This window comes from Legionella taurinensis (assembly GCF_900452865.1).
GTDB lineage: Bacteria > Pseudomonadota > Gammaproteobacteria > Legionellales > Legionellaceae > Legionella_C > Legionella_C taurinensis.
This window is the reverse complement of the sequence record NZ_UGOZ01000001.1, coordinates 2,011,123-2,241,808: the sequence shown is the minus strand read 5'-3', so window position 1 is coordinate 2,241,808 and position 230,686 is coordinate 2,011,123. Positions and strand designations below refer to the sequence as shown.

Genomic DNA, 230,686 nt, shown 5'->3' with positions numbered 1-230,686 from the left:
ACGGCATTTTCGGTAATCCCTCGTCCATTTCTCATCCCTATGGCAAAGAAGCCGCGGAAGCGGTTGAAACGGCCAGGGCGCAGATTGCCGAGGTCATTCATGCAGAGCCTCGAGACCTTATTTTCACGTCCGGCGCCACTGAAGCCAATAATCTCGCCATTCTTGGCGCCGCCCGCTTTTATCAGCATAAAGGCAGGCACCTCATTACCATGAGTACCGAACATAAAGCCGTCCTTGACAGCATTCATCAACTTAAGAAAGAGGGATTTACTGTCACCTGGCTGCCGCCTGAGCCAGATGGGTTGCTTTCCCTTGAGCGATTAAAAGCGGCCCTGACGCCAGAAACCATTCTGGTGTCGGTAATGCATGTGAATAATGAAACCGGCGTAATTCAGGACATCACCGCCATTGGCGATTTGTTAAAGGATAAGGGCATTATTTTCCATGTCGACGCGGCGCAGAGTGTCGGTAAACTGCCTGTTGATCTTGAACACATGCCCGTGGGGTTAATGTCATTGTCCAGCCATAAAAATTACGGTCCTAAAGGCATAGGCGCCTTGTATATTCGTCATAAACCGCGCCTGCGGCTTTTACCGTTATCCTATGGCGGCGGGCATGAGCAGGGGTTACGCTCAGGAACCCTGGCCACGCATCAGATCGTGGGCATGGGCGAAGCGTTTTATTTGGGCGAACAAACCCGCGTGGCCGAGCAGGCCCGCCTCCTGGCAATGCGCCAGAGGCTTTGGCAGGGCATTAAGCATCTTCCCGGTATCCGTTTAAACGGCCACGAACACCAGCGGATTGCCGGTAATCTCAATCTGACCTTTAAAGGAATCGAAGGCGAAACCTTGTTGCTGGCCTTGCGGGAATTGGCCTTGTCCACGGCGTCAGCCTGTTCGTCTGCCAGTAATCAACCGTCTTATGTGCTTAAAGCTCTGGGCTTAAGTGATGAAGACGCTTACAGTTCCATTCGTCTGTCCCTGGGCCGTTTTACCACGGAGGCGGACATTGAAAAAGCCATTCATACCATTTGCCAACAAGTAACCCGTCTGCATGAAATAGTGCCATGATGAAGTATAATGATTTAGTAGAAACCTGTTTTTTTAGGCCGCGGCATGTGGGCACGCTGGATTGTAGCCGGCCTTTCACGGTATTCAGTGAGGCGGGGATCCGCGGTAAAGCGTTTTTGCAATGGTATGCGGCCTGCGATGCACAGGGTTTAATCATCCAGTGTTGCTTTAAAGCCTACGGTAACCCGTACCTTATCGCGGCGTTGGAATGGTGTTGCCGCCAGATGACGGGCACGTCGGTGAGCGAACACCCGCGTTGGGATTACCGGCAGCTGGTGACTGTGCTGGAAATACCCCAGGCGCTTTATCCTACCGCCCTGCTGGTGGAACAGGGGTACCGGCAGATTTGTGAAAAAATGAAACAATTAGTAAAGGAGAACCCGTAATGAGTGGTGTTGTTCAATACGAAGCGAGCAGTGAGACGGGCGTTAATTTAAGTGAAGCGGCGAAAAATCATGTGCTTTCTTACCTTGATCGCCAGACCAATTGTCGCGGTATCCGTTTTTCGGTTAAGAAAACAGGGTGTTCAGGTCTTGCCTACGTGGTAGATTATGTCGAGACGCCTCAAGGCAGTGATATCGTCCTGCCGTTGACTGATAAGTACCAAATCTACATCGATAAAGGCAGTTATCCCTTCCTGAAGGGCATGGCCATTGATTATGTCAAACAGGGCTTGAATGCCAAATTTGTTTTTAACAACCCCAACCAAACCGGTGCCTGCGGCTGCGGTGAAAGCTTCACGGTCGAATAACCAGGCCTGTTTTGCCCGTTCCCGCTGATTCCTGACGCCTGAAAGCCCCTCTCCCCGCGGGAGAGGGCGTGATGCCGGCGCAACGGTCTTGCCTCAGAGCGTACCCCTTCCACTGCAGGGATCAATCGAAAGGAAAAAATCAATTCAATTTGTCTATATTTAATTTTTTTGATTTAAATTTGTCTAAATAAGCGAAAATACTTGCTAAAAACATAAAATTTCCTTAAGCTTCCCTTAATAAATGAATATGAATGAGACAATGTTTACATTCTTTGTGGTATTTGTTACTATATCGCCCATGATGTACTGTTTGTGTCACATTTTCCGACCTGAACAGCATCAATTTCATCATCAGGAGAGAGGATAATGAGTGCAGTAATGCAACAAGTTGAACAGGTTAATGACGCATTAACCCAACAAGTCGTTGGCGCAGTAAAGCGTTATCTCAATGCAGTTGGTAATAAAGAAATAAATCTCAACCTTTATCAATTAATTGTTGAGGAAGTTGAGGCTCCCTTGTTCCGTACGGTCATGGAGTTAACCCGCTACAACCAATCCAAAGCAGCGAGAGTTTTAGGCGTCAGTCGTGGTACTCTGCGCACCAAGCTGAAGCGTTATTTCGACGACGAATTTATTGGCACCCGCGGCTAATAAATTCTGGTTTTTCTGTAGGCACTTTGCTACCATTACTATCAGAGTCGGTCAGGCAATCGCTCCTTGCAAGGCAAGGGGAGGAAAGTCCGGGCTCCATAGGGCAGAGTGCCAGGTAACGCCTGGGAGATGAAAGTCTACGGAAAGTGCCACAGAAAATATACCGCCTCCCGCCTGTGCAGGAGGTAAGGGTGAAATGGTGCGGTAAGAGCGCACCGCGCGTCTGGCAACAGGCGTGGCAGGGAAAACCCCACTCGGAGCAAGACCAAATAGGAATCCTTCCGGCGTAAGCCGGCACATGCGGCCCGCATGGGATTCGGGTAGGTCGCTTGAGGCTTGTGGTGACACAAGTCCCAGATGAATGATTGTCCACGACAGAACCCGGCTTATCGACCGACTTTTCTACTGTCCTCTTGTATTTATCCGACACTGGCCTTACTATCGCCTCATTTTTATCAACAGGGCGTTCTCTATGATGTTATGCATCGATGTGGGTAATTCCCATATTTATGGCGGTGTTTTTGCCGGCGATGACATTCGGCTGCGCTTCCGCCACACATCGAAAGTCAGTACCTCCGATGAATTGGGCATTTTTTTAAAGAGTGTGCTGCGGGAGAATCAGTGTTCACCCGAAGCCATCAGTGAAATTGCCATTTGTTCCGTGGTTCCCCAGCTTGACTACTCCCTGCGCTCAGCCTGTGTAAAATACTTCGCGGTGGATCCCTTTTTCCTGCAAGCAGGAGTTAAAACCGGTTTGAATATTAAATACCGCAACCCGGTGGAAGTTGGTGCCGACCGAATCGCCAATGCCATTGCCGCGACCCATGCCTATCCGGGTAAAAACAGCATAGTCATTGATTTTGGCACGGCGACGACCTTTTGCGTCATCACCTCGCAGAAAGCTTATCTCGGCGGTGCCATCCTGCCGGGAGTGCGTTTGTCTGTCGATGCCTTGTCTAACAATACCGCCAAGCTCCCGGCGGTTGAAATTGTCAAAACCGACCAGGTGGTCGGGCGCTCCACCATCGAAAGCATTCAATCAGGTATTTTCTATGGCGCCCTGGGCGCCTGCCGCGAACTGATTCATCGCATTAAAGAAGAAACCTTTGTCAATCAGGAGGTTTTGGTGATTGCTACTGGCGGTTTTGCGTCCCTTTTTGATAAACAGGGCATTTACGATGTGTTGTCGCCCGATCTGGTGTTACAGGGCATTCGACTGGCTGCCTTAATGAATCATTGAGTTGTTTTGCATGTCCCCGGTACTGCTTTAGCCAGGCCCTGGGATCATCGCTCTCGGTTGTATTCTTTTAAATCAAAGAGTATCAAATAAAAACCCATTCGCATCCCATCTGCGTGCGATGGGCTTTTTTTGCCATTGAAGTGGCATAAAAAGGTTGACGATTGGGAAAATGTGTTTCTATAGTGTATAAAAGTGGTATAAAATAATAAAAAAGTGGAGATTTGTGGGGGAGCTTATCCTCCCTCATAAGAGAAAATCATGTTTCGCGGAATCAATGCCATTACAGTTGACGGAAAAGGTCGCCTTGCCATCCCAACGCGTTATCGTGACGCGCTGAGTGCGGATGGCAAATCGGCTTTGGTCGTCACCATTGATACCGAAGAAACCTGTTTACTGCTTTATCCGGCCGCGCAATGGCAAATTATTGAAGATAAATTACAAAGTTTGCCCAGTTTTAATGCCGCAGCACGACGTATTCAACGGTTGCTGATTGGTCATGCGACGGATGTTGAGCTCGATAGCAATGGCCGGGTGCTGTTGCCGCCTTTACTGCGTGATTACGCGCAGCTCGATAAAAAGGTGGTAATGATTGGGCAGGGTAATAAATTTGAAGTGTGGAATGAGATGTTGTGGCAGAGTAAACGCGAACAATGGTTGGAAGAGGAAGGTGACGGCGAAGGGGGTCTCCCTGACGAAATGAAGAACTTTTCTTTATAACGGAAGCAGAAAATGGCCCATCAATCCGTGTTGTTACAGGAGGCAATCCAAGGCTTGGCGATCAAGGCTGACGGCATTTATGTCGACGGCACCTTCGGTCGCGGCGGTCATGCGCGCGCTATTCTGCAACACCTTTCACCCGCAGGCCGCTTGATTGCCATCGATAAGGACCCCGCAGCGATAGCCTATGCCAGGGACCATTTCAGTCAGGATCCGCGGTTTACGCTTTTTCATGGATCCTTTGCCGATTTACCGCGGTTTGCAGAAGAAGCCCAGGTGACGGGCAAAATTGACGGCATTTTACTGGATTTGGGGGTTTCTTCCCCGCAACTGGATGAACCCGAGCGCGGTTTCAGTTTTATGCAGCAGGGGCCTCTCGATATGCGCATGGACTCGACGCAGGCCCTGAGTGCCGCGGAGTTCATCAATAAAGCGGATGAAAAAGATCTGGTGCGGGTATTCCGTGAATACGGTGAAGAGCGTTTTTCAGGCCGCATTGCCCGCGCGATTGTAGAGGCAAGACAACAAAACCCGATTGTCACCACCCAAACCCTGGCTGAGATTGTGAAACAGGCAAACCCCAAGTGGGAAAAACACAAGCACCCCGCAACTCGGGTATTTCAGGCCATACGCATTTACATCAATCAGGAATTAACCGATTTGTCCGCCTGCCTTAACCAGGTCATGGCGACATTAACGGTAGGCGGCCGTTTAGTCATTATCAGCTTTCATTCGCTGGAAGACAGGATAGTTAAACAATTTATGCGTGATAAAGAGCAAGGTATTCGCCCGCCGCCGGGCGTACCTGTGCGAGCAAGCGAAATGGGCAGTTGTTTTAAGCGCATCGGTAAAGCCATTAAGCCCGGCGAAGCGGAAATAAGACAAAATGCCAGAGCCCGGAGTGCGGTCCTTAGAATAGGAGAGAAAACAGCATGAATGCCGCAGCAAGAGCAATTAATCAAAGCAACTTATTTAGTGGACAATTACTGGAAATGCGCCTGTCAAAACAATGGTGTTTGATCTTGTCGTTACTCTTTGCGGTCCTGGTCAGTTCGTTGGCGGTTATTTACACGACCAATGAACATCGATTAAGCTTCAGCCATTTGCAGCAATTGGAGCAACAAAGCCACCAATTGCAGTTGCAATGGGGGCAATTGCTGCTGGAACAGGCGAGCCTGGCTACCCCTGCGCGTGTAGAGCAGTTGGCCACGGAGAAATTGCAAATGAGATTACCGTCCGATAAAGACACCTATGTATTACAGCAACAATGACTAGCAAAGGGCATAAAGCGCGTTTAATTGTCGTCTCTGTTTTTTTTATCGCGTTGCTCGCGGCCCTGCTTTGGCGCATAACGGACTTAACCATCCTTCACCGCCAGTTTCTCAAAGGGCAAGGGGATGCCCGAAGTTTAAGGACGGTGGATATTCCCGCCTACCGCGGCATGATCGTCGATCGTCAGGGGACGCCTCTCGCAGTCAGTACTCCGGTTAAGTCCTTATGGGTAAACCCCAAAGAATTTTCTCCTGATAAAAAGCAGCTGTTTGCGCTGGCCAAATTACTGGACATGCCCCCCAAAAACATGGTGGCCCAAATTCAACGGGCGAAATCAAGGGAATTCCTCTACCTGAAACGGCAACTTCAACCGGCATTAGCGAAGGACATTGAACAGTTAAAGATCCCGGGTCTGAATTTCCAGCAGGAATTCAAGCGTTACTACCCGGAGACAGACAGCACAGCCCAATTGCTGGGGTTTACCAATATCGATGATGTGGGCATTGAAGGCCTGGAGTTGGCTTATCAGGATTGGTTGATGGGAATTCCGGGTAAAAAAAGGGTATTGAAAGATCGTACCGGCCATATCATTGAGGAGCTGGGTGTTATCAAGGAGCCTAGACCTGGTCATGATTTGGTGTTAAGCATCGATCGCCGCATCCAGTACCTGGCTTATCATGAATTGCAGAATACCCTGGAAAAATTTGCCGCCAAATCAGGTTCGGTGGTGGTGCTTGATTCACAGACGGGGGAAATTCTGGCGGCCGCCAACGCGCCCTCGTTTAATCCCAATGTACGTGGCCGCTACACGCGCGAGAGTTACCGTAATAAGGCGATTACCGACGTCTTTGAGCCGGGTTCCTTAATGAAACCGTTCAGTATCGCCAGTGCGCTGGGCAGCGGTCAGTTCACGCCTGAAACCATCATTGATACCCGTCCAAGCTGGATGATTGTTCATGGCCATACGGTGCGGGATGTTCACAATTACGGGGTGCTCGATGTCACCGGTGTGCTGCAGCATTCAAGTAATGTCGGCGTGACCAAAATGATTTTGCAAAGCCCGCCGGAACAACTGATCGGCCTGCTGCAGCGAAGCGGTTTTGGACAACGAACAGAAAGCGGTTATCCGGGTGAAAGCGACGGTGCCGTGGTCAAAGTCAAGGATGCCAACCCCTTTGTGCTGGCCACCCTGGGATTTGGTTACAATATTTCGGTGACTGCGCTGCAGTTGGCCAAAGCCTATTTAATTTTCGCCAATCACGGTAAACTTCATCCAGTGACTTTATTGCACAATGACACAACTGAAATTGGCGAGCAAGTCCTTGACACTAAGACAGCCGATCAGGTTCTGGCGATGATGGAGGCCGTGTTGGGCAATGAGGGGACGGGAAGGGCTGCCAGAATTCCTGGTTACCGCGTTGCCGGTAAAACCGGTACGGCCCGGGTTGCCGGTAAAAACGGCTATGAGTCCAACCGCCACATCGCCAGCTTTGCGGGCATTGCTCCTGTGTCCTCCCCCAGGCTTGTTGTTGTCGTTGTGATTCATGAACCGACCCGTAACGGTTATTACGGGGCAGCCGTTGCGGCGCCGTTGTTTGCCCAGGTCATGTCGGGCGCTTTGCGGATTTTAGACATACCTCCTGATAAAACCACACCGTGAGGTGATTATGAAATTGTCTGACCTTTTAAAACATTGGACTACTGTCAGCCACGACTGCGACATCACCGGCCTTTGTAATGACAGCCGTAAAGTGCAACCGGGTGATTTGTTCATCGCCTATCCCGGTACAGCCGTCGATGGGCGTTTATTTATTCCTCAGGCGTTGGCAGGCGGTGCGGCCGCGGTGGTTTATGAACCGGGTGACTGGCCTTTGAGCGATTGCCCGCCTTCCTCCTTTATCGGTGCGCCGCTTCCCAAACTTGCCCGTCATCTGGCGGCGATTGCCAGCCGATTTTATGCGGATCCGAGCAGCAAAATGAATGTCACCGGCATCACCGGAACCAACGGAAAAACCACCATTGCTTACCAGTTGGCTCAGGCCCATTCCCTGTTAGGTACAAAGGCTGCTTACATTGGCACCCTGGGGCAGGGTGAAGCGTCTCAATTGCAGCCGCTGGCCAATACCACCCCGGATGCACTGGCCCTGCAATCCATGTTTGCCCACTACCAGCAGCGAAAAATAATGCAGGTGTGCATGGAAGTTTCCTCTCATGCCCTGGCGCAACAACGGGTCGACTGCATTCATTTTAATCAGGCCATTTTTACCAATCTGACCCACGATCACCTGGATTACCACCTCACCATGGAGGCTTATGCCGCTGCCAAAGCCGCTTTGTTTAAAAAATCCAATTTACAATGGGCCATTGTCAATGGGGATGACGCTTACGCACAACAGATGGTAGACGCCATTCAGCCGCCCTGTCGTTTGTTGACCTATGGTATTTATGAAAGTGCGGATATTCGTGCCCTGAATTGGGACGTCAGCCTTTCAGGCACCCGCATCGACGTGTCATCCCCCTGGGGAGAGTACCAGCTTAAGATTAACGCGCTTGGCTTTTTTAATATTTATAACGCCTTGGCCGTATTTTCAAGCCTTCTGGCGGCTGGTTATCCCCATGAAGCGGTGGTTGCGGTAATGGCACAATTGCAACCGGCTCCCGGGCGCATGGAGGTGGTGGCGCAGAAACCCTGTGTGATTGTTGACTATGCCCATACCCCTGATGCGCTGGAAAATGTGCTGGCGACACTTGAAAAGGTAAAAAAAGGCAAAATGCTGGTGGTTTTTGGCTGCGGCGGTGATCGCGATAAAACCAAACGGCCGATGATGGGTCGAATTGCCAGCCAGTATGCTGACATTGCCATCATTACCAGCGACAACCCCCGTACCGAAAATCCGGAAGCCATCATCCACGAAATTGAAAAGGGCATTTCCTCCCACCCTTCGCTGTATAAAATTGTCAGCCGGGAGGAAGCGATCGCAAAAGCAGTCAGCCTCGCCGACAAGGATGACATCGTGTTGGTTGCGGGGAAAGGTCATGAGACTTACCAGCAGATTGGTCAGGTTTGCCACCATTTTTCTGATCAGGAAATCATCCGCGGGTTATTGACTTAATCTGCGCCAAGAAGCGTCATTAACACCGGATTGCTTATGGCGCTGCTGTAGGTGCTGAAGTCATGGCGAAAGCTATGGGCCTTGCGTAAGGTAAGGAAGGCACGCTGCTTATCGCCGGCTTCTTTCATGGCGTTGGTTTCACTAACCGGATCATAAAGCGACAGCAGCAGAGAAGGCCAGGAATCACGATCAGCCGCGACGGGCAAAGCTTGCCTGGCGGCTGAGGGGTGATGAAGCGGCTTTAAACCATAGTATTCATGCAGTTTATCGCTCAGTAACGTGACCGCACGTTGTTTCGCTTCGATGCTGTGACCTGCGATGTGCGGCGTGCACAGCAGCGCTCTTGAGAGAATGGCGGCGTTCACAGCCGGCTCATTGAGATAGACATCCGTGCAATAGCCAAGGTGAGGGAAGGCGAGCAGATCGGTTTCATTGATTATCCCTCCTCGTGACGCATTGATGATCACCGTACCCGGTTTAAGCCGGCTTAAAAAAGCGGCGTTAAGGCTGTTTCGACTGGGGTAGGGAAGGGCATCGTGCAGGTTGGCATGCACGCAAATCAAATCACAGGCAGCCAACTCGTCAAGGCTGCAGCTGCGAAACGTGGGATCCTTTTCTGCTTTGGGCGGATCATAATGATGAACATCCCATTGCACTGCCTGTAACCGATCGGCCACCCGCAGGCCCACTTCACCGCAACCGATGATGCCCGCCTGTCTACCAGGCAATGGATGATTCAGTTCAAGCCAGGCTAAAGACGCCATGACGTAGTCTGCAACTGCCGGCGCATTACACCCTTTGGCATCGACTAAGGTGATGCCGTGGCCGGTCAGAAAGGCTTCATCGAGATGATCCGTACCGCTGCTGGCCGTGGCGACATACTCAAGGGTATGCTGATGCAGCAACGCGGCATCGACTTTTAAAGTCGAACGGCATAAAAGAATGGCTTTTCCCGGTAACAGCGACGGAATTTGCTCGGCATGCTGATAAAAAGTTAAGCAAAATGGCGCTGGGAAGACGGTTTGCAAATCCGGCAGCGAGGCGTCAGCAAGAATAGGGATCATAGACGAAACACATAGGCTAAGACACTTAACGCCGCGTGAATGAGCGGATTAATAATCCAACCCAGTGCGCCAAGCATCATCAAGGCTAATAAAATAAAAAAACCGAATGGCTCCAGTTTTTGTAACTGAATGGCGGCCTTGTAGGGCAGCAGGCTGATAGCCACACGCCCTCCATCAAGTGGGGGAATGGGTAACAGGTTAAAAAAGGCAAGCAGGAGGTTAATCAATATGCCGGCCCGGGATACCAGCAGGAAGAACAGCCCGACCATGGATTCCGGATGAAAGAGGGAAGATAATTTAAAACATCCAGCCCAAAAGAGGGCCATCAGTAAATTGGCAAGGGGGCCTGCGGCGGTCGCCAAAGCCATGTCCCGGCGGGGGCGGCGAAAATGGCTGGCATTGATAGGCACGGGCTTGGCCCAACCGAAAACAAAATTAAACTGGCTTAAAACCAGAACCAGAATGGGAATGAGGATGGTACCGATTAAATCGATATGGCGCAGCGGATTAAAGCTGACCCGCCCAAGCATTCTGGCCGTGCTGTCGCCTAATTTATCGGCGACCAGGGCGTGAGCGGCTTCATGCAGGGTGATGGCAAACAGCACGGGAATAATCCAGACGGCGATTTGTTGAATGGTTGTCAATTCAGGCATAGGTTATTCACCAGGAGTCATAATTCGGTCTCGATTTTACGGGCACTTGCCAGGGTACTCAAGTACTATCTCTGCTGCTGCTTAGTATAGTATTTCTTAACATGCTCCTATATTATGTTGGCTTTGCCTAGGGATGTCGTATCGAATGAGTTGGCCACGGAGTGTGTATTACTGGGTGTTGCTGGGTTTTTCGCTGCTTGTTTTTTTACCAGGCATTGCCAAACTGCCAGTGATTGACAGGGATGAAGCCCACTTTGCTCAGGCGACCCGGCAGATGCTGCAAACCAATAATTATTTTCAAGTCCGTTTTCAGGAACGCACCCGCTTTCAAAAACCGCCCGGCATTAACTGGCTACAGGCAGCCAGCCTTAAACTCACTGGCCATGGCGACAGTGCAGGCATCTGGCCTTACCGTCTTCCTTCTTTTTTAGGGGCTTTGTTGTCGGTATTACTGACGTTTGCTTTTGCCAGTCGCTTTGTCAGTTTTCAAACCGCCGGGATGGCGGCGGCATTACTGGCTTCCTCGCTGTTGCTGACAGTCGAGGCGCACATGGCCGTGATTGATGCCTCGTTGCTCTCCTCGATTTTACTGATGCAGGGAGCCTTGTGGATTATTTATGATGGTGTGCATAGCCATCGCAGGATTTCACCTGTCTGGCCCGCCCTGTTCTGGCTGGCCATGGCGTATGGGTTAGTGCTCAAGGGGGTAACCCCCTTAGTCGGGGTGTTAACCGTCACGGCCCTCTGTGTGACTGAACGTCGTGTCGCCTGGCTAAAGGCGCTAAAAATTGTGCCTGGATTGCTGCTGTTTAGTGGTTTAAGCTTAGCCTGGCTGTGGATGTTGAATCAGGCGGAACACAGCAATTACCTGATGCAGATGCTCAATAAGGATTTGCTGCCCAAGTTACAGGGCGGTCATGAATCGCATGGCCAACCGCCGCTGTTTCATCTTGCTCTGTTGCCGCTGACCTTTTGGCCGGCCTCGCTCTTTTTGTGGCAGGCGGGTGATTACGCTCTACGTCAACGTCATACGTCGGTGGTGCGTTTTTTGTTGTGCTGGATTATCCCCACCTGGGTTTTTTTCGAATTGATGCCGACTAAGCTCCCTCAGTACGTGTTACCGACCTTTCCGGCCATTGCTTTGTTAGCCGCCCTTGCCATTGAACAGGCGGGGCTGCTTAAAGCGCCCGGGAAGTGGCTCAGATGGCTGCAAGGGGGTTGGTTACTGATGTCTGGATGCCTGCTCGTGGCTGTGGCGATGATTCCCCGCTTGCTGAATCTGACGATGCCGCTGGTGAGCTGGCTATTAGTGAGTATGGGGTTTACCCTCTGTGCTTTGGCAGTGTATTTTGCCCGACGTGGCCATTATCAGCGTACGCTGGTGTCTTTGGTCCTGGTGGCAGCGACCAGCTACCCGCTCATTTTTTCCCAGTTGTTGCCGCAATTAAAGCCGCTTTGGATTACCGACGCGGTGGCAAAAAACATACCCCAGGAATTGCTTAGTACGGAAAAACCGCTTATTGTTGCCGGGTTTGATGAACCGAGCCTGGTGTTTAACTTAAATACCGGACTTGTACGTTTTTCTGACAGCTTGACGGCGCAGGAACGTTTAAAAAAGAACCAGGTCCATCTGGCCCTCGTTGAGGCAGGGACTTATCAAACCTGGCCTGACGATGGCGCTATAAAAAGAGTGGCAACTGTGCGGGGCTATAACTACAGCAAAGGCCGCTGGGTTGAGTTGTTATTGGTTGGGCATTCAGACAAAGGGGAGGGTTAAGATGCCATTTGAGCGTTTATTTAAAGTGATGACAAAACCCTGGGTCATGTTGCTTTATGCGTTCCTGGTTGTGGTTTGTTATCGTTACGTGGATAAGCCGGTGGCCCATTTTTTATGGCTGGCTCATTTAAGCAGGCAGTTTCCGCCGCTGGTGTGGTTTACTCATGCGGGCCTGGGGGCTGTTTATTTGACTCTCTTTTTCATGGCCGGGGTTTTTTTCCGTTATGTGGTGATAAATCCGGTTTGGCAGATTCGTGCTTGGTTTATGTTAGCCAACACCCTCTTTGCCAGTTCCATCTGCGGTGCGTTGAAAGTGCTGTTGGGACGTGCGCGGCCTAAAATGTGGCTGAATGAAAACTTGTATGGGTTTTATGGCTGGCAGTTTGATGCGCATTTCATGTCGTTTCCCTCCGGTCATACCACAACCATCATGAGTGTGGCGCTAGCCTTGAGTATTCTGTTCCCAAGGCACTGGCTGGCATTCATCTTAACTGGCTTGATGGTGGCTTTTTCACGCATCCTGCTGGTGCATCATTACATCAGTGATGTGCTGGTGGCCAGCTATTTGACATTGCTGGAAGTTGGGTTTGTTTATTATGTCTTTCGAAAGAAATCCTGGTTATCGCCTGCCTTGCAGGATAACAATGATAAATTAGAGCGCTCGATGCGGCAGTTTGGAGTAAAGAATGGATAATCGTATCAATCTGTCAGTTGTGATTCCGGTTTACAATGAGGAGGATAATGTTGAAATCCTCTACAATGAGATTGTCAGAGCCTTACCGGATGAACAATTTAATTTTGAAGTGGTTTTTGTTGATGATGGCAGTACCGATCGCACCTTACGCTGTTTGAAAAGCAAGGCGAAGACTTCGCCGAAGCTGCAGGTCGTTGCCCATAAACAGAATGCGGGGCAAAGTGCCGCATTGGTCAGCGGGATACGGGCAGCCCGTTTTAATCTCATCGCCACGCTGGATGGGGACGGTCAGAATGATCCAGCGGATATTCCCCGGCTGATTGCCTGCATCAAAGACAATCGCACGGTCATTCTGGGTAATCGCGCCCGCCGCGATGATAACCGGTTGCGTCGAATTTCCTCCAAGGTAGGGAATGGCGTTCGCCGACGTCTGCTTAACGACGAATGCCCGGATACCGGTTGCAGCCTGAAAATTTTCCCCCGTGATGCTTTTTTAAGTCTGCCGCATTTTAACCACCTGCATCGCTTCCTGCCGGCCTTGTTTAAACGCGCGGGATACAAATTGATCAACATGCCGGTCAATCATCGTCCGCGTTGGCATGGTGTCTCGAAATACGGGGTGATGAACCGTTTGTTTGTCGGTATCCATGATTTAATTGGTGTCCGCTGGTTGCTTAAACGTCCCTGTGCACCGGAGATTATTAATGAATAACGGCATGGTGTGGTTGATCATTGGGTTGATCGGGCAGGGTATTTTTTCTGCCCGGTTTATTATTCAGTGGTTAGTCAGTGAAAAAGAGAAGCGAAGCGTGATTCCGGTGGCTTTCTGGCATTTAAGCCTGTTGGGCGGGATAACCCTGCTTTTTTATGCCATTTATAAACAAGATCCGGTGTTTATTCTTGGTCAATCCACAGGGGTATTCATTTACGCACGCAATTTGTTCCTGATCTACCGTGAGCGTTCTTCCCGTATGTTAAAAAGCAACGCAGTCAAGGGATAACTCATTATCCCTTGAGGCAGATGAAGTGGGCGAAGGGCTCGTCCTCAGTCGCATTCATGCTGTTGATAATTTCTCCCATGAACGCGTCTGCCTTAAAATGGTTAATCCAGAAAGGGGGGGCTTCCGGCCCCCAGAGCAAGACACCCTTGCCTCCCGTGTAGGAAAGCGGTTTTTCATTGCCTTTTTTCAATTCAATGCGTGCCTTCGGAAATTGCCAGGACATCGTGCCCAGCAGCAAATGGTTTTCTGCGTAGAAATAATCCGGTGTGGAGCAATGAGTCACTATCGCCTGGGCTAGTTGCGCAAACGCATGCTCACGTTTTGACTGATGCCCCGATTGAGCACGGCTGACCACCGCCGCAATAATCAGCAGTTGACCTATCAGGCAGAAAACAATGAACCGTTTCGCTTGTTTTTCCCAGGATTGTTGCTGATTCAGAAGACTAAAAAAGAGCAAAGGACTTAGAAAGAGCATGGGGATTAGCCAACGGGCCTGAAAGTCTTTAAAACCACAGAGCAGTACGACCGCTGAAACCAACACGAGGCTTAAGGCCACATGATAAAAAAGCGGCCTTGTTATTGCGTCTGCCTTAAGATGAATTTTTTTCGGGACGGAGAAAAATAAACTGGAAAAGAGAAAAAGAGGTCCAAGAAACAGAACCAGGGACAGTAGGTATTTATAAATGCCGTGTCCAATCGATTTTTCTGCAGGCGCCAATTTATAACTGCTTTGCAAACCCAGTTCATGATGCTGCCAGAGCCACAGCACATAGGGTGAAAGAATCGCCAAAAGGAGCATGACGGTGATCCCGGTTCGCCAGTCAAGCAATTGGCGCCGTTTGTCCGGCAAGGTTAACGCGGTGGTGATTAAGGCGGTCAGGAATAATAGGTAATTAAATTTGGATAAACACCCTGCGCCGGCGAGAAGGCCTAACACAGCGTACCAGACGATGCCGTTTTTTCGTACGGTAAAGAACCAAAGCCAGGTCAGGCAGGCCAGCAGTAAGGCCAGTATGGAATGGGTGTTGTCCTTAATCAAATCGAGACTAATGACACTAATCAGCGTCCAGGCGCAGAGAGCAGACCAGGCTAAGGCAGGATTCGGGCAGTAATAACGGCAAAGTTTAAAATAGCTGCAAAGGCAACCGAGGAGCAACGCATACTTCAAAAGCGCTAAACTGAACAAATGAGGACCTAGCAATTGAAACACAGCGTATTGCAGCCAGGTATACAATGGCGGCTGGAATGGGTAACCGAAGGCCAGCTCGCGTGCCATGACGAACTGCTCGGCTTCATCTATTTCAAGCGTGTGTCCGCGCAGGAACAGGCGAATGAGCAGAAATACAAGGGCATACAGGCTAAAGTAAAGAAGTGGTTTTAAGGATGACGTTGCCTGAGATGGTGCAGGATTAGCAAATCCTGACGCATTATTACCTGAGGATGGGCACAATTGTTGGTTTTTTTTAAGCATTACATTAAGCTGATAGTCACAAACAAAAGGCATGGTAACAATTTTTTTGGCATGCGATAAGTAAGGGACTGCGTCAATGAAAAATTTTGATGATGAATTAAACGCTCTGGTGAAAAACTTCGCTGATTACGACACTACTGCTTATCGTTCCAAACCAAACCTCTCCCTGCAGGAGGTTGAAGCCCAGGCCATTGCCTTGTTTTCCCAGTACCTGACTCAGGATGGGTTTGCTCCCACATCCATCAACAAGCATTATAAAACCTTAGCCCGTTGGTTTCATACCGATAAACTGGTTAATGAGACGGCTGAAAAGAAATGGTTGAATGCGGTCTTAAGCACTCCCGAAAATGACGGGGGCGCGTTTAAGCTGGTTGGGTATGTCCGCGAACAGTTAATCAACATGAAACAGGAAAAGAAAGGCGATTATTTTGCCCATGTGTCAAACATGGACGAATTACTCACCCAACTCAAAGAGGATAAGGAGCGTGCGACCACACGGACACAGCGGGCCTTGATGCAAAGTATTATTGATGTGCTTGAATCAGCCCGGGGTTATCATGCCACGGTTTCATCTAAAAACCCTCTTTGGATTAAGGGTTTATTACACAGTTTACCCTACATCAGCGGCGGTATTTGTGTCGGATTTTATGTGAAGGAACTGGCTTTACTGTACGCGTCGATTTATTTAATTTCCTCAGGTGGCCAATGGCTTGAGCGATCCAACAGCACGCGTTGGCAGATGCTGGGAAAACAGATGAAATCCTTCGGTGTTAGTCTTGAAAATGCGGTACTGGCGTTATTGGGCAGCCTGGTTAGTTTAAATTACACAGCCATGCATCACATCCGGTATCTCAGCGCGGGATTGGGCGGCGCCCTGTACCGTTACTTGGTTCCCGCCATTGAAGAAAAACCGGGGATGAAAGAAAAAACTGAGGAAAAAAGCACGCCGGTAGCGAAGGAGGATGTCTGGTCGCAGCCAGGTCAACTGACAGTGCCGTCTTCGTCCGGTCAGCAGTCAGGGCTTGGGCCGCAGCATCTGTTGGGCGGCGCGGAGTTTTCTACGCTGGAAGGAAAGCTTGTCGCTCTGCCTTTAGAAGAATATAAACGAAAACAAAAGCAGCAATACTTTAGCACCTGGCGGATGGGTGACGCTAAAAGTAAAGTATTGGCAGAGGCCGTCACTGAATTACAGCATTTGGATAAGGCACTGGCCTCCACCGAAAAATTTGAAAAAATAGAAAGCCATTTAAAAAAAGTGGCGAATCATCCTTTGTTCCGTGTTGAATCCAGCCAATCCGCTAAAGCACTTGCAATGGCGCTTCAACTGGCCAGACAATTGTCGGCTCAACCCTTGCCCCTTGAAGTCACTCCGCTTCTCATGATAGAAGATCAGCCCAAAACAGAAGTGGACAAGGAAGAGGATGAGCACGATCTCGATACCCTGTATGCTATGTAGCGAGGGCCCTTGATTTTTATTACTACTAATTGATTTGAGAGACGTTATGAACGTTGTTGTCTATGGCGCGGGTTATGTGGGGTTGGTGTCAGCGGCTTGTTTTGCACACATGGGGCATCGGGTGGTTTGTGTCGATGTTGACGAGGCGCGGATTGCTGCGCTGCTTGACGGGCAGTGCCCCCTCCATGAAGAGGGGTTGCCTGCGATGCTCAAGGAGCAGATCCACGCTAACCGCTTAGTCTTTACCAGCAATTTAAGCGAAGCGGTGCCTTCAGCGTCTCTGCATATTATCGCCGTGGGTACCCCCGGTCGGGAGGATGGCAGTGCGGATCTGTCGCAGGTGTACGATGTTGCTTCCCAGGTGGTCAAGCATGCCGCAACCGATGGGGTCCTGGTCATCAAATCCACGGTTCCCGTGGGTACGGGGGATTTGCTTGCCGCGCATGTGCATCGGCAGTTGCAGGAACAGAAAAAAAACCAGCGTATTCATCTGGCTTCCAATCCTGAGTTTTTACGAGAGGGCTCCGCGGTTTATGATTTTTTAAACGCTGATCGTATTGTGATAGGCGGCAACCGTGCGGCGCTTGACACCCTGACCCGTTTTTATGAACCGCTGGTTCAAAAAGGCATTCCGCTGCTGACCATGAGCCAGCGTTCAGCCGAGTTAACCAAATACGCGGCCAATGCGTTGCTTGCGACCAAAATCAGTTTTATCAATTACATCAGTCAGCTGGCGCAACAGACGGGCGCCAACATCGACGAGGTACGCGAAGGCATGGCACTTGATCATCGCATTGGACCTCATTTTCTCCAGCCTGGTATTGGCTATGGCGGTTCCTGTTTCCCCAAGGATGTGAAGGCTTTAAGCCATAGTGCGAGACTTGCGGGGCTTGAAACGCGATTGCTCGATGCAGTGGAACGGGTTAACCACCAGCAAAAGCAATGGCTGGTTAGGCAGTTGTCTACCTTTTTTAATGAAAAACTGGCTGGATTGAACATTGGCCTATGGGGTTTAGCCTTTAAACCGGGGACGGATGATTTGCGGGAAGCCAGCAGTCTGGTTATTCTTAAGGCGTTGCTTGACGCAAAAGCCAATGTGTTTGTTTATGATCCGGCCGCCATGAACCCTGCTCGAGAACTGTTCAAAGGGGAGGCCGCAATTACCTGGCTAAGCAGCGCACGGGACGTGCTGCAGCACAAGCTCCATGCCTTAGCCATTATTACCGAGTGGCCAGAGTTTAAGCATTATCCCCTGGTTGAATTACAAAAGCAGCTGGGCACAGCACCGGTTTTTGATGGCCGCAACTGTTACTGTTTAGAGGCAGCAACCCAGGCGGGTTTGCTTTATTATTCCGTTGGCCGTCCGGAGGTCAATCAACCCCTTCGTCAGAATGCACCAGAAGAAGCCAGTGTTCACGAAGAAATCGTTTAATCCAGTCTCGCAAGGAGTGTGTGTATGCAAATTACTAAAGCGGTATTTCCGGTCGCGGGTCTGGGATCACGTTTTCTCCCCGCTACCAAGGCTAACCCCAAAGAAATGTTGCCCATTGTGGATAAGCCCCTGATTCAATATGCGGTGGAGGAAGCCGTTCGGGCCGGAATTACCCACATGATTTTTATTACCAGTGCGGGAAAACGGTCCATTGAAGATCATTTTGACAATCAATTCGAACTGGAAAGCCGCCTGCAGGAGCAGGGACGGGACCATTTGTTGTCGCTGGTGAAAAATGTGTCGCCGGAGGGCATTCATTTTACCTATGTCCGGCAAAATCAACCCCTGGGATTGGGGCATGCGGTGTTATGCGCTGAGCACGTGGTGGGCAATGAACCTTTCGCAGTTCTGTTGGCCGATGATCTGATTGACGATGCCAGGCTTCCCTGTTTAGCGGCCATGACCGAGTATTTCGACTCGGCAAATCATTCCCTGCTGGCAGTACAGCCTGTCCCCTGGGAGGACGTGCATCAGTATGGCGTGGTTGAAGTCGATAATCGCGAGGCCGATTATTCCCAGATCAAGGCCATCATCGAAAAACCTCAACGGGAAGCGGCTACCTCGAATCTCGCCGCGGTCGGCCGTTATGTTTTTACCCCGGGCATTTTTTCCTGCCTGAAAGAGACGAAACCGGATCATCGAGGTGAAATCCAGTTAACGGATGCCATTCAGCGTCTTTTGTCGCGTGAATCCGTATCGGTTTTTCAATTCCGCGGCCGCCGTTACGACTGCGGTTCCAAATTGGGTTACATTCAGGCCACGGTGGAACTGGGATTGAAACACCCTGAAATCGGTGAATCCTTTCGCCATTATTTACAAACGCTTGGTTGTGGAACAAGATGAGAAATCAGCTTGAGATGGGTAGGGTGAAACAAGGGATACGCCTTGTTTTTCTTTAGCGACATCTGGCAAGATGCAGACTAAATTTAAAATCCAGTGAGGAACACTATGAAAATTCTAGTGGCAGTGAAGCGCGTCATAGACCCTTATGTCAAAATCAGGGTTAAGGCGGATCAGACTGGCGTTGAAACCCAGAATATTAAAATGGCAATGAATCCGTTTGATGAAATTGCAGTTGAAGAAGCCATCCGCTTAAAAGAAAAAGGACTGGCGGGCGAGGTGATTGTCGTTTCCATTGGACCGGTAGCCTGTCAGGAAACCTTACGGCATGCCCTGGCCTTAGGCGCTGACAGAGCCATCCATGTTCAAAGCGAGACGGCTCATACCAGTCTCGATGTCGCGAGGATACTGCAAAAAATCAGCGAAAAAGAGGCGCCACAATTAATTCTGATGGGTAAACAATCGATCGACGGCGACAACAATCAAACCCCGCAAATGCTCGCCGCCTTACTGGATTGGCCGCAGGCCACCTATGCCTCGGCATTGACAATCGAAGGCAATACCATCCAGGTTACCCGTGAAATTGACGGCGGTCTTGAAACCCTGGCCATGCCTCTGCCGGCGGTGGTCAGCACGGATTTGCGCTTGAACGAACCGCGCTATGCCAGCCTGCCCAATATCATGAAAGCGAAGAAGAAACCGCTGGAGAGCGTGGACATAAACTCGCTGGGCCTGTCATTAAAACCTCATGTTGAAATCATTTCCGTCAAAGCCCCGTCCAGCCGTTCTGGCGGAGTTAAAGTGGAGTCAGTGGCTGAACTGATTAACAAATTACAACACGAAGCCAAAGTGCTTTAATAAGGAGAACGCATGAGCACTTTAGTTATAGTCGAACATGACAATCGCACCCTGCATCCTGCCAGCCGCAATACCTTGGCGGCCGCGAAGGAGTTGGGGGACGATGTTACCCTGCTGGTGGCAGGTAAGGATTGTAGAGCAGTCGCTGAACAGGCGGCCAGTTTAAGCGGTGTGCACAGCGTCTGGTGGATTGATCATGAACAATACCAGCAGGCTCTTGCTGAGAATTTAACACCGCTCATCGTCAGTAATGCGAGTTCATTCAATGCCATTCTGGCGCCGTCTTCGACGTTTGGTAAAAACCTGCTGCCGCGTATTGCTGCCACGCTGGACATGGTTCAAATTTCAGATGTCAGCAAAATAGTCAGCCAGGATACCTTTGAACACCCCGTGTACGCCGGCAATGCGATTGAGACCGTCAAGGTGCTTGATCCCATTAAAATCATGACTATTCGAAGCACGGCTTTTGATCCGGTTTTCTCTGAACAAAGCCCTTGCTGCATTGAACAGATTGACGCTGTCCCGGTTGATACAAAGACCCGATTTATTCGTCATGAACTGAGTCAGTCCGAGCGTCCCGATCTTGGAAGCGCCAAAATTGTGGTGTCGGGCGGACGCGGCTTGCAGAGTGCTGAAAAATTCAAATTGATTGAGGAACTGGCGGATGTGCTCGGGGCTGCCGTGGGTGCCTCCCGCGCGGCTGTTGATGCCGGTTTTGTTCCCAATGATTACCAGGTGGGTCAAACAGGAAAAGTGGTGGCGCCGGGTCTTTACATTGCCGTTGGTATTTCAGGCGCGGTACAACATCTGGCCGGAATGAAAGATTCAAAAGTGATCGTGGCGATTAACAAGGATGAGGATGCTCCCATTTTCCAAATCGCCAATTACGGTTTAGTGGGTGATTTGTTTGAAATAGTCCCCCAGTTGATCGAACAATTAAAGCAGTATAAGGGGAATTAAGTATGTTGGTTGGTGTTCCAAAGGAAATTAAACCACAAGAGAACCGGGTGGGCCTTGTACCGGGAAGTGTGAAGGAAATTATTCGCGCCGGCGGCTCGGTTCTGGTTGAAAAAGGTGCTGGGAATGGCATTGGGATCAAGGATGAGCAATACGTTGCTGCCGGTGCTCAACTCGCCGATACCGCCGATGAGGTGTTTGAACGGGCAGAATTGATAGTAAAAGTCAAGGAGCCTCAGCCGATTGAGTGTCATCGTCTGCGTGAAGGGCAAACGTTGTTCACGTATTTGCATTTGGCGCCTGACCCGCAACAGACCCGTCTTCTTAAAGAATCGGGTGTGACCGCTATTGCTTATGAAACCGTAACACAGAATGACGGCGGTTTGCCGCTGCTGACCCCCATGTCACAAGTGGCTGGCCGAATGTCTATCCAGGCCGGAGCGCACTGTCTGGAGATGGCCCAGGGCGGCAGTGGGGTTTTACTCGGCGGCGTCCCCGGGGTAGCACCGGCCAATGTCGTGGTGATCGGCGGTGGTGTCGTCGGCACTAACGCGGCGCGAATGGCCATGGGTATGGAAGCACGGGTTACCGTATTGGATAAATCCCTGACCCGATTAAGGGAGCTGGATTTTCAATTTGGCGCCAAATTAAATACCATTTATGCGACCGTCGGGGCCTTGGAAGAATACGTGACAGCGGCGGATCTGGTCATCGGTGCCGTGCTGGTTCCCGGTGCGGCGGCTCCAAAGCTTGTGACTCGCGCCATGCTTAAAGCCATGCGTCCGGGTTCGGTGGTGGTTGATGTGGCAATCGATCAGGGCGGGTGTTTTGAAACCAGCCGTCCGACTACCCATCAGGAACCGACCTATGTCGTGGACGACATCGTGCACTATTGCGTAGCGAATATGCCCGGTGCCGTGCCGAGAACGTCGACCTTCGCTTTAAATAATGCCACATTGCCGTTTGTTTTGAGTCTGGTTACGAAAGGGGTCAAACTGGCGTTGTTAAGCGATGGGCATTTACTCAATGGCTTGAATGTCCATAAAGGCATGATTACCTATGACGCCGTGGCTCGTGATTTGGGCTATGAATACGTGACAGCAACTGATGCGTTGGCCGTTTAACCTTTAAATCCCTCCCTGTGTCACTCGAAAACAGTGTGCCGCAGGGAGGCAATCAAACCAGTCAAATTCTAAATGAACTCAGGGTGTCATCTGGCCGCTCCGGAATTGTTTCTTCTAACATTGCACCGGCTTCACCGGTTGGGGTTATTATTTTTGCAATCTCCACCTGTCTTTTTTTAGCATGGTTAAGATCGTCGCCTTTTTCCTTGCACCGTTGATTGAGCTTATTAACCTCACTTCCCAAGCTCGATATTTTTTTGGAAACTTCTGTTGTATCAGTATAAGCTTTTCCGATCTCGCCCTGGAGTCTACGCGCGCTATCCTGAATGGGTTCGGAAGTAAAAAAGTTGAAAGCCCATAAAACCAATCGTTGAAAGCGGTTCGCTTGCTGACAGGCAGCCTGAATGCCCCACTTATAAACCCAGGTATTGGATTTTTCCAGATTTTCACGTTGAGTTTTGAGTTCGTCGTATTGACTCATCAGATGGGCTAATTGACCATGTTTCAGCTCAAATTGTTCTGTGAGTGTTGCGTAAGTCCTCTCTAAATGACCCACGCGATAGTTAGAGTGGACTAATGCGGCGCTAAGGTGGTTTTGTTTAACCGCTGCCATGAGCCTGAGGAAATCCCCCATCTCCCCGCGTGTGGGATCCTCAGCAATAAATGGTTCTATATCGCCTTCCAGCCCGGTTTTTCGGATATAATCATCCAGGTTCTTAACCTCGTCTTCCACAACCTCGAGGTAGTCGTCATCCTTCTGGTCTTCCCTGCCTACGAAATAGACCTGCGTACTGAGCAATCGTTCTTCCAGGTAGGTGTAATCTTGTTCTAATCCTTCCCATTTCTCTAAATCGACTTCATTCTCAGCAGGCGGCATTTTTCTGCAGTATAAATCATTTAAAAGCAGCCTGACGATTTGATGCTCGCGCTGTTTTGCCTCATCATAATGAAATTGGTTTAATGTTTCTGCATTTTGTGAGGCTAATATGCCCTTAGTGGCCTTGCCTACCTCTTCCAGCGTTGCGTTTTGGTAGTCACTATTAAATTGCTGTTGTTTAGCTAAAAAATGATGGTATAAAGCGTTAAACATAAGGATCTTTTGTTTTTCAGTTCTGAACTATTTTAACTCAGAATGATTAACAGAATATTAATTTACTTTGACAGAGTGAAGCGCGCCCCTCCCGCAGTGGAGAGGGGGCGGTAGGGTTAAAACAAATCGTCCTGATTCTGCTGGCTATCCTGCGTTGTGGGGGTGGAGTATTCCTGAGCTCCCGGCGCATCATCGGCAGGGATGTCTTCTTCCCGAAAATATTCAGTGATGGCGTTGTCCTGATTGCTTCGGGCCAGCAGGCCGGTGGCGGGATCGATGCGTACCGCGACGATATTGTCCGGTTTGGTGAATTCGTGTTCCGGCTGTTTGTGCAAAGCCACTTTCATGAAATCAATCCACATGGGTAAGGCCAGATTGGCAGCATATTCATGCAGGGAACGGGGGTTGTCGTAACCTACCCAGGTGACGACCACTAAATCCGGATTAAATCCGGCAAACCAGGCATCGACCTGATCGTTGGTCGTCCCGGTTTTGCCAGCGATGTCCTGACGGTTAAGAGCGCGCGCAGCGTGGGCCGTGCCGTGCTGCACGACGTCTTTCATGGCAGTCGTCATTAAAAAGGCGACATCGGCTGGAATGACCCGCGGTGCCCGTGAGGAGGCATCCACTTGTTCAGGGTCACAGGCTTCACAGGCGATGGCCGGCTTCTGCTGCAATAACACTTTGCCGTCGTTGTCGGTAATGTGATCAATGATGTAAGGTTCAATTTTATAACCGCCATTGGCAAAGACCGCGTAGGCAGCGGTTAAATCAATGGGGCTTACGGTTAAAGTGCCCAGCGCCAGCGACAGGGCGCGCGGCAGGTTTTCTTTATGGAAGCCAAAATGAGTGGCGAAATCAATGGCATAATCCAAACCCAAATCATCGAGCACGCGAATGGACACCAGGTTGCGTGAGCGGACCAAGGCTTCTTTCAGGCGGGTGGGGCCGCCAAAGGTCTGGTTGTCGTTGTGTGGACGCCACATGGTGGGTTGGCTGGGATCATCCACCACGATCGGAGCATCATTGACCAAAGTGGCCAAGGTATACCCTTTATTCAATGCGGCGGCATAAATGAAGGGTTTAAAGCTTGAGCCCGGTTGGCGACTGGATTGGGTGGCGCGATTAAATTTGCTCTTTTCAAAATTAAATCCGCCGACTAATGCTTCCAAGGCACCATTTTTAGGATTCATGGCCACTAACGCCCCTTCCGCTTCCGGAATCTGGGTTAAAGACCATTGGTTATCCTTGTTTCGGACATAGACGACATCGCCGACATGAACCACCTGACTGGCGTTAGCCGGCGCTTTACCAACCCACCCCTTGCGCAAGGCAGGCCTTGCCCAGGAGAGACCCTCCCAGGGAATGGTCAATTCCTCTCCCTGACGGGAAATGGCCTGCGCCTGTCGGTTGGCCACAGCGACGATGAGTGCCGGCTCAAGGTGGTTTACCGTCGGGTATTTGCTGAGGAGTTTGCGCAGTTCATCGGGCGATTTCCCCTGAATGGCGTCAAAATGAGTGACCGGGCCGCGGTAGCCATGACGGTGATCGTAAGCAATCAGATGATTTTCGATGACCTCATTGGCTGTGAGCTGCAGAGGGCCTTTGATGGTGGTATAGACTTTGTACCCTTTGGTATAGGCTTTTTCGCCAAAATGCTCATAAAGCGATTGACGGATCATTTCCGCCACATAAGGCGCTTTCACCTGGATATTGGTGCCGTGATAGCGTGCCGTGACCGGCTGTTTAACCGCCTCATCGTATTGGGCTTTGGTGATGTATTTTTCTTCCAAAAGCCGTTCAAGCACATGGTCGCGGCGCTTTTTGGCGGCCACAGGATTGACAATGGGATTTTGGGTGGACGGCGCCTGCGGTAATCCGGCAATCATGGCCAGTTCCGCGAGGTTCAATTCCTTTAATGGCTTGCCATAATAGATAATCGCGGCAGCGCCTACGCCGTAAGCGCGGTTGCCAAGGTAAATTTTATTAAGATACAACTCGAGAATTTTTTCTTTGCTCAGTTCGCGATCAATTTTAATGGCGAGCAGGATTTCATTGAATTTGCGCAGAAAGGTTTTTTTACGGCTTAAGAGGAAGTTACGCGCCACCTGCATGGTGATGGTACTACCGCCCTGGGATTTGGTACCGGTCTTAATCATGCGCAAGGTTGCACGGCCCAAGCCAAAAATATCAACGCCCGGGTGTTCAAAGAAACGCTGATCTTCTGTGGCGAGCAGGGCATACACCAGGGTTTTGGGAATCTCGTCATAGGTTAAGGGGATGCGTCTTTTTTCACCGTATTCTTGAATTAACAGGCCTTCCTGCGTATAAATACGCAAAGGCACCTGCAATTGCACGGTTTTTAAAAAATCAATATCGGGCAACTGGCTTTCAAGGTAGATATAAAGAAAGCTGACGCCAATAACCAATAAAAAGAAAAGGCTGCATAATGCCCAAAGGCCTTTACGCCAAAAATAGGCTGGCTTTTTCATACTGACTGAGATTCATCTTTAAAAGTAACAAGGTTGCGATTATACCGCTATTTTGCAGAATATTGCGAATTTTAACCGGCAAGGCAGCCTCTCCCAGGGCACAGAGGGAGAGACCGGGGGAAGCGCATTATTCACTCAGGGGATTTAACGAAGGCGATGCTTCTTTGCTTTGTTCCGGCAGAATACTGGGAGAGGAGGAGGGGTATCTCCCGAAAAGCAACCCGCCATAGCGGTATTGTGGCTGACGCATCATCAGGTCAGCGATTGGGTTTTTGGGATTTAAATACCTGGCCGTACTGTTTTCTTCCCGTAATTTTGAGACTTCCGCCTCCAGTAATTGATGGGCTTCTGTTTTCTGTTTCAGCAATTCTTTAAGCGATGCAATTTCAGTAGTCAGCGATCCCTCGCTCTCTTCGCTTTTCGCCGCAAGCGCCATTCTTAATTTACCAAGCTCCTGGTCCGTGCTGGCCTGCTGGTCGTCCAAGTGTTTTTTAAGAATCTGGTGTTGTTGTTCCAACTGCAAGTAGGCAGTGCTGGATTTGGTTAAATCCAGTTCAAGCGTTTGGATCGTGTGCGTTAATTCCGCTTCTCGTTGTTGGCTGGCTGTTTCCTGCTGCTCAAATTGTTTCTGCAGGTCCTGATGGCGTTTAAAAAGCAGGTCGTATCGGGCGGCTGCAGACTCCTCTGCCTTTCTGCTGGAAGACTCGAGTTCTTCACATTGTTTTTTCAGACGTTCATTTTCCTTTTTCAGTTCCGCGTGTTTCTTGAGAGGATTCTGATGCTGGTTGATGAATATTGTAATCATCGACTCGATTTCGCTTAATGTGGTTTTGTCCTGGATTGGGGAGGGAAACAAGGGAAACTGGAATTTGGATTTTGGCGAGGAGAACAGAAGCTCGTTCAGTACCGTACCACTGACTGCATAGTTGTAACGGCCCATCACGCCACGTATACAACCTTTCATTTCCCAGGTGTCGTTGCCATAGAGAATGGAGAGTTTTTTTCCCTGATCCGTTTTCAGCAGCAAACCGCAATCGGCCACGAACGACTTCAGGGTGTTTTTGACCAGGAGCTCTTCTTCCGTGGATAAAGGTGTTCCTTTTTCAACCAGCGGACGGAGGTCATTGACAACCTGGCGCGCATATTGTAGCAGGGACTGTCTATCGTGATAGCCATTCGATGTGGCCTTTTGAATGATTTTATCCAGCTCACTCATGAATTCATCGTGAGGTTTGGCATAAAGCAGCTCAAGTGGAACGTCAATATTCTGTGATTGAGTTTCCTCATAATAGTTAATGATGATTTGAGCCACGGTGTTGATTAATTCTTGTAAACGAGACATACGAAACTCCTTTTTGCAGATAATCCGGAAAAAATTGCCGGCGGTCTTTCACTATATTTAATTGCTGGCATGAGGGCAAGGGTTATACAGATAGATTAATAGAAAAGTTAAATGGTTTTATTATGAAGAATGTTAACTCGTTTGCTTGTTGGTGGTTAACAACCTTGTTCAGCAACAGACGACTTGAATAAGAAAATAATTTAATCAACCTGATGGTTAGATGTCATCCATAAGGTAGAATCCACTGAAAAAAAAGCAAAATATTCCATTTTTTAAACGCTTACGTTAACATGAAACAAGCGTCATCGGTTTGGATACCCGTTATAGGTTTAGATATTAAGTACTTCAGCGCAGGGAGAAAGAATACGTGCTCAACCCGTTTAAACCTAAAAGCCGCTCAATCATCGGGATTGATATTACTTCTTCCTCTGTCAAAGTATTGGAAATTTCCAGCGCTGATAATAAATACCGCATCGAAGGCTATGGCGCTGAGCCGCTGCCCGCCAATGCCATCGAAGGCAACACGGTCAAAGACGTTGACGCGGTGGCCATGTGCATCAAGCGCGTTTTATCCAAAGCCCATTTATCCGGAAAACACGCCGTGGTGGCGGTTCCTGATTCAGCCGTTATCAGCAAGGTCGTTCAGATTAACGATGGATTGAACGATGCCGAGATCGAAGAACTCATCGTCATGGAAGCTGACAAATACATCCCTTATCCTATCGATGAAATCAATATTGATTTTGAAGTACTGGGGCATTCGCCTAAAAATTCTGCCATGCTCGATGTCCTCATTGTAGCCTCTCGCGCTGAGAATGTCGGCAGCCGTGTCGATGCGGTTAACCGGGCCGGGCTTGAGGCTAAAATTGTCGACGTGGAGTCGTTTGCTGTGGAACGCGCCGCGCATTTGCTTGCGAAAGAATTACCGGCCCAGGGGCAGGATAAAATTGTTGCCGTCATTGACATCGGCGCTTTATATACCCACCTGTTTGTCCTGCACGGCATGAAAATCATTTTTACCCGTGAGGAAGAGTTCGGCGGTAAGCAATTGATTGATTCCATCGCTGCTCAGTACCAGGTCAGTTTTGAACAGGCTGCGCTGATGAAAGCCGAGGATAACCTGCCTGAGAATTATGAAGAAGAAGTGCTTGAGCCCTTTATCGAGATGATTCTGCTGCAGGTGAAACGCACCTTGCAGTTTTTCTTCTCCACCAGTCACCATGGTTTTGTCGATCACATCATCTTGGCCGGCGGTGTGGCGAGACTGCCTAATCTGGCGGGCCTTGTGCAGGAAAAAACCGGAATCCCGACCAGCGTGGCTGATCCGCTGCATGAAATGGATTTTGGTAAATACGTGAATCGCGACGAAGTGATAAGTCAGGCGCCTTCGTTACTGGTAGCTTGTGGTCTTGCATTGAGAACAGTAGGGTAATGTCATGACAGAAATAAACCTCTTACCCTGGCGGGAAATCAAACGCGAACACGAAAAGAAACAATTCACCACCATGCTGCTTGCCGCCCTGATTTTTGCCGCAGGGACCGTGTTTCTCTTTAATTACTATGCGACAAGCCTGGTGGATGGGGAAACCCAGCGTAACCAGCGCCTTCAGGATGAAATTAATACGCTCAATAAACAGATTGAAGAAATTAAAAAACTTAAGGAAATCCGGGAAGCCTTGATTTCACGCATGACCATTGTCCAGAATCTGCAGGCTACCCGCACACTCACCGTTCATCTTTTTGATGAATTGGTTAAGGTGGTGCCGGATGGGGTTTATCTAACACAGGTTCAGCGCAGCGAGGATCGGATTACCGTGCTTGGGTATTCCGAATCCAATACCAATGTCTCCATGCTGATGCGCAACATTGAACGCAATCCGTGGATTAAAGACCCTGTGCTCACGGAAATTAAAAAAACGGTAGTCAATCCGGCGGCGGCCGATCCCAATGCGCAGATGGATACCAAGGCTAATAATAAAAACGAATTTAAGTTAAGTTTCATTTTAAAGCCTGACTTGAAGCAGGAATTACAGCCCACAACCACGAACGCGGTTAAACCAAAACCATGAACAATTTCAATCTCAATGAGTTAACGTTTGATAACGTGGGCCAGTGGCCGGCGCCAGTGAAGTATTTTATGGCGGGTTTGCTCGCGCTCATTCTGATTGGTATTGGGTACTGGGTGATCGTAAAGCCAAATTTTGAACAGCACGATGCCTTGCTCGCTCAGCAGGCCACGCTGAAAACCGAATTTGAGCAAAAACAGCAACAGGCGGTGAACCTGCAGGCTTATCGTGTCCAGCTTCAGATCATGAATGAGCGTTTTGGCAACATGCTTAAGCAATTGCCGGCACAAAACGAAATGCCCGGCCTGCTCGAAGACATTTCCAAAACCGGTATTTCAAGCGGTTTGACGTTTGAGCTTTTCGCACCGCAACCCGAGGTGGTTCATGATTTCTACGTGGAGTTGCCTATCGATATTACGGTGGTTGGCAATTATCATCAACTGGCTCTGTTTTTAAGCCGAATTGCCGAGATGAGCCGTATTGTCACCCTGCATGATTTTGAAATTGTGAATCTTTCTGATAAAAATAAACAACAGCCAGGCGCAAAAGCCGTGACGAATCCTGATCTTTTGGAAATGAAAATTACAGCGAAAATATACCGGTACAGGACATTATGACCGTCAAAAGAAGCGTATTGCACAATGCCGTTCTGTTAAGCCTGGCTGCTGTTTTGGCCGGCTGCACGTCATCGGCTGATTCGGAATTGACGCGTTACATCAATGAAATCAAATCAAGGCCTGGCCGGCCCATTGAACCCATTCCGCAGGTTGCGCCGCTGCCCAAATTTACCTATCCCGAAGTGGATAGCCGTCGCAGCCCATTTAAGCCGAAAGAAATCAAAATGACGAACGAGGACAAGCTTGCTCCTAACACCAACCGTCCCAAGCAACCTCTGGAGCAGTACCCGCTGGATTCCTTGAAATTTGTTGGGGTATTAAAAGAAAATGAGACTGTCTGGGGGTTAATCAGTAAACCCGATGGCGAAATTGTGCGGGTTAAACCCGGTGATTACATGGGACAGAACTTTGGTAAAGTCATCAGCATCAGTAATGAATTATTGAAATTGGAAGAAACAACACAAATTGCAGGGAAGTGGAAGAAACAAATCACCACGATTAATTTAAACGCGCCTCAATAGGAGTCTACCTTGCGTAAGATTATTACAGCGTTATTATTGACTTTTTGCCTGGGGCTGGCCTATGCCAAGGATAACGCACTGGTAGGGATTAAGACTATCCCTTTACCGGACAACCGGGTGCGCCTCGATTTCCAGTTTGCCGAGCCAATCAAACAGATGCCCGCCAGCTTTATTACCCAAAAGCCGTCGCGGCTCATTCTGGATTTTATTCACAGCGCGAATCAACTGAATCCCTCCATGCAAACCAGGAAAATCGACATTGGTTCTCTAACCGATTATAAAGTCGTCTCCGTGGGTGATCGTGTTCGGGCTATTCTTAATCTTGACGGTTCGGTCGCCTACTCAGGGTATGTGAATGGCAATGTCTACTCCCTGACCTTAAGCGGCAAGAGTAACCAGCTCTTCCAGGAACGAAAAGAAATTTTTGTCAGCAACCGCGCATCATCCAATACCAAACACCGCATTAACAACATTGATTTCCGCGGCACCAACAAAGGGGGACGCGTGGTGGTCAGTGTGTCTGACAGCAGTATTCCCATCGATGTCACTCAGACAGGTCGTGAAATTGTGGTTAATTTCAACAGCACCAGCGTACCGCCGCAATTGGCCAAGCGCTACGATGTGCGTGATTTCCAAAGCCCGGCGCAGGTGATTTCGGTGCAGCAGGAAGGAAAAAATGTCCGTATGACGCTGACGTCAAAAGGGGATTATGGGCATTTTGCCTATCAGGTGAATAAGCAGTTCATGGTGGATGTCTTCCCGCTGACGGAGGAAGAAATCAAACAGGCTAAATTGAAGAAGGAAGTGTTTGTCGGTAAACGCATCTCCCTGAACTTCCAGAATATTCCGGTGCGTTCCGTACTGCAGTTGCTGGCTGAATTTACCGGCATTAACATTGTGGTCAGCGATAAAGTCACCAATAACATTACCCTGCGCCTGAATGATATTCCCTGGGATCAGGCACTGGATATTATCCTTAAAACCAATGGCCTTGATAAACGCAAAACCGGTAACATCATGATGATTGCCCCGTCGGAGGATTTGCTCAAGCGCGAAAAAGAAGAGCTTAAAGCCCAGCAGGAAGTCACAAGCTTAGCGCCACTTCGTTCCGAATTGCTGCAAATCAATTACGCGAAAGCGGCGGACATTGCCACCCTGTTAAAGGATAAAAACACGTCCCTGTTGTCCAAACGCGGTAATTTGAGTGTGGATGCACGCACCAACACCATCTGGATCCAGGACACGGGCCTTCAGATTGAAGAAATCCGCGAATTGGTCAAACAATTGGATATCCCGGTCAAACAGGTGCTCATCGAAGCCCGCATTGTGAACGTGACTAAGAATTTCGCCAGGGATTTGGGCATTCGCTTCGGTGTTTCGAGACCCACGCACTTAAGCGGTACCTTAAGCGGTGCCAACCAGATGGAGCAGGGGATTGCGCCAGCCGACGTCACGCCGTTGGCGGATCGTTTAAACCTTGATTTGGCCGCGGTTCCGGTTGCCGCTTCACCCGCCTCCATTGGTATTGCCTTAGCCAAGCTCGGTGACGGCATCCTGCTTGATCTGGAACTTTCGGCGCTGGAAAGTGAAGGACGGGGAGAGGTTATCGCCAGCCCGCGATTAATTACCACCAACCAGCAGGAGGCGGTGATTGAATCAGGGGAAGAAATTCCTTATCAGCAAGCCACCTCAAGCGGTGCCACGGCCGTTGCGTTCAAAAAAGCGGTATTGAGCCTTAAGGTGACTCCCCAGATAACACCTGACAGTAAAATCATGATGGATTTGCAGATTAATCAGGATACCCCTTCCGCTCAAACCTTTAATGGCGTACCCTCCATCCTGACCAAAGAGATTCAGACCAATGTGTTGGTGAACAACGGCCAAACCATTGTTTTGGGAGGAATTTATAAACAGGATAAAAACAATGCAATTAATCGCGTGCCTTTCCTCGGAGAATTGCCCGTGGTTGGTGCATTATTCCGAAATACATCCACATCAATTAAAAATGAGGAGTTGCTCATTTTCATTACTCCTAGGATAATAACAAACACCTTGTCCATTACCACCGTTGAAGGACGGGGAAAGGCGGTTGCCAAGGGTTGTGAGTTGGATAAATTCGGGAAGCCTGTCGGGCCTTTTAAATAAAGGCTCACACTATGTTAAACAACATGGATATTGCGCTTATTCATGTTCAGCGAAGAGGTATGTAATTAAAAATGAGCATAGTTAAAGTACGAAATATATTTCTAATCGGACCGATGGGTGCAGGAAAAAGTACCATTGGCCGTACTTTGGCAAAAGAGCTCAAACTTGAGTTCTTTGATTCAGACGAAGTAATAGAAGAACGTGCTGGTGCCGATATTTCCTGGATTTATGATATGGAGGGGGAAGAGGGACTTCGCCGACGCGAACAGAAAGTCATTGATGAATTAACCCAGAAAACCAACATTGTGCTGGCGACCGGGGGAGGGGTGGTCATGCTTCCCGAGAATCGCAATGCGCTGGCTGGGCGTGGTACCGTCATTTATTTAAAAACATCATTGCAACAGCAATTTGAACGCACCAAACGCGATACCAAACGTCCATTATTACAAACCGACGATTTGGAAGGGCGTCTGGAAATGTTGCGGGATGAACGCGAACCCTTCTATGAAGAACTCGCAGATGTCAGTTTTGAAACAGACAAACTCACTGTCAAAGCTGTCGCCAATAACATTATTAAATACATTTATGGCGAAGTTTAATGCGAGTTGGGCCTTGCAGGTGAAGTTGCCTGCAAAAACCTACCCCATCATCATCGGCCATGATGTGTTGTCCCAGGCAGACTTATTACCGCGGTATGTTCCATCCAGGCAGGTCATGATCATCAGCAACGAGACGATTGCACCGTTATACCTGGATAAGGTGCGTTCGCTGTTTACTGACAGACAATGCGACCAGTTGATTTTGCCGGATGGCGAGAGGTATAAAGCGCAGGACAGCCTTGCCCGAATTTATGATGAATTGATCCAAAAGCAACATCACCGCGACACGACACTCATTGCCTTAGGGGGCGGGGTGATTGGCGACATGACTGGGTTTGCTGCCTCGACTTATCATCGCGGAACGCATTTTATCCAGATTCCAACCACCCTGCTGGCTCAGGTCGATGCGTCGATTGGCGGTAAAACAGCGATAAACCACCCGGCCGGGAAAAACCTGATTGGTAGTTTTTATCAGCCGGATGCCGTCATTATTGATCTTGACACCTTAAAAACCCTGCCGCCGCGGGAATTTCGCGCGGGGCTTGCTGAAGTCATCAAGTATGCTCTGCTTGAAGGCGGTGATTTTTTTGAACGGGTGTATCAGGCCTTAATGCAGGGCTTAGCGAATAACGACTCGCCTGATTTAGCCGGGATAATCAGCGAATGTTGCCGTATCAAGGCAGCGATTGTAACGGAGGACGAGCGCGAAACCGGCAAACGAGCCCTGCTTAATCTAGGGCATACGTTTGCACACGCTTTGGAAACCCACAGCCGCTATCAACGCTGGCTGCATGGCGAAGCAGTAGCCATCGGTCTTTATTGCGCCGCCCAACTTTCCTCCCGACTGGGTTTTCTTGGGGAGGAGCAGGTGATTCTGATTGATGAGATGTTGACTCTTGCGAAATTACCGTCGCGTATCCCGGGGGATATTCCTCTGGAGGAATTGCGTGCCATAATGTCGCAGGATAAAAAAATTAAAAATAATAAGTTGCGCTTCATCCTGCTTAAAGGCATTGGTGACTGTTACATTGAAGATGAGGTAACAGAATCGGCTTTACGAGAGGTTTTGAAGTGTGCTGTCGAAGGAGAAGTTATCCATGTCAAACAAGGGTGAAAGCAGCAGGCCGTCAGCTGAGACGCCATTTAAGCCGGCATCCTGGCTTGCCAAAATTGATTTTATCAACCATCTGGTTTTGTTTAATAACGTCCTGATGGCTGTTCTTGCCGAGCAGGGGGGGGGTAAAAGTACCTTTATTCAATTGCTGAAGGCCAATCTGGATCCGGGAATTAAATATCACACCATGACCGCTGCCGCGCCATTTTCAGCGGATGATTTTTTAGCGCAGATGGTCGAGGCGTTTCATCTTCGCGATGATATCCAGCCGACTTTAGCCAGTGTGGTGGAGCAAATCAACGAAAGAAAAGCGCACGTTTTAATGATCATCGACGATGCGCATCATGTTCCTGATGAGTTCCTTAAACAAGTTCTGGACAGCATTAAAACTCAGGAAGGGGCTGCCTTCTTCCATTTGTGTATCGTTTGCGATTATTCTTTAATTGGCAGTTTAAATCGCCTGGACAAGGATGATTATAAAAACCTGATTCACACCATTACCCCGGGCTCGCTCAGTGAAAGCGAAACCAAAACCTATCTTTTAAGTTATCTTCCCTCGCCAAAACGACTTGAGAAAACCATGTCCTCCGATCGGTTAAAGCAGTTTTATCAGCTCACTGGCGGCGAAATTGCGCGCATTAACCTTGAAATGCATAATTTCTTCAGTGCCGAGGCATTAAAAGACACTCACAAGCCAAAATCCTTAGCCAGACGCCTGACATTAACGGCAAGCCTGGTGATTGTTGGCCTCGCGTGTAATTACATCTGGCAGAACCAGGAGGCATTAAAGCGGACCCTGTCGTTCTCCTTCCCGGAAAAGCCATTAGCCTCCACGCAGGCTATAAAGGAACAGCCGGTGGTCTCAAGCCTGTTACCCATCGAAAGGCCATTGGTTAGCGAGATTCTGCCGTTTAATGTGGCCGTCACCAAGCAGGAACTGCAACCGCCGCCTTTAAAGCGTCTGTATGAGATTTCCAATGGCGACGAAGAGGCTAATGACAACCTGGTGGTAATGGATAAAGTACTGGTCATTCCCAAGTCGCTGGCGCGAAACACGGAGCCAGGTCAACATCAGCCAGCCCCTACTGCAAGGCACCAGGAGCCGGCAAAACCGGTGACGACAGCGCCTGTGCTGGCTAAAGCCCCGTCTTCATTACCTGGAATAAAAGAGCAGGCTAACGCTGTGGCTACGGCGGCGAATGGCGGACAATTCACCATCCAGTTACTGGCTGGTCGAAGCCCTGAGGATTTAAAACGCTTTGTGCATGCCCATGGCATTCATGATGCCGTTAAGGTCCGGAAAGTCAGCCGTAACGGCCGCGTGTGGTATGTACTGACACTCGGGGAGTACGGGCAGATTGAACAGGCAAAAGCGGCCATGAATCATCTGCCGCCTGCCGTCATTCCCTTTAAACCCTGGATTCGCTCCGTATCCGGTTTACCCGTTGTAGGGTAATGCGGTTTCAACAGGATCAGACGGCTGAAGCATCCGCTGCTGTCTGATCCAAATCCCATAGCCCGTTAATGCCATACCGGTGTAAACAATCATTAACAGAACATGAAAGGGCAGGTCCTTAAGCCAATAAAGGTAGGCATACACCGAGTCCGTCACCAACCAGAGCAGCCAGCTCTCCAGAACTTTATGACACATCAACACCTGGGCGATTAAACTTAAGGCGGTAGTCAACGCGTCCAGATCAGCAACGGTTGTGGATGTGAAGTGCTTAAGGCCGATGACAATCAAAACATAAAGACTGACGAATGCCAGGCCAGCCATCAGCCATTGATTGCATGACAGCGAGCGGATTTCACGGCGGTTTGCGGCCGGGGATTGTTGCCATTTCAGCCAGCCGTAAGCGGTGCTTACTAAATAGAACACTTCCAGCACAGTGTCAGCATAAATGCCTTTGTGCCAGTAGAGCCAGCCGTTAATGAGGTTGGCTGTCAAGCCAAGAATCCAGGCGATGCGGCTTAAACGAATAAGGTAAAAGGTGCACAACAACGAGGCTAACGTGCCTGATAAATCCAGTAACATAAACAATCCCTACGCCGGCATGATCCGTACAGGTTCAATGGGTATGATCTCAGCCTTTGCATGCTGCAAAGACACCCCGGTTTTAAAAAAATAAAAAGTGTAACCGATAAGCTGTCCTATGGGAAATTAAATCAATTTCTGCTAGGCTATAAAAGTCAGTGTCAAGGAGAGAATCATGTATAAAAGGGTTTTGTTCGCCACAGATTTCGATGAAGTGGGTATAAAAGCTGCACATAAAGCAAAAAAAATTGCCGATGAGAATGGCGCCGATTTACTCTTGGTGCATGTTGTCGAGCCCATTCCCGCCTACGCTTACCCTGGATTTGCCGGATTTGCCGAAGTGGAAGTGTCCATTCGCGAACAGGCCGAAAAAGAACTGGCAGCGTTAGCCAAGAAGCTGAGCGTGGATGATGCGCATTGCATGATTGAATTTGGTTCCACCAAGAATGAAATTCTCCGCATCGCCAAAGAGAAGAAAATCGATTTAATCGTCACCGGAAGTCATGGCAAGCATGGCTTAGCCCTGCTGTTAGGTTCTACGGCCAATGCTATCCTGCATGGCGCCGAATGTGATGTGCTGATTGTCAGGCCACATGTCAGCGACTAATAAAGTCTCTTCAAGGTAATTAAGAGCTCTGAATGCGGCGAATCATTCAACCGATTGGTGTTTGAAACGCTGCTTCAATGAAGCACCGGGCTCATCGCCCAAAAAATCCACAATCCATTAACCCGTCTTTTTAAAGATCATTCATTCAATCCTGATGCCTTTCCCCCCGGTAGACAAGCACACAGGAACATTTTTCCGCTAAAAATGTATAATTTTCGTACTAATGCTATAGTTATACCATAGTATTAATTGGGACTTATCATGCCACGCGATAGTAAAATTACTCGTATGGATGCTGAAAGTGCTGCCCGCAAGGACATATGGGATTCTTCCACTGAACGCCGCGAGCTTCGCGAAAAATTTCTGCCTGAAAGTTACGGCGCAAACCGGGGTGATAATCTGAGGTATGATGCCGAAGTGCATGACAAAGCACAAAATTTGATTAATCAGGTCGATTCACTGGATGAGCGATTAAGGGAAAGTGGGATTTTTGATTACAATGCTGATCTTAAAAGTGAGTGGCTGCGGTGCTCTACCCATGATCTGGAGGGCTGCAAAAAATTTGAAAAAATTCTAGCCCATTATGAAATTTCCAGGGATCTGGGCGGCAAGCCGGCGGCACAGCCGTTTACAGAAAACGATGTGAAGGCAGCAGAACAGGTCATTCAACGCTTTCATAAAGACAGCCTTTATTATAAGGACTTGTTGCATATTGCAAGCCAAAATCCTAACGAATTAATGAGCCGCCTGGGTTATAGTGATCAGGCCATGCAGATTTTTAAGAGTAGCTTCGGCAACACGACAACCTCAACGAGCCAACAAACCACCGCCAATGCTTATCAGCCGCCGCCCTATGGCTTTGAGGGACAACCTGCCCTGTTTGGTGAAATGGCAGACAGCAATCCGCTCGATAACCACCTGTCAGGGGTTGATTGCGGGCATCTCTCAGGCGGCGAATGCCTGTCTGAGGACAGTGAGCCTGATTATTCAAACCAAATCCAGAAACGGACCTAGTACGGTTAGGTAATAGAACAGAACGGGCTGTCCTGTTCTTCTTTACCTGGCTTTCTGCTGCCCAATAACTGCATGATCTCGTCAGCTTGTGGCTTCAATTTTTCTGAAAATTCTTTATTAAGGAAGGCTGGGCCTGAAAAACGAAAGCAATCCGCCTTGGAATCATAACTGACCTCGCGAAAAGCAAGCACATCACGCCAGTCCAGTCCGCCTGGCAGCGAATACTCGTGTTCAAAACCCTGGTGGGCGGCTTCATTCGCGACAAGCGTTCCCCGCGCGCGGACAACATAAACATACCCCACCGGTTCTGATTTCGCGTCTCGGCTGATTTTATTGGAAAAGGTGCTGGCCACTGCCAGGGAAGCGGTGAGGGAAACAAAGCCAGACGCATGGACCTGAGTGATTTTCCGATGTAAGCCCAGGTCAAGTGGCTCAAACGTGGCTTTTGACAAGGCGTTTAAATCATCCTGACTGAGTTTGTATTTTAGTTGCTCAATTCTATACTGAGGCTGACTGATGAGCTTAAGCCGTTCCTCCAGGGTTTTGATTTCCTCATTGCAAGTAGATTTCAGGTGTTCATTCGTTGTTTCAGCCAGCATGCTTTTTAATGCGATGATTTGCTGGATGACCTGCACTTCCTCTAAAAGAACCTGATGGGAGGCCACCATATTGTCCACTAACTGGTTGAGGCGACGGTATTCCTGCGTGTCCTCGCATTGGTCCATTTGGTCAAGCAATTGGTAAAGATCATGCGTGATCCAGGGATTAAACCCGCCGCAGGCCTTGATGAATTCAGGCTTTCTGGTGTCACCCCGGAATAAACACTGGCTACCGTCCACAAAAGAATACCCCTCCGTTAATTTATTGTGGGAAAAAAAGCCAAGGTAGGGTGAATGGTGTGGGGATTTATCCTTCGGAGTGGGCAAGTCGATTGACGTACTGAATACCCCCTTTTGAGCGCGCAAATCAATGGTCTTTTGTTCAGAATTCAAAGGGGATAACTCAAGAAAATCAGGGAAAGTCGAACTAACCCTCTCTTCTTTGCTGGATTTCGATGGTTGTCCCTCATCGACACGCTTCATTGCGCGGGTGATGGATCTCGCAAAGTCCCTGGCATAGTCGTCCCTGTCCAACTGGACCTGGGCATAAATATCAAACGGTATTCCATAGAGACTTAAATTGCCAACATCCTTTTTGAATCGATGGTTGATGAGGGCGCGAATGATCCAGCCATGCACAGCGGCTCCGCCACGCTCTAAGAACATCAAACGGGATAAATCATAGGCAAGCAAACCCAGCATGTTCAGGTACGTCTGTTCATCATCTGTCTTTTTTAATCTGATAAAAAAATCATTCAGTCCAGCCATGGCGGTTTTGAAGACAGGGTGGCTCATGTAGCCGTGGGTCACTGTAATTTTGGGTTCCAGGTACGATGGGAAGGTCTTATTTGGAGTCAGGGTCATGCTGAATGACAAATTGGCATAGGCAGAACCGTAGGTCAATTCGATGAGATCGGGTAAATAAGTCGAACCCTGTTGAAGCGATTCAAATTCAGTTGTATTGTCACTTGTCGTTTTTTTTATCACTTGTTTGGTGTTTTTTTGCGATAAAATGGTGGCTTTAAGCTTGATTAAGATGGGGTAATTGGCCCCGGATGAGTTGGCAAAGTTTCTGTTACTGTAAATATCCTGGCGGAGTTCTAACTCCCTGTTGGAATCTCTGTATTGCCCAAAGGTGTTGTCCTTGCCGGTTTCATGTTTGAGTTCTTTGGCTATCCGGCTACGGGAAGACGAGGCAAACTGGTGGATTTCTTCAAAGGAGCGATTACCCTCAATCATACTGAGAATTTTTTCTTCTACCTCTTTTGAAAGGCTTTCCCAAAGTGTTTGATCGGTGCTTGCAAAGGTATTTAAACGGGAGGCTTCACTGCGTGTCTGGATTGAGGCCTTGGGTGTGAACATGGATTCTGCCCTGTTAAACTGAGTTGGGACATTTTAGATTAAAAATTGTAATTTGTGAATACATATAGAACAAAATGCGCATTAGTTCGGGTTTTGGCTGTCAAGACAGGACCGCGATCGCGGCTATTTCTCAATCCTAGCTAAACTGGGTATAATCACGCTTTTATCCTGGTTAAAAAAGCAAGCATGAGGCTGTTGCGCGGAATATCATTCAATCCATTCGTTCAGGGCTCGGTGGTCACCATCGGTAATTTTGATGGCGTTCATCTGGGGCACCGTGCGTTGTTGACTCAATTGCGTCAGCAGGCGGAACAACTGAATTTACCCAGCGTGGTTATTTTGTTTGAGCCTCAACCCGGCGAATACCTCCATCCCGAGACAGCGCCTGCCCGATTATCCACTTTGCGGGAGAAATTAGCGCTGGTGAAGGAATTGGGCATTGATTATGTTTATTGTTTGCGCTTTAATCAGTCTTTAGCCACCATGACGGCCGATGAGTTTGCCCGCACGTATTTTTTTGATCGCCTGAACATGCGGTATCTGCTGGTGGGCGGCGATTTCCGTTTTGGTTATAAGCGTCAGGGGGATATTCATCTGCTCAGGCAGATGGCTAAAACCAGGAATTGCACAGTGGAAACCGTTGAGGATTACACGGCCAGAGGCGTACGAGTGAGTTCCACCCGGATTCGCCAGCTATTGGCTGAGGCCAGTCTTGACGAGGCCTCGCTGCTGCTTGACCGCACTTACAGCCTGTGCGGGCGGGTTAGCCGCGGTGAAGGCAGGGGACGGCAATGGGGGATCCCGACAGCCAATCTAAGCGGTCGGCGCGTGAATTTGCCTTTGCATGGGGTGTTTTGTGTCAAGGTAAAGCGGCAGAATGGCCAGGTCATCGAGGGGGTGGCCAATCTCGGAAGACGGCCCACCGTTGACGGCAGCAAGGTGGTGTTGGAAGTCCATTTGTTTGATTTTAATGGCAATTTGTACGGCGAGTTTTTGCAGGTTTTTTTCCTGCATAAATTGCGGGATGAAAAGAAATTTTCATCCATCGATGAGTTAATTGCACAGATACAGGACGATATTGTTGCGGCAAAAGCAGCCTTTCGGCAACCCGCATCCAGGTTAACCTAATAGTTGAGTAAGCTTAAGATGGCAGAATACAAAGAAACGTTAAATTTACCCGATACGGCTTTTCCCATGAAAGCCAATCTCGCCCAACGCGAACCTCAGCGGCTTGCCGATTGGCAGGCAGGGCAAACCTATGAAAAAATCAGAAAAGCGCGTGCGGGTGCTGAAAAATTTATTCTGCATGACGGCCCCCCTTACGCTAACGGCCATCTGCATTGCGGCCATGCCTTAAATAAAATCCTTAAAGACATCATCGTGAAATCCAAAACCTTAAGCGGCTATGATGCCCCTTTTGTTCCCGGTTGGGATTGCCATGGTTTGCCCATTGAGTTGAATGTCGAGAAGAAAGCAGGAAAAGCCGGTGTCAAAATCAGTGCGCGGGACTTTCGTCAAAAATGCCGCGAGTATGCCGCCAGTCAAATTGCTATTCAGCGTGAAGAGTTTAAACGTCTGGGCGTGTTTGGCGATTGGGAGCGGCCCTATGCCACGTTTGATTTTAGTTACGAAGCCAATATTATCCGGGCGCTTGGGAAAATAATTGCCAACGGTCATTTGCAGCAGGGCTTTAAGCCTGTTCACTGGTGCATCGATTGCGGTTCCGCGCTGGCGGAAGCCGAGGTCGACTATGAAGACAAGGTATCGCCTTCCATTGACGTGGCCTTTGTGGCTCGCGATCCCGCGGCTGTTTTAGCTGCTATTTCTGCGAATCTGGCGGTCAAACCCGTGATTGTTCCCATTTGGACGACCACGCCATGGACCCTGCCTGCGAATGAAGCCGTGTGCCTCAACCCTGAGATTCAGTACGAACTGGTCGAAGCGGACGACCGTTACTTCCTTGTTGCGGCGGATCTGGTTGACACGGTGATGGCGCGTTATGGCTTTGAAGCGTTTGTACGTCATGCTCAACTCGCCGGCAAAGACTTGCTTAACACGCTGTTACGGCATCCTTTCAATGAACGCACCGTGCCGATTGTCCTCGGTGAGCATGTCACCACCGACTCGGGAACGGGTTGCGTGCACACCGCGCCCGCCCATGGGCCGGATGATTACCAGATCGGCCAGCAGTATAACCTGCCATTGATTAATCCAGTCATGGCGAATGGCTGCTACAGCAGTGAGGTGCCGCTTTTTGCTGGTTTGCCCGTTTTGAAAGCCAATGACAAGGTCATTGAGGTTCTGCAGGAACGTGGTGTCCTGCTTCATTGTGAGAAACTGACCCACAGTTATCCCCATTGCTGGCGTCATAAAACCCCCATGATTTTTCTGGCTACCCCGCAATGGTTCATCTCCATGGATAAAAATGGCTTGCGCGAAAAGATAAAAGCCACCATTGATCGCGTCAACTGGGTCCCTGAATGGGGCAAAGCCCGCATTGGCAACATGGTTGAAACCCGTCCTGACTGGTGCATTTCAAGGCAAAGAGCCTGGGGAACACCCATGCCCCTGTTTGTGCATAAAGCCACTCGCGAGTTGCACCCCGATACCGTGAGGTTGATTGAAGCGGTTGCGCAGTTGGTAGAGAAAAAAGGCATTGATGCCTGGTTTGAATTAGACAGTGAAGCGTTATTGGGCAACGACGCAGAGCACTACGAGAAAATAACCGACACGCTCGATGTCTGGTTTGATTCTGGGGTATCGCACTATGCCGTATTGAAGCAGAATGAAGCCCTCAACTACCCTGCGGATGTGTATTTTGAAGGATCGGATCAGCATCGCGGCTGGTTTAATTCATCCTTAACCACCGCCGTCGCCATCGATGGTCATGCCCCGTATAAGACCGTGCTGACTCATGGGTATACCGTGGATGCCGAAGGTCGTAAGCTGTCGAAATCCAAGGGTAATTACATTGCTCTGGATAAACTCGTGGCTCAGCATGGCGCCGATATTCTGCGCTTGTGGGTAGCGTCCACGGATTACAAGCACGAAGTCAGTATTTCTGATGAAATCATCAAGCGCAATGCCGATGCCTACCGCCGCATTCGCAACACCGCCCGGTTCTTATTGGCGAATCTCTTTGATTTTGAATTGAACACCCATGGCGTGGCCGTTGAGGAGATGGTTGAGCTGGATCGTTGGGCGATCAAGCGCTGCCAGCAATTGCAGGACGAGATTTTAGCAGCCTATGAGAATTACCAATTCCATGTCATTTATCAAAAAGTCCACAATTTCTGTGCGGTGGATCTGGGCAGTTTTTACCTGGACGTGATTAAAGACAGGCAATACACCACACCCAAAAACAGCATTGCCCGGCGCTCCTGTCAAACGGCCATGTATCATATTATTCACGCCTTGACACGCTGGCTTGCCCCCATTTTATCGTTTACCGCGGAAGAAATCTGGCAAGAAATTCCCAGCCAATCAGATGAATCGGTATTCCTGACCACCTGGTATCAGGATTGGCCGGCGATAGACGGCGTGGATATGATGTTCTGGCAACAATTGCAACTGGTTCGCGATGAAGTCAATAAAGCCCTGGAAATCGAGCGTCAGCAGGGTGCCATTGGTTCAGGTCTGGCGGCCGAAGTGGTGTTATACGCCAACCCGGACTTGTTCGCCCGCCTGCAAGCGGTTGAGAATGAGTTGCGCTTTCTGCTGATCACTTCCAGTGCGGTCTTGCGGCCGTTTGATCAGGCGCCGGCGGCAGCCATGCGCAATGAGGAGCTGGGCATGGCGGTGGGAGTCAAAGCCATCCCCTATGAAAAATGTGAACGCTGCTGGCACAGGCGCCAGGACGTAGGGCAGGATTTAACCCATACTCAACTCTGCCTGCGGTGCGTGGATAACATTTCCGGTCGTGATGAAACGAGGGTGTTTGCATGAAAAAATGGCTCTGGTTTCTGTTAAGCCTCGTGGTCCTGGGGCTTGATCAGCTCAGTAAATACGCGGCGGCAATCTGGCTCAATGCTTACCAGCCGAAGCCGATTATGCCCATGGTCAATTTGACGCTGGCCTACAACACCGGCGCTGCGTTCAGCTTTTTAAGCGGCGTCGGCGGGTGGAACCGCTGGTTTTTTGCAGGTTTCAGTATTGCCATGAGCATTGTCCTGATCGTCTGGCTCATCCGTTTACCGAAACAGGCTGTGCTGCAATCCTTAGCCGTGAGTCTCATTCTGGGCGGCGCGGTAGGAAATCTGTACGATCGGGCTTTTTTAGGGCATGTGATTGATTTTATTGACGTGTATTACAAAAACCATCATTGGCCAGTATTTAATTTGGCCGACAGCGCCATTTGTCTAGGGGCGGTTTTATTGCTGATTGATTTATGCAAAAACCCCGGTCGATAAGGCACTCAGCTGTTTGCTTTCCGGATTTAAAATGCTGACAGCGGCAACGGCGGGTAAATTCAAATAATGTTCTGCTTCATCCCATTCAATTTCAGCGGGAAATAAGCGAAGCATGGGCAGGTTTTTATTGAGCAGGGCACAGAAAGACAGGGTCGCTGGATAGGGCCTCGCCTGATGGTAACCCAAGGCGATGACCTGCATCGCTTCAGAAATGGTGGCAATCCCCGGTAAATAGTTGACAGAATAAATCGCGGCTGTCTGCGCGATGGCCGGTAAAAACCCCGGGCTTGAAATAAAGTGAACGCCAGCCTGATAACAATCTTCGAGTTGCTGAGTACTGATGACATTACCGGCACCTATCCGCAAACCGGGAAAATCCTCAAGAATCTTCTTTAAGAGATTCTGATCGCAGGTATTGATTTCAACAATGGAAAATCCGGCATGGGCAATTTGTTTTAAACGGTCAAATAAGAGGGCGTCAACATCCAGTGTCACAATGATTGATTGATTACCAAAGAACTTTTCTGTCACGATCATTCCCGCCTACGGCCTGCAATAATTCATTTATGTTAGAAGAGTTGCGGCCGCTTAGCAAGGGGAATATGACGACAGGATCACATTTTAAGCGTTGTAGAAAAAGGCGTCGGGGTTTCCGGTTTATTAGCCTGTGAGGTCGGAGTAGGCGGCATCACGTTGGGTTTTTCCGGATCAACACCGAAGTAGGGCATGCAACGAATCAACGTATCCATGGGTATTTTCGGGATAGGGGTTCCAGCGCGTAATGGATCAAGGATAGCTTTCTTCAACATGTCCCTGACTTTTTCACTCATGGGCTTGCCCTTGGCCTTGTGCATGTCTTCCATTTCTTTTTCCAATTGAGCAGCGGCGTCTTTTGGAGCCGGTGGCAGCCGCTGAATAATCTCATACAGCATTTTGTACACCTGCGTGGCATGAGGGGTTTGGGGTGCCGGTTTGCCGACTGAATTCACCGGGTTGCTGGACGGTGTCGGTGTCGGGATGGTCGGACGAATCAGTGACTCCGGGGTCATGCTAGGATCAAGCTTTTGCATCTCGGCCACGACTTCGGAGCGGGCAGCCTGAATCTGGGTCAGTTGGTTGCGAAGCGTCATGATGTCATTGTGCAGGGATTTGGACTTGTCCTGCACTTGTTGCAGGCGTTCATTTTCCAGACCATGGTTGTGCTTTACCAGCAGTTTCAAGTTGCTGATTTCTGGGCGGGCACGCTCAAAATCTTTCTGGGCTTGCAGGAGATCATGCTCTTCCATGGTGCTTAAATCCTGTTTAGCGCCGATTAGATAGTATTTATCATTCTGCTTGACTACTTTTTTGTCCAGAGGAAGAACAAACGCAGCCTCATCAAAGGATTTGGCAACCTGACCATCGTCTTTATAGAGTACTTTTTCACCTTTAAGCACACCCACCATGTCTTTTAATCCGGCGATTTGCAGGTGCAGGCCGTTGTGTTCAAGCAGAATCTTGCGTGCTTCGTCATCTTTACCGCTTTCAATCAACTGCTGCATATCGTCGAGTTGCGATTCCAGTTTGTCGCTCAATGCCTTGATTTTGTCTTCAATTTGAGGAATATGTGCGCTGGCGCTGGCGATTTTTTGTTGTTTTAAAGCATGAATGCGCTCAGAAAGCTCAGCAATTCTGTCTTTGAGGTTGCCGCTGCCACTGTCCAGTCGTTGCGGCGGGGCATTGGGATCGACTAAAGCACTTTCCAGCGCGTCTGGCGTTTGAGTTTGAAGTTGTGCTTCCAGAGCGGTCTTTTGAGCCTCGAGGCTTGCGATTTGTTCATCAATGTTCAACTCAGGCAATTGGAACTGAATCTCCAATTCACCAAGATGCCTGTCAAAGGTTTCATAGCGCATGGCCATTTCTTCGGGATTAATGGCTTGCAACTCCCGTTGCACACTATCCAGTTCCAACTCTTTTTGACTTAAGCGGGATTCAATCGCGGCGGCGGTATTATTGAACGAATTCAGCGATTGATTGAGGGCGGCTGTCCGCTGTTCACGAGCCCGCTGCTGCTCCTGGCTGATATTGGCCTCACCTTGCTGGACACGCGCTTCGGCCTGTTGAGTGTTTGCTTCAACCACATGGCGGGCATGGGCTTCACGATAGAGCAGACCAAGCAGTAAAAACGCCAGCAGGCGGTGTTGTCTGATTTCGTGGGTTTGGTATTCCTGACGTTTAAATTCTTCAAGAGCGGCCACCTGAGCCAACTCCTCGCCAATCATGATCTTAACACTGTCGCCTGCGGGTGATTTCAGGAATGCGATGACATCTTTGGCTGTTTTGATGCCGTAACGTCCCACAAACTGGGTGGCAAAATAGGGGTCGCGCTGCAATTCCTGCAATGGCAAATTGGGGGTCAGGCCATTGTTGGCATTGTTTTCCATTTCATCACGCTCAATGGCGGCAAACCAGCTTTCCAATTGCGAAGAGGTCAGATTGACGTCCTGACCATCATTGCCTTTCAGAGTAAGGACTAAGGGTTTTTCCATTGGCTGTGACAACAGGGCGGTAGGGTCTTGCACATCGGTATCGGAATGAGGACTTAAGTGGGGAGGCAATTGGGCCGAATCAGTCATATCAAAACTCTGGCAGCAGCATGATATTTAATTATATACCCAATTTAATTGACTATTCAATAGTCAAAATGAGCGCAAGTAGAACTAAAAAAGACAATTTTTCTCACCAGCAACGGGCGACCGGACCGGTTGGCGCCCCACCTGGGCCATTGGTGATGCCTTTGGCGCCGAGGTTATTGATGGTCAGGGATTGGCAACGCGTGTCATCGGTTCCCTGAGCGTTCCTCGGCGTAGCCTGCAAGGTGTAGGCAGAGGCGGTTTGTGCCGTAATGGAAAGGGTATACCAGCCGTCAGGGGACACGTTGGTGGCGCGCACGTCGGTCGCGGCGCCTGTGCCGATGGTGGCTGTCTGATAGGTATTGCGTTCGGAATAAAAACGCTCCATGCGGCTGGCTAAATCAAGAAGAGCGGATTGCCCATCGCTGCGTCTCGCACGTGTAATGTATTCAAGGTAGCTGGGATAAGCGATGGTAGTCAATATGGCGATGACCACCACGGCGATCATCAATTCGATTAATGTAAATCCCTTATTCATCGGTATGTCCTGAAAGTCAATGTGAATCGCTTTTGCTTATAGTATAACCCTTTAAGGCTTAAATAGCAGGATTGTTACTGAAAAGTTGCGGCGGCAAAAGGGTTTCGCTTTCATCATCGCTCAAAGCCTGCTTGTTCCTGGACTGAGGAGGGGAGCGTAAAGGGTGTTTTCCCAGCAGGGGAAGGGTAGCCGCCTGTTGTTTATTCAGCATCATTTTCATCAGGCAATCGTCTTCCTGGTGAGGCAGGCGCTCAAAGCGAAGGGGTTCTTCAAGAAAATAGCTTTCAGCACGGTAAGGTTCCTCGTGGTTTTCCGGGTGAAACGCCCAATGATGCAGGTGGTGGCGTACGGTTTGTAGCAATTCAAGGCAGGACAATCGAATTTCACTCGCCTCGGTGGACAACAGGTTACTGCAGCTCAGTGTGAGCCAGGCGGCTCCCTGAAATAACAAACCAATGGAATTATCCCAGAGTAACCCTGCCTTGACTAACACCTGGCCTGAAACGTAAGCAGTAAATCGGCTGGCTGGGTTGATGATGATCAGGGCCGCGCGGGCAAAAAAGGAAAGGCCGTCGATGAAAGGCAATACCAGCAGGTTTTTAAGCACCTGCACTGGCGGCCACAGGAACAACATGCCGGCGTTACAAAGGACGTTAAGCACCTTGTTGTCGTGGTACAGGCCAAAAGGGCTGCTGAAACCATAAAGGGGAGAGAGGCGAAACCCGCGCAGGTAGGCCTGTTCGGAAGGCCTTTCTGCGAAATCGAGCAAGACCTGTCCCAGTATTTGCCAATTGCCGAGATACGCCATGGTTTTGCTGACCAGATTCGTCAAGCCGCTGAAAGGCACATGAATGAACAGGGCGCTGATTTCAAGAAAAGGGATGGTCAATACCGCGAGCACCAGATCCAGCAGCGCCGCCACGGTTCGTTTAACCACATTTAAAGTCACCCGGCCGCTTTTTTTCAAACCCGGCAGGAATCCTTCACGGTAACCGTAATGAGACGCCTCAACAAAGGGAGCAATCATGATTTTTGCAAAAGACAGTCCCGTCTTGAGCAGCCATTTCAGACTGCCTAACAGCCAGTCATCCCCCGGGTACATCACGGTATCATAAATGGCTGCTCCGCCTTTCGCCCCTATTGCCGCATAATTGGGGTAAGGAAATTCCCCCATTTCCTCCTGAAGGGAGGGGATAAGCCTGCTCAGGCCATAGCCAAGTCCCAGCGCCAGGGCGACAATAATCGCTACTTCGGCGGGCTCCTCATGCAGCACGCTGACCGCTTTGATGAAAAATTGATCCAGATCGCCGCCAACGATGATTCCCTGCCAGTAGGTGACCGCCGCTGAAATGGCTTCTGAGGTGGGGCCATGGCTCATCCAGTGGCCTAAAGCCTGGGTGGGTTCAATGCCGCGGATAAGCCCGTGTAAATGCAGTTTGGTTAAGACTGCCGTCAAGGCTTTGGGTGCCAGAACCGCACAGCCGCCGTAAAGGTAAGCGGCCATCGCCAGCGTGCCCACAAGGGGATTGCGTTCGCTGGTATCGACAAAAAAACCGGCAATGTGGCGCAGAACATGGAATGAGCGGTGCAATGGATTATCGTAAGCCGGGGGAGAAGGGCGGTGCTGCTCACGGACGACCACATAGGGGCTGTTGGCTATTTTCTCGCGGACAAATTCTTCAAGGGTTTGTCCGGTGGCCAGCAGGCCATGCCCATTCAGGATATCCTGAAGGGAGTTGAGCAGAGGATGAAGCGTCCTGGTTTCCTCTGCAGGTATCGGGTTATCCAGGACGACATGGCCTTCGTGCACGTGCTGGTGGAATTCGCGTTGCAAGGCCTGGGTGAACGTTTTAAGACTATTGAAAAAATAGCTGAAAAATAAGGGAATTTTTGAAAAAAAGGCCCGGGTGTGAAGTTTGAATTTTTCAGGGAGGTACAAATGTTGTTTGCTTAATTGACTTAAAGTGAAGAGATCCTCGCCGTGCGGCAGAGGATAGACGAGGCCGTCTTCCTCAAAATAATTCAATTGAAGCCAATCGTCATTGACGCGGATGAGGATACGGGATTGATTGTCAAGCAATACCCAGCTGCCGTTGGGGCATGGTGTCAATAAGCGCTGCGCTTCGTCAAGCGATGGTGCCGTTTTTCCGGGCTCATGGGCGCCGGTCAGGGAATGAACCAGGGCGGCGACATTTGCATAGCCTCGTTGAGGGATGCCTCCAAGGCTGTAGTACGGTTTAATTTTTAACACCGACAGCCCGTTGCTGTGATTGTCGGTGTCGATGGTATGGGGTAGCTTTTTGCGGCTGGCCAAGTGGTTAATCCAATGATGGCCATCATTCCAGAGCTTATACAAAAAGGTTTCAAGGCGTTTGAAACGGTTAGCTGGAACCTGCGTCAGGCTCGAGGCGGGCAACAAACCATAAAGGTTGCCGATCATGCTCAAGGTATCATGCAGGGCCTGTTCATTATGGCCGATGTGGATATCGCTGTCCCAGATGAACGTCGTGGCTTTGCCCTGACGTCTGGATTTGACTTCGGTAAAATCCAGTTGATCCAGTCGTGACACAGGGAAAACCCGGTTTAATTCAAAATGTTGTGCTTCCTGACGTGCTTCATACAGGATGGTTTCCAACCAGCCCTCGGAAAGCACAGGATTGGTGGTTAACAGGCGGTTTTCTGCCCGGCACGCTTCGATTAAGGTGATAACCTGATGACGAAGCGCTTCATAAGCGGCCCAATCTCCGACAGGAACAGCCCGCTCGGCAGGCAATAAACGGCTCAGCCGCTGAATGGTTTTTTTAGCCAGATTGAATTTGGCCAGTTGTGCGGCCGTGCGCGGTTTGCTGTAGCTTTCAGAGCGAATGCAATAACGGTGGATGCTGGCTATGGCATTGGCCACCAGCGAAGCTTGCCGGGTGCCTGGCAATTGTTTCAGTTTTTGCGCATCCCCGGTTAACAACAGAATCTGGACGGTTTTCTGATTGTGATTGGCCAGCAGCCTTAACATATCGCCGCCGGGCAGGCGATAATCCATGCTGTAGTACCCGTATAGCATGGCCCCGGCTTCAGGGCTGATGATTGAACCGGTAATGCTTGGGATTTCCTGATGGGCAGCGGGTTTGATTTGCAGGGGAATCACTTCCCTTGGAGTACCGTCAACAATCCTGTAGCGTGCCATAGTTACTTTTTATCCAACATCCTGGTCCTTTCACCATATCCCTTTCATTACGGAGTGGCAAGGTATTTAATATTGGAAATTACCGGCGCAGGCTGTTAAAATGTGCGAAAAATAAACAGGAAGGATTGATGACAAGTTATTGTGGTTACATTGCCCTGGTAGGACGTCCCAATGTGGGTAAATCCACCTTGCTGAACCGGATCTTACAGCAAAAATTAAGCATTACTTCACGCAAACCCCAGACGACCCGCCACAGCATTTTAGGCATTCAGACCGAAGGGGATTATCAATACGTTTACGTGGATACGCCCGGTATTCATCAAGGGGCTAAAAAAGCCATGAATCGACTGATGAACAAAACCGCTCACAGTGTGCTGCGCGACGTGGACGTGGCGGTGATGGTGGTGGATGGCACGCATTGGAAAGACGAGGATGAACACGTATTGACCCTTATCAGGCAAGCCAACGTGCCCTGTATTCTGGCGGTGAACAAAGTCGATAAAATAGCCGACAAGGATCAGTTGCTGCCCTGGATGGAACAAATCAGCCAGCACTATGCCTTTGCCTCCATTATTCCACTGTCGGCTAAAACCGGGGTTCAGGTTGAACAATTACAACAGGCCCTGAAAGCTTTTTTACCGGAAGGCCCTCATTTGTTTGATGACGATCAGTTCACCGATCGGCCGATTAAATTTCTGTGCGCGGAGCTCGTGCGCGAGAAAATATTCCGCCTTTGCGGCCAGGAATTGCCTTATTCCACCACCGTGGACATTGAATCCTACAAAGACGAGGGCAATGTGGTCCGTATTCATGCCCTCATTCTGGTGGAGAAAGACAATCACAAGCGGATTATTATTGGTGAAAAAGGTCAGAAATTGAAAGAAATCGCGACCGCCGCCCGTCTGGACATGGAAAAATTATTAGGCAAAAAGGTCTTTCTGCAATGCTGGTGTAAGGTAAAATCCGGCTGGGCAGACGATGAACGGATTTTGAAACAGTTAGGTTATGACCACTAATCAACACGAAGCCTGGCTTTTGCATAAGCGCCCTGCCGGCGATACCAGTGTCCATTTAAGCTTCTTCACACCGGAGCAGGGCTTGCTCCGTGGCCTTTACCGCGGCGGTCGCGCAGGTAAAAAGCAAGTGTTGCTGCAGGCCTTCACCCCGCTGTGGGTCGCGGTGGATACCCGTCAGGACTGGCACTACATCAACCGCCTGGAAACCCTGGCGCCGTCGCTTAGATTGAGCGGCCTGTCCCTGTTTGCTGGCCTTTACGTCAACGAATTGCTTTACTACACGCTCAATGCCGGTGAAAGCTACACGTCCCTGTTCGAGTCTTATCAATACACCCTGCAGGGGCTGGCCACAGTGAATAATAAACTGGCCATCGAGGCTTTACTGCGGCGCTTTGAAATGCAGTTGCTTGACGTGTGCGGTTACTCGTTGCTATTGACCTGTGATGTCGATGGTTTAGCGGTTGATCCCCTAAAGCAGTATGGCTTTGTGGTAGGAAGGGGGCTTGTGAAAAGCAGCCCGGGGTTTTCTGGTCAGAGTGTACTGGGATTGGCCCACAATCAGTTTGACGATTTACAGGTCTTAAAAACAGCCAAATTCATTCTGCGTCAAGCCATTGACCACCTTCTGGGAGGGCGGGAGTTGAAATCCCGTTCGCTGTTTCCGGGCATGGCCAAAATCAAGTCGAGTTCGTTGACCGGTCATGCGTCGGCTGCCGGCGAAGTCAAAGAATAAATGACCCTTGAATGTCAAGGCTTGAGTTTCTTTGAACGATACTCGTCATAGCCGTTGACCTTAGTCACTCCGCCGTGTTCATTGGGAAGCGTGATGGCTAACCTGTTTTTGCGAATTGCCGTACTGTCTGACAGAAAGTCCTGGAATGGATTTTCGGAGTCTGCCTTATTGAAGCTGCTGACCCATTCCTTGTAGAGTTCCCATGATTTCGCTTCCACCTTGTAACATCCCGCTGAAAAAAAGGCGGCCGCTTTGTTACTGGTGCGGTAACGCCGATGATGGGATATGGTCGCCGCTTGATAAAGCAGATTCTTAATCGTGTCATTGTTGCCTAATTTCCCCTTTTCCAGAGTATCCCGAATCTCATTCATCAGTGAACGATACAACGTGGTTTTATCGTCTTTCCCCTTGGTAAAACGCGAGAGATCGCCCAGACGCTGGATTTGGTCTTCTATGAAGCAGCCCAGAGCATGGAGTAATTTGACTTGGGGTGCATAGTCTTGGGGTGTGCATTGAGCTAAAAATTCGTGGCGGATAGAGTTAAACCCCGTCTTTTTCAATTCATGGGAGAGCAGGAGCCGTTTGACTTTCGTTGAGTTTAAAGCAGGCTTGGCTATCAGAGCCTGATAAGCAGGCTGCTTGACATTGGCTTGCATGTAATCGGCCTGGTGATTTAACAATAACGCAACGACTCGGACTGAGCGGGCATAAAATAAAGGGGAGGATTGACTGGTTGTCGATTTGAGATTCAGGTCAGCGTTTCTTTCAATTAAAAACTCGATTAAGGGCGCATCATCCCATTGTGTTGCACAATGAACCGCTGTCCAGCCGGATTTTTCGCCCTGTAAATTAATAGTCGCTCCTGCCGCAATGAGGGCTTTGATGATCGCAGGATTGGCATGGTGTCTTTTTTCCAGTTCCTTGTTTAACAGCTCATCAGCCGAAAAAATGTTTCTGGCCAACAGCGCCTGCAGCGCGGTTAGGGCCGTGTTATCTTTCTGGAGTAAATTGGCACCTTGTTCGATAAGGAAATCAGCGGTTTGCGATTTATGGGCATAAAAAAGAGGGGAGCGTCCACGCGAAGTGGATCTTAAATTCAGGTTGGCCTTTTTTTTGACTAAAAAGAGAAGTAAATCGCCATCGTCACGCTGGGCTGCGTAATGAACAGCCGTCCAACCGGATTTACCCTGTGTATTCACATCGGCGCCAGCTTTAACCAGTGCCTTGATGACCTCACTGTTAGCGGCTTTCTGCTTATCCAGTTCATTTTTAAGGAGTTCATCGGCTGTAACAATGCGCTTTTCCAAAAGTTCTTTTAAAGGGGTCGTTGTGGAGATTGCGTCTTCCTGAAGAAGATTCGCTCCGTTCGTTACAAGCTGCAGAACCATTGCAGGGGTTTGTGCATAAAAGAGTGGAGAAAGACCGCGTTTGCCTGATTTAAGATTAAAATCAGCCTTTTTCTCAATTAACAATTGAAGCAGCGCGGCGTCATTTTTATCGGCTGCCAAATGAGCAGCAGTCCAGCCGGTGTCCTCGCCCTGTGCATTGACATCAGCACCTGCTGCAATCAGCCTTTTGATTAGATCAAGGTTGGCGCCATTCACTTTATCAATTTCACATCGCAATAAGTCATCGGCTGAAATGATTTTTTCATGCTTACGTAACGGGGTAACCTGTTGCGGCGTTCCATCTTCCTGAAAAGGATCGGCTCCACAGTCCACCAGGAGCTTAATCATGTCACGATTTTGAGCATAGAAAAGGGGGGAGCGCTGTCTGTTGGCTGATTTTAAATTAAAATCAGCCTTTTTTTCCTTAAGAAACAGGATCAGCTGACGATCATCTTTTCGGGCTGCACAGTGGGCGGCAGTCCACCCTTTACTCCCCTGTACGTTCACATCGGCACCTTGCGCGATCAATCGCTTGATGACCTCACCATCTGCCTTTTCAAGCAAGTCGAGTTGATCTTTTAATTGCTTTGTTTTTTCTGAGACGGGATCTTTAGGGGCTTCCATGGCCAGTGCAGGCTTCGGAGGCGGTGCCAATTCCGCTTGGACAGGAGGGTTTAAATGGGCGCGGCTGAGGGTGCGGTTTATTACTGCTTTCGTGTAGGCTTTGCAGGCTTTTGAATAATCTGTGTAATCTGTCAGGTTAAATTGTACATTCCACATGGAGTCAATTAAATACAACGTATTGTTTTGCTTGCACACTACCCAGGTATGGGCGACGGGTTCTGTTTTTCTGGGATGAACCCAATTGTCTCGGCAGTGATGAATACTCGTATCCGCGATTGACTGTTTTTTAATGTATTGCCCTAATAAAAAGGCCGTAAACAGCGCATGATGCCGGCATACCCCTTTTCGTTGCTCAATGATTTCTTCAAGCGTATACAGAGGTAAACTCTTTTCCTCTTTACCTAATTTGACTGTATTCCTGGTTTTGGTATCCCAGTCAAAATCCGTGTTATCAATTTTATAATTCGAGAAGCGCCGGGCCAGGCTGAATACCTCTTCCAGAGATAGATTTTCCCCCAGGCTGGTAAGGGGTTTTTCAAACGCCCGATAAAGTTCCTGCATCTGGTCACTGTCTGGATCGAGGAGAATGATTTCTCGATTATGGCCCACTGAGGCGACGCGTTTAAAATCCGTGGCTGCAAAATCAATGCTACCGGTGCAAAACCGGTATTTTTTGCTTTTGTATTCGATGATGTCCGATTCCTCGCCATGTGCATGGAAGTGCCTTTGTGAACGCAGCCCGGTCTCAAATTCGATGTCAGGATTGCTCGCGGGCTTTTTTTTCGGCTCAGACGCTATGAATTGATGGATGTCATTGATACAGGCTTCGTTTATCCTATTGAGGTAGGTAGAGTATTTTGCGAGCTTTAAGAAGGCTAATAATAGGGTTGTCTTATTGGTTATTGTGTAGCGAAACTCAACTCTGGTGGGTTTAAACTCAATTTTAAATGCCTTGGGGTCATATAAACCGCCAAAAACCCGCTGAAGGTGTTCGATGACTTCGGCTTGCATTTCATCCAGTTTAATGTCGGGGCTGAGCTTGGGGCCTGAAACGATAAAATGGCATTGACCGTTGGCGTGGTCGATATCAATTTGTGAGATGCGATGCGGCTTTCCGGTATTTATCGAGTGCTTGGGCATAGAAAAAACCATTTTCTGTTAAATCATACTCATGATAATTAATTAAACTTAAGAAATACTTAAAAACTGTGAACAAAATGGATGCGGTTTTTTTTCTCTTTTTGCCAATTCTGGCATGCAAATCGCATAAATACTCTGGATGAGATTGCGTTTTGGCGTCATAATTTGCAGCAGTTTGTTTTTGACTGAAACGGTGATCCATGACTAAAGAAATACTGCTCGGCGTCAACATTGACCACATTGCTACCTTAAGGCAGGCTCGAGGGACACGTTATCCTGACCCGGTGCAGGCGGCAATGGATGCCGAAGAAGCCGGCGCCGATGGCATTACGCTGCACATGCGCGAAGATCTGCGTCATATTCAGGCGCGTGATGTGCGTCTGATTAAACAGGTGTTGCAGACCCGCATGAATCTTGAATTGGCCGTCACTGACGCCATGCTTGATTTTGCGGAAGAAATTTTACCTGAACACAGCTGCCTGGTTCCTGAAAAACGGGAGGAATTAACCACCGAAGGCGGATTGGATGTCGTGACGCATTTCGACGCCGTTAGCCGTGCAGTCAAGCGTCTTAAGAACATGGGAAGCGAGGTGTCGCTTTTTATTGACGCGGATATACGCCAGATTGACGCGGCGGTGGCTGTGGGGGCGCCAGTGATTGAAATCCATACCGGCTGTTATGCCGATGCGGTCACTGACGAAGCACGTCAACAGGAATTACAACGCATTAAAGACGCCGCAACCTATGCGGCGGGCCGTGGTTTAATTGTGAATGCCGGGCATGGTCTTCATTATCATAATGTTCAGGCCATTGCGGCGATACAGGAGTTCCATGAATTAAACATTGGCCATGCCATCATCGCTCGTGCCTTGTTCTGTGGTTTAAAGGAGGCGGTGAGACACATGCGCCAGCTCATGCTGGAAGCAAGACATTATGGCGAAAAATGACGCAATTGTAATTCGATTGACCGGGGACTCCGGTGACGGGGTTCAGTTATTGGGTGAACAGCTCACCATCACCGCGGCCTTAACGGGGCGCGATGTACGCACCATGCCGGATTTCCCGGCCGAAATTCGCGCTCCGGCCGGCACGGTGGCGGGCGTCTCCGGCTTTCAACTGGCCATGGCCGAACAGGCCATTTTCACGGCAGGGGAAAGTTTGGATGTGCTGGTGGCGCTTAACCCGGCGGCCTTAAAAAATTCCCTGCAGTATTTAAATCATGGCGGTCTGTTGATTATCAATGAAGACAGTTTCACTGAAAAAGACTGGCAAAAGGCAGGCATGAGCAGTGATTTCCTCACGCCGGTGAGTGATCAGTACCAGGTTGTCAGCCTGCCCCTGATTACCCAGACACTGGAAGCGGTTGCCGGCCTCGATATTAATCATGCCCAGGCAAAAAAAGCGAAGAATTTTTATGTCCTGGGGCTGGTGCTGTGGTTGTTTGATCTCCCCACGGCCAATTGCCTGAGTTTCATTCACAGGAAATTTAAACACAATGCGGTGATTGCAAAGGCCAATGAATTGACCCTGATGGCAGGCTATAACTATGCCATGACCCTGGAGCTGTCGCGCCAGCATTTTATGCTGGGGCACATCGAGCGTTCTCAAGGCGATTACCGGCAGATTACCGGCGTTGAAGCCGTTGGGCTTGCATTAGCGACGCTGGCGGTACAAACGCAAACGCCCTTACTGGTCTCCGGTTACCCCATTACACCCGCCTCCGCGATTTTGCATGAATGCGCAAGACTGAGCGAGTATGGCGTGCAATTATTGCAGGCTGAGGATGAGATTGCTGCCATTTGCGCCTGCTTGGGTGCCGCATACGGCGGCTGTCTGGCGCTGACTTGCACCTCGGGTCCTGGACTTGATTTAAAAAGCGAAAGCTTAGGCCTGGCGGTCATGACGGAGCTGCCTCTGGTCTTAATTGATGTGCAGCGCGCCGGTGCCTCCACGGGCTTGCCGACGAAAACCGGTCAGAGTGATCTGCGTCAGGCCTTTTATGGTCGGCATGGCGAGGCGCCCTTGCCCGTCATTGCCGCTCAGTCCCCAGCGGATTGTTTTAATACCATCATTGAAGCGTTTCATCTGGCCATTCGTTACATGACCCCGGTCATTGTGCTGATGGACGCCTATTTAGCCAATGCGGCAGAACCCTGGAAAATTCCAGCGGTGGAATCGCTGGCCATGCCTGCTGTCGCCTTCAACCGCTCAACCCAACCCTATGCCCGGGATGAATACCTTGCCCGCAGTTGGAATAGGCCGGGGACGCCGGGATTCATTCACCAGATCGGCGGCCTTGAAAAACAGGGCGAAGAGGGCAAAGTCAGCTATGACGCGGACAATCATCAGAAGATGGTCGCCTTGCGTGCCGACAAAATAGCGCGTATTGCGAAAGAGTACCCAGCTCTTGTCCTGGAGGGAGCCAGCGATGCCGAGGTCCTGTTGGTGGGGTGGGGGAGCACTTATGGCAGCCTGAAAGCGGCTGTTGAGCGTTGCAATGAAGAGGGGGTGAAACTGGCCTTTCTGCATTTGCGCCATTTAAATCCCTTGCCTGAAAAGTTAGGTCTCCTGCTCAAACGTTTTAGAAAAGTGCTGGTCGCGGAACTTAATTCCGGCCAGCTTTGCCAGATTTTACGAGCCGATTATTTGGTGGACGCCAAAGCCGTTACCCAGTGCAATGGCCAGCCTTTTGCGGTAAGCACCCTGATTAACGCGGTTAAAGTGGAATGCGAACATGAACAACACCTACAAGCGTGACGATTTTGCCAATGCGACCGAAGTCCGCTGGTGCCCCGGGTGCGGTGATTACGCGATTTTAGCCGCACTGCAACGTGTTTTGCCGGAGCTGGGGCTGCCGCCGGAGCAACACGTTTTCGTCTCCGGCATCGGATGCGCCGGACGACTGCCGTATTACATGAATGCTTATGGCTTCCACACGATTCATGGACGGGCCACAGCGGTTGCCACCGGGTTAAAAGCCATGCGGGAGGATTTGACTGTCTGGGTGATTACCGGTGACGGGGATGCCTTAAGCATCGGCGGCAATCATTTGATTCATTGTTTGCGGCGCAATGTCAACGTCAATATCCTGTTGTTTAATAATCAGGTCTATGGTTTGACCAAAGGGCAGTTTTCACCCACCTCGCAGAAGGGGCAGGTCACTAAAACCTCTCCTCAGGGGGTGAGCAATGAGCCCATCAATCCTCTGATGCTGGCGCTTGCCGCCGGTGCCGGTTTTGTGGCGAGGGCTGTGGATAAAGACCCCAATCACCTGGCATCGGTATTGAAGAAAGCGTATGAACACCCCGGTTGTTCTTTCGTTGAAATTTATCAGGATTGCAACATTTTCAATAATGGCGCCTTTGATGCCTTTGCTTTAAAAGCCAACCGTGCAGATAAAACGCTGCAACTGGAAGAAGGCCAACCCTTGCTTTTTGGCTTAGACAAAGACAAGGCGCTGACCCTGCAGGGGGATGACTTGCACCTTGCGGCCAGGGATGAAAAGACCGCGGCCATTCACGATCCCGCTAATTTAATGGCGGCCATGCGCCTAGCCCGTCTGCACTTCCCGGAGTATCCTGTTCCCTTAGGTGTCTATTATCAGCAACCAAAAGCCTGCTTTAACCTTTGCAAACCCATAAGTAAAACCACGGCGGATTTGCATGACCTCTTTAGGGCTAAAGCCAGTTGGCAGCAGAGTTGAGTTACTCTGTTGGCAGCAGGTTGCTTAATTTTTGTTTTGCTTTGTGCAATCCAGTTAGAATTGGTTCAGAAATAGTTGCAGGGAATGTGGCCGGAAGTTGTTTAGAAACAACCTCGATCACTTTATCCGTTTTTTCCAACATGTCATCAAGTAATTGCTCAGCTCTTTCTACAGAGTAATTCACAGCGTGTGCAGTCTCTAAAAAATGCCTGCTTTGCATGGTATGCCAATGGTAATGATTATTTTTTCCTTTAAGGGCCATCGCCATTTTTATTTTTTGTTTTTGCAGTTGTTTTTTAGTAATGAGTGGATAAGCCGACATGATGTCATAAAGCGGGGTTAGGCGATATTTCCCTTCGGGTTCAATATGCAGGCTGAAATTTTTAGCATGCCCATCGATACCGGCGATTAACCAAAAGAAAATCTGGGCTCGAAAAAACATATCACGATCGTCGAGTGCATGACTGGAACCCAGCAGTAAATCCATGATGTCTTTTATGCCTGGACCTCCATCTGACTGATATTTAAGATTATTTGAAATACCTAATGCCTGGCACATATCCTCTTGCGGTAATCTCATAATCCAGCGTTTATCGCTGGATAAACGTCGATCAAAGCGCGTTACCGATAGCACTTTGACATCCTCAAAATATAAAATGTCACAATCCGCTACGGGCAAACCGTAGGCTTTGGCAAGCTGAGCGCAAAGCCACTCATTTTCACAACTGTCCCTTAAATCCATTTGCTGATGAGCAATAAAGCCAATGGGTAATTTAAAAATATGGGTCGTGGGTGTTTCTTGAAGTGGCTCACACCATTGCTGGTTGTAGAATAAAAAAGCAGCTTTTTCCTGCGCACCTGCGATGGAAATACGAAAGCTCTCATCTTCTCGACTCATACCTAAGGGATTTATCTGATAGTTGCGTAGGATAGATGCGATTTTACTCTCGCTTAAGGGGTTGTATTTAATTGTTTTTTCAAACAACGGTACGGGCCCTGACACCAACTGGATAGCGCCTACGCAATCTCTCCCGATGCTGGCCAGTAAGTCAAAGGGTTGATTGGTTGCTATTTGAAAGCGGGCCTGAATTCTTGTACGGAGTTGTTGGTTATCCGGGAGTAGGTTATCAAAAAAATTATAAACAACATCACCCCTGTAGGCCTGCTCTGTAAGAGGTAGCGAAAGAGACAGGGGGCGTGCACCGGGGTAGTTTAACCAGGTGGGACTATAGCTGAATTTCAATGCACCCTGATTTGTTTTTTCAAGCTCTCCAATCAGGAGACCATTCATCAGCACATGCAGCACCAGGTTTTTTTTTACCATTCGTTATCCCATTGCATTTTTGTTTCGTCCGCGGCATTTTTAGGCGTCAGCTGCATGTCCATTTCCAGTGCTGCCAATACCCTTTGCAATGTACGGATGCTCGCATTCTCGGGGTTATTTTCCAGGGCGGAGATTGTTTTTTGTTTAAGACCGACTCGTTCGCCCATCTCTTTTTGCGTTAATTGAAGTTTTTTGCGTTGATCCCTAAGCAGGATGGCCAGTTCATTGGTGTTCATAGGATGATTGTACTTGAAAGGGATAGTATTAATATATACCCAATAGGGTATAAAGTCAATATATACCCCGAAGGGTATAAAGATGGAATATACCCTTAAGGGTATATTTATTGATTTATCCTTTATAGTAATAAAAGAGAAAAAAATCCCGGAAGCATCCCGGGATTCAGGTGAGGAGACGGTTGTTAATCGCGGTCGCCAGAGAAAGCACCCAGTAACTGGAGCAGGCTGACGAACAGGTTGTAGATGGATACGAACAGACTGACGGTGGCAGAGATGTAATTGGTTTCGCCCCCGTGAATGATTTCACTGGTTTGGAACAGAATCAATCCTGAAGCCAGCAGCATGAATACGGCAGAGATAGTTAACTGCAGCGCAGGCATGTTAAAGAAAATACCGGCAATCATGGCCAATACGGCGACCATTGTACCAATGAAAAGAAAACCGGCTAAGAAGCTGAAGTCTTTTCGGGTGGTCAAGGCGTAACCGGACAAGGCAAAGAAAATCATACCGGTACCGCCTAAAGCGGTGGTAATGATTTGATGCCCATTGGAAAAATTGGCAATGTAGAAGTTAAGAATCGGGCCTAAGGTGTATCCCAGAAAACCGGTAAAGGCAAAAACCGCCAGAATGCCAAAAGGACTGTTGCGTAAGGCCTGAGTTAAGAACATCAACCCATAAACACCAATCAGCATAACAAAAACGTTAAGTGGCGGCGCCTGAAAGGCAAAAGAAAGGTAAGCTGTAAAACAGCTGAATAAAAAGGTCATCCCCAGCAGGAGATAGGTGTTGCGTAATACTTTATTGGTTGCAAGTACCGACTCGCTGCGTTGACTGATAACAGTCATGTTGTCTCTATTCATGTATTACTCCACATTAGTTACATTTATTTTAGCATAGATATGGCCGTCCTGCATGATTTCAAGTCTATAGGGATGTCTTTACACTGGCAAGATCCCGGCGCCTCATTTTCGCGCCCCTAAACAATCGCAATCTGTTATAAAATAAGTGTAAAATGCTATTTTATTTCGGGGTACTCTTATGTCCAAAGTGGCTGTTGTGCAAATGCGGTCTTCGGCCTCGGTTCAGGATAACCTGCAACAGGTCGAGAAGCAGCTCGCCAAAGCACGCGATGACGAGGTGGATTTGCTGGTTTTGCCGGAAAATTTTGCGTTCATGGGCATGAAGGAAACCGATAAACTGGCGATAGCTGAACAGTATGGCGAGGGAGAGATTCAGCAGGCAATCAGCGCACTGGCTAAAAAATACGGCGTCTGGGTTGTTGCCGGCACCATTCCCATCAAAGGCCTGCATCACCGGGTGCGTGCGTCGTCGCTGGTTTTTGACGACCACGGCCTCTGCGCTGCCCGTTATGATAAAATTCATCTCTTTGATGTCAGGGTGTCCTCGCAGGAAGCCCACGAGGAATCCAATACCGTGGAGCGGGGCGATGAAGTGGTGGTGGTGGATACGCCGGCCGGCCGCCTTGGTCTCAGCGTTTGCTATGATTTGCGCTTCCCTGAGCTTTACCAGCAATTATCGATGCGCGGTGCGGAACTGTTCACGGTTCCTTCGGCATTTACCGCGATCACGGGCGCTGCTCATTGGGAAGTGCTGCTTCGGGCCCGGGCTATCGAAAATCTGTGTTATGTACTCGCCCCCAATCAGGGCGGCGTTCATGAAAATGGTCGCCACACCCACGGTCACAGCCTGATTGTTGAGCCCTGGGGTAAAATTGTGGCTGAACAAAAAGAAAATCCCGGCATGGTGACGGCAGAGATTGACTTGCAGCGTTTAAAACAATTGCGGCTGCAATTTCCCTGCAACACCCACCATGTCCTTCTCGGCATTAATTAAAGGTGCAATCATGACTCAGGCATTGTCCATTGCAAAAGAATTACTCTTAAAGCCCGCTTCCCTGGATGAATCGGCCATTGCTAAACTGATTCGCTCCATGGCTGGCCGTCATGTGGACGATGCGGATTTGTATTTTCAAAGCAGCAGCTACGAATCCTGGTACCTTGAGGACTCCGAAGTCAAAAGCGGCAGTTATTCCATCGATAGGGGTGTGGGCATTCGTGCAGTAAGCGGTGAAAAAACCGGTTATGCCTATTGCGATGACATTCTTTTGCCTGCCATGGAAAGAGCAGCGGATGCCGCGCGCTCCATTGCCTTTTCTGCCAATAAAACCTTTCAGCCCGTGCCGATCCTGGGCTCGCCCATTGCCCGCTATGCCGGCATTAACCCCATTGACGGCATGACTAAACAGGAAAAAATTGCGCTGCTTGAAGCCATCGATAAAGAAGCCCGCCGGCTTGACCCCCGCGTTATTCAGGTCAATGCCTCATTAAGCGGCTGCTATGAAGTGGTGATGGTGGCCGGCATGCAGGGTAATCTGCAGGCCGATATCCGCCCCTTGGTCAGTATTAATGTCAGTGTTATTGTCGAAGATAAAAACGGCCGTCGCGAATCCGCCCGCTCCGGGGGCGGAGGACGGTTTGGTTATTCCTATTTTCTGGAAAAGGAGAACGCGCTGTATTACGCGCGGGAAGCGGTGCGTGAGGCATTAATTAACCTCGAAGCGGAAGACGCGCCCGCTGGAACCATGCCGGTTGTGCTTGGCCCGGGGTGGCCCGGCGTGTTGCTGCACGAAGCCGTGGGCCATGGATTGGAAGGCGATTTTAACCGTAAAGGGCTTTCTGCCTTTTCCGGGCGGATGGGAGAGCAGGTGGCGGCAAAAGGCGTCACGGTCGTTGACGACGGCACCCTGCCTGATCGCCGCGGCTCGCTGACCATGGACGATGAGGGCACGCCTACGCAATGCACCACCTTGATTGATGATGGACGGCTGGTTAATTACATGCAGGACAAGCTGAATGCCAAATTAATGGGCATGAAACCCACCGGCAATTGCCGGCGGGAATCCTATGCCCATTTGCCGATGCCCCGCATGACGAATACCTACATGCTGGCCGGCCAGCATGATCCTGCAGAAATCATTGCTTCGGTGAAACGCGGCCTATACGCCGTTAATTTTGGCGGCGGCCAGGTGGACATCACCTCCGGGCAATTTGTGTTTTCCGCCAGCGAAGCCTACCTGATTGAAAACGGCAGGGTCACCCGCCCGGTGAAAGGCGCAACCCTCATTGGTAATGGCCCGGATGTCATGAAAAAAATCAGTATGATTGGCAATGATTTGGCCCTGGATCGCGGCGTGGGGGTTTGCGGCAAGGATGGTCAATCGGTACCGGTCGGTGTCGGACAACCGACGTTAAAAATTGATGCTTTAACCATTGGCGGTACCCGTTAACCTGGTCTTATTATTGCTTGATAACTGACTATACTTAACCAGTAAGCGATAGACAGGAGTGATCATGTCCGCGCAATTATCAGGCAAAACCCTCAATCAATGGCTGCTGCACAACGAGCAGCAGTTTGCTGAGCGCATTTATCTGCGTCAGCCCCGCCGCGGCCAATGGCATGAGTACACCTGGGCAGACGTCGTGACACAGGCGCGGCGGGTCGCCCGTTTCCTCCTTGAGAGCGGACTTAAAAAAGGCGATCGGGTGTCGATTTTTTCTAAAAATTGCGCCGAGTGGTTTATTACCGATTTTGGTATTAGCTTGGCCGGACTGGTAAATGTGCCCCTGTTTGCCAATCAACATCAGGAAAGCATCAACTACATTTTGCAACATGCCGAGGTGAAGCTGGTTTTTCTGGGCAAGCTCGATGATCATCATCGGGTCTGCCATTACATTCCCCCGGATCGCCATACGGTCAGCTTCGATTACCATCCTGATATGAAAACCAGGACATCCTGGGCCGAGGTTTTAACGCATGCCCCCTTAACCGAGCTTCCTGCAATCGAGACGGACGATTTATTTACCATCATTTACACCTCCGGGACGTCAGGCGTTCCCAAGGGGGCTGTGTACACGCACGGTACCATTGCCAATTACTTGGCCTTATACCCGCAGGACATCAACCGTATCCGTCAACTCAATCATTACCGTTTGATTTCCTACCTGCCCTTAGCGCACGTGTACGAACGAACAGCCATTCAATTGGGCAGTGTGACGATTCCGGCTGATGTGTCCTTTGTTGAAAGCCTTGAGAAATTTGCTGACAATTTAAGGGAGGTGCAACCCACCTTTTTTACTGCCGTACCACGAATATGGGGCGTGTTTCAACAGAAAATTGAACAGAAAGTGCCACCGCACAAATTAAACCTCCTGTTGAAAATTCCGCTGATTTCGACGCTGATTAAACGCAAAATCAGGCATAGTCTGGGTTTGGGACAGTGTGTGAATTGTTTTTCCGGTGCTTCGCATTTGCCGGTTTCTATCCTGACATTCTTTGACAGGCTGGGCCTATTGATTCAGGAAGGGTATGGACAGACTGAAAATTTAGCCTATGCCACCTTTACCATGCTCAATAAACGCCGTTTGGGGTATGTGGGGACACCGCGTTTGCAGGTCGAGTTGAAGGAAGGTGAAAACCAGGAATTGCTGATTCGTTCGCCCTGTTTAATGAAAGAATATTACAAAGAACCTGAGGCGACCAAGCAGGCATTTACCGAGGATGGTTGGTTACGTACGGGTGATATTGCCGAACTGGACGAGCATCAGAATGTGAAAATCGTCGGCCGATTGTCTGAGAATTTTAAAAACCAGAAAGGCGAATTCATTGTGCCTGCTCCCATTGAAAAACAATTTGCCGCGAACTCCCTGATTGAACAGCTGTGCATTGTTGGGCGTGAGTTGCCCAATAATGTCCTCATTATCACGCTTAATGAACTGGGCCGCAGCAAAGGGAAAGACGAATTGAAACACCTGTTGCAGAATAATCTGCACGAGGTGAATCGAACCTTGGCAAATTACGAAAAAATAAGCCATATCATTGTCTCCCGGGATACCTGGTCGCCGGAAAACGGCATACTAACCCCCACGCTCAAAGTGAAGCGGCGTGTGGTGGAATCAAACTACCTCGATCTCATCAAGGGCGCCATTGCCGAATCGCACACCATTGTCTGGCAATAACTTAAGCCTCCACCAGGGTGTTGCCTGCCAGTTTCACGAGGATTCCTGAAATTTCGTGAATGCGTTCTTCGGGATGGGCGGCATCCAGGGTGAATTTCAGTTTGGTTGGGCCGTCCAACTGGTAGCGTCTGGCTTGCAATTGGATGAGGCTGATTAAGGCGGCCGGATCGATGCGGGGCTCATCGCCAAATTCGATTTTCCCCTGTTGCTGAGCGGCATTGATTTTGGTGATGCCTAATTTCTCTGCCAGCAATTTCAACTCGGTGATCAACAGCAATTGTTTCACCGGTTGCGGCAGCAAGCCGAAGCGATCAATCATTTCCACCTGCAATTCTCGCAATTGATCCTTGTTTTTGGCATTGGCTATGCGTTTGTACATGATGAGTCGGGTATGGATGTCGGCAATGTAGTCTTCGGGGATAATGGCGCTTAAGCGCAAATCGATTTCAGGTCCCTGATGGATGGGGGCGGCCAATTCCGGGGTTTTCCCTGCCTTCAGATCATTCACGGCCTTATCGAGCATTTCCATGTACAGGTTAAATCCAATGGCCTGCATGTTGCCGCTTTGATCCTCTCCCAGCAATTCGCCGGCGCCGCGGATTTCCAGATCGTGAGTGGCTAAGGTGAAGCCGGCGCCTAAATCTTCAAGGGAAACAATGGCCTCCAGCCGTTTCACCGCATCCGGGGTGAGGGCTTTTTCATTGGGTGTCAACAGGTAGGCATAGGCCTGGTGATGCGAACGGCCGACACGGCCGCGTAACTGATGCAGTTGGGCCAAACCGAATTTGTCAGCGCGATCGATGATGATGGTATTGGCGGTTGGAATATCAATCCCGGTTTCAATAATGGTCGTACAGACTAAGACATTGAAGCGATGGTGGTAAAAATCAGACATGATTTTTTCCAGTTCCCGTTCCCGCATTTGCCCGTGCGCACTGCGTATTTTCGCCTCAGGAACCAGGGCCTGCAATTCCTGGCCAATGCGGTCTATGGTTTGAATGTTATTGTGTAAAAAATAAACCTGACCGCCGCGAAGAATTTCGCGAAGCAGCGCTTCACGCAGCAGGGCATCGCTTTTTTCCTGCCAGAAGGTTTTAATGGCCAGGCGTTTGGCGGGCGGGGTGGCAATCAGTGAAATATCACGGATGCCCGCCATGGCCATGTTTAGCGTACGCGGGATAGGGGTCGCCGTCATTGACAGGATGTCAATGTGGGTGCGTAAGGATTTGATGTGTTCTTTTTGTTTGACTCCAAACCGATGTTCTTCATCGATAATCAGCAAGCCTAAATTTTTAAACGCAATGTCTTTGGAGAACAGTTTATGGGTGCCGATGACAATATCGACTTTACCGCTGGCTAAAGAGTCCATGACCTTTTCGGATTCTTTGGCGCTGCGAAAACGCGACAACAGCTCAATATTGATTGGAAATTCGGCGAAACGGTCGCGAAATGTTTCGAAATGCTGGCCAGCGAGCAGGGTGGTCGGCACGAGAACGCAGACTTGCTTGCCATTTTGAACCGCCACGAAAGCCGCACGCATGGCCACTTCGGTCTTACCAAACCCCACGTCGCCGCAGATCAGGCGATCCATGGGGCGTGAGGATTGCATGTCGCCAATGATTTCTTCAATGGCACGGAGTTGATCCGCCGTTTCAGTAAAGGGAAAACCGCTGGCAAACCGCTGGTAATCGGCCTGGTTGAATTGGTATTGATAACCGGGTTTAGCTTCCCGTTTGGCGTATATTTCCAGCAATTCAATGGCCACATCATGAATTTTATCGGCGGCTTTTTTCTTTTCTTTTTGCCAGACATCACTGCCCAGTTTATGCAGGGGGGCATGCTCGCTGTCCTGCCCGGTGTAGCGGCTGATGTAATGCAGCGAAGTGACCGGCACGTAAATTTTGTCATCGCCGGCGTAGGACAACACTAAAAATTCATTGATGGTGCCATTGCTTTCCAGTGTTTTTAAACCCTGGTAACGGCCAACGCCAAACTGCAGATGAACCACCGGTGCATCGAGGCGAAGTTCGGCCAGATCGCGGATAATCAAATCGGGATCCAGGGCTTTCTGGCCGCTTCTGCGTTGCGGGACGGCCTGCTCGCCGAACAATTGCGCCTCCACAATGACCGCGAGCTTTTGTTGCGGTAATTCCATGCCATGGATGAGCGGGCCGGTGGTGATATTAATCAGGCTGCCGTTGTCCTTTAAAAAGGCCTGCCAGGAGGGTTGAATTTTGGCATTAAGTCCGCTTTGCTTCATTAAATCCAGCAGCACTTCGCGACGGCCGGCGCTTTCGACTACGATTAAATGCCGCTGCTCAGGTGACTTCAGGTAATCCGCGAGTTTGTTCAGCGGAACCGGATTTTGCCGTTCAATTGGCAATGCTGGTGCCTTGTCGACTGGGAAGTTAAACGCCCCTTTTTTATCGCTGGGGTGATGGTAGGCGCGTAATTTTTGAAATTGATTGGCTAAAGTCAGTAATTCCGTGGGTGGGATGAAACACTGGTCAGGGCTTAAAATGGGGCGTGTGACATCGTAATTGCGTTGCTCATAACGCTGGCAGAGCTCCTGCCAGAACTGGTCGGCCCGCTCAGGAATGTCTTCCAGCAGCAACACCGAGGCATTCACAGGGAGGTAATCAAACAGAGTGACGGTTTTATCAAAAAACAAGGGAAGATAATACTCAATTCCCGAAGGGGCCTGGCCGTCGCTGACCGCTTCATACACCGGGCATAAACTGGGATTTCCGGTGAACCGCTCCCTGAACGCCCGGCGAAAATGGGTAATACTCTGGTCATTTAAAGGAAATTCGCGCGCAGGTAAAATGTGGATGTCATTGATTTTACTGATGGTGCGCTGCGTTTCAGTATCAAACAATCGTAAGCTGTCTATTTCATCGTCAAATAGTTCAATGCGAAAGGGTTGGCTACTGCCCATGGGGTACACATCAATAATCGACCCGCGAAGGGCGTATTCGCCGTGTTCAAGCACTTTGTTGACGCAATGATAACCGGCCTGTTGCAATTGTTGCCGGAATTGGTCGGTATTTAACGTTTGTCCTGCGCTCAGGACAAAGGCATGCTGGTGCAGAAATTGCGGCGGGCACAGGCGGTGCATCAGGGTATTGACCGACGTGATGATCAACGCATGAGTCGCATTGCCGATACGGCTTAGGGTCAGCAGGCGTTCCGAAATGATGTCCTGATGAGGTGAGAATTGATCGTAGGGCAGGGTTTCCCAATCCGGAAAAATCAATAATTTCGGTGGATTGCCGGTGTCCTGATAAAAAAACTGCAATTCTGCCAGAAGCTGGGCGGCGGTCAGATTGTCCGGGGTGATGAGGAGTTTAATGCCTTTCTGTTGTTGGCAATACTCCGCTACGGCCAAAGGCAGACTACAACCGTAGAGTTGCCCCCAAGTTTGTTGTTTTTCCTGGGCAGGGAATTGAAGAACAGACATCGCCATGGCGTTAAAACAGTAAATAAGCAGATCGGCAAGTATACTACAAAAAAGGAGGCCAAAGCAGCGTTATTAAACGGCTTTGGCCAGTGCGTGTTATTCAGGCACGCAGCTTGGATTGCAGTTGTTGGGATTGATGCTGTTGGCGTCGCAGGCGGATTTCGCCAGATTATTGGCCTGCTCCTGAGTGGGGGCGAAATAAGACCAGTGATCGCCTTTTAAATTACTGACAACACAATGCCATCGCCCGCCGGCTACGCCATTGTCGGCACAGGTGGGATTGCAATTATTCGGGTTGATGCTGTTGGCATCGCAGACATTTTTAGCCATGGCCTGCGCACCTTCCTGGGTGGGCGCCGAAAAGGACCAGTGTTCGCCCCGCTGGTTGGCGACAAAACAAGTCCAGTTGGCAAACGCGGCGGCGGAAATCATTGAACAGGCTGCAAATAAAGCAATGGTTTTTATTTTCATAACGTGTTCCTTGTAGTGAATGAAGTCCAATTGATCTGTTCCAGTATAGCGGGCTTACGGAAAATATCCATGCCCCATGGTGTATACTGAAGTAAGGCGTGTATTGATAATGGATTACATAAACTGCATGGTTAATAAAAGGATTTTATTAAACTGCTTCATGATTATCATATTGCTCCTGCAGGGTGCAATTAATCTTGGCGGTTATTATCAAATCCAGCAATTGCTGGATACCAATAAAACGGTTCTCCATACCCATAAAGTGACCTACCTGGCGAGTGAGCTGTGGAACCGGATCCTTGAAATGCAAAACAATCTTCGCGGCTATATCATTACCGCCAATCCCGATAATCTTGCTGGGTTTGAGCGAAACATTCAAAGCGCACGCAACCAGATTAAACGATTGAAAACGCTGGCTCACGATAACCCGCATCAGATCAAACGCCTGGATAAGTTATCGGGACTGCTGGATGAACGGCTGATTTTCTATCGGCAGGTTCTCGCGGCGTACACATTAAAGGGCGAAGAAGCGGCGGAACAATTGATTGCCAGTGACAAAGGGGCTTCGCTATCCACCCAAATCAGGCGTCTGGCGATTAGTATTCAAAACGAAGAGTTCATTTTGCTGGACCTGCGCAACCAGGCGCTGACGGAGAATTCGGCTTTTACCAAAAAATTCCTCTTGTTTACCTTAATCAGCACGTCTTTAGTTATTGGTCTTTTTTTAATTATATTCAATCTGCAATACAGCAAGGCGGTGCTCATTAACCGGCGGCGCAAACAGGCTGAAAATCAGTTAAAAGGGATCATTGGCGCCACGACCGACGGCATCGCTGCCATTGACGACCAGTTTAACCTCATTATTTTTAATGAGGCGTTCGGTGACTGTTTCAGCAATTTGTTTGGTAAGGAGGTGGATTACGGCCTTAATTTAAAAAACACGCTGGCGGATTCACCGGAAGAGCAGATCTTTCTGAAAAACCTCGATGATGCGTTGGCCAGTCCGCGTGCTGAAATCATCCGTAAAATTGGCGCGAGCGGCTTGACGACAAGGATTTATGAAATTACCTACAGTACGACGCGGGATTCAAGCGGCACAGCCACGGGTGTGGCCCTGGTGTCACGCGACGTCACGGTCCGCTTTGAAATGGAAAAGGCGATGAAGAAAACCAATCTGCAACTTACCCACTCAATGGCTGAAATCAAGCAACATAACCGGTCGATTTCCTATTTAAACCTGCTAAGCAGTACGCTGCACTCCTGCCTTTCCATTGAAGAAACATTGAGTCCCATTCGCATTTATGCCGAAAAAATTCTGCCGTTTACAGCCGGCCGCCTGTACCTTTCTCACCCTTCGCGCAATTACTTAGACCTTGCCATCGAATGGGGCGAACTGCATGTGCACGAGGAGGATGTGATTTCTCCGGAAGCCTGTTGGGCTTTACGCCGCGGACAGTTGCACCGTTTTCACAGCCGCACCGACAGTGTCATTTGCGAGCACCTGCGTACCGCGCGTTTTATCCCCTCGTACCTTTGTGTGCCGCTGCAGGCACAAAATGACACTGTCGGCCTGGTTTACCTTGAACTGAAACACAGCGAAGGCATGAACGAAGATAACTTTAATCATCTGGTGGAGGAACACGAATCCTTAATCATTAATTTCTCGGAAGCCATTGCCTCGTCATTAGCCAATATCAAATTACGCGATACCTTAAGGCTTCGCTCCATCCGCGATCCGTTGACGGGATTGTATAATCGTTCTTATCTTGAGGAATCCTTTGCACGCGAAATTGAACGGGCAAAACGACATGCCAATCAACTTGCGGTCATCATGATGGATCTTGATCATTTCAAGAAAATCAATGACGGTTATGGTCATGATGCCGGCGATCGGGTGCTGGTGGAAGTCACGCGCTTCCTGTTGCAGCAAATCAGGCAGACAGACATTGCCTGCCGTTACGGCGGTGAGGAATTTTTATTGCTTCTGGTGGATATTGCCAGTCAGCAGGAGGTGCTTGACCGCGTGGAACGATTCCGACAACTCATCAGCGACATGCCGTTTAACGTCAACGGCAAAACCCTGAAGGTGACTGCGTCCTTTGGCGTGGCCTTTCTGTTTGAGCACGGCGAAAGCCAGGCGCAACTCATTGAAGCGGCAGACAAGGCGCTTTACCGCTCCAAAAAAAATGGCCGCAATCAAATCACGGTGGCAAAAGGAACCGGCATGCACGATCAGCCTCAGCAGGAAAAACGCACCCAAAAATAAACGCATACGCTATACTTTAGAGAGTTTCCGCAGGAGTTCAATTATGCATTCCCCCACCGTGGAAGACCGAATCATCCATCTACTCAAACACTCCGGGGCTGGTTTTAAACTGGCAAATGATGAGAATGGCACCTTTTTGAAATCCAAATTATTCGCAGACGAAGAAGCTGCCAGAGAAATTCTGGCGGAAATCAACAGTAAAATGCAATTGACGTTCATTGAGGTCGAAGCCGACCCGGGCGGGAGCGGCTGGTACATCACCTACAATGCGAGTCCCGTGGTTAAAAACCATTTTGGCAGCGAAGAAATCGCTGAAGAAAGGCAGCCTAAACTGTAAATGCTATAGCAGGCCTAGCCTACCAGAACGTTTAAGATCGACGGCAGAAAAAACCCTGTCGCAAGCCCTGCGACTAATCCAAACAGATGCCCTTCCCAGGATACGCCTTTTTTACTCGGGAAAATACCAAAGAAAATACCGGCAAAATAATACACCGAGAGAATGCCCAGGATCAGCGTGGTTAAGGTTCCATGCTGCACGATATCACTGACCAGCAAGGCCCAGTAGCCCGTGATCAGCGAGCTGGCTCCGACATGAAGGCCAGGCTTCGCAAAACACCAGATTAGAAGTCCGCTGATGAGCATGATAAGAACACTCACCAGGATAAAATAAGTTAACCCGTTGATTAAAATAAAATTACTCAATACCAAAAGCGGGATGGAATTAAAAAACAGATGATTAAAATTGGCATGCAGAAAAGGGCAGAAGAAAATACCGGGTAAACCGCGCAGATGCCGGGGCAGAATGCCCAATAACAGCAGGCGTTTGCCCAGAAGTTCGTTGACTGCAAAAACCAGCCAGGGAATAGCAACAATAATGCTTAATGTTTTTAAATTTGCCTGAGTCTGGCTAATGATAAGATTCAAGCTCTGTGTGAGTTCATTAAGCATTCAGGCGGTTTCTCCCTGTTGCAGCCGTTTTGGGAGCGGCAGGCACGGCCGTGATCAGACGGTAGGGGACAAAGAGCAGCGGATCAACCAGCGTTTGATTGACAATCATCGACCAGTGAAGGTGCGGACCGGTCGCACGACCGGTTTTCCCCACAGTTCCTATGGCATCCCCCTGATTGAGCCATTGACCTTCCGTCACGGCAATGGCCTTTAAGTGGGCATAGAGAGAATAAACCCCCATCCCGTGATCGACGATAACCGTGTTGCCGGTGAAAAAATAGTCTTTAACCGCAACGACTTTTCCCTTGGCAGACGCGGTGATCGGAGCATTTTCCGGTGCGGCGATATCAAGCCCGGAATGCGGTGCCTGGGGACTTTTGTTATAAACCCGCTTGAGTCCAAACAAACTGCTGACGGGGCCGTGAACCGGTGCTTTAAACCCTTGTGAAAAAGGATTGGCCTCAGTAAAGCCGGCAAAGAGCGCCGCCATTTCCTGTGCTTCCTTTGTGATTCGGGCCCTGTCTTCCTCGTAGGGATCCACTTTGCGGGGATCGGTGATTTTCAGCTGCTGGGTAGCATAGAATTTCTGGCTGACCTGAAAAGGGATGGTTGAGCGTACGGGATGCGTCATGGTGAGATTTTCCACTGCCCGGGTAGTGTTCAGCGGGATGCCGACAATGAGCAGCCACTGATTGGCATTAGGGCTTGGCAGCACCGGAATTTTTTTATCGTGGTAATAGACTTGCGGCTGCTGGTTGATGTCAATGGGGATGATGGTCAATCCGCCATTGACCGAATGGTTTTCAGGCAGGTAAGCTGCCTCGGCAAACAGCCGGCCTGAGATCATGGCAAGGGCCATGATACGGGAAAGAAACCGCATTGTCCTTCTCCTTATTCGATGCGTTGAGTGACCTGGCAAATTAAGCTTCCCTGCGACAGCCTGAGCGTCAATTCATCGCCTGAAGAAACATCCCCGGAGCTAAAGACGACCCGGCCCTGATGGGTCGCAATGGCATACCCCCTCTCCAGTGTAGCCAGAGGGCTGACGGCATTTAATGTACTCATTTGCAGGGATAGCGTTTGCCGCATGGCGGCCATGCGATGTGCCATGACCTGAAGCAAGCGTTGTTCCAGTTGTCGGCGCGCAATCAAGGCCTGACGGACTCCCGTGTGCGGATTCTGACCTTTAAGCGTTAAAAGGGCAACCTGCAGACGGTTTTTTAAGGCATAGAGGCTGCGTTGTCCGTACAATTGCAATCGTTGCTGCAGGTGATCCAGGCTCTGCCAGTAGCGGTAAATCAATTGTTCCGGCGAACTCAATGCGGCCAGGCGATGACTCAGTTGCATCTGATGATGCTGAATGAGCCTGTCTAAGGTCATGACCATCCGGGTTGCGGCAAGACCAATGAATTTGAGCAGATCCTGCTGATTGGGTGTGACGCTTTCCGCCGCGGCAGTCGGTGTGGCTGCCCGTAAGTCCGCGACAAAATCAGCAATGGTAAAATCCGTTTCATGGCCAATGCCTGAGACAATGGGGATGGCGCTCTCATGGATGGCAATGGCCAGTTTTTCGTCATTAAACGCCCACAAATCCTCAATGCTGCCGCCCCCGCGTGCCAGGATCATCACCTGGCTTTGGCCATCGGCATTGGCCTTTTTAACGGCATTAATCAACTGGGCCGCGGCGCCTTTACCCTGCACCTCACAGCAATACACCAGCACCCGGGCAATGGGGTAGCGTCTGGCTAATGTCGCGAGAATATCATGCAGGGCAGCGCCGCTGGCCGAAGTCACAACGGCAATGGTTTGCGGAAAGGCAGGAATGGCTTTTTTACGGGCCGCATCAAACAGGCCCTGCTGCTGTAATCGGGTTTTCAGCAACTCAAATTGCCGGTAGAGTTCGCCTAATCCATGGTCCGTCAGTTCCTGAACGATAAGCTGATAGTCGCCGCGGGCTTCGTACAGGCTTAATTTGCCCCGGGCAATGACCTGCTGGCCGTCGCGGAACTGGCGGGCATCGGGCGTATGGTGGTTGCGAAAGAAAACACACCGTAACTGAGCCGCGGCATCTTTCAGAGTAAAATAATAATGCCCGGACGCGGGTTTGCTGAGGTTGGACAGCTCGCCTACCACCGACACCTCGCCAATGTCAAGTTCAAGCCAGGAACGGATTTGGCGATTAAGCTGGCTGACGGTTAAAGTTGACAAGGTTAGACTCAAAAGTGATGAAATTATTGCAAAACAGCTTACCAAAAAGTGAGAAAATAGAAAAATGGTTGATGTTATTTAATCTTTGTTTTACTGTAAGAAAATTATTATTCCAGGGATTATAGGATGTTTAATAAGTACACCATAGCACTCCTTGCACTGGTTACTGCGCTTCCAGCTAACGCACAGACGCTCGCCGAAGCGGTGCAGCACAGCATGATTTCCAATCCCGATGTTCTTTTTAATACTGCCAAAGGCTTGTCGGCGCGTCAGGGCATTGACAAGGCGAGGGGCGCTTATTACCCGAGTGTCGATGTGACGGCGGGTTATGGCCGTGAACAAAGCTTAAACCCAACGACAACGGCCATTGACGGCCCGGGCAGACGGACGTTGACCCGTCAGGAATCCCTCGTGGAGTTACGCCAGAGTCTGTATGCCGGCGGCGGCATTGTCAATGAGCTTAAGCGTAATGAACACCTCTACGAGGCCCAGAAATTAAAAACCCAGGGCATCGCGGAAGATCTGGCCCTGGAAGTCGTTAACCGCTACCTGCTGGTCCTGCTGCATGAAAAGCTTTACGCCTATGCCAAAACCAATCTTCGCACCCACCGCTCGGTCTTCAGGCTGATAAGCGATCGCAAGGAGGCCGGCCTTACCCGTGAAGCTGAAGTCGATCAGGCGGTTGCACGCCTGGCTTTGGCCGAGGCCAATTTAATCAGTGCCGAAGCCAACCTCCGGGAAGTGAGAATTAACTTCGCCAAAGTGGTCGGCAGCTGGCCCATGAACCTGCAATGGCCGCGAATCCCTAAAAGCAGTGAATTACCGAGGACATTGACTCAGGCGATTGAAAAAGGGCTTGATCATCATCCCACGGTCAAATCAACCTATGCCGACATTAAAGAAGCCAAATCACAATACCAAGTGGCAAGAGCGGCTTACGTTCCTCATTTTGATCTGGTGCTTAGCGCATCCAAAAACCGAAATCTTGACGGATTGATTGGGCCAAATGATGATAAACTGGCCATGGTGCGTATGAATTACAACGTTTTCCGCGGTGGCTCGGACGTGGCCAACGTGAAGTTGACGGCGTATCAGGTCCAGGAAGCCTATGAAGTGAAAAACCGATCGCTCGTGGATTTGCGCGAATCCATTCGCTTGTCGTGGAATGCCTGGGTTGCTGCCGGCCATCGCTTAAAGCCGCTGCGCCGCCATGTCCTTTCCTCCCAACGAACCCGAGGGGCTTATCAGGAACAATTTAAAGTAGGCAAACGGACGCTGCTTGACCTGCTCGACTCCCAGAATGAGTACTATGAAGCCCAGATTCAATACGCCCGCGGTCAAAACGATGAAATTTACTCCCGTTACCGTATTTTAAACGGCATGGGACGATTACTGCCTTATCTGCACATGCGTTTGCCGGAAAACGTGGTCAACAATGATGTTTTCAGTTCCGCGCAAACCCATGTCCTGCTGGATAAAAACATGGATGGTGTACCCTATCCGGACGATACGGATCGCCCACTGGCTCTGGCGCATCCTGTTAAAAACATGGAAACCACGCCATTAACCAAAGCCATCGTCATGAAAAATACCGAAGTGCCAACCCCGCCGTCGCCCATGGTCTGGTACGTGTCGGCCGGCTTCTTTAAAAACAAGGCCAATGCGGTGGCCCTGGTGAATCGCTTGAATGGTCTTGGCTTTACAGCATTCTCCCGCACCGTGAACGGGGGAGAATGTGTGTATATCGGCCCTTATGAGTATCGAGGCCACGCGGCAAATGGGATGGAAAGGCTGAAGGAAATTGCCCATGTACAGGGAGTGCTGGTCACGTTTAAAAAGAATACTCAGCACGCTTAGGGATATTATTCCTATCGCTTTGCTCTTCTTATGGCCTCTGTCTGCTGCCGTCATGGCCGGCAGCGACAGCATTCGCCTGGCTTTAACGGAGAGCCATCCGGACACAAGCCATGACTCGGCCGCGGTTTTGCGGTTTAAAACCTGGAAAAAATTGATTCTCACTCATCAAAACAGCTCGACGCTGGACAAACTCAAAGCCACCAATGACTTTTTTAACCAGTTTCATTTTGAAAAAGATTCAGGTTATCAAGGGGTCACCGATTACTGGAAAACGCCGGAAGAGTTTATTGCCGATGGCAGCGGGGATTGCGAAGATTTCTCCATCGCAAAATACTTTACGCTGTTGGCCCTTGATTTACCTCTTAACACCCTGCGCATCACCTACGTGAAATCAGTGACGCTCAATCAGGCTCACATGGTACTGGCTTACTACCCAACGCCGCAATCCGAGCCGCTGGTGCTTGATAATCTCGTTTCCGACATCCTGCCGGCGTCAAAACGACCGGATCTCGTCCCCATTTACAGTTTTAACGGCAAGGGCTTATGGCTCGCCAAACAGCGCGGCCAGGATAAACCGCTGGGAAATGCTTCGCAATTGAGCAAATGGCGGCAAGTAATACAACGCATGAAAAAAGGTGATGCTCCATGACATTAACCAAAAAAATGGCTTTGGGTGTTTTAGGGTTACTCCTGGTTATTTTTATCGGGACGTTCCTGATCACATTCAATAATGAAAGAAATTTCTTTATTCAACAAATGAACAGCAATGCGCAGGACACCGCCACGTCACTCGGCCTGTCACTGTCGCATGGGCTTTATACCCGGGACAAGGCGTCGGTGCTGTCCATGGTTGAGGCGGTGTTTGATCGGGGTTATTTTGCCATGATTGAAGTCCGCAACATCCGCGGCGAATTGCTGGTGGCCCGTTACGCCCCAAAACGCAAGCACTCAGCGCCGGACTGGTTCCATGAATTAATCCAATGGCCATCGACCGTGCAATCCGCCACCGTAATGCATGGCTGGAATCAGGTCGGTGAAGTCTTGGTCAGCAGCGATACAGGCTATGCGGTGGATGCGTTGTGGTTAAATACCATGGATTTATCCATCTGGTATGGCGTTTTCGTGGCTCTGTCACTCCTGATCGTCTACTGGTTTATCCGCTGGCTGCTCAGGCCCTTAAAGCGTTTAACCCGCCAGGCGGAGGCTATAGGGGAGAAGGAATTCCCCATAGAAACCACCATTCCGAGGACTAGGGAATTAAAAAAAGTGACTCTCGCCATGAATCAGATGGTGACGCGTATTAAGAAAATTTTTAATGACCAGTTGCAGCAGATGGAAACGCTGCGGCACCAGTCGTTTCAGGATTCACTGACGGGCCTCGGCAACCGCCGCTATTTTCTGCAGCAGCTCTCGGCACTACTCAATCACGACGAAGAATTTGCCCCGGGCTTTGTGATTCTGGTGGTCATCGATGGGTTGGATAAATTGAACCATGATGCGGGCTATCAGCAGGGGGATAATGTCGTCAAACAGGTGGCTAAAGCCTGCCGAGGATTCTGGAAAGAGACCGCGTCAACCCTGATTGCCCGTATTGGCGGCAGCAGTTTTGCTATCCTGGTGAAAGAAAATGACGCGGCGCATTTTGTCAGCCAGTGTGACAGTTTCAATCAATCGCTGCAAAAGCTGTTAACACCGGAGTTTGGTTGCCGTCTGGTGATGTCGGCGACATCCTACCAATTGCATCAAACGCCGCGTACGCTGCTTTCGGAAGTGGACAGCGTGTTAATGACCGCCAGAGAAGCGGTCGATGGGCTGGCTTACAGCGACAATTTGCCGGCTCATAACCCGGCCAATATTGCCAGGGGCGACCTGTTGCAGGCGATAAGCAACCGCCAACTGGTGCTTTTTGGGCAGGCAGTAACCAATGGCGAAAGGATGCTGCATCAGGAAATTTTTGTGCGCATGGCCTTAGGCGAGGATTTAATCAGCGCCGGTTATTTCATGCCCTTAGCCATTCGCAATGGGCTGGCGTCCCAGATTGATCGCTTTGTATTGGAGGAGGTGATCAACAAAGGCCTGCTCAATACCAACGACATTGCATTGAATATCACCGAAACCACCGTTGTGGATGAGGAACTGCGCAAGCAATACCTCAAACAGTTAGCGCAGATTCCATCGCATCTGCTTGAGAAATTAAACATTGAACTCAACGAACTGATTGTGCTTAATCATTTTAGTCAGGTCATGGTGCTGGTTAAAAACCTGCAGAAACTGGGTGTGCAAATCGGGGTGGATCAGGTAGGGATTCATTTTTCACCCATGCACTACCTGAAGCAGTTGCCGTTGAATTACCTTAAATTGCATGGCAGCCTGATCCAGGATATTCAGGAAAACCAGAACAAGCAGTTTTTTATTCATTACTTTAATGAAATGGCCAACACCCTGGATATCCGTGTGATAGCCACCCAAATCGAGTCTGACAAGCAATGGCTGACATTAAAAAGCCTGAATCTGCACTGGGGACAAGGCCAGTATTTAGGCTCGGTTCACCCGATGACCGGTAAAAAAGCATAACATGGTTAATAAATGACCAAATGGCCTGTGGATAGACTATAGTAATAAAGTAACTGCTGCTTTTTTAAGGTTTATCACCCATGGCTGTACAGACTGCATCCGGAGTGGTTCAGGGACTCGAAGGCATTCTGATTAAAAATTCTGGTAATGGACACAATGAAATGGTCAGGCTGGGTACTCCGCTTCATGACGGAGATACCCTGGTCCTCCTAAGCGGTAACGCCTACATCCATCTGCTGACGGAGGATTTTCCCACTGCCTTGTCGCTAAACCAGCCGCTGCACATTGACGGCATTTCCCCGTTACTCAAACCGTCGACCCCCGAATCCTTAATTGGCGACATCATTGACGAAGCATTGGCGAAAGGGATTGATCCGACCTTTATTCTTGAGGCATTGGCAGAAACCGCTGCGGGGCAGGAGCTTCTCGGCGAAGGGGGGAATTTTTTTATTCTTGATCCCATGTACGGTTTAGGCGCCGTTACTGCCGGCTACCCCACCATTGGCGTCAGCTTTGACAGCCAGGGCAGGGAAGATTACGTCAGCCTGTTTGATGCCGACAGTTTATTAAACGAGGTGGGAGTCCCTGGATTACCGTCGGGCGGTGAATTACCGCCTCCTTTCGAAGTGAATGCCGATCCGGTGGTCGTGGATGAAACGGCTGGGTTACAGACCGTCGTGCAGGGCTGGCAGTCCAATACGCCCAGCAGCGAGATAAGCGAGGTGCGTCTGGATGCCGCCGATGGCCATTCAGCCGTCTGGAATGCGCAAACCGATACCCTGACTGCCGCAGACGGCACCTGGGCCATCATCGTACATCCTCCAGCTGGGGGGGTGGGTATTACACTTGAATTCAAGCAGCTTACGCCGGTACAACATGCCAACCCCAATGATGCCAATGACTTTATTACCGTTCCGATCATCATGACGGCTACCCGTGAAGGGGATGGTGCTCGCGCCAGTTGCGATTTCACGGTCACTATTTTTGATGATGGTCCGCGAATTGTGGGCAGCGGTGAACAGGAAATCATAAGGCTCAATGTCGATGAAAGCTTTATTCCGGCGCAGGGCGCTGTGGATACGGCCGATTTTGCTTTCGCCTTTGCCAATCATTTTGATTTTGGCATGGACAACACAGCGGCTCATCCTGGCCATCTTGTTTATTCACTGGGCCTTGAGAGCAACCAGACGGGTTCAGGCCTGCACACCATAGATGCGACCGCAGCAACGGGCAAAGGCATTGAAATTCAACTGGTGGATGATCAAGGGGTCATTCGGGGCATGGCCAACGGATTGGAGTATTTCACTATTCGTGTGGATGCTGCCACGGGCGTTGTGACGTTCACACAACAGTTATCCGTCTGGCATGGCGATGCGTCCGATGCCAATGATTTATCCAGTTTAATCACGGAACAGGTCAACGATTTATTTATCAGAGCCACCGCCATCGATGGCGACGGCGATTCAGTCAGCGACATCATCGGCCTTGGTAACGGTATTTTTTCCATCAATGACGATGGTCCTGCCATTACCATTGATGCCGTACTGGAAGCGCCGCGATTGAACGTCGATGAAACCCAGCTTGCGGTATCCGCCTCGGCTTCTGCGGATTACAGTCCGATTTTCGATATTCATCCGGGCGAGGATGGCTTAGGTCAGGTTAATTATTCTTTGGATGTCAATGCTGCTGCTGGCACGGGCTCCGGACTGTATTCGGTGGATCCGTCCCAACCGGATGGCAGGGGCGAAGAAATTCGTCTGGAACAGCGTGATGCCAATACTGTGGAAGGCAGGATCAATAGTGACATTTATTTCACCATTGCCATCGACAGTCAGAGCGGCGTGGTCACGTTCACGCAGCACATCAATGTCTGGCATGCCGATACCCATAATCCCGACGATGTCTCGACCCTTCATGCCGCCATGGGCAGTCTGGCCGTGGTGGCCACCGTCACCGATGCCGATGGTGATCAGGCGCAAAACAGCGTGGATGTCAGCCAGGGATTTTTCGCCATTGATGACGATGGTCCTCGTTTGACCCTTCAGACGGACTCTGCCCAGGTGGTTAATGAGGATGCCTTGCCCGATGGCAATGCTGATCCGGTGCAAACCCATACAATAAGCGGCTCTCTGGAGACTCTTGTGGATTTTGGCGCTGATCAGTCGAGCGGGTTTGAGTTGAGAACGGATGCTGCCGCGGTGCTTGAGGCAATGGGATTAACTTCCCAGGGTGAGCCCCTCAGTTATGTGTCTCTCCAGAATGGGGCGGCAGCAAGCATTGTGGCGCAGGATCAGGGCGGAGCGGTTATTTTTGATTTTACCTTAGACCAGTCGACAGGCAGCTACACGTTTACTCTGTTTGGACCGCTTGATCATCCCTCTCCGCCAGTCGCCACCGATGATGACACTCAATCCTTGGCCATTAACCTGGGCGCGGTGATCAACGCCGTGGACGGCGATGGCGACACCGTGTCTCTGGATGGTCGTTTCGGTGTCAATGTGCAGGACGATTTGCCCATTGCCGTCAATGACTGCGCCCCTGTCACAGAGCCGGTTGCCAATTTAAACATTTACTACGTCGTCGATGTTTCAGGCAGTATGGGCGATCGCATCATCACCGACGAGGGGCCCACAACCCGATTGGCCCTGGCCCGGGAAGCCTTGATTAATTTGACTAATCAATACGCGGATTACAACGGCGCGGTCATTATTACCATCGTGCCCTTCGCTTCAGGTAACGGTAATTCAGGTGCGTTTGCCACTGAAAAATTTGATATTCTAAACGGCGAACTCAACGACGCGCTGGACTTTATCAGCGGTCTTGAAGTCAGTGAAAACCCCATACCGGGATCAGGCACAGAATACAATGACGCGCTGAATATCACCCGCGGCCTGCTGGAATCCGACATTGCGGTGACCTCTCCCATCGCCGATTACCAGCATGTGGTGTATTTTCTCTCTGACGGTGTTCCGAATCCCGTCACTGCCGGCGCACCGGCAAGCTGGCAGCCGTTTGTCGACAGCAACGACATCAACGTGATTCCGGTCGGCATTGGCCAGTTTAATCCAGGGCCCCTCGCGGCCGTGGGTAACAGCGGCGATGAGATTATTCAGGTACTTGACCCCAGTGATCTGGATGCGACACTGCAACAGCAATTAAACAATGCCGTCAACGGCAATGTGCTGCAAAATGATGCCTTTGGCGGGGATGGCCCGCATGATCATCGCATCGTGTCCATTACGCTCGACAATCAAACCTATCATTTTGATGATCCCGGTGTAGTCAATAATGAGTTGACGGTGTTTGACGCGCTGGGCGGGGAATTAACCTTTAATTTTGCCACAGGCGACTACACCTACATTGCCGCCAACGTGAATCAGGATGAGCAAGTCCAGGTAGGCTATACCATTCAGGATGCCGATGGCGACCAGGACAATGCCTTGTTAACCATTAAAATTGACAATGTCGAGCCGCCCGAAATTACCCTGCTGAGCAAAACCATCGAGTTTACCCGCACGGAACAGGGGCAGCAGCCTTATGGTGATGCCGAAGTGGCAGAGTATTTATTACTGCAGGCTTTAGGCCGTGAAGGGCAGGTGGTCAGCGTGCCGGTCAATGGTGTGGATTTAACCAATACTTTCATTGAAATACCCACCCCGGTGCAAGTCAAATTCGTTTCTGAAGGCGCAGGCCATCAGAACATGGTGGGATATTACCTCTACGATGCTGCCGGAAATATCATCGCCAATTCCGCGGGCCTCATCTGGCTTGATGCCTCCGCCGTGGTGACTTCCGGGGTTGGCGGTACGAATTTAATTGAAAATACCTTCAATGCTTTTGGCTTAAACCAATCTGACACGTTCAATATCCCAACGATTCCAGCCGGGCAGGGCATTGGGTTTTTCCTCATTGAGGACGGGGCTGATCTGGATAGAAACGGCGTGAACAATGTCAATGCTGTGACGATTAAATCGTTAGTCACAAGCCAGGGCATAACTTCCATCGACAACTTGAACAACCTTGTTTCCATTGACAATGGACGGGTGAAAGTGGGCAATACGGAACTCATTGGTAATGTCTATTTCAGTCACGACAAAAGCTTAAATACCGATGCCGCCTCATTTCCTGCTGGGCATGCCTTAAGCGGTGTGACCTTTGATCAGCAGGATCCGGCGCTTCTGGCTTACAGCGGTTTGCTCATTGTCGGTTTTGAAGATTTACAAAATGGCGGCGACAGGGATTACAACGACATCATTTTCAGTGTCGACCTGGGAGCCAACATTCAAAACCTGACCACTGGCAGTGCTGCGATTGTGGAATCAGTCAGCGATCCGGATAGTCCATTTTTAACCAAGGCCGTGGTCAGCAGCAGTGACTTTATTGCCGGCGACGCCATTAATCTCGTCTCCACCGCAGACGTTGTTTTTAACATGGGGCTGGGGCAGGTCGCCATTAATTATGGCGGCGAGAATTACGTGCTGCAATTTCAGGATTTTGGCACGGGGAATAATTATGCCTATGTGTTTACTGCCTTAAACCCAGGTCAGCTCGTCCCGGTTGGCGCTTATGAGCTCATGCTCAAAACCTTAACCTTCACGCCGGTAGCCAGTGAAGCCAGCGAAGGGGTGGTCAGGCATGTGCAGGTGTCAGTGACCGATGACACCGGGCTGGTGGATACCTCGGTCACGCAATTCGGCGTGCAGATCAACGATACGTTGCCCATCAATCTCATTGATTTTAACGCCCAGGGCCATTTTGATTTTGGTGCTGGCAATGACGTGGTATTGATTCCCGACAACATGGACGGTTTGGGCAAGGTCAATGGCAATCACGGCATAGACACGGTGCAGTTGAATCAGAACGGCATGAATCTAACCGCCCAGGAAATCACGGGTCATTTTGATTCAGGCTGGGAAAAGGTGGATATGACCGGTCATGGTCAAAATACCTTAAGCTTAACGCTGGATTCCGTGCTGGCGCTCTCGTCTGGCAGTGAACTCAATCTGGAGTTGAATAATGGCACTCAGGTTTCTGTTCTGCAAATCAAGGCCGATGGTGGGGCAGCGGCGGATACGATCAACCTGCACAGCGCGGATGTTGAGGATGTCTCCAATTTGTTGACTGCCCCCGCACCTGGGGAGCAGTTATTCAAGCTGACCAATGCAGCGGCTACGCAGGAAGCCTACGTTCACATTGTCAGCCCAACGCAGGAATTGCCGCAGGTGAATGTGACGGAAGGGGGATAATCGCGCGGGCACCGCGCGTAGGGCTAAGGAATGGCAAAGTGCCAGTTCATGGCTTTGGACAACCCTTCCAGCATGATTTCCCCGCGAATGCTGTTGCCTTTCGGATTGACACGGGGACTTAAAACGGCAATGCCCGCTTTTCCAGGCACGGTGGCAATGGTGTAACCGGAAACGCCGCTTTTCGCCGGCATGCCGGTGCGCACCATGTGCGTGCCGGTTTCATCGTAAAGGCCGCAGGTGGCCATAATGGCCAGCGTGATTTTGCAGGTTTCCAGGGAAATGATCTGCTCACCCGTTTCTGGGTTTCGCCCCCCATTAGCCAGTACCGTGGGTAAAAACAGCATTTGTTCAAGCATCACTTCATAAGAACACAAGGCGAAATACAAATCGAGGGTTTCAATCACGTCAGTCCCTAGATTGTTGCGGCTTTTTAAGAGATACGCCAGGGAGCGGTTGCGATTGCCGGTGCGTTTTTCCGAGGCAAAGACCAGGGCATTCATCGTTAATCGTTGATTAAAGAGTTTTTGTATCCAGTGTTCAAGCCAGGCAAACTGCTGCTCGCCCGTACCGGGAATACGCGAACACAGGGTAATGGCACCGGCATTGAGCATAGGGTTTGAAGGTTTGGGGCCAAATTGCTCAAGGCGGGTAATGGAGGCGAAATCATCACCTGAGGGTTCGACTTTCACCCATTCAAACACCTGTTCAAAGCCAAACTCTTCCAGCAGACCGATTAAAGGCACCATTTTACCGGTACTTTGCAGGGTTACCGGTTGCAGCGGGTGATTGCTGTAAGACAACGGACTTTCTCCCAGAGGATGCACGGCAATCGCGGTCAAATCCTGGTTCACATTGGCAAGCTCGGGAATGTAATCCGCTGTTTTTCCTTCCTGATTCAATTCCGCCTGATGAACCAGTTCTTCCAAGACCTTGATATTAATCAATTTTGTTGACATAAGACCCTTGAGATCGAAAATCAGCCATTATGCTAAATTTAGCACAGTAAAACAAATTAATTTTCATCTCGTTTGTTCTTTTGTCATAGGGGTAGTGAAGCCGTCAGAGGGCCAATAATGTGCTATTATTAAACTTGTTGAGGAGAAAATAATCACAAAAACGGTTTAAAGTAATAGCATTAAATAAGGTATGGGATGCTAAAAACAAAACTCGGTTTACTACGAGGTCGATCATGTGGCTGGCCGAAATTAAAAAAAGAAAAAGGCTATACACTGTTTGAGCTGATGCTGGCTGCCGGCATTGTCGGTGTTCTTTCTGTTATCTTTATTCCAGGTTACTTCCGTTATGTGACGCGGGTCAACATGACTACAGCCACAGCCGACATCAAAACGGTTGAAATGGCGATCGAAAAATACTACGGTGAAAACAACCAATACCCCCCTGATCTTGCCACCCTGGGCATCAGCATGAGAGACCCCTGGGGAAACCCTTATCGTTATTTGAACATTTTAAACGGCGGTCCTTCAGCAAAAGGGATGGCCAGAAAAGATAAAAATCTTGTTCCGATTAATTCGGACTATGATTTATACAGTAGCGGTGAGGATGGCGCTTCGGTCTCTCCCTTGACGGCTAAAGCCAGTCAGGATGATGTGGTGCGGGCGAACAACGGAGCCTACATTGGTCCTGCCGCTGATTATTAAGCAAGGATTAGTCTATGCAGACGGAATGGCATTTCTTTCAGAGCAGGGTCGCGAGACGGATATTCTTTTTATTCGTTATTTCTGCTTTAATCCCCATCGTCATTTTAGCCATTTTTCAGATTACCCAATTTAACCAACAGGTTAAAGCCAATGAAGAAATGGCTGCACGAAAGGAAGTCAAAAGCCTTGGCATGGAGTTGGCCGGCACCCTCTTTGAGCTTGGCGATCAGGTCGATTCCTTAGGGAAACGCCTTGGCAATCTCAGCGAGGACGAGATGGTCACCGAGAAGGATAAACTGGTGAAAGCGGTCCCAGGCTTTACCACCTTATCCGTTAAAACCTCTGAGGGTAAGATCATCCCTCTCACTGAAAATCCCGCGCCCATTGCTTTTCCAGCGGTTAAGTTAAATCCCGGTGATTGCAAATTGTTTTATTTTTCAGCAACAGGGCCCGCGAAGGGTCTCTATTTTGTCTGTCGGCCGAATGCCGCGTATGTGTTATTAGCCCAGGCGGATGAGCGTCAATTATGGAGTCTCTCGTTAAGCAACGACGACGCCTTGTTGTGGATTGTGGATGGCGAGGGGCAGGTGGTTTTCAGCAACAGCGAAAAGCCTTTGCCGGTTAACTACCAGGTGGTTAAAAAAACGCACACACGCACCTTGTCGCAAGAGCTGAATAATCAACCCTATTACGTGGCCTACTGGAGCCTTTTTCTCGATTACCGCCTGCAGGGTAAAACCTGGGCTATTGTTCTTGCGCAACCCAAATTAAGTTTCATCGCGCAGGCGAAATTTTTTGAAATTTTTCTGCCGACCACCCTTTTAGCCTTGCTTTTGACCATGTTTTTAAGTCAGTCACAAATCAGACGCTACCTCATCCCGCTTGAACAATTAACGGATGCGACCCGCCGCCTGTCCAAACAGGACTTTACTCCTGCGCCGGTGATGAAAAGCAATGATGAATTTGAAGAGCTGGGTGAGGCGTTTAATTCCATGTCCAGTCAGTTAAACCAGCAGTTTAAAACCATGTCGATTATGTCAATGCTGGATCAGGCGATCGTGAACAAAGCGAGTGTGCGCCGTGTGGTTGCTATTCTGCACAGCCGTTTAAATGAGCTGGTACAGTATGACTGGTTGTTAATTTGTTTAGTGAAGGGTAAAACCAGGAAATCAGTGCGGATTTTTTTCGACAGCAAGACCGCAGTACCCGCTCCGCAGGAACTTGTACCCACTACCTCGGATGAACTGGCGCGTTACAGCCACTCACCAGAACTGACCTTAAGCCTGCCTGACGACGAAACGCCTTCCTTCCTTTCCTGGTTTAAAGAGGAACAAGCGCATTTCATTCTTTTTCCCATCATTCATAATGATCAGCTGGCCTCGATCGTCTGCCTCGGTTTTGGTGATAAAAAAAGGCGCGATGACTGTGACACGCAGCCTCTGCACGATATTTTTCATCGCCTGTCGGTGGCTTTTACCCAGAATGAGTGGCAGGAAAAATTGTATCATCAGGCTCATTATGATGATTTGACGCAATTACCCAATCGTCTGGTGCTGCGCCAGCAATTAAGCGAGGTGCTGAAGCGCAGTGAGAAAGAAGGCGTTTATTGTCTGTTGATGTTTATTGATCTGGATAATTTTAAAGACATCAATGACTCGCTGGGGCATGGTGTGGGCGATCTGTTTTTAAGTCATGTGGCAAAAACCATGGCCAACTGCATTCAGGACAGAGGGTTGTTGAGCCGTTTGGGCGGCGATGAATTCACGGTGCTGGTGGGGGATTTACCGACCCCTCAGCAGGCGAGAAGGACAGCGACTGAACTGGCTGAAGACCTGCTAGAAGCTCTGGACAAACCATTCAGAATAGGGGAGGAGGAGTTTATTGGGTCTGCAAGCATTGGTATTGTTATCCGCTCCACGCAGACTACCGGGGATGATTTGTTAAAATGCGCCGACATGTCCATGTATCAGGCGAAGAAAGGCGGCAAACACCGTTATGTTTTCTTCAGTGATGAGCTTGAAAAGCAGGTGGTTGAACGCAATCAAATCCTTCAGGATTTAAACCTGGCCCTCAAGGAAAATCAGTTCGTCCTCTATTTTCAACCCCAGGTCGATGCCGCAAGCGGTAAACTGGCCAGTGCCGAAGTGCTGCTGCGCTGGCTTCACCCCACGCGCGGCGTGTTGACTCCCCGGGTGTTTATCGCATTGGCAGAGGAGACAAATAGCATCAATGTCATTGGCGAGTGGGTCATGCGGGCCGCCTGCCAGCAGATTAAACAATGGCAGAAACAGGGCATTGTGGTCCCTCCCATCGGCGTTAACCTGGCTGCCAGACAGTTTACTCAGGATAACCTGTGCGATTTACTTGTGCACTGCGTGAAGGAGTCCGGGTTGACCCCCGCTCAAATTGAACTGGAAATCACTGAAAGTACCTTGATCGATAATTTCCATCAATCCATTGCCATCATGAATGAGTTGAAGGCGGCGGGATTTAAATTGGCGCTCGATGACTTCGGTACCGGCTATTCGTCCATGAGTTATCTTAAAAAAATGCCCATTGATGCCATGAAGATTGATCAAATCTTCATTGCCGATTTGCTCACCAATCAGAAAAATTACAGCATTGTGCGGGCCATCATCACCCTCGCGCAAAGCCTGGGCTTAAAACTGATTGCGGAGGGGATTGAAGAAAAACCGCAGGGCGACTTGCTCTGTCAGATGGGTTGCTTCATTCATCAGGGGTATTATTACAGCAAACCCATCCCGGCGCAGGATTTTTTTGAAAAATACCTGGCGTCGCAATTAACCGTTCTTCCCCATTAATTCATCCAGTTTGGCGCCAATGTCTGGCATGCGCATCAGGCTCTCGCCAATTAAAAAGGTGTTAATGCCATGGCGCTGCATGAGCTCAATATCAGCACGGCTGTTAATGCCGCTTTCGGTAATCAGGCATTTGTCTGAAGGCAGGAGGTCTTTTAAATCAATACTGGTGTGGATGTCGGTTTTGAAGGTATGCAGGCTGCGGTTATTGATCCCCATCAGGGGGGTGGGCAGCCGCAGGGCGCGTTCGAGTTCTTCGCGGGTATGGCTTTCCACCAGCACCGCCATGCCCAATTCCTGTGCGATTTGACAATAATCCCGCAATTGAATGTCATCAAGCAGGGCCACTATCAATAAAATGCAATCCGCGCCCAAGGCCCGGCTTTCAAAAACCTGGTAACTGTCGATGATGAATTCTTTACGCAACACGGGCAGGGACGAATGAGTGCGTGCGATGTGCACATTGACCGCATCACCTTGAAAAAAGGGTTTGTCCGTCAGCACCGAAAGACAGGCTGCGCCATACGCTTCATAAATTTGTGCAATGGCGGCCACATCAAAATCCGCTCGGATTAAACCCTTGCTGGGGGACGCTTTTTTAATTTCGGCTATGATGGCCGGGTTGTTTACCTTAAGTGCCTGCACAAAATCACGCACCGGCGGCAGGTCGGTCGTTTGCAGACTGGATAAGGAGCGTTGTTGTTTGGCCAGTGCCACATCCTGGCGCTTTTGTTCGGCTATTTTGGCTAAAATGCTGTTCATGTGTTAAGACCGGATTGCTGGGTTAAATCCCTGAGTTGATAAAAATGCGCTTTGGCAATGCCTGAATCAATGGCCTTTGCCGCTAAGGAAATGCCTTCATGGATGTCCACGGCGAGATCAGTGCAATAGAGGGCTGCGGCGGTGTTTAAAAGGGTAATGTCGCGTGCCGGGCCCTTTTCGCCGGCGAGGACCTGTTCAATCAACTGCAGGCTTTCTGCCGGCGAGTTAACTAAAATCCCCTGCAGCGAGGGGTGATATAACCCATAATCGGCAGGATCAAGCGTCCAGTGTTTAAATTCACCGTTGGCGTATTCAACCACGTCGGCCACGGCGTTAATGCTCAATTCATCCAGTCCGTCCCGGGAATGAATCACCAGTGCGCGTTCACTGCCCAAATTGGCCAGTACCTCTGCAATGGGTCGAAGCAGGCGTTCGGCGTACACGCCCACCACCTGTCGTTTAACCCGGGCAGGATTTACCAGCGGTCCCAAGAGATTAAAGAAGCTTCGAATACCCAATTGCTGCCTTGCATTGCGGACATTCTGCAAGGCTTTATGAAAATAAGGCGCGAAAAGGAAACAAACCCCTTGCTTTTGCATGCAGGTTTTTAATTCCTCATCCGTTAGAGTCAGCTTGAAGCCGGCCTGCATCAGGAGATCGGAACTGCCGCTTGAACTTGAAACGGAACGGTTGCCGTGTTTGGCTACTCTGGCGCCGGAAGCCGCGGCCACAATGCTGCTTAAGGTCGAGACATTAAAGGTGTTTTTGCCGTCTCCGCCCGTCCCGACGATGTCAATCAGCCCATCGCCTAAATCGATGCAATGCGCAAACGCCATCATCACCTGCGCCGCGGCGGTCAATTCCTCAACGGTTTCGCCTTTCATGCGCATCAAGGCGAGGAAAGCGGCAATTTGCCCGTCCTGAAGCTCGCCCTGCATGCAGGCTTTCATGATGGCCTGCATCGCTTCAGCGGTTAAGTGCTGGCCTTCAATGAGCTGCTCAAAGAGTTTATTGGTGTTCATGATTAAGAAAATGACTCAATAAAGTTAACCCGTGTTCGCTTAAAATCGCTTCCGGGTGGAATTGTAGACCAAATAACGGGTATTGACGATGGGAGATTGCCATAATGGTGTCATCGGCCCAGGCATCAATGGCAAAGCACGTGGGCAGGGTCGCGCAATCGACAGCAAGGGAATGGTAACGGGTGGCTTGAAAGGGATTGGGTAATCCTTTAAACAGCCCGTGTTTGTGATGCACAATGGGAGACGTCTTGCCGTGCACAATCTCGCGAGCCCGACGGATTTGACCGCCGAAAGCATACGCCAGGCATTGATGCCCCAGGCAAATGCCCAGAATCGGTATCTGTTGATAAAAGCGCTGGATGGCCGCCACCGAAATGCCAGCCTCCGCTGGGCTTTTAGGCCCGGGTGAAATGACCAAGTGGCTGGGAGCAAGCCGCTCTATCCCGCTTAAGTCAATCCTGTCATGGGCTGCCACATGAACCTCAGCGCCAAGGGATTGAAAATAATGAACCAGGTTGTAGGTAAACGAATCGTAGTTATCAATAATTAACAGCATGATTACAAGGTAAACTCATCGCCCAGATAAACTGCGCGAACTTGTTGATTGGCGAGAATGGCGTCTGGCGTTCCTTCACACAGCAATTGTCCCTGGCTGACGATATAGGCCCGGCTGCAGATGTCTAAGGTTTCACGCACATTGTGATCGGTAATTAAAACGCCAATGTTTTTATCGCAAAGGTGCGAAATGATTTTTTTAATGTCCAGTACGGAAATGGGGTCAACGCCTGCAAAGGGTTCATCAAGCAGGATGAACCTGGGCTCGATCGCTAAAGCGCGTGCTATTTCCACACGGCGGCGTTCACCGCCCGACAGGCTCATCCCCAGGTTTTTTCGCAAATGGGTGATGTGGAATTCTTCTAAAAGCTGGTTGAGTTTTTCCTGACGTGCCGGCTCATCCAGATCGGTGCGCAATTGCAGGATGGAATAAATGTTGTCATTCACCGTCATTTTGCGAAACACGGAGGCTTCCTGGGGGAGATAACCAATGCCCATGCGGGCACGCAGGTGCATGGGCGCCCGGGTGACATCCTGATTATCAAGAATAATCCGGCCTTCGTCGCAGGACTGCAATCCGACGATCATGTAGAAGCAGGTGGTTTTACCCGCGCCATTGGGGCCGAGGAGGCCCACGCATTCGCCGCGATTAATCGACAGGCTTACGCCATTGACCACGGCGCGATTTTTGAATGATTTTTTTAAATGCTCAGCCCGAAGGGAAGTCATGCCGTCGTCTCAACTTTTTTGACATCCTTTTTCTCAGGATGAATAACAATTAAGGTACGCGATTTACCGTCGCTTTGCGATAATACATGCTGCTTCACGGTATCATAACTGATTTTCGGCGCCGAGAAGGAATTGTCGCCCTGTTCCACTCGGGCATTGCCTATCAGTTCAATCAGATGCTTGTCCGGATAATAGCGGATAGTGTCGGCATAAGCATGCAGCAGGGGTTTGTCCACGGCCGTTTGTGTCCAATAATGGGCCTGATTGTCTTTGTCGCCTTCGGCGATGGCAACGACCAGTTTGTTGTGCTGATTGCCTTCGGTGACAGCACGGGCGGCGCGCAGATGGGTGGTTCCCTGATCCAGTTCAACATGGCCCTCGTAGACGCCGCGGTGGGTTTGCTGACTTAAATCGGCGGCATCCGCTGACAACTCCATGACTTTTTCGCGATCATCCGGCATGGCTGACAGCGTTTGCCAGGCCAGCAGGGATACACCAAAGGCAAGGAATGAAATGAATTTACGCATCACGAGGCTCATAAGTAGCGCGCGCTCCGCTCAACAATTGAACATGCTTTTGCTCAAGGTAAGCTTTCATGCCCTGCGAATGGACAATGCTTCCCGGGCGTTCAAAGATGACATCGAGGGCGGAGGTTGCAAGTTTCTGTTGGGGGAAATAGGTTAATTCGTCTGTTTTCAGGGTGCTTTCTTCGGTATGCGCATCGCCTCCCTGATGGACAACCACCTGCTTCAGGAAGGTAATTTCTTCACCGCGGTGAATTGCCCGGGCCGAGTTGGCGCGGATTTCCCAGTCGGGTTGATCATCCTGCGCGATGACAATACGAGGCAATTTAAGCAGGTGGGTATCCTGCCTGGGAATGTGCCGCAATTCCGGTGTCTCGATGTAATTGGCGAGCTTACCCTTCTCATCAAACTGCATGACAGTGAGGCCTGTAATGACGGTATCCGCGGTTATGGACAGGGTGCGTTTATCCAGGCGAATGGCCGAATCGGAGGAAGTGGCAAAATAGTAGCCTGAGAAGGCCAGGGTCACTAAGGCGCAAAAGAGCCAGACTGCCTGCTTGGCCGCGTTCATGAGGCGAAATACCCCGCTAAAGCGGCATCCTGTTTCTGCTGGGCGCTGAGTAACAAATCGCAGACTTCGCGCACCGCACCGCGGCCGCCATGCTGATCGGTTACCCAGGCGGCAAATTCCTTGACCTGCCTGACCGCATTGGCCACGGCAATGCCCATGCCGACGCGTTGAATAATCGGTAAATCAGGCAGATCATCGCCGATGTAGGCGATTTCATCGAGAGTAAAGCCCAGACGTTCCCGCAGTTGCTCAAAAGCGCTGCGCTTGTCGACCTGGCCTTTAAAATAGTGGGTGATGCCTAATTGCTGCATGCGATGATCAATCACGGCATTGCGGGCCGTGGTAATGACGGCGACTTCAATGCCGGCGGCCATTAACAGTTTGAGCCCCATGCCGTCCTGGACATGAAATGCCTTTAATTCATTGCCATGGTTATCAAGGTACAGCAGACCGTCGGTTAAAACCCCATCGACATCACAGATGAGGCATCGAATTTTTTTTGCTTTTTCAATCAGGTTGTTCATGTCGTTCGCCTTAAAAAACACCTGCGCGCAGCAGGTCATGAAGATGGATGACGGCAGTGGGTCGTTGTTCCTCATCAATAACCACCAGGGAGGTGATGGTGTATTTTTGCATAATGGCCAGGGCCTCGGCTGCCAGTGTACCGGCCTTGATGGTTTTGCATTGCCGACTCATGACCTCCGCCAGCGGCGTGGTATTGATGTCGAAATGCTTGGTGAGGGTGCGTCGGATGTCCCCGTCGGTATAAACACCGGTTAAACGGCCATGGCTATCCACCACGCAGGTCATGCCCAATTTTTTGGCGGTGACTTCAATCAGCGCTTCGCTGATGGTGGCGCGTTCGCTGACCAGCGGCAATTCCTCGCCGCGGTGGCAGAGTTCGTCAATTTTAAGCAGCAGGCGCCGACCCAATGCACCACCGGGGTGCGAAAGGGCAAAATCTTCAGCGCTGAAGCCTTTGGCCTGCAACAGGGCAATGGCCAGGGCATCCCCCATGACCAGCGACACGGTGGTGCTGGTGGTTGGCGCAAGGCCAAGCGGGCAGGCTTCCTGCTCAATGCTGATGTCCAGATTCACATCGGCGGTTTTAGCCAGTGTCGACTGGCTGTTGCCGGTTAAGGCAATCAACGGGATCTCCAGACGTTTCAAGAGGGGCAGGAGAACCACGATTTCACTGGTATTGCCGGAATTGGAAATGGCTAAGACCACATCCTGCCGGGTAATCATGCCCAAATCGCCATGGCAGGCTTCGCCGGGGTGCATGAAAAAGGCAGGCGTGCCGGTGCTGGCCAGGGTGGCGGCAATTTTATTAGCGATATGACCGGATTTTCCCATACCGGTGACAACCACGCGGCCTTTGCAGGCAAGTAAGATTTCGCAGGCTTTTTCAAAGCGCTCGTCTATGCGTTGCGTCAGGTCAAAAACGGCTCTCGCTTCGGTTTCAATGACGGCAAGACCCAATTGGCAAAAATTCATTAGAGGATGAATGTTTGTTAAGCTGGCGGCTATTGTAACAGAAACGATTTTTCTTTGCATGCGCGACAGGAATAAGCGCAATACTGCCAGACACCGGCGCGCGGAGAACGATGCGGAGAGAGGGGCCTGGATAATTCGTTCATTCTATTGATAAAAGAATGCCTGCGGGAAAAGACTGGTTTAAAATTCGCAAAATTGTATCCTTCCAGTATATAATTACCCATTCACCCAAATCGGAACCATCATGCTAGATAATCTGGTGCAAATCAGCCAATTGACTTTTATGCGCGGCGACAAGTGCATTTTTAATAAGGTTGATATGACTGTCGAGCGCGGGAAAATCACGGCCATTATGGGGCCCAGTGGCAGCGGCAAGACGACGCTCCTGCGTTTGATCGGGGCACAGCTTGCCCCAGACAGCGGCGAAATTCGCGTTGACGGCCAGAATATTCATCAGTTGTCACGCACAGCCCTTTTTGCCGCACGGCGAAAAATGGGTTTGTTATTCCAGAGCAGTGCCTTGTTTACCCATTTAAATGTCTTTGAAAACGTGGCGTTTCCCCTGCGCGAGCACACCAATCTGAATGAAACCATGCTGCGTGATGTGGTGTTAATGAAACTGGAAGCCGTGGGCTTGCGCGGAGCGGCTGAATTAATGCCGGCCGAACTGTCCGGCGGCATGGTCAGGCGGGTGGCGCTGGCCAGAACCATTGCCCTTGATCCGCAATTGATGATGTATGACGAACCATTCACCGGTCAGGATCCCATTTCCATGGGGGTTCTAGTGCGGTTGATCAAGCGCCTGAACCAGTTGCTGGGCACGACAACCATTATCGTCTCCCACGACGTGGAAGAAACCTGCTCAATCGCAGACTACGCTTACCTCATTGCCGGCGGCCGCCTGATCGGTCATGGCACGCCGCTTGCCTTAAAACAATCGACAGAGCCGCAGATTAAGCAGTTTATGCATGGAGAGGCTGACGGCGTGGTGCCGTTCCATTACCCTGCAAAACCCTATACTGAGGAGTTGTTAGATGCTTGACAGAATTGCACGCTTCGGCGAGCGTGGTTTGAATACATTGCAGACTGTAGGCAATTCCGGCCTTTTCTTACTGGGGATTTTTGCCCGCAAGCCTGATTTGCCGCGGTTATGGCCGGCTTTGCGTGTGCAATTGTATTCCGTGGGCTTCCTTTCTTTTTTAATTATTGTAGTATCCGCACTGTTTATCGGCATGGTGGTGGGTTTGCAGGGGTATAATACGCTGCAGAAATTTGGCGCAGCCAGCCAACTGGGGCAGTTGCTGGCCTTAAGCATTGCACGTGAACTGGGTCCGGTGATCAGTGCCTTGCTGTTTGCCGGCCGTGCCGGCTCTGCCCTGACGGCAGAAATTGGCCTCATGAAGGCCACCGAGCAATTGGCCAGTATGGACATGATGGGGGTGGATCCTTTAGGCCGTGTCATTTACCCCCGTTTTTTAGCCGGGTTGATTTCCCTGCCGTTGTTGGCCCTGATTTTTTCAGCCGTGGCGGTTTATGGCGGGTATTTCATCGGTGTGGAGTGGTTGGGCGTGGATGCAGGAAGCTTTTGGTCCAACATGCAGGCTTCGGTTAACTTCCGTATCGACGTGGTCAGCGGAATAATTAAAAGTATGGTTTTCGCTTTTGTTGTAGTGTGGATAGCTGTGTTTCAGGGATTCAGTTGTATTCCTACTGCCGAAGGTATCAGTCAGGCAACGACCCGAACAGTTGTGTATTCATCATTGGCGGTGTTGGGGCTTGATTTTTTATTGACAGCAATGATGATTGGAGGTTGGTGAATCATGAGCAAGCAACGGTACATTGATATCAGTGTCGGACTCTTTATGCTGTTGGGCTTACTGGCTTTCTTTGTCATGGCGATGAAAGTAAGCGGTATTTCAAGCTTTTCATCCACAAAAGGCTACCAGGTAACGGCCGATTTTACCGACATCGGCGGTTTGAAAGTGCGGGCGCCGGTGACCATTGCCGGGGTTAGAATTGGCGAAGTGACGCGCATCGAACTTCAGCCTGGGGAACTCAACGCCAAGGTAACCATGCTGCTTCGCAGCGACAAACCCATTCCCTACGAGGATGTGTCGGCACGCATCCTGACGGAAGGACTGCTGGGATCAAACTACATCAGCATTGTTCCCGGTTTTGAGGATGAAGGCGAGGGCAAACACCCCTACCTCCGTGAGGGGGATGTGATTGCAAAAACCCAGGAAGCCATCATCCTGGAGAATTTAATCGGGCAACTCTTATTCAATATTAAGAAATAGGATCGAGAATGCAAAAAATAAAAACCCTTCTTTTTTTCATGGCTTGTTCACTGACTTCTCTGTTATGGGCGGCCTCCAACCCTGTTCCCATGCTGGAGACCGCAGCGAATCAGATTCTTTCTACCCTGGAAAAGAACAAGGCCTCCTTAAAAAACAACCCGCAGGTGATCTACCGCGCCGTGGAGCAATCACTGCTGCCCAATGTTGATGTCAGCGGCATGTCGCGCTCGGTTCTGGGACGTCAGGCGTGGATGAAAGCGACCCCCAGCGAGCGTCAGCAATTTTCCCAGGCATTTACGCAACTGGTTATCCGTACCTATGCCAGCCCCTTGGCCGAATACACCGATGAAACCGTGAAATTTCTGCCTGTGCGGGGGTCGCTTGAAGGGCGGTTTTTACGGGTAAACAGCCTCATTGTCCGATCCAATGGCAAAAATATTCCGTTAACTTACAGCCTTGTGGTTAAAAACGGCGAATGGAAGATTTATGATTTGAGTGTGGAGGGGGTCAGTCTGCTGCAGAGTTTCCGTTCCCAGTTTGCTCAGGCACTGCAGAATTCCAATATGCAGGACCTCATTAAGCAAATGCGCGAACGCAGTAAGAAAGCAGCTTAACCATGCCCACGTTCAAACCAGACAGCCTAATGACATTCGACACGGCGGAGGCCTGCCGCCGCCGCCTTGTTGATTTTCTTAAACAAACCCGTGAATCAGATGTGATCATGGATTTAAGTGTAGTCAGCCATTGCGACAGCGCGGGGCTTGCGTTGCTGATTGAGGCACAGCGTCTGTGCAGGCAATTGCATAAACGCTGCCAGATCACTAATATTCCGCCCTTAGTCCATGCGCTGGCGGAATTTTGCGGTTTGGAAAAAATCGTGGTCTCCTGACAGGTCAGGCAAAAAGAACAGAAGGCGAGGGTGCCTCGCCTCCGAATGAAGTGGAACTGTTGTATGATTAACAATGAAGAAATAGAAAAAAAATTGTCTGTGATTGAGGGCGTTCATTTCGTTAAAGTCGAGGGTGATGGGTATCATTATCACTTGACCATTGTGTCGGATGCGTTCATGGGCAAAACCCGGGTTGCCCGACAGCAATGGGTGTATGCGCAGTTAAAAGAATATATTACCAGTGGTCGTCTTCATGCCTTGACGATGAAGACCTGGACTCAAGAAGAATGGGGGAAGCAGCATGGATAAATTAGTGATTAATGGCGGCAAGGCATTAAACGGGGAAGTGGTTATTTCCGGAGCAAAAAATTCAGCGCTTCCTATCATGGCGGCCACCTTGCTGGCAACGGACAACGTGACCATCGCCAACGTACCCCACTTAAAAGACGTGACTACAATGATGGAATTATTGGGCCAATTGGGCGCCCACCTCATTGTTGATGAAAAAATGAACGTGCAGATTTCTGCCAGCCAGGTGAATGAATTTGTCGCACCCTATGAGCTGGTTAAAACCATGCGCGCTTCCATTCTGGTCCTGGGCCCCTTATTGGCGCGTTTTGGCCGTGCGGATGTTTCTCTGCCCGGCGGGTGTGCCATTGGTACCCGTCCGGTTGATTTGCATCTGAAAGCGCTCAAAGCCATGGGAGCAGAGATTACCGTTAAGAACGGTTACATTAAGGCCCGCTGCCGACGCGGCCGCCTGCAGGGCAAACCCCTGGTGTTTGATACAGTGACCGTGACCGGAACAGAAAATGTGCTCATGGCTGCCGTGCTGGCCGAAGGGAAAACCATCATTAAAAATGCGGCCCGTGAACCGGAAGTGGTTGATTTGGCCAATTTCCTCATTCAAATGGGCGCGCAAATCAGCGGCGCGGGTACGCCCACCATTGAAGTGGAAGGCGTGGACGCTCTGCGCGGTGGCAATTACACCGTCATGCCGGATCGCATTGAAGCCGGGACCTATTTAACCGCAGGCGCCATTACCCGCGGCAAGGTCACGGTCCGACGCGTTAAACCGGATAATCTGTTATCCATGCTGTGCAAATTTGAAGAGGCGGGGGCTGAATTGACCCTGGGTGAAGACTGGGTCACCTTAAACATGCACGGCCTGCGTCCCCAGGCAGTCAACATCGCAACCGCCCCGTACCCTGCGTTCCCCACGGACATGCAGGCTCAGTTCATGGCGCTCAATGCCATTGCTGACGGCGCTTCATCGGTGATTGAAACCATTTTTGAAAATCGCTTCATGCACGTGCAGGAACTGCAGCGCATGGGTGCGCAAATCCGCTTAAACGGCAATACCGCCATGATTAATGGCGTTGAAAGGCTGACCGGTGCGCCGGTGATGGCCACGGATCTGCGGGCCTCAGCCAGTTTGATTCTGGCCGGTCTTGCGGCCGAAGGCGAAACCTTTGTCGAGCGCATTTACCATGTGGATCGCGGCTATGAGCGTATTGAAGAAAAATTATCCACGTTGGGTGCGGACATCCGGCGAGCGTCATCCCGGTGATCACGCGACAGGAGTTAGTGGATTACCTTAACGCCTTGCTTGCGGTCAGCGAGTTTAATGACTACGCACCAAACGGGTTACAGGTCGAAGGCCAGGCGTCGATTCGGCGCATCTGTACCGCGGTAACCGCGAGCGAAGACGTTATTCGGCAGGCAGCGGCAGTTAAAGCCGATGCCTTGCTGGTTCATCATGGCTATTTCTGGCGCGGCGAGCCGCCGGCCATTACCGGCATGAAGGGACGTCGCATCACCGAATTGCTGCGCCATCAAATCAATTTACTGGCGTATCATCTCCCCTTGGACTGCCATCCTGAACTAGGTAATAACGCGCAATTGGCCAAACGGCTTTCGGTTAATGAGGTGGCCGCACACAAGGCGGGAGGCATCGATCGCCTGCTGTGGTCAGGCGCGCTGAACACGCCACTGTCGGTAAACGCATTGGCAAAGCAGCTGGATCAGGCATTGGGGCGAACTCCCCTCATTATTGCCGGCGGCGACAAAACCATCCAGCGTCTGGCCTGGTGCAGCGGCGGCGCACAGGACTATATTGAAGAGGCTTATCGACTGGGTGTTGATGCCTATTTCAGCGGTGAAGTCTCAGAGCGAACCTACTATCAGGCCAAAGAATTGGGTATTCATTATTTTGCCTGCGGCCATCATGCCACGGAACGTTACGGCATACAGGCCTTAGGCGAGCACCTGGCTCAAACATTTCAGGTGCAGCACCAATTCATTGACAGCGACAATCCCGTCTAATTATTCTGACCGTCAGGCATTCATTCATTGTTGAAGGAACATCATGTCAAGTGAAAAGGAATGGTTTAAAACAATTAATGAGATCCAGGCGATAGCCCAGAATGGCCTGGCTTATTGTAAGAATGAATTTGATCAGGAACGCTACCTTCGCCTGCGTGAGCTTGCGGCTCAACTTGCCGCACCCGCCAGTGAGAAAGCCCCGGACATTGCCCATTTATTCAGTTTTGAAACAGGCTATGCCACGCCCAAGCTGGATGTGCGGGCTTTTGTTGTCAAAAACCATAAAATTCTGCTGGTTCAGGAAAAGTCCGACGGTTTATGGACTCTGCCGGGAGGGTGGGTGGATGTCAATGAATCGCCTTCGGAATCCGTTACCCGTGAAACACGCGAAGAAACCGGGTTTCACGTCAAGGTGATTCGCTTAATGGCGCTTTGGGACAAGCTCAAACATGATCATCCGCCGCAATGGCCGCATGCCTATAAATGCTTTTTTCATTGTGACATTGAGTCCGGTGAGGTTAGGCCAGACAAGGAAATTGCACAGGTGGATTTTTTTGCCATTGAGACGTTGCCGCCACTCTCCATCCACCGTGTGACAGAAAAGCAACTGCAACGTCTATATGAAACAATCAATCAGCGCGAAGCGTTGTTTGATTAAATTCAGGGTAGCGAAATGCATGGGCATGCGATGCGCCTAAGCGCCTTCTCAGGCGCTGAAGGCGCTTACTTGGGGGCGCTGATGGGGATTTCTCTGTCTGCAATTTGTTCATTCAACTTAAAAAAATCAGTGGGTTGAAGATTGGCATTCCGCTCAATAAACCGAATGCGCTGTGCCAGACTGCCTGTCAGGTTAAGCGTATCCCCCTGATTAATCAGCCTTTGCTTTAACGCGTTGATTAAGTCAGCCGCCGTCGCACCTTTTTTGTTGTAATATTCTTTATACAGCGCATCGACCACATCGGTATGATGACGAAACAGATGCCGGGTGAGAGCCAGTTTTACTTTTGGTGCAAAGAAGGAGCATGTTTCCGGGTTATTGCTCTTGCTGTAGTCTCTTAAAATTTCAAGTGCCGCGTGAAAGTTTCCGACCTCGCTTTCAAGATTATTACGCGGGCCTGCCCCTTTTTGCCATAATTGCCCGTAACTTTTAGGGAAGGGTTTGGGCGGCTCCGGGTATCTTTTGTTATGTTTGATCACCACGGCCGACTCCATTTCTTCGTCAACTTGTACAGAAACGTTAAGCAAAGGGCCAAGAACATCCTGACGAAGGTTGTCGACAAAATCCTCCTCGAGGGCGTGTTTGCGGGTCATGGAAACAGCAACAGCCCGGTTGAATCGATTGCCGAATGATTGATTGATTTCTTTAAATTGGGTTTCCGGTAGCTTTTTTGTCTGATCGGCATGGGTCCCGACTAAAATGATTTGAGCATCCGGATTGAGCCTTTGAAACGCCTCGATCTCTTCAATCGCGTATTTCACCGAGTCATGGTGTGGTTTTGGCAGGCTTAAATCAACACAATAGAGTAAAGCCTGGGAGTCTTTAAACCAGTATTTAATCATTTCCGGGGGTATAGCCGCTTCTTGAAGGCTAACTTTTTCATTGCCGACGCTGAATTTGCTTTCCTCTGTTCCAAAAGAAAGGGAAGGCACCTCGGCGTAGCTCTCACCTGCCAATAAAAGCCTCAGGGTGGATTTACCTGAACCGGCGGGTCCAATAATAATAATTTTCATGATGAATACCTCGTAGTTAATGCTATTTTAATGCCTGAAACTTAAGAAAATATTATCTGAGGGGCTGTTATCGATAAAAATCCTCTGTGCCGGACAATTTTTTAAAAAACAGTCTCATCTAAGGCAAACAGAATCCAATTTGATAATTTAGCAAACAATTTTATATTGATTCTGTGATTGGTGAGCAAATCTCTGAGATGATCTAAGCCCAATCGAAAAAAGCTATTTTTTGGTCTTTTTTGGTTGCGTAATTTTTTAAGAGGAATAGGCTTGATAGATGCTTTCCACTCGCCAATTCGATGTGCCCAAACAAAGCCCAAGGCGAGTAAAACCAAGAGCTTTTCGATGCGCTTAGGCTCAATGACTCGTGTATCTTCAAATCGCCATCCCTTTGTTTTTAAAGAGGCAAAAAGCGTTTCTATTTCCCAACGGCGCAAATAGCAAGCAATTGCATTTTTGGGTGGTTGATTTGTGATAACAATCATCAAGTCTTCCCGAGAATTTTTGCTTCCGGCCAAATAAAGTGAGTGCCCAAAAACATGGACTTTCATACCAAATACTTGGTGCTGATAAGGGGCTAAGTGGCTGAATAACTGTGCCGAAGCTTTAAATTTCTTTTTGCCAATACACACGTCTACGTTCCCCTTAATCCGTAAATAAAAGGGAATATTCTCTGCTACAAGCCAAGCTATGAGTGCTTTGTTAGGAAATTCTCGATCACCGAGTATGCCTTGTATTGATTCTTTACCAAACGTATTAATAAATCGAGATAATAATTCTATCTGCTCTTTACCCGTCGTGCTTCCTGCTTTTTTTAGCAGTCGCCAAAATATGGGTATGGCTATTCCTTCATAACAAATAGACAACATAAACACATTGATTTTGGCTTTACCCCAATACCAATTTGTCCTGTCTATGGCTAAATAAACCTTGTGAGCTTTATTAAAAAACAGAGAGTATATCCAGCGAGCAATCCAGGTAAAATCTACCTCAAACTTTGAAAAAAAACGGTATACTCTTTTGTAGCGGGAATCAATGCTCGCTCTATCACCATCCATTGCAACCGCAATTTCACTTAAATTAACACTTCTCACCATAAACAAGGCTAATAACATTTGGGCAAAACAGTCAATGCGTGACTTGTGCCAATTCAATCTCTGGCTTAAAATTCCACTCAACTCGCTGATATATTTCATATTTACATCCTTTTTTAGACGAAATGATTATATGAAATACATTTAAAATCAGCGAGTTATTTATAATATCTCATCTCTTTAAGCGTTTTTTGTCCGGCACAGAGATAAAAATCCTTTGTGCCGGACAATTTTTTAAAAAACAGTCTCATCTAAGGCAAACAGAATCCAATTTGATAATTTAGCAAACAATTTTATATTGATTCTGTGATTGGTGAGCAAATCTCTGAGATGATCTAAGCCCAATCGAAAAAAGCTATTTTTTGGTCTTTTTTGGTTGCGTAATTTTTTAAGAGGAATAGGCTTGATAGATGCTTTCCACTCGCCAATTCGATGTGCCCAAACAAAGCCCAAGGCGAGTAAAACCAAGAGCTTTTCGATGCGCTTAGGCTCAATGACTCGTGTATCTTCAAATCGCCATCCCTTTGTTTTTAAAGAGGCAAAAAGCGTTTCTATTTCCCAACGGCGCAAATAGCAAGCAATTGCATTTTTGGGTGGTTGATTTGTGATAACAATCATCAAGTCTTCCCGAGAATTTTTGCTTCCGGCCAAATAAAGTGAGTGCCCAAAAACATGGACTTTCATACCAAATACTTGGTGCTGACAAGGGGCTAAGTGGCTGAATAACTGTGCCGAAGCTTTAAATTTCTTTTTGCCAATACACACGTCTACGTTCCCCTTAATCCGTAAATAAAAGGGAATATTCTCTGCTACAAGCCAAGCTATGAGTGCTTTGTTAGGAAATTCTCGATCACCGAGTATGCCTTGTATTGATTCTTTACCAAACGTATTAATAAATCGAGATAATAATTCTATCTGCTCTTGACCCGTCGTGCTTCCTGCTTTTTTTAGCAGTCGCCAAAATATGGGTATGGCTATTCCTTCATAACAAATAGACAACATAAACACATTGATTTTGGCTTTACCCCAATACCAATTTGTCCTGTCTATGGCTAAATAAACCTTGTGAGCTTTATTAAAAAACAGAGAGTATATCCAGCGAGCAATCCAGGTAAAATCTACCTCAAACTTTGAAAAAAAACGGTATACTCTTTTGTAGCGGGAATCAATGCTCGCTCTATCACCATCCATTGCAACCGCAATTTCACTTAAATTAACACTTCTCACCATAAACAAGGCTAATAACATTTGGGCAAAACAGTCAATGCGTGACTTGTGCCAATTCAATCTCTGGCTTAAAATTCCACTCAACTCGCTGATATATTTCATATTTACATCCTTTTTTAGACGAAATGATTATATGAAATACATTTAAAATCAGCGAGTTATTTATAATATCTCATCTCTTTAAGCGTTTTTTGTCCGGCACAGAGTGACTTCGGCTTTGTGCCGGACAATTTTTTAAAAAACAGTCTCATCTAAGGCAAACAGAATCCAATTTGATAATTTAGCAAACAATTTTATATTGATTCTGTGATTGGTGAGCAAATCTCTGAGATGATCTAAGCCCAATCGAAAAAAGCTATTTTTTGGTCTTTTTTGGTTGCGTAATTTTTTAAGAGGAATAGGCTTGATAGATGCTTTCCACTCGCCAATTCGATGTGCCCAAACAAAGCCCAAGGCGAGTAAAACCAAGAGCTTTTCGATGCGCTTAGGCTCAATGACTCGTGTATCTTCAAATCGCCATCCCTTTGTTTTTAAAGAGGCAAAAAGCGTTTCTATTTCCCAACGGCGCAAATAGCAAGCAATTGCATTTTTGGGTGGTTGATTTGTGATAACAATCATCAAGTCTTCCCGAGAATTTTTGCTTCCGGCCAAATAAAGTGAGTGCCCAAAAACATGGACTTTCATACCAAATACTTGGTGCTGATAAGGGGCTAAGTGGCTGAATAACTGTGCCGAAGCTTTAAATTTCTTTTTGCCAATACACACGTCTACGTTCCCGTTAATCCGTAAATAAAAGGGAATATTCTCTGCTACAAGCCAAGCTATGAGTGCTTTGTTAGGAAATTCTCGATCACCGAGTATGCCTTGTATTGATTCTTTACCAAACGTATTAATAAATCGAGATAATAATTCTATCTGCTCTTTACCCGTCGTGCCTCCTGCTTTTTTTAGCAGTCGCCAAAATATGGGTATGGCTATTCCTTCATAACAAATAGACAACATAAACACATTGATTTTGGCTTTACCCCAATACCAATTTGTCCTGTCTATGGCTAAATAAACCTTGTGAGCTTTATTAAAAAATAGAGAGTATATCCAGCGAGCGATCCAGGTAAAATCCACCTCAAACTTTGAAAAAAACGGTATACTCTTTTGTAGCGGGAATCAATGCTCGCTCTATCACCATCCATTGCAACCGCAATTTCACTTAAATTAACACTTCTCACCATAAACAAGGCTAATAACATTTGGGCAAAACAGTCAATGCGTGACTTGTGCCAATTCAATCTCTGGCTTAAAATTCCACTCAACTCGCTGATATATTTCATATTTACATCCTTTTTTAGACGAAATGATTATATGAAATACATTTAAAATCAGCGAGTTATTTATAATATCTCATCTCTTTAAGCGTTTTTTGTCCGGCACAGAGATAAAAATTATTCTGGCAACGCCCGTGTTGTATTCCTGTTGAGTTAATCCCGTTATACTTGACGAAAAATCAGGAGTCCTCTGTATGTTTGATGTAACCAATTGGGCTTATGCCGGTGGAAAGCCCGAATCCGCCGCGGTGATTAAAAGTAATCCGGATGATTTTCAGGTCAATGAAAAACTGGGTTTTGAGCTGAGCGGCGAGGGAGAACACCTTTACCTTTACATTGAAAAGCGCGGGCTGACGACGGAAGAACTGGTCAAAGCCCTGGCTGCATGCCTTAACAAACCCGCGAAAGCCATTTCTTATGCGGGTTTAAAGGACAAGCATGCCGTTACCCGTCAATGGATTTGTGTGCACAGTTTACACAATGATGTGGCTGAACCGGATTCATTGGCTGGTGAGGGCTGGCGGGTTCTTGCCAGTCAGCGGCACCTTAAAAAATTAAAAACCGGGGTACTGGCGGCCAATGGCTTTCAACTCATTCTCCGGGCTATTGATAATCCAGAGGATGTTGAAGCGCGTCTGCAAAGGGTTAGGTATCAGGGCGTACCCAACTATTTTGGCGATCAGCGTTTCGGTAGCCAGAACCTTGAAAAAGCCTGGCAGCTTCTAACTGGCAATTACCGGGTCAAAAATCCCTTTCTGCGCGGCATGTATTATTCTGCGGCGCGGTCTTTCCTGTTCAACCATGTTTTATCTGCGCGGGTGGATCAAATGACCTGGAACCGGGCTTTAGCGGGCGATGTCATGCAACTGGGCGGTACGCACAGCATTTTTACGGTGGAGGACATCGAGGAGGGTATTCAGCAGCGTATCGATGAGTGGGATATTTCTCCGGCCGGCCCGCTGTGGGGAGAAGGGAAGGAGAGGGCGAGTCTTGCGGCTCTGGCGATCCAGCAACAGGCCCTTGAGCCTTATGCGGATTGGTGTCAGGGGTTGGAAGCGCAGGGTCTACAGCGTGCCTGGCGCCCCTTTGTTCTGGCTATTAAGGAGTTAAACTGGCTCTGGCTTGAGCCTGATTGCCTTCAACTGCAGTTTGAATTGCCACCCGGGAGCTATGCCACCAGCGTGGTGCGAGAGTTAACCCGATGCCCGGAATAAGGGTAGCCGTCAGGCCGGAACAACCGCCCGGCCTGACGGGGTGATTACACCATGCTGTTTTGCGCGTGTGTTTCTTCATTGACCTCGTCAGTGGCTGTGGGCACCTCTTTCTCGCCAATGGTCAGGGGCGCTTGCAAAATGTCTTCTTTACCGGTTGTGGCTTTGATGAGAGGCACGCCATTTTGCTGGATCAGGCTCTCAAGCAGTGATTTGAGTTCTGGCATGTAAGGAAGTTCGGTTTGAGACACTTTTTTTGTCTCTTCGGCCGTTGGGATCGCCACTTTGATTTCTTCTCCATCGGAGCAGGTGATGACTAAGCCTTCCGAGGTCAGTTGAATGGGAGGTGACGGGGTTTTGTCGCCTTGTTTCTCGCACCGTTCGGTAAATACTTGTTTAAGGGTGTCTTCATCGGCCTTGATGAGATTCACTTCCGTGCCTTCGATCACACGCTGGCCGGTAACTAAATTAAAGCCGGTGAGATGATGGGCCTTTTTGCCCTGCAGAATGGACGAAAGCGAAATGGCGCCTTGATAAGCAGCCTTGCAGCCCAAATCGATAGGCACACCGATGACATAGCCCATGCCTTTGCCGGCGTATTTCATGGTGTTGCCGAGCATCCAGGCGCAGGAGACGCCTGAAAACGTTTCAACCAGTTTGCCGGCATAGGTTGGAGCAACCAACATGATGCCCAGCGTACCGGATGAGCCGGTAACAAAATACAACATTGCGCTTAAGCTTGTTGTAACAAAAGCGCGTATTGGTTGGGACTCCGTGGATTTGGCTATCACATTGCCCAAAATATAGCCTGTCGTGTACCCTGTCATTTCCATGGGCCAGGCTAAGGCGGGGACCAATACCGACGTCACCGGCAGTGAGGTCTTTGGTTTGGCATTCATTTTTTCACATTGACGGTTAACAAACCGGGAAAAATCCCGCCATTCGCTGTCACTGATTTTTGACTTGATTCGACCGTTGATTTCATCCAGTTTTTTATCGTCTTTGAGGAATTTTTGAGCAGAGTGCAGGACGGTGGCCCGCGTTTCTTCATCAATGCTGATTTGGCTTAATTTCAAGGCATTGTCCAGAAGCTCAATTAACGTCGCCGATGACGAGGAGCGTACAAAGTAGTTTTGGTCAACCTGCGATTTGATGTAAAACACAAGCGCAACCAGAATACGCAACGCATTCACATGCTTTTCGATGGCTTCGGGTTTGACCAGCAGAAATTTTTCTTTTTCAAGTTCGGCGGGCTTTAACAAATCCTCTTTGAGGGCATCGAGCATTTTTAAAATCAGTCGGGTCTGATTATCGCGTGCACTGACATCGGTGGCGCCAAAAAAGCAGGAGATGGCATAAGGCTGGGGGGTTTTATCAAAGTCAATTTTCTTTATCTTTTTGTAGGTCTCGCGAATGTCAAGCAAAATTTTCAGGAATTCGTCATCCAAACAGTAGGTCATTTTGCCACCTCATATCCTTGTTAATTTTATCTCCTAACATTTTATATTACGAAATCAGTGGTTAAATGCAATGTTAATTGATTAATTTTTACTAGAGTGTTGCAGGAATGGGTTTATTGTTGATTTATTCTTATCCATTCTGTGCTTATTGTGTTTTTTACTGGCGCTGCCATTAACCTCTTGAAAAACAAATGATATAGTGAAGAAAACAAGTGTGTACGGTGTAAGTTATGACGTCCCTCAAGCAATTTTTTTATCTGCTTCGCTTTTCCCATTGGAGCAAGTCGGCTTTTGTTTTCCTCGGGGTTATTTATTCTGGCACAATGGATTACCTGGTCGATGCTGTTCTTGCCGCACTGTCCTTCTGCCTCATTGCCAGCGCTGTGTATATTTACAATGACTTTCAGGACATGGAAGAGGACAGGCTGCATCCCCACAAGCGCTTAAGGCCTTTGGCCAGCGGTGAGATTTCCTTGGACATTGCCTTTGGTACCCTGGTGATGCTGCTCCTGGTTGGGCTATTGATAGCCTGGTCTGTCTCCATGACGCTGGCGCTGATTTTAGCTGTTTATCTGCTGATTAATCTTGCGTATAACCATGTGCTTAAAAACATACCAATTCTGGATGTGCTCTCCATTGCCAGTGGTTTTATGCTGCGCGTACTGGCAGGCACCATCGGCATTGGGCTGCCTATTTCCTGGTGGCTGACGATTACCGCCACCCTTGTGAGTCTGTTGATTGCTCTGGGTAAGCGGCGTTTGGAAAAACAGTTGGGTTTGAAATACGAAACCCGCCCTGTGCTTAAAAAGTACTCCACCCGCACATTGGATTTTCTCATTGGCGGTGTGGCCATCAGTTGTTTTATTGCCTATTTGCTGTATACCCTTTTTGTCCATGACGAGGCGTTTTATTTTCTTCTGACCCTGCCTTTTGCTGCCATTGGCTTGTGGCGATTTGCCTGGTTCACCATGCAGGACAGCGACAGCGATGATCCGGTGTCCCTGTTTTTCAGCGACAATCTGTCGCGTTTTAACCTGCTCTGTTTTGTCTTGCTGACCTTAGTCGCATTAAGTCCGCTGGACGTGTTGAATCAATGAAAGTTAAAAAAACAGCGTGGCTTGTTTTTTTGCTGCTCGTTTTTATCTACCTGTTCATCCTGCAGATAAAGGCCATCTGGCCTTTTACCATTGATGACATGTACATTACTCTGCGTTATGCCAGGCATTGGGCCCTGGAGGGGCAGTTGCTATGGAATATCGGCGAGCCGCCGGTTGAAGGCTATTCCAATTTTAGTTTTCTAATCCTTGCGGCCTACGTGTTGAGGTGGGGAGGGGATCCGGTCTTTGCGTTGAAACTCACGGGGGTATTGGGTTTATTGTTTACCCTGTTGGCGGTTTATCGTTTGTCGAGACTCTGGTTTGATCGCGGCTTGTCGTTGATTCCCTGCTTCTGGCTGCTCTGGTATCGCGGGCAGATCATCTGGTCGGTGGGCGGTTTGGAAACCACGACTTACCAGGCATTGCTGGCCCTGGGGCTTTACTGCCTGTTACGGACGATGGGGTATCCGTGCGCGGCTGAACCACGCAAGGCAGGTCAATGGCCCATGGCGGTGCTCGCTGCTTTGCTGTTTACCCTGGCGTCGATGACCCGTCCCGAAGCGCCAGTGTTGATTATCCTGTTTTATTCCCTTGCCTGTTGGGATGTGATCACACGACAGCGCTCGGCGTTAATGGCCCTGATTGTCAGTGTCCTCACATATCTCATGGCCTTTTCACCTTATTTTATCTGGCGATGGCACTATTATGGGCTGTTATTTCCCAATCCGGTGTATTGTAAAGCCCACTCGTCCGAATGGTTTGTTCTTTGCAGGGAATACCTGTCGTTAGCCTGGCCCTTCCTGCTCCTGGCGCTCTATGCGGCCATACGGGAGCGCGGTAAAGAGTTGCCATGGTATTTCCTGTTGCCCAGTGCCGTTTATATGCTGTTGCTGGTGAGGGCGGATTCCATCGTGGCGTTTGATACTCGCCTTTTCTTACCTGCGTTCGCACTGCTTTTGCCTTTATCCCTGCAGGGAATAAAAGCGCTTTTAAGCCGTTTTTTGCTGGGGGCGGATCCTTCGGTTTTTCGTGTGGCCATGGTGATGGCTTCGTTTTTAATGGCTTTCTTTTTTATTCCTGCCATGACCCTGCCGCAATTACGGTATTTTACACAAAACCCGATTGCCGGTGAGCAACTGAGAATGAAAGTCATTGCATGGCTCGCCCGGCACACGACCGAAAACAGCCGGGTGGTTTTAGGCGACAGCGGCTTTATCCCTTATCGCAGTCGATTGCGTTTTATTGATTCATTCTGCCTGAACAATAAAGCCATGGCGTTGCAGCCGCGAACCGAACGCGATCAGTGGTTTTGCAAAACCATCCTCTTGTTAAAACCCGATGTGGTCATTTTGTCATCGCTGAGAGAAAACAACACAATCCATTACCTGCCAGTCGATCACTGCCTGCAGAAGGCGTTGACAACGAACAGGAATTACCAACTGAAAGCCCTCTTTTACACCGTCGCTAATCAGCAGTCCTACCGCTATGAAATTTTTCAGTTATCAGGCGGGGAGGCGCGTTCTCTCATCCCGCGGTAGGAAGCCAGTGGATTCCTGCCTACGTGATTAACGAGGCTTTGTTAAGAAAACTTCCTCTTCGCCATTGCATTTTAAGACAAAGACTTTAGTATTACCTCCTTAAGTTCTCTTTGCTGGCACCTGTGGAATCAGGATTAAATCAAAGGATGTGTCAACCATGTCAATTCTTGGTGGATTATTGTCGAAAGTATATAAAAAATTGCCTTCGCTGATGTTTGATATCGCCGCTATTCCTGCTGCCTGGTATTTTGCTTATTGGCTGCGCTACAACCTGCAGCCATTTCCTCACCATTTGACCTCCATCTACGCTGTTGCCGCGCTGTTACTGCTCATGACCATTCAGGTGGGCTGTTATTACTACTGCAAAGTCTACCGGGGGCTTTGGCGTTTTACTTCGATTAATGATGTGATTCGCATTATTAAGGCAACGCTGCTCGCGATTGGTCTGGTCATCCCGGTTTTTTATTTAACCTCGCTGCTGCAGCATGTGCCGCGCTCGATTTTACCCATGTATGCCCTGGGACTGGTGACATTGCTTTGCGGTGGCCGCTTGGTCATGCGCATGTATCGCGATCGCAAGGGGCGTGAGGACATGTTACTGGAAACGAAACGGGTGCTGGTGATCGGCGCGGGTCATGCAGGGGAGGGTTTGCTGCGTGATTTGAAAAAAATGAACGCCTACTCTCCTGTGGGGCTGGTGGATGACAATCCCGGCAAACGCGGTATGGAAATCCATGGTGTGCGGGTTTTGGGTTCTGTCCGTGAGTTGCCGCAACTGGTGGTGAATCATCAGATCGATTTGCTTTTTATCGCCATTCCTTCTGCCCGTTCGGCGGCAATGCGCCGTATTGTGGACTATTGCAGCCGAAGCCGTGTGCCTTTTCGCACCCTGCCTGGCATTTCGGCCCTGGTGAATGACCAGATTGGGGTGAAAGCCTTGCGCGAGGTCAGCATTGAGGATTTGCTCGGCCGCGATCAGGTGCAACTGGAATGGGATAGAATAGCCGGCGCCATTCGCGGCAAAAAAGTCATTGTGACCGGCGGGGGGGGATCCATTGGCGAGGAATTATGCCGTCAGGTGATGGCCCATCATCCGGCGCAATTATTAATCATCGATAACTCTGAATTCAATTTATATAAAGCGGATTATGAATTAAGGGATGCGTTTCCTGAGGTGCCGCTGCTGTTGCGGCTGACGTCCATTACCGATGCGTCAGCCATCGATGCCATTTTCCATCAGTTTAAACCTGATTTGGTGTTTCATGCTGCGGCCTATAAACACGTCCCCCTGCTTGAAGATCAGGTGCGGGTTGCGGTGCAGAATAATATTCTGGGTACCCAGGTTGTCGCTCTGGCGAGCGCTGAGGCAGGCGCAGAAAAATTCGTATTAATTTCCAGTGATAAAGCGGTGAATCCCACCAACGTGATGGGTACGACCAAGCGGGTGGCGGAAATTTATTGCCAGAATTTAAATGAACGGGTGAAAACCCAATTTATCACGGTTCGTTTTGGCAATGTGTTGGGTTCGGCGGGGAGCGTGGTTCCTTTGTTTCAGAAGCAACTGGATGCGGGCGGCCCGTTGACAGTAACCCATCCCGACATCCAACGTTATTTTATGACCATTCCCGAAGCCTGCCAGCTGATTTTGCAAGCCATGGTGAATGGTCAGGGCGGGGAGATTTTTGTTCTCGATATGGGGGAGCCGATTAAAATCAGTTATCTGGCAGAACAGATGATTCGTTTGGCCGGCAAAGAACCCGGTAAAGACATTGTCATTAAATACACCGGATTAAGACCCGGTGAAAAATTGTTTGAAGAGCTTTTCCATGAATCAGAGCAATTAGCGAATACGGAGCATGAAAAATTATTCAAGGCACGCTTCCGTAAAATTGACTGGCGGGAATTGCTGCAGACTCTGCGTCTGATGAATGACGCTTGCCAGACGCATAATCATGATGAATTGCATGTGTTGCTTAAAAGTCTGGTACCCGAGTTCACTACACGCTTTGAAACCCCCCATGAATCCGATTGCAGGAATTAACATGACCATCAGTTACGACGAATTTGCCAAAGTCGATTTACGTTCTGGCACTGTCATTAAAGTGGAACCGTTTCCACGTGCCCAAAAACCCGCCTACAAAGTCTGGGTTGATTTCGGGCCGCAATTGGGGGTATTGCAAACCTCGGCACAGGTCACGTTTCATTACACGCCTGAGACTCTGATGGGCCGCACAGTCATTGGCTGTGTCAACCTGGGTGAAAAAAATATTGCCGGCTTTACTTCACAGTTTTTACTGGTCGGATTTTCGGATGAGCAAGGAGCGATTTGCCTGGCCACGGTCGACAAACCGGTCCCCGATGGGCAAAAACTCCATTAAGTGGCATTGACCTCCTGTTGCTTATCTGATGTGATGGAAGCCTGTCTTTTCACTTAGGGAATGATCATGAAAATCGTAATTATTGGCGCATCCGGTACCATTGGCACGGCCATCGTGCAGACGCTTGAAACAAGGCATGAGGTGATTAAAGCCAACTACAGCGGCGGCGATATTCAGGTTGATATTACCGATAATCAATCGATTGCCAATCTCTTTAAGCAGATTAAACACATTGATGCGGTGGTTCTGGCAACCGGTAAGGTTCAGTTTGATGACTTCATGGCCATGGATGATGCCGCCTACCAGATTGGGCTTCAAAACAAGTTAATGGGGCAGGTCAATGTGGTGCTGGAAGGCCGAAAGCATTTGAATGAGGGCGGATCATTTACTTTAACCAGCGGAATTCTAAGCTGTGATCCGATTCGTTATGGAACTTCAGCGTCCATGGTTAATGGGGCAATTGATTCCTTTGTCATCGCGGCAGCCATTGAAATGCCCCGCGGCCTGCGCATCAATGCTGTCAGTCCGACGGTGATTGAAGAAGCCATGGACAATTATGCGTCGTATTTCCGAGGCTACGCGCCCGTTACCGCCGCCCGCGCCGCGCTGGCTTACAGTAAAAGCGTGGAGGGATTGCAAACCGGTCAGGTTTACCGGGTGGAATAAGAGGGCTTGCCTGACGCTGGAATGGATCCCCCGCCTTCGCGGGGGATGACAAGGAATTGATTAATCCGAAGCTTTCAATCGATCCGGGAAGATGTCTTTGAACTGAACGTGTTTGTTACGCTCCATGGCCTGGACGCGTTTTTTATGAAAACCGCCCAAGGTGTAAACCAGAATGGGACCAATAAAGCTGAAAAGGCCCATGCCGAAGGCAATTTTATAAGACATGTCTTTGTTTAATAACAACAGGATTAAACAAATCACCATCAGAAATATGGCCACAAGGCCAGTATAGGGCGAGCCGGGTGTTTTGTAGCGCAAATCATCGGTGGTATAACCAGCTGCATACAGGCGCTTGCGAAAATTAATCTGCGCCCAGCAGAGTGAAATCCAGGCGGTGGCGCCGGTGAAACCGGAAACCAGCAGCAGCGCAATGTAGAGCATGGACTGGCCGAAGAAATAACCGGCAGCCAACAGCAGCCAGATGGCAATCAGCGTCACAATCCCCGCATTCTGGGGAACGGCATTGCGGTTGAGTTTGCTCAAGACATGGGGGGCCATGCCATTGCGTGCCAGAGCATTTAAGGAACGTACAATTCCGTAAACGCCGGAATTGGAGCAGGACAGGGTCGCTGTCAATGTCACAAAACTGGTGGCGGCGCCGGCCCAATGCAGACCATAAAAATTCAGCGCATCCGCAAAGACCGAATTGGCAAGGCCCGCTTTTTGCCAGGGGAAAATTAAAACCAGGCAGAACACTGGAATGATGTAGATGAATAAAATCCTGAACGTGACATTGCGCACGGCACGCGGAATCATGCGGGCCGGGTCGATGGATTCGCCCGCAGCAAGGCCGATGATTTCCGAGCCTTGGTAATTAACCAGCAGCAACACCATGGCCGTCAGCAAGACCAGGTAGCCATTAGGAAACATGCCGCCCTGATCAAAAATGAATCGTCCGCCAATCACCCCGGCCGGTTGTGGACCATGGATAAAGCCGAAGAAAATCAGGATGGACAATCCCACAAACCCCATTAACGCCGTGATTTTAATAATGGCAAGCCAGAATTCGATCTCACCGAAGGTGCCCACTTTGGCGATATTGATGTAGGTGATGAGGAGGCCGAAGCACACTGCCCATACATAGCCGTTAATGCCGGTAAAATGCTGCATGATAATGCCGCCAGCGATGCATTCGGCGGGGATGTAGGCTACCCAGCTAATCCAGTAGGACCAACCGACGCCGCAGGCAATGGACGGGGAAATGAATTCAGCGGTGTAGTTAATGAAAGAGCCGGAAATGGGAATGGCCACGGCCAGTTCACCCATACACAACATGGTGAGATAAATGATTAATCCACCTAACACATAAGCAATGAATACAGCGGGGCCGACCTGGTTAATGACTTCACCAGTACCAAGAAAATAACCTGATCCGATAATACCGCCTAATGCAATCAGTTGGACATGACGGTCTTTTAACCCGCGCTTGTAGCCGCCATCATCAATTGGCGAGCTGGTGGTATGGTTGTAATTAATCACTAACTGTTTGGTCTCTCAAAAAAAGTTAATAGGGAGGCAGAATTGTACAATAATTTTATAATCTGTCCATATTTTTTTACGGAGAAAAAGGACGGGAAAGAGATTTTTATAAGAAAATCTTCTTGAACGCAAGAGAAATTTTTTAATCCTTGCCTTCATTTCTCTCTTCCCACAAAGGGTTGGCTTTTTTGGTTTATTAATCAACACCGAGAGTATAAAAACGTTCAACGCCGATGGCTTCAAGAAAAGCCGAATCATGAGAAATGACAATCATAGCGCCGGGAAATTCGCGCAAAACCTCAATGACATGCTTTTGGGTGTCCAAATCGAGGTTATTGGTGATTTCATCAAGAATCAGGAGTTGCTGTGGAAAGGCAGCAATGACAGCCAGCGCCAACCGGGCTTTTTCACCGCCGGAGAGTGTGGCTACCGGCGCATGGACTTCCTCGTTTTTACGAAAAAGAAACGCGTTTAAATGCCGGCGGATGGCCTGACTCTGCCAGCGAAGCGGCAACGATGCAATGGTTTCATACACACTGAGCCTGGGGTTAAGCGTGCTGTAATGCTGATCAAGGTAACCCATCGCCTCCTTGGCCGGCACATGCCATTGTCCTCCAAGACGCGGTACCGAGTCCGACAACAGGGCTTTCACCAGTGTCGATTTGCCGATGCCATTAGGACCTCTCACGGCAAGGCGCTGATGACCACTTAACGAAAAATGAATGTTATGTAAAAGGGGTTTGTCATACCCGATTGTTCCATTCTGAATGTTGACTATCAATTGATTGCCCTGCGTTTTATGGGACAGCGAAAAATGAGGGCGGATGATTTCGGGTTGCCTCAATCGTTCTTTTTCTTCAAACCATTGCTGTTTTTCGCTCTGGAGGTGTTTACTGTTTTTATTGGCCGTGCGCTGCCCCCGTCCCTGGGCGCTTCGTAGTGCCAGTTTATCGCCATCGTATTTTTTTTCACCATGAACACGCTTTTTCTTCGTCCGTTCCTGTTCTTTCATCACCTGCTGGTGAAGTGCTTTTTTTTCCCGTGACAAGCTTGAGATCGCCTGGCTGATTTTCTGCTGGCGTTGCAGCAGCGACTGGCAATAATCGGCATAAGATCCGTGATGGACCGTAATTTGTTGATTGTCCTGAATATGCCAGAGCGTATGGACGCTTTGACGCAATAACTGCCGATCATGAGAGGCGATAACCACCGCGCCTGGAAATCGGTCAAGGAATTTGAGCAGGCTTTGCCGATTGCCGGCATCGAGATGATTGGTGGGTTCATCAAGCAACAGAAGCGAGGGCTGATGTGTTAACGCCTCATTCAAGGCGGCATGGAAGCGTTGAGCACCGCTTAACGTCTCGTAATGATCCCCGCGGGGTATTTGCGGCACGTGGCCAATCACAAGGCCGGGAGGATGGATTATCACCCCTTCATCGGGGCTTCGCTCTCCCGCGAGCAGGTTTAACAGGCTGGATTTGCCGCTGCCGTTTTTACCGATGATGGCAATTCGTGCGCCAGGCATAATCCGGGCGGTAAACTGGCTGAAACAGGGTTTATGAGGTAACGAGAGGCTGATCGCTTGCAATTCAACAGGTCTAAACATAACAATAACTCAAAAGAAGACTACCGCAGAGAGAAACCCTCTGGCCGTGTGCAATTTATTGAGTAATGTTGTTCATTTCAGGTTCTACCTGTTGTATTAGTAATACAAAAGCACAATTTTAACCTGTTTCTCGACCATGATGCAAGCGGTCTACCATTACGTTTCCGGATTGGACTACACGAGTCCATTCCGGGTTTAATGATTAAGCATCGCTTGATTAGTACGACAGCATTCAACCAAATCATAGAGAGAAAAAACGGCTCGATTGAACTGCTGTTTCAATGCTTTGCCATAGAGTTCAATGAATGTCTCTATTTCCTCTCCAAGTGAACCCTGCTGCAGCGCAGCCATATCGTTTTCACTGAGAACGACATCATTGCCCTTAAGCCGTTCAATCAGGTGTTTTGCTGCTGCTTTTTTCTCCGTGCCTGTGAATTGGCTAAAAATAGACCAATGATAGCGCTCAGGCTTTGCATCCCGGGCCGTATGGTATTGCTCAAGAATGCTAATCAGGCTTGATACTGGATCGCGTGTATTGAGGTAGTCAATCAGATCCTCAAGTGTGCTAAGGGGCTTGTCGCAATGAAGCTCCTTCGCTAAAGCCTTGCCGTGTTGGGCCATGAACGCATCGAGACGGTCATGCAAACGGCCATTAAGAAGCACGCTTTCATCATGCAGGTTAATGCCTTTATGCGGGGATTTCAGGGCTTCAACCAACTGTCGAATGGCTGATTCCTTGTCGTCTTTGGTGTACTGGAACCAGGAAATGGCGTGCCTGGTTTGACCGTAGTGGCTCCTTGCCTGTTTGTAATTCTCCAACTCGCTCATGAGGGCGGCCAATAAGGGCTTATTATCGATCGGTGGGTTGGGGACAGGAAGACTTTTTTCCTGAATCTTAAGTTCCTCCTGATCGGGCGTCTCTGCCTGTTCTTCTGGCGGTTCGATCAACAGCAATGGCTGTTGATGTTCCTCGGCCTCTCTTTTTTCCAGCGCATCAAATAAGGCATGCAGTTGTTTTTTTTCGTCAAACCCATGAGGCGTCAAATCATGCTTTTTCAGGTAGGTTCTGATTTGGCGGACAGCGTCTCGCGCTTTGGGTTGATTTAAGAGATTGAGCGCATCCTGATTTAAGTTGTCGTCGGCCTCTTTTCGAGTGGCATAGACTGGGAGTTTGCTTACCCATTCATCAATCAGGGGTTGAATTTCTTCCATCGCGGCGAGGTCATCCATGATTTTCTTTTCCAGTTCAAAATCATAAAAACGCATGTTCAGGTTCTGTTTGTTCCTAATCATTAAATCCTGGATGTGGGTAATGATTTTTTTTATTGCCAAAGCCTGGTTGGCGAGCACCTGCGCCAGAGCCAGCGGCGAGTTCGGAATAAGCAGGGCGTTGAGTTGAGCGCGGGGATCGTCAGCCAGTTCCTGCCTGGCTTTTTTAAGCAGGGCAAAAAGCAGCAAATCACTGTGTTTTTTAAGACGTTGCAGTGTCTCACCGGACAGGGCACTGGCGGGCTTGCCCTTTAACAGCGAGACAATGACTAAGCCTTTTTTCTGGGCTATTGCTTCCTCAATGACGCTGTCCAGCGGAAAGTGTTCTAACAGCACGCTGATAATCAGGGGTTTTTGCAGGTTGGCGGCAAAAATATCAATGATTTCCTGATTGACTGGCGGTTTGTTTTCAAGCTGCTGAAGCAATTGATTCAGGATAACCTGATCACCCTTATCCAGGGCATTGCTGATCAGACGGCTGCGTAAAAGCCCCTGACGATGCTCGTTTCGGACGTGGGAGGCCTTAAACAGGCCTTCGTCGCCAATCATGGTATAAATGGAGGAATGCAGCGCAGCAAATGGACGATAGCGCTCCGTTTTGACCAGCTCATACAGGCGGTAGAGCGCTTTGGGATAAACCCGTTCATAAATGGTTTGGGCATCGATTTCCGAATCCGGGTTGGCAACACCAAACAGTTTGTCGAGCTTTCCATGCAGGGCTTTTCGGTCATCAAAGGACAGCGGGCTTGCCAGTAATTCATTGACCACCGCACTGGCCTGGTGTTCACAGGCGAGATCAAACAGCTTGTGTAAATCCGCGGTCTTAAATTGTTCTGTCTGTTTTAAACGCTGCAGCAATGGCACATCGTCGTGGGTTAGCGCATGATGGAGAAATTCCTGATAGTTTGCAGCCATATCGACCTTGCCTGCCGCATAAAGTAGAACGGCTGGGGAGGCATGATGGAACAGGCGGTTGAGGTTGTCTCCCAATTCCCGATGAAAATGGGTGAGAAAATCCCTGTTTTGCAACAGAAGGTGCAACAAATCGGCCGTCGGCTGCTGGATTGCCAGAGTAAACAGCATGTCAGGAATGGGGTGCTCATGGACTCTTGCGCCGTATTTCAATAATAACAGGATACCGTTCACATGGCCCTGTTGAATGGCGTCATACATGGGCGAGCCTTGGGCACGGAAAGCCGTGTTGATGTACCGACTTAACAGGGCAATGACCCGTTCATCCTCTCTGGCGACTGCTCGTTTAAGCAGAGCCATGTAAACCGCGTTATCGAGAACTTGCGCGCCTTCAAGTAATTTCGCCAGCAGGCCGTATTCTTTTTGGGCTTCCAGATTGAAATGGTTCGTTGGATTGGCGCGAAAACCGGGGTAGTTTTCGAGCATGAATTCCAGAATGGCGGTTTCTTTCCGAGCGTAGGCTTTGACTAAAAGCTGTTCCTGTTCTTCGTTGCTTAAGTGAACAAACGACATGAGTTTCAGCGCAAAGCCAAACCGGTGGTGTTCAATGGCATGCGTTAAAAGGGCAATCAGGCCGCTGATCGATTGGCGGGCTTTACTGCGAAACGCCTTTTCGTCTGCGGCGTTGTCCGCTTTCTCGTGAGTGTAGAGCAGTTGCTCGTACACGTCGGTTAATTGGTGAACGCATTCAGCAAAGTGAGTGGCTTTCAGGGAATCGGCTAAATAAATGGCTGCGTCAAGTACCTCCGTGTATTGATTATTGCTTTTATAGGCGTCAAGCAGTACTTCAATGTAGGTTGAGGCGTAGCGAGGGTAGCGGGCGGCAAGTTTTTCGCAAAATTCACGGCTGCCTATGCTTACGGCATGAAGCAGGTAGTCCTGTTTCTGGTCTGCGCTTAATTTTTTCCAGGCACGGAAGATAAAACCGATTTCCCCGGCGCCAATCAATTGGTAAATTAAGGCTTTGTTTTCTTTTGTGAAGAATTCAGACACCTCTACAGGCACGGCTAAAATTGCTTGAACCTTTTCGAATTCAAAACCAGCCATTGCGGCTTTTAGGGCTTTTGCCGTGTACGATTTGTCGAGACGAAAACCCCTCTTCGCCAGAAAGGTTGCCATCGCTTTATTGCCTGTCTCGCACGCAAAGGCCAACGCATCGACGCCAAAGGAATCGGCCTCCTCTGTCCAGTGCTTCTCAATGAGTGCATTGCGGTCATAGCGGCATAACACCAAAAAAGCGTGCAAATCCAGGCCCTGGCTTAAATCAGGGCTGGGGTGGCTAATGAGTTCGCGGTAGCGATCGGTTCCGGACGTATTGTCTATCCAGGCCTCAAAGAAACGACGATCTTTACGCTTCAAAAGTTGGGGAATCATGCTGGCATCGACTTTAAGCCCCACTTGCAGAAGCTGTGTAAAGGTAGGCAAAGACAGTTTCTGCACCGATTTAAGGCTCAAATTTCTGGTTTTGGCACTGACCGGTGACTTGTCCTTACGGCTTAATTCCTTTATTTCATTCAGCCAGAACTGCACGACAGACTGGCGATCGTGTTCTGCAGCAACCCGTAATGCCTCACTTAAATAGTTGAAGGGGAGGTTGGGGAGATAAGCCCTCAGTGTTTTCAGGCAATCAATATCCCCTCGCTCGCTGATTTTGTGAAGAATACCCGAGAGCTGGGTGGATGAGAGCGCGGTGTAATCAATGGCATATTTTTTATAGAGTTCAAACACGGCACGAAGGCAGGTTGCATTGCGGCATTCTGCCGCTTTGATGAGAAAATGGAAATCCTTGCCGATGTAAGCCTTAAATTCCTGTTTCTGGCTGTCAGAAGCGTATTCGCTCTCATAGGCCTCAAGCAGTTGCGCAAACAATTGCGGATTGCCTTGCCAGAGCGCATAAGTCAGCAGATGGAGCTTATCGTCCTTGTTTTTCAATTTGTAGAGTTTAAGCAGTTCCTTATTCCAGCGATCGGTGTGCATGAGGTAGGCAGCCTGGTAGGGTGTCACCTGATTATGATCAAGGTAGGCCTGGATGGTGTCCGTATCATTAACATAAGCTGCAAAATACAGGCTGTTGTAAACCCATTGTTTATCCGTGATGCCTATCTGGCGATCAAACTCGGTTTGTGTAAACTTGCTTACGAGCGCTTTTTTGTCAGGGTAGACGGCAGGGCTTGGATCGTGAGGATTGGCGTAAATGTGAATGCTCAACCCCACTTGCTCATCCGGATAGCCAAATTGGCGGCATAATTCCTCGATGACTTCACTGGCTTTGGTGAACGTGCGGACGTTTTTAGTCTTTTCAGCTGAAACCGCTTGATTCGGATTGTCTTCATCGTAATTGGGATCATAAATTTCATAACGGCCATTTTCAAACGTCATTTCAATGGCGTGAGTGTGAGAGGCCACATAGCAGGAGCGTCCATCATGGCGCAGTTGCTCAAGAATGGCTGCCCATTGGGTTTTGCTTTCGACTAAACCAATGGCGAACTCTTTCCTGATGGGTTTGCCCTGGATGAGGACTGCTTTTTCCATGTCCCCCTGCAGCGATTTGGCCTGAGTGTATTTGTTGCGGTTAAATTCAATTTCGATGTCGCGGATAAAAAGATCCAGCTTGCTGCCATTGCCATAGACATAGTCCTTCGGCGGGTTTGCCAGCTGACGGCACAGGTCGAAAAATTCGGCTTCCCGACCCTCAAAACGATAACGAATCCGCATACAAACCAGCCCGCCGCAGACACCTTCAGGATTTAATTGAATGGCGGTGTCATTTCGGCTTAAAAGACGGTTGATGGAATTGATCATTTTAATTTGAGCTGGCATTGTAATTCTCAAAGTGATTAACAACGCGTCAATTTTAACTGATTCTGTATAGATAAAAAACAGTGACAAGAGCCAGGAGGCTGAGTTTTACAGGAATTTACGCGAACTTAACAATGCAGGGGGGAATTTGGCGGAGAGAGAGGGATTCGAACCCTCGATACGTTTCCGTATACACACTTTCCAGGCGTGCGCCTTCGACCGCTCGGCCATCTCTCCAACGAGTGGGTGAGAATATACTCAATGGCTTAAAAAATCAATGCCTGATAGGGTAAAGCCATAAAATATCATTATAGGGGCACTTTGACTTTTATATGGGCAATTATTATGATGCAAAAAAATAAATGAGATGAGAATATGTACGTTATCGCACTTTGTGGTCCAATTGGCGCTAATCTTAAGCAACTGGCAAAGCAGATTTCCGAAACAATCCAATTCCGTACGGTAGAAATCGTCAAGGAAGATGAGATACGGAATGAAAAAGGCGAATATGTCGTTACTGATTTAATTGCGAAAATAAAACAGAAACAGGGCGTTTGTCTGTTGGTGGGGCATTTTTTTCTGGTGCAGGATGCACTGGAAAAAGCATTTGACTCCGCGTTAAAATCGAAGTCAAAGGAAGAGGCAGAATCTGCTCCTTCAGCAGCGCAGGCAACGGAAAAATCAAAGACTGGCATTATCGATCTGAAACTTTTCCTGAAAACCGATTCAGATCAGTGCTACCAGCATTACCTGCTGGAAAAATTACATGGAAAAAATTTGGGCCACCCGAAGGAGACAAAGGGAGCGGTTAATAATGAGGCAGTGGATTCAACGGAAACACGCTTGGCTGAGATTTTACAGATCAATCAAGAGTATGGAAAATCCATTAAACCAATAAACGACACCATCATTAATCCTTCACAAAAACAAGCCCATGTCATGGTGCACGACAGCGCCAACCAGGCAATCATCTGCACACTGATTAATTCAATCGTAAATCCCGTGCCTGTTGAGCCAGTGTTTGACGAAGAGCAGAAACCCGATCCAGAACCCATTGGCCCCCGCTTCTTTTCATAATGTCTATAGTTACTTATAGATAAAGGTCTTTAAACGGGCAGATTATGGCTATTCGATGCATCAGTACAGTATCCGGTATGTTGTTCTGTGTGAATGCCTTCGCTTTTCCTTGTTTTATTACACTGGCGAAAGACAATTGCTGGACTAATTACAATGTCAAGGTAGTGGTAACCGATGGCATTACCAATGAGGAAATCACGACAGTCATTATCCCCAAAGGGCAATCGTGGGCCAGGGAGTCGTTCAATTGCCAGCCGGCACAAAAATTCATGTACCGTGCCAGCTTTACTCCAGTAATCTGGGAAAAGGATGCCCACAAGGTTTATCGTGCGCAGCGTTTCTGGTCGATGCCTGGCAGCATTGAGCCGGGGACGACGGCCTGGAATATCCCCGTTTGTTTCACCAGTGATTTTTCGGAAACCCCATACCCTCCCGATGCCACGGGCAAATGCGTTTGCGATTTCAGTACCATCCCACCTGTCTCGCCGCAATGAGGGGAGCGCTTTTCATTGGCGGATTGCAGGCCATTGTGTATCATGCTGGCATGATTGCAGAATGGGAGAGTACCCTTGTTGACTTTACGGCAGCAAATTGCGCAAATGCTGATCATGGGTTTCGACGGCACAGAAATCAATGACCAAAATCCAGTGAAGAACTGGCTTGAAAAAGAGGGCTTGGGTGGGGTTTTGTTATTTGATTATGATCTCGCGGCGCAAGGCCCGGGCAAGAATATCCGCGATGCGTCTCAAGTCAAGGCATTGATTCAGCAATTGCATCACTGCGCTTTAAGTTCTGACGCAGGCAGCGAATTTCCTCTGTTTGTTGCAGTCGACTACGAGGGCGGCGCGGTGGACCGGTTAAGGCACTTAGCTGATATCCCGACAAGCCTGTCGCCGAAACAGTATGCCAGTCTGCCGCCAGAGCAACAGCAGCAGGAAGCACAAAAAATGGCCGACACTCTGACATCCTTAGGTTTTAACCTGAATTTCGCACCCTTGCTGGATTTAAATTTAAATGAACGGCAGGGCATCATCGGAAAACTGGCCCGCAGTTATGGGACGGATGCGGCCCAGGTTGCGGCAATTGCCAAACAATTCGTCACCGTCCTGGCCGACCAGGGCATTACCTGCTGTTACAAGCATTTTCCCGGACACGGCAGTGCATTGGGGGATACCCATGAAGGCTTTGTGGACGTCACTGAAACCTTCATTAAGGATGAATTGCAACCTTATGCTGAACTGCTGCCCCACAACACGTTGCCGGTGATGGTAATGACGGCGCACGTGATTAACCGCCAGCTTGATCCAGACGGCTTGCCGGCGACCCTTTCATCGCGCATCCTGACGGGATTGCTGCGCGATCAAATCGGTTTTGACGGGGTGATCATCAGCGATGATTTGCAGATGCATGCCATCAGCCAGCATTATTCCTTAGCCGATTCGCTTCGTTTAACCATCAATGCGGGCGCTGACATGGTCATTTTTGCCAATCAATTGGGCAGGGTATCGGCCACCGAAGTCATTGATGTGATTGAGGGCTTAGTCCAACGTGGACTTGTTGCAGCAAACCGCATCCAACAGGCCTGCGAGAGAATCAGAAAACTGAAGCAAAAGCAGGGCGCTTCGATTGCAGCCAGACCAGTTCGGGAATCGACTGTCACCTGAGCCGTCCCTGTCTCCAAGGGGGGTAAGACCCATCCCTGTCGTTTGTTATTAAGATCGGTGCCCCCCTGCTGTCTTGCCCGCACAGGCGGGCATCCAGTCAAAATCCGGATAGAGGATGCTTGGGGTACAAAACCCTGCAGAAATTGTTTCTAACGGCGTGTTGCATTTCAAACGTGAACCGAGCCTGTTTACGATTGACAATCAAGGTGGCTATGTTAAAATGGTGTACTCAATGTACAAAACGAGAACATTCTGATATGAAAACAGTTCTGGTCCACACGGAATTTTTTAATCTCAACCTGCTGCTGTTTGCCTGTTGCTGTTAATCCTACTGTATTCCTGTTGGTCCCGAATCCTTTTTAATCAAGAGTTTAGTTATGTGCATCTCCTCGTCTTCCCCTAAAAAAATCTGGTTGAGTACCCCTGTTCTTTATGCCGTGATGATTGCCCTTGGCCTTTTGACCGGCTGGTCTGGCATTAAACCCTTACAGCAATTTGGCTTATTCATCGCCGATGTCTTTATCAATGTCTTTAAATGCATCAGCCTGCCTATTATTGCCTTGTCGATTATTGTGACGCTGTCGAATTACCGCGCTGACGGTCCCATGCGACGCATCTGGCAGCGGGCGATGACTTATACCCTGGGAACTACGCTGATTGCCGCGGCCATTAGTTGCCTTCTTTACATTCTGATTCATCCCAGCATGGTCGGTAGTATTCAGGGATTGGCCGCACCGAAAGCCAATGACTATCAGTATTTAAGCCATGTGGCCAACCTGATTCCGTCAACCATTTTCAGTCCGTTTATTGAACATCAGGTCATGGGGGTGTTGTTACTTGGCATCGTCACCGGTGTGGCGATTCGCTACATTCCTGATCAGGATTCGAGACAAACCATTACCCAGTTTTTCCGCGGCGCCCATGGCTTGTTCATGGTCATTACCAAATGGGTAATTGCCGTGATTCCGCTGGGTCTTTATGGGTTTATTACCGCCACGGTGATTCAATTGCAGAATGGCAAATCCATCAAGGGGATCGGTGAGTACCTGCTGATTGTCGTATTGGCTAACCTTATCCAGGGTTTTGTGGTATTACCGCTCTGGCTTAAAGCGCATGGGATTAAACCTTTTTCTGCCATGCGGGCCATGTTGCCGGCGTTGTCGCTGGCATTCTTTTCCAAGTCTTCGGTCGGTACTTTACCAGTGACAATGGAAACGGCGGAGAAAAATCTCGCGGTTAAGCCCGCCATTAGCCGTTTTGTGCTTCCTTTATGCACCAGCCTGAATATGAATGGTTGTGCCGCCTTTATTTTCGCCACTGTGATTTATTTGATGCAAAATCACGGCATGGTCATTTCCTTGCCCATGATGGCTTTATGGGTCTTGATCGCGACGGTGGCGGCCATTGGCAATGCCGGGGTTCCCATGGGGTGCTTTTTCTTAAGCACCAGCCTCTTGGCCAGTATGAATGTGCCCATTACCCTGATGGGAATTATCCTGCCTTTCTACAGCTTGATTGATATGCTGGAAACCGCCCTGAATGTCTGGTCCGACTCCTGCGTTGCCAAAGTGGTTAATGACAAGACGGTGCTTGAAGAAGAACACGAGACGCCCATCACCGGGACGTCTTATTCTGCCCGAGCTTAAGGACTTAACAGGGGCACAATAATTTCTCACAGAGCGCGTAATAAATCAGGCTTAAAGTCTCCAGTTCGCGCTCTGAAACACATTCATTAACCTGATGAATGGTGGCGTTAACCGGGCCAAGCTCAATCACTTCCACGCCATAAGGCGCGATAAACCGCCCATCTGACGTGCCGCCGCTGGTGGATAACTCAGGTTCTTTGCCCGTGATGGTTTGAATCACTTCCCGTGCACTTTCCAGCAGATTGCCTTGATTGGTCAGGAAGGGAAGGCCGTTTACCCGCCAGTCAATGTCCGCCTTTAAGCCGTGTCGTTTTAAACAGTCTTCCACCTCGTCCTGCAGTTTTTCCGGGGTTTGCTCCGTGGAAAAGCGGAAATTTAACTGCAATTCCAATTCTCCAGGAATAATATTGCCGGCGTGGCCTCCGGCCTTAAGGTGAGTAATCTGCATGGAGGTCGGAGGAAAATGCGGATTGCCTTCATCCCAGCGTCTGTGGGTGAGTTCAGCCAGCGCGGGGCTTACGGTATGAATGGGGTTTTCAGCGAGATGAGGGTAGGCGACATGCCCCTGTTTGCCGTGGATGACCATGTTGGCCGACAACGAACCGCGGCGGCCTATTTTGACCACATCACCCACGTGATGCGTACTGGAAGGTTCGCCGACCACACAATAATCAATGTGTATGCCCTGGGTTTTTAAAGCGGCCATCACGTGCGGGGTGCCTTTATCAAACAGATCCCCTTCCTCCCCGCTGGTGATTAAAAAACCCAGGCTGCCTGAAAAATCGGGGTGGTTATGGATAAAACGCTGTGCAGCGATCATCATGGCCGCCAGGCTGCCCTTCATGTCCGCTGTGCCTCGACCATAAAGCAAGCCATTGCTCTCTGTCAGTTCAAAGGGATTGCTTAACCATTTACCGGCATCGCCGATGGGTACGACGTCTGTGTGGCCGGCGAAAACCAGCAACGGGCTTCCCTGACCATGGCGGGCAAACAAATTGGCCACCGGCGGATTATCCAGCTGCTGGCAGTCAAAGCCCAGCCCTTTTAAAAAATTGGCCATGCAGGGCTGGCATCCGGCATCCTCGGGGGTAACGGATTGAAAGCGGATGAGTTCCGCCAATAAGGCTTTGATTGCCGTCATTTGATGTCTCTCAGCAAGTCATTGATACTGACCTTGGCACGCGTTTTTTCGTCAATCTGTTTGACAATCACCGCGCAATAGAGACTGTGACTGCCATCGTCGCTCGGCATGTTTCCAGGCACAACGACGGAGCCTGCGGGAATGCGGCCGTAGCTCACGGTTTTGGTCAGGCGGTTATAAATTTTGGTGCTTTGTCCTAAATAGACTCCCATGGACAAGACAGAATCCCTTTCGACAATCACGCCTTCGACCACTTCCGAGCGGGCGCCGATGAAGCAATTGTCTTCAATGATGGTGGGATTCGCCTGCAGGGGTTCAAGCACGCCGCCGATGCCGGCACCGCCGGAGAGGTGAACATTTCTGCCAATCTGGGCACAGGAACCCACCGTCGCCCAGGTGTCCACCATCACGCCTTCATCGATGTAGGCGCCGATGTTGACATAAGAAGGCATCAGGACGGTATTTTTACCAATAAAAGCGCCTTTTCTGACCATGGCATGCGGAACAATCCGCGTACCCAGCTCGGCAAAATCACTGCGGCTGTAAGCGGCAAATTTCAGAGGGACCTTATCATAAAACTGGCAGAAGCCGGCATCAATTACCTGATTCGGGTAGAGACGGAATGACAATAAAACCGCTTTTTTAAGCCATTGATGGACTGTCCACTCCTGGTTGATTTTTTCTGCAACGCGCAATTCGCCCGAATCCAGTGCAGAAAGCACCTCGTCTACCGCGGTTTTAATCTCCGGGGGGGCTGTTTCGGGTGTCAGGTGTTGACGGTCTTCAAAATAGGTTTCAATGGTGGTTTGTAAACTCATGATGTTCATCCGGCATGGTGAATGGCGAGGTATAGTATACTCAGATAGTCAGGCGATAGTAATCCCTGCAAAGGTTTGATAATTCCGCTGGTCAAAAGTCTCCCGCTCAGCAATAATAGTTTGATTTTAATTAGAATCACGGAATGATCATGGCTCAAAGTAAAAAAAACAGGATTCTTGCTTTTCTGTTTTTTATTGGTTTTTCAGGCTGTTTTCAGGGTGTTTATGCAGCGCAGCCCAAATGGACACTCCTTCCCACCACACCCACACAGGTGGTTGTCGCGCCGAATGGAACCGCCACCGTGCAATACCAGGTAACGAACAATACCTCCATCACCCGTACGTTGACCATCAAGCCCCTAAGCGGTGTGACTCAGATTAAAAACAGTGCCGGTGAGTGCAGCATTCCTTTTACGCTGGCATCCAAAGCGCATTGCCTGTTGACCTTACGCATCAACGGAGCGCAGGTTCCGGCCAATGGGTTGCATGAAGGGCCGGTTGTGTGTAAAACCCAGGGTTCCGGTGTTGATCCGTTCTTATGTTCGCAGCCCAGTCAGGCAAATAGCCTACAGGTGACGGTCATGAATCAGTCCGTTCAGCTAAACCTGACAGGCTCGCCTTTGCTTTTAGTCGCAGGGGGCAGCTCAGGCAATATCACCGTGACTAACCTGTCGGGACAAACTGCCTTAAATGTAGCTGCGGTGCTCACGGGCACTGCGCTGGATGGTCATGTCGTTCAGGATGCTTCACAATGTACAATCCTTGCTGCCGGGCAATCCTGCAATCTTGTTTTTACTCCGGATAATACCGTCATCCCAGCCACCAACGTGACGATTCGGGGAAGTAATACCACGGGAGTGATTGGCAGTATCGCCGTCAATGCACCGCCGGTGGCCAACATCAGCATCAGCGGTTCCTCAACCCTGCAATTCAATACCAATGGTTCAACAGGCAGCATCACCATCACCAATGATTCCCTGATGCTGGTCGCTCAGAATATCGTGCCGGATTTTTCTGCCACGGCCCTGGCCGGCAATGTGTCGGTTACTGCCAATACGTGTATCAATGTGCTTCCCGGCGGAAGCTGTGTCATCACGTTTGCGCCGGGTGGTAACGCGGTGGTGCCCACTAATTTTCCCATTCAGGGTGCTAATACCAACGCGGTCGTGGGCACGATAGGGATTGATGCGCATGCGTACATTACCAACGGGAACACTTCACTGGTGACGCAATGCAGCGTCGATACCAGTACCGGTAATTTAGGCAACTGTGGAGACAGTGGGGCTGGCGGCCTGGTTGTTCCTGGCGGGGTGACGCTCAATCCGGCGGGTGCCCTGGCTTATATCACCAATGAGAATACCAGTATCGTGTCGTTTTGCAGTGTCGATGCGGATTCAGGGGCGTTAAGCGGCTGTGTTAATACGGGCGCTCTGTTTACTATCCCTACCGGTATTGTCATTAACGCCGCAGGCGATATCGCCTATGTGGTCAACGAAAGCGCGAACTCCGTCACCCAATGCGACATCAATCCCGCAACGGATGAACTGGATAATTGCGTGGAACTCCTCGGCTTAGGGTTGTTTGCGCCATATAATATGGCGATCCATCCGGCAGGCGATTTTGCCTACATTACCGTCATTTCAGAACTCACGCAGTGCAGTATTAATGCGGGAACAGGCGCTCTGCAAGGATGCAGCAATTACAATGATCCTTTATTAAACATTCCCCAGGGCATTGCGGTGAATTCCGCGGGCACCCTTGCTTACATCACGAGCGCCGGCACGAACACAGTGCTTGCCTGCCAGATTAATGCGATCAGCCGTTTAGTTACGTCCTGTGTCGATACTGGGGCTGTTGGACTCGATTTCCCGCGGGAAATCGCTTTAAGTGGCAGCAATGATTTTGCCTATATCGTGAATACCAATGACGATTCAGTGACGAGATGCACCATTGACAATGGTACGAGTTTCATTAACTGTGTGGATTCCGGTGCGACTGGATTAGCTGGACCCCTGGGCATTACCATTCGCTAAAAGGCTGGGTTTCATCCAGCCTTTTACTGCAGATTTTTTGCCATTTTCGCAAACTCGGTTTTATCCAAGGGAAAATCCACTGTCCATCGCTCTTTGGGGCGGGGGAGAGTGGATTGTTTGGCGTACAGTGCCAAATCCGCTTTGGTGAGGCCTTTAATGACATACTCAGACATTAATTTCTCATACGCGTCCGAGGTGGACTCGTACACTGTTTTAGTGAACTCGCCCTTTTCTTCCACAGTAAATGCGTATTTTTTGGCCTTGGTGTCAAAAAAGAAGGTTTTGCAACCCGTTGCCGTAATTTGTCCCGCGACCACGATTTCATCCCGGATGGGCAATTGCTCGAGGTGGCGTTCCAGCTTCAGCAAATTAAAGGCGAGTTTGTCGTCGTTTATAGGCTTTAAGTCGGTCATAACCAACGTTATCCATTGATCCCTCACGTGCTTTTCAAGCACGTAGTACCCTTGCCGTTGAGAAAATTTATAACGATCGTAGCCTTGCTCAATGGTTTCATCGCTGCCGGTGACTAACAGAGGGAAACGGGGCGCTTTCGCGCCAAGACCGGGTTCAAGAAAATAAATGGCCTCGTCAATAACGACGCGCAAAACAACATGGGTAGGCAGTATCTGTTGTGAATCGGCGGGTGAGGCGCCATTTAACACGCGGGCTTCGCAATAACTGACTTCAAAACCTAATTCCTTGAGCATGGTGGCAAGCAACCGCGCTGATTGAAAGCAATAACCGCCCGCCGTGTCATCCATGAGGTTCTGGTAATCAAAAAGCGTGATGTGATGGCGGTTGACCGGATGCTGGCGGCTGATTTTGCGTAATGCAAAATTATGATAGAAAAAAGTGAGCAGGTGGGCGTTATACACTTCTTTTAAATAGTCCGCCCGCTGAGTGGCGTCCAACCCGTCAATGTCCAGCTGTTGCATGCCGATTTTATCCAAATAATTCGCTAAATTGATTTTCATTGTCGATCCTTATTGGGAAGATGAATTTACTATAAGCTGAAAGTCCAGGCCGGCCTAGAGTCTGTTAATGATTTCTCGGATTGAGCCGTCTTTTTTTGCTGAGGGGTTCATCGTCCTTAGGCATTTCCTGAGGCGCTGCTTTCTGCCATATCGATACTTTTTGCAGGTAATGCAAGGTTCCCTCTGGCGGTATCTTTTTGCGGGCGAGTGCTTTATCCAGGGTATGATCACTGTAGAGGGCGGCATGTTTGGTAAGCATTTCGCTGACGGGCGTACAGCGGCCCTCCGCTTGACCCTCCAAAGGCTTAGGTGTGTCGGTGAACAGAAATTGGATGCGATAGTCTAGCGCATTGGAGGAGACGGATTCATAGACTAAGGCGGGGTAGCCGTAATCAAGCAATTCCCTGTTTTTAATCGATCCATCGGGACGAGGGCTTATGTCGATGATACGCGGATCCCAGGCATCTATTTCCCAGACTGACGGCGTTTTCTCATCCTGCAGTTGCAGTGACACGTGAAGGTAACCATGATCAATGAGACTGGATTTTACGACGGTGATGTCAGCGACTTCCCCAGCGGTATGGATGCGTTGCCCGACTTCAACCAGAAGATGCCAGGCTACCTCACGGCAATAGCCAATGCCGCCGTGCTCTATGAGATCATGGACCTGAACATAATCGTTGGGAGGAATCGCATCGATTAAAACCCGGATGGTGTTTTCAAAGTAACCCTGTTTAATTTCCCTGTGAAATTTAATGTAACCGCTCAATTGATTGCCAACCGTTACCTTTTCCCGGGTTGAAGCAATGGCTTCAGCACATAATTCCACAAACTGAAGGCGTGTTAAGGGCATTGGACCGCTCAAAATGAGAAAAAAGCCAATTTTAACAGAGTAAAATTAGCCCTTTATTAAGTAGGTTTGCTTTGGTTGTCACGGGCCCGCATGCCATCAGGCTAATCGCATTTTTTTAGGCTGTGTGGTGCTGGACTGTGGTTGTTCAGGGGAAGTTTTCTGCCAGAAGGATATCTGTTGCAAAAAATGGATTTTCCCAGGAAGTGGGACTTTTTTATCCTCAATGGCTTCTTCCAGGGAGTAATCACTGTAAATATCCTGATGCTTCTCTAATACCTGATGTTTCGGAGTGCAACTGCCCTCTGGTCGGCCTTCCTTGGCAGGAGGAGTCTCTGTAAAAGTAAATTTCTTTCTGTAATCAATTGAATCTGAAAAAAAAGAACGGTGTAATTTAACCAGATAACCGTAGTCGAGCGCCTCCTTGTTTTTAACCGTACCGTCAGGACGTTTACTGATATCAATAATTCGTGGATCCCAGGCATCGACTTCCCACATGGACAGCGTTCTTTCTTTGGCGAGGTAAATTCGGACTTCCAGGTAGGCATGATCCGCTTTCATGGATTTAACCAGGCTGATTTTAGCCACCCCTCCTGCCTGATCAATTCGCCATGCGAGTTCAACCATCAGGTGTTGAGCCATTTCATGGCAATAACCGAGGCCTGTGTGTTCGATAAAATCATGAATTCGAACAGGATCATCCGGTGCAATTTCCCACTTGCCCGGACGTAAGACGTCTTCAACATAGTAATTTTTGTTTTCTTTATGAAATTTCAGGTAACCACTCAATTGATTGCCTGGCGTGACTTTTTCCCGCGAAGCGGTAATCGCTTCGGCACATAATTCTACAAAGTTCAATCGTGTTAATCGCATAAAAAGAGTTCAAAAAATAACAAGTGCGCTCATCTTACCAAGAAAAGATTACCCCTTTATTAAGAAGCACGCCGTATTTTGCAGCCTGTAAAAGGGGAGTATACTGCTGTCCCATTTCAAGTTACAGGACAGACTATGCGCTTGGTAATCACGGGGGCCTCTGGATTTATCGGATTTCATCTGGCAAAACACCGTTTGCAACAGGGTGATGTGGTGGTAGGCATCGATAATCTGAATGATTATTACGATGTCCGGCTTAAACAGGCAAGACTTGAGCAATTGCAGGCTTTTGACAATTTTATCTTTCATGCCGACGATGTTGTGGATGCCGAGACCCTACAGAAACGGTTTGCTGACCACCAGCCGCAACGCGTGATTCATCTGGCCGCTCAGGCTGGGGTGCGCTATTCCCTGACTAACCCAGGGCAGTATGTGCAATCCAATCTGGTGGGTTTTGCCAATATCCTCGAAGCCTGCCGCCATCATCACATTGAGCATTTAGTGTATGCTTCAACCAGCTCGGTGTATGGCGCAAACAGCTGTCAGCCTTATCATGAAGCCCATTCAACCAGCCACCCGCTCACTCTGTACGCCGCCAGCAAAAAAGCGAATGAATTGATGGCCCATTCCTATTCGCATCTTTTTCAATTGCCGACAACGGGATTACGTTTTTTTACGGTGTATGGACCCTGGGGGCGGCCGGACATGGCTTTTTTCTCGTTCACCAAAAACATTCTGGAAGGCAAGGCCATTCAAATTTTCAATCACGGCAGGATGCAACGGGATTTTACCTACATTGATGACATCGTTGCCGGTATTTCTGCGGCCATTGATAAACCCGCCGCGGCAAATCCCCATTGGAATAGCCATGTCCCTGATCCGGCTAGCAGCAATGCTCCTTTTAAAATTTACAATATTGGCTGCGGCACCCCCGTTAACCTGATGGATTACATTGAGGCCATTGAAGAAGCAACGGGAAAACAGGCCCTGAAGGAGTTTTTACCCATGCAAAACGGCGATGTCTTATCCACCCACGCCGATACACAAGCCCTGATTGCTGATCTGGGCTATCAACCTCGAATCGATTTTCGTGAGGGAGTGCGGCGTTTTGTTGAATGGTATCAATGGTTTTATCGATAGCCGCGTGGGCGAGAATCGAGGCCAAGCCTTCGAAATGGTTCCCCCGCCTGCGCGGGGGACGGCAAAGAAAGAGTGAAGGATGGCAAGCGTCCAGGACTGGACGTGGGGCGGAAAACGGCAGTGGCACATTGCCTGGATCACGTTATACCAGTATTTCTTCCCGCAGGCTGCTGATTAATTCATCCTTTTTACGCCATTGTTCATTCAACCACTCCCTGAACGCTGTCTGGGTGTTTTCATCATAAGCCAGTTGCGTGGTGGTAAATTCGTCGGGAATCTGAATCGGCCGAATACAGACTTTAATGACGGGGGCCATGCGATGGCAAAGAAAATCCCATAATGAATAACGCGTATCCGGGTAAATAATGGTCACATCGAGTAAATTGTTGAATTTTTTGCCCAGAGTGCTCATCACAAAGCTGATGCCGCCCGCTTTGGGTTTTAACAGGTGATCATAAGGGGATTGCTGCTTGATTTGCTTCTGGTGAGTAAAGCGCGTGCCTTCCACAAAATTGATGATGGTGGCCGGCGTGTGCTTGAAGATTTCAATGGCTTTGCGGGTGGCTTCAAGATCCTTGCCTTTTTTGTGCGGTTTTTTAGCAAGGTACTCTTTGGAATAGCGCTTCATAAACGGGCAGCCCATGGCCCACCAGGAAAAACCCAGCAGTGGAATCCATTTCAGCGAATCTTTGATGAAAAATTTAAGCATCGGGATTTTGCGGTTAAAAATACACTGCAGGACTACAATGTCCAGCCAGCTCTGGTGGTTGGCAACCAGTAAATACCAATCGTTGCGTTTAAGATTTTCAAGTCCTGATACCTGCCAGTCAATGTGTTGGGTGGCATTGATGTAGGCTTTGTTCACGTCCGCCCAGCAAAAGGCGATGCCGTCGATGACCTTCGTGCAAAACACCTTCAGACGAATACTGGGAATAAGCTTCAATAATCCCATAAACAGCATGGGAATAAAGAAAAAGAAGGTGGACAGGGTAAGCACAGCAATGGCCAGCACACCGTGCAATTGTCCTCCTGAGGTTTTGGTTTGATTCATAATGGATTCCAATTAGTTAAGGGCCTGATGCAAATCGGCAATCAAGTCTTCAATGTGCTCAATGCCGACGGAAAGACGGATAAAACCATCCACAATGCCGAGCTTGCGTCGGGTTTCGGCAGGAATCGAGGCATGCGTCATGATGGCCGGATGCTCAATCAGGCTTTCCACACCACCCAGACTCTCTGCCAGAGTAAAGAGTTCGCAGCGGGATAAAAAGCGGGTTGCCGCGGTGATATCGCCTTTCACCACCATGGAAATCATACCGCCGAAATGGTGCATCTGCTGTTTAGCCAGAGTCTGCTGAGGATGGGTGGCAAGACCGGGGTAAATGACGCTGTCTATCCTGGGATGCTTCTGTAACCATTCTGCCAGGGCCATGGCATTGTCGCAATGCCGTTGCATGCGTAAGGACAGGGTTTTTAAGCTGCGAAGAACTAAAAAACTGTCAAAAGGGCCGGCAATGCCGCCGCAGGAGTTATGCAGGAAGGCCATTTTTTCAGCGATTTCCGCATTATCCCCAACCACCACAATGCCGCTGACCACATCGGAATGGCCGTTTAAATACTTGGTTGCAGAATGCAGAACAAGGTCAAAACCCAGCTCCAGCGGCCGTTGAATCCAGGGGGTGGCAAAGGTATTGTCGACTACCGCAATCAGCTTGTGACGTTTGGCAATGGCGGCAATGGCCCGTAAATCAGCGAGTTTTAACATGGGATTGGAGGGGGTTTCCACCCAGATCATGCGGGTCTGCGGTCGAATGGCTGCTTCAATCGTTGCCGGATCAGTCATGTCCACAAAGCTGAAAGACAAGCCGGAGGTTCTGGTTTTTACCTTATCAAAAATACGGAATGTGCCGCCGTAGAGATCGTCCATGGCAATGACATGATCGCCGCTGTCCAGCAGGTCAATGACAGTATTGATGGCGGCCATACCGGAAGCAAAGGCAAAACCCCGTTGTCCTGATTCCAGGCTGGCAATGCAGGCTTCGTAGGCGGCGCGGGTCGGGTTATGCGTGCGTGAATATTCATAGCCCTGATGAACGCCTGGGGCCGATTGACGGTAGGTGGACGTGGCGTAAATGGGCGTCATGACCGCGCCAGTCGCGGGGTCAGGCTGTTGTCCGGCGTGAATCGCGCGGGTATCAAAATGTGTCTTGTCCATGATCAAAGTCCTTCTTTGGGGCTCTTCCAGCAAAAGTCAGGAAGGCGTTATATACTATAGGTAGCGCGTAATGGCATATCAGCTTGATTAAAGTTATACCATTGCTGGCCGCTAATGAGGATGTGCGATATTTTAGTGAGGGATCCATGGGTAGGCAAGAAATAGACTACGAAAAAGTTGCCTCAGCAGCGGAAATTTTAAAACAACGGGGTGAAGAACCTTCTTTAACCAGTGTCTGCGAAGAGTTGGGCATCTTGTCCTTAACTCCGCAGTTGTCTGCCTATTTGGAAATATGGTACCACACGCAGCCGGAATTCCAACGCTCCATCAATGTCCCATTATCCGATAATATTCAAATCGAAGCGAGCGATGTGCTCGAAAAGAATGTTGAGCTTGAAAAATCCCTTTCTTTATTACGTGCGACCCTTGAATCCACCGCAGACGGCATCATGATGGTCAATGGCAAGGGCCAGGTGGTCGACTGGAACCAGAAGTTTGTTGAAATGTGGCGCATTCCATCTCACATGCTGGAATCCGGCACCGAAAGTATCGGTTTTGAGTATATTCTCGAGCAACTCAGCAATCCCGCCGCCGTCATTGCCGATGTTCAATATTTGTATGAAAATCCCGAGTGGCAGGGGGAATTGCCGGTTTTGCATTTTAAAGATGGCCGTATTTTTGAGCGGTACACCCAGCCGCAGCGCGTCGGCAATGAAATTGTCGGCCGGGTCTACAGTTTCCGGGACGTGACTCAAAAGCGCATGTCCGATGATCAGTTACGCATCCGCGAACGCGCCATTGAAGCCAGTACGCACGGCGTGGCCATTATCGACATTACCAAAGCCAATCAGCCGATTATTTACGTCAACAAAGCCTTCGAACGGATTACCGCCCACACGGAAAGCCAAACTATCGGCCAAAACCTGGCTCAGTTATTAGGTACTAAAACCGATCACGTGAATCAAAAGCGAATTGCGCTCGCCATTCGAGAGTTGCGCGAAGAAACGGTGGAACTGGAAAGTTACCGCCGAAACGGTGAGCTGTTCTGGTGCGAATTAAGTGTTGCCCCGGTCAGCGATTCGTTTGGAAAAGTAAAGCATTTCGTCTGTATTATCAATGACATCACTCAACGCCGAGAAATGGAAAAGCAACTGGTCAGGCAGGCCACACACGACTCGTTAACGGAGCTGCCTAACCGCGTTCTGCTCATGGACCGGGTGGAACAGGCCATTTTACAGGCCAAAAAGAAAGGGTCCATTCTTGCTTTCCTGTTTTTGGATTTGGATCGCTTTAAAATGACCAATGATACTTTAGGCCACAGCATCGGTGATAAATTGCTGCAGGCGGTTTCCAACCGCCTGCTTATCGCGACCAATGATTTTGATACCGTTGCCCGGTTAGGCGGCGATGAATTCGTCATTCTGCTGCAGGACATCAGCAATGAAAAGCAGGCCCAGCAAATGGCGCAAGAATTGTTGCACATGATTGAAAAACCGTTTCAGGTGGATCAGCACAGTTTAAAAATTACCGGCAGCATCGGCATCAGCTACTATCCCAGAGACGGGCTCGATTATGAATCGTTAATGAAAAACGCCGACTTGTCGATGTATCACGCCAAAGACAGCGGCCGTAACAATTACCGTGTGTTTGAACCGGAAATGAACCGCCGCGTCATTAACCACATGCAACTGGATAATGCCTTGCGGGATGCGCTCAAGCGCAACGAATTTTATCTGGTTTACCAACCGCTGATTGATTTAAGGATTGATCGGGTTGTTGGTGTCGAAGCGTTAATTCGTTGGGAAAGTCATTTGTTAGGAAGTGTGTCGCCTATTGATTTTATCGGCATGGCTGAAGAAAACGGCATGATTATCGATATCGGCCGCTGGGTGTTGGAAGAGGCTTGCACACAGGCAGTTCAATGGCACAAGGAAGGCTATGACGATTTAAGTGTCGCTGTGAATATTTCCGGACGTCAGTTCCGTCAAAATTCTCTGCCCGAGGTGATTACTGAAGTATTGCAAAAAACCGGGCTTAAACCCCGCAATCTTGAGCTTGAATTGACGGAAAGCCTGCTGGTCGATGACATTGAAAGGGCGGTGCAAACGATGTATCGGCTGAAAGACATGGGCATTAAACTGGTGATTGATGATTTTGGTACCGGTTATTCCAGTCTTTCTTATCTGAAACAATTCCCTGTTGATAAATTAAAAATCGATCGATCCTTTATCAGCGAACTGGTCAATGTTGAAAACGATGCGGCGATTGCCAGAGCCATCATCAACCTTGGCCACAGCTTAAACCTAGAAGTGCTGGCTGAAGGGGTTGAGACGGAATTGCAGAAGAAATTCATTGTCGAACACGGTTGCGATTACGCCCAGGGTTATTATTTCAAGCCACCTCATAAAGCGTCTTCCATTAAAGAGTACATCGCTCAGTATTTTAAAAAATCATAAACATCCCTTCTCCATGCCTGTTATTTAGAGGTCTTAAGCCGGCTTCGGCACGAATTTTGCTGGATTACTTTTGAAAAAGCCAAGCGGAAAAAGGCTTCATTATTCAATCACGCTGTAAGGAGTAGGTGATGCAATAGGCATTATTTGAAAACAGGTAAGCGTTCTGCGGCAAAGGCAGAAAAGGCAGTAAAAGGATTGACTCAAGCTGTAACCTGTATGGAGGCGGTTTATGAGAAATCTGACCATTATTGGTTCAGGCCTGGCTGGCACGTTATTGGCTCTTTACATGGCCAGACGCGGCTACAAGGTCGATATCTATGAGTCGAGACCTGATCTGCGCCTCAAGACGCAGGATCGAGGCCGGTCCATTAACCTCGCACTGTCCTGCCGGGGCCTTACGGGCTTGGCCGGTGTGGGCTTAAGCGACAAGGCTAAAGCCATCCTGGTGCCCATGCGGGCGCGGGCCATTCACGAGGAAGAGGGTTCCATTAAATACCAGGCCTTTGGCCGCCATCCCGATGAATACATTAACGCGGTGCAACGCAGTGATTTAAATGCGCTGCTGCTGGATACGGCAGACAGCCTGCCCACGATTACTATTTACTTTGACATGAAGCTGTTAAACGTGGATGTGCGCCAGAAAGTGCTGCATTTTGAAGACAAGGCAGGGCAACGGTCGACGATAGCCTACGAGCGATTAATCGGTGCCGACGGGGCTGGTTCGCAGGTGCGGGAAAGCCTGATGCGCGAGGGGCTGGTCACCTCCAGCCGCAATTACCTGCCGCATGGTTATAAAGAATTGTCCATCAGCAGCGGTCATCCTGAACAACTGGTGCGTGAGCACCTGCATTTATGGCCGCGGGATTCGTTTCTGTTATTGGGTAATCCCAACACGGACCATTCCATTACCGGCTCGCTGTTTATGCCCCATCAAGGGGTTAACAGCTTTGCCGAGCTTGATAATGAAGTGAAAATCACCCGTTTCTTTAAACAGGCATTTCCAGATGCTGTCGGCGCCATGCCTGACTTGGTCGGGGAGTTTTTGCACAACCCCACGGGTCACATGAGTACCATTAAAACCTCGCCCTGGTACTACAGGGACGAGTGCCTGCTCATTGGCGACGCAGCCCATGGCATTGTGCCCTTTTTTGGTCAGGGTATGAACAGTGCCTTTGAAGATTGCCGTATTCTTAACGAATTGCTTGATCAATACGATGACGACTGGCAAACGGTCATGCCCGCTTTCTATAAATCCCGCAAGGTCAACACCGAGGCGGTAGCCAGAATGTCGATGGACAATTATCACGAAATTCAGATTGATATACGGGATGCGCGATTTAATTTAAAAAAACAACTGGAACAGGAGTTGATGCATCGATACCCCAATCGATATGTGTCCAAGCATGTCCTGGTCATGTTCACCAACACGCCATACTCCGAGGCAATGGCGCTGGGCGACATCCAGGGCGAATTACTTAACGTCATTTGTGATGAAGCGAGGTGCGTGGAAGAAATAAATTGGAAGCAAGTAGATTTATTAATGGACGAATACGACAAAAAATTGGCGAATTTAGCCCCTCAATAAAAAAATCCCTTAGAATGAAGGGGGTTTTTGGTCAATTTTTTGTCAAAAACTGGTATTCAGGGACAATTTTTTGTCGCTTCCTGAGGTTTGGCCGTGGAATGAAAAAAAAGGAACCACGGTAGAACGGGCTTTTAAGGACGGTAGGCTTCTTTTTTTGTTCAAAAAGTTGGCACGCGGGCTGCAAAAGATAATTTGTCCAACCCATTTTGTGCCTCGGAGGCCGCTATGAAAACGATTCAACTCTATATCGACTCTAAACAACAAGAGTTTATGAACCACCCATTTTTTGAAGTATTGGAACAATTAAAAAGTCTTGAAGAAATCAGCTACTTTGTTCCAGAGCTCACTTTTTGGGCCATGACATTCCAGGATATTTTACGTCTAAACGAAGAGAGAGTGACCGATCCCTACCTTAAAAAAGTAGCTCGTCACCATCGACTGGAAGATGCCGGACATGAAAAATGGTTCCTGCATGATAAAAAGTACATGAGTGCTGTCAGTCATGACAAGTGCTGCTCTCACGACGACGTAGCCTGGCTTTACAGTAAGGAGACTCAATTAACCCGTGACGCCGCGTATTCCATCATGTCTGAGATTTATAAAACAGACGATGAGATACTCAATATTGCCTTGTTGCTGACTCTGGAATCTTCAGGCCATGTGTTCTTTGAAAAGGTGGTCAAACAAGTCAAAAAGACGGGTGAAGACAAAAATCTGAAGTACTTCTCCAGCTCACATCTGGAAGTGGAAATGGCGCATGCTCTCTTTGAAGAAGAGATGGAACGCAAGCTCTTTGAGCGACCAGTTTCTGTGCATACCCGCCGTGAAGCCTTAAAGATGATTGATCGATGCTACGATGCATTCAACAAGATGTTTGATGGATTGATAATTGCATGCAAACAACGTTTGGAACTGGCAAAAGAAAGGAATCAACAACATGCAGCAAACGCAGTGGAATTCGTCTCAGATCAAGCAGTGTAAGAAGGAGTTTGGACAAGCGATGCTCAGCGATGAGCATTCGCTTTTTTCTTTTGGAGAGGATTTCGGCAAACTCCTGCAGGCAAAGCCCCATGCGGTTTTCCAGCCTAAAGACCTGGATGCCCTGCGGGCTATTCTTGCTTATGCTCACCAGGAGAGTTTACCGGTCGTGATTCGGGGAAAGGGCTTAAGCCAGAGCGGCCAGTCCCTGCCCGTTGAAGGCGGCGTTACCCTCCACCTTGAGCATTTCAATCGTGTGTTAGCGCAGGAGGAGGACGCCATCTGGGTGGAAGGCAATGCCACATTCAGCGATTTATTGGCGGTCAGTCTCAAAAAGAAACAGATTCCATATGTTATCCCCTACAACTGCAATCTTTCCATTGGAGGCGTGCTGTCGGCAGGGGGCGTGGGCGCAGCGTCGTTTCAGTACGGCACGGTGATTTCTCATGTGAACGCCCTGGAAGTCATTACTGCGGATGGCGAACGGCACGAGGTGAAAGCGGGTGATGAATTGTTTAAAGCCTGTCTTGGCGGGCAAGGTCAGTTTGGCGTCATCAGCAAAGCCTGTATCCCATTACGTCCCTGTAAAAAAAATGTACGAACATTTTTTTTAAGTTACCATGACGAAAACCAGTGGCGGGATGATCTTTATAAAGTACGGCGGATAGCGGATGGACTGGAGTCTTTTTGCACGCCGGCCATTCAGGGGGCGAGATTAACCCATCACGGGCGTTTCCCCTTTGCCGAGTGGCTTTACGCCATGCACGTGACCATAGAATACGATGAAACCCCGCCAGAGGTCAGTCGTATCCATGATCTGTTAACGCCTGCAAAAATTCTCCATCAACAGGATGAACCCATTGAGTCTTACCTGCATCGTCATGATTCGCGCTTTGCGGCCATGAAAATGACGGGGCAATGGGATTTACAGCATCCCTGGTATGAATGTTTTATGCCGGCGAAAGCCTTGTTTCAGCAATTAAAAGAGGTATTGGCCAGTTTACCGATCCATTATGCCAATATCCTGCAGGTTATTCCTCTGGCCTCCTCGTGGCGCGATACCCTCTTCGCGCTGCCAGACAGCGAGGACATCTGCGCGGTCATGATTTTAAATCCCGGTATTGCCAAAGTGCTGTTGCCGAGTTGCCTGGCCGCCATGCAGGCCTTGGACGACCGTTTCTTAAAAGCGGGCGGCAAGCGTTACCTGTCAGGCTTTTTGGGCGAAGAGATTTCATCAGACTACTGGCGCCAGCATTACAACGGCCAGTTTGAGCACTGGCGCCAGTTAAAGCATGATTATGATCCGAAGCGAATATTTCAATCGCACTTGTTTAAATCACTGGACAGGCGATAAACGGGCGGCCGATGACAGCCGCTCGTTTATTGGGTGATTCAGTGCTGGAATTCCATTGAGCCGGTTTGCTCTTCATTGCCGGGGACCGAGGATGGAGTCTTGGCTGGGGTGAAAAGCAGCAAAGAACCCGCAGAGGCGAACATCGGGCTTCGGGATTTTAGACAAATGAGCAACTCATTCACTTGTTGAAACCGGGGAGCCTCGCTTGAGAAATCCCGGCCCCACTTGTCAAACAGCCGCATAAAAAAATCAAGGCCTGGGGCGCTGCCGCTTTGGCAGGCGATGCCCTGCAGGAAGGTTGTTATCTCGGCGATAACCGGTGCTAAATGAGCATACCATTCGTCCATGGAAAGCGGGTCTATCAGTTTGTCTGCCAATAAATCCAATAGCCTGTAACTGGCCTTATCCTGAAGCAGCCAGCAGACAATGGATTTGTTACCAACGCCATTTTGAGGAGTCCCTGCTACCCGCGTTAACCAGGTATGCGCCGGAATCTGGTCAATGAGCTTGGGATTCTTTTCGAGAATAAGAATGAGGAGTTGTCGACCTTGCGGGGTGGTGGAAAACCAATAAAGGGGGGTGCTTTTGGCAAAACCGGATTTAAACCAGGCTGTGGGTGCGATTGCATCAATCAAATCGGGGTTTTTTGTCAGCAGCCAGATAAAGAAAGGGTGCTCCTCAACGCAAAAGGTAAGCAGATGACTGTTGTTTCGGCTCAGGATGGATGGGGGCATGGCATAAGGTAAATCCGGGTATCGGTCGATGAATTGATCCAAAAAGCCGCTGCTATTAAGAATCAGGCATTCCACTGCAGAAATAACCCACGCCTTCTGTTGGATTTCAAGCCAGGCGGAGACAGGAATTTTTGCCCAGAACTCAGGGTATTTATTCAGGTAGTTCTGAAGAAGGCGGCAACCATAGGGGCTTAATGTCAGGGCTTGCAATAAAGTCAGGGGAATCTCTACATTCGGCATTAGGGTGGTATTTTTCCGGACCAGTTGTTCGGGTGAAAAAGGCGGTTTTGTCAGGGCGGCTCCACTGATTTTATCTAATGTGTTTTTTATGTGCTCATTATCGCGACTCGATTCGGTAATTTTCCAGAGAACGCTAAGTTGAACCCAGGGGCTTATACAGTCTTCCTCTCTGGGGTATTCTTCAAACCATTTTTCCAGTGGGATTTTGTTGGCGATCCACGGCAAGTAAAGAGGGGCGTTATACATTAAATGAAGGAGAGGCGAACTGACGTTAAGTCCCTGGGTTATTTTTTTAGTCCATAGATCCGGCGGAATTTCTAAAAGTGTGAAGCCGAGAAAGAGAGCGGTGTCTTTTTTCTCGCATAAATAGTGAAGGAAGGAACGTGGCTCGTCAGACTCGTTTTCATGGTAGAGGGATGACAACCAATTCACTGTAAAAAGTTTCTGACAGACAGCCTTAAAGGAAACAGGGGCCAGTGCCTGGTCAATCGTTTCAAGGTGGTTGAGTGCATAGATAAAAAGATTAGGGTAGTGTCTAACCGGGATGCCCAACCAGATTTGTTTCATCTTGGCAAACGTGGCACTCAGTTTGTTGCGGTCCGGGTGTTTAAGCGGTGTTCCCTCCTCAGTCGCTTTCACGACCGCCTCGACCAAGCCCTGAAAAGGGTTGCTTTTTTTACTGTCTTTTGGCTTTGCTTTTCCTTTGTCCAGGTTGATGGCCGGCACATGGGTGGGTGTCGGGTTGTTCACGGCAGGACTGGGGGCAACTCTGCGGTTGGGTTGAGTGAACTGCTGTTCAATGGCTTTAGCCTGTTCGGATTTGCCCAAGTGTTTGAGTTTATTGGCTTCGTTAATCCAGTCCTGCTGGGAGGCGGGAATGGGTTTGGGTTCGGGATTGTTGTTATTGTTGTTGTTATTGGGGTTCTGAGTGAGTTTGAGGGTGCTTTGTTTGAGAGGGGTTAAGAGGTTTTTGCGTTGATGGACGCTGCTGTCTTCGACGATGGCGAGTGATTGTGTGGCGCGTGTGAAGGCGGTAAAGAGTTGGTTGAAGTGGGGAGCGAAGGAGGCATCGCCCTGTTCGGCCTTGGCGCGGTGCTGTTGAGATTTGACGGCGGTGTGGTTGATTTTTTTACTGGCGTCATTGCAGGTGTCGTGGTCAAAGAGCCGGTAGGCGGCGATGTGGGGGTATTCGAGTCCTTTGATTTCTTCGGGGGTGAAGACGAGGGGGGTGTTGAATAGTTCTTTGGCTTTTTCCTTCCACTGCGGGAGGGTGACGACGGCGAACTGGGTGGTTTGGGCTAATTGGTTAAGTCGGTGGTTTTTGGCCAGCTCATTGGGCTCGACCCATTGCACGAGTCCGGGATTGGCTTTTTGCTGTTCGGAGGGGATGATGCGTGCGTACTCGAGTTTATCGGCAAGGCCGCCGGTTAGTCGCTGCTTGATGTCGAGGATGGCATTGGCGAGGTCAACGACATGGCCCGGGCATCGGTAGGTGACTGGGAGTTCGACGTGGCTGACGCCTGAGCTTAAGAGGAACTGGCGTTGTGAAAGGGTGTCTTTGAGGCTTTGGTTGCTGTCCATGCAATAGGCGATTTGGCCGTTACGGGCGGCGCGTCGCAAGTTTTTAAGTTCAAGCCCGGAGAGGTCTTGCGCTTCGTCAACGACCACGAGGTCGAAGCGGTCGCTTTGTTTTAAGGTATGGAATTCGGGGTGAAAGGCGGTGTTTTTCTCGTCGTCGTGCGTTTTTTTATAGCTGGTGTAGGCATTGATGAGCCACTGGCGCTCGTTGTCGTTTTTAAACTGCTCATGCCGGGCGCTGATGCCGCCGGGGTTGTCGGGGAGGTAGCCGCTTAAATAGCGGAAGGCCTGATACATGGACTCGGTGTTTTTCAGGAAGTCCTTAAAGTCGTTGCTCAGGGTTTGTTTGGCGGCTTTGGCGGCGTTGAGGTAGCTTGCGATGTGGTTATCGAGCCAGGTCATGAAGTCGGTTTTATCCTGCGCTTTTTTGTGCTTAAGCTCGGAGGCTTCCTGAGCCAGGAATTGCTGATAAGTGAGGAACTGGACTTTTTTTCCGGCTTCTGTCTGGGCGGCTGGCAATTGCAGCCACATGCTGTGCATGGTTTCGGCTAATTTGGCGGATTGGGTGACGTAGAGCAGGGGCTTTTCCGGGACTTCCGTGTATTGATTAACGGCCTGCTCAAGGATGGCAAGGGCGACACAGGATTTTCCGGAGCCGGCGGCGCCGCTGATGACGGCGGGGAGCGGGGTTTTTACGGCCTTCTCCTGGATATCGCTTAGGGTAATGAAGGTCTGGTTGTAGAAGGTCGCTTTCTGGTATTCAATGGGCTCTTCTTCCTCTTTGGACTGCGGGTTGGCCCACAGGGCAGGCAGGGAGTCAGCCTTGACAAAGGTGAGTTCCCCCTTGCTAATGGCCTCCGGCACGTTCTGCTCTAAAAACTGGCGCAGGACCTGCGGCTTTAAGAAGCGGCTTTTGTGGTAATCGTGATTTAAAACCACGTCTAAAAGCAGCAGGCAGGATTTGCCGTTGACCGTCACCGTGGTAAACAGCAGACGGTCGCTGTGGTTAACCCGCACACTGTAAACGTTGTGGCCGGCTAACTTTTCCAAATCCGCTTCTTTGTAGTCCCCGTTTAACAGCTTGCTGACGACGTCCCTGTACTGAATTAAATAATCACTGTCCCCTAATACTTCCTGCCAATATAATACTTTTTGCACGAATTGATTCTCAATATTCAAAATGGGTGAATATTAATCAGTTTGTATTGAAAAATCAATTGCGCTGCACCAGCCTGCTGCTTGAAAGCGTCTTGCAGAGTGGGGTACTTACCTCATTTAATAGGCTTAAACGCCATCAATGAAAAAATACTGTCTGTTTTATAATGATCCACATAACGAAAGCCCGATGGCTCGATGCGTTTCTGCCATTCACTCAGCGTGCGCTGCCTGCCGCCTAAGAGGGCCATCATGACGATGTCCATCGTCTTGTTAGGATGCGGCAGGTCATTGTCCGGCAGGACCTGTTCGGCAATAAACAACATGGCCTCTGCAGGCATTTGCCGACAGCAATTGCTTAAAATCTGATGCATCATGTCGTCATTGAAATCGTGCAACACCCCTTTAAAAAGGTAGGCGTCTGCTGTCGGGATGGTTTTAAGGAAATCGCCTCCCTGCAGCTGCAGGTTAGCCGGAAAATCATGGGCGTTGAGCTGACCGATAACTTGCGGGGAGTCAAACAGAATGACGTTGACTTCGGGATGCTTCAAGGCGATGGCTCTGGCGAGACCGCCTAATCCGCCGCCCATGTCGGTCAACGTGTGGAAAGCGGAAAAATCATAAGCCCTGGCAATCGCATTGTCGTCGTAAGTCGACAGTTTAGCCATGCCGCGATCGAAATTACGCTGTTTCTCAGGGTGCTGGCTTAAAAAATGGAAGAAATCGTCGCCATGCTGCTCGCGAAAACCGGCTTCTCCGGTTTTCAAGCTCTGGTCAAGGGCTGAAAAAGCCTGCCACCAACTGTCATCCACCATGCACAGGACATCGCGGATGGAATGGGGATCATCGTCACGAAGCGGTTTGGACAGGTCGGTCAGCGAGTAAGTGCCATCGTGATGATGAAAGAGCTGGTAGGCTGAGAGAAACCGCAGCATGCGATCAAGCAGCTCAGGCTGGGTACCGGTTGCCTCGGCCAGGGTGCTGACGTGGATGGGTTCAGACGACATATGGTTGGCAACGCCCAATTTAGCCACGGTATGAATCGCGCGGGAAACAACATACCAGCGGGACATCGCGGCTAATTGCACATGCGGTTGTTCCTGTTGTTGCATCTTGCAAGTCCTTTTGTTAGAAAATTTTACCGAAACGCTATAGTCGCAGGCAAAAACCATGCTAACTTTAGCAGATTGCTTCTCTGATTATTGTAGATTGATCCCTGTAACTTAGCATGAAAGCCAGCGAATTATCGTTTCTATCATTGAAAAACCATGAAAAGGCCATCGCCATGGCGATTGCGGCTCTCTTCGCCCTGTTGACCCTGCTTGAGATTTATAGACTCTTCAAACCGCTGGATACCCAACCCCTGCGTACCAATCCGGCGCCTGTGATTGCAGAACAATCCATTGCTGCCCATTCGCCGGTGTTTACGGCACCCCTGTTCGGTGATTATGTGCCGGTGAACATGGCGGATGAAACCATCAAGCAGTCAATGCTCGATGTGGAGATCGTCGGAATTATGTATTCCACGCAAGCGGATGATTCGCAGGTGCTGCTTCGGGCCGGGGGCGGTGAGGAAAAGTCTTACCGGGTGGGCGATACCTTGCCTGGCGGCGCCGTGATTAAACGCATCGGCAAAGATGGCGTAGTCGTTTTGCATAATGGTACACTTGAGAGTTTAAGTTTGCCTAAGAATGAATTGCGCTTCGAAGAACCGGCGAAGCCTTTACTAGAGGAATAACGTATGCGGGCAGGTTTTCGTGCGGCTATGACCCTGTTGTTAAGCTTGTCTTTAGCCGCCTGTGTCAATTACACCAATTTATACCGCGGCATCGCCAGTTTTAAGGCAGAGGATTACCGCGCCGCCTTTATCCGTTTAAAACCCGAAGCCTTAAAAGGTCAACCCGATGCCCAATATGCCATTGGCTACATGTACTATTACGGACAGGGTGTGGTTGAAGATCGTAAAAAAGCCTGGGTGTGGATTAACCGCGCCGCGCGTGCGGGTCAACCCGATGCCATCCAGGCTCTGGCCATCTTGACCCAGCCGCCGGCGCCGCCTAGAAAATCACGTAATTTCGCGGCAGCCAGCCGTCGCCTGGGTTAAACCGGCTATTGGTTTTGCCATTCCATGGTTTTGGATGGCGCTTCTTCCTCTTTGGACGAAGGGGCCGGGGAGAAAAACTGCGGTGAATGCGAGCCGGTCTCGGCGGGCGGTTTTTTGTTTTTGAAAAGCAGTTCTTCCAGCGGTTTTAGAGAAATACCCTGTTTAAGCATGGGGTCATTTAATTTGTTGGCTACTTTGACAAAGAAAACCCTCCCATCCTGAGAATCACCGCCAAGATATTTTAATACGTCCCCGATAACGGGCTTCATCAGCTTATGCAATTCATCGACGGAAACACTGTCTATCAGTTTATCAGCGAGCAAGTCCAGTATTTTATAGCTTTTCGGATCTTGAAGTAACCAAAGCAGCACGCATTTTTCCCGGTGGTGATTGGCAATGGGTTTCCCTGGCTTTTCATGCCAGACTGACGGGGGAATCTGGTTAATGAGGGCAGGATGCTGTTCCAATAAGAACTGAAAAAGGGGACGTCCTGCTACTGTGCTTGCAAGCCAGTAAAGCGGTGTGGTTTCTTGCACGTCATCGTGGTGATACCACGCGTTCGCAGGGATTTGTGCAATTAACTTGGGATTTTCAGTGAGTATACGGGTAAGAAAATGCAGGTTTTGATCGGCGGCTAAGCATTGAATCATTGATCCTTTATGGCTTTGTCGGTAAAGGATTTCCGGTTTGATTTTGAAAGGCAACTCCGGGTATTGCTGCAGAAGCCTCTCTAAAATCGGGCTGCCTTCAATGGCCAGGCTTTCAAGTGGAGTAAGCGTCTGATTGAACAGATGGGTTTCTTTAAGCCAGAATTCGAGAGGAATTTTAGCCAAGGACTCCGGATTTTTATCAAGCCAACGTCTCAGCAGGTTGCTCCCTTCGCGGGTAAAAAGCAGCGCATGGAGCAGGGTAACGGAGCATTGAACCCCATCTCGGATGACCATAAAATTTTCACGGCATAATTGTTCAGGTGAAAAGGAGGGGACTGAACTGCTCAGGTAATAAATTTGTTTGTAGAGTGGCAGGACACGCTCATTAACATCCCGTAAATCGGGATTGGCTTTAAACGGGGCAAGCATCAGTGAAACCCATGGGGTCATTCGAGCGCCCTCCGCGTGAGTGTATTCTTCAAACCATTCCATCAAGGGAATTTTTTCCAGGGCTTCACCCTGATTGGCTTGCGCCAAGAGTTCGAGAATGTGCGGGCAGCTAACCGTTAAGCGAAAAAGCAGCGAGGTACTCACAGACTCATGCGCTGCTTTTTGAATCCATAACGCCGTGGGGATAGACCTTAGAAGAGCCGGAGTATGTGTTAATTGATGATGCAAAATGGTCGCTGTGACATTGTTATCGCATAGAAAATGCAAAAGCGAACGTTCAAGCCCAAACGTATTGACGGTTAGTGATAATGTTTTAACCGTAAACAGTTTTTTATAAATGGCATCCAGTGAGACAGAGCCTAAGGCTTTCTTCACTTTGTTGTAATGGTGAAGCGAGTAGATGAACAAATTGGAGTATTGTCGTTTGCGGGTTGGGATAGGGATGGTCAACCAAATTTTTTCAAGCTCGGCGGGGTTAGCGAGCCGTTCATGATTAAACACCTTTTTTTCTTTCGCCGCGGTCACCAGCGCCATGACCAGTGTTTCGGGCGCGAGTTCTCTGATTGTCGGGGCGGGGACTGGTTTTTTCCCCGCTTTTTTGCTGATTTGGTTAATCTTTTGCAGCGGGAGAGTGGTGTTTTGTTTATTGGCAGATTGCTCAACGGTCTTCTGGGTGAACTGTTGTTCAATGGCTTTAGCCTGTTCGGATTTGCCTAAGTGTTTGAGTTTATTGGCTTCGTTAATCCAGTCCTGCTGGGATGCGGGCGTGGGTTTGGGTTCGGGATTGTTGTTATTGTTGTTGTTATTGGGGTTCTGAGTGAGTTTGAGGGTGGTTTGTTTGAGAGGGGTTAAGAGGTTTTTGCGTTGATGAACGCTGCTGTCTTCGACGATGGCGAGTGATTGTGTGGCGCGTGTGAAGGCGGTAAAGAGTTGGTTGAAGTGGGGAGCGAAGGAGGCATCGCCCTGTTCGGGCTTGGCGCGGTGCTGTTGAGATTTGACGGCGGTGTGGTTGATTTGTTTACTGGCGTGATTGCAGGTGTCGTGGTCAAAGAGCCGGTAGGCGGCGATGTGTGGGTATTCGAGTCCTTTGATTTCTTCGGGGGTGAAGACGAGGGGGGTTTTGAATAGTTCTTTGGCTTTTTCCTTCCACCGCGGGAGGGTGACGACGGCGAATTGAGTGGTTTGGGCTAATTGGTTAAGTCGGTGGTTTTTGGCCAGTTCATTGGGCTCGACCCATTGCACGAATCCGGGGTTGGCTTTTTGCTGTTCGGAGGGGATGATGCGTGCGTACTCGAGTTTATCGGCAAGGCCGCCGGTTAGTCGCTGCTTGATGTCGAGGACGGCATTGGCGAGGTCAACGACATGGCCTGGGCATCGGTAGGTGACTGGGAGTTCGACGTGGCTGACGCCTGAGCTTAAGAGGAACTGGCGTTGTGAAAGGGTGTCTTTGAGGCTTTGGTTGCTGTCCATGCAATAGGCGATTTGGCTGTTACGGGCGGCGCGTCGTAAGTTTTTAAGTTCAAGCCCGGAGAGGTCTTGCGCTTCGTCAACGACCACGAGGTCGAAGCGGTCGCTTTGTTTTAAGGTATGGAATTCGGGATGAAAGGCGGTGTTTTTCTCGTTGTCGTGAGTTTTTTTATAGCTGGTGTAGGCATTGATGAGCCATTGGCGCTCGTTGTCGTTTTTAAACTGCTCATGCCGTGCGCTGATGCCGCCGGGGTTGTCTGGGAGGTAGCCGCTTAAATAGCGGAAGGCCTGATACATGGATTCGGTGTTTTTCAGGAAGTCTTGAAAGTCTTTGCTCAGGGTTTGTTTGGCGGCTTTGGCGGCGTTGAGGTAGCTTGCGATGTGGTTATCGAGCCAGGTCATGAAGTCGGTTTTATCCTGCGCTTTTTTGTGCTTAAGCTCGGAGGCTTCCTGAGCCAGGAATTGCTGATAAGTGAGGAACTGGACTTTTTTTCCGGCTTCTGTCTGGGCGGCTGGCAATTGCAGCCACATGCTGTGCATGGTTTCGGCTAATTTGGCGGATTGGGTGACGTAGAGCAGGGGCTTTTCCGGGACTTCCGTGTATTGATTAACGGCCTGCTCAAGGATGGCAAGGGCGACACAGGATTTTCCGGAGCCGGCGGCGCCGCTGATGACGGCGGGGAGCGGGGTTTTTACGGCCTTCTCCTGGATATCGCTTAGGGTAATGAAGGTCTGGTTGTAGAAGGTCGCTTTCTGGTATTCAATGGGCTCTTCTTCCTCTTTGGACTGCGGGTTGGCCCACAGGGCAGGCAGGGAGTCAGCCTTGACAAAGGTGAGTTCCCCCTTGCTAATGGCCTCCGGCACGTTCTGCTCTAAAAACTGGCGCAGGACCTGCGGCTTTAAGAAGCGGCTTTTGTGGTAATCGTGATTTAAAACCACGTCTAAAAGCAGCAGGCAGGATTTGCCGTTGACCGTCACCGTGGTAAACAGCAGACGGTCGCTGTGGTTAACCCGCACACTGTAAACGTTGTGGCCGGCTAACTTTTCCAAATCGGCTTCTTTGTAGTCCCCGTTTAACAGCTTGCTGACGACGTCCCTGTACTGAATTAAATAATCACTGTCCCCTAATACTTCCTGCCAATACAATACTTTTTGCACGAATTGATACTCAATATTCAAAATGGGTGAATATTAATCAATTTGTATTGAAAAATCAATCGTACGGAATCAGCCTACTGACTGGCGCTGATCAGAAGCGAGATGATGTAGCTGAAATACACCATGATCAGTAAAACCCCATGCCAGCGGGCTAATTTTCGTTTGTTGCGGTAACTGCCCCATAACAGGATCAGGGTGGCGCCAAACATCACAGGAATATCCCGCCACAAGACTGCGTGGCTGATGACCGCGGGATGAATCATTCCCGGGAAAATCATCACGGTTAACAGGTTAAACAGGTTTGAGCCGAGAATATTGCCCACCGCAATGTCATCCGCACCCCGCAGCGCGGCGATGATGGACGTCACCAGTTCGGGCAGGCTTGAGCCGAAAGCCACGACAGTGAGGCCGATGACTAATTCACTCATGCCGAGACCGTGAGCCAGTGCGGCGCTGGCCTCAATCAGGTAACGGGCGCTCAAGGGCAGGATGATCAGGCCTAACACAAAGCTTAAGGCATGGAGGCTGATGGAGCGTTTACGAAACCAGGCCTGTTGAAATTCCTTGTTGACTCTGGCGGCGACCAGTGACTGGCGCGAGGTCAGCAGCAGGTAACTTAGCATGGCCACACAGGCTGCTAAAAAAAGGCAACTGTCGACGATGCCAAGGTAACCGTCGAGCATGAGGGAATAGGTAAACAACATCACTAAAAAAAGCAGGGGGTATTCCCGGCTGAGCAGGGAGGATTGCAGCGTCAGTGGTTTGATCAATGCCGTGAGACCCAACACCAGGCCGATGTTGGCAATGTTGGTACCGATGGCGTTGCCAATGGCGATGTCCGGCAGGCCTTCCAGGGTGGCGTTCACGGCAATCATGATTTCCGGCGCTGAGGTGCCGAGGGCAACCAGGGTAAAGCCTATCAGTAAGGGCGGCAGGCGATAATTGTAAGCAATGCCAGAGGCGCCAGTCACCACATGGTTGGCTGACCACAGGAGCGCGGCAAAACTGATTATCAGCATGAACAGGTTATACATTTCTTCTCTCAAGGATGACCCGCTACAGATGATACTGGATTTCGGTCCTAACACAAGAGAACATCATGCAGCGGGTGAGGGTGGATGACCGGTCAGTTGCCCGGTTCCATGGTTTTCTCCTGAACGGGTTCTGATTCAGGCAAGTGATCCTCTTTAGCCGCAGTGGGGCTGAAAAAAAGCGCAGAACCCTGAGCGTTCATTGCTGCCGCCAGCGGCCCACTCTCTGGAAAAAAAACATCAGCCAGGCTCGCCAAGGTTTTATCGTTGGCAGCCCACTGACTAAACCGATCCTTGCCTGCTGCCCTTATGATGGGATCCACGAGAGTCCTGTCAGGGTCATGTTTAAGCAAGAAATCCAATGGCGAATGATTTTCTGTACCAATCCTTCTCAATGACTGATGCCAGAATTCAATCGGAACCCTCTGTAACAGGTCAGGGCATTCCTTCATTAAACAAAAGATAACCTCAATGCCTTTGGGGGAGGCACACAGCGAATAGAGTGGCGGGATTACATCCTTGGCAGGATGGGCATACCATGTTTCTATGGGAATTTCCCTTATCAGTGCCGGATTTCGTTTAGCCAGAGAAGGGAGGAAATTAGACGACTCATAGGCGCATTGAAAGGCCAGTACGTTAATGAGGGACGCCCCTGATTCGTCATAATGCCTGTACAGCATCTTCGCTGGCATGGCAAAGGGTAAATCAGGGTATAAGTCCAGCAACTTGTCGATTGTTGGCATCTCCCGCGTACAGTGAAATGCAAGTAAATCAATTAAATTATAGACTGATGCTTTATTTGAGACAGAATGGGCGGGTGCAGACTGATTCGTTCTCCCAAGCCAGATTTCAAGAGGAATTTGTGCAAAGGATTTTGGACAAGCGTTCATCAATGTCCACAGTAAGTTGACTCCTTCGGGGAGAAGGGGCAAGGCTTGGAGAAAGGAGATCGATAAATACTCGTCTGATTTCATCAACATGCCTTCTTTGCAAAGCGATGCAAGGGGGAAACCGGCCTCGACAAGTCGTGGAGTTAACACGTCTACAATAGCGGCAATCTCTTTTTCATTCTCCCTCGAATGCCATAATGTCGTTATTAAGGCGGTGAGCAGGGGTAACTCCTTGCAATACCCTGGGTGGGTGCCTTCCTGATACCAGGTTTCTACAGGGATGCGCTTCATGAAATATTGACTGGTGAGTATCAGAAAGAGCTTGGGTTTAAGGGCCAGGTAGAACAAGGGTGACACCGTGGTCACTTCGCCACCGTCCTGCTGGATGGATTGCCGGGCACACAAATGGGGTAAGCAGCGTTCCAGTAATTTGGGGTTATTTTCAAAAATTTGATGTAAATACCTGGCGCGAACATAGTCTTCACACATATATAGCAGCAGGGTTTTCTCACTGCCATCATTGATTGACGCCATTAAGCGGTCAGAGGTGAGGAGGGTTTTAACTGCCTGATTAAGTTCAGGACCTCCAATCCGCTTGATAATCTTATGCATTTGAGGTACGGAAAAAAAGACACGGACGAACAGTTTTTGTCCTTGGTAGGGGGTGTTCCACCACAGCTCCTCGATTCGTTTCGGATTGATGAATTGTTGGATTTCTGTGATTGCCAGTGGTTCATCTTCCATTAATGCCTTGACCAGTTCTTTTGCTGTTTTCGTGTGCTTATTGCTTTTTTTACTGTCTTTTGGCTTTGCTTTTCCAGTATCCAGGTTGATGGCCGGCACATGGGTGGGTGTCGGGTTGTTCACGACAGGACTCGGGGCAACCCCGCGGTTGGGTTGAGTAAACTGTTGTTCGATGGCTTTAGCCTGTTCGGATTTGCCTAAGTGTTTGAGTTTATTGGCTTCGTTAATCCAGTCCTGCTGGGATGCGGGAATGGGTTTGGGTTCGGGATTGTTGTTATTGTTGTTGTTATTGGGGTTCTGAGTGAGTTTGAGGGTGCTTTGTTTGAGAGGGGTTAAGAGGTTTTTGCGTTGATGGACGCTGCTGTCTTCGACGATGGCGAGTGATTGTGTGGCGCGTGTGAAGGCGGTAAAGAGTTGGTTGAAGTGGGGAGCGAAGGAGGCATCGCCCTGTTCGGCCTTGGCGCGGTGCTGTTGAGATTTGACGGCGGTGTGGTTGATTTTTTTACTGGCGTCATTGCAGGTGTCGTGGTCAAAGAGCCGGTAGGCGGCGATGTGGGGGTATTCGAGTCCTTTGATTTCTTCGGGGGTGAAGACGAGGGGGGTGTTGAATAGTTCTTTGGCTTTTTCCTTCCACTGCGGGAGGGTGACGACGGCGAACTGGGTGGTTTGGGCTAATTGGTTAAGTCGGTGGTTTTTGGCCAGCTCATTGGGCTCGACCCATTGCACGAGTCCGGGATTGGCTTTTTGCTGTTCGGAGGGGATGATGCGTGCGTACTCGAGTTTATCGGCAAGGCCGCCGGTTAGTCGCTGCTTGATGTCGAGGATGGCATTGGCGAGGTCAACGACATGGCCTGGGCATCGGTAGGTGACTGGGAGTTCGACGTGGCTGACTCCTGAGCTTAAGAGGAACTGGCGTTGTGAAAGGGTGTCTTTGAGGCTTTGGTTGCTGTCCATGCAATAGGCGATTTGGCTGTTACGGGCGGCGCGTCGTAAGTTTTTAAGTTCAAGCCCGGAGAGGTCTTGCGCTTCGTCAACGACCACGAGGTCGAAGCGGTCGCTTTGTTTTAAGGTATGGAATTCGGGATGAAAGGCGGTGTTTTTCTCGTTGTCGTGCGTTTTTTTATAGCTGGTGTAGGCATTGATGAGCCATTGGCGCTCGTTGTCGTTTTTAAACTGCTCATGCCGTGCGCTGATGCCGCCGGGGTTGTCTGGGAGGTAGCCGCTTAAATAGCGGAAGGCCTGATACATGGATTCGGTGTTTTTCAGGAAGTCTTGAAAGTCTTTGCTCAGGGTTTGTTTGGCGGCTTTGGCGGCGTTGAGGTAGCTTGCGATGTGGTTATCGAGCCAGGTCATGAAGTCGGTTTTATCCTGCGCTTTTTTGTGCTTAAGCTCGGAGGCTTCCTGAGCCAGGAATTGCTGATAAGTGAGGAACTGGACTTTTTTTCCGGCTTCTGTCTGGGCGGCTGGCAATTGCAGCCACATGCTGTGCATGGTTTCGGCTAATTTGGCGGATTGGGTGACGTAGAGCAGGGGCTTTTCCGGGACTTCCGTGTATTGATTAACGGCCTGCTCAAGGATGGCAAGGGCGACACAGGATTTTCCGGAGCCGGCGGCGCCGCTGATGACGGCGGGGAGCGGGGTTTTTACGGCCTTCTCCTGGATATCGCTTAGGGTAATGAAGGTCTGGTTGTAGAAGGTCGCTTTCTGGTATTCAATGGGCTCTTCTTCCTCTTTGGACTGCGGGTTGGCCCACAGGGCAGGCAGGGAGTCAGCCTTGACAAAGGTGAGTTCCCCCTTGCTAATGGCCTCCGGCACGTTCTGCTCTAAAAACTGGCGCAGGACCTGCGGCTTTAAGAAGCGGCTTTTGTGGTAATCGTGATTTAAAACCACGTCTAAAAGCAGCAGGCAGGATTTGCCGTTGACCGTCACCGTGGTAAACAGCAGACGGTCGCTGTGGTTAACCCGCACACTGTAAACGTTGTGGCCGGCTAACTTTTCCAAATCGGCTTCTTTGTAGTCCCCGTTTAACAGCTTGCTGACGACGTCCCTGTACTGAATTAAATAATCACTGTCCCCTAATACTTCCTGCCAATACAATACGTTTTGCACGGTATGTCTTTTAATAACCAAAATGAACACATAGTAATCATTCTGTAGAAAATGTTCAAGCCAAGACGACTAACCGCGGGTAGTCAATCTTTGTGGCGTGATTTCTGTATAAAAACTTTGCAAATTGTAGACTGAGTGTGATATGATTTCACTCTATCAACACGGTTGGCAGGCGTTGCCCACCTCTTAATGTTTCTAAAATGAACAGCTAACACAACAGCCATCCTCAATGTGGCGTCAGATACAGCAACTCACTCATGTCTCATGATGAGTTATCAATTTAAAAAAATGAACCCGCGTTCATTGCAAGGCACTGGCCTCGGGTTTCTGACAAAAAAAATGGTAATTAAAATGGTAAGCAATCAATTCTATTTATTTCGTAATCGTTCATTCAGCCTGTTTACCGCCAGCTGCATGATGGCCATGTTTGGCAACGGTTTGACTTACATCATCATGGTATGGACCCTGATGCATTTCAGTGCTTCGGTGGTGTCTACCGCGTTGTTAATGACCTGCTTCTGGTTGCCGAATGTGTTGCTGGGTCCTTTTTTTGGCGTGATTGCCGATCGCTATAACCGTAAATTCCTGCTGTTGCTGGCGAACGGCCTGCGGGCGGCCTGCCTGTTTGGTTTTGGCTTTCTGGCGCAAAACCACATGACGGCTTTTTCCATTTATGTGTTAGCTGCAGTGATCGGCTCCCTACTCGCGGTGTATATTCCAGTCGCCATGACCTTTGTCAGGGAAATTGTCGATAAAAAGGATTTGCTTTATGGCAATGCGACGGTGGATATTGCCTATGAAATCGGTGCGGTTTTGGGGATGGGCGGTGCCGGCGTGATTCTGGCCATGACGTCCTCTTCGGCCTGTTTCATTATTAACGGCATCTGTTATCTGCTGGCCATGCTGCTCCTGTTTGGCATTCAATACCGCCGCAATCAGGATGAGCATGAGAACAGGGATTCGTTATTTACCCAGTTTATTGAAGGCGGACGCTATGTGCTGGCCAATACCCCCTTGCTGCTTATCTACCTGGTTCAGGGCTTGTTCTTTGTCTGCATGATGACCGCGCCCGTGTTGCTTGCGCCATACGCGAAAGGCATTCTGCACAGCAATGTCACCCAGTTTGGCTGGCTTGAAGCCATGTTTTCTTTGGGGATTATCGTGGGTGGTTGCATCAGTCCCTGGCTGGCTACGCGGTTTTCCATTCCAAGGATTATTCTGGTTCAGGTTGTCCTTGGTACAGTCTCGTTTTATCTGTTTAGCCATACCCAGAACACCCATTGGGCGATTTTTTATCATTTCCTGATTGGTTATTCCTTTTCAGCCTGGGCTTTATTGACCACTTTGGCACAGGAAATGACGGCTCTGGAATTTCAGGGCCGGGTGCAGTCTCTGTTTAACAGCGTTTCCGGTGTGGTGATTATTCTGTTTTATTACCTGCTGGCGCAATGGAAAAATATTCCGGTTAACCAATTGTATTTTGGCGAAATGGGTCTGTTGCTGGCGGCGGGCGGTTTTCTGCTATTAATGACGCTAAGCCAGCGCCGCCGGGACAGCCGATAACCCCGAGATCGGTGTGGTCGCTTGTTAAGTCAATACGGCCTGCGTAGCCAGGTATTCAAGGTAGCGTTCGATGATATCACGCATGGGTTTGGCCAAAGCGAGCTGGGTGGCCGCGACAGGATGAACCCATTGGCCTTGCGGTTGTTTAAGGCGGTGATTGACGGACAAACCCGTATGAACCAGATTGACCGTCATGTGTAAATGAAAATGGCTGAACGTGTGCTTGATGAACGTTAATGCCTCCATTTTCAAGCTGCTAAAACCATAGTGAGCCTCGATAAACGGTTCAACAGGGCTTTCGGTGTCGAGACTGGGCAGGCACCAGAGGCTGCCCCACAGGCCTTTCGGCGGGTTTTTTTCAAGGTAAATCTCCTGATTGTCGCGGCAAAGCAATAAAAATTGCCGATGCCGGACGGGGAGTGGCTTTTTTTGTTTTTTGAAAGGGTAGTCACTGACTTTCCCATGCTTGAAAGCAAGGCAGCTGGCCTGGACGGGACAACGCGCGCATCCCGGGTTTTTACTGGTGCAGCAGGTCGCGCCCAAATCCATGATGGCCTGGGTGTAATCGGCACACCGTTGCAAAGGCATGCAGTCCTGGGCCAACTGCCAGAGTTTGTTTTTCACATCAGCCTTCTCAGGCCAGCCATCCACCATAAAGTAACGGCTTAAAACCCGTTTGACATTGCCATCAAGGATAGCCGTGGGACGATTAAATGCCTGGGAGGCAATGGCTGCGGCTGTGGAAGGACCGATGCCGGGAAGCTCTGCAAGCGCCGTGACATCCTGTGGGAATTCACCGCCATATTCGCTTGCAATGAGCCGGGCTGTCCGGTGCAGATGGCGTGCCCGGCTGTAATACCCAAGGCCGGACCAATGGGCCATGACCTGCTCCTCGCTCGCCCCGGCCAACGCGTGCACCGTCGGAAAATGGTGCATAAAACGGTCAAAATAGGGGAGAACGGTTTGCACCTGCGTTTGCTGCAGCATGATTTCCGAAACCCAGACACGGTAGGCGCTGCGTGGATGCTGCCAGGGTAAATCCTTGCGGCCATACTCATCATACCAGGCGAGAAGCGGCAGGCTGAATTGCTTAATCAATGGGTTTTGCATGTTAACGTAACATAGCCTTCAATTGATTGTGCACGGCTTTAACCGGCAGGGTCAGGGTTTCGGTGATGAAAGTCTGCGTCAACAACGGGTTTATTTTTTTCATATCCGGCAGGATTAAGGGTTCAATGAGGGTTCCTTTGACCAGCAAGGGAATGGCGCCGCCAAGTAGTTGCTGAATTTTATCCGCGTTCTCATTTTTAAAGATCACCTTAGCCAACAGAGCCCCGGACAGCGAATAATCAAGCAGGTTGATTTGGCCGCCGCCTTTCAATTGCAGGCGGTTGGTCTGCAGAACGAATAAGTGACTGTTTAACAACCCGTTCTCAATCCGATACTGCGAGGCCATCAGCTTAAAGTCGGTATTGCCCTTAAAGAAAGCCGGGTTAGTCAACGTTTCCTCGGGTTTAGCTGACTGGTCCGCGGCGGATTTATTGAGAAAAAGAGAATTAATCCGGGCATTGGTTTCCTGAATCATCTGGTTGACGTTCATTGCCATTAATGTGCCGTCTTTGACAGTGACATTGCCTTTACCACTAATGGACTGAGGCCATTTGAAATCCTGCAGATCAATTTCCGTGTGCAGAGAAAAATCGAGACGGCCTTTCAGCAGCTTCCTGGCAAAAAGGTCATGAATCAGCTTATTGCTGTCCAAATCGGTAGCCGTTTGGTTTATGTGAAGCCTCGCCTGTTGCGGATCATAGTGCAAATCGCCTACTGATTCGCCGCGATAAAGGCTTAAGGTGAGGGGGTTTAAATCAAGAACCCCTTCTTTGTAGGACGTATTCGCCTGCAGGCGATCGACTTTCAACTGCTGAATGCCCAGGTCCAGCAACGTCAGTTGCCCAAACAAGGGCAGGGATTTTAACTGGACATCCGAAAGCCACTGCGTCGTCAGTCGGGTGTTTCCCTTAAACAGGAACTGCGTGTGCAGGAAGGGCTGCCCCTTTTTACTGACGGTGACCCTGCTTTTTAACTGGAAGGGGAAGGACTGTTGCCGCAGGTTGAATTGCTCCGCGCCAATCTGCAAACCGGAAAAGATCACCTGACTCTGGTCGCGGGTTACGATTAATCTGCCATGGCTGAGCATTACGTTTTTTATGGCAAATTGCTGCGCCAGCGGTTCCATCTCGTGGGCCGGCTTTGCCTGCGCCGGGGGATTGATACGGCCTGCACGCTGGTCAATCGCGACAGTAAAGCCATCGACGTTCAGTTCGCTAAAAACGAGATTTCCCCGTAACAATTGCGTCAATTTAAGATTAAGCAGAAGGTTGTCGATGGTTACGGCAAAAGGAGAGGCACTGCGCGGGTCGCCAATCTGGACGTGCGTTATCTTGATTCGCGGTCTCGGAAAAACATGCCAGCTCACGTCACCCTTGATTTCCCCGGATTCGTTCGTCAGCCGTTGCAGTTCTGCATTAACATAGGCCTTGATGGTGTCTGGTTTGAGGGAGTTGACTATGCCCCACATCACGACACAGGCCAGAAACAGGGGGATCAAAAGGGCAAGGACCAGTTTTTTGAGGGTGGTCATGATTTAACAACAGAATAAAAACCGCAAGCATATACAATACGCCATGACTGTCAAGTGAACAAAAAATTTTTATACCCTCGCAGCATCCGCTTCTGACCCCTGTTTTTTCTTTTTTGAGGGGTGGATAGACCAGGTAGGTTAAAAAAATATATTGCAATTTAATTTTGGTGGAGTTAACCTGATAGTCTTCCCCCAAGAAAAGTGGAAGACAAGGCGTTTTGATTTTGCTTTAGTTTTACTCAGGATGAGTCAATTAAAACAAGGAGAGCGTCATGCAACCAAGTCAATGGGAAATAATTGTTCTCAAACCTACTAAGGTTTTTTTATCTTTCCTGGCCGCTCAAATAAACGACATCGATTTACCCGATTTACGTTTGCTTCAAACAGACAACACGGCTTATGTTATACCAAAACAAACGAATGATGAAGAGACTTTAAACGAAATTGAACGTCATTTTCCTACAATGTTCAGACACGAAATCTGCCGTTGGTTGGGGAAAGAGGCACGTAACGACATCGAAGGCAGTTTCCTGGATTTTCTCTGCTGCTTTAAATTCGAACTGCATTCCCATATCGTACTGATGGAAGACTCCGTGGCAGAAGGTCGCCAACTGCTTCGTGTCCGACCCCGTTCCGTGTTATTGAAATGGATGAAAACGGCAGTTGAGGATGATCACGAATTGTCCAATGTGCTTGAGCGAGTCAATATTTCGCACCTGGCGGAAAATGCGACGGTGGTGATTAAGAATTTCGATCACCTCGCTGAAATCAAACCCTTCCTGAAAGAATACTACCGTCCCATTTTCGAAGCGGAAATGCTGCGCATGTGCGATCGGGAAGAACAATGGCCTGACATTGATTCCTACCAGGCATTCAGCCGCTACTTTACGGTTGATATCCATACGCAATTGATTCACTTGCAATAAGGAGAGTGAGCATGGAACCAGTCACTATTGCTATCATCTGCGCGGCGGTATTTGGTGTAGTCGGTATTCTTGCCGCTTTCATTCGACAATTATTAATCAGCCGGGATAAGAACTTAAACGATCAGGCGCAATTGCGTGCGTTGGCGCAGGAAGCGGCAGAATTAAACAAACTCCGCCAGCAAATGGCCAGCAATAAACGTTTTGACTCTCATTATCAGGCTTTAGGCTCCAATAAAGAAGCCATTCAATACCTTGATCAAAAGATTGAAGAGATCCTTAAAAAGAAAGAAGAACTGATCCATCGTTATGCCGAGGTGGCGATTAGGGAATCGGAAACCATCATTTCCGGCGAACAAGCGCCTGGGCGTAAGGAAGCCTGCGATAAGCTTAAACGCGAAATCGACAAGGAAATCGAGTTTTACGACAATGAGCTTGCCTTGCTGCAAAAACGCCGCGCGGCACTTTGGGACAGCCATTCAGAATTGCAGGATTACCTGCTTGATCAGGAAGGGCGTCGCAATCGCCATCTGGATACCATTTATCAGCGCCATACGGGCCTATTGGAAAAAATTTATCTGCGCCATAATTACAATAGCGAACATGTCGCCAGAGACAGTTTAAAATCAACCACGTCCACGTTTAAATCGGCGCTGATGTTGCCTTTAGAGTTCTTGCTGGGCTTTTTCAGAATATCCAGCGGCATTGATCCGGAACAAGCCAAAAAAGAGGCTCAACAACGGGAAGACGTGGCGGAGGCTGAAACGGACATTAATGAAAGCGACGAAAACACCAAAGAGGACACCAGCGACAATTCAGCCGATGACGCGTCAACGGATGAAAAAACGCCTCTCAGGAAACACCCTAAAAAAGTGGAATTCGCCATTAACTGATATAAGCCACGGCAAACTCACAATTGGAAATTTTTAATTGTGAGTTTTCCCATGCACAGCGTTCAGAGCTTATTTCAAGGTCTTGGCAGTAGATGATCCGCTATCCAATGAAAGAGTTTTCTTGGCAGAAATCGCGGTAAAACGCTAAGTAAAAAGAATATGTCGTTGTTAGTATAAATTTCAAATTTTTTTTGGCGGCATTTTTTTAATATTCGAGCTGCAATAACCTCGACAGGCTTAGCTGCTGATCGAGCACTGTTGGTTTTCATCCAATCCGGCATCTGGGTTAATTCACTGGCGTATTGCGGTGTGTCAATATCGCCCGGGCAGGCCACGTAAACAGCTATATGACCTAACAGTTCCCGCCGTAAGGCGCTGGCAAAATTAATTAGCCCCGCTTTGGACGCTCCATAGGCGGTGTATCCAGCCAAGCCAACAAGCCCTGCCGCGGAAGAAATAAATAGTATTTTAGCTTTTTTATTCCGGGTCATGTGGTCAAGAAATACTTTGGTAGAGAGCATGCTGCCTAATAAATTAATGTTTAATACCTCTCTCAGTTTATTGATATCGGATTCCTGCAGCGTGCTGACATAGGCAATGCCTGCGTTAATAATTAAAAAATCCAGGGTTAGGCGGTGGGTTTTTAAATGGTGAATAACGGGCTTAAATGATTCGTAATCAGAGATATCGGCGGTAAACCCGATGACATCCAATGAGCCCGTCGCTTTAATGGCTTCGACTGCCGCACCCAGTTTTTTAGTATCGCGGGCAATGATCAGGATTGAATAACCTGCTTGCGCCAGATTTTTAGCGAATTGCAACCCCAAACCAGAGGAGCCGCCCGTGATTAAGGCAAGAGGCCTTTTATTCATTTAATCTCCTTACCTATGGCAAAAGCATATCACCAGGAGGTGCAATTCACCGATCTGATTGCCGACACGTCGCCCATACCTCTTCAATGCATTCACAGAGCTTGTTGATGTCTTCCTGAGTATGCTGTGCCATTAAACTGATTCTGAAGCGTTGTTTGTCTTTGGGAACTGCCGGGTATTCCGAGGTATTGATAAAAAGACCTCGGCTATGGAACACGTACCTTGCCTGCTTCCTATCCATGTCGTTGGGAATCATCAGAGGGAAAATGGCTGATCGGGCATCGGCATGCAACAGCCCCATTTGTTTCAATTTATCGGACAAGTAGCGAATATTGGCATGCAATTTTTCCCGCCGCCAGGGCTCATTCTCAATCAGATCCAGCGCGGCCAGAACGCTGGCGACCATGGGTGGAGGAGGTGAAGCAGAAAACATGTAGGAGCGGGCCATAAAGCGTAGAAATTCGACAATTTCTTTTTGGGCTGCGACAAATCCACCATTCACGGCAATGGCCTTGCTGAATGTACCCATGTGGATATCTACTTCCCGACTTACATGAAACAATTCGGCAGTGCCACTGCCGTGTTGTCCAAGAATGCCTGTGCCATGCGCATCATCAACGATAAGCATTGCTCCCCTGGCGTGACAAACGTTGACTATTTCATCGAGAGGCGCCAAGTCGCCGTCCATCGAGTAGACTCCTTCAACGCCCACATAAATGTCCTGAAATTGTCCATTGTCAAGACTTAATTCCTCAGCCAATGAGGCTGCCTGATTATGGCTAAATACCATCGACTTACTGCGTAAGGTTTTCACCCCTTCAATAAAAGAAGCATGGCTGTACTCATCGAACACCAACAAATCATGCGGTGTAACCAAGGCATTGAGCATTCCACCATTGGCAGCAAAGCCATTAGGAAATACTAACGCCGTTTCCTTTTGTTTAAATGCTGCCAGCCGTTCCTCCAACTGCGCATGCAGCTCGGTATAACCGCTTAATAAGGGAGCACTGCCAATACCAGTGCCATATTGGTTTATTGTTTCAATCACTTTGTTTTTAATGTAGGGGTCATTGGCAAAACCGAGGTAATTGTTTGATCCAAACATCAGCATCTTTGTCTTTTCATTGGTAAACGGATCCATGATTGTGACTTCACGATCCTGCGGTGAAGTCAGGGGGCGCATCAGATAGCGTCTGACCTCTCCGTATTCTGGGGGCATCGGGCAGAACAAGTTGGCGCGCGCCATCAAAGGCATTTTTTTGGTATTATCAAAAATGTCAATGGGGGGAGGGGAGCCTGAGTCATCCTCGGTTACTGGACTTTTAAGCCCATGCAGTCCAGGAGCATTGTTATTCGGGGGCTGCGGCAACTTATCCTTCAGGGGATTCCGGGATAAAAACAGGGACAGGGTGCGTATTGTTGGGTAATCGTTGAATAGGCTATCCGGCAATTCCCTATCCAGCATAATCTCAAGCTCACTTAAGATGGACATCAGGTGGATCGAGTCAAGGCCAAATTGGCTAAATGGGCAATCCAGCGCAACCTTTTTCTGATCATAATGGCGGATTGTAATAATTTTATCCCTTAACCAGTGCTGAATACTCTCTTCACTGATTTCTTTGTCATGGATTCGAATTGATTTCACTACAGCACGCCTATTTGACATAGCAGTATCCGCCTTTTTTACAATTCATTCTTCTCGTATTTGTTTTTTATTATGATTCGCCGTTTTTTGCCGCTGGTTGTTTTCTTTATTGCCTCAGAGTTGACTAATTTTATTTCGGACACGGTTAACTTGAAATGAGTGTTTACTACCGTTTGAATTTGGTTGATTAATTGTTCCTGGCTGTCGTTATCCAATAATTTGACACCGGCTATGATCACCAATTCCTCTTTATTGTTTCTTTCTGTCCCAAAGGCAATGGTTGAACCCAAACGAAGGGTAGGAATTGATGTTTCAATTTTTAATTCGATGTCCTGCGGATAATAATTATGTCCATTGATGATAATCACCTCTTTCATTCGGCCGGTAATGAAAAGCATTCCGTCTTTAAAAAAGCCATAATCCCCTGTTCTTAAAAATGGCCCTTCGCCTGTGTTGAGATAAGCATGAAAAATTCGGTCGGTCTCCTCTGGAAAATTCCAATACCCTAAAGCGACGCTTTCCCCAGTTACCCATATTTCGCCTACGGTAAGTTCGGGACAGATGCTGTTATCGGCAGGGTTAACGATTTCAATCCGGTAGTCACTCGATGGGATACCCACTGTGATCAATGATTTAGCTATTTGACCCGGGACAGATTCAATGATTTGGTTTCTGGCAAGACTGGCGGAATCCAGCTGATAGACGCCATGGTTGAATTCCTGATGATAGATTGAAACAAAAAGCACAACTTCTGCCATGCCATAACAAGGCCCATAAAAATTTTTATGAAAGCCGCAGACTTTGAATTTCTCGTAAAAGCGTTCCAGGGTTTCCGTATGGATTGGTTCTGCACCGCAGGCCGCTAAACGCCAGCCCCTTAGATCCAACTCGGACAATTGATCATCACCGATCCTGTCTACACAGTAATCATAGGCAAAATTAGGCACTGAGCTGATAGTCCCCTTATAGTCTGATAAGAGCTTTAACCACCGTAGAGGGTATTTTAAGAAGGAATTTGGATTCATCAACAAGGAGGTGTAGCGACAAAAAACCGGCGCGAGTATGCCGCCTATCAATCCCATGTCATGGTATGGCGGCAGCCAGTACACACTGAAATCATCCTGACACATCCTGCATTCACGAGTAATGATCTGCATATTCGCAAACAAGTTGCGATGCGTCACCATAACCCCTTTGGGTTGTTGGGTTGACCCTGACGTGTATTGCAAAAACGCGACATCATCCAATTTTACCCCATTGCCTTTGTCATCTAAATCATTGTCCTTTGAATCATCGATAACAATCAGGCGTAGTTTTAAAATGTCGTTGATTTTAGTCAGTGTTCGCTGCTGGTCAGTTGGTAATAACGCAACAGGGCTCTCTAAATTACTCTGTTGCATTTTTAGCGTGTCTAAGACGGAGGATGTCGTAAGCACATGCCCCGGTTTTGCATTTTGACAAATGAGGTGTAACTTATCAATTAGAGGAGCATTGGTGGGTGGAAAGCAGGGAACGGCAATCATACCCGCCCTTAAGCAGGCAAAATAACCGACGATAAAGTCAATGCCAGGGTGACATAATAAAATCACCCGATCCTGCAAAGTACCCTCTGCTATCAGCCGATTGGATACCGCTCTCGCACGCAATTCCAGCTCTGAATAAGTGACTGATTCATCGAGTTCAGTTCCGGATTTAGTGAAAAGGAATGCGACTTTTTGGGGAACTTCCAGACTGGCCTGCTTCAATACGTTGTAAAAACTGTTCATATTTATACAAAAGGTAATGATCCCACAATAAGGTTAAGACTAATATTAATTTATATTGTCCTTTTATATGTAAAAATTGTGTAAATTTTAATCTAATTTCTAAGGGTCCTTGGTTTTATACACTGTTCATCAGGCGAGCGACTATAAAAGCCCCGACAAGCCCAGACATGGCTTGCTTTGCCCTATCTGCTTAAGCAACTATGCCCTATAGACCAGGGCATTGATGTTCATTCCCGCACCAACAGAGGCAAAAAGGACATTGTCGCCGGACTGGATGCTATGATCAGGAAGTTTTCCCTTCAATATCAGATCAAGCAACGTGGGCAGGGTGGCGACAGAGCTGTTACCCAGCTTGTTGATTGTCATTGGCATGAAATTTTCCGGAAGAGGACTGTGATGAGTTTCACAGACACGCTTCAAAATGGCTGCGTCCATTTTCTCATTCGCCTGATGAATTAAAAGTTTGCTGATTTGGGAAAGTGAAAGGTTGGCTTTTTGCAGGCATTGGGTGATGACGATGGGTACGGTTTTTACAGCGTACTCATATAATCGTCGGCCATCCATTTTTAAAAATTGCGCGCCAGAGGTGTCATGGACATCATAACCAGGACCCATATGTAACAGTGTATTGGCATCAAGAAAGGTGTCGCTTCGGCTGGCATGGGCCAGAATACCGGCCGCTTGGCCTCCCGGTTGCGCCTCCAGAATCACAGCACCAGCACCGTCGGCATAAATCATGGAGTCGCGGTCAGCGGGATCAGCAATGCGTGACAGGGTATCGGCGCCAATGACAAGGATACGCTTGGCGTCGCCTGATTTTAAGTAATACTGGGCTTGTATGACGGATTCAAGCCATCCCGGGCAGCCAAAAATCATGTCGTAAGCAATACAGTCAGGATTTTTTATTTTCAGTGAATGTTTGACCCGTGATGCCAGGGAAGGGACTAAATCAAGGCGGTGTAAGACGGGGTCAACGTTGCCAAAATTATGAGCCAGGATGATGTAATCAAGGGTTTCTGCATCAATGCCTGAACAAGTCAATGCATTTTCTGCGGCAAGGAAGGCAATGTCAGAACAGAGGAGATGATCTTCAATATAGCGTCTTTCTTCAATATTTGTAATATGTTTAAATTTTTCAATGATTTCCTCATTGCTATTGGAAAAAGTCATCCCGTTTTTATCGTAAAAACGGTGCTCCATGAAAAAAGCATTGGGAATTTTTTTTGAGGGTATGTAAGAACCTGTGCCAACAATCATAGTATTAGACACTTCAGTCATTCTATTCTCCTCGGTTCGCTTATTTCATCCCGCAGACATTCCTGGTCCGGGAGATGACTATACTGCTGTCATTTTAGCACATAGGATAAAGTCAATGCATTTGCTCTGGATACCTCGATACGAACTGGCGTGGTTCAACTCATGAAAATTAACAATGGTCAAATCCGCTAAAATAGTGCATAATTCAACCAATGATATCAGAGGATGATCCAAGTGGTTTATATTAGGCGTGACAAAAGCGGTCAAATCACCGCTATCACCGAGCAGGGGGATGACCAGGCAGAGCAATTGCCTCTCGATAATCCGGAAATTATCGAATTCCTCAGTCGTTGCGAGGGCCACGACCGGTATAAGCTCATCCAGTCCGATCTGCAATTGATCCGGGTTTTGGAAGACTTGATTGACGTTTTAATCAGTAAAAATATAATTACAATAACCGATTTTCCTAAATCTGTTATTGATAAGTTATTGGCCCGCCAGAGTATTCGCAAACGTTTAACTGGCGCTATTGGTATGGAGTTTGGGGATGATCAATAAATTTTTTCGCAGTGCTGTTTTCTCGTTGTCGTTACTTTTTTTACCTTCGCTTCACGCAACCAATCTGGATGAGCTGCTGCCGAATGAGCGCAATACCATTGAGGTCTTTCAACGCTTTTCGCCCAAGGTTGTCTATGTGCATCGCTTAGCCAATGTCATTAAACCGACGGCCAATCATGCCTACCAGAAAGCGCATGTTCCTGCCGGCGCGGGTTCCGGCTTTATCTGGGATGAGAAGGGGCATATTGTCACCAATTACCACGTTGTCCATGGCGCGGATCAATTGAGCGTCACCATTGATAACCGGACGGTCCCCGTCAAAGTCATTGGTTCTGAGCCCCGTAAGGACATTGCGGTATTGCAGATTACCTCACCCCAGGTGCTTGCAAAATTAAAGGGGTTTAAACCGTTTGAGTTAAGCCGTACCGGCGATCTTCTCGTGGGGCAAAAGGTTATTGCTATCGGTAATCCCTTTGGCCTGGATCACAGTCTGACGATTGGGGTGATTTCCGCCTTGGGCCGTCAGGTGCCCGGAGCGGGCGGGGTGACGATTCGCGACATGATTCAAACCGATGCGTCAATCAATCCGGGTAATTCCGGCGGCCCCTTGCTCGATTCAAAAGGGCGATTGATTGGCATGAATACCGCGATTTATTCCAATTCCGGTTCATCAGCCGGTGTGGGCTTTGCGGTGCCGGCAGATGACATTCAGCGTATTGTACCGCAACTGATTAAAAATGGCCGTGTGGTATTGGCCGGTATTGGCATCCAGCGTGTGGAGCCCAGTATCGCTAGCCGCCTTGGCATTGTTAAAGGCATCCTGATTGCCGATGTACTGCCCAATACGCCGGCAGCAAAGGCAGGCCTGCGCGGGACGCATCGTGACAATTGGGGACGGATTCAACTGGGCGATATCATTGTTGCGCTGAACGGCCATCCTGTAAAAAATTACGATGCGCTTTATAATCTGCTGACGGATATTCAAGTGGGTGACGCCGTGAATCTGACCATTAACCGCCATGGCAAACAAATCACTCAGAAAATCAAAACCATTGATATCGCAGCCTATTAATTCCTTCCTGTCGGGCCCTCCGGGCCCGATTTGCTGTCAATAACCGTATTGCTCGCGATACGCCTGCATCCGTTTCACTTCTTCCTTCGCGCCTTCTTCGTTCAAATACTCCACCAGGTCAAAAAACGTCACGATGGATAACACCTGAATGCCCTGGGCTTCAATTTCCGCCACAGCCGAGGTGTTGCCCGCACCACGTTCGCAACGGTTGAGTGCAATCACGACAGTGGATAATTGCCCCCCGTGCGTGTGGATGTGGTGTTGCGCCTCGCGAAAGGCCGTGCCTGCTGAGATCACGTCGTCAATCATGACGGTCTTGCCTGAAAGGGGCGCGCCGATTAATAGACCGCCCTCGCCATGATCCTTGGCCTCCTTACGGTTAAAGGTGACCGTGGTATTAACGCCGCGCTCAGCCAGAGCCACGGCGGTGGCAGTCGCTAGGGGAAGGCCTTTGTAGGCAGGACCGAACAGGTGTTGGCAATCAATGTGATGATCAATAATCACCTTCGCATAAAAATGGCCAAGGTGGCGCAGCGAGTCACCCTGATAGAACAGGCCAGCATTGAAGAAATAAGGGCTTTTCCGTCCGGACTTCAGGGTGAATTCACCGAATTTAAGTACATCGCAGGCTAAGGCCATGCGAATAAACTCTTTTTTAGAGTAAGTCATCATAGAATTGTTCATACTGTTCAAAATAACGAGCCTCCACCGCAATATTAAAAAAAATCGTTAACAATCAACAAAAAACTGATATGCTAGAGGTATGCCAGTTGGGTCTGGCATGACGACGTATCCATTGTAGCGCAAATTTGATGGTATCAGGGTATTCCTTAAGGGTTGTCCGTGCAATTTGAACTGGAGTGGATGCTAAAGTATTAGTTCTACCCTTCCAGGTAGAGGAGCTAAAGACAAAGGGGATAGTGAATGTCGCAAAGAGAAAGTGGCCATGTTAAATGGTTCAATGAAAAAAAAGGATTTGGATTTATTGTCAATCAGCAGGGTGATGACATATTTGTACATTACAAAGATATCCAAGGCTCTGGATTTAGAACTCTCCATGAAAACGATACCGTAACTTTTATTCTTGACAAAGGTCCCAAGGGATACAAAGCACAGGATGTTGTGATTGTCAGCGAATAAGTCTTTGCGAAAGCTGCAGATGGTTTAAATCTGCAGCAGCTCAATGCCCTGGCTTGACCACCCCTCTTAAGAATCGCTATGATCGAATTTCCATGATTGTGGCAGCGGGGAATATCAGGTGAATGCGAATGAACGGGTTGCGGTGATTACTGGCGCTGCCAGCGGTATTGGTTTGGCATTAACTCAGGCCTGTATCAGGCGAGGCATCCATGTGGTCATGGCTGACAATGCTGTCAGTACGCTGTGTGATCAGGTGGAGCAACTCAGTGCGGCAACCTCTACCGAGGTGCTGGGTGTGGTGTGTGATGTGTCGCGTCCGGAAAGTTTAAGGCACCTTGTTAAACAAACCTTCGAACGCTTTAACCGGGTGGATTTGCTGTTTAACAATGCCGGTATCAGCGGCCACTTCGCCCCGGTGTGGGAATTAACCAGCGAGCATATCCGTAAAGTCATGGATGTGAATCTATTCGGCGTCATTCACGGGCTTCAGGCTTTTTTACCTGTGCTGTTCAAGCAGGACCATCCCTCTCATGTCATTAATATGGCCAGTTTCTATGGTTTATGCAGCGGCTCGCAAATGGCGGCCTATGCCATGTCCAAACATGCCATTGTGGCCTTGTCTGAATCCCTGCACTTTGATTTGCAGCGGTTAGAGAAACCAGTCTCTGTGTCGGTGGTTTGTCCTTCCTTTGCCAATACGCCGCTGTTATCCCATTCCGCACCGCTTCATGTCGACACGTTGCATACCATGCTTGAAGAATTAATTGCCCGCAGCCGCCCTGCTGAAGACGTGGCGGAGCATATCCTCAAGGAGGTCGAAAAAGGTACTTTTTACATCTTGCCTGATCGGGAAGTAAAGGAGTATTGTGAACAACGAACGCGAGCGATCATCGAACAGGAGCCGCCCCATCAGCACAGTCTGGAAAAGATAATTTCCTCATTAAGCCGCCGCGCCGCGTTGAGGGAAGAGAAAACCAATCATTAATGGGCTTTAAAACTATTCAACGGACGCTAATCCTTAAGCTAAGGAAAGAAACATGAAAATTGCATTGTTTACTTTTGTTTTAACGGTTTTATCATCCTGGGCTTATGCCGATGATTACAAGGTCTACTGGCGTTGCCTCGATGGCCATTTGGAAGCGATGGAAGCCCATGCGAAATTAAACGGGGAAGAAACGCCGTTGTATATTCATTATCAATCGACAAAACAGCCGGCCTGGCAATCGACTCCCATCAGTTTAAGAAGCCTGGTGAATCTGCCGCTTAACACTCAAAACGGTGATTTTGTCGTGCTTGGGAACAAAAAACAATGGTTACTGAATTGCGTGGGTGAAGTACATCATAATCCGGTTTATCACCATGGGAATGTGATTTTCAGCGTGACCCGCAATGCCTACAGCTGCCCATTAATTCCACAGGAATGCCAGGCTAAACCAGCCAGTCAGTAAGCAGAAACGCCTTAACCCATGCGTCAAGGCGTTAGACAGTCGGGGCCGTCAAAGAAATTGAGCGGGCCGTTTGTTTTCATCCCGCGTAGGAGAGGCGATGGCTGTTGTGCTTGAGGTCTGTCTTAACAAAGGCTTTTCGGGCAAAGGATAAGTGGCGGGTCTGTAAAACTGCCAGGCAATGGGTTCTGATTTTTTCTCTTCACTGACAGGAATAGCCGCCTCGGCGGCGTTCAGGCTTTCTTCAGAGACCGGTGAAATTGAAACAGGGGGAATGGCGGGCAACGCACTGGTTAAAATCGCCAGATTATCGCCGGCATTCTCTGTCTGCAAAGCCTGATTGCTTGATTCTGGATGGCCGTGGGAAGGCTCAGAGGGGGGCTGTGCTGAGGTATGCGGCACAGAGCGCTGCCTCAATAAATGAGAACGGTCATTTTCTGTCGCCGGTTTGGTAAACGAGTGCCACGAAGCGCTTTTTTCGAGCACCAGGTCGCCATCGGTCGGCTGAGTAGAGGCTGCAGCCGCTACGGGTAGAGGTTGTTGTGCCGCTAAGAGTTGGCAGTCCGTGATGCAATCCAGATTAACGGTCAGTACAAAATTACTCTCTTCGGCTTCCTTGTAAGTGTGAATCGGCCTGCCTTTGCCATTAGCGGGCGATTTCTGTTGGAATCGCACGGACTCCAGCGTATCAGCCGCCAGGCGTTTGACCGTGGCTTTGTATTTTTTGTCTAGTTTTCCAGTTCCCTGAATAGAGGGATAATCTTTCAGGGAGCCTTCCCCGCAATAGCGTTTAATACGCAGGCAAAGGTTACTGGGAAGCCGATTAGGATTTTGCTGAAAATAGGCGTGCAGCTTTTCCAGGATATCTTCCCGATCATCATAAAAATAAAAATCCAGGGCGTCTTTGGGATGCTGTTTGGCGAACCGATGGATTTGGGCATAGAGCAGCGTCAACTTGCTCTGGTCGTGCAGCCAATCTTTAAACGGGCCATTTTTCATCTTTTCCTGATCATAATGCAGGTTGTCTTTGTCCAATAAGCTCAGGGCTTCATTAAAGGATTCTCCCGCTTTGCGCTGATGGTAGAGATCAGTCAGCAGGAACTTGTCGAGTTTTACCTTTCGAAGCTTGTCTTTTAAATAGGCAGCCAGTTGCATCAGGTGCGGGAAGGCAGATCCTGTGTCATTTTTGTACGCATTGGCGCGATCATCACTAACGGACTGGCGGTTGGTACCGGCATAAAGCGTGGTGCTGTCATAGCCTTCGGCATTGGTTGCAATGAGATCCAGCAGGGCTTTATTGGCTCTAATGACCTCTTTGTGGCGATGAAAATCGTCGTTAAAAATTGCCCCATCAAAATCCAGTGAAATCGCACGAATTAAAGCCATAACATCTCTTTTTCAATATACAAAACGGCCTATTAAACCACATTGGTGCTCTGAATTGTAGCAATTTGCTCCTAAATCCAGATCATTTGACTTTACTGGCTATTAACAGTAAGTTGCTCACTCTTGCCGTAAGAAGGGAGCCGTATGGCCTTGCGTGAAGCTTATCTTTTGAAAAAAAGAACTTTTTTACCCTTATTTATTACTCAGTTTTTCGGCGCATTCAATGACAATGCGTTTAAATTGTCCATGCTGACTTTGATCAGTTACCATCTGGCGTCCTCACAATCGCACTCTGAATTTTATCAGGCACTTTCCGGCGGTTTATTTATTCTGCCGTTCTTTTTATTTTCAGCCACCAGCGGGCAATTGGCGGACAGGTATGATAAAGCCTTGATGACCAAGATTATCAAAGTGTTCGAACTGGTGCTGATGATCATCGGCAGTTTGGCTTTTTCAATCCAAAGCATGACGCTACTTCTGTTGGTCTTGATGGGCATGGGCATCCACTCCACCTTTTTTGGGCCTATCAAATACGCTATTCTGCCCGATCACCTGGCCCGCGAAGAGTTGCTGGGCGCAACGGCCTTGATTGAAGCCAGCACGTTTATTGCCATTTTGCTTGGTACCACCCTGGGCGCTTTGACCATAGGCACAACCCACTCGCACGTGGGCTATGCCGTTGGTCTTGTTTTAAGCGCTGCTGTCGCCGGCATGGTGGCCAGCTGGTTTATTCCTCCGGCGCCCGGTAAAGTCACCGTGGCTATCGACTGGCATGTCTGGCGGGCGACCTGCACCATGATGCGTCAGACCTTTGCCAATCGTATTACCTTACCGGCCATCCTGACGATTTCCTGGTTTTGGTTGATTGGCGCGGTGATCACGACCAAGCTGCCGGATTACACTCATTATGTTCTGCGGGCGGATACCTCGGTTTTCGCGCTGTTTCTGGCGATGTTTTCCATAGGTATTGCCCTAGGCTCGTTGACCATAGGCCGCATGCTGCAAGGGGCCATTACCTTGAAGTACGTGCCGCCGGCCATGTTGCTGTTGTCTTTTTTTGCCATGAACCTTTATTGGGTGACCCCCACAGTGGATGAGCATTTGCCCCTGCAATCCTTAGGGCGATTTCTGCTGCATTTTTCCAACTGGCCTGTCACGCTTGATTTCTTTCTGTTTGCCTTCTCGGCGGGCCTTTTTATTGTGCCTCTTTATACCTTTATTCAGGTCAGTTGTCCCGAACACGAGCGTGCCCGTACCGTGGCAGCGAACAATATTCTAAATGCACTCGCGATGGTCGTGGGCAGCGTGATATTAATGGTGCTGATTCATTTTAAAATGAGTATCGCGTTTCTGTTTTTATTGCTCGGGGCTCTTAATGCGGTCGCAGCCATCGTTCTCTGGCGGGTTATCCGTCGCCATTAATGTCGGTTTGCCGGGGCTAAGCGCTCAGCAAACCGAAAACGTCCTTACCGCAGCCAGTCGCGCGCAGGTAAAAAGTCGCTGTACAATCGACCCTCGGGGGTGTCTGGCTCTGGTTGCAGGTTGTATTGCCAACAGACCTCCGGCGGCAAGGACATAAGAATGGATTCCGCCCGACCGTTGGATTGCAGGCCAAACAGGGTGCCTCTGTCGTAAATGAGGTTAAATTCGACATAACGGCCTCGTCGGTACAGCTGGAATTCTTTCTCACGCTCTCCGTACGGCATATCCTTTCGCCGCAGCACGATGGGTTGGTAGGCTTGAAGGTAATGATCGCCCACACTGCGCATTAAGGCGAAACTGTTTTCAAAACTGATTTCATGATAATCATCGAAGAAAAGTCCGCCGATGCCGCGTGCTTCATTGCGGTGCTTGATGAAAAAATAGCGATCGCACCAGGCCTTAAGGCGGGGGTACAAATCGTCGCCAAAAGGTTGACAGGCGGCTTTGGCCGTTTGATGCCAATGACGGCAGTCTTCTTCAAAGCCGTAATACGGGGTTAAGTCGAACCCACCGCCAAACCACCACACCGTCGGCTCGTCTTCCTTTTCAGCCGTAATAAACCGCACATTGGCATGCGACGTGGGAACGTAGGGATTTTCAGGATGGATGACCAGCGAAACACCCAATGCCGTGAATTGCCGGCCACTGAGTTCCGGACGCTGGAGGGTGGCTGACGGCGGCAAACTTTCTCCATGCACGTAAGAAAAATTAACGCCGGCTTTTTCAAACACATGGCCTTTTTCCAAAACCCGGGATATTCCGCCGCCACCACCTTCACGCGTCCAAGCGTCTTCGAAAAAAATGCCTTTATCGTCAATGGTTTGTAAAGATTGGCAGATTTCTTGCTGTAACTGCAACAGGTAAGTTTTGATTTGTTCTACAGCATCGGTGGGGAGAGAAAGGCTATGGTCGCTCATAAATTGCTCCGCTGTAATGGAAACGTTTGGCCGCCACCTATCCTACCAAATTACAGGGATTTGGCATAGCAATTGCTTTGTTAAAAAGTAAGTCAGCATGAGGAGGGAGCATGACAATTGATTTGGACAGCTATCTGGGGGTACATGCCAAAGCATTACTGATCCGCGACCAGCGGGCATCGCAACTGGCAAACAACCTGGCTAATGCTGATACACCCAATTACAAAGCAAGAGACATTGATTTTAATGAGACGTTAAAACAGGCGATGTCGTCATCGTCAGCAAATAGGATGATTACTGACCAACCTGGTCACATTGTGGCCAAAAATGGCTATTCGTCTCAACTCATGTACCGGAATCCAACCCAATCATCGCTGGATGGTAACACAGTGGATAAAGACATAGAAACAACGGAATTTTTAAGAAACTCACTATCGTATCAAGCCAGTTTAACGTTTTTGGACAGCAAGATAAAAAACATGATGTTGGCATTGAGAGGGGAATAATATGTCATTGAACACGGTATTTGATATTGCCAGTTCTGGGCTGGTCGCTGAAACGACCCGTATGTCAACCACTGCCAGCAACATGAGTAATGCTAATGTGGTGGCGGGTAACCCGGATGATGTTTACCGTCCACAGTACCCGCTTTTTCAATCCGTGCAGGAGCAGGCGAATCTGTCCGTACGCAATGCCATTGCCGGAAAAACCGCGGGCGTGGAGGTAGCCGGGATTTATGAAAGCGAGCTCGAACCCGTTCTTCGCTACGACCCCAGCAATCCTCTCGCTAACGAGGCCGGGTATGTGTATGTACCTAACGTCAATATGGTCGGGGAAATGGCAAACATGATCTCGGCTTCACGGGCTTATCAAGTCAATCTTGAAGTGATTAGCTCCGCTAAACAGTTAATGCAACGAACACTACAGTTGGGACAGTAAGGAGTTTAAATTATGGCTTCCATTAATGGAATCAATACCAACGTGAACATGCCTGGCCTGCCGACGACCAGCGGCAATCAAAGTCTTGGACAAAAAGATTTTTTGCGCTTGATGATTGCCCAGGTACGTAATCAGGACCCCATGGATCCAAAAACAAACGGTGATTTTTTGGCGCAATTGGCGCAATTCAGTACCAATGACGGGATTGCCCGCATGGAGCAGTCCATTTCCCAATTGGCTTCGTCCTTGCAGTCCAATCAAGCCTTGCAGGCGTCTGCGCTGGTTGGCCGCAAAGTACTGATACCCAGCAGCACATTCAAGCTGGGCGCTGAGGGTGAGGCCAATGCGGCGGTTGACATTCCAGCGCCGGTCTCAAACCTCGCGGCATCCATTTATGGTGAAAACGGCGAGTTGGTGCGCACCATTCCTTTAGGGACCCAGGAACTGGGACTATTCCAATTCAGTTGGGATGGTATGAATCAGAAGGGTGAGCGTATGCCGGCCGGTAAATACACCATCAAAGTCACCGGCAATTTTCAGGGGCAGGAAGTGGCCTTAAAAACCATGGTGGCTGCCAATGTTGACAGCGTGAACCTCGGTCAGAATGGAGAAGGCGTTCGCTTGAACGTGGCTGGTATTGGTTCAGTGGCTTTAAGTGACGTTCGACAAATTACTGCTTAATCAGTAATCAATGCGTTTTATTGATTTTAATTGGAGGATAACGCTATGGTATTTGGAACAGCAATCAGTGGTCTTCAGGCTGCGACCAGCGACTTGGAGGTTATTGGCAATAACATCGCTAATGCCTCCACAACGGGTTTTAAAATGTCCAGAGCAGAATTTGCTGATGTTTATTCCACTGGTGCTTTTGGCGGGGGCCGGTATGCAATAGGCAGCGGTGTGCGTCTTTCCCGCGTCCAGCAGATGTTTGGTCAGGGCTCCTTGTCATTTACCAATAACAGTCTGGATTTAGCCATCACCGGCTCCGGCTTCTTTACCCTGAGCAGTGGCGGTACTCGCCTTTACTCCCGTGCCGGTTCATTTGGCGTCAGCGATGACGGCTTTGTGGTGAATGCGTCGCAACAACGGCTGGTGGGCTATCAGGCGGATTCCAGCGGCAACATCACGACCACGGTTGGCGATTTGAGCATCAATACGTCCAACGTGCCGCCCAGTGCGACCACCAATGCGCAGATCGGTGTGAATCTGTTTGCAAACAGCACCCCACCCTCTGTGGCCTGGGTCGGTGGAGCAACGCCGGCTACAGACACCTACAATAATCCCACGTCATCAACGATTTATGACAGTTTGGGTAATTCGCATGTCTTAACCATGTATTTTATCCGTGCCGATGCAGCCGCAGCAGCGGGTACGCCCAATGCCGCTTCGCCGCCGGGAACTGAAAACCAATGGTACGTGGCGTTTCAGATTGATAATCAGAACGTGCCGGCCAACGTAGGTGCCAACAACACCGACAACCTGTTTCGGGTCAACTTTAATGATGACGGCACATTTGCCAGTGCCGCGGATACGGCCAACAACCCCTTGGCCAATAACCTGATTCCTCTGACTCAGACCTTAAGCAACGGGGCGCAACCTCTGAACTTTACTGTCGATTTTTCTGACAGCACCCAGTTCGGCAGCCCGTTTGCTGTGCAATCCAATGTTCAAAACGGCGTAACAACCGGCCGTCTTGAAGGATTGGATGTCGATGAGGAAGGGGTTATTTTTGGACGCTACACCAATGGTCAGTCACGGGCCATGGGGCAGGTGCTGTTAGCCAACTTTTCAAACCCTGACGGGTTGCAAAGCATCAGCGACAACAACTGGGCGGAAACGTCGTCTTCCGGACAGCCGCTGGTCGGCGTGGCAGGTACCGCAAGCCTGGGTCTTATTCAATCCGGGGCGCTTGAAGGCTCCAATGTGGATTTGACAGCGGAATTGGTCAAGATGATTACTGCTCAACGTAATTTCCAGGCGAACGCGCAAGTGATTCAGACTGGCGATGCGATGGCGCAGACGATTATTAATATCCGTTAATAGGTTACGTGCTTCGGGTCACTAATAAGAATAACAAAGACGGGAGTTCATGATGGAACCCATTCTGTATAATGCGATGCATGGCTCGCAGATTAATTTTGACCGTCAGACCATCACTGCCAATAATTTGGCTAATGCCAACACCCCGGGATTTAAGGCCGATTTATTTCAGGCCGAATCGATGTACGTGGTGGGGCCTGCCATTATCGATCAGGCGATACCCATCGAAGAAGCCAATGGCACCAATTTTTCGCAGGGTGGAATCATGACCACCGGCCGCGACCTGGATGTGGCGATTCAAGGTCCGGATGGCTGGTTTTCGGTCCAGGATGCTCAACGCAAAGAAGCCTATACCCGTGCGGGGGATTTCCACTTAACCTCCACCGGCATGCTAGTGACCGCTTCCGGGCTCCCGGTTTTGGGCGATGGCGGGCCGATTTCCATTCCGCCTGCGAAAAGCATCAACATTGGTGGTGACGGCACCATTTCCATTGTGCCCCTGGATGGCGATCCGAGGGAAGTGTCCGTGATTGATCGCTTAAAAGTAGTCAAAATTGAACCTAAAAATCTGACCAAAGGCCTGGATGGCTTAATGCACCTCTCCGGCGGCGCCGCTGTGCCTGATCCCGCCATTCGCGTCGTCAATGGTGCGCTGGAAGGCAGCAATGTCAATGTCGTCACCGAAATGGTCAATATGATAGCGGCTGGCCGTGAATTTGAGGCTGAGCTTCAAGTCATGCAGACCGTGGACGAGAATGCCCAGAGATTGGCACAACTATTGCAAGAGTAAGGCAGTAATTCAGTAGGCAATGACAAGGAATAGCCATGGAACCAGCACTGTGGGTGAGTAAAACCGGTCTTGATGCGCAATCCGAAAACATCACAAACATCGCCAATAACCTTGCCAACGTCAGTACCACCGGATTTAAAAAAGGACGTGCCGACTTTGAGGATTTGATTTACCAAAACCTCCGTCAGGCCGGCGCTTTATCGACCCAGAATACCGAAATCCCAACCGGTATTTACATGGGAACCGGTGTGCGTCTGGTCGCTAACCAGAAAATCTTCACCCAAGGGCCTATTCAGAACACCAATAACCCGCTGGATGTCGCCATTTTAGGTCGCGGATTTTTCCAGGTGCTCATGCCGGATGGCAGCCAGGCCTATACCCGCGACGGCACGTTCATGCTTGATTCACAGGGACAGATTGTCACCGCGAACGGGTATGTGGTACAGCCGCCAATCTCTGTTCCTGAACAGACGCAAAACATTACTATCGGTTCCGACGGGACGATCAGCGTGGTCGTTGCCGGAAACAACGTACCCACCCAGATTGGCACCATGCAGCTGACGGATTTTATTAACCCTGGCGGATTGCAGCCTATCGGCCAGAACCTGTATCTGGAAACGGTCGCCAGCGGGGCTGCGCAGACGGATAACCCTGGAAACTCCGGACTCGGTCTGTTACAGCAGGGGTCGCTTGAAGCGTCCAACGTCAATGTGGTTGAAGAATTAGTCAACATGATCCAGGCGCAACGGGCCTATGAAATCAATGCGCGGGCCATTGAAACCGTGGACAGCATGATGCAGTTTTTGACTCAGACTCTTTAATTAGGTAGTGATCATGAGGACTAAAGGATTGGTAGTAAGCTTGTCGATCGCCGGCCTGCTCTCAGGCTGCGAACTCTTAAACCCTCCGGCACCCGGTAACTCTCCCGACTTTGCTCCGACCTATCCGGTAACCCCGGATAACAAGCAGGGCCGGGTGACGCAGGGGGCAATTTATAATGCTGAAACCGCTTTGCCTTTGTTTGAAACACCCAGAGCGCGTCATGCCGGGGATATCGTGACGGTGCTTTTGGTTGAAAAAACCGATGCGCAGAAAAAAGCGACAACGATGCAGACTAAAAACGATAAAAGCCAGATTGTTAATGGCTCCTTCCTGGGGCGACCGATCGCGCTTGGCGCGGGCTACAGCCTTGATTTCGACTTAAATGCCAAACGGCAATTCATGGGTGACGCTCGATCCATTCAGAACAACAAACTGGCTGGTAGTATATCAGTCACTGTGGCGAAAGTGTTGGCCAATGGTTCTATGCTCATCCAGGGTGAGAAGTGGGTATCCATCAATCAGGGGCATGAATACGTTCGTGTATCCGGGATGATAAGACCGCAGGACATCAGTCCTGACAATACGGTTCGTTCTGATCGCATCGCCAATGCGCGTATTGCATACGGTGGTACCGGTCAGATTAATAATGTCAATGCCCAGGGTTGGTTCTCACGATTCATCTGGGGCCCCTTCTTCCCGGAATAACAGGGAAGACGGATTAAACAGGATAGGCCTATGCGTAAATGGAGTGCGTTATTACAGGGTTTTTCCCTACTGGTGCTGGTTCATACGGCGGCGGCAGATCGCATCAAGGATGTGGCTAATTTAGCCGGGGTCCGCACCAACCAGTTGATTGGTTACGGGTTGGTTGTCGGTCTGGATGGGACCGGCGATAAGTCCGGGACACGCTTTACTGAACAAAGCTTCGGCAACATGCTGACGCAACTGGGCATTAATATTCCTCCCGGCACCAAGCTTAATTCCAAAAACATTGCGGCTGTCATCGTCACGGCCAACCTGACCTCGTTCATGAAAAAAGGGCAGACCCTGGATGTCAATGTCTCATCCATAGGCGATGCGCAAAGTCTGCGCGGCGGTACGCTGCTCATGACGCCGTTGAAAGGGGCGGATGGCCGGGTCTATGCCATGGCGCAGGGGCATCTGGTGGTTGTGGGTCTGAGCGTGACCGGTGAGGATGGGACTAACGTCACGGTCAACGTGCCAAGCGGCGGCCGCATACCCAATGGGGCAACGGTGGAAACCGACATCCCCAACCCATTCTATTTTTCCAAGACGCTGACCTACAATTTAAATTCGCCAGACTTCACCACCGCCCGCCGTATGGCCGACGCCATTAATCAAACCATGGGCCCGGGTACCGCGAGACCCATTGATGCCGCCTCCATTGAAGTCACTGCGCCCAAGCGCATGGGGCATCGTGTGGATTACGTGTCCGTCCTTGAAAACATCGAATTTACGCCCGGGGACGCGGAAGCCAAAGTCATCGTCAATCCGCGCACCGGCACCATTGTCATTAATCAACTGGTTCGTGTGAAGCCGGTCGCCGTCTCGCACGGTAACCTGGTGGTGACGGTCAGTGAAAACCCCTTAGTTAGCCAACCCAATCCTTTTGCGGCGGGCAACACGGTGGTGACGCCCGAAAGCCAGATTGATATTTCTCAAAAATCAAGGACTTTCGTTTTTGCCCCTGGCGCGACACTGCAGGAGCTGGTGAAAGCCATCAATGCCGTCGGTGCGGCACCGGGCGACCTCATTGCCATCCTTGAAGCGTTAAGGCAGGCTGGCGCATTAAATGCAACGATTATTATCATCTAGTGTAAAGGTGACTTTATGACAGCAAACGGCGTGGCGATGACTGATTTTAAAGGCTTGCAAACCCTGCAGCTTAAGGCCCGTAATGATTCGGAAAAAGCCTTGCCTGAGGCTGCCAGGCAATTTGAAGCGATTTTTCTACAGGCGATGATTAAAAGCATGCGGGCACAGCATTTTGTCGAAGAGGGCACGGTTTTTCGCACCAAATACGAGCAAACGTTCCAGGAAATGCTGGATGGACAATACGCTTCAGAAATCACCAAGGGGCCGGGTATCGGTCTTGCGGACATGTTGACTAAGCAATTGAGTAAAACCATTTCACGTCAGAGCACCCCTGCGGGTGAGGGCGCTCAGGGTTACCCTCTGCACGTTAATCAAGGCTTCCCCTTGCACGTTAATCAGGGTTTCCCCCTTAAGGCGGGCCATCAAGGCTTCGCTTTACAGCGAGCGGCTGCCCCATCGTCGTTACCCCTGAAGACCCATGCAGGTTATCCCTTGCAGCACCAGGCCGCGATGCAGCAGGCCTATGCGGTTAAACCGCCTTTAAAACCGCAAACGCCTGCGGCTGATCAGGGTAAAACAGCACAATCCATTGACGAGTTTGTTAAATCCATCTGGCCTTATGCACAACAGGCCGCCAGTATGCTAGGGCTTGATCCCAAGCTGCTGGTCGCCCAGGCTGCCCTGGAAACCGGGTGGGGGCAATACGTGACGCGGGATGAAGACGGCAGCAGCAGCAATAATTTTTTCAACATAAAATCAACAGGTAAGCAGCAAAATGAGGCCGTCGAGGTAAAGACAACCGAGTATGTTGCCGATATACCAGTAAAGACGAAGGCTTCATTCAAGAAGTATTCGTCAGTTGAGAATAGTTTTGCGGATTATGTCTCGTTAATTAAAGACAACAGCCGTTATGAGCAGGCTTTAGCAAATGCGAATGACCCACATCGTTTTATTAAAGCCCTTCATGACGCAGGTTACGCTACTGATCCCCGGTATGCGGATAAAATTTTATCCATTTACCATGGGGATGAGTTACAACAAGCGCTGGAAAGGATTGGTTATACCATGGAATAAACCCGTCCTTTGATATCCGGCGGCACATTATGGGAGTCGATTATTATGGTGGGAATTTTCGGTATTGCAACCTCCGGTTTAAATGCGTTTCAGCGTGCCCTGGATGTGGTCGGTACTAACATTGCCAATGTCAAAAATCCCAATTATACCCGGCAAACGGTGCTCTTTGGGCAGTTGCCCTCGCAACGTTTTGCAGGATCATACATTGGCAGCGGCGTGGTCATTACCGACATTCAACGCCACGCGGACCGTTTTGCCAATCAGCAGGTGCGCGATACTCTAGCCTCTAAAACCCAATACGAAGTGTTTTACGAGCAGGCAGCGCAAATTGATAAACTGCTGTCTCAGGATGGCACCAACATTACCGCTAACCTGCAGAATTTTTTCAATGCCCTTTCGCAGCTTAACGATGCGCCGGACAGCAATGCGGCCCGTGATGTGGCGCTTAAACAAAGCCAGACTCTGGTTGAGCAGTTCAAAACAATGCAGCAACGCATTGATGAATACCAGCGAAACAACAGCACCCAATTGAGGGAAGCGGTTGAACAGATTAATGTGTATGCTAAAACCATTGCCGACATCAATCAGAAATTGACGGTGAACCAGAATGCGCCGGATTTACTGGATCAACGCGATGCGGTGCTTAAAGAACTGTCCAAATTGACCGACGTCAGCATTGTTGAGCGGGTTGACGGCGCCATTGATGTATCCATTGGTACCGGTGAAATGCTGGTGATTGGCACGGATGCGCGAAGGCTTCTGGTGAATTCAAGCGGCTCAAACCAATTGAATGCCCAGATTCTTCTCGATAATGGCGCCGGGGTCGTTGACATTACCCGTAACATGCAGGCCGGCATGATCGCGGGGCTGCTGGGCTTTGAAGACGACATCATGGTGCAGGCCAGCCAGGTTCTTGGGCAAATGGCCATGGGTCTGGCGTCAGCCTTTAACACCCAGCATCGCCTGGGGATGGATTTAAACAATCAGCTGGGACAAAACTTTTTTAACGATTTTAATACCCTGTCCGCTCAACTGGCCCGTTCCGTGGCGAATACCACCAATACCGGCACTGGCGTGCTGTCGGTAGAAATCAGCGACATCAGCCAGGTTAAAATCAGCGATTACCAGTTATACGTTACCGATACCGGGACGAATGAAGTCCGCGTCATCCGCCGCTCTGACGGCCAGGCGACCACCTTGAACTGGACCAGCTCGCCGCCTGCTCCTCCGGCGGGATCAGTGACCATAGACGGCATGACGATTACGGTGGATAACATCGCCAATCTTGCCAACAATGACTCGTATACCCTGACCCCAACCCGTGGTGCTGCCCGGGATTTAACGCTGAATCTCACCGATGCCAGGCAGCTTGCTTTTGCCTCTCCGGTACGGACTCAATCGGCGTTAACGAATACAGGCAGCGGCGGCATCCGTCTTGGCAATGTATTAAACACCACGGATGTGAACAAGGATTTCCGCATCGAATTCATTTCGCCTACGCAATACAACGTGGTCAATGTCACCGATTCCGTTACCTCAGGCCCATTTACCTTCACGCCCGGCACGGACAATACCGTGATGATTCCCAATGCCTTGACGCCTTCCTATTCCGTGGTGTTATCGGGTGTGCCGGCGGCAGGGGACCAATTCACTGCCGCCTACAACACCGGCGGCATTGCGGATAACGGCAATGGGTTGAAGCTGACAGCGATTCAACAGGACCAATTGTTTGAGGGCGGAACGCAGAATCTGTTTGATCGGTACTCCAGTTTAATCGGTTCAGTCGGGGGAAGAACAAATCAGGCTAAACTAAACAGTGAATCGGCCGATATGCTCTATAACCAGGCTGTGGATCTGCGTGATAGCAAAAGCGGTGTTAATTTGGATGAGGAAGCCGCAAACCTGCTGCAATTGCAACAGGCTTACCAGGCGGCAGGCCAGTTGCTCTCCGTAGCCAAACAGATGATGGATGTCCTTTTTGCAGTGATGAGGTGATTTCATGCGAATTTCATCGAACCAGATGTTTACGCGCGGCTTAAACAACATGCTGAAGCAGCAGGCGGATGCCTTGCGCATTCAGCAGCAATTGTCTTCGGGTAAACGGGTGCTGTCGCCTTCCGATGATCCCATTGCCGCCGCTAAAATCGATTTGATGAATCAACGCATTTTTTTTGGCGAACGCCTTGAACAAAACCGCCAGAATGCCGACGGGGCGCTTAAACAAGAAGAAAGCGTCATAGGCAATATGGCCGGTGTGGTTCAGAAGTTAAGGGAATTGCAGGTGCAGGCCGGGAATGGATCGCTGACCGATTCCGCCAGAAAAGCATTGGCGGATGAAGCCCAGAATTTACTGGATCAACTGCAGGGTTTAGCCAACACCCAGGACAGCAATGGGTACTACATGTTCAGCGGCAGCCGTTCGGAAGCGCAAACGATTTCCCGGGATATGAATGGTCAATACGTCTATAACGGCGATCAAACCCAACGCTTTCAAGCCATCAGCAGCGGTCTGCAGGTGGCTTTGAATGACACCGGTGATGATTTGTTCATGCGGGTTCCAAGCGGTAATGGCCGATTCACCGTCTCCGAAACCGCAACGCCTAATACCGGCACCGCGGTGGCCAGCTCAGGCAGTGTGGTGAACAATGCAGCCTATGTTGCGGATGATTACACTATCCAGTTTGCATTAAACACCCAAAATCAGTTGGTGGTCATGGTGAGTGGTGCGGCAAGTGGAAACGTGGTCCCCGCAACCGGGTTACCGGATGACGCGCCTTTGTACGCCGACGGCATGGCGGTGAGTTTTAACGGCATTGAAATTAACCTGACAGGCACACCAGAAGCCGGGGATGCCTTTGCTGTAGCCCCCGCCGCCAATGAATCCATTTTTACGACAGCGGCGCGCATGGTTGCGAACTTAAGGCAACCCTTTGGAGCCGCCAGCGACAAAGCACGTGTATTCACCGAAAACAACCAGATCCTTGAACAATTAGACAGTGGCCTCGGTAATCTGCTGGACTTTCAGGCGCAGGTGGGCGCTCGTTTGAATCAATTGGATGTGGCAGAAAAAGTGAACACCGATCTTATCGACATCAGCAAGGAAACCAAATCCAGGCTTGAAGATGCGGATTTGGAATCGCTGGCTGTGGAATATCAATTGCAGATTACCTATCTTCAGATCGCACAGAAAACCTTTGCCAGTCTTCAGGGCTTGTCTGCCTTTAATTTCATATAATTTCTACACACTGATGCGGTTTGAACCTGCTGAAGGGTAAATCGCGTCTTTCCCGGCATCGTTGGGATTGGCATCGGGTGGAAGGGTGGTGAGTTCAACCGTCTGGGTTGATTGGGTAACCAGGGAGCCGTCCGGTTGGGATGTCAGGGATGGCGTTTGTGGGGGTTGAGGTTCTGGCGGGGTTTGCAAAATCCCCAGCATGTGATTGGAGTAACTGCACGTGGCCGATTGATTGGGCCTTTCTCCCAGCTGGGTTTGATAGCAATCCAGGGACTCATCCAGGATGCTTTCTTCCTTTAAAACCTGCCGCTCTTTATCAGCCTTGGTGTCCTGTTTTTCTGCAAATTTCTCAGCAACCCATTTGATGAGGCCGATGGTGGCCATGGCAATGGCCAAACCACCGACGATGGGTAAAAGCACCGGTGGTGCTGCAACCACGCTGACCGCCATCAGCAAGGCGATGGTGGATAAAACCACTCCGGCGCCGGCTAAGGCGAAGGTGGTGTAGGTTTGGGCTAATTTCTCGTTCGCTAATAAATCATTGCGCTTTAATTGATGGATGGGCTTGGTGATGCCGGTAATTTCTGTATCCAGCTTGACAATCCCTTCCTTAAGCGCATCAATGGCAGCGATGCGGGTCTTTCTTTCATCAGGCGTCATCGAATCAGCGACCTTTTCAAGATTCTCAACAAGCACGGTCAGCGCAAGCATTTTCTCCCGGCGCTGGTCATAGCATTTTTTAAGCTTGCCCGCCTGGCTTTCTTCATCACCCTCAAGCGTCAAGCCTCTTTGGGTCAGGAGATCATGAATGAAGGTCGACTCTGTCTGATGGTTATTTTTGTCCTCCTCTTTTAAATCGGGATCACGCAGTGCCTGTTGCAATTCCAGATAACGCACTCTCAGGGGATCCAGGTACTTTTCATCCGCCAGGGCAGTCGTGTTTCTGGCCTCCAGTAATTGATTAAATTCTTTTTTCTGCTTATATTCTGCGCGGGTCGTTAGTTTGGCCGCGATACTGCCGGCTAAACTTATCCCTTCAAGTACGGTGGTAAGAGCGCTGACCGCAACACCAATCGCTGCAGAAACCGCGGCCGTTAATACAAAGGCGGCAATGCTTAACGCCGTAACCACCACCAGAACGCCCATGGCAAACAGTTTTTCACCCACGGTTTTGTCTTTGGCAAAAAGGGTGGTGATGGCTGTGGGAATAACGGAAACCATTTGTAGAATAAAGCCGATAATCGGCAGCTGTTTGCTTTGAGAGAAGATTGAGGCAAAAAAGCCCTGAATCTGGCTGAACAGGCCTAGGGCATTGTTCGCATAGTTACCGCGCTTGTTGATTTCATCCACCAGACTTGTTTCCCGTTCGGCCTGGCGGATGCGGGATTTTAATGCGTTCATCCTTTCGGATAAGAGGATGGTTTTACGGCCCATTGCGTTCTACCAAAGCACATAATAGTTAATTTTAATACATAATGAGCAAATTGGCTGTAAATGGGGTTGTGATATAAGCGGGGGATTGGCTGTGTGTTTCTATCGAAGGAAGAACATTGACGCATGCTGTTTAGTTAATTGCATTGTGAATGTAACGATGTGTTCATTTGATAAATGGGCGGTTACTGAATACAGCAACTGTATTCATAGCCAGTAGGAGGGCATGTTAATGAAAAAAGGGGTTGTGGTCGGCGGTTCAATTTCTGGGTGTGCCATAGCGATTCTGTTATCTCGCCTGGGTTTTAAACTAACCGTTTTAGAACGTTCTTCTGGGATAATGAAAGGACAAGGAGCGGGGATTATGCTGCCCGTTGCCCTAGTGGAGAAATGCATCGAGCTGGATTTATTCGATGCCGATATTCCGCGACTGCCGATAGTGGGACGTACTTTTTACAGAGAGGCCAGCCGAGAGGAATTCCCAGTGAAAATCTGGGATCAATCGTTACAGGGGTTCGCACTCAATTGGATTGATGTGTACCGTAATCTTCGCAAGCGCCTCAAGGAGTCGTGGATTCATCCCCACATGAATGTTATCGACATTCACAGAGAGGACAGCGGATATTTGTTGAAAACTGCCTCACAAGCGAGTTACACCGCAGATTTTGTCATTGCCGCTGATGGGGGTGAATCCATTGTACGTAAACAATGGGCGTCAGGTACAGAAAACTATGCCGGGTATATTGCCTGGCGTGGCACCCTGGCAGACTCGTCGAATGACATGATCAATCGCATTCAATGCTATACCTGGGCGGATGGCCACCTTCTACTCTATCCTATTCCCGCAGTTGATTATGAAAAAACGGGAAAGCTGCTCATCAACTGGCTTATTTATGAACGAACAGACCGCGATCAGCTGCCATTAAGGCTGACTGATAGCCAATACGTTGTCCATAGCCGTTCCGTGCCTGCAACTTTACTGCATGAAACCCAACGCCAATACCTCCACAGCCTGGCTAAAGCGCATTTCCCGAAAGCCATTGCTGATATTGTTGTTGGCACCGCCCATCCCTTTATCCAGGTCATCCACGATTTTCAAATGGATCCCTATCCGGATGACGGGCTGTTGTTTGTTGGGGATGCGGCAGCTACCTTACGGCCACATAGCGCTTCTGGTGTCACTAAAGCACTGGGCAATGCGATTGAACTGCATCGGCTGTTGTTAGTTAATCCTGAGATGCCATTGTCCGCCCTGTTTAAGCAATGGAAGGGAAGTCAGCAAAAAAATAATGCGGAAGAAGTGGATAAGGCTAAAAAAATGGGCGATGCGCTGGTTATGAATCCCCCTGACTGGCAAACGATGGATCAAGACCGCATGGATGCCTGGTGGACCAAACTAATGCTTGGTCATACCTGGTTTGCTACACAACCCTTGAACCATGCCCGCGAGACGCCAATAAAAAACACACCACTACGCGCCAAATTGTAGCGGGTAACGCGCCCAACGTTACCCGCGTTGCAGAAGGTTTAGCCGCAGCAAGAAATAAACGAGCATGGCGAGAGGCGAAAACCATTCACTGACAGCTTTTCGTTGCACAGCGCAGCACTTTAATGTGCTTGCCAGTTGGTGTGTAGTAGCTGGCGACGGGGTTATTATCTGCATCCAGGGCTAATGCGCTGTCTAAACCCTGGGTGGTGGGGTCAACCGCCGTGATGACATTGCCGGAGGTGCAGTTGGCGTCACCGCAATAGAGTATTGACATCGTGGTGCTGGTGCCAAAACTGACAATCGGACGTCCCGTTGCGCTGTCAATACGAATGGAGGGCTGTAACCCGACATTGGCGCCAGTCGCCGGGGAAGCAATGCTGTTTCCTGCATTACAGGCTGGGTTACCGCAGTGAAGAACCTTGAGTGCGTCATTGGCCGTATCCCAGTAGGCAATGACTGGATTGCCGCTCGCGTCTAATGTTACCGAGGTCGCACGGTGATCGCCTGCCTGCGCACCGGGGTCAAGAATGGACAAGGTGTTATTGGGGCCAGAACAATTGGCGTCACCGCAGTGCAACAGTTTCAATTGATTTTTATCCGCGCGAAAAAAACTCACCACAGGATAGCCCGAACCATCCAGCACCAGAGAAACCCCGCGCACATCGGCATTGGCGGGGAAAACCGGGAAATCGGGCGAGGCAATGCTGGTGTTCGCGGAGCAGTTTGCATCCCCACAGTGAACGACTCTCAATCCCTGATCGGGCTGACCAGCCGAGGCAATGACAGGATTACCAGCGGAATCAAGGGCCATGGACGATGCGCGTTTCGATAAACTATCCGGAGTGACGGCAGAGTTAACCCCACTGCAATTGGCATTGGTGCAATGGATGATCTTCATGACCTGGGCGGTGAAGTCATAAAAACTAATGACCGGATAACCATTGGCATCGAGAGCCAGCGAAGTATCCCAGCCGGTATTTCCGGTGGTGTAGGCGCTGGTGATGGAATTGCCTTGGCTGCAGGAGGTGTCGCCGCAATGCAGTAATTTCAGATCGCCATTGGTGTTATCCCAGTAACTCACCACTGGTTTGCCGTTGGCATCCAATTGAATAGCGCCGTAGCGGCCAACGTCGGTCGCGGTATCACCCACATAAACCGAATTTGGACCGCACTGGGGGCTGCCGCAGCGCAACACGTTCAGGTTGCCATTGCTGCCATCGTAATAACTGACAATGGGATTGCTGCTGGCATCAAGACGCAACGAGGTATACAAGCCCACATTCCCGGTACTGTCCGGAACATTGATGATGTTGTTGTTCGTACAGTTGGCATCACCGCAACGCACCACATTCAGGCTCTGGTTGGTTAAATCGTAATAGCTGATGGTCGGTATATTATTGGCATCAAGCGACAGGGAGGAATAATAGCCCGCCACCGCATTAGCCGGCAGGGAGGTCAGTGAATTACCCGATGTGCAAAGGGTGTTTCCGCAATGCAGCACTTTTAATTTCCCATTGGTTGCATCCAGATAACTGACCACGGGTTTTTGATTGCTATCCAGTTTTAACGAAGGATAGCGGCCGACATCGGCCACCGAATCGACAGTGACTGTGGTGTTGCCGGCATTACAGGCGCTGTTGCCGCAGGTGATTATTTTCAAAGACGAGTTGGTGAAATCAAAATAAGCCACCACCGGATGACCGGCGTTATTCAATTGAATGGAACTCTGTACGCCATTGCTGCCGGTCATGTCGGGTGTGGCCATGGTGTTGCCCGCAGTACAGGCGGCATTGCCGCAATGGAGAATTTTCAATTTACCATTACCCGCATCGTAATAACTCACCACCGGGAAATCATTGCCGTCAAGGGTTACCGACGTGTATAACCCCACCGATCCGGTATTATCCGGGGTGGCTATTGTATTCCCGGCTGAACAGGAACTGTTGCCGCAATGCAGAACCTTTAAGGCAGAATTGGCTTCATCGTAATAACTGACCACCGGCTTTCCGGTGCTGTCTAAGGCAACGGCAGTGTATTGACCGATGCTGGCTGCTGCATCGGGGGTCACGATGGAATTAAAGCGACTGCAGGTTCGTGTAAAGCAATGCGCAACCTTTAATTTTTGTTCTGAGGCATCGTAGTAACTGATTGTCGGATAGCCCTGTGCATCCAGAACCATCGAGGTGTATTGCCCGGTTGTGCCGTCCACATCCACAGCTGCGATGTGATTGCCAATGGCAAACGAGCGGGGTACCAAACCCAGGCCAAACAATAAACTGAACACAACAAAGCGCAACGCAATGGGCATCCTTTGCATAAAAAACCTTCCTGGTTAATGAAATGGCTGAGCGGATTCAAACAATCACTATACCTAAAAGACAAGGAGTCCGTCCAGCCACTGTTTGGAACAAGTCCGGACCACCTGCACAACCACGCTGGGTTTATGCTTCAATTCATTGGGAATCACAGTATTCGTTTCTTGACTTCATCCGGGAGTACCCTTTCCACGTTGCGTTTGAAGCGGAGGTTGTTGCTGACCACAAAACAGGACGTTAAACCGGCCAGTGAGGGGACCGGCACCTCAATAAAACCCAAGCGCCGATAGACATTGGCATCGTCCCGGTTTGACGATGGATTTAACGTCCTGTCCTTCTCGTTATCCACCAGGATGAGTTGCTCCGCTCTCGGAAAACGCCGTTGAATGGCCTGACGTTGCTCATAGTCCATTTGGGTTACTTCCTGAAGCGATAATTTTATCGACCTGATATGGACCGGCAATGCATTAAAAATGACATTCAACTCGTCTGCTGTGCGTTCATGAAAATGGCAGTCATTTAAACCAAGATGAATTAAGCGAGAATGGGTAAGGGCATCGAACAAAGCCGCCAATTCCTCAGCAGTCTTCGAATCAAACTCGTTGTCGCCTGCATCAAGATGACTCACCTCTGTGGTTTTCAGTGAGGAAAACAGCGCAGTCAATTCAGTCAGGTCGAGTTCCCCAAGGCCATTACAACTGACATTGAGATGGCTGATGGAGGAGCCTTGCAGCGCATCAAACAAGGTCTCAAACGGCGTATCGGCCATGAGATAAAAGCCATTATCGCTCAAATCGAGGTGGGTAACAGGAGAGCCTTTGAAGGCATGCAGCAGGGCGTTGAATTCAGTGCCGGTTCTTAGATACAAATCATTACTGCGTAAACCAAGGTGAGTGATTAACGAGTGTTGAAATGCGCTGAACAGGATCGCCAATGTGGCGCCGTCCTGTTTACCCAACTCATTGTGGGCCAAATCAAGAACAGCCATGGACCTGCCGTGCCAGGTTTGAAATAACTCGATTAATTCATGGGCTGGCCGTTGTCCCAAATAATTGTAACTTAAATCGAGTTGAATGAGGCCTGACTCGCTTAAAACGGCGATTAAGGCAGCTAACTCAGCCCCTGTTTTTTGGTTAAGGTCATTACTTTTTAAATGGAGGCGGGTGATGGAAGAACCTTTAAGCGCGCTGAACAGAGCGATCAGTTCAGGGCCGGTTCTTAGTCCAAAGTGATTAGAGCCTAAATCGAGATGGCTTATCCCAGAGTCCTTTAGTAGGTTGAACAGAGCCACCCATTCCACCCCTGTCGGCCCGGCGTTTTGCCCGAGAGCATTGAGGTGCAGATTAAGGGAATGAATGCCAAAATACTTAAACATGCTGAATAGAAGTGCTAATTCAGTGAACTTTTCCTCACCCAGCCGGTTACCTGGCAAATGGAGCTCAGAAATCCATGAGCCCTTGAGCTGGTGCAATTTGGCAATGATTGCTTCAATCGAACGATTGAATAGTTCAACACGCATGGCTTCCCTTATTTCATCATAACAATAAAAAGCGGAATCCCCGGACAGGCCGGAAAGTTCAAATTTTAAGCATATTGCCACTGCGTGACTAAATGGTCAAATAGTATTTTATATGGACAGTGTTATTCGATTAAATGAAAATCCGAGGGCGCGCTACTGGCAGCCACAATACGGTTGCCAATGGCAAAAGAGGAGGGCGTAAAGCCTAACGTGAAAAGAAAGTTTAAAGAAAGGATAACAAAGTGTAAAGCGGCCTGACTTTTATGTAGAAAAACCTTTCCTGTAAGCGGGAATCACTGAAAATAGCGTATTGAAACGAGCGAATATAACATCAATGACTCCATCACTAAGCCAATGATTTAAATACCATTTATGACTTTCGACACGAAGCCGGCGTTCACTCGTTCCTGCTCCAAAAACCCATCAATACGATTTGCTAACCCCTGTTTACAACATAGCCAGTTAATCGTTGGTTAATATTTGTTCTTTATAATCCAATCCGCAATATATTTATTCAAAAAACCAACTAATTGGTCACTATGTAAAGAGATGTAACATGCTAGAAAAATTTGAAAAGAAGGACAATAAAAAAACAGGAACGAACCAAACTTACTCAAGCTACATCAAATTAGATCAAATTATTGTCCTGTCGAGAAACTGGATTAACCATAAAGAGGCTTTCCTTGATGCTCCTTGCAAGACCCGTTTCCGCTCGATTTATTCCATTGCAAAAATCATCGATGACCAGCATCCATTGCCGTTAATGATGCCTGAAGTCCATTTTGACGAAAACTATTCTTCTAATGCTTATGAAACCTGGGAAGAGCTTTATCTTAAAGATGATGTGTTTGTTTCACTGGATAATTTAAAGGGTAAAAAGTACATCGCTTATTCATTGGAAACGGTTTATTTGGCCAATAAATACAAAGGCTTTCTACGCACGACACTGCATTTCGATGATGTAGAGGCCACGGAGATGAGCGAACGCGATCAAGAGCGCTTTCTTTCTCAATTAAAAAAACGATATCCTGAGTATTACAAGGAATATCTCAATGTTCAACCCAACAAAGCAGAGCTTTCCTTAACCAGTATTGGTAAAGAGAAGCTGAATGCTATTTTGGATGCTGTGGAAGTGATGTTGGTACTGAGCTGCCAAAAGGGTGGGTTGACGTCCAACTTTTTACCCGGTGGCCTGACTGATGCGTTAAGTTCTTATGGCTACCAACTATTGATACAAGTCTTATCTGATACGTTAAGTCCTGAGGAAAAGAAAGGATTAGACTATTTGTGGGCAAAAAATATTCAAACAAACGCTGAGCGAACGGTGGGTGATTTAATAAATTCGGCATTGCATGGCTCCTGTACGACAACCCTCGGTTTGTACTGGTTAGGGTTGCTAAAGACACTTCGGCCTCAATTGACCCTCGCCATCGATGAGAAATTTGTTGATAAAATATACAATGATCTTGTTCAAGATAGAACCTCTGGGTGGTCCAATCTAGGAAAGGCACACTTAACTGTTTTCCTTAAAAAGAATGCTCAATACATTATATTGGACATGCTAAATCCAGTGGAGAAGGAATCCCAGCCGAAAGTGATCCCGGGTTATTTTATGTAATCCCGGATTGCAATAAAGAATCAGAGTAACAATGGGCAAACGGCCGTAGAAGAAATTAATATGGCGTCCCGGAGAGGATTTGAACCTCCGACCTGCCCCTTAGGAGGCGCAATATGTGTTATTTGTTAAAGTGCATTATTGTTCATAAAACCTTGTAAATCAATGGAATAATCAATTTGCATCATTCGTTGATGTTCATTAAAATACCGCACTATCCACCAATTTGGCTATACCCGAGGCTATACCCATATATGAGGTATTTAATGGGTAAATTAAACCCTAAAAAAATTGAGCATGAAAAATCAAATGGTAAAGAACGACGCTTGCCAGATGGTGATGGTCTTTTTCTTCGTATTCGACCTAGCGAGGCGAAAAGCTGGCTATTTTGCTATCGTTTAGGCACTGATCGTAAATGGTTACAAATGACGCTGGGCTCTCTATCTGACCTCTCTTTAAAAGCAGCTCGCGAAACAATCCTTGAATTACGAAAGTTAGTTGCTAAAGGTATTGATCCACGAAATGCTAGGGCAGCCATCAAAGCAGAAAATATTAATGCTATGTCAATGCAAGGATTATTTGATGTTTGGATAGACTTCACAAAAATGGCTAAAGAGGTTAGCCCAACCTGGATTAAACGACATGAAGACCGATGGAGAATTCATTTAAAATCAGTTCTTGGGAATATATTAGCCAGAGATGTGACTCGTTCTCATCTGGCGACTGCATTAGATGCGATGACGCGCAAAGGGATTAAAGAAGAAACTCGTAAGGCACTTACTACTCTTAATTTGATGCTTGATTATGGTTTAACACGCCATATGATAGAGCAAAATCCCGCTCGTATGTTAAAACCAAAGGATTTTGCAGCTACAGCAAATAGACCACGCGATCGAGTATTGTCATTAACTGAATTGAATAGGTTATGGCAGGCATTAGATTTAGAGGAAAAAAACACATCTTCGACCCTTTCTTTCGTTACTGTAGCTGCAATTAAGTTATTAATCTTAACTGGTGCACGACGTGGTGAAGTTGCAGGTATGCGTTGGTCTGAATTAGATCTTCAAGCTCAAGAGTGGAAGTTACCCTCAACCAGAACAAAAAATAACAAAGCTCATACTGTGTATTTATCTTCTATGGCGGTTAACATTCTTACAGCTCTCAAAGAAAGATCTTTGTCTTCATTATGGGTTTTTGATACAGGTCGTTATCAAGAAGGAGGACACATACATGAAGATACTCTGACTGGGGTTATTTCTCGTTTAAGGGGTACTACCAAAGGATCTAAGAAAAGAAAAGAAGATAACGCCTCGTTAGCTGATTTAGATCATTTTACTATTCATGATATACGCCGATCAGCTGCAACCGCTTGGGGTGAACATTTGAAGATCTCGCCTCATATTATTGAAAAAATGTTAAATCACCAACCACTAAATAAACTTGAGGCTATCTATCAGCGTGCTGTTTATTCAAATGAGCAAAAAGAAGGATGGTTGGCATGGGGAGATATAGTGCAGAAATATATTGCAACACCTAATAAATAGTTGGTTTGAGTTAAATATTATTTAAATTAGAAGAGGATGTAGATGTCGTATACATATGAGTATTATAAAAGAGCATATTTTGGCGATTTATATGAGCTTACTGTTGGGGAGGCTGCAAAAAAGATTTATGAAGGGTTGTGGCATGCAGATCTGGCAAGTGTTGAGGAAATTGAAGAGGCAATAATCGAAGATATTGAAAGGGGTGTATTAAAATTGGTTAGGGGTACAACGCGAGTTCTTAATGGTTTTCTTACCAACCCCGCTATATTAAATGCTTTCGATTTATCTACTTGGGCGGAAAGTAATGGTTTAGAACTAGAAAGTAATGGGGCATGGAATGATTATCTTTGTGAAGAAGCCGAGTTAGATTCTTTTCTAAACGACAAATTAGAGTCCCTTCGTGCACTTCAACAATCAGAAAAAAGTGTGTCAGAAATTCTTCATACCACCGAGCTTCTCAATGAGAATATGCAAGATCAATTGATTAGCCTTTCAAGTGAAAATGATAAATTAAGAGAACAGTTGGAAGAGCTAACGGGTAATAATCAAATTAATGAAAATTCAAAAATGATGACTAGTATTTTTAAATTAATTTCATTAATGGCTATTGATGGTTATGGTTTTAATAGTAGTGATAAAAAAAGCTCCGTACCAGCAGAATTAGCGCAAGCTATGACTGATAAATTAGGTGAAAATATTGATGTAGGTACAGTACGCAAATGGTTAAATTATGCATGTGAGCAACACCCACCAATAAAAAGATGAACAGCAATTCGGATTTCCTTTTTGATAAACGGAAATCCGATTCAGCCTGTAACGAATCTAATAGAATTGTCTCGAATTTTTTAGAATAAGGATAATTCTACCATGCATGACTTACCTCCTGAGGGCTTTATACGCCTTAATCAGATACTCGGTAACAAAAAACGAATACCCCCTATAGCTCCATTAATTCCTGTTGGCAGAACCACTTGGTGGGCAGGCGTTAAAAGTGGCAGATTTCCACAACCTGTCAAACTGGGCCCTCGAACAACTGCTTGGCGAGTGAAGGATATTCGCCAGCTTATTGAAAGCGGAGTTTTTTAAAGTCTTGAAAAATAAAAAGGAGAGGAAGCTACATCTCGGCAGATATAGCTTCTTTCAAGGACAATTAATTATTTGAGTTTACAATATGGATATTAATAAAGTGATTGATGATTTTCAATCGGCAATGCTAATTCAGGGATTTAACCCACCTGTACCTATAATTTGTGATGGAGAAATCCATCGATTTCATATAAACAATCACAAGCCGGGAACTACTAATGGCTGGTATGTTTTATTCAATGGTGAGTTTTGTGCTGGGGTATTTGGTGACTGGCGTACAAATCGTAAATGCATTTGGACTTTTAAGAATACTCGCTATATGAGTATGAATGAGCGAGCAGAATATAAACGCCACATGAATAATGTAAAACGTTTATACAATGAAAAAAAACTCATCGAGCAACAAGAAGCATCAAATTTAGCTGAAAAAAGATGGAATAGTTACTCTTCAGCTAGTTTTGACCATGCGTATTTAGTTAGTAAAAAGATTGCTCCGTTTTATGCCCGCCAAACGGGTAAATTGATTGTGCTGCCTATTGTTGATGTTCAAAATACAATCAGAAGTTTGCAATATATCTCCAAAGATGGCGTAAAAAAATTCCTATCAAAGGGAGCAATACACGGCAATTTTATACCGGTGAATAATTACCTCATAAATACTAATAAAATATTAATTTGTGAGGGTTTTGCGACGGGTGCAACTTTGGCTCAACTGGAACCAAAATTTTGTGTTATTGCTTCTTGTAATTCAGGAAACCTTCAACCTGTGGCTCATAATATTAGAAAAAAATTTCCTCAAGCAAAAATCATTATATGTGCTGATGATGATCGCCTAAACCCTGATAATCCTGGTTTAACACACGGGAGGCTTGCTGCTATTAAATCCGGTAGTTTATTAACTAAGCCGAAATGGCCAATAGGGGCTCCTCAGCATTTAAGTGATTTTAACGATCTAGCGTGTTGGTCTCAAGATGAGGGGATATCCTATGTCTAATAATCCACAAGAAAAATATAAGGGAACTCAGGGAACTGAGAGAACCATCAAGCCATACAAGCAATATAGGGGTTCCTCTACAGAGAATCGACAGCAAACTGGAGGGACTAATTTACCTGGTTTGGAGATTATTTGTCCACTAGATACCCCTGCTGATAAATTAAATCGGCCCAATGTTAAACGACCTTCATTTCAAACTCATGATGATTGGTTTCAAATTGAGGATAAGCAATTGAAACCTGGCTTGTATTACCACAACTTGGATAAATACAACAATCCTGAAGATTTATGGATTTGCAGTCCTATTCATGTTGATGCATTTACTTGTAATGAGCATGGGGGTGATTGGGGAATTCTGTTAAGGTTTATCAATCCTGATGGTCAATGGAAAGAATGGGCTATGCCGAATTATTTACTCAAAGGAGCGGGTGAAGAAATTCGTGGGGAACTACTTGCAATGGGAGTCCGCATTGCTCCAGAATCTACACGACTTTTCTTGAGATGGCTTTCCAGTTGCCATTCGCAAAATCGCATGGTTGCAGTTGGAGTAACTGGCTGGCACAAGCACCATGATAAACTTGTCTTTGTTATGCCTAACAAAGTGATTGGAGCAGAGGGGGTTCGTTTCCAATCGGATCATGCTATCCAAGATGACTTTAAGTCTAAGGGCACTATTACTGAATGGAAAAATCAGGTTGGCCGTTTATGTAGGAATAATCCTATTTTGCTTTTGGCGGCCTCATGCGCATTTGCAGGTGCATTGTTGAAATTAGCTAAACTCCAAGAGGTTGGAGGATTTGGTATTCATTTAATGGGTGATTCAAGCCAAGGTAAAACGACTGCATTACAAGTTGCTTCCAGCATATGGGGCTCACCCGCTTTTATGCGTACTTGGAGAGCTACAGCGAATGGTTTAGAGGCTATCGCTGCATCCAGAAATGATACTTTCTTACCTTTAGATGAAAGTGGCGAATGTGAGCCTCGTGAAATTGGCATTGTTATTTATGCCTTAGCTAATGGTATCGGTAAGCAACGCGCCCGCCGTACTGGAGCTATGCGAGAAGCAAAGCGTTGGCGAATAAGTGTATTATCAAGTGGTGAGTGTTCTATCAATATTCATATGGGGGAGGCTGGCAAACGAATCAAGGCAGGCCAAGAAGCAAGATTACTTAATGTACCCGCAACTAAGCGCACTTATGGTGCGTTTGATGATTTACATGATATGCCTGACGGGCGTACTTTCGCAGATAATTTAAAGCGTGCTACTAGCAATCAATTTGGTCATACAGGACTGGCTTTTGTTGAAAACCTGATAGCTGAGGATATCCAGCATCTACCAGCTTTATACGCAGAAATTTGTGATTCAAACGCTTTTTTTTCTAATGATGGGGTGGCATCTCGTGCTGCAGGTATATTTGCATTGATAGGATTTGCTGGTGAGTTGGCTACTAAATATGGCTTAACTGGATGGGAGACGAATGAGGCTTTAAATGCATCTATAATGGCTTACCATTCTTGGCATGAATTTAGGGGCGAGGGTAAAACAGAAGATCGCCAGATATTGAATGCTATAACAAATTTTGTACTGAAACATGGTGACTCCCGCTTTTCTTTATTCAGTGATGCAGAATCAATTAAAAACAGGGCTGGATGGTGGAAAAATAGCATCAGCGGACGAGTCTATATGTTTTCTTCCGATGCTATTCAAGAGGCAGCCCCTGGGTTTGATCTTCGAAAAATATTGGATACTTTGGAGGAAGTTGGCTGGCTTGTTGAGCGAGATAAAGATAAGCGGGCAAAAAGCGTAAAACTTAATGGAGTAACTGCTCGCTTATATCACATATGTTTTGGTCATAGCGAAAACACATAAGCTTTAGAAAAGTTAAGTTTATAATTGTTCCCTCTGGTTCACTTGGTTAATACAAGAAGGAGGGAATAAAATGCTTATAAATCAGTATGGTTCCCTAAGTTCCTTGAGTTCACTTCAGTTTTACTTATACCGTCATTCACCTCAAAAATTAGATAATTTTCCATCAACAAAGGATTTGTCTCCGTAAACTCCCTTTTTTTATAGTGTTACCCTTCAATTACCAGCTTGTTAAAAATTGAATTTTTCATAGAAACTTGAGTTTGCATAAGTTATCTTTGATAATCATTAGCTTTATTTATTATTAAATACTGAAAGGGGTTCATTATGAACACAGCAGTAGATAAATGGATTTCAGTAGATGGAGTTGCAGAATATTTGGGTGTTTCCTCTGTAACTATATACAGATGGCTTGAAAAAAGCCGTATTCCTGCTCATAAAGTAGGGAAACAATGGCGATTTAAATCCAGTGAAATTGATGAATGGGTTCGCTCTGGAAATGCTGCTGAACAGAATACAGATCCAACTGATTTAGTTGAGAATAAATAATAGGACGTATCAATGTTAGAGAATATAAAAAAAACGCTCTGGTCAACAGCCGATAAATTGCGTGCAAATATGGATGCTGCTGAATATAAGCATATTGTACTGGGTTTGATTTTCTTGAAATATATTTCCGATACTTTTCAAATGCGGCGTGATGAACTGAGTTTGCGCTTTGTCGATCCAAATGATGATTATTATATCCCCGATGCAGATGCTGAAACCCTTGCTCAAGAATTAGAAGATCGTGATTATTATAAAGTGGTCAATGCTTTTTGGGTCCCAGCAGCAGCCCGTTGGGAAAGCCTTCGTTCAAGGGCTAAACAAGCTGATATAGGCAAGTTAATTGATGATGCACTATCTCTGATAGAGGCAGACAATCCCAAACTTAAAGGGATTCTGGATAAACGATATGCTCGTGCTCAATTACCCGATGGCAAGTTAGGAGAATTAGTTGATGTAATCTCTTCCATTGGTTTTGGTGCTGCCAATGAAAACGCAAAGGATTTACTTGGCCAAGTATACGAGTATTTCCTCGGCCAATTTGCCAGTGCTGAAGGTAAAAAAGGCGGACAATTCTATACTCCTGCGAGCATAGTACGCACATTGGTTGCTGTTTTAGCACCTCATGAAGGCAAAGTATACGATCCATGTTGTGGTTCGGGTGGCATGTTTGTTCAATCTGAGAAATTTATTGAGGCTCATGGTGGCAAATTAGGCGATGTATCTATTTATGGGCAAGAATCAAACCCAACCACTTGGCGTTTGGCAGCAATGAATCTTGCTATTCGTGGTATCGATTTTAATTTTGGCAAAGAACCAGCAGATTCATTCACTAAAAACCAACATCCAGATTTACGCGCTGACTTTGTATTGGCTAATCCACCCTTTAATATTTCCGACTGGTGGCATGGTAGCCTCGAGAGCGATCCACGTTGGGTATACGGAACACCCCCACAAGGCAATGCAAACTATGCTTGGTTACAGCATATGTTGTATCACCTAAAATCTAATGGTCGTGCGGGAATTGTATTGGCAAATGGTTCTATGAGCTCAAGCCAGAATAGTGAAGGTGATATCCGCCGCAAGATGGTAGAGGCTGATGTAGTGGAATGCATGATCGCTTTACCTGGCCAATTGTTTTTTAACACCCAAATTCCAGCCTGTTTATGGTTTCTTGCGAAGCAAAAATCAATCCGTAAGGGCGAAGTATTATTTATCGATGCTCGTAAATTAGGAACGATGATTAGCCGTTCTCAACTCGAACTCACTGATACTGACATTCAGAAAATTGCAGATGTTGTCCATGCTTGGCGAGCAGATGGTGAAACCAATTCAGACTATTCTGATATTCCAGGTTTTTGTCGCAGTGTCACTTTGGCTGAAATAGCAGAACATGGGCATGTATTAACACCTGGTCGTTATGTAGGTGCTGAAGCGGTTGAGGATGATGACGAAAGCTTCATGGAAAAAATGCAGCATCTCACTGAAAAATTAGGTGAGCAAATGGCAAAGGGAGCCGAATTGGATGTCATTATTCGTAATAATTTGGCCAAACTTGGATTTGAGATTTAAATCATGAACGAACAGAAGAATATAGCTCAAAATGTTGAGTACAAAAAATGGATTACTGATTTAAGATCCAAGTTAAAGCAAGCTCAGCTTAAAGCGGCTGTTACAGTTAATCAGCAGCTATTAATGTTCTATTGGGATCTTGGAACAGATATTATTGAGAAGCAGAAGATCACCGTTTGGGGGGAAGGACTTCTCAAACAATTAAGCCGCGATCTGATGAGTGAATTTCCTGATATGAAAGGATTTTCAGAGCGAAATCTTAGGCTTATTCGCCAGTGGGTACAGTTCTGGATTGAGAGCTCTGCAAATTGGCAACAAGCTGTTGCCGAATTAACGCAAATTCCTTGGGGCCACAATCAAGTCATTATTAATAAATGCAAAAACGCTGAGGAAGGGCTTTATTACATTAGAAACACAATCGAATATGGCTGGAGTCGAAGTGTTCTAACACATCAAATTGAAAGTAATCTCTGGCAGCGTGAAGGAAAGGCACTATCTAACTTCACCAAGGCGCTCCCATCCCCTCAGTCTGATTTAGCGCATCAAACCTTGAAGGATCCTTATGTCTTTGATTTCTTACGTCTAACCAAAGGGTATGATGAAAGAGATCTGGAGCAAGGATTGATTGAACATATTACCCAATTTCTTTTAGAGCTCGGCGCAGGCTTTGCCTACATCGGCAGACAAGTACCGCTGCAGGTTGGCGAACGTGAATTCTTTATAGACTTATTGTTCTATCATACTCGACTTCACTGTTACCTAGTTGTCGAATTAAAAAATGTAGATTTTGAACCTGAGCATGTGGGTAAGTTAAATTTTTATATCAAAGCGGTGGATGCACAATTGCGACGCCAAGGTGATGAACCTACGATTGGTCTTCTGCTCTGCAAAAGCCATGATAAATTAGTCGTAGAATATGCTCTTAGCGATGTTAATAAGCCTATAGGAGTATCCGAGTACCAGATTACTCAATCGTTGCCTGAAGAGCTTAAATCTAGCTTACCTACAGTTGAAGAGATTGAGGCTGAATTTAGTGGGGAGGTAAGCGATGATTAATTCTTGTCAAGTGAAAATTTGGCCAAATTTTATTTTAGTATCCTTAATAGCTGATAAGGTGGGTATTAAATATGGAATTTAATACCCAAATGCTTGAAGAACTGTGCGATAAAATTATTGATTGCCCACATTCCACACCAAAATGGACATCTTCCGGTGTTATTGTCTTAAGAAATCAGAATATAAGAAATGGAAGATTAGACTTATCATCTGCAAGTTTTACGGATGAGCTACATTATCAATCAAGAGTTAAGCGAGCTGCTCCACAGCCCGGAGATATTGTTCTAACTCGCGAAGCTCCGATGGGTGAAGTCTGCATTGTTCCTGAAAATCTCCGATGCTGTTTGGGGCAACGCCAAGTATTATTAAGGCCCAAAAAAGAAGTTAATGAAAACTATCTCTTCTATGCGCTCCAATCATCGTATGTCAAGAATCAAATTTCATGGAGTGAGGGCACCGGTTCTGTAGTTAGCAATTTACGAATTCCGCTTATCAAACAATTAAAAATTCCCCGATTTGATAAAGCTCATGAAGTCTTCATAGCGACTTTAATGTCAAAAATTGATAAGAAAATAGATCTTAACCGTCAAACAAATAATACATTAGAATCCATAGCCCAATCTCTTTTCAAATCATGGTTTATCGATTTCGACCCTGTATTCGCTAAAGCACAAGGCTGTCAACCTGAAGGATTGGATGCAGAAACAGCAGCACTTTTTCCTGATGGTTTTGAGGAGTCAGAGTTAGGTGTAATTCCAAAGGGGTGGAAAGTTACTTCTCTCAGTGAGATAACTTCTTATCTTAGTCGAGGAATTTCCCCAAAATATACTGAAAATGGCGGAGTTACCGTAATAAACCAGAAATGTATACGAGATAATAGAGTCGATTTAACCAAAGCTCGTAGACACGATTCAACACAAAGAAAAATTACTGGTCGTGAGTTGCTACTTGGTGATGTATTAATAAATTCAACAGGGATGGGTACACTAGGACGAGTTGCACAAATTATCTCAATAGATGAACCATTAATTGTGGATTCCCATGTGACGGTTGTTCGTGCTGCAGAATCATTAAGTTGGAATTATCTTGGATTACTTCTTTCTAGACGTCAGATAGAAATCGAACAGTTAGGTGAAGGTTCAACTGGACAAACTGAGTTAAGTCGTCAAATGCTTGCTAAACTTATGCTTATTGCTCCACCTGCCGATATACTTGCTGCATTTGACTCAATAATCATGCCTGTTCGGGAACAGTGTGCCAATAATTTGAAGCAAGTTATGACCTTGACTTTGTTACGAGATAAATTGCTACCTCGTTTGATCTCGGGGCAATTGCAACTAGTTGAAAGTGAAGAAGTACTAAAGGAATGTGTATGACCAATATTGGAAAGGATTTTCTTGCAGATGCATTATTGCGTCATAATTACTTACCTTTTCAACGCAGATTAAAAGAAGAACTTCCACCTATTTTCTCAACAGAAATGCTCAAGAAAGATATTGCGGAATCACTATCTTTGATTGATTACAAAAGGGCAAAAGAATTCCAGGGTTATGATCAGGTTGAGTACAACTTAACACGATTTAATAATATCAATCGTATTCTATCAATACCCCATCCAGTATCTTATTCAAGGCTCTGTATTTCTATTTGTGAGAACTGGGATAAAATTGATTATATTTGCAATAATATAAATAGCCAAATAAAGCCAATGTCTCATGATGATGGGCGTATCATAATAATGAATGGATATAATGATCCTTCTTTAAAATTTCGCAAAACCATCGACAATTCATTTGGAAAGTTTTATAGAGTTAACACTGATATATCTAATTTTTTTCATAGTATATATTCCCATGCAATTCCATGGGCACTGGTGGGATTATCTGAAGCCAAAAAGAATACAAAGAATGGTTGGTACAATGATTTTGATTACGCAATTAGACAAACCAAGCGTAATGAAACCCAGGGTATAGCTATTGGTCCTGCAACTTCCAGTATTATTTCTGAAATTTTACTTGATAGTATAGATAAAGCACTGAGTGAAGCTGGCTTTGATTTTATTCGGTATGTTGATGATTATACATGTTATTGCGAAACCGAAGAAAAGGCTCAAGAATTCATTCGTACTTTATCTAAAGAGCTTGCAAGATATAAGCTGACACTCAATATCAGGAAAACATTGATTACAAAGCTACCCATTCCTATTAATGATGATTGGACTACAGAGTTACATACAAAGAACACTCATGCAGATTCTATGAACTCCTATCAAGTCATTCACTTCTTGGATTTTGCAGTAAGATTGTCCAAGGCGCATCCGGAAAGTAGTGTATTAAAGTATGCAGTAGCCGTTATTAGTAAGAAAAAATTTAGCGAAATAGCCAGTAGGGATATGATGCACTACGTTTTGACTTTAGCTTTTCATCAACCAGCCTTATTGCCAGCTTTATATTCATTAATTGTTAGACATCAAAGTTCCTTTTTAGGTAACGATTTAATTATCAACAAGCTAATTCTTATCGTCGAAGAGAATGCAAAAAATCACCGATCAGATGGCATGTGTTGGGCAATATTTTATTTATGTTTGTTGAAGGCAGAGATACCACAAGAAACTTTGGACAAAGTGATAAAAACAAACGATGTTTTTTCTATACTGGCTTTATATTATGGCGGTAATCATAATGAAAGAATTGTAGAATATTGCAATTCATTAGATAAGCAAGATTTATATGAGTTGGATAGACACTGGATACTCCTTTATCAGCTATTTTTTGATGGTACTTTAGCTAACCCTTATAAAGATGGTGCATTTGAGCTTCTTAAAAAGCAAGAAATTAATTTCCTATTGCCTTTAAAAAATGTGCTTCCAAATAATGAATTGGAGCTCCTTGATGACTGAAGACAAACTCGAGCAAGAGATGCTAACCTGGCTATCTGAAATTGACTATAACCATGTTTATGGCCCAACCATTGCCTGTGATGGTGAAGCCCCAGAACGCAGCAACTATCAAGACATATTGCTAATAGAACGTTTACGAAGGGCTATCAACCAACTAAATCCTGAAGTTCCACCAGCAGCTCGCGAAGATGCCTTACAACAAGTACGCGATTTAAATACGCCAATCCTATTATCAGCCAATCGTCGCCTACATCATTATTTAGTAAATGGTGTTCCCGTACAGTATCAGAAAGACGGCGAAACTCGAGGTGATTTTGTTCGTTTAATTGACTTTGAAATACCATCAAATAACGAGTGGCTGGCTGTTAATCAGTTCTCTATCAAAGGTGAAAAACACACCAGACGACCAGATATCCTTTTGTTCATTAATGGGTTGCCATTGGTATTAATTGAATTAAAAAATTCGGCTGATTTAAACGCGGACATAGGAAAGGCATTTAATCAAATCCAGACCTACAAAGAACAAATTCCAGATATCTTTCAATATAATGAAATTTTAATTATTTCAGACGGCAGTGAAGCGCGTATGGGCTCACTCTCTGCCAATATGGAACGGTTTATGTCTTGGCGAACTATTGACGGAGTGACGCTTGATCCACTAGGCCAATTTGGGGAGCTTGAAACGTTGACACGTGGCATACTTGCCCCAGCTTATTTTTTAGATTATCTGCGATTCTTCATCTTGTTTGAAGATGATGGAGAACTTGTCAAAAAAATTGCAGGATACCATCAGTTCCATGCGGTACGTGCTGCTATCCAACAGGTGATCACTGCGTCACGACCAGATGGTAATAAAAAAGGGGGCGTTGTTTGGCATACCCAAGGAAGTGGTAAAAGTATTACCATGACTTGTTTTGCCGCGAGAGTGATGCGCGAAGTGGCGATGGAAAACCCTACTATTGTTGTTATTACCGATCGTAATGATTTAGACGGACAGTTATTCGGCGTTTTTTCGCTTGGTCAGGATTTGCTGCGTGAGCAGCCTGTGCAAGCTGAATCGCGGCAAGATTTGCGTGCCAAATTAAACAATCGCCCATCGGGTGGGATTGTGTTTGCTACTATCCAAAAATTCATGCCTGGTGAAGATGAAGATATTTTTCCTGTCTTGTCTGATAGACGTAATATTGTTGTTATTGCTGATGAAGCACATCGGACTCAGTATGGATTTACAGCAGAGCTTAAGGGCAAATCCGGCCAAGAGAAATATAATGTGGGATATGCGCAGCATTTACGGGATGCCTTACCCAATGCGACTTTTGTAGCTTTTACAGGAACCCCTGTTTCAAGTGAAGATCGTGATACTCGGGCAGTGTTTGGCGATTACATCCATATCTATGACATGCAACAAGCTAAAGAGGATGGGGCAACAGTTGCCATTTATTATGAGTCTCGACTTGCCAAGTTATCTTTAAATTCAGATCAAATTCCAAGGCTTGATGATGACGTTGATGAATTAGCAGAGGATGAAGAGGATAGCGAGCAAGCAAAGCTGAAATCCCGCTGGGCTGCTTTAGAAAAAGTAGTCGGAGCAGAGCCTCGCATTAAACAAGTAGCCGCTGATTTAATTAATCACTTTGAAGAGCGGAATAAAGCTCAATACGGTAAAGCGATGATTGTAGGTATGAGCAGAGACATCTGTGTTCATCTCTATAATGAGATTATCGCCTTACGACCTGAATGGCATAGTGACGATCCAACAAAAGGTGCAATAAAAGTTGTTATGACTGGATCAGCCAGTGATAAACCTTTACTACGCCCCCATATTTACTCTAAGCAAGTACGTAAGGATCTTGAGAAACGATTTAAGAATCCAGAGGACGAGCTGCGCTTGGTCATCGTTCGTGATATGTGGTTAACAGGTTTTGATGTTCCCTGCGCCCATACGTTATACATTGATAAGCCAATGAAAGGCCACAATCTTATGCAGGCAATTGCCCGAGTAAATCGTGTCTTTGGAGACAAGCAAGGTGGTTTGGTTGTTGATTATATTGGTATCGCTAATGATCTGAAGAAAGCCCTGAAAGACTACACAGCAAGCAATGGTCATGGCAGGCCAACCGTTGACGCATATGAAGCTTATGCTTTATTAGAAGTAAAACTTGATGTACTGCGCTCAATACTACATGGTTTTGATTACAGTAGTTTTCTAACCAGTGGCCATAGCCTCCTTGCAAAAGCCGCTAACCATGTATTGGGTGTAGATGATGGTAAAAAGCGCTTTGCAGATACAGCCTTAGCCATGTCTAAAGCCTTCAGCCTATGTTGCACCTTAGATGAAGCGCGAGCTGTTCGTGAAGAAGTAGCCTTTATGCAGGCGGTAAAAATAATCCTGACCAAGCGTGATATTTCAGCCAAAAAGCGAACTAATGAAGAGCGTGAATTGGCTATCAGGCAGATAATAAGTTCTGCTGTAGTATCTGATGAAGTGGTTGATATCTTTGATGCTGTGGGTTTGGATAAGCCTAATATAGGCATTCTTGATGAAGAGTTTCTTGCTGAAGTACGAGAGTTGCCTGAGAGAAACTTAGCGATTGAATTGCTAGAGCGTTTGCTTGAAGGTGAGATCAGAACCCGTTTTGCTACTAATGTAATTCAGGAGAAAAAATTCTCAGACTTATTGGTTAGTACCATAAAGCGCTATCAAAACCGTGCTATTGAAACAGCTCAAGTAATGGAAGAATTATGTGAGATGGCCAAAAAATTCAAAGAAGCGGTTAATCGTGGAGACGAATTAGGTCTGAATGAGGATGAGTTAGCTTTTTACGATGCATTGGCTAATAATGAAATATCAGTTAAAGAGTTAGGTGATGAAACCCTCAAGAAAATAGCACATGAACTCACAGAAAATCTACGTAAAAATGTCAGTGTCGATTGGTCAGTTCGGGAGAGCGTGAGAGCTAAATTACGCTTGATGGTTAAACGTATTTTGCGCAAGTATAAGTATCCTCCCGATAAACAGGAACAAGCAGTTGAGTTGGTTTTGAGACAGGCCGAAACATTAAGTGTTGCTTGGAGCTAACATATATTATTGAGACAGGATGATGCCCCTCAATCAGTTAGATTTTGTTTTCCAAAAATCTCAATATTTCACTATAAATTTATTTTCTCAAGAAATATTAAATAAAGCCGAAATTTATTTATTATTGTAATTTTATTTTCTTTTTTGGGAATCAATTGAAAGTTCTTAATTTGGGAACTATAATATCATAAAGAATTAAAATAAACTTGTTGGGGTAACTCATTGAACAATGAGATTAAAACGGAGTTACTGGCTTCTGGAATGACTTTGATAGGAAAAGAAATTCTGGACTCATTCATAACATCCAGGCCAGAGGTAAAAAAATGGATAAATACCTGGATTGGAGAGGTAGAGGGAACTATATGGACTACTCCACATGATATTAAAGCCAAATATGGAAGTGCGAGTTTTTTGGCTAATAATATCGTAATTTTTAATGTTAAAGGTAATAAATATAGGCTTGAGATTAAAGTTGCTTATAAAACATCAATTGTTAAGGTGCTCTGGGCTGGAAGTCATGAAGAGTATGATAAACGGAATCGAGAGCGGTAGGGTGAAAAAATGACTACAATTATATGCGATGAGCAGCAATACAAAAAATATCTAGATGAAGTAGATTCTCTTATGGATGCCGATCCTGATACTAATACTCCTGAAGGCGAACGTTTATCTTTACTTTCATTGGCTATTAAAGAGTATGAATCTAAACGTTATTTTTTTGAAAAACCATCTCCCATTGAAGCGATTCAATTTAGGATGGAAGAACAAAATTTAAATCAAAATGATCTGGTTAAATATATAGGAAGTAAAAGTAGAGTCTCAGAAATTTTGGCTGGTAAACGAAGCTTAACCATTCCAATGATAAGGACTTTAAATAAATTTTTAGGGATTCCTTTGGATATTTTGATTCAAGAGCCGAAATCAGAAAGTACTCCATTTAATATAGAAGACATAGATTACAAATATTTTCCATTATCTGAAATGATGAAAAGAAATTGGATTTCTATAAAAAATTCAAATATTCCAAAAGATATAAAAAAAGCATTTTTAGATTTTTTTGAACCGCTAGGCGGCGTCGTACCACAATGCGCTTTATGGAGGCGTACCATTAACAGAAGGGATGAGGATAGTTCCAATACAAATGATTTAATTGTTTGGACTGCTAAAGCCATGCTGCTAGCACAACAAATTAAAGTAGATGCTTACGATAGATCTGTAATCACTAAAAACTATCTCAAAGATTTAGCTAAGTTAAGCCAATTTGAGCAAGGACCGCTTCTTGCAAAAGAAAGATTGGCCAGAAATGGTATTAAGTTAATTTTTTTAAAGAATTTATCAAAAACAAAAGTTGATGGTATGTGTTTTTTGGATAAGGATGGCCATCCCGTTATTGTTTTGAGTTTACGTTACGACAGAATCGATTATTTTTGGTTTACACTTTTACATGAAATGTCCCATGTCTATAAACATTTAAATGATAAAAACCAATTTATTGATAATCTTGAAATGCAATCTTCTCTGAATCCGCAAGAAATAGAAGCAGATCGCATTGCTAAAGAAGCATTTATTGCGCGCGCTTTATGGAAAAGGAGCGATGCTTTTTCTCTTCGCACAGAGGAATCTATTATAGATCTTGCTAAACAGTTAAATATAAATCCCGCTATAGTTGCTGGAAGAATTCGTTATGAAACAAATGATTACACTAAATTTTCCAATTTAATAGGGCAAGGTAAAATTAATTTAATGTTGAATGAGTTTATCAATGAATAAATTAAATAATTATGTGCCTATAATGAGCCTTAAACAGGGTGAACTTAAAGCCATCAGCCTGCTAAGCTCAAAAGATTTGTTAAATATTTCGCCATTGTTCGATGTGCCGCGTGTTCCGATTGTATCCGGTAAACAAAGTAAAACATTAGATGATCATATTAAAAAAGTTGTCATTAATCTTGAAAAATATTGTAAAGAAATTAATTTTATTTTAGATTTTTCTTTAATCAATCTTAGTAGTCGGATGGAGGGTAATTTACATCCGCTTAAATATTTATGCGAATCATTACAAGAAAAAAATCTTAGCTTTATACCTACCATAGGATTAGATAGAGACGATAATTATTTAGCGGTGATAAAGGATATTGCAAATAATACACCTGATTTTAACTTGTGTTTTCGGTTGTTCATTGATGATTTGGAAGATGCTGAAAATACTCAGGATTCAATTTACCAAATACTCCAAAATTTAAAAATTGATATTGGGAAATGTCATTTAGTAGTCGATTGTAAATCAATTCAGACTAGTACAATTGAATATATCATTGATTTACTTGCTGAGTTTAATCAATTTATTCCCTTTCAAACCTGGAGTTCATTTGTGCTTGCTGCCTCAAGCTTTCCTTCTGATATGTCAATAATTCGTGCAAATACAAATGGTAGTATACCAAGAGTGGAATATGATCTGTGGCGTGCGGTTATTGATGCGTCCCTTCTTGTCGGAAGAGCTCCTAAGTTTGGTGATTATTGCATTGTTAACCCGGAAAGAGCTGAAATTGATCCAGTTATTATGAGAGCTGGGGGTAAGATTAGATACACAACTCAAAGAACATGGGAGGTCTTTCGAGGGCATAGTTTACAAAAAGGAGAAAAATATGCCCAGTATAGAACTCTTTCACAAAAAGTAGTCGACTCACCTTTTTACTTAGGTAAAGATTATTCTTGGGGGGATCAATACATATTAAACTGTGCGGAGAATACAGGGACAACTGGAAATTTAACAACTTGGGTTCAGGTAGATACCAACCATCATCTTAAATTTGTTGGTGAACAAATCTCCAATTTAAACGTTTTTTCAGAGAAAGATTAACGAATTCGCATAGCTCCTCCTCTTCATAAGTTATCAAAAGTTGCTTCCAAATTTCATCTCTAGATTTATATTTAAATTTACATGATAGATTTCTTTTCTCAAGAAGAAGCAGGGCTTCATTTTTCCATAGAAGCTGGATTATGCTGAAAGGATCTTTGCTTTTATTAGTTTCAGAATCTCTAATTTTTGTGTAGAGTAAATGATTCGACTGATCATATGTAACGGTAGAAATTCCCCACCATGAAGGTACTTTCTTCGTTACTTCTTCCTCATGTTTTTTCCCAACAACTATTTCTATATGATCAAAGATTTTATTGTAAGTGAGGATTTGATGGTCTAAACGATCCAGCGTATCCTTGTCGCTTTTGATTTCAATTCCTTTTGCAAGGCCATTAATAATGGCTATATCTATCCGGGCTTCTCCAAGGCATAAATCCAACTCTTCGATTATGATGCTATCTTGATTGGTGTTATTTTGGACGAGTGACTCCAAAATTTTTGTTCTGATTATTTTATCGTTCAATTTATGGGTATGCATATTCACTTAGCTATTAAGTCACGATTTTAATATCGCACAAATTTGATATTACTTAAATATAATTGATAAAGATGGTTATGGCTATACCTGTGGCTATACCTGTGGCTATACCTGTTGTCAAAATTTAACATGAAAATTTCGATTTAAATTCATAACCCATTGATTTCATTGGCGTCCCGGGCAGGATTCGAACCTGCGACCTGCCCCTTAGGAGGGGGCTGCGCTATCCAGCTGTGCCACCGGGACTTTAAACAGGCAAGTCTACCTTATTCAGGGTACAAATAACAACATGGCCTTGCTCTACATGGATTGGTAATTCGGGCCGCCGCCGCCTTCAGGCGCTTGCCAGACAATGTTCTGACGCGGATCCTTGATGTCGCAGGTTTTGCAGTGGATGCAATTCTGCGCGTTAATCTGCAGGCGCGGGCCAGCCTCATCCTCAACGATTTCATACACGGCAGCGGGGCAGTAGCGGCTCTCGGGAGAGGCGTATTCCTGATAATTCACGGCAATGGCCAGGGCCGGATCCCGTAAGGTCAGGTGACAGGGCTGATTTTCTTCATGGTAAGTATTGGTCAGGTAAACCGAACTTAAGCGATCGAAGGTTAAAATGCCATCAGGCTTAGGGTAGACGATTTTTTTGGCTTTGGCAGCCGGCTGCAGGGTGGCATAATCGGCATGGTGCTTGAATGTCCAGGGCGATTTGCCATAGGTAATGTAGGTTTCAAAGGCAGCATTAGCCAGGCCAAAAAACAGGCCAAACCGGAATCCCGGCCGAATGTTTCTTACCGCATACAATTCGTCAGCCACCCAGGACTGGTTGAGCTTCTCAGGATAAGCCTTAAGCTCTGTCTGTTTATCTTCTGCGGTATTGCCTGCCATCAAGAGTTCAAAACAGGCTTCGGCAGCCAGCATGCCCGATTTCATGGCGGTGTGCGTGCCTTTGATTTTGGGTACATTTAAAAAACCCGCCGCATCGCCGATGAGCGCTCCTCCCGGGAAGGTCAATTTCGGAATGGATTGCCAGCCTCCTTCATTTAATGCCCGCGCGCCGTAACTGATGCGCTCTCCGTCCTGAAGTGTTTTACGCACAAAGGGATGGGTTTTGAAGCGTTGAAATTCCGCAAACGGGTTAAGCCAGGGATTCTCGTAATCGAGGCCGATAACATAACCAAGGGCCACGCGGTTATCGGAGAGGTGGTAAATGAATGAACCGCCATAGGTGGCGTTGTCCAAAGGCCAGCCAAAGGTATGAATGACCCTGCCGGGATGATGATTTTCTGGTTTGACCTGCCATATTTCCTTAATGCCTATGCCGTAAGTCTGGGGTTGACACTGGTCGCGCAGTTGAAAGCGGTGCATGAGGTTCTGGCTCAATTGCCCGCGGCAGCCTTCGGCAAACAGGGTTTGTCTGGCATGGAGATGCATGCCGGGTTGGTAATTGCTGGTTTGGTTGCCTTTTTTGTCAATTCCGACATCGCCGGTCGCCACGCCAATGACTTCGCCGTGGGTGTTGTAGAGAATTTCAGACGCTGGAAAACCCGGATAAATTTCGCAGCCCAGATTTTCAGCCTGAACCGCCAGGAATTGGCAAAGTTCGCCCAGACTGATGATGTAATTGCCCTCGTTTTTCATGGGTCTTGGCGTTGGCATGCGAAAAGCGCGCTTGCTGGTCAGCCAATAAAAGGCGTCTTCGGTGACGGCCGTATTCAAGGGGGCTTCCTGCCAGGTGTCCGGCAGCAGTTCTTTAAGACTTCGCGGTTCAAGGACTGCGCCTGAAAGGATGTGAGCGCCCACCTGAGCGCCTTTTTCAAGGACACAGACTGAGATGTCTTTGTTTTGAGCGGCGGCTAATTGCTTGAGTTTAATCGCGGCCGATAATCCAGAAGGACCCGCACCAACAATGACCACATCGTATTCCATCGTTTCGTGTTCCACACCAAATTCCTTCTTTAGCAAAGTCGTAAAAGATTACCTTAATGCCATTGAATAGCAAGGCTTTTGTCATGGAAGTGCCGGTACGGACGGTGTTAATTTAGGAGCCAGTTGTTATATGATATGAGCGCGAGCGCCGCGATGACTTGAGCGTTTCGACCCGCCTTGCCGATATGCCGTTTGATAGGCTCAGCGATGATAACAGGAGGTTAAAGCATGCAGGATGGAGAACTTTACGCGGGCGGTTTGGGCCTGCATTTTTATGAACGTGCTGAACTGGAGCCTCTCGATGGACTCGAGGGATGGCCTGCCTCACTGGCCATCGCCCGCAATGCCCTGCGCATCCTCACCATGGGATGGCAGGATGAGGTCAAGTCTCTGTTCAGCCGCAAGGTCATCAAAGCCGTCTTCTGGTCTCGCGATCGGGAGTTGATGCGGGCCATGCGCGTGGCCTTCCAGCAGGGGTTTGACCATGTATTTCACCAGTTGCAGGGTAAGCCGCTGGAGCCTCTGCAGCAGCGCCAGGCCGAACTGTACATCAGCCAGTGCTTAAGCCTGTTGCCTTTTAGCGACATTACACCTTATGAATGCTTTACCATTCCTCAATACATCAATAAACGCTGGCAAAGGGTGCACTACAAGGTGGTTCCCATTGAACTGACGCCAGTCTCTGGTTTTAAAAAACTATTCTTAAGTGAAGAAGACCGCGTATTCGCTTACGGCCTTGAGCCCATCAATCACCCGGATGCCTCACCGCAGCTTGTGTTTATGGGAACAACCTATCCTGCCGGCCAGGGGTTTGTGTCGCAGGTGAATACCGACCTCGAAGGGTTTGAAACCGCCGGAAAAAAACTTTACCGCAACGGCCGCGACAACATCGTGCGCTGGCTTAACCGTCAGGGTAGAAAAACCTGCGTCTGCGGTACAAGCCTGGGTGGGGCCTTGTCCCTGTTATTGGCCATTGATCAGGGCGATAAACTCTGCCGCGTCGATGCGTTTAACCCGCCGGGGCTCTACAAATCCTGGCTTAAGAAAAGCCGGTATGATCATTGGGAAGACATTCGTAAACACAATAAAAACCTGAAAGTCCGTGTGTACAAACAGGGGAATGATCCCATCTCCAAATTCGGCGAATGGAAAGAAGACTGGGACATTGTGCACGTGATTCCCTCCGAAGCGCGCAAAAAGCAATTGAATCCTCTGACGGATCACGCCATGATTTATTCCGGCTATGAAGACACTCAATTCGTTGGTGTGGATACCAAAGTGGACAATGAAGAACGCAGAAAACGCAATTTCTGGTTCTATGGGTTGCTGCGCGGCGTGTTTTATTACTCGGTGCTCGTGCCTTTTCGCTACGGTGCCTTGCCGGCGCTGCGTTACCTTTGGGCCCATAAGCGGCAGGTCAGCCTGGTGCTTGGTTTTTTTGTCCTGTTCCTTTTGTTTCCTGCGTTAATCCCGGCCTTGGCCATTCCTGGGCCCGCTCTTCTGGGATTGCTGGCCTGCGCGCTTTGTTCAGCTCTTATCTGGGGCTATTTTTCTGACTTGATGCTCACCCTGCTCTATGATGATTTTACCCACCGCAAACGGGGGGAATTTGACTCGTTTTTAAACTGGGTTTCCGAACGTCCAGTCTGGGTAAAGGCTTTGTTGGGTACAGGGATGGTGTTGATTACGGCCACGATGCTTGTGGTACCCTTCATCCCGGTGTGTGCACCCCTGGTGACGCCGGTCTTTTTTTTAGCGCTGGCGGCAGTGCCTTTACTGGCCTTTTTGACCCATTGCGTCATTAAGAGCATACAGACGCTGGCGGGCTTAAATAAGCCCACTCGTGCCGATTGCCATGATCCCTTGTTGCCGAGAAATCCTGAAAAGGACATCTACCGCAAGGAAATGAGTGCCAGAATGAGCATTCAGGATTTGGGCGATTACCATTTCGCCACTCGTCGCCTGCTGAACGATAAACCGTACCTGCCTTTATCGGGGGATGAATGCCGTGATCGTTACGCGGGATTGTCCAAACGGGACGTGCTTGAGAAAAGCCAGAATGCAGAGGAGGCCACACAAGTCATTCAAGTGAAAGCCAGTGAGGCTAAAATTCATGAAATGCAGCAAATAGTCTCCATCGCCCGCCGTTTTGGGTTTCAAAAATCGCCGGCCTGTGTTCAAGAATTGAAAGCTGTTCATGATGATTATCAACAAGGCAACGTCAGGCCCCGGGACGCGGCCGATGACGATTTAAATGATGAGAACAGGATGGGCTGTTGGGTTTAGCGCTTATTCAAACGGCTTCCAGAATGGCCGCTACGCCCATGCCGCCTGCGGTGCAGATGGAAATCAACCCGCGCCCTGAGCCTTTTTGATGCAGTAATTTGGCCAGGGTGCCGACAATGCGTGTCCCGGTGGCCGCAAACGGATGCCCCAGCGCAAGACTTCCACCTTTGATGTTCATTTTGCTTTGATCAATGGGACCTAAGGCCTGTTTTGCTCTCAGCACATTGCGGCAATACTCCTCGGATTCCCAGGCCTTGAGTGTACACAGCACTTGACCGGCGAAGGCTTCATGAATTTCATAAAAATCAAAATCCTGCAGTTTGAGCCCATTGCGGTACAATAATTCATACACGGCACGGGTAGGCGCCATAAGCAATCCTTCGCCATGAACAAAATCCACCGCAGCAACCTGCGCATCGACGAAGCGGGCCAACAGGGGATGACGGTGTTGTTTGGCGATGTCTTCGCTGACTAAATACACGGCCGATGAGCCATCAGTCAGCGGCGTGCTGTTGCCGGCGGTTAATGTGCCTGTCACTGTTTTGTCAAAAGCGGGTTTGAGTTTTTCAAGTTTTTCAAGCGTGGTGTCTGGACGAAGCGTGCCATCGCGGTGTAAGCCTTTAAAATCAAAAACCAGATCATCATAAAACCCCTCGTCATAGGCACGTGCGGCTTTTTGATGGCTGGCCCAGGCGAGTTGATCCTGGTCTTTACGGCTTATCCGCCATTGCTTGACCATTTTTTCAGTGTGCTCACCCATGGAGAGGCCCGTACGGGGTTCCTTGACGGAGGGGTATTGCGGTTTAAAATGGCTGGGTTTAAACGACAGCACCGCCTTTATTTTTTGCATTGGCGTTTTGGCTTCATTGAGTTTCAGAAGAATGCGGGTGAAGGATTGACGAAACATCACCGGCAGGTCACTGTTGGAATCAACGCCGCCGGCAATGCCGTCGTCCATTTGATAATTGGCAATTTTCAAGGCAATTTGTAGGGTGGTTTCCAGGCTTGTACCACAGGCTCTCTGCAGGGTATAAGCGGGTGTATCGGGATTGAGCGTGGTGCCCAGCACGGCTTCTCGGGCCAGATTCCAGTTCATGGAGCTGTTAATGACAGCCCCAAGGCCCACGTCGCCGACGGTTCGGCCGCTTAACTGCAGGGTATCGACCAGCCGTTGCAGGGAGGCAATCATTAAATCCTGGGTTTGTACGTCCCGGTAATCAGTCATCGATTTGACAAAGGGAATGCGGGCACTCCCTGCAATGTAAACTGCGCGTGTTTTCATGGTTGGTATCCGCTGCCAAAGGCTATATTAATAGTCTAGTAATTCTCTGTCAGTTTGCCGGTTAAAAACCCGTTAATACAATTTTGCCACGGGAACGGCCGCTTTCAATCAGTTCATGAGCGCGCTTTAAGTTAGCCGCATTAATCGGTCCAAAGGTTTCATTGAGTGTAGTATGAAGATTGCCCTGATCAACCAATTCGCTGATTTGATTGAGAATGGTATGCTGCTGGATGCGATCCGCTGTTTTATACATCGAACGAGTGAACATCATTTCCCAATGAACGGACAGGCTCTTTAATTTAAACAGCTTAATGTCGAGATTGACCGGATCGTCAATCAAGGCAAATTTCGCCTGCGGTTTCAAGCAGCGGATCAATTCTTCCGCATGCGAATCACTGTGCGTTAAGCTCGCGACATAATCCACCTGATTGATGTCAAAATGATTGAGTTGATCCAGCATGGGGTGGGTGTGATCAATGACAAAATGCCCGCCTTGCTTGAGTATCCAGTCGATGCTTTCCTGTCTCGAGGCCGTACCTATGATAGTCAGCGACGTCAGTTGACGCGCCAACTGCACCAGAATGGACCCCACGCCGCCCGCAGCACCGGTAATTAAAATGGATGCTTTTTCGTCTTTATCAATGGCAAGGCGATCAAACAGCAATTCCCAGGCAGTGAGACTGGTCAGGGGCATGGCAGCAGCCTGGGTGAAGGACAGGCTTTTGGGTTTTTTGCCCACCAGATTTTCATCAATCAGATGGTATTCGCTGTTGCAACCGGCCCGCATCAGATCACCGGCATACCAGACTTCGTCACCGGGTTTAAATAACGACACCTTGGCGCCGACCTTCTTGACCACCCCGGCGGCATCCCAGCCGAGAATGCGGTAATCGCCTTCTTCCGGGTTGGCTTTAACGCGGACTTTGCAGTCAACGGGATTAACTGCCACGGCTTTTACTTCAACTAAAAGATCAGAATCACCGGGGGTGGGGATTGGTAATTCAATGTCGGTTAATACATTGGCTGGCCCGGCTTTTTGGTATCCTACAGCTTTCATAATGCTCCTTGCGGCAGATGAATGATCATTAGTATAGTGCCTAAGACCGGGGGATTGTCCAAGGATAAATTCATTTATGACTGTGAATTTAAGGCGTATACTTAAAAGCACCGCTAACCACGCGAGAAATCATGAAAAAACTAATCCATGGGATCCTGTTGATGCTGGGTTTTGCTGCGCACGCCGCCAACAACACGGCCATGACCTTGAATGTCGCCGCCGGAGAAGAGCAATTTAAAGTCACGCTACAGGCTAATCCCACCACGGGGTATCAGTGGACAGTACAAAACTACGATCAAACTCTGTTTAAACTGATGAGCAGTCAGTATGTGGCGCCGCAAACAAAATTGATCGGGGCCGGGGGACAAATGGTTTTTACCTTCGCGGTTAATGAGGGGGTTGCCTTGCCGGAAAGCAGCACCATGACTTTTCGTTATGCCCGTCCCTGGGAGCCTAAGGAAGGAACGACACAACAAGTCATTATTCAGTTTAAGCCTTAGCCCCTGCTCAGTTGGAGAGACGGCGTCGCCACGGCTTTATCTGATTCGACTGCGATGTCCTCAAGCAACGTTTGGAACTGGCTCTTGCGGGTAAACAGGCTATTAAAGGTTTTATCTTTTATGGCCAGTTCGTCGTTTGTTCCAAGCGCCGCCAGGTTGACAGGATGTTGCGACAGGGCAGTGACAACCATGCGGATGGCGTTGATAACCGCCTGATACCGGGCTGCCCGATCCTCAATGAGGCAAAACTGATACAGGACACGACTCACGCCGTTTTCACTTTGAAAGGCCTGCCAGAGGTCATTGGCGTAGGCTTCGAGCTTAATTAATTGTTTGCTGAGATGAAGCCGTAAGGGATCGTTCGGCTTCTTAATATCCAGGGTGATTTTATCGGCCAATTGGCTGAAAAAACGCTGGCATTCGGTGGCGTTCGGGCGGTTTTCTTCTTGTGGATGGCACATGCGGTTAATGAATTCGGCCAGCAGTAATTCGTCATAGCTTAAGTATGGCTTGTCAGACAGGCTGTGGGATTCGCCGCTGTGATCGGTCATCCTAAACTGCTGAGCCATGATTTTGCCCAATGAAAAGACGTCACTGGCCCTGGAAAACAGATAACCGTTGTCGGTTTCCGTTTCAGGCGCCATGTAATGCTTGTCGGACGAGTAGCTGACCCGGATGTGGGTATGACCTTGGGGGAGTGTTTTGGCCCGGTTAAAATCAATAATATTGACATGGCCTTCGTTGGCATCCCAGAGGATATTATCAGGCTTTAAATCGGTATGGAGAATGCCGTGATTGTGCAGTTCAGCCAATTGTTCAGCGATTCTTGCACCAAGACACAAGGTGCTTAGAGAACCAAAACTGAATCGGTGCCTGTGCTTTTTATGCCCCATGTCATGGCCGGGATAAAGCGGCATGACCAGAACTGCCTCCTCGACCTGGGCTTCATAAATTAGGGTGCCGATGTCTTCATCCTGATACGTGACTTCTTTTTTGCGCGTACCATTGGAAAAACCAAAGGAGCGATGAAGCCCTTCGAGCAGGTGATGTTCATCCTGGGCTTCCATGAGCGCGCTTTCGCGATCCGAGCCGGCCACGGTCCCCCCTTGGGAGTAGTCGGTTATTTTAACCGCATAGGCGGGTTCAGGCATCACGTTGCCGGTTTCAGCATCAAGACACAGGGCTTTGGATACTTCGCCAAAAGTACCTGATCCAAGCCGTTGAGTCAGTAACAAATAGACAGGTTCATCCTGTTGATAAACCTTGACCAGGGTTAACTCAGGATTTTTGGGTACCACATGGACATTGACAGTTTTATTCTTAGCCAAGGTCGCGATGCCTTTCAGAATAAGCTGCCTGTCTTTTTCTATTGTTTCAATGACGACACGGGAAGGGGTGCTCACATGCTCATCGCTTTATAAAACCAAATGGACCCGTAGGTTAACAAAATAACATTAAGGATATATTAATTTATTTGTAGCAACAAAAAGCCTTAAGCAGCGGGATATCAGAAAAAGGAACGGTGCGGAAGAATGGGCCGAGTTTCGGGGGATTGAGGGCGAGCTTCTGAACGTCAAGCAGGTGCTTTCCTGTGGCGGGAATGGTGAAAAGCCCCTGTGATTTGGCCGCCTTGAGGTTGTTGTCGTCATCATCGATAAGGCAAGTCGGACCTTGATAATTCAGTTCCGATTGAATGGCCTGGATGTGCTGAGTTTTATTGCTACCCTGCATTGGGAATGGCAGCCAGGAATGGATACAAATCCTGTCGACTTCAGATAACTCAAGGCCAATGACTTCCTTAAGGTAACGTGGAAAAAGCAAGCCTCCAAAACTGTTGAACGAAGCAATGGCCACGTGATGGCCTTTTTTAAGCAGTAATTGCAGTGTTTCTTTCCAAATCTCAGCGCCTCCCACCGGTTCTATCCGGCTTAGGATTTGCCATAACTCCTCGAGATTGCCCGAGGAGCCAGCCAGCAGATTATGGGTATTTTCTGAAACGATGGTTCCATCAAAATCAAAAATAAAAAGCATGGCTTTACTTAATCACCCACGTTATGCGCGACCTTTTTTCGAAAAGGAAGGTAGCGGGGTTCCCAGAACATCTCCTGAATTAACTGGTCAAGATCGGAGTCCTGATTTTTTTGAGCAAGGCCCTCGGCGATGGCTGTTCTGGCAACGGCCACGGCAATGTTTTTAGCCACTGTCTGTGCATCGTCCAGGGAGGGCAATAAGGGCAGGAAGCTGTCTTTTTTACTGGGAGAGTGTCCGCTGAGTTCTTCGGCTGCTGCCCAAATCATGCCTTTTGATAAACGGGACGCGCCAACCGCCAGAATCCCTAAGCCAATGCCCGGGAAAACCAGAGCATTGTTACACTGCGCAATGTCCACCAGGCGGTTCTGGTATTCCACAGCGGGGAAGGCAGTACCGGTTGCAATCAATGCCCGTCCCTGACTCCAGGCGAGAATGTCGGCGGGTTGGGCTTCGCATTTCTCATCCGGGTTGGACAGGGGGAAAATGATCGGACGTTCGCAGGTTTTGGACATGGTTTCGATGATATCCTGCGAAAAAGCGCCGGGCTGAGCAGAACAACCGATTAAAATGGTCGGTTTGACATGACGGACGGTGTCGGTCAATGACGGATGCTGCCGGTCATTGATTGACCATGCCGCCACGTCTGCCATTTTTCGTGCATAGGGTTGCTGCGCTTCAGTCAGTTCCTGGTCGTATTCCAGCAAAAGCCCCTGACGATCGATAAGCCAGAAGCGGCGATAGGCTTCTTCAGCGCTTAATCCACGCCGCATCAGGGCATCTACAATCTGATCACTGATGCCCGTGCCTGCTGAACCTGCGCCAAAGACCACGATGCAATGATCTTCAAGCGGTTTGCCTGTCACATCGCAGGCGGCCAGCAGCGCCGCCAGAGTGACCGCGCCGGTGCCCTGGATGTCATCATTGAAAGTACATAGCTCATCCTGGAATTTATCGAGGATGCGTCGGGCATTGCTGCGGCCAAAATCTTCCCAATGCAGGAAGGCATTGGGGAAATGCTGGCGTATGGTGCTGACAAAGGCCGAAATAAAGGCATCGTATTGCTCCGCATTGATGCGGGGATGGCGGCATCCCAGGTACATGGGATCATTGAGTAAATCCTGGTTATTCGTCCCCACGTCAAGAAACACAGGCAGTGTCCGTGTTGGATCAATCCCGCCGCAGAGGCTGTAAACCATCAGTTTGGCGACGGGGATATCCATGCCGCCGATGCCCTGATCGCCAATACCCAATACCCCTTCGCCATCGGTCACCACAATCAGATCAATGTCGGGATTGGAGCGGTTGGTGACAATTTCTTCAAGCCAGTTTTTATCGGAATGGGCGATGTAGAGTCCACGCGGCTGACGGTATTCATGGCTGAAACGTTTGACCGCCGTGCCGACGATGGGGGTGTAAATGGTGGGTAGCATTTCGGCAAGGTGACGGCTCAGTAATTTATAAAAAAGAACCTGATTTTTATCATGCAGATTATTGAGGTAGATATTCTGCTGCAGGCGGGTAGTGTAGCCTGAGTATTGCAGGTAGGCGCGTTTGACCTGCTCATCGAGGGTTTCGATGCGGTGCGGCAGTTTCCCTAAAAGTCCAAAGGCACGACGTTCTTCCTGGGTAAAAGCCGTGCTTTTATTGAGTTGGGGAATGGTTAATAACGGTTTACCGGTTATCGAGGTTTCTATAAAGAGTTCGCCTGTCTCATCGTCGCGTACAATTTTAAAGTCCAGCATAATGTTTCATCACCGCTTAAATCGCTATACCTTAACGAATTGCTAAAATTTATTCAATCTGGGACTCATAAAATATCGCCTGTCCTGATAACGCGCAGACAGGCGCTGCCGCCGGGTCAGATCTTACCTAAGGCTTTCACTCTGTGTTAACATCCATTCTTTAATTGAGCGAACCTGAGGTTTCTGATGTTGAGATTTGTGGTCATGGCGTGGGCAATGTTCTTGCTCAACTCCTGCGCGGCTCATGATGAGCGCTACTACCGTTTGAATCCGCCGGAATTGATTGAAGTGATGAAAGCCTGCCCTGAAAAGCAACCCCGTCACGTAAGCTGTGATGAATTAAAGCCGGTGTTTGCCGAGGTCAGCCAGATGGCTTATCAACTGCAAATCAATCCTCAACGTTTTGGTTCCCGTATCTTAAGCCTTCAGCAGGAGCTGGGCAAACAACAGGCTCTGCTTAAGCAAAACCCCAACCAGCCGAAACTTGCGGCTGACATTGAAAAAAATCAACAGCAATTGGCCGAGTTACTGGCCATTGTAAGATGGCTTGAAGCGCCGGAAGGGTAGAAATGAAAATTCTGGTTAGTAATGACGATGGGGTATTCAGTCCGGGAATTCGGGCTTTAGCCAATGAGATGGCGACAATTGCCGACGTGTTTGTGGTTGCTCCCGACAGAAATCGCAGCGGTGCCAGTAATTCCCTGACCCTGACGCGTCCCCTGCGGGTTAAACAACTGGATAATGGCTATTACTGTGTGGAAGGTACGCCCACCGATTGTGTGCACCTTGCCGTCACTGGCTTTCTTGAGCCGAATGTGGTGGACATGGTGGTTTCCGGCATTAATGATGGGTCCAATCTGGGGGATGATATTCTTTATTCAGGCACGGTGGCTGCCGCGATGGAAGGGCGGTACCTGGGATTGCCGGCCATTGCCTTTTCGATGGCAGGAAACGGCAATATCCAGCACTATGACACGGCCGCCGTGATTGCCCGGCAATTAGTGACTAAAATTAAGGCAGACATGTTGCCGCTGCAGACGATTTTGAATGTTAATATTCCGGATTTGCCGCTGCAGCAGATTAAGGGCATCGAAGTCACCCGCCTGGGCACGCGCCATGGCGCTGAACCGATGATTAAGCAAAACGATCCTCGCGGGCGTCCCATTTATTGGGTAGGCTTGCCAGGCTCTGAGGCAGACGCCGGACCTGGAACTGATTTTTATGCGATAAGCCAGGGTTTTGTGTCCATAACCCCTTTAAATCTGGACATGACCCATTACAAAGTCTTTGATCAATTATCAAATTGGGTGGATGGCATCAATTGGGACTAATTCGCATTTTTTCCTATTTATATGACAAAATGATTCGCTGGTCGGGGCACAGTCATGCGCCTTACTATTTAGCCGGCGTCTCGTTTGCCGAATCGTCTTTTTTTCCCATCCCACCGGATGTGATGCTAATCACCATGGGGTTGGCTGCCCCGGAAAAATCCTGGCGTTATGCCCTGATTACCACGATTTTTTCAGTACTGGGCGGGCTGTTTGGCTACCTGATTGGCTTTTTTGGTATTGAGGTGCTGTCTCACTGGCTAAACGGCTCTTCCTATTATCACAGTTACCTGCACGTGGTGGATCTGTTTAAAGTCTATGGGTTATGGATTATTTTTATCGCTGGTTTTTCTCCTATCCCCTATAAATTGTTCACCATTGCGGCAGGCGCTCTGCATATGGCCATTCTGCCTTTTGTACTGGCCTCGTTTTTAGGCAGGGGGCTGCGGTTCTTTTTAGTGTCCGGCATTTTGTTTTACATGGGTGACCGTATTGAGACTAAACTCAGGCCAATCATTGATTGGCTGGGTTGGTTGGTGGTATTGCTTATCGTGCTTGGGTTTATCGTGGCGAAATACATTGTCTGAGAGTGATCATGCGCAAGCTTTTTCTGTTGTTGATTAGTGTAATGCTTGCAGGGTGCGGCGAACGAACTGATCTGGCGCCTGTTGAAGAATTAAAATGGCAACCCCATATTAACTCTCAAGGGACTCACATTGTCCGTCCTGGCGAAACATTGTATGCCGTGGCTTTTCGCTACGATACCGATTTCAGGCAGCTTGCTGCCTATAATCGGTTGCGAAGCCCGTATGCCTTGCGGGTCGGGCAGGTGTTGAGGATTAGGAAATCAGTTTATACTCAAAGAAGTAAACCCTATTCTTATCGGCAAACAACGCCCGCGATCAAACGCTGGCAACCGGCACCGGACAGGAAGAAATACGCAACGCCCGTGAAACGAGGGTGGTTTTCAACCCCTCGAGGGTACGGCGGTGCATGGCAGTGGCCTGCTCAAGGGCGAGTTGTGACCGGTTTCGTGCCCCAACAGGGAAAAAAAGGCATAGATATTGCTGGTAAAAAAGGCGACCTGGTTCGTGCTTCTGCGAATGGAGTTGTTGCTTATGCAGGCAGTGGACTCTCAGGCTATGGTAATTTAATTATCATTAAGCATGACGGGCAATTCTTAACGGCATACGGCAATAATCTTCATAATCGGGTAAAAGAAGGTCAACGGGTTAAAGCCGGGCAAATAATTGCCGACATGGGAATTATAGACAGGAAATTTTTTGGCGTGCACTTTGAAATCCGCCGTTCAGGCCAACCTGTCAATCCCATGAGTTATTTGCGACGAGGTTGACAGCGGACAGGCCAGTGTTGCAACAATAGGACAAGTGTTTCTTCTTTGTATCGATTTAAACACAATAGGTGAAATCATGCAGACTGAAGACGATTCTACAAAAGAAACAGCGGTTCCCGAAGAGGATTGGGAAGAGTCTGCTGACGAGTCGTTGCTCCTGGAGGACGATCTGGTAGCCAACGAGGAAGAAGAGCAACCCGATTTTTCGGACGAAGAGACCTTTCCCAGTTTTCAACGCGGCCGGCAGGCAGCCAAAGTCATGGATGCCACTCAGCTTTATCTGAGCGAAATCGGCTTTTCGCCGCTGCTTTCTGCCGAAGAGGAAGTGCATTATGCGCGCCTCGCGCTCAAAGGGGATGCCGCCGCACGGAAAAAAATGATTGAATCCAACCTGCGTCTGGTGGTCAAAATTTCGAGGCGATACTTGAATCGGGGGTTGCCTTTACTTGATTTAATCGAAGAGGGCAACCTCGGGCTGATGAAATCGGTGGAAAAATTTGATCCGGATCGCGGTTTTCGCTTCTCCACCTATGCAACCTGGTGGATTCGCCAAACGATTGAACGGGCAATCATGAATCAGACCCGTACCATTCGATTGCCTATTCATGTGGTGAAAGAACTGAATGTCTATCTTCGCGCCGCCCGCCAGTTGACGCAAAAACTGGATCACGAGCCATCCGCCGAAGAAATCGCTGAAATGGTGGATAAACCCCTGGAGGACGTCGAAAAATTACTGGGTCTAAACGACAAAGTCGCGTCGGTGGACACGCCCATTGGTTACGATGAAAACAAATCCCTGCTGGATACCATTGCTGATGAAAACAGCATGAACCCGGCGGAACTGTTGACCGATGAAAATCTGCGTGCCCACATTGAATCTTTGCTCGATAAATTGACCGAAAACCAGCAGCAGGTGATTGCCCGCCGCTTTGGCTTACGGGGTTTTGAAAAAGCGACACTGGAAGATGTCGGCAAAGAGATTGATTTAACGCGTGAGCGCGTGCGGCAAATTCAGGTGGAAGCCTTAAAAACCCTGCGCGGGTTACTGGAGAGGGTGGGTTTAACCCAGGAAGATTTATTTTAATTTTTAGACAGATTATAAACCCGGCATCCGCCGGGTTTTTTTATTCCTGACAAAGGAGGAAGGCGCTCCCCAAACGTTACGATGTGTAAGCGAATGGCAGGGTTTGCCAGCACTCGGTATAGTCCCTTTGTCTTGCCGGATGCGCCATGGCCGTTGGGTTTATCAGCCAGGTTTCGTTGGTTTCAAACATAAAAGCCAAGGTGTTTTTATATTGCACCGGCTTTAACGGGTCCTTAATCGCCTGTTGATAGGCGGTATTATCTGGCCCATGCGCGGTCATGCAATTATGAATGCTGACGCCGCCTGGCAAAAAACCATCCGGTTTAGCATCGTATTCGCCCTGAATTAATCCCATGAGTTCACTCATGATGTTGCGGTGGAAGTAGGGCGGGCGGAAGGTGTGTTCGGCCACCATCCATCGCGGTGGGAAAATGACAAAATCCAGGTTGGCAATGCCGGGCAGGTGGCTTTCGGAAGTTAACACCGTAAAAATAGACGGATCGGGGTGATCAAAACTGACGGTATTGATGGTATTGAATAAAGAAAGATCGTAACTGTAGGGTGCGTAATTTCCCTGCCAGGCGACCACATTGAGCGGCGAGTGGTTGCTGTCGGCAGCCCAGAGACGGTGTTGGTATTTACAAATCAATTTCACCTCGTCATGCCGTTCCTCATAATCAGCGCAGGGGTATAGAAAATGACGGGGATTAGCCAGGCCGTTGGCGCCAATTGGGCCTAGCTGCGGCAGGGTAAGCGGCATACCGGCATTCTCACACAGGTAACCTGAGGCCAGTGGACTGTTTAATTCCACCCGGAATTTAACCCCGCGGGGGATGACCGCAATTTTACCCGGTCCTATGGACAGCTTGCCAAATTCCGTGTGAAGCAGCAGATCACCGAGGTAGGGGACGAACAGCATTTCACCATCGCTGTTATAAAAATAACGCTGGTGCATGGAGCGGTTGCACTGGTAAAGAAACGCATTGTTACTGGCATTGCCGGCTAAATGAAAAAGCCCGTCAACGAAATCCGTCGGCGCGTCCGGTGAGGGAAAGGGCGACCAGCGAAACGGGTTGGGGGGTTGCAGGGTATCGAAGTGGACTAAGGGTTTTTCCCGATAAGGAATGTAATCGCCCTGAATAACCGACGGCGCTGTGCGATAGAGCCAGCTTCGCAGGTTGAGGTGACGGGGCCTGGTAAAAGCGCTGCCGCTTAATTGTTCGGCGTAAAGACCAAAAGGACATTCCTGAGGCGAATTCTGTTCTTTCGGTAAAGAACCGGGGATTGCTTCCGTTTGATGAAAGTTGCCAAAGCCTGCGAGATACACTCAATGCCTCCTCCCTTGCAAAATAGGTCACTAGCATAGCCTGAAGCAAATAAGCTTGTCGAGTTTCATTCAGTCTCCCGTTCTTTTTATTTCCCGAACAAGGTATAATTTGACTATTTGACAGTATAGAGGTAAAGGCGATGGCCGGTCATAGTAAATGGGCGAATATCAAATTCAGGAAAGGTGTTCAGGACGCCAAACGCGGGAAAATTTTTACTAAATTAATCCGTGAAATTACCGTTTCGGCTAGAATGGGCGGCGGTGATGAATCATCGAATCCGCGCCTTCGCGACGCAGTGATTAAAGCACTGAAAGCCAACATGAAACGTGACACCATCGACAATGCCATTAAACGCGGGGCAGGCGGTTTAGACGGTGAAAACATGATGGAAATGCGCTACGAGGGTTACGGCCCGGGTGGTGTGGCCATTCTGGTTGATTGCTTATCCGACAACAAAAACCGCACGGTGTCTGAGGTGCGGCATGCCTTCACCAAACACGGCGGTAATCTGGGTACTGACGGTTCCGTTTCGTATCTTTTCACCAAGCAGGGTTCCATCCTGCTGGCTGCCGGTCAACCCGAAGAGGCGGTGATGGAGCTCGCCATTGAGGCAGGCG

At 48.4% G+C, this 230,686-nt stretch carries 191 protein-coding genes, 2 tRNA genes, 1 other RNA gene, 1 pseudogene and 1 riboswitch (2 of these 196 running past the window's edge); of the genes and pseudogenes, 122 read left to right on the top strand and 73 right to left on the bottom strand.

Annotated features, from left to right (window positions below):
* From DYE45_RS10270 to DYE45_RS10220, 11 genes are all read left to right on the top strand, one after another.
* Positions 1–1,070: the 3' portion of an IscS subfamily cysteine desulfurase gene (locus DYE45_RS10270; RefSeq protein WP_115300878.1), read on the top strand. It extends 91 nt beyond the left edge of the window; only the last 1,070 of its 1,161 coding nucleotides appear in the window; its start codon lies beyond the left edge, outside the window; it ends in the stop codon at positions 1,068–1,070.
* A complete protein-coding gene (locus DYE45_RS10265) occupies positions 1,067–1,456 on the top strand; it encodes a hypothetical protein (protein ID WP_108290299.1) in 390 nt (129 codons plus the stop codon). Before DYE45_RS10270 ends, DYE45_RS10265 begins: the two co-directional genes overlap by 4 nt.
* A complete protein-coding gene (locus tag DYE45_RS10260) occupies positions 1,456–1,821 on the top strand; it encodes a HesB/IscA family protein (protein ID WP_108290297.1) in 366 nt (121 codons plus the stop codon). The genes DYE45_RS10265 and DYE45_RS10260 overlap by 1 nt, the downstream gene beginning before the upstream one ends.
* 366 nt (positions 1,822–2,187) lie before the next feature.
* A complete protein-coding gene (locus DYE45_RS10255) occupies positions 2,188–2,472 on the top strand; it encodes a helix-turn-helix domain-containing protein (protein ID WP_108290295.1) in 285 nt (94 codons plus the stop codon).
* A 43-nt stretch (positions 2,473–2,515) separates the two neighbouring features.
* Positions 2,516–2,877, top strand: an RNA gene (rnpB, locus tag DYE45_RS10250) — RNase P RNA component class A.
* Positions 2,878–2,944: 67 nt separating this feature from the next.
* The gene (locus DYE45_RS10245) at positions 2,945–3,712 is read left to right on the top strand and encodes a type III pantothenate kinase (RefSeq protein WP_108290293.1); all 768 of its coding nucleotides are present in this window, start codon (positions 2,945–2,947) and stop codon (positions 3,710–3,712) included.
* Positions 3,713–3,970: 258 nt separating this feature from the next.
* The gene (gene mraZ, locus DYE45_RS10240; protein WP_058527233.1) at positions 3,971–4,429 is read left to right on the top strand and encodes a division/cell wall cluster transcriptional repressor MraZ; all 459 of its coding nucleotides are present in this window, start codon (positions 3,971–3,973) and stop codon (positions 4,427–4,429) included.
* A gap of 12 nt (positions 4,430–4,441) precedes the next feature.
* A complete protein-coding gene (gene rsmH, locus DYE45_RS10235; protein WP_108290291.1) occupies positions 4,442–5,365 on the top strand; it encodes a 16S rRNA (cytosine(1402)-N(4))-methyltransferase RsmH in 924 nt (307 codons plus the stop codon).
* Positions 5,362–5,700, top strand: coding sequence for a cell division protein FtsL (ftsL, locus tag DYE45_RS10230; protein ID WP_108290289.1), 339 nt, complete (start codon positions 5,362–5,364; stop codon positions 5,698–5,700). Before rsmH ends, ftsL begins: the two co-directional genes overlap by 4 nt.
* Positions 5,697–7,361, top strand: coding sequence for a peptidoglycan D,D-transpeptidase FtsI family protein (locus DYE45_RS10225; protein ID WP_108290287.1), 1,665 nt, complete (start codon positions 5,697–5,699; stop codon positions 7,359–7,361). The genes ftsL and DYE45_RS10225 overlap by 4 nt, the downstream gene beginning before the upstream one ends.
* A gap of 7 nt (positions 7,362–7,368) precedes the next feature.
* Complete coding sequence (locus DYE45_RS10220; protein WP_108290285.1) at positions 7,369–8,814, top strand: UDP-N-acetylmuramoyl-L-alanyl-D-glutamate--2,6-diaminopimelate ligase; 1,446 nt, start codon at positions 7,369–7,371, stop codon at positions 8,812–8,814.
* Here DYE45_RS10220 and DYE45_RS10215 read toward each other — a convergent pair.
* Together DYE45_RS10215 and DYE45_RS10210 are read right to left on the bottom strand one after the other, a co-directional pair.
* On the bottom strand, positions 8,811–9,875 hold the full coding sequence (locus DYE45_RS10215; RefSeq protein ID WP_108290735.1) for a 4-phosphoerythronate dehydrogenase: 1,065 nt from the start codon (positions 9,873–9,875) through the stop codon (positions 8,811–8,813). The genes DYE45_RS10220 and DYE45_RS10215 overlap by 4 nt on opposite strands.
* A complete protein-coding gene (locus tag DYE45_RS10210; RefSeq protein ID WP_108290283.1) occupies positions 9,875–10,531 on the bottom strand; it encodes a site-2 protease family protein in 657 nt (218 codons plus the stop codon). The genes DYE45_RS10215 and DYE45_RS10210 overlap by 1 nt, the downstream gene beginning before the upstream one ends.
* A gap of 145 nt (positions 10,532–10,676) precedes the next feature.
* Between DYE45_RS10210 and DYE45_RS10205 the strand changes: the two genes are divergently transcribed.
* From DYE45_RS10205 to DYE45_RS10190, 4 genes are read left to right on the top strand one after another with little or no spacing between them, the layout of a single operon-like run.
* Positions 10,677–12,308: an ArnT family glycosyltransferase gene (locus DYE45_RS10205; protein WP_160160724.1), complete on the top strand. Its 1,632-nt coding sequence runs from the start codon at positions 10,677–10,679 to the stop codon at positions 12,306–12,308.
* A gap of 1 nt (position 12,309) precedes the next feature.
* Positions 12,310–13,002, top strand: coding sequence for a phosphatase PAP2 family protein (locus tag DYE45_RS10200; RefSeq protein WP_108290279.1), 693 nt, complete (start codon positions 12,310–12,312; stop codon positions 13,000–13,002).
* Positions 12,995–13,714 carry a glycosyltransferase family 2 protein gene (locus tag DYE45_RS10195; protein ID WP_108290277.1) on the top strand — a complete coding sequence of 240 codons (720 nt, stop codon included), beginning with the start codon at positions 12,995–12,997 and terminating at the stop codon, positions 13,712–13,714. Before DYE45_RS10200 ends, DYE45_RS10195 begins: the two co-directional genes overlap by 8 nt.
* A complete protein-coding gene (locus DYE45_RS10190) occupies positions 13,707–14,003 on the top strand; it encodes a lipid-A-disaccharide synthase N-terminal domain-containing protein (protein ID WP_108290275.1) in 297 nt (98 codons plus the stop codon). Before DYE45_RS10195 ends, DYE45_RS10190 begins: the two co-directional genes overlap by 8 nt.
* Positions 14,004–14,007: 4 nt before the next feature.
* Here the strand turns inward: DYE45_RS10190 and DYE45_RS10185 are convergent, their stop codons facing one another.
* Positions 14,008–15,474, bottom strand: a complete 1,467-nt coding sequence (locus DYE45_RS10185; protein WP_160160723.1) for an ArnT family glycosyltransferase — start codon at positions 15,472–15,474, stop codon at positions 14,008–14,010.
* A gap of 76 nt (positions 15,475–15,550) precedes the next feature.
* Between DYE45_RS10185 and DYE45_RS10180 the strand changes: the two genes are divergently transcribed.
* From DYE45_RS10180 to ald, 6 genes are all read left to right on the top strand, one after another.
* Positions 15,551–16,930, top strand: coding sequence for a hypothetical protein (locus DYE45_RS10180; RefSeq protein WP_115300877.1), 1,380 nt, complete (start codon positions 15,551–15,553; stop codon positions 16,928–16,930).
* Positions 16,931–16,976: 46 nt separating this feature from the next.
* Positions 16,977–18,362, top strand: coding sequence for a UDP-glucose dehydrogenase family protein (locus DYE45_RS10175; protein ID WP_115300876.1), 1,386 nt, complete (start codon positions 16,977–16,979; stop codon positions 18,360–18,362).
* A gap of 24 nt (positions 18,363–18,386) precedes the next feature.
* Positions 18,387–19,265, top strand: coding sequence for a UTP--glucose-1-phosphate uridylyltransferase GalU (galU, locus tag DYE45_RS10170; RefSeq protein ID WP_108290267.1), 879 nt, complete (start codon positions 18,387–18,389; stop codon positions 19,263–19,265).
* 105 nt (positions 19,266–19,370) lie between these two features.
* The gene (locus tag DYE45_RS10165; RefSeq protein ID WP_108290265.1) at positions 19,371–20,120 is read left to right on the top strand and encodes an electron transfer flavoprotein subunit beta/FixA family protein; all 750 of its coding nucleotides are present in this window, start codon (positions 19,371–19,373) and stop codon (positions 20,118–20,120) included.
* Positions 20,121–20,132: 12 nt separating this feature from the next.
* Positions 20,133–21,080, top strand: a complete 948-nt coding sequence (locus DYE45_RS10160) for an electron transfer flavoprotein subunit alpha/FixB family protein (protein WP_115300875.1) — start codon at positions 20,133–20,135, stop codon at positions 21,078–21,080.
* A gap of 2 nt (positions 21,081–21,082) precedes the next feature.
* Complete coding sequence (gene ald, locus DYE45_RS10155) at positions 21,083–22,201, top strand: alanine dehydrogenase (protein ID WP_108290261.1); 1,119 nt, start codon at positions 21,083–21,085, stop codon at positions 22,199–22,201.
* 61 nt (positions 22,202–22,262) lie between these two features.
* Here ald and DYE45_RS10150 read toward each other — a convergent pair whose 3' ends face one another.
* From DYE45_RS10150 to DYE45_RS10140, 3 genes are all read right to left on the bottom strand, one after another.
* Positions 22,263–23,291 (bottom strand): hypothetical protein, encoded by a 1,029-nt coding sequence (locus tag DYE45_RS10150; protein ID WP_108290259.1) that lies wholly within the window; start codon positions 23,289–23,291, stop codon positions 22,263–22,265.
* Positions 23,292–23,407: 116 nt separating this feature from the next.
* The gene (locus DYE45_RS10145) at positions 23,408–25,783 is read right to left on the bottom strand and encodes a penicillin-binding protein 1A (RefSeq protein ID WP_108290257.1); all 2,376 of its coding nucleotides are present in this window, start codon (positions 25,781–25,783) and stop codon (positions 23,408–23,410) included.
* Positions 25,784–25,910: 127 nt separating this feature from the next.
* Entirely contained in the window at positions 25,911–27,125 is a 1,215-nt protein-coding gene (locus DYE45_RS10140) for a hypothetical protein (RefSeq protein ID WP_108290255.1), read from the bottom strand.
* A 367-nt stretch (positions 27,126–27,492) separates the two neighbouring features.
* On the opposite strand from DYE45_RS10140, the gene DYE45_RS10135 reads away from it, so the two are divergent.
* From DYE45_RS10135 to DYE45_RS10100, 8 genes are all read left to right on the top strand, one after another.
* Complete coding sequence (locus tag DYE45_RS10135) at positions 27,493–28,557, top strand: pilus assembly protein PilM (RefSeq protein ID WP_108290253.1); 1,065 nt, start codon at positions 27,493–27,495, stop codon at positions 28,555–28,557.
* A 4-nt stretch (positions 28,558–28,561) separates the two neighbouring features.
* Positions 28,562–29,194, top strand: coding sequence for a PilN domain-containing protein (locus DYE45_RS10130; protein ID WP_108290251.1), 633 nt, complete (start codon positions 28,562–28,564; stop codon positions 29,192–29,194).
* Positions 29,191–29,808: a type IV pilus inner membrane component PilO gene (locus tag DYE45_RS10125; protein ID WP_108290249.1), complete on the top strand. Its 618-nt coding sequence runs from the start codon at positions 29,191–29,193 to the stop codon at positions 29,806–29,808. Before DYE45_RS10130 ends, DYE45_RS10125 begins: the two co-directional genes overlap by 4 nt.
* Positions 29,805–30,329 carry a pilus assembly protein PilP gene (locus DYE45_RS10120; RefSeq protein ID WP_108290247.1) on the top strand — a complete coding sequence of 175 codons (525 nt, stop codon included), beginning with the start codon at positions 29,805–29,807 and terminating at the stop codon, positions 30,327–30,329. The genes DYE45_RS10125 and DYE45_RS10120 overlap by 4 nt, the downstream gene beginning before the upstream one ends.
* Before the next feature lie 9 nt (positions 30,330–30,338).
* A complete protein-coding gene (locus tag DYE45_RS10115) occupies positions 30,339–32,474 on the top strand; it encodes a type IV pilus secretin PilQ (RefSeq protein ID WP_115300874.1) in 2,136 nt (711 codons plus the stop codon).
* Positions 32,475–32,545: 71 nt separating this feature from the next.
* Positions 32,546–33,073 carry a shikimate kinase AroK gene (gene aroK, locus DYE45_RS10110; RefSeq protein ID WP_058527208.1) on the top strand — a complete coding sequence of 176 codons (528 nt, stop codon included), beginning with the start codon at positions 32,546–32,548 and terminating at the stop codon, positions 33,071–33,073.
* A complete protein-coding gene (gene aroB, locus DYE45_RS10105) occupies positions 33,060–34,187 on the top strand; it encodes a 3-dehydroquinate synthase (protein ID WP_115300873.1) in 1,128 nt (375 codons plus the stop codon). Before aroK ends, aroB begins: the two co-directional genes overlap by 14 nt.
* Positions 34,171–35,643 carry an AAA family ATPase gene (locus tag DYE45_RS10100; RefSeq protein WP_108290241.1) on the top strand — a complete coding sequence of 491 codons (1,473 nt, stop codon included), beginning with the start codon at positions 34,171–34,173 and terminating at the stop codon, positions 35,641–35,643. The genes aroB and DYE45_RS10100 overlap by 17 nt, the downstream gene beginning before the upstream one ends.
* Here DYE45_RS10100 and pnuC read toward each other — a convergent pair.
* Positions 35,626–36,222 carry a nicotinamide riboside transporter PnuC gene (pnuC, locus tag DYE45_RS10095; RefSeq protein WP_108290239.1) on the bottom strand — a complete coding sequence of 199 codons (597 nt, stop codon included), beginning with the start codon at positions 36,220–36,222 and terminating at the stop codon, positions 35,626–35,628. The two genes, DYE45_RS10100 and pnuC, sit on opposite strands and share 18 nt — an antisense overlap.
* A riboswitch (TPP riboswitch) is annotated at positions 36,210–36,311 on the bottom strand. (Overlaps the previous gene by 13 nt.)
* 86 nt (positions 36,312–36,397) lie before the next feature.
* Here pnuC and DYE45_RS10090 point away from each other — a divergent pair.
* Together DYE45_RS10090 and DYE45_RS10085 are read left to right on the top strand one after the other, a co-directional pair.
* Positions 36,398–36,829, top strand: coding sequence for a universal stress protein (locus DYE45_RS10090; protein ID WP_108290237.1), 432 nt, complete (start codon positions 36,398–36,400; stop codon positions 36,827–36,829).
* Between the two features lie 261 nt (positions 36,830–37,090).
* The gene (locus tag DYE45_RS10085; RefSeq protein WP_133138140.1) at positions 37,091–37,843 is read left to right on the top strand and encodes a hypothetical protein; all 753 of its coding nucleotides are present in this window, start codon (positions 37,091–37,093) and stop codon (positions 37,841–37,843) included.
* Positions 37,844–37,848: 5 nt separating this feature from the next.
* Here DYE45_RS10085 and DYE45_RS10080 read toward each other — a convergent pair whose 3' ends face one another.
* Positions 37,849–39,804 carry a hypothetical protein gene (locus DYE45_RS10080; RefSeq protein WP_115300872.1) on the bottom strand — a complete coding sequence of 652 codons (1,956 nt, stop codon included), beginning with the start codon at positions 39,802–39,804 and terminating at the stop codon, positions 37,849–37,851.
* A 186-nt stretch (positions 39,805–39,990) separates the two neighbouring features.
* Here DYE45_RS10080 and ribF point away from each other — a divergent pair, with 186 nt between their 5' ends.
* Genes ribF through lspA form a run of 3 tightly spaced genes read left to right on the top strand, consistent with a single transcriptional unit; the run spans position 39,991 to position 44,213 of the window.
* Positions 39,991–40,932: a bifunctional riboflavin kinase/FAD synthetase gene (gene ribF, locus DYE45_RS10075; RefSeq protein WP_108290231.1), complete on the top strand. Its 942-nt coding sequence runs from the start codon at positions 39,991–39,993 to the stop codon at positions 40,930–40,932.
* A gap of 18 nt (positions 40,933–40,950) precedes the next feature.
* Positions 40,951–43,749 carry an isoleucine--tRNA ligase gene (gene ileS / locus DYE45_RS10070; RefSeq protein WP_115300871.1) on the top strand — a complete coding sequence of 933 codons (2,799 nt, stop codon included), beginning with the start codon at positions 40,951–40,953 and terminating at the stop codon, positions 43,747–43,749.
* Positions 43,746–44,213, top strand: a complete 468-nt coding sequence (lspA, locus tag DYE45_RS10065) for a signal peptidase II (protein ID WP_108290227.1) — start codon at positions 43,746–43,748, stop codon at positions 44,211–44,213. The genes ileS and lspA overlap by 4 nt, the downstream gene beginning before the upstream one ends.
* Here lspA and DYE45_RS10060 read toward each other — a convergent pair.
* The 4 genes from DYE45_RS10060 to DYE45_RS10045 all read right to left on the bottom strand — a co-directional run bounded on the left by DYE45_RS10060 (position 44,190) and on the right by DYE45_RS10045 (position 50,544).
* Positions 44,190–44,747 carry a multidrug DMT transporter permease gene (locus tag DYE45_RS10060; protein ID WP_108290733.1) on the bottom strand — a complete coding sequence of 186 codons (558 nt, stop codon included), beginning with the start codon at positions 44,745–44,747 and terminating at the stop codon, positions 44,190–44,192. The two genes, lspA and DYE45_RS10060, sit on opposite strands and share 24 nt — an antisense overlap.
* A gap of 80 nt (positions 44,748–44,827) precedes the next feature.
* Complete coding sequence (locus tag DYE45_RS10055; protein ID WP_108290225.1) at positions 44,828–46,828, bottom strand: hypothetical protein; 2,001 nt, start codon at positions 46,826–46,828, stop codon at positions 44,828–44,830.
* Positions 46,829–46,931: 103 nt separating this feature from the next.
* Positions 46,932–47,363, bottom strand: coding sequence for a type IV pilin protein (locus DYE45_RS10050; RefSeq protein ID WP_058531271.1), 432 nt, complete (start codon positions 47,361–47,363; stop codon positions 46,932–46,934).
* A 58-nt stretch (positions 47,364–47,421) separates the two neighbouring features.
* A complete protein-coding gene (locus tag DYE45_RS10045) occupies positions 47,422–50,544 on the bottom strand; it encodes a hypothetical protein (protein ID WP_108290223.1) in 3,123 nt (1,040 codons plus the stop codon).
* A gap of 128 nt (positions 50,545–50,672) precedes the next feature.
* Between DYE45_RS10045 and era the strand changes: the two genes are divergently transcribed.
* Together era and recO are read left to right on the top strand one after the other, a co-directional pair.
* Complete coding sequence (gene era, locus DYE45_RS10040; RefSeq protein ID WP_108290221.1) at positions 50,673–51,560, top strand: GTPase Era; 888 nt, start codon at positions 50,673–50,675, stop codon at positions 51,558–51,560.
* A complete protein-coding gene (gene recO, locus DYE45_RS10035) occupies positions 51,550–52,293 on the top strand; it encodes a DNA repair protein RecO (protein WP_108290219.1) in 744 nt (247 codons plus the stop codon). Before era ends, recO begins: the two co-directional genes overlap by 11 nt.
* A 14-nt stretch (positions 52,294–52,307) precedes the next feature.
* On the opposite strand, the gene DYE45_RS10030 is transcribed toward recO, so the two are convergent.
* A complete protein-coding gene (locus tag DYE45_RS10030) occupies positions 52,308–55,445 on the bottom strand; it encodes an ankyrin repeat domain-containing protein (RefSeq protein ID WP_160160722.1) in 3,138 nt (1,045 codons plus the stop codon).
* Entirely contained in the window at positions 55,393–55,647 is a 255-nt protein-coding gene (locus DYE45_RS10025; protein ID WP_108290215.1) for a hypothetical protein, read from the bottom strand. Before DYE45_RS10025 ends, DYE45_RS10030 begins: the two co-directional genes overlap by 53 nt.
* Between DYE45_RS10025 and pdxJ the strand changes: the two genes are divergently transcribed.
* From pdxJ to DYE45_RS10010, 3 genes are read left to right on the top strand one after another with little or no spacing between them, the layout of a single operon-like run.
* Entirely contained in the window at positions 55,646–56,392 is a 747-nt protein-coding gene (gene pdxJ / locus DYE45_RS10020; RefSeq protein WP_108290213.1) for a pyridoxine 5'-phosphate synthase, read from the top strand. The genes DYE45_RS10025 and pdxJ overlap by 2 nt on opposite strands.
* A complete protein-coding gene (locus DYE45_RS10015; protein WP_108290211.1) occupies positions 56,379–58,202 on the top strand; it encodes a 2-oxoacid:acceptor oxidoreductase subunit alpha in 1,824 nt (607 codons plus the stop codon). Before pdxJ ends, DYE45_RS10015 begins: the two co-directional genes overlap by 14 nt.
* Positions 58,180–59,148 (top strand): 2-oxoacid:ferredoxin oxidoreductase subunit beta, encoded by a 969-nt coding sequence (locus DYE45_RS10010; protein ID WP_108290209.1) that lies wholly within the window; start codon positions 58,180–58,182, stop codon positions 59,146–59,148. The genes DYE45_RS10015 and DYE45_RS10010 overlap by 23 nt, the downstream gene beginning before the upstream one ends.
* A 1-nt stretch (position 59,149) precedes the next feature.
* Here DYE45_RS10010 and DYE45_RS10005 read toward each other — a convergent pair whose 3' ends face one another.
* From DYE45_RS10005 to DYE45_RS09995, 3 genes are all read right to left on the bottom strand, one after another.
* Complete coding sequence (locus DYE45_RS10005) at positions 59,150–60,472, bottom strand: type II toxin-antitoxin system HipA family toxin (RefSeq protein ID WP_108290207.1); 1,323 nt, start codon at positions 60,470–60,472, stop codon at positions 59,150–59,152.
* Positions 60,466–60,708 carry a helix-turn-helix domain-containing protein gene (locus tag DYE45_RS10000; protein WP_108290205.1) on the bottom strand — a complete coding sequence of 81 codons (243 nt, stop codon included), beginning with the start codon at positions 60,706–60,708 and terminating at the stop codon, positions 60,466–60,468. Before DYE45_RS10000 ends, DYE45_RS10005 begins: the two co-directional genes overlap by 7 nt.
* Before the next feature lie 185 nt (positions 60,709–60,893).
* The gene (locus DYE45_RS09995; RefSeq protein ID WP_108290203.1) at positions 60,894–61,571 is read right to left on the bottom strand and encodes a Bax inhibitor-1/YccA family protein; all 678 of its coding nucleotides are present in this window, start codon (positions 61,569–61,571) and stop codon (positions 60,894–60,896) included.
* Positions 61,572–61,749: 178 nt separating this feature from the next.
* Here DYE45_RS09995 and DYE45_RS09990 point away from each other — a divergent pair, with 178 nt between their 5' ends.
* The 3 genes from DYE45_RS09990 to DYE45_RS09980 all read left to right on the top strand — a co-directional run bounded on the left by DYE45_RS09990 (position 61,750) and on the right by DYE45_RS09980 (position 65,747).
* Positions 61,750–62,565 carry a carbon-nitrogen hydrolase family protein gene (locus DYE45_RS09990; protein ID WP_108290201.1) on the top strand — a complete coding sequence of 272 codons (816 nt, stop codon included), beginning with the start codon at positions 61,750–61,752 and terminating at the stop codon, positions 62,563–62,565.
* Positions 62,566–62,575: 10 nt separating this feature from the next.
* Positions 62,576–64,018, top strand: a complete 1,443-nt coding sequence (tldD, locus tag DYE45_RS09985) for a metalloprotease TldD (RefSeq protein ID WP_115300870.1) — start codon at positions 62,576–62,578, stop codon at positions 64,016–64,018.
* 64 nt (positions 64,019–64,082) lie between these two features.
* Positions 64,083–65,747, top strand: a complete 1,665-nt coding sequence (locus DYE45_RS09980; protein WP_115300869.1) for an AMP-binding protein — start codon at positions 64,083–64,085, stop codon at positions 65,745–65,747.
* Position 65,748: 1 nt separating this feature from the next.
* On the opposite strand, the gene mfd is transcribed toward DYE45_RS09980, so the two are convergent.
* Together mfd and DYE45_RS09970 are read right to left on the bottom strand one after the other, a co-directional pair.
* Positions 65,749–69,213, bottom strand: a complete 3,465-nt coding sequence (gene mfd / locus DYE45_RS09975) for a transcription-repair coupling factor (RefSeq protein ID WP_115300868.1) — start codon at positions 69,211–69,213, stop codon at positions 65,749–65,751.
* Between the two features lie 90 nt (positions 69,214–69,303).
* Positions 69,304–69,678 (bottom strand): hypothetical protein, encoded by a 375-nt coding sequence (locus DYE45_RS09970; protein ID WP_108290193.1) that lies wholly within the window; start codon positions 69,676–69,678, stop codon positions 69,304–69,306.
* A 160-nt stretch (positions 69,679–69,838) separates the two neighbouring features.
* Here DYE45_RS09970 and DYE45_RS09965 point away from each other — a divergent pair, with 160 nt between their 5' ends.
* The gene (locus DYE45_RS09965; protein ID WP_160160721.1) at positions 69,839–71,944 is read left to right on the top strand and encodes a diguanylate cyclase; all 2,106 of its coding nucleotides are present in this window, start codon (positions 69,839–69,841) and stop codon (positions 71,942–71,944) included.
* Positions 71,945–71,987: 43 nt separating this feature from the next.
* Positions 71,988–72,281 carry a hypothetical protein gene (locus DYE45_RS09960; RefSeq protein WP_108290189.1) on the top strand — a complete coding sequence of 98 codons (294 nt, stop codon included), beginning with the start codon at positions 71,988–71,990 and terminating at the stop codon, positions 72,279–72,281.
* Positions 72,282–72,295: 14 nt separating this feature from the next.
* On the opposite strand, the gene DYE45_RS09955 is transcribed toward DYE45_RS09960, so the two are convergent.
* From DYE45_RS09955 to xseA, 3 genes are read right to left on the bottom strand one after another with little or no spacing between them, the layout of a single operon-like run.
* The gene (locus tag DYE45_RS09955) at positions 72,296–72,892 is read right to left on the bottom strand and encodes a rhomboid family intramembrane serine protease (RefSeq protein WP_108290187.1); all 597 of its coding nucleotides are present in this window, start codon (positions 72,890–72,892) and stop codon (positions 72,296–72,298) included.
* Positions 72,885–73,772: a M23 family metallopeptidase gene (locus DYE45_RS09950; RefSeq protein WP_115300867.1), complete on the bottom strand. Its 888-nt coding sequence runs from the start codon at positions 73,770–73,772 to the stop codon at positions 72,885–72,887. Before DYE45_RS09950 ends, DYE45_RS09955 begins: the two co-directional genes overlap by 8 nt.
* Before the next feature lie 11 nt (positions 73,773–73,783).
* Positions 73,784–75,112, bottom strand: a complete 1,329-nt coding sequence (gene xseA / locus DYE45_RS09945; RefSeq protein WP_115300866.1) for an exodeoxyribonuclease VII large subunit — start codon at positions 75,110–75,112, stop codon at positions 73,784–73,786.
* A gap of 114 nt (positions 75,113–75,226) precedes the next feature.
* Here xseA and DYE45_RS09940 point away from each other — a divergent pair, with 114 nt between their 5' ends.
* The 4 genes from DYE45_RS09940 (at position 75,227) to DYE45_RS09925 (ending at position 84,777) form a co-directional block, all read left to right on the top strand.
* Positions 75,227–76,957 carry a TolC family outer membrane protein gene (locus DYE45_RS09940; RefSeq protein WP_108290181.1) on the top strand — a complete coding sequence of 577 codons (1,731 nt, stop codon included), beginning with the start codon at positions 75,227–75,229 and terminating at the stop codon, positions 76,955–76,957.
* The gene (locus DYE45_RS09935; protein WP_207393846.1) at positions 76,908–77,606 is read left to right on the top strand and encodes a transglutaminase-like cysteine peptidase; all 699 of its coding nucleotides are present in this window, start codon (positions 76,908–76,910) and stop codon (positions 77,604–77,606) included. The genes DYE45_RS09940 and DYE45_RS09935 overlap by 50 nt, the downstream gene beginning before the upstream one ends.
* On the top strand, positions 77,603–79,531 hold the full coding sequence (locus tag DYE45_RS09930) for an EAL domain-containing protein (RefSeq protein ID WP_115300865.1): 1,929 nt from the start codon (positions 77,603–77,605) through the stop codon (positions 79,529–79,531). Before DYE45_RS09935 ends, DYE45_RS09930 begins: the two co-directional genes overlap by 4 nt.
* Positions 79,532–79,611: 80 nt before the next feature.
* Positions 79,612–84,777, top strand: a complete 5,166-nt coding sequence (locus DYE45_RS09925; protein ID WP_115300864.1) for a DUF5801 repeats-in-toxin domain-containing protein — start codon at positions 79,612–79,614, stop codon at positions 84,775–84,777.
* A 23-nt stretch (positions 84,778–84,800) separates the two neighbouring features.
* On the opposite strand, the gene glsA is transcribed toward DYE45_RS09925, so the two are convergent.
* The gene (glsA, locus tag DYE45_RS09920; protein ID WP_115300863.1) at positions 84,801–85,733 is read right to left on the bottom strand and encodes a glutaminase A; all 933 of its coding nucleotides are present in this window, start codon (positions 85,731–85,733) and stop codon (positions 84,801–84,803) included.
* A 195-nt stretch (positions 85,734–85,928) separates the two neighbouring features.
* On the opposite strand from glsA, the gene DYE45_RS09915 reads away from it, so the two are divergent.
* Positions 85,929–86,435 carry a prepilin-type N-terminal cleavage/methylation domain-containing protein gene (locus tag DYE45_RS09915; protein ID WP_108290171.1) on the top strand — a complete coding sequence of 169 codons (507 nt, stop codon included), beginning with the start codon at positions 85,929–85,931 and terminating at the stop codon, positions 86,433–86,435.
* A gap of 14 nt (positions 86,436–86,449) precedes the next feature.
* Entirely contained in the window at positions 86,450–89,257 is a 2,808-nt protein-coding gene (locus DYE45_RS09910; RefSeq protein WP_108290169.1) for an EAL domain-containing protein, read from the top strand.
* On the opposite strand, the gene trpC is transcribed toward DYE45_RS09910, so the two are convergent.
* The 8 genes from trpC to DYE45_RS09870 are packed head-to-tail and all read right to left on the bottom strand — an operon-like array spanning position 89,237 to position 94,914.
* Complete coding sequence (trpC, locus tag DYE45_RS09905) at positions 89,237–90,016, bottom strand: indole-3-glycerol phosphate synthase TrpC (protein WP_115300862.1); 780 nt, start codon at positions 90,014–90,016, stop codon at positions 89,237–89,239. The two genes, DYE45_RS09910 and trpC, sit on opposite strands and share 21 nt — an antisense overlap.
* A complete protein-coding gene (gene trpD, locus DYE45_RS09900) occupies positions 90,013–91,038 on the bottom strand; it encodes an anthranilate phosphoribosyltransferase (RefSeq protein WP_108290165.1) in 1,026 nt (341 codons plus the stop codon). Before trpD ends, trpC begins: the two co-directional genes overlap by 4 nt.
* A complete protein-coding gene (locus DYE45_RS09895; protein WP_108290163.1) occupies positions 91,025–91,594 on the bottom strand; it encodes an anthranilate synthase component II in 570 nt (189 codons plus the stop codon). Before DYE45_RS09895 ends, trpD begins: the two co-directional genes overlap by 14 nt.
* Before the next feature lie 2 nt (positions 91,595–91,596).
* The gene (gene lptB, locus DYE45_RS09890) at positions 91,597–92,322 is read right to left on the bottom strand and encodes an LPS export ABC transporter ATP-binding protein (protein WP_108290161.1); all 726 of its coding nucleotides are present in this window, start codon (positions 92,320–92,322) and stop codon (positions 91,597–91,599) included.
* The gene (gene lptA / locus DYE45_RS09885) at positions 92,319–92,849 is read right to left on the bottom strand and encodes a lipopolysaccharide transport periplasmic protein LptA (protein ID WP_242602626.1); all 531 of its coding nucleotides are present in this window, start codon (positions 92,847–92,849) and stop codon (positions 92,319–92,321) included. The genes lptB and lptA overlap by 4 nt, the downstream gene beginning before the upstream one ends.
* Complete coding sequence (gene lptC, locus DYE45_RS09880; protein ID WP_108290157.1) at positions 92,842–93,417, bottom strand: LPS export ABC transporter periplasmic protein LptC; 576 nt, start codon at positions 93,415–93,417, stop codon at positions 92,842–92,844. Before lptC ends, lptA begins: the two co-directional genes overlap by 8 nt.
* Entirely contained in the window at positions 93,414–93,941 is a 528-nt protein-coding gene (kdsC, locus tag DYE45_RS09875; protein WP_108290731.1) for a 3-deoxy-manno-octulosonate-8-phosphatase KdsC, read from the bottom strand. The genes lptC and kdsC overlap by 4 nt, the downstream gene beginning before the upstream one ends.
* 10 nt (positions 93,942–93,951) lie before the next feature.
* Positions 93,952–94,914 (bottom strand): KpsF/GutQ family sugar-phosphate isomerase, encoded by a 963-nt coding sequence (locus DYE45_RS09870; protein ID WP_108290155.1) that lies wholly within the window; start codon positions 94,912–94,914, stop codon positions 93,952–93,954.
* Positions 94,915–95,158: 244 nt separating this feature from the next.
* On the opposite strand from DYE45_RS09870, the gene DYE45_RS09865 reads away from it, so the two are divergent.
* From DYE45_RS09865 to DYE45_RS09825, 9 genes are all read left to right on the top strand, one after another.
* Positions 95,159–95,956, top strand: coding sequence for an ATP-binding cassette domain-containing protein (locus tag DYE45_RS09865; protein WP_115300861.1), 798 nt, complete (start codon positions 95,159–95,161; stop codon positions 95,954–95,956).
* Positions 95,949–96,731 (top strand): lipid asymmetry maintenance ABC transporter permease subunit MlaE, encoded by a 783-nt coding sequence (mlaE, locus tag DYE45_RS09860; RefSeq protein ID WP_108290151.1) that lies wholly within the window; start codon positions 95,949–95,951, stop codon positions 96,729–96,731. The genes DYE45_RS09865 and mlaE overlap by 8 nt, the downstream gene beginning before the upstream one ends.
* Positions 96,732–96,734: 3 nt before the next feature.
* Positions 96,735–97,211, top strand: coding sequence for an outer membrane lipid asymmetry maintenance protein MlaD (mlaD, locus tag DYE45_RS09855; protein ID WP_108290149.1), 477 nt, complete (start codon positions 96,735–96,737; stop codon positions 97,209–97,211).
* A gap of 8 nt (positions 97,212–97,219) precedes the next feature.
* Complete coding sequence (locus DYE45_RS09850) at positions 97,220–97,825, top strand: MlaC/ttg2D family ABC transporter substrate-binding protein (protein WP_115300860.1); 606 nt, start codon at positions 97,220–97,222, stop codon at positions 97,823–97,825.
* Between the two features lie 2 nt (positions 97,826–97,827).
* On the top strand, positions 97,828–98,100 hold the full coding sequence (locus tag DYE45_RS09845; RefSeq protein ID WP_108290145.1) for an STAS domain-containing protein: 273 nt from the start codon (positions 97,828–97,830) through the stop codon (positions 98,098–98,100).
* Positions 98,101–98,163: 63 nt separating this feature from the next.
* Positions 98,164–98,409: a BolA family protein gene (locus DYE45_RS09840; RefSeq protein WP_108290143.1), complete on the top strand. Its 246-nt coding sequence runs from the start codon at positions 98,164–98,166 to the stop codon at positions 98,407–98,409.
* Positions 98,402–99,670, top strand: a complete 1,269-nt coding sequence (gene murA, locus DYE45_RS09835) for a UDP-N-acetylglucosamine 1-carboxyvinyltransferase (RefSeq protein ID WP_058531311.1) — start codon at positions 98,402–98,404, stop codon at positions 99,668–99,670. The genes DYE45_RS09840 and murA overlap by 8 nt, the downstream gene beginning before the upstream one ends.
* The gene (locus DYE45_RS09830; protein ID WP_108290141.1) at positions 99,667–100,425 is read left to right on the top strand and encodes a Nif3-like dinuclear metal center hexameric protein; all 759 of its coding nucleotides are present in this window, start codon (positions 99,667–99,669) and stop codon (positions 100,423–100,425) included. Before murA ends, DYE45_RS09830 begins: the two co-directional genes overlap by 4 nt.
* Positions 100,426–100,468: 43 nt before the next feature.
* Positions 100,469–101,083 (top strand): NUDIX hydrolase, encoded by a 615-nt coding sequence (locus DYE45_RS09825; RefSeq protein ID WP_242602627.1) that lies wholly within the window; start codon positions 100,469–100,471, stop codon positions 101,081–101,083.
* 65 nt (positions 101,084–101,148) lie between these two features.
* On the opposite strand, the gene DYE45_RS09820 is transcribed toward DYE45_RS09825, so the two are convergent.
* The 4 genes from DYE45_RS09820 to DYE45_RS09805 form a co-directional block, all read right to left on the bottom strand.
* On the bottom strand, positions 101,149–102,156 hold the full coding sequence (locus tag DYE45_RS09820; RefSeq protein WP_108290137.1) for a DUF5617 domain-containing protein: 1,008 nt from the start codon (positions 102,154–102,156) through the stop codon (positions 101,149–101,151).
* A 101-nt stretch (positions 102,157–102,257) separates the two neighbouring features.
* Positions 102,258–103,352: an IS4 family transposase gene (locus DYE45_RS09815; RefSeq protein WP_115300722.1), complete on the bottom strand. Its 1,095-nt coding sequence runs from the start codon at positions 103,350–103,352 to the stop codon at positions 102,258–102,260.
* A 132-nt stretch (positions 103,353–103,484) separates the two neighbouring features.
* Positions 103,485–104,579, bottom strand: a complete 1,095-nt coding sequence (locus DYE45_RS09810) for an IS4 family transposase (RefSeq protein WP_115300859.1) — start codon at positions 104,577–104,579, stop codon at positions 103,485–103,487.
* Between the two features lie 132 nt (positions 104,580–104,711).
* Positions 104,712–105,599 carry an IS4 family transposase gene (locus DYE45_RS09805; RefSeq protein WP_160160720.1) on the bottom strand — a complete coding sequence of 296 codons (888 nt, stop codon included), beginning with the start codon at positions 105,597–105,599 and terminating at the stop codon, positions 104,712–104,714.
* Positions 105,600–105,993: 394 nt separating this feature from the next.
* On the opposite strand from DYE45_RS09805, the gene truD reads away from it, so the two are divergent.
* Positions 105,994–107,013, top strand: coding sequence for a tRNA pseudouridine(13) synthase TruD (gene truD / locus DYE45_RS09800; protein WP_115300857.1), 1,020 nt, complete (start codon positions 105,994–105,996; stop codon positions 107,011–107,013).
* 44 nt (positions 107,014–107,057) lie between these two features.
* On the opposite strand, the gene DYE45_RS09795 is transcribed toward truD, so the two are convergent.
* Positions 107,058–108,470, bottom strand: a complete 1,413-nt coding sequence (locus DYE45_RS09795; RefSeq protein ID WP_108290133.1) for a hypothetical protein — start codon at positions 108,468–108,470, stop codon at positions 107,058–107,060.
* 230 nt (positions 108,471–108,700) lie between these two features.
* Here DYE45_RS09795 and DYE45_RS09790 point away from each other — a divergent pair, with 230 nt between their 5' ends.
* The 5 genes from DYE45_RS09790 (at position 108,701) to DYE45_RS09770 (ending at position 114,149) form a co-directional block, all read left to right on the top strand.
* Positions 108,701–109,567, top strand: a complete 867-nt coding sequence (locus tag DYE45_RS09790; protein WP_108290131.1) for a decaprenyl-phosphate phosphoribosyltransferase — start codon at positions 108,701–108,703, stop codon at positions 109,565–109,567.
* Positions 109,564–111,105: a DUF8728 domain-containing protein gene (locus DYE45_RS09785; RefSeq protein ID WP_115300856.1), complete on the top strand. Its 1,542-nt coding sequence runs from the start codon at positions 109,564–109,566 to the stop codon at positions 111,103–111,105. Before DYE45_RS09790 ends, DYE45_RS09785 begins: the two co-directional genes overlap by 4 nt.
* 157 nt (positions 111,106–111,262) lie before the next feature.
* Positions 111,263–113,146: a polysaccharide biosynthesis protein gene (locus tag DYE45_RS09780; protein WP_115300855.1), complete on the top strand. Its 1,884-nt coding sequence runs from the start codon at positions 111,263–111,265 to the stop codon at positions 113,144–113,146.
* Position 113,147: 1 nt separating this feature from the next.
* Positions 113,148–113,483, top strand: coding sequence for a tRNA-binding protein (locus DYE45_RS09775; RefSeq protein ID WP_108290125.1), 336 nt, complete (start codon positions 113,148–113,150; stop codon positions 113,481–113,483).
* Positions 113,484–113,549: 66 nt separating this feature from the next.
* Positions 113,550–114,149: a short chain dehydrogenase gene (locus DYE45_RS09770; RefSeq protein ID WP_108290729.1), complete on the top strand. Its 600-nt coding sequence runs from the start codon at positions 113,550–113,552 to the stop codon at positions 114,147–114,149.
* A 60-nt stretch (positions 114,150–114,209) separates the two neighbouring features.
* Here the strand turns inward: DYE45_RS09770 and DYE45_RS09765 are convergent, their stop codons facing one another.
* From DYE45_RS09765 to DYE45_RS09750, 4 genes are all read right to left on the bottom strand, one after another.
* On the bottom strand, positions 114,210–115,688 hold the full coding sequence (locus DYE45_RS09765) for an amino acid permease (protein WP_108290123.1): 1,479 nt from the start codon (positions 115,686–115,688) through the stop codon (positions 114,210–114,212).
* 196 nt (positions 115,689–115,884) lie between these two features.
* Entirely contained in the window at positions 115,885–117,294 is a 1,410-nt protein-coding gene (locus tag DYE45_RS09760) for an ABC-F family ATP-binding cassette domain-containing protein (RefSeq protein WP_115300854.1), read from the bottom strand.
* A 195-nt stretch (positions 117,295–117,489) separates the two neighbouring features.
* Positions 117,490–122,355, bottom strand: coding sequence for a hypothetical protein (locus DYE45_RS09755; protein ID WP_115300853.1), 4,866 nt, complete (start codon positions 122,353–122,355; stop codon positions 117,490–117,492).
* A 128-nt stretch (positions 122,356–122,483) separates the two neighbouring features.
* Positions 122,484–122,571 (bottom strand) — tRNA-Ser (locus DYE45_RS09750).
* Between the two features lie 138 nt (positions 122,572–122,709).
* Between DYE45_RS09750 and DYE45_RS09745 the strand changes: the two genes are divergently transcribed.
* The 4 genes from DYE45_RS09745 to DYE45_RS09730 all read left to right on the top strand — a co-directional run bounded on the left by DYE45_RS09745 (position 122,710) and on the right by DYE45_RS09730 (position 126,721).
* Positions 122,710–123,411, top strand: coding sequence for a hypothetical protein (locus tag DYE45_RS09745; RefSeq protein ID WP_115300852.1), 702 nt, complete (start codon positions 122,710–122,712; stop codon positions 123,409–123,411).
* A 44-nt stretch (positions 123,412–123,455) separates the two neighbouring features.
* Positions 123,456–123,905, top strand: coding sequence for a hypothetical protein (locus DYE45_RS09740; protein WP_108290115.1), 450 nt, complete (start codon positions 123,456–123,458; stop codon positions 123,903–123,905).
* A gap of 75 nt (positions 123,906–123,980) precedes the next feature.
* On the top strand, positions 123,981–125,075 hold the full coding sequence (locus DYE45_RS09735) for a glycoside hydrolase family 3 N-terminal domain-containing protein (RefSeq protein WP_115300851.1): 1,095 nt from the start codon (positions 123,981–123,983) through the stop codon (positions 125,073–125,075).
* 377 nt (positions 125,076–125,452) lie between these two features.
* Complete coding sequence (locus tag DYE45_RS09730) at positions 125,453–126,721, top strand: dicarboxylate/amino acid:cation symporter (RefSeq protein WP_115300850.1); 1,269 nt, start codon at positions 125,453–125,455, stop codon at positions 126,719–126,721.
* 4 nt (positions 126,722–126,725) lie between these two features.
* Here DYE45_RS09730 and dapE read toward each other — a convergent pair whose 3' ends face one another.
* The gene (gene dapE / locus DYE45_RS09725) at positions 126,726–127,862 is read right to left on the bottom strand and encodes a succinyl-diaminopimelate desuccinylase (RefSeq protein ID WP_115300849.1); all 1,137 of its coding nucleotides are present in this window, start codon (positions 127,860–127,862) and stop codon (positions 126,726–126,728) included.
* Positions 127,859–128,689 carry a 2,3,4,5-tetrahydropyridine-2,6-dicarboxylate N-succinyltransferase gene (dapD, locus tag DYE45_RS09720; RefSeq protein WP_370447870.1) on the bottom strand — a complete coding sequence of 277 codons (831 nt, stop codon included), beginning with the start codon at positions 128,687–128,689 and terminating at the stop codon, positions 127,859–127,861. The genes dapE and dapD overlap by 4 nt, the downstream gene beginning before the upstream one ends.
* Positions 128,690–128,829: 140 nt before the next feature.
* Between dapD and DYE45_RS09715 the strand changes: the two genes are divergently transcribed.
* Positions 128,830–130,713, top strand: a complete 1,884-nt coding sequence (locus tag DYE45_RS09715; protein ID WP_160160719.1) for a lactonase family protein — start codon at positions 128,830–128,832, stop codon at positions 130,711–130,713.
* 23 nt (positions 130,714–130,736) lie between these two features.
* Here the strand turns inward: DYE45_RS09715 and DYE45_RS09710 are convergent, their stop codons facing one another.
* The 3 genes from DYE45_RS09710 to DYE45_RS09700 form a co-directional block, all read right to left on the bottom strand.
* The gene (locus DYE45_RS09710) at positions 130,737–131,687 is read right to left on the bottom strand and encodes an arylamine N-acetyltransferase (protein WP_115300847.1); all 951 of its coding nucleotides are present in this window, start codon (positions 131,685–131,687) and stop codon (positions 130,737–130,739) included.
* A 64-nt stretch (positions 131,688–131,751) separates the two neighbouring features.
* Positions 131,752–132,540 (bottom strand): hypothetical protein, encoded by a 789-nt coding sequence (locus DYE45_RS09705; protein WP_108290103.1) that lies wholly within the window; start codon positions 132,538–132,540, stop codon positions 131,752–131,754.
* 96 nt (positions 132,541–132,636) lie between these two features.
* The gene (locus tag DYE45_RS09700; protein WP_115300846.1) at positions 132,637–133,410 is read right to left on the bottom strand and encodes a hypothetical protein; all 774 of its coding nucleotides are present in this window, start codon (positions 133,408–133,410) and stop codon (positions 132,637–132,639) included.
* A gap of 135 nt (positions 133,411–133,545) precedes the next feature.
* Between DYE45_RS09700 and DYE45_RS09695 the strand changes: the two genes are divergently transcribed.
* Positions 133,546–134,550, top strand: coding sequence for an NAD-dependent epimerase (locus DYE45_RS09695; RefSeq protein WP_108290099.1), 1,005 nt, complete (start codon positions 133,546–133,548; stop codon positions 134,548–134,550).
* Positions 134,551–134,692: 142 nt separating this feature from the next.
* Here the strand turns inward: DYE45_RS09695 and yihG are convergent, their stop codons facing one another.
* Both yihG and DYE45_RS09685 read right to left on the bottom strand, forming a co-directional pair.
* A complete protein-coding gene (gene yihG, locus DYE45_RS09690; RefSeq protein WP_108290097.1) occupies positions 134,693–135,601 on the bottom strand; it encodes a 1-acylglycerol-3-phosphate O-acyltransferase, YihG family in 909 nt (302 codons plus the stop codon).
* Between the two features lie 12 nt (positions 135,602–135,613).
* Positions 135,614–136,765, bottom strand: a complete 1,152-nt coding sequence (locus DYE45_RS09685) for a cystathionine gamma-synthase (RefSeq protein WP_108290095.1) — start codon at positions 136,763–136,765, stop codon at positions 135,614–135,616.
* Positions 136,766–136,911: 146 nt separating this feature from the next.
* Between DYE45_RS09685 and DYE45_RS09680 the strand changes: the two genes are divergently transcribed.
* From DYE45_RS09680 to DYE45_RS09665, 4 genes are all read left to right on the top strand, one after another.
* Positions 136,912–139,221, top strand: a complete 2,310-nt coding sequence (locus DYE45_RS09680; protein WP_115300845.1) for a bifunctional diguanylate cyclase/phosphodiesterase — start codon at positions 136,912–136,914, stop codon at positions 139,219–139,221.
* Positions 139,222–139,450: 229 nt separating this feature from the next.
* Positions 139,451–140,806, top strand: coding sequence for an FAD-dependent oxidoreductase (locus DYE45_RS09675; RefSeq protein WP_108290091.1), 1,356 nt, complete (start codon positions 139,451–139,453; stop codon positions 140,804–140,806).
* Positions 140,807–141,031: 225 nt separating this feature from the next.
* Positions 141,032–141,787, top strand: coding sequence for a hypothetical protein (locus tag DYE45_RS09670; protein WP_108290089.1), 756 nt, complete (start codon positions 141,032–141,034; stop codon positions 141,785–141,787).
* The gene (locus DYE45_RS09665) at positions 141,744–143,138 is read left to right on the top strand and encodes an FAD-binding oxidoreductase (RefSeq protein WP_108290087.1); all 1,395 of its coding nucleotides are present in this window, start codon (positions 141,744–141,746) and stop codon (positions 143,136–143,138) included. The genes DYE45_RS09670 and DYE45_RS09665 overlap by 44 nt, the downstream gene beginning before the upstream one ends.
* A 38-nt stretch (positions 143,139–143,176) precedes the next feature.
* Here DYE45_RS09665 and DYE45_RS09660 read toward each other — a convergent pair whose 3' ends face one another.
* Together DYE45_RS09660 and DYE45_RS09655 are read right to left on the bottom strand one after the other, a co-directional pair.
* A complete protein-coding gene (locus DYE45_RS09660; protein WP_160160718.1) occupies positions 143,177–146,848 on the bottom strand; it encodes a UvrD-helicase domain-containing protein in 3,672 nt (1,223 codons plus the stop codon).
* Between the two features lie 113 nt (positions 146,849–146,961).
* Positions 146,962–147,957, bottom strand: a complete 996-nt coding sequence (locus DYE45_RS09655) for a methyltransferase (protein ID WP_115300843.1) — start codon at positions 147,955–147,957, stop codon at positions 146,962–146,964.
* A gap of 116 nt (positions 147,958–148,073) precedes the next feature.
* Between DYE45_RS09655 and DYE45_RS09650 the strand changes: the two genes are divergently transcribed.
* Both DYE45_RS09650 and DYE45_RS09645 read left to right on the top strand, forming a co-directional pair.
* Positions 148,074–148,583 carry a type II secretion system protein N gene (locus tag DYE45_RS09650; protein ID WP_115300842.1) on the top strand — a complete coding sequence of 170 codons (510 nt, stop codon included), beginning with the start codon at positions 148,074–148,076 and terminating at the stop codon, positions 148,581–148,583.
* A gap of 3 nt (positions 148,584–148,586) precedes the next feature.
* The gene (locus DYE45_RS09645; protein ID WP_108295133.1) at positions 148,587–148,949 is read left to right on the top strand and encodes an SEL1-like repeat protein; all 363 of its coding nucleotides are present in this window, start codon (positions 148,587–148,589) and stop codon (positions 148,947–148,949) included.
* A 5-nt stretch (positions 148,950–148,954) separates the two neighbouring features.
* Here the strand turns inward: DYE45_RS09645 and DYE45_RS09640 are convergent, their stop codons facing one another.
* The 3 genes from DYE45_RS09640 to DYE45_RS09630 all read right to left on the bottom strand — a co-directional run bounded on the left by DYE45_RS09640 (position 148,955) and on the right by DYE45_RS09630 (position 157,448).
* Positions 148,955–152,674, bottom strand: coding sequence for an AAA family ATPase (locus tag DYE45_RS09640; RefSeq protein ID WP_160160717.1), 3,720 nt, complete (start codon positions 152,672–152,674; stop codon positions 148,955–148,957).
* Between the two features lie 74 nt (positions 152,675–152,748).
* Entirely contained in the window at positions 152,749–153,708 is a 960-nt protein-coding gene (locus DYE45_RS09635) for a calcium/sodium antiporter (RefSeq protein WP_058531342.1), read from the bottom strand.
* A 92-nt stretch (positions 153,709–153,800) separates the two neighbouring features.
* The gene (locus DYE45_RS09630; protein ID WP_160160716.1) at positions 153,801–157,448 is read right to left on the bottom strand and encodes an AAA family ATPase; all 3,648 of its coding nucleotides are present in this window, start codon (positions 157,446–157,448) and stop codon (positions 153,801–153,803) included.
* 351 nt (positions 157,449–157,799) lie between these two features.
* Here DYE45_RS09630 and DYE45_RS09625 point away from each other — a divergent pair, with 351 nt between their 5' ends.
* Positions 157,800–159,011 (top strand): MFS transporter, encoded by a 1,212-nt coding sequence (locus DYE45_RS09625; RefSeq protein WP_160160715.1) that lies wholly within the window; start codon positions 157,800–157,802, stop codon positions 159,009–159,011.
* Positions 159,012–159,035: 24 nt separating this feature from the next.
* Here DYE45_RS09625 and mutY read toward each other — a convergent pair whose 3' ends face one another.
* Both mutY and DYE45_RS09615 read right to left on the bottom strand, forming a co-directional pair.
* Complete coding sequence (mutY, locus tag DYE45_RS09620) at positions 159,036–160,121, bottom strand: A/G-specific adenine glycosylase (protein WP_108292881.1); 1,086 nt, start codon at positions 160,119–160,121, stop codon at positions 159,036–159,038.
* Between the two features lies 1 nt (position 160,122).
* Entirely contained in the window at positions 160,123–161,652 is a 1,530-nt protein-coding gene (locus tag DYE45_RS09615; RefSeq protein ID WP_108292879.1) for an AsmA family protein, read from the bottom strand.
* 272 nt (positions 161,653–161,924) lie between these two features.
* Between DYE45_RS09615 and DYE45_RS09610 the strand changes: the two genes are divergently transcribed.
* Positions 161,925–162,578 carry a hypothetical protein gene (locus DYE45_RS09610; protein ID WP_108292877.1) on the top strand — a complete coding sequence of 218 codons (654 nt, stop codon included), beginning with the start codon at positions 161,925–161,927 and terminating at the stop codon, positions 162,576–162,578.
* Positions 162,579–162,589: 11 nt separating this feature from the next.
* Positions 162,590–163,468: a hypothetical protein gene (locus tag DYE45_RS09605; RefSeq protein ID WP_115300839.1), complete on the top strand. Its 879-nt coding sequence runs from the start codon at positions 162,590–162,592 to the stop codon at positions 163,466–163,468.
* 74 nt (positions 163,469–163,542) lie between these two features.
* Here DYE45_RS09605 and DYE45_RS09600 read toward each other — a convergent pair whose 3' ends face one another.
* The 4 genes from DYE45_RS09600 to DYE45_RS09585 all read right to left on the bottom strand — a co-directional run bounded on the left by DYE45_RS09600 (position 163,543) and on the right by DYE45_RS09585 (position 169,029).
* Positions 163,543–164,340: an SDR family NAD(P)-dependent oxidoreductase gene (locus DYE45_RS09600; RefSeq protein ID WP_115300838.1), complete on the bottom strand. Its 798-nt coding sequence runs from the start codon at positions 164,338–164,340 to the stop codon at positions 163,543–163,545.
* Between the two features lie 46 nt (positions 164,341–164,386).
* Positions 164,387–165,985: an aminotransferase class I/II-fold pyridoxal phosphate-dependent enzyme gene (locus DYE45_RS09595; protein ID WP_160160714.1), complete on the bottom strand. Its 1,599-nt coding sequence runs from the start codon at positions 165,983–165,985 to the stop codon at positions 164,387–164,389.
* Between the two features lie 38 nt (positions 165,986–166,023).
* Positions 166,024–167,751, bottom strand: a complete 1,728-nt coding sequence (locus DYE45_RS09590) for a fatty acyl-AMP ligase (protein ID WP_115300836.1) — start codon at positions 167,749–167,751, stop codon at positions 166,024–166,026.
* Positions 167,752–167,949: 198 nt separating this feature from the next.
* The gene (locus DYE45_RS09585; protein WP_115300835.1) at positions 167,950–169,029 is read right to left on the bottom strand and encodes a 3-oxoacyl-ACP synthase III family protein; all 1,080 of its coding nucleotides are present in this window, start codon (positions 169,027–169,029) and stop codon (positions 167,950–167,952) included.
* Positions 169,030–169,233: 204 nt separating this feature from the next.
* Between DYE45_RS09585 and DYE45_RS09580 the strand changes: the two genes are divergently transcribed.
* Complete coding sequence (locus DYE45_RS09580) at positions 169,234–169,566, top strand: hypothetical protein (RefSeq protein ID WP_370447869.1); 333 nt, start codon at positions 169,234–169,236, stop codon at positions 169,564–169,566.
* A complete protein-coding gene (locus tag DYE45_RS09575) occupies positions 169,556–170,638 on the top strand; it encodes a S1C family serine protease (protein WP_115300834.1) in 1,083 nt (360 codons plus the stop codon). The genes DYE45_RS09580 and DYE45_RS09575 overlap by 11 nt, the downstream gene beginning before the upstream one ends.
* 36 nt (positions 170,639–170,674) lie before the next feature.
* On the opposite strand, the gene pyrE is transcribed toward DYE45_RS09575, so the two are convergent.
* A complete protein-coding gene (gene pyrE, locus DYE45_RS09570; protein ID WP_108292915.1) occupies positions 170,675–171,307 on the bottom strand; it encodes an orotate phosphoribosyltransferase in 633 nt (210 codons plus the stop codon).
* A gap of 255 nt (positions 171,308–171,562) precedes the next feature.
* On the opposite strand from pyrE, the gene DYE45_RS09565 reads away from it, so the two are divergent.
* The 3 genes from DYE45_RS09565 (at position 171,563) to DYE45_RS09555 (ending at position 173,226) form a co-directional block, all read left to right on the top strand.
* On the top strand, positions 171,563–171,778 hold the full coding sequence (locus DYE45_RS09565; protein WP_058531354.1) for a cold shock domain-containing protein: 216 nt from the start codon (positions 171,563–171,565) through the stop codon (positions 171,776–171,778).
* 118 nt (positions 171,779–171,896) lie between these two features.
* Positions 171,897–172,763: an SDR family oxidoreductase gene (locus DYE45_RS09560; RefSeq protein WP_115300833.1), complete on the top strand. Its 867-nt coding sequence runs from the start codon at positions 171,897–171,899 to the stop codon at positions 172,761–172,763.
* Between the two features lie 52 nt (positions 172,764–172,815).
* Complete coding sequence (locus DYE45_RS09555; protein ID WP_108292867.1) at positions 172,816–173,226, top strand: hypothetical protein; 411 nt, start codon at positions 172,816–172,818, stop codon at positions 173,224–173,226.
* 48 nt (positions 173,227–173,274) lie between these two features.
* On the opposite strand, the gene DYE45_RS09550 is transcribed toward DYE45_RS09555, so the two are convergent.
* A complete protein-coding gene (locus tag DYE45_RS09550) occupies positions 173,275–174,609 on the bottom strand; it encodes a hypothetical protein (protein WP_108292865.1) in 1,335 nt (444 codons plus the stop codon).
* Between the two features lie 144 nt (positions 174,610–174,753).
* On the opposite strand from DYE45_RS09550, the gene DYE45_RS09545 reads away from it, so the two are divergent.
* Positions 174,754–176,031 carry an MFS transporter gene (locus DYE45_RS09545; protein WP_108292863.1) on the top strand — a complete coding sequence of 426 codons (1,278 nt, stop codon included), beginning with the start codon at positions 174,754–174,756 and terminating at the stop codon, positions 176,029–176,031.
* Between the two features lie 44 nt (positions 176,032–176,075).
* On the opposite strand, the gene hemF is transcribed toward DYE45_RS09545, so the two are convergent.
* A complete protein-coding gene (hemF, locus tag DYE45_RS09540) occupies positions 176,076–177,008 on the bottom strand; it encodes an oxygen-dependent coproporphyrinogen oxidase (RefSeq protein WP_108292861.1) in 933 nt (310 codons plus the stop codon).
* A gap of 110 nt (positions 177,009–177,118) precedes the next feature.
* On the opposite strand from hemF, the gene flgB reads away from it, so the two are divergent.
* The 11 genes from flgB to flgL are packed head-to-tail and all read left to right on the top strand — an operon-like array spanning position 177,119 to position 187,744.
* Positions 177,119–177,514 carry a flagellar basal body rod protein FlgB gene (gene flgB / locus DYE45_RS09535; protein ID WP_108292859.1) on the top strand — a complete coding sequence of 132 codons (396 nt, stop codon included), beginning with the start codon at positions 177,119–177,121 and terminating at the stop codon, positions 177,512–177,514.
* A gap of 1 nt (position 177,515) precedes the next feature.
* Complete coding sequence (gene flgC, locus DYE45_RS09530; RefSeq protein ID WP_108292857.1) at positions 177,516–177,947, top strand: flagellar basal body rod protein FlgC; 432 nt, start codon at positions 177,516–177,518, stop codon at positions 177,945–177,947.
* 48 nt (positions 177,948–177,995) lie between these two features.
* Positions 177,996–178,628, top strand: coding sequence for a flagellar hook assembly protein FlgD (locus tag DYE45_RS09525; RefSeq protein ID WP_239005329.1), 633 nt, complete (start codon positions 177,996–177,998; stop codon positions 178,626–178,628).
* A gap of 45 nt (positions 178,629–178,673) precedes the next feature.
* Positions 178,674–179,987: a flagellar hook protein FlgE gene (flgE, locus tag DYE45_RS09520; protein ID WP_108292853.1), complete on the top strand. Its 1,314-nt coding sequence runs from the start codon at positions 178,674–178,676 to the stop codon at positions 179,985–179,987.
* A gap of 52 nt (positions 179,988–180,039) precedes the next feature.
* Positions 180,040–180,777, top strand: coding sequence for a flagellar basal-body rod protein FlgF (flgF, locus tag DYE45_RS09515; protein WP_115300832.1), 738 nt, complete (start codon positions 180,040–180,042; stop codon positions 180,775–180,777).
* Between the two features lie 35 nt (positions 180,778–180,812).
* Entirely contained in the window at positions 180,813–181,598 is a 786-nt protein-coding gene (flgG, locus tag DYE45_RS09510) for a flagellar basal-body rod protein FlgG (RefSeq protein ID WP_108292849.1), read from the top strand.
* Between the two features lie 13 nt (positions 181,599–181,611).
* Positions 181,612–182,304 carry a flagellar basal body L-ring protein FlgH gene (locus DYE45_RS09505; protein WP_108292847.1) on the top strand — a complete coding sequence of 231 codons (693 nt, stop codon included), beginning with the start codon at positions 181,612–181,614 and terminating at the stop codon, positions 182,302–182,304.
* A gap of 30 nt (positions 182,305–182,334) precedes the next feature.
* Positions 182,335–183,435 (top strand): flagellar basal body P-ring protein FlgI, encoded by a 1,101-nt coding sequence (locus DYE45_RS09500; protein WP_108292845.1) that lies wholly within the window; start codon positions 182,335–182,337, stop codon positions 183,433–183,435.
* Positions 183,436–183,450: 15 nt separating this feature from the next.
* The gene (gene flgJ / locus DYE45_RS09495; RefSeq protein ID WP_108292843.1) at positions 183,451–184,509 is read left to right on the top strand and encodes a flagellar assembly peptidoglycan hydrolase FlgJ; all 1,059 of its coding nucleotides are present in this window, start codon (positions 183,451–183,453) and stop codon (positions 184,507–184,509) included.
* A gap of 45 nt (positions 184,510–184,554) precedes the next feature.
* Positions 184,555–186,504, top strand: a complete 1,950-nt coding sequence (flgK, locus tag DYE45_RS09490) for a flagellar hook-associated protein FlgK (RefSeq protein ID WP_165481687.1) — start codon at positions 184,555–184,557, stop codon at positions 186,502–186,504.
* A gap of 4 nt (positions 186,505–186,508) precedes the next feature.
* Positions 186,509–187,744 (top strand): flagellar hook-associated protein FlgL, encoded by a 1,236-nt coding sequence (gene flgL / locus DYE45_RS09485; RefSeq protein ID WP_108292841.1) that lies wholly within the window; start codon positions 186,509–186,511, stop codon positions 187,742–187,744.
* A 3-nt stretch (positions 187,745–187,747) separates the two neighbouring features.
* On the opposite strand, the gene DYE45_RS09480 is transcribed toward flgL, so the two are convergent.
* A complete protein-coding gene (locus DYE45_RS09480; RefSeq protein WP_108337471.1) occupies positions 187,748–189,178 on the bottom strand; it encodes a T4SS effector SidA family protein in 1,431 nt (476 codons plus the stop codon).
* A 223-nt stretch (positions 189,179–189,401) separates the two neighbouring features.
* On the opposite strand from DYE45_RS09480, the pseudogene DYE45_RS15035 reads away from it, so the two are divergent.
* Positions 189,402–189,515 (top strand): annotated as a pseudogene (locus DYE45_RS15035) (NAD(P)-binding protein); the annotation flags it as partial.
* Positions 189,516–190,664: an FAD binding domain-containing protein gene (locus tag DYE45_RS09475; RefSeq protein ID WP_242602689.1), complete on the top strand. Its 1,149-nt coding sequence runs from the start codon at positions 189,516–189,518 to the stop codon at positions 190,662–190,664.
* An 85-nt stretch (positions 190,665–190,749) separates the two neighbouring features.
* Here DYE45_RS09475 and DYE45_RS09470 read toward each other — a convergent pair whose 3' ends face one another.
* Together DYE45_RS09470 and DYE45_RS09465 are read right to left on the bottom strand one after the other, a co-directional pair.
* On the bottom strand, positions 190,750–192,981 hold the full coding sequence (locus DYE45_RS09470; RefSeq protein WP_115300830.1) for a hypothetical protein: 2,232 nt from the start codon (positions 192,979–192,981) through the stop codon (positions 190,750–190,752).
* Between the two features lie 146 nt (positions 192,982–193,127).
* A complete protein-coding gene (locus tag DYE45_RS09465) occupies positions 193,128–194,498 on the bottom strand; it encodes a leucine-rich repeat domain-containing protein (RefSeq protein ID WP_115300829.1) in 1,371 nt (456 codons plus the stop codon).
* A 556-nt stretch (positions 194,499–195,054) separates the two neighbouring features.
* Here DYE45_RS09465 and DYE45_RS09460 point away from each other — a divergent pair.
* From DYE45_RS09460 to DYE45_RS09390, 15 genes are all read left to right on the top strand, one after another.
* A complete protein-coding gene (locus DYE45_RS09460) occupies positions 195,055–196,116 on the top strand; it encodes a hypothetical protein (protein WP_108292831.1) in 1,062 nt (353 codons plus the stop codon).
* A gap of 263 nt (positions 196,117–196,379) precedes the next feature.
* Positions 196,380–197,657 carry a tyrosine-type recombinase/integrase gene (locus DYE45_RS09455; protein WP_160160712.1) on the top strand — a complete coding sequence of 426 codons (1,278 nt, stop codon included), beginning with the start codon at positions 196,380–196,382 and terminating at the stop codon, positions 197,655–197,657.
* 42 nt (positions 197,658–197,699) lie between these two features.
* Positions 197,700–198,422, top strand: a complete 723-nt coding sequence (locus DYE45_RS09450) for a hypothetical protein (RefSeq protein ID WP_115300827.1) — start codon at positions 197,700–197,702, stop codon at positions 198,420–198,422.
* 102 nt (positions 198,423–198,524) lie between these two features.
* Positions 198,525–198,743 carry a helix-turn-helix transcriptional regulator gene (locus tag DYE45_RS09445; RefSeq protein ID WP_115300826.1) on the top strand — a complete coding sequence of 73 codons (219 nt, stop codon included), beginning with the start codon at positions 198,525–198,527 and terminating at the stop codon, positions 198,741–198,743.
* A gap of 85 nt (positions 198,744–198,828) precedes the next feature.
* Positions 198,829–199,737 carry a toprim domain-containing protein gene (locus tag DYE45_RS09440; RefSeq protein ID WP_115300825.1) on the top strand — a complete coding sequence of 303 codons (909 nt, stop codon included), beginning with the start codon at positions 198,829–198,831 and terminating at the stop codon, positions 199,735–199,737.
* A complete protein-coding gene (locus tag DYE45_RS09435; protein ID WP_115300824.1) occupies positions 199,730–201,607 on the top strand; it encodes a DUF927 domain-containing protein in 1,878 nt (625 codons plus the stop codon). The genes DYE45_RS09440 and DYE45_RS09435 overlap by 8 nt, the downstream gene beginning before the upstream one ends.
* 324 nt (positions 201,608–201,931) lie before the next feature.
* Positions 201,932–202,153: a helix-turn-helix domain-containing protein gene (locus tag DYE45_RS09430; RefSeq protein ID WP_115300823.1), complete on the top strand. Its 222-nt coding sequence runs from the start codon at positions 201,932–201,934 to the stop codon at positions 202,151–202,153.
* Between the two features lie 12 nt (positions 202,154–202,165).
* A complete protein-coding gene (locus DYE45_RS09425; protein ID WP_115300822.1) occupies positions 202,166–203,722 on the top strand; it encodes a class I SAM-dependent DNA methyltransferase in 1,557 nt (518 codons plus the stop codon).
* A gap of 3 nt (positions 203,723–203,725) precedes the next feature.
* Positions 203,726–204,778, top strand: coding sequence for a PDDEXK nuclease domain-containing protein (locus tag DYE45_RS09420; RefSeq protein ID WP_115300821.1), 1,053 nt, complete (start codon positions 203,726–203,728; stop codon positions 204,776–204,778).
* Positions 204,779–204,849: 71 nt separating this feature from the next.
* Positions 204,850–206,154: a restriction endonuclease subunit S gene (locus DYE45_RS09415; protein WP_115300820.1), complete on the top strand. Its 1,305-nt coding sequence runs from the start codon at positions 204,850–204,852 to the stop codon at positions 206,152–206,154.
* On the top strand, positions 206,151–207,677 hold the full coding sequence (gene drt4 / locus DYE45_RS09410) for an antiviral reverse transcriptase Drt4 (protein ID WP_160160711.1): 1,527 nt from the start codon (positions 206,151–206,153) through the stop codon (positions 207,675–207,677). The genes DYE45_RS09415 and drt4 overlap by 4 nt, the downstream gene beginning before the upstream one ends.
* Positions 207,670–210,756 carry a type I restriction endonuclease subunit R gene (locus tag DYE45_RS09405; RefSeq protein ID WP_115300818.1) on the top strand — a complete coding sequence of 1,029 codons (3,087 nt, stop codon included), beginning with the start codon at positions 207,670–207,672 and terminating at the stop codon, positions 210,754–210,756. The genes drt4 and DYE45_RS09405 overlap by 8 nt, the downstream gene beginning before the upstream one ends.
* 222 nt (positions 210,757–210,978) lie before the next feature.
* Positions 210,979–211,308, top strand: a complete 330-nt coding sequence (locus DYE45_RS09400; protein ID WP_206661539.1) for a type II toxin-antitoxin system HigB family toxin — start codon at positions 210,979–210,981, stop codon at positions 211,306–211,308.
* Between the two features lie 9 nt (positions 211,309–211,317).
* Positions 211,318–212,526, top strand: a complete 1,209-nt coding sequence (locus DYE45_RS09395) for a helix-turn-helix domain-containing protein (protein WP_115300816.1) — start codon at positions 211,318–211,320, stop codon at positions 212,524–212,526.
* Positions 212,519–213,616: a beta family protein gene (locus DYE45_RS09390; RefSeq protein ID WP_160160710.1), complete on the top strand. Its 1,098-nt coding sequence runs from the start codon at positions 212,519–212,521 to the stop codon at positions 213,614–213,616. Before DYE45_RS09395 ends, DYE45_RS09390 begins: the two co-directional genes overlap by 8 nt.
* Here the strand turns inward: DYE45_RS09390 and DYE45_RS09385 are convergent.
* The 3 genes from DYE45_RS09385 to DYE45_RS09375 form a co-directional block, all read right to left on the bottom strand.
* Entirely contained in the window at positions 213,561–214,154 is a 594-nt protein-coding gene (locus tag DYE45_RS09385; RefSeq protein ID WP_115300814.1) for a sce7726 family protein, read from the bottom strand. The two genes, DYE45_RS09390 and DYE45_RS09385, sit on opposite strands and share 56 nt — an antisense overlap.
* A gap of 169 nt (positions 214,155–214,323) precedes the next feature.
* A tRNA-Arg gene (locus tag DYE45_RS09380) sits at positions 214,324–214,400 on the bottom strand.
* A gap of 54 nt (positions 214,401–214,454) precedes the next feature.
* Positions 214,455–216,092 (bottom strand): electron transfer flavoprotein-ubiquinone oxidoreductase, encoded by a 1,638-nt coding sequence (locus DYE45_RS09375; protein ID WP_115300813.1) that lies wholly within the window; start codon positions 216,090–216,092, stop codon positions 214,455–214,457.
* A 213-nt stretch (positions 216,093–216,305) separates the two neighbouring features.
* Here DYE45_RS09375 and DYE45_RS09370 point away from each other — a divergent pair, with 213 nt between their 5' ends.
* On the top strand, positions 216,306–218,363 hold the full coding sequence (locus tag DYE45_RS09370; protein ID WP_108292827.1) for a hypothetical protein: 2,058 nt from the start codon (positions 216,306–216,308) through the stop codon (positions 218,361–218,363).
* Between the two features lie 7 nt (positions 218,364–218,370).
* Here the strand turns inward: DYE45_RS09370 and DYE45_RS09365 are convergent, their stop codons facing one another.
* Together DYE45_RS09365 and DYE45_RS09360 are read right to left on the bottom strand one after the other, a co-directional pair.
* Entirely contained in the window at positions 218,371–219,645 is a 1,275-nt protein-coding gene (locus tag DYE45_RS09365; RefSeq protein WP_115300812.1) for an acetyl-CoA C-acetyltransferase, read from the bottom strand.
* A gap of 61 nt (positions 219,646–219,706) precedes the next feature.
* Entirely contained in the window at positions 219,707–220,702 is a 996-nt protein-coding gene (locus DYE45_RS09360; protein WP_115300811.1) for a zinc-binding alcohol dehydrogenase family protein, read from the bottom strand.
* Positions 220,703–220,833: 131 nt separating this feature from the next.
* Between DYE45_RS09360 and DYE45_RS09355 the strand changes: the two genes are divergently transcribed.
* A complete protein-coding gene (locus DYE45_RS09355; RefSeq protein ID WP_207393863.1) occupies positions 220,834–221,202 on the top strand; it encodes a protease inhibitor I42 family protein in 369 nt (122 codons plus the stop codon).
* Here the strand turns inward: DYE45_RS09355 and DYE45_RS09350 are convergent.
* The 3 genes from DYE45_RS09350 to DYE45_RS09340 all read right to left on the bottom strand — a co-directional run bounded on the left by DYE45_RS09350 (position 221,199) and on the right by DYE45_RS09340 (position 224,975).
* Positions 221,199–222,605, bottom strand: a complete 1,407-nt coding sequence (locus DYE45_RS09350) for a protein kinase family protein (protein ID WP_115300810.1) — start codon at positions 222,603–222,605, stop codon at positions 221,199–221,201. The genes DYE45_RS09355 and DYE45_RS09350 overlap by 4 nt on opposite strands.
* 67 nt (positions 222,606–222,672) lie before the next feature.
* Positions 222,673–223,233, bottom strand: a complete 561-nt coding sequence (locus tag DYE45_RS09345) for an HAD family hydrolase (protein ID WP_108292819.1) — start codon at positions 223,231–223,233, stop codon at positions 222,673–222,675.
* Between the two features lie 8 nt (positions 223,234–223,241).
* A complete protein-coding gene (locus tag DYE45_RS09340) occupies positions 223,242–224,975 on the bottom strand; it encodes an NAD-dependent malic enzyme (RefSeq protein ID WP_108292817.1) in 1,734 nt (577 codons plus the stop codon).
* 216 nt (positions 224,976–225,191) lie between these two features.
* Between DYE45_RS09340 and DYE45_RS09335 the strand changes: the two genes are divergently transcribed.
* The 5 genes from DYE45_RS09335 (at position 225,192) to rpoS (ending at position 228,741) form a co-directional block, all read left to right on the top strand.
* Positions 225,192–225,542: a hypothetical protein gene (locus DYE45_RS09335; protein ID WP_108292815.1), complete on the top strand. Its 351-nt coding sequence runs from the start codon at positions 225,192–225,194 to the stop codon at positions 225,540–225,542.
* Between the two features lie 2 nt (positions 225,543–225,544).
* Positions 225,545–226,306 (top strand): 5'/3'-nucleotidase SurE, encoded by a 762-nt coding sequence (gene surE / locus DYE45_RS09330; RefSeq protein ID WP_108292813.1) that lies wholly within the window; start codon positions 225,545–225,547, stop codon positions 226,304–226,306.
* 29 nt (positions 226,307–226,335) lie between these two features.
* Positions 226,336–226,890 (top strand): YqaA family protein, encoded by a 555-nt coding sequence (locus tag DYE45_RS09325; RefSeq protein WP_207393864.1) that lies wholly within the window; start codon positions 226,336–226,338, stop codon positions 226,888–226,890.
* Between the two features lie 8 nt (positions 226,891–226,898).
* Complete coding sequence (locus DYE45_RS09320) at positions 226,899–227,657, top strand: peptidoglycan DD-metalloendopeptidase family protein (protein WP_108292811.1); 759 nt, start codon at positions 226,899–226,901, stop codon at positions 227,655–227,657.
* Between the two features lie 76 nt (positions 227,658–227,733).
* Entirely contained in the window at positions 227,734–228,741 is a 1,008-nt protein-coding gene (gene rpoS / locus DYE45_RS09315) for an RNA polymerase sigma factor RpoS (RefSeq protein ID WP_108292809.1), read from the top strand.
* Between the two features lie 76 nt (positions 228,742–228,817).
* On the opposite strand, the gene hmgA is transcribed toward rpoS, so the two are convergent.
* Complete coding sequence (hmgA, locus tag DYE45_RS09310; RefSeq protein ID WP_108292807.1) at positions 228,818–230,068, bottom strand: homogentisate 1,2-dioxygenase; 1,251 nt, start codon at positions 230,066–230,068, stop codon at positions 228,818–228,820.
* 140 nt (positions 230,069–230,208) lie between these two features.
* Between hmgA and DYE45_RS09305 the strand changes: the two genes are divergently transcribed.
* Positions 230,209–230,686, top strand: the 5' portion of a protein-coding gene (locus tag DYE45_RS09305) for a YebC/PmpR family DNA-binding transcriptional regulator (protein ID WP_115300809.1). 269 nt of this gene lie beyond the right edge of the window; 478 of the gene's 747 nt are visible here — the first part of the coding sequence; it begins with the start codon at positions 230,209–230,211; its stop codon lies off the right edge, out of view.

Bases quoted from the DNA above. Each gene is read 5' to 3' on its own strand.
- mlaD (WP_108290149.1), top strand. From the start codon at position 96,735: ATGAGCAAGCAACGGTACATTGATATCAGTGTCGGACTCTTTATGCTG.
- DYE45_RS10100 (WP_108290241.1), top strand. From the start codon at position 34,171: ATGTCAAACAAGGGTGAAAGCAGCAGGCCGTCAGCTGAGACGCCATTT.
- DYE45_RS09925 (WP_115300864.1), top strand. From the start codon at position 79,612: ATGGCTGTACAGACTGCATCCGGAGTGGTTCAGGGACTCGAAGGCATT.
- mfd (WP_115300868.1), bottom strand. From the start codon at position 69,213: ATGGCGATGTCTGTTCTTCAATTCCCTGCCCAGGAAAAACAACAAACT.
- DYE45_RS09445 (WP_115300826.1), top strand. From the start codon at position 198,525: ATGCATGACTTACCTCCTGAGGGCTTTATACGCCTTAATCAGATACTC.
- lspA (WP_108290227.1), top strand. From the start codon at position 43,746: ATGAAAAAATGGCTCTGGTTTCTGTTAAGCCTCGTGGTCCTGGGGCTT.
- DYE45_RS09710 (WP_115300847.1), bottom strand. From the start codon at position 131,687: ATGAAAATCAATTTAGCGAATTATTTGGATAAAATCGGCATGCAACAG.
- DYE45_RS10030 (WP_160160722.1), bottom strand. From the start codon at position 55,445: ATGCCCAAGCACTCGATAAATACCGGAAAGCCGCATCGCATCTCACAA.
- DYE45_RS10160 (WP_115300875.1), top strand. From the start codon at position 20,133: ATGAGCACTTTAGTTATAGTCGAACATGACAATCGCACCCTGCATCCT.
- DYE45_RS09870 (WP_108290155.1), bottom strand. From the start codon at position 94,914: ATGAATTTTTGCCAATTGGGTCTTGCCGTCATTGAAACCGAAGCGAGA.
- DYE45_RS09775 (WP_108290125.1), top strand. From the start codon at position 113,148: ATGACCATCAGTTACGACGAATTTGCCAAAGTCGATTTACGTTCTGGC.
- DYE45_RS09590 (WP_115300836.1), bottom strand. From the start codon at position 167,751: ATGAACAGTTTTTACAACGTATTGAAGCAGGCCAGTCTGGAAGTTCCC.
- DYE45_RS09550 (WP_108292865.1), bottom strand. From the start codon at position 174,609: ATGGCTTTAATTCGTGCGATTTCACTGGATTTTGATGGGGCAATTTTT.
- DYE45_RS09955 (WP_108290187.1), bottom strand. From the start codon at position 72,892: ATGCTTAATGAACTCACACAGAGCTTGAATCTTATCATTAGCCAGACT.
- DYE45_RS09970 (WP_108290193.1), bottom strand. From the start codon at position 69,678: ATGAAAATAAAAACCATTGCTTTATTTGCAGCCTGTTCAATGATTTCC.
- DYE45_RS10090 (WP_108290237.1), top strand. From the start codon at position 36,398: ATGTATAAAAGGGTTTTGTTCGCCACAGATTTCGATGAAGTGGGTATA.
- trpC (WP_115300862.1), bottom strand. From the start codon at position 90,016: ATGAACAGCATTTTAGCCAAAATAGCCGAACAAAAGCGCCAGGATGTG.
- DYE45_RS09960 (WP_108290189.1), top strand. From the start codon at position 71,988: ATGCATTCCCCCACCGTGGAAGACCGAATCATCCATCTACTCAAACAC.
- DYE45_RS09655 (WP_115300843.1), bottom strand. From the start codon at position 147,957: ATGCAACAACAGGAACAACCGCATGTGCAATTAGCCGCGATGTCCCGC.
- DYE45_RS10005 (WP_108290207.1), bottom strand. From the start codon at position 60,472: ATGGTAAAAAAAAACCTGGTGCTGCATGTGCTGATGAATGGTCTCCTG.
- DYE45_RS09460 (WP_108292831.1), top strand. From the start codon at position 195,055: ATGCTAGAAAAATTTGAAAAGAAGGACAATAAAAAAACAGGAACGAAC.
- DYE45_RS09865 (WP_115300861.1), top strand. From the start codon at position 95,159: ATGCTAGATAATCTGGTGCAAATCAGCCAATTGACTTTTATGCGCGGC.
- DYE45_RS10055 (WP_108290225.1), bottom strand. From the start codon at position 46,828: ATGACTGATTCGGCCCAATTGCCTCCCCACTTAAGTCCTCATTCCGAT.
- DYE45_RS10255 (WP_108290295.1), top strand. From the start codon at position 2,188: ATGAGTGCAGTAATGCAACAAGTTGAACAGGTTAATGACGCATTAACC.
- DYE45_RS09635 (WP_058531342.1), bottom strand. From the start codon at position 153,708: ATGTATAACCTGTTCATGCTGATAATCAGTTTTGCCGCGCTCCTGTGG.
- DYE45_RS09685 (WP_108290095.1), bottom strand. From the start codon at position 136,765: ATGGACAAGACACATTTTGATACCCGCGCGATTCACGCCGGACAACAG.
- DYE45_RS10185 (WP_160160723.1), bottom strand. From the start codon at position 15,474: ATGCTTAAAAAAAACCAACAATTGTGCCCATCCTCAGGTAATAATGCG.
- DYE45_RS09475 (WP_242602689.1), top strand. From the start codon at position 189,516: ATGAAAGGACAAGGAGCGGGGATTATGCTGCCCGTTGCCCTAGTGGAG.
- DYE45_RS09935 (WP_207393846.1), top strand. From the start codon at position 76,908: ATGTACAGGGAGTGCTGGTCACGTTTAAAAAGAATACTCAGCACGCTT.
- rpoS (WP_108292809.1), top strand. From the start codon at position 227,734: ATGCAGACTGAAGACGATTCTACAAAAGAAACAGCGGTTCCCGAAGAG.
- DYE45_RS10245 (WP_108290293.1), top strand. From the start codon at position 2,945: ATGATGTTATGCATCGATGTGGGTAATTCCCATATTTATGGCGGTGTT.
- DYE45_RS09555 (WP_108292867.1), top strand. From the start codon at position 172,816: ATGAAAATTGCATTGTTTACTTTTGTTTTAACGGTTTTATCATCCTGG.
- DYE45_RS09470 (WP_115300830.1), bottom strand. From the start codon at position 192,981: ATGCAAAGGATGCCCATTGCGTTGCGCTTTGTTGTGTTCAGTTTATTG.
- flgK (WP_165481687.1), top strand. From the start codon at position 184,555: ATGGTGGGAATTTTCGGTATTGCAACCTCCGGTTTAAATGCGTTTCAG.
- flgL (WP_108292841.1), top strand. From the start codon at position 186,509: ATGCGAATTTCATCGAACCAGATGTTTACGCGCGGCTTAAACAACATG.
- mraZ (WP_058527233.1), top strand. From the start codon at position 3,971: ATGTTTCGCGGAATCAATGCCATTACAGTTGACGGAAAAGGTCGCCTT.
- pdxJ (WP_108290213.1), top strand. From the start codon at position 55,646: ATGACTAAAGAAATACTGCTCGGCGTCAACATTGACCACATTGCTACC.
- DYE45_RS09700 (WP_115300846.1), bottom strand. From the start codon at position 133,410: ATGCGATTAACACGATTGAACTTTGTAGAATTATGTGCCGAAGCGATT.
- DYE45_RS09365 (WP_115300812.1), bottom strand. From the start codon at position 219,645: ATGAAAACACGCGCAGTTTACATTGCAGGGAGTGCCCGCATTCCCTTT.
- DYE45_RS09650 (WP_115300842.1), top strand. From the start codon at position 148,074: ATGAAAGCCAGCGAATTATCGTTTCTATCATTGAAAAACCATGAAAAG.
- DYE45_RS09420 (WP_115300821.1), top strand. From the start codon at position 203,726: ATGAACGAACAGAAGAATATAGCTCAAAATGTTGAGTACAAAAAATGG.
- DYE45_RS10205 (WP_160160724.1), top strand. From the start codon at position 10,677: ATGAGTTGGCCACGGAGTGTGTATTACTGGGTGTTGCTGGGTTTTTCG.
- DYE45_RS10260 (WP_108290297.1), top strand. From the start codon at position 1,456: ATGAGTGGTGTTGTTCAATACGAAGCGAGCAGTGAGACGGGCGTTAAT.
- yihG (WP_108290097.1), bottom strand. From the start codon at position 135,601: ATGAATCAAACCAAAACCTCAGGAGGACAATTGCACGGTGTGCTGGCC.
- flgF (WP_115300832.1), top strand. From the start codon at position 180,040: ATGGAACCCATTCTGTATAATGCGATGCATGGCTCGCAGATTAATTTT.
- pnuC (WP_108290239.1), bottom strand. From the start codon at position 36,222: ATGTTACTGGATTTATCAGGCACGTTAGCCTCGTTGTTGTGCACCTTT.
- DYE45_RS10140 (WP_108290255.1), bottom strand. From the start codon at position 27,125: ATGTCTCGTTTACAAGAATTAATCAACACCGTGGCTCAAATCATCATT.
- DYE45_RS09440 (WP_115300825.1), top strand. From the start codon at position 198,829: ATGGATATTAATAAAGTGATTGATGATTTTCAATCGGCAATGCTAATT.
- DYE45_RS09755 (WP_115300853.1), bottom strand. From the start codon at position 122,355: ATGCCAGCTCAAATTAAAATGATCAATTCCATCAACCGTCTTTTAAGC.
- DYE45_RS09415 (WP_115300820.1), top strand. From the start codon at position 204,850: ATGGAATTTAATACCCAAATGCTTGAAGAACTGTGCGATAAAATTATT.
- DYE45_RS10000 (WP_108290205.1), bottom strand. From the start codon at position 60,708: ATGAACACCAATGAACTGGCCATCCTGCTTAGGGATCAACGCAAAAAA.
- kdsC (WP_108290731.1), bottom strand. From the start codon at position 93,941: ATGAACAACCTGATTGAAAAAGCAAAAAAAATTCGATGCCTCATCTGT.
- DYE45_RS09505 (WP_108292847.1), top strand. From the start codon at position 181,612: ATGAGGACTAAAGGATTGGTAGTAAGCTTGTCGATCGCCGGCCTGCTC.
- dapD (WP_370447870.1), bottom strand. From the start codon at position 128,689: ATGAACATCATGAGTTTACAAACCACCATTGAAACCTATTTTGAAGAC.
- DYE45_RS09910 (WP_108290169.1), top strand. From the start codon at position 86,450: ATGCAGACGGAATGGCATTTCTTTCAGAGCAGGGTCGCGAGACGGATA.
- DYE45_RS09610 (WP_108292877.1), top strand. From the start codon at position 161,925: ATGCAACCAAGTCAATGGGAAATAATTGTTCTCAAACCTACTAAGGTT.
- DYE45_RS09340 (WP_108292817.1), bottom strand. From the start codon at position 224,975: ATGCTGGACTTTAAAATTGTACGCGACGATGAGACAGGCGAACTCTTT.
- DYE45_RS09965 (WP_160160721.1), top strand. From the start codon at position 69,839: ATGATTATCATATTGCTCCTGCAGGGTGCAATTAATCTTGGCGGTTAT.
- DYE45_RS09760 (WP_115300854.1), bottom strand. From the start codon at position 117,294: ATGTTTAGACCTGTTGAATTGCAAGCGATCAGCCTCTCGTTACCTCAT.
- DYE45_RS09940 (WP_108290181.1), top strand. From the start codon at position 75,227: ATGTTTAATAAGTACACCATAGCACTCCTTGCACTGGTTACTGCGCTT.
- lptC (WP_108290157.1), bottom strand. From the start codon at position 93,417: ATGAACGCGGCCAAGCAGGCAGTCTGGCTCTTTTGCGCCTTAGTGACC.
- DYE45_RS09740 (WP_108290115.1), top strand. From the start codon at position 123,456: ATGGCTATTCGATGCATCAGTACAGTATCCGGTATGTTGTTCTGTGTG.
- DYE45_RS09825 (WP_242602627.1), top strand. From the start codon at position 100,469: ATGTCAAGTGAAAAGGAATGGTTTAAAACAATTAATGAGATCCAGGCG.
- DYE45_RS10125 (WP_108290249.1), top strand. From the start codon at position 29,191: ATGAACAATTTCAATCTCAATGAGTTAACGTTTGATAACGTGGGCCAG.
- hemF (WP_108292861.1), bottom strand. From the start codon at position 177,008: ATGAGCGACCATAGCCTTTCTCTCCCCACCGATGCTGTAGAACAAATC.
- DYE45_RS09845 (WP_108290145.1), top strand. From the start codon at position 97,828: ATGCCCACGTTCAAACCAGACAGCCTAATGACATTCGACACGGCGGAG.
- lptA (WP_242602626.1), bottom strand. From the start codon at position 92,849: ATGCGTAAATTCATTTCATTCCTTGCCTTTGGTGTATCCCTGCTGGCC.
- surE (WP_108292813.1), top strand. From the start codon at position 225,545: ATGAAAATTCTGGTTAGTAATGACGATGGGGTATTCAGTCCGGGAATT.
- ftsL (WP_108290289.1), top strand. From the start codon at position 5,362: ATGAATGCCGCAGCAAGAGCAATTAATCAAAGCAACTTATTTAGTGGA.
- flgG (WP_108292849.1), top strand. From the start codon at position 180,813: ATGGAACCAGCACTGTGGGTGAGTAAAACCGGTCTTGATGCGCAATCC.
- DYE45_RS09895 (WP_108290163.1), bottom strand. From the start codon at position 91,594: ATGCTGTTAATTATTGATAACTACGATTCGTTTACCTACAACCTGGTT.
- DYE45_RS09390 (WP_160160710.1), top strand. From the start codon at position 212,519: ATGAATAAATTAAATAATTATGTGCCTATAATGAGCCTTAAACAGGGT.
- DYE45_RS09465 (WP_115300829.1), bottom strand. From the start codon at position 194,498: ATGCGTGTTGAACTATTCAATCGTTCGATTGAAGCAATCATTGCCAAA.
- DYE45_RS09500 (WP_108292845.1), top strand. From the start codon at position 182,335: ATGCGTAAATGGAGTGCGTTATTACAGGGTTTTTCCCTACTGGTGCTG.
- DYE45_RS09325 (WP_207393864.1), top strand. From the start codon at position 226,336: ATGATTCGCTGGTCGGGGCACAGTCATGCGCCTTACTATTTAGCCGGC.
- DYE45_RS09425 (WP_115300822.1), top strand. From the start codon at position 202,166: ATGTTAGAGAATATAAAAAAAACGCTCTGGTCAACAGCCGATAAATTG.
- DYE45_RS09680 (WP_115300845.1), top strand. From the start codon at position 136,912: ATGGGTAGGCAAGAAATAGACTACGAAAAAGTTGCCTCAGCAGCGGAA.
- DYE45_RS09480 (WP_108337471.1), bottom strand. From the start codon at position 189,178: ATGGGCCGTAAAACCATCCTCTTATCCGAAAGGATGAACGCATTAAAA.
- DYE45_RS10130 (WP_108290251.1), top strand. From the start codon at position 28,562: ATGACAGAAATAAACCTCTTACCCTGGCGGGAAATCAAACGCGAACAC.
- DYE45_RS09565 (WP_058531354.1), top strand. From the start codon at position 171,563: ATGTCGCAAAGAGAAAGTGGCCATGTTAAATGGTTCAATGAAAAAAAA.
- DYE45_RS10195 (WP_108290277.1), top strand. From the start codon at position 12,995: ATGGATAATCGTATCAATCTGTCAGTTGTGATTCCGGTTTACAATGAG.
- DYE45_RS10210 (WP_108290283.1), bottom strand. From the start codon at position 10,531: ATGCCTGAATTGACAACCATTCAACAAATCGCCGTCTGGATTATTCCC.
- DYE45_RS09625 (WP_160160715.1), top strand. From the start codon at position 157,800: ATGGTAAGCAATCAATTCTATTTATTTCGTAATCGTTCATTCAGCCTG.
- glsA (WP_115300863.1), bottom strand. From the start codon at position 85,733: ATGTCAACAAAATTGATTAATATCAAGGTCTTGGAAGAACTGGTTCAT.
- DYE45_RS10220 (WP_108290285.1), top strand. From the start codon at position 7,369: ATGAAATTGTCTGACCTTTTAAAACATTGGACTACTGTCAGCCACGAC.
- DYE45_RS09455 (WP_160160712.1), top strand. From the start codon at position 196,380: ATGGGTAAATTAAACCCTAAAAAAATTGAGCATGAAAAATCAAATGGT.
- DYE45_RS09745 (WP_115300852.1), top strand. From the start codon at position 122,710: ATGTACGTTATCGCACTTTGTGGTCCAATTGGCGCTAATCTTAAGCAA.
- flgC (WP_108292857.1), top strand. From the start codon at position 177,516: ATGTCATTGAACACGGTATTTGATATTGCCAGTTCTGGGCTGGTCGCT.
- DYE45_RS10165 (WP_108290265.1), top strand. From the start codon at position 19,371: ATGAAAATTCTAGTGGCAGTGAAGCGCGTCATAGACCCTTATGTCAAA.
- DYE45_RS09360 (WP_115300811.1), bottom strand. From the start codon at position 220,702: ATGAAAGCTGTAGGATACCAAAAAGCCGGGCCAGCCAATGTATTAACC.
- DYE45_RS09600 (WP_115300838.1), bottom strand. From the start codon at position 164,340: ATGAATAAAAGGCCTCTTGCCTTAATCACGGGCGGCTCCTCTGGTTTG.
- mlaE (WP_108290151.1), top strand. From the start codon at position 95,949: ATGCTTGACAGAATTGCACGCTTCGGCGAGCGTGGTTTGAATACATTG.
- DYE45_RS09395 (WP_115300816.1), top strand. From the start codon at position 211,318: ATGACTACAATTATATGCGATGAGCAGCAATACAAAAAATATCTAGAT.
- DYE45_RS09705 (WP_108290103.1), bottom strand. From the start codon at position 132,540: ATGCCCTTAACACGCCTTCAGTTTGTGGAATTATGTGCTGAAGCCATT.
- DYE45_RS09995 (WP_108290203.1), bottom strand. From the start codon at position 61,571: ATGAATAGAGACAACATGACTGTTATCAGTCAACGCAGCGAGTCGGTA.
- rsmH (WP_108290291.1), top strand. From the start codon at position 4,442: ATGGCCCATCAATCCGTGTTGTTACAGGAGGCAATCCAAGGCTTGGCG.
- dapE (WP_115300849.1), bottom strand. From the start codon at position 127,862: ATGACGGCAATCAAAGCCTTATTGGCGGAACTCATCCGCTTTCAATCC.
- flgJ (WP_108292843.1), top strand. From the start codon at position 183,451: ATGACAGCAAACGGCGTGGCGATGACTGATTTTAAAGGCTTGCAAACC.
- DYE45_RS09675 (WP_108290091.1), top strand. From the start codon at position 139,451: ATGAGAAATCTGACCATTATTGGTTCAGGCCTGGCTGGCACGTTATTG.
- DYE45_RS09645 (WP_108295133.1), top strand. From the start codon at position 148,587: ATGCGGGCAGGTTTTCGTGCGGCTATGACCCTGTTGTTAAGCTTGTCT.
- DYE45_RS09770 (WP_108290729.1), top strand. From the start codon at position 113,550: ATGAAAATCGTAATTATTGGCGCATCCGGTACCATTGGCACGGCCATC.
- DYE45_RS10050 (WP_058531271.1), bottom strand. From the start codon at position 47,363: ATGAATAAGGGATTTACATTAATCGAATTGATGATCGCCGTGGTGGTC.
- DYE45_RS09785 (WP_115300856.1), top strand. From the start codon at position 109,564: ATGAAAGTTAAAAAAACAGCGTGGCTTGTTTTTTTGCTGCTCGTTTTT.
- tldD (WP_115300870.1), top strand. From the start codon at position 62,576: ATGACTCAGGCATTGTCCATTGCAAAAGAATTACTCTTAAAGCCCGCT.
- DYE45_RS09320 (WP_108292811.1), top strand. From the start codon at position 226,899: ATGCGCAAGCTTTTTCTGTTGTTGATTAGTGTAATGCTTGCAGGGTGC.
- DYE45_RS10085 (WP_133138140.1), top strand. From the start codon at position 37,091: ATGCCACGCGATAGTAAAATTACTCGTATGGATGCTGAAAGTGCTGCC.
- DYE45_RS10120 (WP_108290247.1), top strand. From the start codon at position 29,805: ATGACCGTCAAAAGAAGCGTATTGCACAATGCCGTTCTGTTAAGCCTG.
- flgB (WP_108292859.1), top strand. From the start codon at position 177,119: ATGACAATTGATTTGGACAGCTATCTGGGGGTACATGCCAAAGCATTA.
- truD (WP_115300857.1), top strand. From the start codon at position 105,994: ATGTTTGATGTAACCAATTGGGCTTATGCCGGTGGAAAGCCCGAATCC.
- DYE45_RS09580 (WP_370447869.1), top strand. From the start codon at position 169,234: ATGATCCAAGTGGTTTATATTAGGCGTGACAAAAGCGGTCAAATCACC.
- DYE45_RS10200 (WP_108290279.1), top strand. From the start codon at position 12,310: ATGCCATTTGAGCGTTTATTTAAAGTGATGACAAAACCCTGGGTCATG.
- recO (WP_108290219.1), top strand. From the start codon at position 51,550: ATGACCACTAATCAACACGAAGCCTGGCTTTTGCATAAGCGCCCTGCC.
- DYE45_RS09435 (WP_115300824.1), top strand. From the start codon at position 199,730: ATGTCTAATAATCCACAAGAAAAATATAAGGGAACTCAGGGAACTGAG.
- DYE45_RS09615 (WP_108292879.1), bottom strand. From the start codon at position 161,652: ATGACCACCCTCAAAAAACTGGTCCTTGCCCTTTTGATCCCCCTGTTT.
- DYE45_RS09575 (WP_115300834.1), top strand. From the start codon at position 169,556: ATGATCAATAAATTTTTTCGCAGTGCTGTTTTCTCGTTGTCGTTACTT.
- DYE45_RS10180 (WP_115300877.1), top strand. From the start codon at position 15,551: ATGAAAAATTTTGATGATGAATTAAACGCTCTGGTGAAAAACTTCGCT.
- DYE45_RS09355 (WP_207393863.1), top strand. From the start codon at position 220,834: ATGAAAAAACTAATCCATGGGATCCTGTTGATGCTGGGTTTTGCTGCG.
- DYE45_RS10010 (WP_108290209.1), top strand. From the start codon at position 58,180: ATGAACAACACCTACAAGCGTGACGATTTTGCCAATGCGACCGAAGTC.
- DYE45_RS09915 (WP_108290171.1), top strand. From the start codon at position 85,929: ATGCTAAAAACAAAACTCGGTTTACTACGAGGTCGATCATGTGGCTGG.
- murA (WP_058531311.1), top strand. From the start codon at position 98,402: ATGGATAAATTAGTGATTAATGGCGGCAAGGCATTAAACGGGGAAGTG.
- DYE45_RS09335 (WP_108292815.1), top strand. From the start codon at position 225,192: ATGTTCTTGCTCAACTCCTGCGCGGCTCATGATGAGCGCTACTACCGT.
- DYE45_RS09695 (WP_108290099.1), top strand. From the start codon at position 133,546: ATGCGCTTGGTAATCACGGGGGCCTCTGGATTTATCGGATTTCATCTG.
- DYE45_RS10175 (WP_115300876.1), top strand. From the start codon at position 16,977: ATGAACGTTGTTGTCTATGGCGCGGGTTATGTGGGGTTGGTGTCAGCG.
- DYE45_RS09670 (WP_108290089.1), top strand. From the start codon at position 141,032: ATGAAAACGATTCAACTCTATATCGACTCTAAACAACAAGAGTTTATG.
- trpD (WP_108290165.1), bottom strand. From the start codon at position 91,038: ATGAACACCAATAAACTCTTTGAGCAGCTCATTGAAGGCCAGCACTTA.
- DYE45_RS10150 (WP_108290259.1), bottom strand. From the start codon at position 23,291: ATGTTTAACGCTTTATACCATCATTTTTTAGCTAAACAACAGCAATTT.
- DYE45_RS09815 (WP_115300722.1), bottom strand. From the start codon at position 103,352: ATGAAATATATCAGCGAGTTGAGTGGAATTTTAAGCCAGAGATTGAAT.
- DYE45_RS10080 (WP_115300872.1), bottom strand. From the start codon at position 39,804: ATGTTCACACCCAAGGCCTCAATCCAGACACGCAGTGAAGCCTCCCGT.
- DYE45_RS09430 (WP_115300823.1), top strand. From the start codon at position 201,932: ATGAACACAGCAGTAGATAAATGGATTTCAGTAGATGGAGTTGCAGAA.
- DYE45_RS09930 (WP_115300865.1), top strand. From the start codon at position 77,603: ATGACATTAACCAAAAAAATGGCTTTGGGTGTTTTAGGGTTACTCCTG.
- DYE45_RS09840 (WP_108290143.1), top strand. From the start codon at position 98,164: ATGATTAACAATGAAGAAATAGAAAAAAAATTGTCTGTGATTGAGGGC.
- galU (WP_108290267.1), top strand. From the start codon at position 18,387: ATGCAAATTACTAAAGCGGTATTTCCGGTCGCGGGTCTGGGATCACGT.
- DYE45_RS09345 (WP_108292819.1), bottom strand. From the start codon at position 223,233: ATGCTTTTTATTTTTGATTTTGATGGAACCATCGTTTCAGAAAATACC.
- DYE45_RS09370 (WP_108292827.1), top strand. From the start codon at position 216,306: ATGCAGGATGGAGAACTTTACGCGGGCGGTTTGGGCCTGCATTTTTAT.
- DYE45_RS09990 (WP_108290201.1), top strand. From the start codon at position 61,750: ATGTCCAAAGTGGCTGTTGTGCAAATGCGGTCTTCGGCCTCGGTTCAG.
- DYE45_RS09525 (WP_239005329.1), top strand. From the start codon at position 177,996: ATGCCTGGCCTGCCGACGACCAGCGGCAATCAAAGTCTTGGACAAAAA.
- drt4 (WP_160160711.1), top strand. From the start codon at position 206,151: ATGACCAATATTGGAAAGGATTTTCTTGCAGATGCATTATTGCGTCAT.
- aroK (WP_058527208.1), top strand. From the start codon at position 32,546: ATGAGCATAGTTAAAGTACGAAATATATTTCTAATCGGACCGATGGGT.
- era (WP_108290221.1), top strand. From the start codon at position 50,673: ATGACAAGTTATTGTGGTTACATTGCCCTGGTAGGACGTCCCAATGTG.
- DYE45_RS09730 (WP_115300850.1), top strand. From the start codon at position 125,453: ATGTGCATCTCCTCGTCTTCCCCTAAAAAAATCTGGTTGAGTACCCCT.
- DYE45_RS10025 (WP_108290215.1), bottom strand. From the start codon at position 55,647: ATGGATCACCGTTTCAGTCAAAAACAAACTGCTGCAAATTATGACGCC.
- DYE45_RS10190 (WP_108290275.1), top strand. From the start codon at position 13,707: ATGAATAACGGCATGGTGTGGTTGATCATTGGGTTGATCGGGCAGGGT.
- DYE45_RS09715 (WP_160160719.1), top strand. From the start codon at position 128,830: ATGGCTCAAAGTAAAAAAAACAGGATTCTTGCTTTTCTGTTTTTTATT.
- DYE45_RS09810 (WP_115300859.1), bottom strand. From the start codon at position 104,579: ATGAAATATATCAGCGAGTTGAGTGGAATTTTAAGCCAGAGATTGAAT.
- aroB (WP_115300873.1), top strand. From the start codon at position 33,060: ATGGCGAAGTTTAATGCGAGTTGGGCCTTGCAGGTGAAGTTGCCTGCA.
- ileS (WP_115300871.1), top strand. From the start codon at position 40,951: ATGGCAGAATACAAAGAAACGTTAAATTTACCCGATACGGCTTTTCCC.
- DYE45_RS09795 (WP_108290133.1), bottom strand. From the start codon at position 108,470: ATGACCTACTGTTTGGATGACGAATTCCTGAAAATTTTGCTTGACATT.
- DYE45_RS09385 (WP_115300814.1), bottom strand. From the start codon at position 214,154: ATGCATACCCATAAATTGAACGATAAAATAATCAGAACAAAAATTTTG.
- DYE45_RS09545 (WP_108292863.1), top strand. From the start codon at position 174,754: ATGGCCTTGCGTGAAGCTTATCTTTTGAAAAAAAGAACTTTTTTACCC.
- lptB (WP_108290161.1), bottom strand. From the start codon at position 92,322: ATGACTTCCCTTCGGGCTGAGCATTTAAAAAAATCATTCAAAAATCGC.
- DYE45_RS10015 (WP_108290211.1), top strand. From the start codon at position 56,379: ATGGCGAAAAATGACGCAATTGTAATTCGATTGACCGGGGACTCCGGT.
- DYE45_RS09790 (WP_108290131.1), top strand. From the start codon at position 108,701: ATGACGTCCCTCAAGCAATTTTTTTATCTGCTTCGCTTTTCCCATTGG.
- ribF (WP_108290231.1), top strand. From the start codon at position 39,991: ATGAGGCTGTTGCGCGGAATATCATTCAATCCATTCGTTCAGGGCTCG.
- DYE45_RS09585 (WP_115300835.1), bottom strand. From the start codon at position 169,029: ATGACTGAAGTGTCTAATACTATGATTGTTGGCACAGGTTCTTACATA.
- DYE45_RS09450 (WP_115300827.1), top strand. From the start codon at position 197,700: ATGTCGTATACATATGAGTATTATAAAAGAGCATATTTTGGCGATTTA.
- DYE45_RS09980 (WP_115300869.1), top strand. From the start codon at position 64,083: ATGTCCGCGCAATTATCAGGCAAAACCCTCAATCAATGGCTGCTGCAC.
- flgE (WP_108292853.1), top strand. From the start codon at position 178,674: ATGGTATTTGGAACAGCAATCAGTGGTCTTCAGGCTGCGACCAGCGAC.
- DYE45_RS10265 (WP_108290299.1), top strand. From the start codon at position 1,067: ATGATGAAGTATAATGATTTAGTAGAAACCTGTTTTTTTAGGCCGCGG.
- DYE45_RS09850 (WP_115300860.1), top strand. From the start codon at position 97,220: ATGCAAAAAATAAAAACCCTTCTTTTTTTCATGGCTTGTTCACTGACT.
- DYE45_RS10145 (WP_108290257.1), bottom strand. From the start codon at position 25,783: ATGAAAAAGCCAGCCTATTTTTGGCGTAAAGGCCTTTGGGCATTATGC.
- DYE45_RS09665 (WP_108290087.1), top strand. From the start codon at position 141,744: ATGCAGCAAACGCAGTGGAATTCGTCTCAGATCAAGCAGTGTAAGAAG.
- DYE45_RS09820 (WP_108290137.1), bottom strand. From the start codon at position 102,156: ATGAAAATTATTATTATTGGACCCGCCGGTTCAGGTAAATCCACCCTG.
- DYE45_RS09780 (WP_115300855.1), top strand. From the start codon at position 111,263: ATGTCAATTCTTGGTGGATTATTGTCGAAAGTATATAAAAAATTGCCT.
- pyrE (WP_108292915.1), bottom strand. From the start codon at position 171,307: ATGACTTACTCTAAAAAAGAGTTTATTCGCATGGCCTTAGCCTGCGAT.
- DYE45_RS10045 (WP_108290223.1), bottom strand. From the start codon at position 50,544: ATGGCACGCTACAGGATTGTTGACGGTACTCCAAGGGAAGTGATTCCC.
- DYE45_RS09950 (WP_115300867.1), bottom strand. From the start codon at position 73,772: ATGCGGTTTCTTTCCCGTATCATGGCCCTTGCCATGATCTCAGGCCGG.
- DYE45_RS09405 (WP_115300818.1), top strand. From the start codon at position 207,670: ATGACTGAAGACAAACTCGAGCAAGAGATGCTAACCTGGCTATCTGAA.
- ald (WP_108290261.1), top strand. From the start codon at position 21,083: ATGTTGGTTGGTGTTCCAAAGGAAATTAAACCACAAGAGAACCGGGTG.
- DYE45_RS10225 (WP_108290287.1), top strand. From the start codon at position 5,697: ATGACTAGCAAAGGGCATAAAGCGCGTTTAATTGTCGTCTCTGTTTTT.
- DYE45_RS09605 (WP_115300839.1), top strand. From the start codon at position 162,590: ATGGAACCAGTCACTATTGCTATCATCTGCGCGGCGGTATTTGGTGTA.
- mutY (WP_108292881.1), bottom strand. From the start codon at position 160,121: ATGCAAAACCCATTGATTAAGCAATTCAGCCTGCCGCTTCTCGCCTGG.